The sequence below is a fragment of the Curtobacterium sp. TXMA1 genome, from assembly GCF_020162095.1.
GTDB lineage: Bacteria > Actinomycetota > Actinomycetes > Actinomycetales > Microbacteriaceae > Curtobacterium.
This window is the reverse complement of record NZ_CP083910.1, coordinates 2,402,525-2,631,045: the sequence shown is the minus strand read 5'-3', so window position 1 is coordinate 2,631,045 and position 228,521 is coordinate 2,402,525. Positions and strand designations below refer to the sequence as shown.

Below are 228,521 nucleotides of genomic sequence, written 5' to 3'. Positions count from 1 at the left end.
GGTCCGTAGCGAGTGAACCGCGCGTATCAGACGTTCCCGGGGCTCCCTTGAAGGCGAGTCCTATGATCCCGATTACTTTCGGGGGAGCGCTAATTTGATCGGCAATGCGGGAGAGGACGTGTTGAGTGAGGTAGGTGTTCGTCGCGCGACCGGCGAGAGCGAAGCTTGGCCGCTCCATAGCTCGCGTTGAGGTTGCCAGAATGATGGCGTCTTTCGTGAGGCATGGACCGCCGACCGGGCCCGGCGGGGCGATGTTTGCTCGGGGGTATCCCGCGTTGCAGGCGTTGATCGCTTCGTAGACGTCGACATTCAGCTCATCGGCAAGATATGCAAGCTCGTTTGAGATGGCGAAAGTGAGGTCTCGTGCGGTGTTGCTGGCCAATTTTGCGAACTCAGCTGCCTCAAGACTGCTTACACGCACAACCTCAACCCCAAGAGTCGCGAAGAGGCCTGTCGCAGCCGCGGCCGATGCCTCGTCGACCGCTCCGATGATCTGCGGTAGATCGCTAAGTTCTTCGAGTGCGATTCCTTCGACCGTTCGTTCGGGGGCGACCGCGAGTTTGAACCTCTTCCCAATCCGAGACACCGCTTTGCTCATTGCTGCCCTGCTAGCACCCACAGAGACAGTAGACCTAACCACGACTAGGGAATCTTCCGGCATCTGCGATACTACGGAGACGAACGAGGCTTCAAGCGCGTCAAGGTCCACGCGCCCGTTCTTCAACGGTGTGCCAACTGTGATGACGTAGTTGCTTGCTTTCGGTAAGGGTTCGCGAGCGTGTTGCACCCCAAACCGATTCTGTTCACGAACCCGACGGAGGTCCTCCTCGAATCCGCGTTCGTAGAACGTTGTTCGCGAAGCTTCGATCTCGCGAAGAACATGCGAGTCTGTGTCCAGCCCGACGACAGAAGATCCCGCCATTGCGAAAGCAACTGCAAGAGTCTGCCCGACATAACCTAGGCCTACCACGCAAACGTCGTAGAGTTCAGCATCTTTCTGGCGCGACAAAACATCCCCGTTCTAATCGAGGCCCATTCCCGATGGCGCAGAACGGACTACCCTGTCCGGCGCTTGCCGTTGCGGCCTTTTGGTTGAGCCTCCCCGTTCCAGGACGGTACAACATCGACTCGACTAGACGGAAGGCCCAGGGGAACTAAAATGGTTTAGCAGGTGTCGAACCGCGTATTTGCAGGGGTGTGAGGCTGAACTAAAAGCTTTAGTGACGTGTCGAGCGGGACTCGATCCCTTCGTTCGAGCTGTGTGGTCTGTGAGAAAAGTCGTCCGGAGTTGCAGTTTGACCGGCTGCCCCCGCGCGGAACACGCAGACAGCACGTCGGGAGTGGCCACAGCCCGCTCTCGGACGCCGGGCGGTGTGTCGTTGCCGTGCGAGAGCGTTCGGTTTATGCTGTCGGGTCATGTACGAGAACGCGCAGGCTGTTGTGCTGACTGGCATGCCGGGCGCGGGAAAGACAACCGTGGCCGAGCTAGTCGCGGCGAATTATGGCGCGTCGGCCCGGTTGTCAGCCGACGCCTTACAAGGGATGATTCGCAACGGTGCGGTGTGGGCTCTGGGCGAGCCGGCCAGCGAGGCCCGACGTCAGGTCTTGTTGAGTTTGCTTAACCTGGGCATGCTCGCGAAGAACTTTGCGATGGCCGGGTTTAATCCGATCATCGATTGCGTTCTTGTCTCGCTTGCAGATTACAATCTGCTCTGTGAACACCTAAGTCCTGTTCGGGTGACCCTGATTGTCCTGGCCCCGTCGGCTTCTGTGTGCTCTAGCCGAAATGACGGTCGGGAGGCAAGTGAGCGTTTTGACTTCCTGGGCTTTGAAACGCTGGAAGAGCATCTGAGGAAGGAGCTGAGCGGGGTCGGTCACTGGATTGATAGTGAGGCGATGACGGCCGCCGAGACGGCGTCACTCGTTCTACGGCATGCGACTGGCGGGGAGAGCGATATAGATCAGTAGGTGCATGCAGTTGCGTAATTGTGAGAGGAAGACTGCTGCAGGCTGGGCTGACTCCGCCAGGTAGGAGCATTGACTCCTGCACGAAGGATGTGAGCCATGGTGAAGGTGTATCCGGAAGAGTGCCGACGTGACGCGATCGCCCGTACAGGCGATGCGTCGGTGCGGCAGATCGCGGAGGACTTCGGTGGCTCCGAGTCCTGCCTGGCTAGATGGCTGCGGCTCGCGAACCGTAACGACGGCATCAGCGTTGCAGCGTCGCCGTCGGCGAAAGCGTTTGAGTAAGCCGAACTACGGGACGCGCCGAAGCGGATCCGTCTGGTCGAGCAGGAGAACGAGATCCTTCGTCGGGCGGCTGCGTACTTCGCCCAGTCGCAACTCCCGATACGGTCGACCCGGTTGTCTTCGAACCTGCCGCAGACCGGATCCCGGGCGCGGTGACCTGCCGGGTGTCAGGCTTGTCGAAGCAGGTGTTCGATCTCAGGCGCGCCTGCACGGTGTCCAGGCGGGCCTGGGGCGACGCTCGCCTGACGAACTTACCGACCGACGCGCACCGGGACCACTCGACGTTCAGGTATTGGTTCATCGCCGACGACCTCTACGCGGCCGGCCACCGGGCTTCGGGGCGGGGAGGTGTGGCGGCTGTGCCTTACAGCAGCGGCTCTTGTCGCTGTACGCGAAGAAGCGCGGCCTCAATTGCAAGGCCGGGCCGCCGGTGCACGACGACCGGGTCTGACGAGTATTTGGAGCGCCAGACCTGGGACGACTGTGGCTTACGCATATTCATGAGCCATGGATGGTAGCCAAGGCCATGTGCGGTGCCGAGGTCGCCGTGCCGGTAGGTGCCCGACGGCACAGGCCGCAGTGATGCTCCGATGCGTTCGGCGAATCGCGTGGTCAGTGCTCGGGCGGCTGCGTTGTCTTCCCGGGTAGCGAAAGCGATGTCATGCTGCGACGCACGCGCCCGGATCGAATCGAGGAGCGCCGTCGCGACGCCCCTTCGCGGTGCGGGCGGCGCCACGGCAACCACCTGGATGAACGTCGGGTCAGGAGAGCCGCTTCCGTTCGACGCGATGCAGAAGCCAACGTGCACGTTGCCGATCTCGGCGAGGAGTACCAGATGCTCCGCAATTGTCGTTGCGTTGTGCTGCACCGTTTGCACCGTGATCGGCTCGCAGGCGAGTTGCAAGTCTTTGAGGCGGCGTGCGTCGCCTGGATCATCAGCTGCTTCACGCAGGGTCGGTTTAAAGGGGGGGGGGGGGGGCTCGAGTGACGCACGCCACCGCGCCAGTTCCGGATCTCTGGACAGAGGGAAGACCGGCTCGAGCGCAAGATAGCTCACGTCTGTCTCGGTCATAAGCACAGGGTATCGGCAGTGCCGCGTCGCTTGATTGGAAGGCGCCCCGTGAGCGACCGCTCCTGCGCCAGACGAACGTACGACGGTCGGGGGCATGCAACGAGGCCAAACATCATCAGCGTTCCACGACGGAAGTACCAAGCGTCCGTCACGCTGGATGCCCTGGCAAGGTGCAGCTTTAGAAAGTCCAAAAGAGGGGTCTTCCTATGTGACGGCACGCCATCCACGAGAACCTCGCGTGCGGCAGCGTCCTCGACGCGCGGTACCAATTGCGTCATCGCGTGTGCTTCAGTACTAATCGACTTCGGAAGGAGCCCCTTGCGGGAGGAGGAGGCTACCGCGGGCCAGACTCCGTCCCCACGCCCGCACTCGGGTAGTCGTGGACCGAACCGGTCATGTCACGTTCGACCAGCGCCAGAACAGCACTGCCATGGCGAGGTTATTTCTGGTGGCGGCCGACCGCTTCCTCGGATCCGATGCGGCCGACCGAACGCCGCCTTGCCTAGTGAGCTGTGCCAAATGTGCAGTAGTCCCTGTGCCGATCGCACATCGAGAGACCTCCTACTTCCGCGCAACGACGGGGATCGCACGCGATGCGTTAACTACCCGCACTCCACGGAACCCCCGCTGCTGCGGGGGTTTCGTCGTTCCTGCGCTGATCCGATCGAGCACCGGCGACGGTCGCTGCTCGTGCCGTCGACCGGGTCCGCGTCCGTGCGGCGGACCGCCGAGGCGAGGGCGTCCACGCGAGACGCCCTCCCGTCATCGAGGCGGCGCGGTCGTCGACCGGACGACCAGGGTCGGCGCCACCAGCGTCCGCTCCGGCGTGCCCTGCCCTCGCGGAGCGCCGATCAGGTCCACGAGGCGCTCCGCCGCGAGACGGCCGACCTCGTCGTTGTGCGGATCGACGGTGGTCAGCCGGACGAGCGGTGACGATGCCAGCGGGGTCTCGTCGTTGCCGATCACCGAGACGTCCTCGGGCACGCGGAGGCCCACGTCGCGCACGGCGGCGATCGCTCCCATCGCCATGACGTCGTTGGCCGCGAACACCGCGGTCGTCTCCGGGTGCTCCGCCAGTGCTCGCCGGGTGCCCTCGTACCCGGTCGACTCGGCGGTGGCACCGCTGCCGTAGACGAGCGGCGCGGAACCGGCCGCGACCATCCGCTCGACGGCGGCTGCGCGCCGGGCGGCAGCCGGGCCTCCCGAGCCGGTGACGTGGACGATGTGCCGGTGGCCGAGCGACAGCAGGTGCTCGGTCGCGAGCTGGCCGCCCGCGGCCTCGTCCGACGCGACGACGTCCAGCCCGCTCGGCACCGACGCCCGTTCACCGGCGACGACGACGGGGGTGCCGGGCGGGACCGCGGTGTCGGCGGAGCCCTCGGCGGCGAGCACCACCCCGTCCACGCGGAGCGCCAGGAGGTCGTCGAGCGGCGACGTGCCGAGGTGGGCGTTCGCCCGGGTGTCCGCCAGGGTCAGCCGGAGCCCGTGCGGTGCCAGTGCCGTGCGCACGCCTTCGAGCATCGGCACGAACCAGGGGTTGCGGAAGTCGTCCACGACCACGCCGACGGTACGCGTGCGGGTGCCGGCGAGGATCGCGGCGGCGCGGTTCGGTCGGTAGCCGAGCTCGTCCGCGGCGGCGAGGACGGCGGCGCGCCGTGCGGGGGAGACGCCCGGGTCGTCCCGCAGCACCATCGAGACCAGTGACTTCGACACCCCGGCTCGTGCGGCGACGTCGACGATCGTCGGTGGGCGGTGCGACACGGGCTCCTCCGGACGGATCGCAGGATCGGGGCTTGACAGGACATGGGCTGCCGTCGATACAGTCTAGTGCGCTCTGGAACGTTCCAGAGCCCCACTCGTCTCGAAGGAGAGCACGCATGGTCGACAGCATCGGCGTCGCCGTCATCGGCGCCGGCATGGCGGGGAAGGCCCACGCTGCCGCGTGGCGCAACGCCCCGTCCCTCTTCGCCCCGACCCTGCCGCCGGTGCGGCTCGTCTCGGTGTGCGACGTGTACGGACCCGTCGCCGCCGAGACCGCCCGGCGCTTCGGCTACGCGCGGCACGACACCGACTGGCGGGCGGTGGCCGCGGCAAACGACGTCGACGTCGTCAGCGTGGTCGTCGCGAACCACCTGCACCGCGAGGTCGTCGAGGGGCTGCTCGCGGCGGGCAAGCACGTGCTGTGCGAGAAGCCCCTGTCGGACACGCTCGAGGACGCCCGGGCCATGGCGTCCGCAGCCGACCGTGCCGCGGAGCGCGGGATCGTCGGACGGATCGGCTTCACCTACCGTCGCGCGCCCGGGCTCGCCGCGATCCGGGAGCTCGTGACCGACGGCACCCTCGGCCGGGTCCTGCACGTCTCGGGGCGGTACTGGACGGACTACGGCGCCTCGCCCGACGTCCCGATCTCGTGGCGCTTCACCGGGGCACCGGGCACCGGGGCGCTCGCCGACGTCGGCTCGCACCTGACGTACGTCGCCGAGTTCCTCGCCGGGCCGGTGTCGAGTGTCTCCGGCGGGGTGTTCGCCACCGCGGTCACAGAGCGACCGGTCGCCGCCGGCTTCGCGCTGCGCGGGCAGGACGTTCCGCTGACCGGGGAACGGGCCGTCGTGGAGAACGACGACTACGCCACGTTCTCGGCCCGGTTCGGGGACGGCACGGTGGTCGGTTCGCTCGAGGCGTCCCGGGTCGCCACGAGCCACCCGAACGGCCTGGTCGTCGAGGTCTCCTGCGAGCACGGTGCGGCGCGCTGGGACCAGGAGCGTCCGTCCGAGATCGGCCTCGCGCTGCAGTCGGACGGCTCGCGGACGGGCGGGTACCGCCGGGTGGTGCTCGGACCGGACCACCCGTACGTCGCCGGCGGGATGGCGATGGACGCCCCCGGTGTCGGCTGGGGGCAGAACCAGATGTTCGAGTACCAGGCGCGGGCGTTCCTCGACGAGGTCGCCGGGGTCGCCGACCCGTTGCCGCCGAACGCGACGTTCCACGACGGCGTCCACAACATGGAGGTCCTCGACGCCGTGGCCCGGTCCGCGGCCGCCGACGGCGCGCTGCAGACGGTCGCCGAGGCGGTGCACGCATGAGGCTGGGGCTGTACGACGCGATCCTGCACGACCGCCCGCTCGAAGACGCCCTGCGGGTCGTCGCGGCGAACGGGCTGACAGGCATCGAGCTGAACACCGGCGGGTTCCTGCCCCCCGTGCACGTCCCGGACATCGACGCGATCCTGGTCGACGACGCCGTCCGCGACGCGTTCCTCGCGCGGTTCGCCGGCACCGGTGTCGAGATCGCCGGGCTCAACTGCAACGGCAACCCGCTGCACCCGGACCCGGCGATCGGTCCCGCCCACGCCGAGGACGTCCGTCGCAGCATCCGCCTGGCCGCACGGCTCGGGCAGACGCGGGTCGTGACGATGTCCGGGCTGCCGGCGGGCGAGCCCGGAGGGCGCCGTCCGAACTGGGTGGTGAACGCGTGGAACTCGGCCGCGCTCGACGTCCTCGAGCACCAGTGGAGCGTCGCCGTGCCGTTCTGGCAGGAGATCGACGCGCTCGCCCGGGAGCACGGCGTTCGGGTCGCGCTCGAGCTGCACCCGCAGAACCTCGTGTTCAACGTCGCGACGATCCGCGAACTCGTCGAGCGCGGCGGGCTGACGAACGTGGGGGTCGAGCTCGACGCATCGCACCTGTTCTGGCAGCAGATGGACCCGGTCGCCGTGGTCCGCGAGCTCGGGCCGCTCGTCGTCCACGCCGCCGCGAAGGACGTCCGGATCAACCCGGCGGCGGCGCTGAACGGCGTGCTCGACAACTCCTTCCGCAGACTCGCGCCGGACGGGCCGCGCACGAACCTGGGCGGGGACGAGTGGGCGAACGCCTGGCCGTCGCCGTCGTCCTGGGACTTCGTCGCGCTCGGGAAGGGGCACCCGACCGCGTACTGGACGGAGTTCCTCCGTGCGCTGCACGAGGTCGACCCGGAGATGCGCGTCAACATCGAGCACGAGGACACCGAGCTCGGGCGCGAGGAGGGGGTCGCGGTCGCCGCCCGGGTGCTGATCGCCGCCGAGGCGGCGCGGGTGGCGGCGGACGGCGCGGACGCGGACAGGGCGCACGTGGGCGGTCCGGACGAGCACGCGACGGACGCGGTCGGGCGGCCGGCGTCCTGAGGTGTGGACCGGCGGACGGGAGGCTCGTGGCGGGCCCGCCGCGAGCCTCCCGTCCGTCCCGTGGTCGCGTCCGAGTGTGCCTTCCGGATGATCGGTGACGCATCCTCCGGTGGCTGTCACCGCGCCGTTGTAGCATGCACGACACCTGTCCCGAGACGAGGAGGCCTGCGTGCCGGACCAGACCGACCGAGCCTTCCCGATCGAGCACGTCCGGGCGGTGGGTGACGACGTCGTCGCGGCCGTCTCCACCGTGGTGGACGGCAAGGTCGACGCCATCCGCACCGCCTTCACGGTGATGCTCGCCGAGGGCCACCTGCTCGTCGAGGACGTCCCCGGCGTCGGCAAGACCGTGCTCGCGAAGGCGCTTGGTGCCTCGGTGGGCGGGACGGTCAACCGCATCCAGTTCACCTCGGACATGCTCCCGTCCGACGTCACCGGCGTGAACATCTACGACCAGTCGTCGGGCACCTTCCGGTTCTCGCCCGGCCCGGTGTTCGCGAACGTCGTGATCGGCGACGAGATCAACCGCACCAGCCCGAAGACCCAGTCGGCCCTGCTCGAGGCGATGGCCGAGGCGCAGGTCACCGTCGACGGTGTCACGCGGCCGCTCGAGTCGCCGTTCATGATCGTGGCGACACAGAACCCGATCGACATGGAGGGCACCTACCCGCTGCCCGAGGCCCAGCGCGACCGGTTCATGGCACGCATCGCGATGGGCTACCCCAGCGCCGACGCCGAGCGCCAGATGCTCGCCGCGCGCGGCACCCGCGACCCGCTGTCCTCGCTCCGACCGATCGTCGACGTCCAGACGCTGCACGCGATCGTGCACGCGGTCCGCGGGGTGCACGTCGCGCCCGACGTCGAGGCGTACATCGTCGCGATCGTCCGCGCCACCCGGTCGCACCCGGACCTCGTGCTCGGCGCGAGCCCCCGCGCGACCCTGCACCTCGCCCAGGCCGCCCGTGCCCACGCCGCGCTGCTGGGTCGCGCGTTCGTCACCCCCGACGACGTCGCCCTCCTCGCGCCGGTGATCCTGTCCCACCGGCTCGTCCCGGTCGCCCGCGGACTCGGCGGGGGCGCCGAGGACACCGCGCGTGACGTGGTTGTCCGGATCGTGTCCGACACCGCCGTGCCCTTCGCCTCGGCAGCCGTCCGCTCCTGATGCCCGACGGCAGAGGGCCATCGACGACCGCGCTGCGTGCCGGTGCGGTCCGGTCGTGGGCGCTCCGCACCGGTCGGCGCGGAGCGGCCATGCTCCGCCGCACGCCGTTCCCGCGGCCGACGGCGAGGGGCTGGACGGTGCTCGGGTCGGGGATCGCGCTGGTCGGCGGAGGACTCGTCGCCACCACGAGCATCGCCGTCTCCGCGGGACTCCTGCTGCTCGTGCTGCTCGTGCTCGGCATCGTGATGGCGCTCGTCGTCGCGGCGCCGCTGCGTGCCACACGGTCGACGGCTCGAGCGGTCGTGCAGGTCGGCGAGGTCCACCGCGAGCGGATCACCCTGCGGGGGACCTCGTTGCCGATCGGGCCGCGGACGACGCTGCTGGTCCGGGAGCAGCTCGAGGACGCCCTGGCCAGCGTGTCCGACGCCGAGACCTACGCCCTGGTCGGTCCGAACGAACCGCCGGCGGTGCTCGACGTCGAGGCACTGGCGATGCACCGCGGCCGGACCCTGGTCGGCCCGGTGACCATCCGCGTCGAGGACCCGTTCGGGCTGCTCCGCATCGACCGGCCGGTCGTCCCCGCCGAGGAACTGGTGATCGTCCCCGCATCGACCACGCTCGGCGCCATCGACACCGGTGCGCTCGCGGGGGCCGTCTCCGCCGACGAGGGCCGTGTCGGGCAGGGCGGCTCCGCCGACGACAGCGAGCTCCGGCCGTACCGGCAGGGCGACCCGATCCGCCGCGTGCACTGGGCCCAGAGCGCCCGGCGCGGCGAACTCCACGTCCGCCAGACCACCCAGGCACAACCGCCGGAGGCCGTCATCGCGATCGACGTCCGACGCGAGTCCTACCAGGCACTCGGCCGCGACGACCTCGCCGAGCTCAGCGACCTCGGCGGCGACGCGGCGTTCGAGCACGCGGTCGTCGTCGCCGCGAGCGTCGCGCGGGCGCTCAGTGCACGGACCTCCCGCGTCGTGCTCGTCAGCGACCACACCCCGGTCGCCGGGCGGCACTCGGGTGACGTCGGCAGCCTGACCGACGTGCTCGTCGGACTCGCCGACGTCCGGGTCCGCTCCGACGCGCGTCCCGTCACCGAGGTCCTGCCGGAGGTCCACGGGCGCGACGTCCACGGCATGACCGCCGTCGTCACCGGCCGGTGCACCGCAGAGCAGGCGGCCGAGCTCGTCGCCGCGACGAGCGGGTCGAGCCGGGGCATCCTCGCCACGATCGTCCCGCCGGACCCCCTGGTGCGCGGGATCCTCGACCGCGCCGGCTGGCGCACCCTCGTGGTGCCCGTCCCCGGTGCCCAGGCGCAGGGGAGCACCCGGTGAGCGGCACGTCGACGGCCGAGCGCGTCCGGACGCCCGCGGGCACCGATCGCCCGGGGCGTCCGGCCGAGCGGTCCGACGCTCCCGGCCCCTGGGTCGTCGCCCTCGCGCCGCTGCCGGTCCTGGTCGCGGCGCTGTCGATGCGTCCGCTCGTCCAGGGGACCGCCTGGTGGGTGTCCGGCGTGGTCTTCGCCGCGGTGCTCGTCGCGGTCGTCCTCGCCGTCCGGCGTCGGGCGCCCGGTGTGCGCTTCATCGCCCTCGTCGCCACGCTGGTGGTCGGGTCCTGCGTCGCCGCCGTCGCCAACGACGTGCCCCCGCTGGGATGGCTCGACCGGCAGGGCGCCCTCGGCGAGGCGCTCGCCGCCATCCGGCTCAATCCCGCGCCGCTGCCGCAGAGCGACGCGATCCGGCTGATCGTCACCATCGCGATCGGCTGGGTCGCCGGGGTGTCCCTGTTCCTCGCCGCGATCGCCCCGACGGTCGCGCTCGCCGCCGTGCCCGCGCTCGTCGTGCTCATCGTCCCCGGCGTCGTGACGGGGGAGCCGGCGTCGCCGGTGCTCGTCGTCTTGGTCGGCATCGCGTTCCTCGGGCTCCTGTGGCTGTCGGTCCGACCGGTGCAACGGGCGTTCCCGGCCGCGGTCGTGGGCGCCGTCGGACTCGTCGTCGCCGTCGGCCTGCCGGTGCTCGTCCCGATCAACGCCAGCTGGCTGTCCGGGGTCACCGGTGCGCTGCAGGCGCCGATCCAACCCGGTCGCCCCGGCACGCTGCTCGAACTCGGCCGCGACCTGCGCCAGCCCAACGAGCTCGAGGTCTTCCGCTACCGCACCGCCGACGGGCAGCCGGAGTACCTCAAGCTCGCCGACCTCGACGAGTTCGGCACCGGCGACTGGGTGCCGACGGTGACCGACGCCAGCGACGCGGAGACCGCGGACCAGCAGCAGTGGGCCGTCGGGGTCAACCCCCGTCTGGCCAGCCGCGGCGACCTGACGATCCGGATCAGCGGGCTGTCGAGCAACTACCTGCCCGTGCCGGGCGGCGCCGTGTCCGTCGAGTCCCAGTCGACGAACCTCGACCTGTCGCAGTGGCGCTGGATGGGGGACTCGAACACGGTCCGCTCGACCGGTCCCGTGACCCAGCGCGGCTCGACGTACCAGGTGTTCGGCGCCTCGACCTGGTCGGGGGAGTACCTCGACGCGATCGCGGCGAGCGGGATCCTCGGGCGGACCGACGGCCGGGGCTTCACGGCGCCGAGCGACGCCCAGCTCCGCACCGACCTGGCGCTGCCGGAGGACCTGCCCCGCGACATCCGTGCGGCTGCCCAGCGGGTGGCCGGCGGCCTGCCGAACGACTACGCCCGGGCCCGTGCCCTGGAGCAGTGGTTCCGGAGCGACCTCTTCACCTACTCCGAGACGGCGCCGGTCGAGCAGGGCTACGACGGCGACAGCATGGACGTGATCGACACCTTCCTGCGCGTCCGCCAGGGCTACTGCGTGCACTTCGCGTCGTCGATGGCGGTGATGGCCCGGACGCTCGGGATCCCGTCGCGGATCGCGGTCGGGTACCGCGCAAGCAGCGACCAGACCGAGGACGGCGAGTACACCGTCTCGAACCGTCAGCTGCACTCGTGGCCCGAGCTGTACATCCGCGGTGCCGGCTGGGTGTCCTTCGAGCCCACGCCGAGCTCCGACGCCGCAGCCCAGGCGGGCACGGAGTCGTCCGCGACGGCCGCTCCGGCACCGTCAGAGACCCCGCTGCCGGCCCCCGGGGAGACGGCGCCCGCCGAGGCCTCGCCCACCCCGACCCCCTCGTCGTCGACCGAGCCGGGTGCCGCGGCCACGACGGGCGGATCCGGCGGCCCGGGTGCCGCCGGCCTGGCGGTCGGGCTGCTGCTCCTGCTCGCGGTGCTCGTTGCCCCCGGGCTCGTCCGCGTCGTCCGTCGACGTCGTCGGCTCGCCGCCGTGCGCGCCGGGCGCTCGCCCGCTCTGCAGGCCTGGCGCGAGGTGCTCGACGACGTCGCCGACCACGGGTACGCGCCGGGGCTCGCGCCACCCGGTGACGCCGCTGCGGCGGCCCGCACGGCGCGTGCCGTGCTCGGGCGCCTGACGGATGCCGTCCCCGCGGCCGTCCTCCCGCACCTGACGGTCATCGTCGACGCGGTCGACGTCGAGCGCTTCGCCGCGGACGGTGCGGCGGGCGTGGACACCGGTGCGCTCCGGCGGGCCGTCCTGGAGGCGCGGGTCGCCCTCGACGCGTCCGTCCCGCGGGCCCGCGTGGTCCGGTCCCACCTGTTCCCGCCGAGCCTGCTGCCCTCGTCCGCCTGGTCCCACGAGGGCCGGCGGAACCGCCGCACGGCCTAGGCGCCGTGCCGGCGGCGCGGGCAGCGCCGGAGGCCGCCGGGCGCCGCGCCGCCCGACGCCGTGCCGCCCGACGCCGTGCCACTGTGCCGCCGTGCCGCGTTGTGCGGCGTGCGCGCGCACGACGGTGAGCACGTCGCACCGCGGAACCGCGTGGCGCGACGAGCTTCCGGTTGTGCGCCCGGCGCGCCGGCCCGCGCCGTGCCGCCCGCCCGCGTCAGCGCCGCGCGCGTCAGCGCCGCCGTGCCGCCGTGCCGCCGTGCCGCGTTGTGCGGCGTGCGCGCACGACGGTGAGCACGTCGCACCGCGGAACCGCGTGGCGCGACGTGCTTCCGGTTGTGCGCCCGGCGCGCCGGCCCGCGCCGTGCCGCCCGCCCGCGTCAGCGCCGCGCGCGCTGCGCGCGCCGCGCGCCTCAGCGCCGCGTGCGCTGCGCGCGCCGCGCGCCTCAGCGCCGCGGGCGCACCACCGCGTCGACCAGGCTCGCGATGACGTCGCCCGGGTTCACCCCGGGCAGCGCGGGTCCGTCGAACACGATCCCCACGTTGGCGCCGACGAGCAGCGTCGCGAAGTCCTCGAGCGGCATGCCCGGCTCGACCTCCGGGTGCGCGCCGAACCACAGGCGCACCAGGTCGAGCACGCCGTCCTGCAGCTCGCGACGCTGGCGGACGAACTCGGGCATGAACTCCGGGTGCCGCAGGGCGTACCCGCGGAGCTCGGAGACGAGGGCGAACTGCCGTCCCTGGTCGTACCGTCCGAAGGCCGCCCGGACGACGTCGGCGATGCTCGTGGCGGCGACGTCCTCGCGCACGACCTCCTGCAGTGCCGCCAGGATCCGGTTCGTCGAGCGCTGCATGACCTGGGCGACGAGGTCCTGCTTCGACGAGAAGTTCGAGTACACGGCGCCCTTGCTGAAGCCGGCGCGCGCGGCGACGTCGTCGAGCCGGGCACCGTGCACGCCGGACTCGGCGAACACGTCCGCTCCGGCGACGAGCAGTCGTTCGCGCACCTCGGCGCGGGGCGTCCTGGGGGTGGGGGAGGAAGCGTCGTCGCTCATGGGTCCTGGTCCGTGATCGTCATCGTGGACGGTGGTGCGCCGCCCGGTCGATCCCCGCGCGTCGGTGGCGCACGGGCCGTGCCGCACCTGCTGACGGTGCGGCCCTCGGAGACCTGCCGAGCCGCGCGTCAGTCTCACGCGCGGCACCAGCGGGGCCCCCGGCCCCGTCGCTCTGTGGACCGCCACGTTCGGGTCGTGTCGGTGCGTCGAGGACGGTGGTCGCCGGGTCGATACCCGGCGGTACCGATGGTACCTCCCGTGCGCCCCGATGACGCCGGTCCGCTGACCCCGGGCGGGCGGTCCACCGCGTCACGGCGCTGCGGTCACGGGCGGTTCAGGCGTCGTCGGGCGTGTCCCGGTCGCTCCGCACGGCCCCGCGGCCGGTCCGGCGCCCGGGACGACGGAGCAGCCGGATCGCGTCCGGTCGGAGCCGTCGGCCGCGCTGCAGCAGTGCGCCGAGCGTCGACTTCGGCTGCCAGTCGCGACCGTTCGGCAGCCCCCAGCCGCGCTTGACGGCGCCGTAGCGGAGCCCGAGCGACAGCACGATCGCGGCGATGATCCCGACCGACGGCGACCCGAGGTACGAGGCGACCACCATCACCGCCGACGCGGCGACCGCCACGGTCGCGTACAGCGCGTTCCCGCCGAACACCGCGGGCACGCGCCGGAGCAGCAGGTCGCGCATCGCGCCGCCGCCGACCGCGGTGATCGTGCCCATGATGATGGCGGCCGGCCAGCCGAGCCCGGCGTCGAAGGTGCGCTGGACCCCGACCACGGACCAGAACCCGATGACGGCGGCGTCGAGCACGGTGAAGAGCCGGTCCCAGGTGAGCTCCGAGAACGAGACGAGGAACGCGACCAGCGCGCCGGCGATCGCCACCGGCAGGTAGAGCGGGTCGACGAGCGCGACCGGTGGGCCGTTCTGCAGCAGGGTGTCGCGGAGCATGCCGCCGCCGAGCCCGGAGACGAACCCGACCACGAGGAAACCGAACAGGTCGAAGTCCATCGTGCGCGCGAGCGAGCCGCCGAGCAGCGCGGACGCGAACACCCCGGCGAGGTCGAGCACGTCGGTGACCGACGCCAGGGCCTCCGGGGTCAGCACGTTCATGAGAACAATCAAACCCCACGTCGCAGGAGTGGCGAGCCGCGGGCTGGTTAGGTTAGCCTCACCTTCGCCATGATCGCCACCCTCGTCATCGGTCTCCGCGAAGGCCTCGAAGCGACGCTCATCGTCGGCATCATCGCCGCGTTCCTCCGTCGCAACCGCACGCCCCTCGCCCCGATGTGGGCCGGGGTCGGGCTCGCGGTCGCGCTGAGCATCGCCGTCGGCTTCGGGCTGCAGCTCGTCGAGCAGGCCCTGCCGCAGGCCCAGCAGGAGGGCATGGAGACGATCATCGGCGCCGTCGCCGTGGTCTTCGTCACCGGCATGATCGTCTGGATGCGCACCCATGCGCGCACCCTCTCGCGGGACCTGCAGGCCAGCGCCTCGGCTGCGCTCGGTCGGGGCACCGCGTGGGCCCTCGCCGGCATGGCGTTCCTCGCCGTCCTCAAGGAGGGCTTCGAGACCTCGGTCTTCCTCCTCGCCACCTTCCAGGCCTCGTCCGACACCGGCTCGGCCGCCCTCGGCGCGGTGATCGGCATCGCGGTCGCCGTCGCGATCGGGTACGGCATCTACACGGGCGGCGTCCGCCTCGACCTCGGCCGCTTCTTCACCGGCACCGGCGTCTTCCTCGTCTTCGTCGCCGGCGGCCTCGTCCTGACCGCGCTGCGGCACGCGCACGAGGCGGGCTGGATCGTCATCGGCCAGCAGCGCACCGTCGACCTCGGCTGGCTCGCCCCGAACGGGTCGCTCCGCGGCGCGCTCGTCACCGGTGTGCTCGGCATCCCCCCGACCCCCGCGTGATCGAGGTGACCGGCTGGCTCCTCTACGTCGTCCCGGTCCTGGCGATCGCGGTCTGGCCGCGCCGCTGGCGTCCGTCGGCGGCCCGCGTCCCGTCGGTCCGCTCGCTGGTCGCCGCCGGGCTCGCGGCCGCGGCGGTCGTCCTGGCGCTGGCCGTCCCGAGCCCGGGCGCCGACCTGCCGCGCACGACCGCGGTCTCCGGGGACGCACGCTCCGTCACGGCCGACGTCGACGGAGCGGCCGCCGTCCTGCGCGTCGCGGGCACCGGCCGGGAGGCACGACTCGCCCTGCCCGCGTCGGCCCACCGCCGCGTGACCCGCTCGGGCGTCGCCGCGGACCGCTGGCAGGTCACCGAGGACGTCCCGGCGACCGACCGGCCCACCTCGCTGACGCTCGACGACCTGGTCGGCCTGTTCGGTCGGGTCCCCGTCGGCGTCTCGCCGAGCACGAACCCCGGGCCGTTCAGCGCCCGGTGGGCCGTCCGCGACACCGTCACCCTGACCACCGTCGGTGGTGGTGTCCTGGACGCGACCCGCTCGGAACGCGACGTGCTCACGCTGAGCGGTGGGGGCCTCCCGGCCGCGCGCACCACCACGCTGGACCGCTCGGTGTGGGCGGTGCCGACGGACCGTGTCGACCGCGCGTCCGCCGAGCTGGCCGCTGCACGGACCCGCGCCGCCGAGCTGCGGCTCTGGGACTCCTGGTTGCCGGTCGTGCTCCTCGTCGCCGCCGCCGCCCAGGCGCTGCTCGCCCTCCGCGACCGCCGTCGTGCGGTCGCCCCACCGACCACCACCCCCGGAACCGACCCGTCGCGCGGACCGCCCGCCGACGTCCCTGCAAGGAGCCTCGACCATGCCGTTCGGTAGGACCACCCGCCCCCTGGCCGCCCGACCCCGCGTCGCCCGCCCCCTGATCGTCGTCGGTGCCCTCGGCACCGTCACCGCCCTCGCCCTGACCGGCTGCTCGGCCGGTTCGCCCGCCGACGACGCGTCGAGCGGCACCGGGAAGGTCTCCCGCGTCACCATCACCCTGACGAACGACGGATCCGATGCCTGCGCCGTGTCGACCACGACGGTCCCCGCGGGCCCCGTCACGTTCACGGTGCACAACGAGTCGTCCACTGCCATCACCGAGGTGGAGCTCCTGCAGGACCAGCGCATCCTGGGCGAGAAGGAGAACCTGGCCCCCGGGCTCGACGCCGTCCGCTTCACCGCCACGCTGGGCGGGGGAAGTACCAGGTGTACTGCCCCGGTGCGGAGCGCGAGCTCACGGACTTCACCGTCACGGGCAAGGCCGCCTCGACCGCGAACAGCAGCGCCGCCACCCTGCTGGCCGACGGTGCGAAGGGCTACGCGACCTACGTCGACGGGCAGGTCACCGACATGGTGGCGGCCGTGCAGCAGCTGCAGCACGACGTCGACGCGGGTGACCTCGAGGCCGCGAAGCGCGACTACGCGGCCGCCCGTCCGTTCTACGAGCACGTCGAGAGCGACGTCGACGGCTTCGTCAAGAAGGGGTTCTCGGCCACCGACAACGCCGGCAACCTGGACTACCTGATCGACATGCGCGCGTCGAACCTCGACGACGCCGTCGGTTGGAGCGGTTTCCACGCCGTCGAGAAGGACCTCTTCGAGGCCGGTGCGATCACCGCGTCGACGAAGCAGACGGCTGCGGCGCTGACCGCCGACGTCGAACTCCTCGCGAAGCGCGTGCCGTCGATCGAGTACAAGCCCGAGGACCTGGCGAACGGCGCCGCCGGGCTGCTCGAGGAGGTCCAGTCGAACAAGATCACCGGGGAGGAGGAGGCGTACAGCCACATCGACCTCGTCGACCTCGCCGCGAACGTCGAGGGCGCCCGACAGGCCTTCGCGTACCTCAAGCCCGGCCTGACCAAGGTGGACCCGGCCCTGACGAAGCAGATCGCCGCGCAGTTCGACTCCACGAACACGCTGATGGACGGCTTCCGCGACGCGGACTCGCTCGGCGGCTTCGCCACGTGGGACGCCGCCGCCAAGGCGAAGGACGCGAACCGCATCTCGCAGCAGGTCCAGGCGCTCCAGGACCCGCTGTCCCGCCTGGCCGAGAAGGTCGCGACGGCGTGACCGCGTCCCGGTTCTCCCGCCGCGGTCTGCTCGGCGCCGGGCTCGCCGCAGCCGGTGCCGGCGTGGGTGCGGTCGCCGGCGTCGCCGGGGCCACGGTCGCGACCGGCGTCGACCCCTTCGCCGCGGCCGCGAACGCCGACGAGTCGATCGACCTGTCGCAGTCGGTGCCGTTCTACGCGACCGCCGCCCGGCAGCCGCAGGGCGGGATCCGCACGACGCCGCAGCGGCACTGCGTCTTCATGGTGTTCGACCTGACGGCGTCGACCGTGACCGAGCTGCAGGTCCTGCTCGCGCGCTGGTCGGCCGCTATCGCGCAGCTGCAGGCCGGCCGGACGATCGGCAGCGTCGAACCCGCGCACGGTGACGGCGTCGGCGCCGACACGGGCGAGGCACTCGACCTCGGCCCGGCGTCGCTCACCGTCACGGTCGGACTCGGCCCGGGTGTCTTCGACGAGCGGTTCGGCCTGGCGGCGAAGCGTCCCGCGAACCTCGCCCCGATCCCCGCGCTGCCCAGTGACACCCTCGACGAGCAGCTGACCGGCGGGGACCTGTCCCTGCAGGCCTGCGCCGACGACCCGCAGGTGGCGTACCACGCCGTGCGGGACCTGGCGCGGATGGCCCGGGGCACCGCGACCGTCCGGTGGACCGTCATCGGGTTCGGTCGGGCCTCCGCCGGCCCCACGCAGTCGACGCCGCGCAACCTCATGGGGTTCAAGGACGGCACCCGGAACATCACCACGGACGACGAGTACGACCGCTTCGTGTGGCTCGACGACGCCGCCGGGTGGATGGCCGGTGGCACCTACCAGGTGGTCCGGAAGATCCGGATGAACCTCGAGACGTGGGACGCCGACGTCGTCAGCGACCAGCAGCGCGTGTTCGGCCGGACGAAGGTCGAGGGCGCGCCCCTGTCCGGCGGGTCCGAGCACACGACGCCGGACTTCCACGCCCGGGCGCCGCACGGCACCGAGGGCGGGACCGCGATCGACGCGCGCTCGCACGTCGCCCTCGCCGCGCACGAGAACAACGGCGGCGTGAAGATCCTGCGCCGCGGCTACAACTACACGGACGGACTGAACCAGTACGGCCAGCTCGACGCCGGGTTGCTCTTCGCGGCGTACGTGAACGACCCGGAGCACTTCACGACGCTGCAGCGGAAGCTCGGGGCGTCCGACCGCCTGAACGAGTACGTGTCACACATCGGGTCCGGCGTCTTCGCCGTACCGCCGGCGCCGCGGAAGGGGTCGTACGTCGGAGAGCAGCTCTTCCGCTGATGACGCTGGGTGCCGAGGTGGGTGCCCTCCGTCGTTTCCCTGGAGACGGAGAGCACCCGCGCCGCGGAGTCCGGCGGACGGAACCACCGTCCGCCCCCTGGGGGGACGACCCGGCGCGACGCATCGCGATGCGACAAGGGGGAGCGTACCTCCCCTGGCTGGCGTCCAGCGGTTTCCGCCCGGGAACGGACAGCGGAACGGGCCGCCCCACCAGGTGGGGCGGCCCGTCGCGCGTTGTGCGGCCTGGAGGCGCGGTGTCAGTCCGTCAGGACCGGCGCGTCCTCGACGGTGCGCTTCCGGCGGACGAGCACGAGTGCCACGGCGCCGGCGAGCAGCAGGACGCCGGCGGCGATCCCCGGGACCACCAGGTCGGCACCCGTGAACGCCAGGTCGCCGCGGGCGGCGCCCGGTCGGCTGCCGTCCGAGACGCCGCCGCCGACGGGGGCGCCGGCGCTCGGCGTTCCCGTGCCGGGCGTCCCCGCGCCCGGGGTGCCCGGGTCGGTGGGGTCACCGGTGCCGGGGTCGGTCGGCTCCGGCTCGGCGGCGGTCTCGACCGGGATCGTCACCGCGAGGGTGATCGTCTGCCCGTTCGGCAGGGTGACGACGAGCGGCTCGTCGGTCGTCGCGGTCGGAGCGGCCAGGGCGGTGACACGCAGCGCGTTGCCCGCAGGGGCCACGGTCCCGGTCTCCTCGGCGCCCGGGACGGTGAACGTCAGGGTCGCACGGCCCTGCTCGTCCCGCTTGTCGACGATGGTCGGGTCGATCGCGGACTGAGCAAGGACGACGTCACCCGCGCTGACGGACACCGTGCCCGCGGCGGCCGGGTCGTCGCTGCTGAAGACGAGGGACGACAGGGCGATCGAGACCTCGTCACCCGGCTGGAAGCCCTCGGCCGGGACGGGCGTGGTGACGACGCCCACCGCCCGCTGGTCGGTCGGCGGGGTGACGACCGGGTTGGTGACGAAGTAGTCCACCTGCGCCTGCAGGTCGACGGTGCCGGAGTCGGCCTTGTCCGTGCCCGAGGTGAAGGCCGCGAAGTTGTCACCGCCGGTCGACAGGAACGAGTTGATCGTGACCTTGAGGGTGTCGTCGAGTGCGATCGGAGCGCCGTCGAGCGTCATCGCGGTGATGCGCGATCCTCGTGCGGCGTCGGGGTCGTAGGTGTACGCGAACCCGTCGGAGACGCCGAGCTTGAGGAACGGCCGCTCGAGGCCGTCCGGCTGCCACTGCTGCTCGAGGGCGTCCTTGATCTGCTGGCCGGTCATGTCCTGCGTGACGAGGGTGTTGGCGAACGGCTGGACGAGGGCGGCCTCCTTGTAGGTCACCTGGCCGTCCGGGTCGTTCGCGCCGCTCGAGGCGAACAGCATGTCGGTGCGGAGACCGCCGGGGTTCATGAAGGCGACCTGCGAGCCCTGCCTGCTCGTCGCAGCGCGCTGCACCTCGGCGATGTAGTTGCCCAGGACGGACTCGCCGCCGCGGTTCTCGGTCTTCCGGTCGGACTGCACGGCGCGACGCAGGTCACCGGTGATGTCGCCGAGCTTCTTCGCACCCTCGACGTCGGCCTTCGCCTTCGCCGCGGTGACGATGCCCGTGACGGCCTGCACGGAGGACTGGTCCGCCGGGACACCGGTGAACCCGTTCACGGACCGGACCTCGGAGGTGATGCCCTTGAGCTTCCGGTCGGAGCCGACCGTGAGCTGGAGGTGGCCGAAGTTCACGCCGTACGAGCCGGTCTGGATGACCGGGCGCGGCGTCCCGTCGGGCCCTGCGATCGAGTGGTCGTAGGTGGCGTGCGTGTGCGCCGAGACGATCGCCGAGACCTTCGACGAGACGCCCGAGGTGATCTTGCCGAACGCGCCGGTGCCGGTGGCGTCCGACAGTGCGCTCGTGGTCGCGCCCTCGTGCACGAGCAGCACGAGGACGTCCGCCTCGCCGTTCTCGGCCTTGCCGTCGGTGAGCTCCTCGGCGTAGCGGTTGACCTGGCTGACGATCGGCGCCATCGCGAGGCCCTGCACGCCTCCGGGGCTGACGAGACCGGGGATGAGGTCCTCGGTCGTCGCTCCGATGAAGCCGACCTTCACGCCGCCGCGCTCGACGATCGACCAGGGCGTGAACGCCGGGTCGGTCGTGCCCGCCTTGACGATGTTCGACGAGACGTAGGGCCATTCCGCCCGGTCCTCGATGCGTCCTGTCAGGTCGTCCTGGCCCTTGTCGAGCTCGTGGTTGCCGATCGCGCTGACGTCGAGGTCCATCGCGTTCAGGGCGTCGATCGTCGGTGCGTCCTGCTGGATCAGGGAGGTGAACGTCGAAGCACCGACGTTGTCACCCACGCTGGCGAAGATCGTGTTCGGGTTGGCCTCGCGGTAGGACTGCACGACGCCGGCGAGCTTCGCGGCTCCGGCAGCCTTGTCGGCGGCGGTGCCCTCCGACTCGATCCGACCGTGGAAGTCGTTCACGTCGAGGATGTCGATGGTGGTGTCACCCTCGGCGGCGAGGGCAGCGGACGGGACGGTGAGGGCGGTGAGGACGCCGGCGGCAACCAGGGCGGAGGCCCCGGCCAGGCGCCGGCGACGCGGGGGAGTGTGAGCGTTCATCGGCGCTGAACCTACGAAACCGCACAGGCAACGCGCCAGGCGTTGCCGCAACACGTCACGTGTTGTTCACACCACGGGGGACGTTCCTCCCGTTCGGGGGACAGATCCCGACCCGGTCACGGTGTCAGTCGCGCCCGAGTGCGCCCTTCACCCGCTCGACGGCCTCGGCAGCCATGGCCTTCGCCGAGTCCTTGATGACACCGAGCTCCGCCGGGTCGCCCTTCAGCAGGCTCTTCGCGGTGTTCACGGCGTACTCGGCGGTGATGTGCGGCGGGAGCGGCGGCACGTTCCGGCTGACGTACGCGTCGATGAGCGTCACGCCGGGGTTCGCGAACGCCCGCTCGACCGCCGCGTCGACCTCGTCGTCGCTGTGCACGGCGATGCCCTCGAAGCCGAGCAGTCTGGCGTACCCGGCGTAGTCCATCGTCTCGACGTCCTGCGAACCGGACCACATCGGGTTGCCGTCCTCGGTCCGCATCTCCCACGAGACCTGGCCGAGGTCGTCGTTGTGCATGACCACGATGACGAGCTGCTGGTCGGGCCACTGGGCCATGTACTTCTTCACGGTGATGAGCTCGTTCATGCCGAGCATCTGGAACGCGCCGTCGCCGATGGTGCACACCGCCGGGGCGTCCGGGAAGGCGAACTTCGCGGCGACGGCGTACGGCATCGCCGCGAGCATCGTCGCGAGTCGGCCGGACATGTCGCCGTGCATGCCGCGGCGGAGCCGGATGTGGTGGCCGTACCAGTCGGCCGTGGTCCCGGCGTCGCAGGTGACCGTGACGCCCTCGGGGAGCCGCTCGTTCACGGCCCGGATGACGCGCCGCGGGTTGACGCCGTCGTCGTAGGCCACCTCGGCCTGGCGGTGCATCTCCGCCTCCCACTCGCGCATCTCGCCGGCGAGCTTCTCCTGCCACGCGGTGTCCTGCTTGTCGCGCAGCAGCGGCATGACCGCCTGCAGCGTCGCGCCGACGTCGCCCCACAGGTTGAGCTCGGTCGGGTACCGCAGGCCCATCTGCTCGGGCTTGATGTCGACCTGCACGCCGCGTGCCTGACCGGAGGCGGGCAGGTACTCGCCGTAGGGGTAGTTCGAGCCGAGGAGCACGATCGTGTCGCACTCCTCGATCTGCGTCAGGCTCGGGCGGGAGCCGAGGAGCCCGACCTGCTGCGTGTGGTACGGCACGTCGGAGGGCACGACGTCCTTGCCGCGGAGCGCCGTGATGATGCCGGCGCCGGTCTTCTCGGCGGCCTCGAGCACCAGGTCCGTGGCGCCGCGTGCGCCGGCACCGACCAGGAAGGTCACGCGTTCGCCAGCGTTCAGGATCTCGGCGAAGCGTGCGATCTGGTCCTGCGGCGGCACGATCCGGGTCGACGGGGCGACGTCGCTCGACCGCGACACCCAGTGCTCGGCGGCCGGGGCCTCGTACGCCATCGCCTGCACGTCGTGGGGGAGCACGACGACGGCCGGCTGCTTCCGGAGCATCGCGGTGCGGAAGGCCGTGTCGACGACCACCCCGACGGCGTCCGGGGTGGCGACGGTCTCCACGTAGCAGGCGACGTCGGCGAACACGCGCTCGAGGTTCGACTCCTGCTGCGTGAAGCTGCCGATCGAGGCGAGGCCCTGCTGGCCGACGATCGCGACGACCGGCTGGTTGTCCATCTGCGCGTCGTACAGGCCGTTGAGGAGGTGGAAGGCACCAGGGCTCGACGTCGCGACGCAGACCCCGACCTCGCCCGTGAACTTCGCGTGCGCGGTCGCCATCAGCGCGGCGATCTCCTCGTGCGTCGGGCGGACGTACTCGAGCTCGCGCTCGCTGCCGTCCGCCTTGCCGAGGGCCCCGTCGAACGCACCGATCCCGTCGCCGGGGTAGCCGAAGACGCGCGAGACGCCCCATGCCTTGATGCGGTCGATGACGAAGTCGCTCACGGTCGTGCTCATGCACCCACCGTGCTCGCCGTTTCCTGTACGCCCTCAGGTCGAGCGGCGGGGTCAGGGGATGGGGCGCCAGGCACCGTCGGAGGCGCTCGCGACGACGGTCTCGATGACGGACGCCGCGCGGGCACCGTCCGCGAAGGTCGGCAGCCCGTCGGGCCAGGCGGTGCGGTCGCCCTCCGCGCGGACCGCCGCGTAGGTGTCGGCCACGAACGCTGCGAAGGCGTCGAGGTACCCCTGCGGGTGCCCGGCCGGCACGACCGCGAGGCGACGCTGGTCGGGGAACCCGAGGGAGGGGTCTCGGACCACGATCTGCGCACCGCGCTCGTTGCCGAACCACGCCGACTCGGGCTGCTCCTGGTCGAAGGCCGCCGACCCGAGGGTGCCGTCGACCTCGAACCACAGCCGGTTCTTCCGCCCGGCCGCGACCTGCGAGACGACGACGTTGCCGATGCGTCCGGTGCCGGTCCGGAAGGTCGCGACCGCGGTGTCCTCCGTGGTGACCTCCGCCCGCTGCCCGGCGTCCGCCACCGGGTCCGGGTCCGGGGAACCGGAGAACGACGGGCCGGACGCCGCCGGCCGGGTCGGGTAGACGATGTCCGTCGCGGCGCTGACGGACGCGAACGGCTCGCCGGTGACGAACTCGACCAGGTCGCACCAGTGTGAGCCGATGTCCGCGAACGCCCGGGACACCCCGCCGGCGCCGGCGTCGACGCGCCAGCTCGAGGCGTCCTCGTCGAGCATCCAGTCCTGCAGGTAGTGGCCGTGCACGGCGAGCAGCCGTCCGAGCTCCCCGGCGGCGACCCGGGCGCGGATCTCCCGCACGACGGGGTGGTACCGGTAGACGAACGGCACGGTCGCGACCACGCCGGCCTCGTCCGCGGCGGCGACGAGCTCGGCGGCCTGCTCGGCGCTGATCGCGAGCGGCTTCTCGCACACGACGTTGATGCCCGCGCGGATCACCGCCAACGACTGCGGGTGGTGCTGGTCGTTCGGCGTGCAGACGTGCACGACGTCGGGCGCGTCGGCGATCACCTCGTCGAGCGAGGCGTAGCCGCGGGGCACGTCGAGCTGTGCGGCGACCTGCTCCGACCGGGACGGCGTCCGGCCGAGCACCCCGACGACCTCGGCGCCCGCTGCCCGAGCGGCCCGGGCGTGCACCCCGGCGATCATCCCGGTGCCGATGACGGCGACGCGGATGCGCCGCCCTCCGTACCCACTGCTCATGGTGCTCCCTCGCGCCGGACTGGACCCACCGTACCGACGCAACCCGGCCACGCGCCGGAACGCGTGAGTACCGTCGGGGGCATGTCGAGCCTCCAGACCAGCCTGCTCATCCTCGGAGCCAGCGGCGACCTGTCCAAGCGCCTGCTGCTGCCCGGTCTCGCCACCCTCCTCGAGGTCAAGGACGACTGGGACGTCCAGCTCGTCGGTGCCGGCGTCGAGGACATCTCGGACGAGGACTGGAAGGCGCAGGTGCGCACGTCCTTCGAGAACGCCCAGGCCTCGAAGAACGAGGAGGACGAGGGCGCGCAGGACGGCGGCGAGAAGCTGAGCAGGCGGCTGGTCGACGTGGTCAACGCCTCGACGTACCGCAAGGCCGACGTGACCGACGCGGACGACCTGCGGACCCTGCTCGCGGCATGCGACCACGACCCGGCGATCTACTTCGCGCTGCCGCCGGCCGTGACCGAGAAGAGCTGCGCCGTCCTGAAGGACCTCGACCTGCCGTCGGGGACGCGGCTCGCGCTCGAGAAGCCGTTCGGTACCGACGCCGAGAGCGCGGAGCACCTCAACGACCTGCTGCACTCGTTCCTGCCCGAGGAGCGGATCCACCGCGTCGACCACTTCCTCGGTCGCTCGACGGTCCTCAACCTGCTCGGGCTCCGCTTCGCGAACCGCATCATCGAGCCGCTGCTGTCCTCTGCGCACGTCGACCGTGTCGACATCGTCTACGACGAGACCCTCGGGCTCGAGGGCCGTGCACGCTACTACGACAAGGCCGGTGCCCTGGTCGACATGATCCAGAGCCACCTGCTCCAGGTGATGGCCGTCGTCGCGATGGAGGCCCCCGCGTCCATCGACGCCGACGACCTGCGCACCCAGAAGGAGCTCGTGCTCCGTGCCGTGCGGCCGTGGGGCGGGGACGTCGTCGCGGCGGGCAAGCGTGCGCGCTACACCGCCGGCACGATCGGCGACCGCGAGCTGCCGTCGTACGTCGACGAGGACGGCGTCGACCCGTCGCTCGGCACCGAGACCCTGGCGCAGCTGACCCTCGAGGTCGCGAACTGGCGCTGGGCGGGCGTGCCGTTCACGCTCCGCTCCGGCAAGGCGCTCGAGCAGCAGCGCCGTGAGATCGTCATCACCTTCAAGGACTCGCCGCACGTGCCGAACGGGCTGACCGGTGCCGAGCGGCCGGACAAGCTCCGGATCTGGATCGCCCCCGACGAGATGCAGCTCGAGCTCAACGTGAACGGCCCCGGCGACCCGTACACGATCGACCACACGGCCCTGTCGGTGACCTTCAACCCGGGTCGGCTCAGCGCGTACGGCGAGGTCCTGGCCGGGGTGCTCGAGGGCGACGCGACCCTGTCGGTGCGCGGCGACAGCGCCGTGCAGGGGTGGAAGGTCGTCGAGCCGTTCCTGCAGGCCTGGCGCGACGGGGAGGCGCCGCTCGACGAGTACGCGGCCGGGTCGGCCGGTCCCGAGAGCTGGGACAACATCGACTGCTGACAGCGCGTCGGCCGGCCGACGCCGTGTCGGACGGGAGGCGCGTGGTGGGCCCGCCACGCGCCTCCCGGCCGTCTGTCACTCGCGCCACGGAGACGCCGGTGTGTGCACGAGACGCCGCTGGGTCCGCGAGACGCCGTCGCAAGTGGTGGCGTCTCGGTCGGCGTGCGGTGTCTCGGCGGATGCGGGGCGTCTCGTCCCCGAGGAGACGGCGGCGTCTCGCGCACCGAGAGGTGTCTCGGAGCAGTGCGAGCCGCGCGGCGTAGCGTCCGGTGACGTGAAGACCACCGACGACGTCCTGTCCACCGTCCCCGCACCCGCCGGCTCCGACGTCCGCGTCGAGCCCGTCCGGTACGACCACGAGGGCTCCGCGCTCCTCGGTGTGCTGGCCAAGGACCACGCCGTGTCGGGCCCGCGCCCGGCCGTGCTCGTGGTCCACGACTGGCACGGCGTCAACGAGCACGTCGAGGCCCGGGTGACCATGCTCGCCCGCCTCGGCTACGTCGCGTTCGGTGCCGACGTGTACGGCGAGGGCGTCCGTCCCGGCGACGACACCGCCGGACAGGTCGCCGGCTCGTACTACCAGGACCTGCCGCTGTTCCGCGCGCGGCTCACGGCCGGTCTCGACCGCCTGCGCGAGGACCCCGACGTCGACCACTCCCGCATCGTCGTGATGGGGTACTGCTTCGGCGGCTCCGGCGCGATCGAACTCGCCCGCACCGGCGCCGACCTGGTCGGTGCGGTGTCGTTCCACGGCGGACTCATCGTGCACGAGCAGTCGGACGCGTCCGCGATCCGGGCGAAGCTGCTCGTGCTCACCGGAGGAGCGGACCCGATGGTGCCGGACACGAAGGTCGCCGAGTGGCAGGACGAGATGCGCGCCGTGCCGTCGGTCGACTGGCAGGTCGTGACCTACTCGGGCGCGATGCACGCGTTCGCGGTGCCGGGGACGAATGCACCGGACCACGGGGCGCAGTACCAGGAGCGCGCCGACCGCCGCTCGTGGCAGGCGCTGCAGGTGTTCCTGGCCGAGGTGTTCGACGAGGAGCCGACCGTCGCCTGACCCCGCGACACGCCGAGGGCTCCGTGCGAGGCGGCTCGATTCGCGTTCCGCGCCGCACCTGTTGTAGAGTCTTCCACGGCCGCAAGGCCAGCATCGGTCGAAAGACCGGATGCGCTCGTAGCTCAATGGATAGAGCATCTGACTACGGATCAGAAGGTTGGGGGTTCGAGTCCCTTCGAGCGCACACCTGAGAAGGCCCCGTCGCACTGCGGCGGGGCCTTCGTCGTTCCCGGACGCTCTCGTGTCGAACCACGGATCCGACATCGAGCCAGGCCGGGTGGCTGGTTCGATGTCGGACGAGCGGTTCGAACCACGAACCACGAACCACGAACCACGAACCACGAACCCGCGAGCTCGCCGAGCTGGCGGCCGCACTCCCAGGCGGGGCCCTGTGCACACTGCACGGATTCACCTGCCCGTAACGACATCCTGCACGTTCACCCGCTCCTGGGTCGTCACTACGGTTGCCGCAACCCGGTCGCCCCGACCGGCACCCCTTCCCCCAGGAGCATCCGATGGCCAGTGCAGCGTCAGCACCACCAGCCCCGTCCGTCGTCGTCGACGACCACTCCCTGTCCCGTGTCCCCGCCTCCGCCCGCTACGGCTGGTTCCAGGTCGCGGTGCAGCGGTTCGGGCAGATCTCCGCCCTGTCCCAGTTCCTGCTCGGCGCCACACTCGGGTTCGGCATGGGCTTCTGGCAGGCGTTCTGGGCGATCACCCTCGGTGCCGTGATCCTGGAGATCGTGTCGGTCTTCGTCGGCATCATCGGCATGCGCGAGGGTCTCAACACGTCGGTCATCGCGCGGTGGACCGGCTTCGGCAAGGCCGGCTCGGCGCTCGTCGGGCTGGCGATCGGCCTCAGCCTGATCGGCTGGTTCGGCATCCAGTCGGGCGTCTCCGCCGCCGGCCTCGTCGCGATCCTGCCGATCCTGCCCGCGTGGGCGTGGTCACTCGTGTTCGGCCTGCTCGTGACGGCGATCGTGCTCCGCGGCTTCCACTCGATGCAGTGGCTCGCGAACATCACGGTGCCGCTCTTCCTCATCCTGGTCGGCTGGGCCGTGACGGTCGAGCTGAGCCGGCACTCGATCGCTGAGCTCGCCGCGAAGGCCCCGGCCGGCCCCGAGCTGAGCTTCGTCGCCGGCACCACGCTCGTGGCAGGCGGGTTCATCGTCGGCGCGGTCATCACGCCCGACATGACGCGCTTCAACCGCTCCGTCGGCGACGTCGTCAAGCAGACCGCGCTCGGCGTCACGCTGGGGGAGTACGTCATCGGGCTCGCGGGTGTGCTGCTCGCCCACGCCGTCGGGTCGTCCGACATCACGCGGGTCATCACCTCGAGCGTCGGCTGGGTCGGCATCCTCGTGATCCTGCTCGGCACGTTCAAGATCAACGACTGGAACATCTACAGCTCGAGCCTCGGCGTCACGAACTTCATCGACGTGGTGTTCGGCCGCAAGGTGAACCGCGGTGTCGTCACCCTCGTGCTCGGTGTCGTCGGGTCGGTCCTGGCGGCGGTCGGGTTCCTCGACGCGTTCACCCCGTTCCTCATCGTGCTGGGCGTCGTGTTCCCGCCGATCGCCGGGATCATGGTCGCCGAGTACTTCGTCGTGAAGCGCTGGCGCCGTGAGCTCAGCGAGAGCGAGGGGCTGCCGGCGACCAGTCCGACGTGGGTCCCGGCGACGCTCGTCATCTGGGCCGTCGCGGCACTGGTCGGCTACTTCGTGACCGTCGGCATCCCGTCGATCAACTCCGTCGTCATCGCCTTCGTGCTCTACGTGATCGCCGGCAAGGCCGGGTGGGTCCGCGGGGTCGGGGTCAGCCGCACCGAGCAGGCTCCGGCAGCGGTCGGCGACGCCACGACGAGCGAGGCCCCGGCGGCCGCGCCCGCCCCCGCGCCGGCGCCCTGAAGCCGGCGGTCGGCGTCCCCCCTGCCGACCGCCCCCTCGTCGCCGGCCGTGCCGTGGCCCCCTGATCCGGACACGGCACGGCCGGCCCGACACCCGCTCCAGCACCACCCGAGCACGCACCACCCGCTCCGACACCACCCGAGCACGCACCACGAGCACGCACCACCAGCACGCTCCACCACCACCCGCACCACCCCGAGAGGAACCCCATGCGCATCGGCATCGACGTCGGCGGCACGAACACGGACGCCGTCCTGATGGACGGCAGCACGGTCGCCGCGGCCGTGAAGCGGTCGACGACCCAGGACGTCACGTCCGGCATCGTCGCCGCCCTCGCCGGCCTGCGCGAGCAGCGCGACTTCACCTCGGCGGACATCGACGGCGTGATGATCGGCACCACCCACTTCATCAACGCGCTCATCGAGGCCCGCGGGCTCGCCCCGACCGCCGCGGTCCGCCTCGGCCTGCCGGCGACCGCGTCCCTGCCGCCCTTCACCGACTGGCCCAGGCACCTGGTCGGCGCCGTGCAGGGTCGGGCGTTCCTGGCGCACGGCGGTCACGAGTTCGACGGGCGGGTCATCTCAGAGCTCGACGCGGACGAGCTGAAGCGGCACGCCGAGGCGATCGGCGCCGCCGGCATCCGGTCGGTCGCGATCTCGTCGGTGTTCTCCCCGATCAACGACGAGTTCGAGCAGCGGGCGCAGGACGTCATGGCCGCCGAGCTCGGTCAGGACGTCGCGTTCTCGCTGTCGAGCGAGATCGGTCGGATCGGACTGCTCGAGCGCGAGAACGCCACGATCATCAACGCCGCGCTCCGTGAACTCGCCGAACGCATCGTCGACGGACTGTCCGGGTCCGTCGCGGGCAGCGGCATCGACGCGCCCCTGTTCCTCAGCCAGAACGACGGAACGCTCATGGACGTCGAGTACGCCCGTCGGTACCCGGTCGCCACCTTCGCCTCCGGACCGACGAACTCGATGCGCGGCGCGGCCGTGCTGTCCGGCTTCGACACCTGCGCGGTCGTCGACGTCGGCGGGACCACGAGCGACGTCGGCGTGCTGGCCGGTGGGTTCCCGCGCGAGGCCACCGGCGAGGTCGCCGTCGCCGGCATCCGGACGAACTTCCGGATGCCCGACGTGCTGTCGATCGGCATCGGGGGCGGCTCGCGCATCCGCGAGGACGGCGCCCTGGTCGGACCGGACTCGGTCGGCTACCGGCTCACCGAGGAGGGGCTCGTGTTCGGCGGCGACACCCTGACCGCGACCGACGTGGCCGTCCGCGGCGGTCGGGGCGCCATCGGGGACACCTCCCGCGTCGCCGGGGTGCCGGCCGAGGTCGCCGAGCGAGCCCTCGCGGTGATCGCCGAGCGCGTCGCCGACGTCGTTGAGCGCATGCGCACCTCGTCGGACCCGCTGCCCGTGGTCGCGGTCGGCGGCGGCTCCGTCCTGCTGCCGGACACCCTGCCCGGACTCGGCACCGTGCACCGGCCCGAGCACTACTCCGTGGCCAACGCCATCGGTGCCGCGATCGCCCAGGTCTCGGGCGAGGTCGACAAGGTCTACGCCATCAGCGACGGCAAGCGGTCCGCTGTGGTCGACGAGGCCCGGCAGGAAGCGGTCGACCGTGCCGTCGCCGCGGGTGCGGACCCGTCCAGTGTCGCGATCGTCGACTTCGACGAGGTCCCGATCCCGTACCTGCCCGGCAACGCCACCCGGATCCGCGCGAAGGCCGTCGGCGACCTCGCGCTCGGGGCGCTGGTCCGATGACGACGACGGTCACTGCCCCCGTCACCGACACGCGTCCGGTCCCCGTCCGTCCGCTCACCGAGATCGGTGCGGACTGTTCCGCGCTGGCCCGCGGCGCCGCCGTCCTCGGCACGGGCGGCGGCGGCGACCCGTACATCGGCCGCCTGCTCGCCGAGGCCGCGGTCCGCGAGCACGGCCCGGTGCCGGTCGTGCAGGTCGCGGACCTGCCCGACGACGCCGTGGTGCTCAACGTCGCCATGATCGGCGCGCCGACCGTGATGGTGGAGAAGCTGCCGTCCGGCGCGCAGTTCGCCGAGGCGATCCGCAGCCTGGCGACCCACCTCGGCGTCACGCCGACGCACGTCGCCTGCATCGAGGTCGGTGGCGTCAACTCCACCAGCCCGATCGTCGCCGCCGCCGAGCTCGGTCTGCCGCTCGTGGACGGCGACGGCATGGGCCGTGCCTTCCCCGAGGTCCAGATGGTCCTGCCGACGCTGTCCGGCATCAGCGCGACCCCGATGGCACTCGCCGACGAGAAGGGCAACACCGCCGTCTTCGCCACCGTCGACAACCGGTGGGCGGAACGGCTCGCCCGCACCGCGACGGTCGAGATGGGCTGCTCCGCGATCACGGCGCAGTACGCGATGTCCGGCGCCGAGCTCAAGCAGTCGTACGTCCGCGGCAGTCTGTCGCTCAGCGTCGCGATCGGCGAGGCCCTCGTCGACGCCCGTGCCGCGAACGAGGACCCCGTCGTCGCCGTCACCGCGGTGCTCGGCGGGACCGTCGTGTTCGAGGGCAAGGTCGCCGACGTCGAACGCAAGACCGTCACCGGCTTCGCCCGCGGCACCGCCCGCATCGCCGGCTCCGGCAGCGACACCGGCCTGGAGGCCGTGCTTCGGTTCCAGAACGAGCACCTGCTGGTCGAGGTGGCCGGGTCCGTCCGCACCACCACCCCCGACCTGATCGTCACCCTGGACGCCGAGACCGGCGAACCGATCACCACCGAGGGGCTGCGGTTCGGCGCGCGCGTCCGGATCGTCACCGCCCCGGCCGACCCACGCTGGCACACACCGGCTGGCCTCGCGCTCGCCGGACCCCGCTACTTCGGCTACGACACCCCGGCGGTCCGCCACGACGGCACCGTCAGCGAGGGAGAACACGCATGAGCTGGACCATCGACGTCGACGACCTGCCCGACCTCGCCCGCGGCGCCGCGCTGCTCGGCACCGGTGGTGGCGGCGACCCGCTCATCGGGATGCTGCTCGTCAAGGCGGCCATCGAGGAGCACGGCCCGGTGACGGTCCTCGACCCGTCCGAGGTGCCGGACGACGCCCTCGTCATCCCCACTGCGCAGATGGGCGCCCCGACCGTCGTGCTCGAGCGCCTGCCGGCGGGTCCGGAGCCGCTCGGCGCCCTCCGGCGGCTCGAGGCGCACCTCGGCCGGACCGCCACGGCGACGATGCCGATCGAGTGCGGCGGCATCAACTCGATGATCCCGCTGCTCGTCGGCGCCACCGGCGGCCTGCCCGTCGTGGACGCGGACGGGATGGGCCGTGCGTTCCCCGAGCTGCAGATGGAGACGTTCTCGGTGTACGGGGTGCCCGGGTCCCCGCTCGCGATCAGCGACGAGAACGGCCACGGTGTCGTCATCGACACCGGGCACGACAACCGGCAGATGGAGTGGCTCGCCCGCGGCGTGACGATCCGGCTCGGCGGTGTCGCGTACATCGCCGAGTACGCGATGACCGGCAGCCAGGTCCGCGCGACCGCGGTGCCCAGGACGCTGTCCCTGGCGCTCTCGGTCGGGCGTGCGATCCGCCGCGCACGCGAGGAGCACCGCGACCCCGTGGAGGGACTCGCCGAGGCGTTCGGGCAGACGATCTACACGCACCTGCGCGAGCTGTTCGACGGCAAGGTCGTCGACGTGGAGCGCCGCACGGTCGACGGGTTCGCGAAGGGTCGCGCGGTCGTGCAGGGTGCCGACGGCTCCGAGCTCGAGATCGCCTTCCAGAACGAGAACCTCGTCGCCCGACGGGACGGCCGCTTGGTCGCCGTCGTGCCCGACCTGATCTGCGTCCTCGACGCGGAGACCGCCGAACCGATCACCACGGAGCGGCTGCGCTACGGCCAGCGCGTCCGGGTGATCGGGGTCTCGACGCCGGACCTGATGCGCACCCCCGAGGCCCTCGCGGTCTTCGGTCCGTCGTGCTTCGGTCTGGACGACGCGTTCGTCCCCGTCGAGCAGCTGCACGAGCGCACCCCGGTGGGGGCGCGCTGACCGGCGCCGATGCGCGAGGATCGCTGGTGTGCACCGTGGTGAGCAGCGTGACGGGGTCGTGACGGGCCTCCAGGCCGACGACGTCGACGACTTCGCGCGCGGCACCGCGCTCCTGGGGTGCGGTGGTGGCGGTCAGGTCGACCACACGGCGCACGCGCTCCGGCGCGCGCTCGGGACCGGCGGGGTGCCCGTCGTCCCGGTCGACGCCCGTCTCGGCGCGGTGGTGGCCGTCGGACTCGTCGGCTCCACCACGGTGCTCGAGGAGAAGACGCCGAGCGGGCGGGAGCTGCCCGACGCGCTCGCCGCCGTCGAGCGCTGGACCGGCCGGCGGGCCGACGCGGTCGTCGCCGCGCAGATCGGTGGCGTCACCGGGCCGGCTGCGGCGCTCACGGCGCACGCGGCGGGACTGCCGCTCGTCGACGCGGACCTGGTCGGTCGGGCGACGCCGCGCATCGACCAGCTGTCCCTGTTCGTCGACGCGCTGCCGGTGGTCACCGCGGCGGCGGTGACGTCGAGCGGCCTGCGCATCGTGGTCGACACGGCCGATGCCCGCGACCTGGAGACCGTGTGGCGCGAGGCGGTGTCGCACAGCGGCGGGTGGGCGGCGTTCGCGGTCGGCCCGGTCGACGCCGAGGTGCTCGCCGGACGCTGCATCCCGGGGAGTGTCGACCGGGCCCTGCGCGCCGGTCGCGCCTGCGCGGCGTCGGCCGGGGTCGAGGACCTCGTCCGCGGGCTCGAGGGCGCGCGTGTCGTCGCCCGCGGCCGCGTGCTCGACGTGCAGCGCAGCGGTGACGTCGTCGCCTTCGTGCACGGGTCGATGGCGATCCGCGACGCGGCGACCGGAGCTGTCGTCCGGGTCGAGGCGGGCAGCGAGTGGGTGCACTGCCTGGTGGACGGCGAGCCGGTCGCGAGCACGCCGAGCTGCATCGTCGTCGTCGACGCGCGCTCCCTGCGCCCCGTCGCCACGGAGCGGGCACGGGTCGGGGACGAGCTCGCCGTGCTCGTGCTGCCCGGCGCACCGTGGTGGTGGGCGACGCCGGACCGGACGGCGCGCGTGTCGCCGCGGGCGTTCGGGATCGACGCCGACGTCGTGCCGGAGGTCGGGGCGTGATCCCGGTCGCCGAGTTCCTGCCCCTGCTGCCGGATGGTACTGCGCTGCTCGTCGGACCGGCGTCGGGCACGGTCGCCACCGTCCGCGGCATCGTCGGCCCACCCGAGCACGTCGGTCGGCTGCTCGGGACGGGGGACGGAGCTGTCGTCCTGCTCACCCCGGTCGAACGGTTCGACGCGCGCTTCGACGTGCTGCTCCGTCGCGCGGCGGCCGCCGGGGTCCCCGTGCTCCTCGTCGGGACCGTCGACGGCACGCCGCGGCCGGGAGCCGGCACCGCCGCCCTCGCCGAGCGACTCGGCGTGGCGGTGGTCGTCACGCCGGATCCGTGGGCGGCCTCGGTCCGGGTGCACGAGCTCATCGGGTCGGGCGATGCGCCCGCTGCCCGCGCCGCCGTCGTCGCGGCGCGCGTCGGGCTCGACGCCGGGCCCGCCCTGGACGAGCTGTTCGCGCGGCTCGAGCGCGAGCTCGGCCACGCGGTCCGGTTCCTCGACGCGTCGGGGCGCCCCCTGCGCGGAGCGGGCGTCGCACCGGCGACCGCCGCACTGCTCGCTCGCACGGTGGGGACGAGCGAACCGGTCTGGGCGACCGACGACCGCGAGACCGTCGTGGCCGTGCCCGTCCCGACCGGCATCGGACCGCGCGCGTGGCTCGCGGTGGGGACCACGACGCCGCTGCGCGCAGAACGGGCGGTGCTGGCGACCGCGCTCCGGGTGGCGGCGGTCGCGGCCGGCCACCGGCTCGTGCTCACCCGGCTCGACGACGAGCGCGACGCCCGCTACCGGATGGCGATGCTCGACGACCTCCGTACCGCCGACGGAGCGCCCGCCCCGCCCCTGGTGCAACGGACCATCGCCGCCGGGTGGGAGCTGGACGCCTGGCACGTCGGCGTCCGGCTCGTCGCACGGGGCCCGGTCGACGCCGTGGCGCTGCGGGGCGAGGTCGAGACGGCCTTCGGCGGGCACGGACTCGACGTCGTGGTCGTGGAGCAGACCGACGGGTGGGCTGTGTGGTCCTCGACGCCCGACGAACCCGATCGTGCCGCGGTCGCCGCGGTCGCCGCCTCGGTCCGGGCGGCGCAGAACGCCCTGCGCTCCGCGGTCGACACGAACGCCGGTGTCGGCAGCGTGCACGCCGGTCCGGCGGGACTCGTGCGGACGCTCGGCGAGGCGGGTGACGCCGTCCGCCTGGCCGCCGCGCGTCCGGAGTCGGGCTTCTTCGTGCACGTCGACCGGCTCGGGCTCGCGCAGCTGCTGCTCGCGTGGACGCAGACGGACACGTTCCTGCCCGCGGCGGAGCAACTCCTCGCGCCGCTGGAGCGCGGGGGTGGGGCGCTCCGCTCGACCCTCGCGGCGTTCCTCGACGCGGAGTCCTCGGTCGCAGAGACGGCCGCGGTGCTCGGGGTGCACCGCAACACCGTGGCGGACCGCATCGACCGGGTGCAGCGGCTGCTCGGAGTGGACCTCGGCGACCCGGAGACCCGGCTCGCGCTGCACCTGGCGACGCGGGCGCTCGGCGGGGCGTAGCGCCGGGGCCGCGACGCGCGCTCCGTCGTCGCCGGGCTGTACGGCCGGCGCGGCGTCCGGCACGATGAGGGCATGAGGAGCCGCACCGTCGCGGCCACGGCCGTCGTGGTGGTGCTCGTCGCGCTCACCGGGTGCACGCGGCAGCAGACCGCGTTCGACGGGGTCGCGCGGGCGGCGTGCGAGACGAAGGTGGGGCCGGCGATCGTCGCGTGGTGGCGGGACGAGTACGGGATGACTCCGTGGAAGGTGGTCGACACCCGCTCGACGGGCGTCGAGCAGGGTGCGGGCGGAAGGGGTGGGGCGGCATCGGCCTCCGTCACGGGCGAGTCGGCCGTGCAGCGCGACGAGCGTGGGCCGGTGACGGAGCCGGTCGCCTGGTCGTGCTCGGTACAGACCTCGGCCGACGATCCGTCGTCGGTGTCGGCGACGATCCAAGAGATCACGCTGCGCTGACGTCGATTCGCGTGCCGTGCCGTGCCGTGCCGCGCAGCACCGTGCGTGCATACAGACTCCTGGCCGATCCGCTCGAGCCGCCGTTAGCGTTCCGGCATGATCCGGCGCACGCAGCGAGCACGACGGGACCAACGTCGCGCTCACGAGGAGATGTCGGCGGGTCTCGACCACCAGGATCGCGGCCAGTACCGCCCGCCCCATCGTGACGACTGCTCCGAGCGTTCCTGGTTCCAGAGTGTGGATGATGCTGACACGATCCGGATCGACCATCGATTGTTCCGCTGCAACGGCAAACTCGTCGACTTCGCGATCGTGGTACTCGCGGTCGATCTCGACGGGCGGTGGGTCGAACGTGCGCGGGCAGACTGTTGTCACGGGCATGTCCACCTCCACCACACGAACGGTTCGGTCTCGTCGATCGCGCCGTTGCACCGCGTCGAGGACGTCGACAGGTCCTTCGAGCAGGCATCGGACCGCGTCTTCGAGTACGCCATTACAATCCGGGACATGAAGGGCAGGCGCGAGCACGATGCATGAACTCGACGCGTTCCGTCGGGAAGTCGATCGCTCTCTGGCGGTCGGCCGCTTTGCGGAGATCGAACTCGAGGTCGTCGACGTCGAGGGACGTTCGCCGGTGGTGGTCGCGCTCGAGGACGAACGGCTTCCGGTGCTCCTCCGTCGCATCGAGGCAGTGGGTGGGTTCGCCAACGTCTTCGTCAAGACGCGCGACGGTGTTCGGCGAGTGTCGGTCATGGACGTCGACGGTGTGCTCGACGTGCGCGACGCCGACGACATGCGCCGCACGGTCGATCAGCCGAGCGCTGACAGTTCTGTCGGAGTGTTCGTCGACTACCTCGCGGCGCGGACCGCTGGCGTGGTGTTGCCAGCGCGCTTGGCGTCAGCATCGATGAACGCCCTGCCGGCTCGTCAGGTGGAGATCGTCCGGCCGGCCTGATCCGGCACGCGCGTTGCCTCTGGTCGGTCAGCCGGGCCAGGACTCCTGGGACCACCTACCGCCTGGGTGGCGCTCGTAGGCGAGCCGGTTGCTCGCGGCATCGGTCGCGCCCCGCCACAACAGCATCCGCACCGGCGTGAGCGCGAACCCGGCCCACGTCGACGGCGGTCCCAGGTCGGCGCCCGGCCGCTCGTGCTCGAACGCCGCCCAGAGCTCCCGCCGGCGCGCGGGGGTGTCGGCCGCGGCCTCGTGGTCGTTCACCCACGCCAGCACCTGCAGGTACCGGGTCCGGGCGGCGTACGCGGTGCGGGCCTCGGCGTCGGTGACGGGTGCCACGTCCCCGACGACCACGAGCTGCCGCGCGGCCTCGGGCCAGACGAGGGTGACGGCGGCGCGGGGGAGTGCGGCGAGCTCGGCGGCCTTCCGGCTCCGGCTGTCGGTGTGGAAGTGCAGGCGCTCCCCGTCGAAGCACGACAGCAGCACGGTCCGGGCGGCGGGGTAGCCGTCGAGGCCGAGTGTGGACAGGGTCATGGTCGGACCGGGGCCGTCCTCGGCGGACGGCAACCACGACGCCGCCAGGACGAGCGGGTCGGCCGGGGCAGCGGCAGCGTCGTGCTGCGCGGCGGCAGCGTCGTCGGCGGCTGCCGCCTGCCCCGGCAGGACGGTCACGGCACCGCCACCACGTCCGCCGCGAGCGGACCGGCAGTGCCGGCACCGGCACCGGCACCGGCACCAGCACCGGCACCGGCACCAGCACCCGCGCCCACGGCACCCGCGCCGGCAGCACCCGCGCCGGCACCGATCGCAGACTTCGCGGCCGCCGGGTCGAACCGGGCGATCTCGTGCAGGGATGCCACGGCCTCGTCGAGCGACAGGTCCCACAGTGCCTGCCCGTAGGCCGCGGTCGCGCGGCTCGCGTCCCCGACGACCCCAGGCGTCCCGAAGTCGTTCGACAGCCACCCGAAGGACACCGGCCCGCCGTTGAAGCGGATCTTCTCGAACTCCGCCAGGTGGTCCGGTACCCACCGCTCCGCGAGCGACATGTCCACCAGGTCGGGCCGCAGGTGCAGGATCATCGACGTCTCCGCCGCTCCGCCGTGGATCCCGAGCCCGCGCTCGTCGGCGTCCTCGCCGGACGGGCCGGGCATCCGCGCGAGCGTCGGCATCAGGAACGTCTTCAAGCCGTACCGCTTCCGGATCTCCCGCAGGGCGACCTGCAGCAGGGCGACGTTCCCGCCGTGCCCGTTCGCGAAGACGAGCGACCCCGCACCCGTGAGTGCCACGGCCCGGCCGATCTGCACCGCGGTGTCGAACATCGTGGACTCGTCGAGCCACACGGTGCCCGGCGCCCAGCTGTGCTCGTCCGACTTCGTGAACGCCAGCGTCGGCAGCTGCCAGACGTCGAGGCCCTCGGCAGCGGCGCGTTCGACGGCCGCGCCGCCGATGTGGTCGGCGAGCAGGAAGTCGGTGGAGAGCGGCAGGTGCGGACCGTGGTGCTCGACGGCACCGGTCGGCTGCACGACGATCGAGTCGGGACCGATCCCGGCGGCGACCGCCGGACCCGACAGCTCGGCGAGCAGTCGCGAGCGGACAGCCGCACCGGGGCGCGCCGCGCCGCTCACTTGCCGAACCCCGGCACGACGGGCTGCGCCGACGCGGTCGAGCCACCGCTGTCGACGAGCGACGGGTCGATGACGTGGCCCGGGTTGAGCAGCCCCTCGGGGTCGGTGCGCCGCTTCAGCGCCACGAGCTCCTCGACACCGTGGTCGACGTAGTACTGGTGCGGGCTGTGCACCCGGACGCCCAGGTCACGGAGCACCGGGTACCCGGCGTAGACGTCCTCGGCCCTGGTGTAGGGCGCGGTGAGCATGCCGATCGGGCCGACGTGCGCCGCCTCGATGTGCAGCATGCCGCCCGGGTAGACCGCCTCGACCTCGGCGATCCGGTCGATGAGCGCCTCGCCGCCGACCTCGACGTGGAAGTACTCGGTGTCCGGGGTGTTCCGCTTCAGCCACCAGATCGGGTGGTTGTAGGACAGCATCGACACCTTGGTGGTCTGCTGCAGGCCCTCGCGGACGTCGGACACGGTGCCGCCGGCCTGGTCGATCAGGGTGCGGGCCTCGTCGAGCACGACGTCGTCGATGATCGCGCGCAGGCTCGCACGGTCGTCCGGGATCGCCGTGTCCGACGGCAGGGTCGCGGCGACCTCGGCCCGGTCTGCGCTGACGAGTCGCGGCACGGGGTCGAGCCCGCGCAGGGTCCGGACCGCGACGAGGGCGTCCTCGAAGGTCGGGAACGACGCGTACACCGCGCGCCACTCCTGCAGCGGCTCGAGCCGGACGGTCGCCCGGGCGATGACGCCGGCGGTGCCGTAGGTGTGCACGAACGGCTGTGCCTCGTCACCCTCGACGTGGAGCAGCTCGTCCGAGCCGGGCAGTGCCACGTCGAGCGCGGTGACGAACCCCTGCCAGTTCGAGCCGTGGGCGATCGAACCGGTGCCGCCGGACCCGCCGGACAGGAACCCGCCGATGGTGGACTGCGCGGTGGACGGGTACATCCACAGCTGCTGCCCGGCGGCCGCGGCGGCCTGCTCGAGGGCCACCATCGAGGCGCCGGCCTCGGCGGTGATCCAGCCGTTACCGACCTCGACGACGGCGCGCGCCCGCGAGGTGTCGAGGACGAGCCCGCCGTGCAGCGGGATGCCCTGGCCGTAGTTGCCGGTGCCCTTGCCGCGCGTGGTGACCGGGACACCGTGCCGGACGGCTGCTGCGAGCGTGGCGGCGACGTGCTCCGCGGACGCCGGGTACGCGACGAGGTCGGCGAGGCCCAGCGGCAGCTGTTCGCTGAGGATCGGGCTCATGGTCGCCTCGTCGACGGAGGCGCGGGCGCGGGTGCGCTCGTCGGCGCTGACGCCGCGTTCACCGAGCAGGTCGACGAGCTCGGCGCGGAGCGCCGCGAGCGCCTCGGCCGGGACGGTCGGGGAGGCGGGGGTGACGGTGGTCATGCTCACTCCTGTGGGGTGGGTGGTGCGGGAGACGACGGACGGGAGGCGCGACACACGACGTGTGCCGTGCCTCCCGTCCGGATGTGGTCGGCTCGGCCGACCCGCTGTCAGTTGCCCAGACCGATGGACTTGTCGAGGAACTCGTTCGTGTACAGGTCGGACGGCTTCAGGTCGCTCTTCACGTCACCGGTGCCGGCGAAGACCGGGGTGGCCTTCTCGATGAAGTCCTGCATGCGCTGCTCGTCCATCGAGCCGATGTAGCCGTCGGTGTCCTTCGCCATGCCGAGCTTCAACAGCTGCGACGCGGCGAACGCGCCGACCTTCGAGTCGTAGGTCCAGCCGTTGTTGTACTGCTGCACGAGCTGCGTGATGAGGTCGTTCGTCGCCTCGGGGGCCTTGAGGTAGTCGACATCAGCCTGCTGCATGACGGGGACGAGCTTCTGCAGGCAGGGCGTGAGCTTCGACAGGTCGCCGGTGCGGACGGACATGGCCTCGGGGTACGGGTTCCACCCGGTGCTCGAGACCGGCTTGTAGGCGACCTTCTTGCCCCAGGCGGCGACCTGGTTCTGGTAGATGTACGGCTCGGCGGTCGCGAAGCCCTGCTGTGCGTCCTTGCCGCCAGCCGAGACGAACTTCGACGGGGTGCCGTCGTAGCTGCCGTCGAGGACCTTCTTCGGCAAGATGCCGGACTGCTCGAGGTACGTCATGTACGCGGCACCGTTGAAGTAGCGGACGACGCCGCCGTTCTTCTCGAGCTCCTTGCCGAGGTCCTCGATGGAGTCGACGTCCGGGTAGGTCTTCGGGTCCCACATGATCGACATCGGGGACGAGTCGTTCTCGGCGAAGACGGCCGTGGTGGGCAGGTTGCCGGAGAACTGCACCTGCTCGTCGGTGGACATGTAGCCGAGGGTGATGTCCTTGTCCTGGTACATCTGCGACGCGACCTTCGTGTAACCGATCGCGGGGCCGCCGGCGCGGATCTCGAGCTTCACGCCGGTGCTCTTCCCGTTGGCGTACAGGTCGCCGGTGACGGTCTTGCCCGAGGCGTCGATCGACGGGTTCGGGCCGAGCATCTCGTACAGGTGGCCGTGCTCGCCCTCGGGGTTCCAGTCGGTCTGGACGACGACCGTCGCCGGGCAGACGTCGGAGAGGTCGATCGCGGGGCCGGTCGCGGCCTTCGCGCTGGCGCTCGACGCCGTGGTGCCGGCGGACGAGCCGGCGGCGCATCCGGTCAGGGCGAGGGCGGTCGCCGCGAGGGCTGCGGTGGCGACGCCGAGTCGGGTGGTGGTGCGCATGGAGGCTCCGTTCGTGGTGCGGGTCTCGTGGTGCTGTGGGTCGGGTGAGGGGACGGGAGGAAGGGGAGGGCGGGGGAGACCCGTGCCGCGGCGCACCGGGGGAGGCCGCCGTGACGCGGGTCAGCTGAAGTCGTGCCAGCGACCGACGGCCAGACGGCCGATCAGTCCGAACACGAGGAAGACGGCGACGCCGTACAGCGAGGCGATGATGATCGTCGCGTAGAGCTCCGGTCCCATCAGCCGCGAGGCGGTCACCTGGATGAGGACGCCGAGCCCGGGGTTGCCGCGCTGGAAGAACTGGTCGCCGACGATCGCGCCGATGACGCTGAGGCCGGCCGAGGTCCGGAGGCCGACGAAGATCGACGGCAGCGCGGCGGGGAACTGCAGCTTCACCAGCTGGGCGAACCGGCTCGCCCGCTGCAACCGGAAGAGCTCGCGCTGCCCACGGTCGGCTGACTGCAGCCCGAACAGGGTGTTCGACACCATCGGGAACAGGGCGATCATCACCGTGACGATGACCCGACTGGCGAACTCGTAGCCGAACAGGGCACCGATGAGGGGCACGAGCGCCAGGATCGGCACGCACTGCAGCACCACCGCGTACGGGTAGAGCGAGCGCTCGAGCCACTTCGCCTGCGCCATCGCCATCGCCCAGACGACGCCGATCACGATCGCGAAGCCGAGGCCGACGAGGGACACCACCGTGGTGCGACCGAGCGCGGACCACAGGTCGCTGCCGAAGGTCGAGGGCGATCCGTCGGGCATCGTGGGGGCGACGATCGCCTTCGCCACGAGGTGCGGGTAGGGCACCAGGAACGCGAGCCCCCGGACGTGGTCGTAGTAGGCGGCCGCGGCGTACCAGATGCCGACGAGCACGGCGAGGACGACGACGGGCTGCCACCAGGACACGCTCCGGCGGGAGCGCGGTGCGGTGCGGCGTGCGGCCGCTCGGACGGCGCGGGTCTCGGCGACCTCCTGCAGGGTGACCATCAGCGGTGTCCTTCCCGGAGCGCGTGCGAGACCTCGCCGACCAGTTCGGCGAACTCGGGGGTGAAGCGGATGTCGGGGTCGCGGGGCATCGGGAACGGCACGTCGAACCGGCCGACGATGCTGCCCGGGCGTCCCGACATGACGACGACCTCGGTGGACAGGTACACGGCCTCTGACACCGAGTGCGTGATGAACAGCCCGGCGAACTGCTGCTCGACGAAGAGCCGCAGGAGCTCGTCGTTCAGGCGCTCGCGGGTGATCTCGTCGAGGGCGCCGAACGGCTCGTCGAACAGGAACAGCTCGGGGTCGAGCGTCAGCGACCGGGCGAGCGAGACGCGCATCCGCATGCCGCCGGACAGCTGCTTCGGCAGGTTCGTCTCGAAGCCGTTCAGCCCGACCAGGTCGATCGCCCGCGCGGCCTTGGCGGCCCGTTCGGCCTTCGACACGTGCCCGAGCTCGGCGAGCAGCTCGACGTTGCCCTGCACGGTGCGCCACGGCAGCAGGGTCGCGTCCTGGAACACGTACCCGATCCGGTGGGCGGCGACGTCGGCGGTCCCGTCGGACGCCGACTCGAGGCCGGAGGCGATGCGGAGCAGGGTCGACTTGCCGCAGCCGGAGGGGCCGACGACGGAGACGAACTGCCCGCGGTCGACGGTGAGGTCGACGCCCTGCAGGGCGACGGTGCCGTTCGGGAAGGTCATCTCGACGTTCCGGAAGTCGAGCAGCGTGTCCGTCGTGGTGACGGGCGGCGGGGCGGTGGTGGTCACGGGCACCTCGGGTTCTCGGTTCACGGGTTCGTGGTGGTGGGGCGAAGGATCAGGCGGGGACGGGTGCGGTCGCACGGACCGGTGCCGGGAGGGCGACCGTCGTGCGGACCTCGGTGCGGGCGACGAGCCGCCCGCGGGACAGGACGATGCGGTCGGCGGACGCGTTCGCCACCGCGTCGGTGACGCTCGTCGCGGCGATCGCGAGCAGGTCGGCCCGCCGTCCGGGGACGGGACCGGCGGCCGGGAGGCCCATCACGCTGCGGGCGGTGTCGCTCACCATCGCGTACGCCTGGTCCGGCGTGACGTGGCCGGCCGACACGAGCAGGCTCGCCGTCTCGAGGGCGTCGCTCCGTCCGACCGGGTTGAACGGGTCGCGGACGTTGTCGGCGCCCGCGGCGACCCGCACGCCGGCCCCGGTCAGGGCGCGGATCGCGGTGAGTCCTCTCGGGGTGGACACCGGGTGCTGCCATCCCTGCAGGTACAGGTTGGTGATCGGCAGGGTGATGATGCCGAGGTCCGCGGCGGCGACGTCGGCGACGACCTCGGCCAGGCGCTCGGGGCCGAGGGTGCCGAGCCGGACGCAGTGCCCGGCGGAGTACTGCCGACCGGAGCGCTCGTCGCGCGGCATCCGCGTGACGGCACGGGCGTAGTGGTCGAGGGTGACCGGCCCGTCCAGGCTCTCGTCGGTGTGCAGGTCGACCCCGACCCCGCGGCGCTCGGCGATCGCGAGCAGTCGGTCGACGTCGGCGAGCGGGTCCTCGGCGAGGTGCGGGGCGCCGCCGACCAGGTCGACGCCGCAGTCGAGGACGGCCTCGACGTGGTGGTCGGGGGCGAGCGGGCCGGCGAGGGCGACGAGCTCGATGTCCATCAGGCCGGCGAGCTCGTCGCGGACCTGCACGAGGGCCCGGGCGCCGCGGGTGGCCGACTCGACCGAGGCGGGAGCATCCGCGACGGTGCGGCGGCCGCTCAGGACGTCCACGTGGGTGCGGACGGAGGTGGTGCCGGCGGCGAGCAGGGCCAGTGCGGCGGTCCGTGCCCGGTCGGCGACGTCCTCGACGGTCATCGTGGTGGCGTGTGCGGACCACGAGGCGATCGCGGCACCGAGGTCGCCGAGCGGCGGCCGGATGGCATCGGCGCTCAGGGCCTTGTCGAGGTGCGCGTGCGGCTCGGCCGGTGCGGTGAGGAGCAGACGCCCGCCGAGGTCCAGCGTGACCGCGTCCGGGGCGCTGAGCGTGCCGGTCGGGGCGACGGCCGACACGGTGTCACCGTCGATCGCGACGTCGACCAGCCGTCCGCCGGGCAGCAGCGCGGACCGCAGGAGCCCGACCTGACGGGGTGCTGTGGCGTCCATCCGGGGCCTCCTGATCGTGTGTGAGAATGTTGATCGCATCAACATCTCCGATGCTAGGGCGGCAGTGTTTCCCTCTCGTTTCGAGGCGGTTGCCGTGTGTGACACCCGTCCCGGTCCGACCGGGAACCCGGAACGACGGTTCCGGCGGGCGGGTCGTCGGCCGTCCGCGCGAGGGCGTCGGAGCGCCACCACCAGGCCGAGAGGAGTGCGCGTGAGCACCGGCACCACCACCGAGACCGACCGCGTCGTCGACGACCAGACCCAGCGGATCGGGGAGCACATCCGTGCCCGCAGACGCGCCGCACGCCTGACCCTCGTGCAGGTCGCTGAGCTGACCGGGCTGTCGCACCCGTTCCTCAGCCAGGTCGAACGCGGGCACTCCCGCGCGAGCATGGTGTCCCTCGAGAAGATCGCCACGGCGCTCGGGACCACCCAGGTCGAGCTGCTCGCTGCCGGCGCCCCGGAACGGTCGGACCAGGAAAGCCGGGGCCCCGAGGTGATCCGCGCCGGCGAGGGTGCCCGCGGCCCGTTCTCGAGCGGCGAGGCACGGCTCCTCGTGCACGCCGGCCCGCACGCGTTCGAGCCGCTCGAGTGGACCGGGGAGAACACGGACCTCGGCGAGTACTTCGAGCACCGCGAGGACGAGTTCCTCACCGTGCTCGCCGGCGACGTCCTGCTCGACCTCCGCGGGCAGGAGCCCCTGCGTCTCGGACCGGGCGACTCCGCCTACTACCGCGGCGGGACCGGGCACCGCTGGTGCAGCGCGGACGGCAGCCGGTTCCACATGATCGTGGTCAAGGAGACGCCGCGTGCCGGCGTGGTCGCGAGCGCCGGAGCGGTCCCGAGCGGAGACGTCGCGTGACCGCCGGACCGGAGCGTCGCCGCGTGCGGGTCGCCGCCCGCCGTCAGGTCGCGACCGACGTCGTCGCGCTCGACCTCGCACCGGTCGACGGCGAGCCGCTGCCCGACTGGGAGCCCGGGGCGAACGTCGACCTCGAGGTCGCGCCGGGTACCGAGCGGCAGTACTCGCTCGTCACGACCACGCCCGAGGGGCACTGGCGGATCGCCGTGCTCCGGGAACCGGACGGCCGCGGGGGATCGCGCGCCGTGCACGAGGGGCTCGCGGTCGACGCCGAGGTCGTGGTCGCCGGACCGCGGAACCACTTCGGCTTCGACCCGACCCGGCCCGCGGTGTTCGTCGCCGGTGGCATCGGGATCACGCCCCTGGTGGCGATGATCGACGCAGCGGAACGCGCCGGCACGCCCTGGGAGCTCCACTACGCAGGACGCAGCCGGAGCCGCATGGCCTTCGTCGACGAGCTCGTCGCGGCGCACCCCGACCGGGTCGTCGTCGCCGCGGCGGACGAGCACCCGCGGTTGAACGTGATCGGACTCCTCGCCGAGCCGCGCGACGCCGTCGTGTACTGCTGCGGCCCGCGCGGGCTCATGGACGCCGTCGAAGCAGCCGCAGCGCACTGGCCCACCGGGAGCGTCCGGGTCGAGCGGTTCGAGCCGGCCGCCGACGTGGACGCCCCGGGGGAACCCTTCGAGGTCGAGCTCGCCGTCACCGGCGTGACCGTCACGGTGCCGGCCGACCGCACGCTGCTCGAGGTCGCCGAGGAGGCCGGCGCCTTCGTCCTGTCCTCGTGCCGCGAGGGCACGTGCGGCACCTGCGAGACCCCCGTCCTCGAGGGCGCGGTGGAGCACCGGGACACCGTGCTCAGTCCCGAGGAGCAGGCCGACGACCGCACGATGATGGTGTGCGTGTCGCGCGCCCGGCGCGGCTGCCCGCGCCTGGTCCTGGAACTGTGACGGGCTGTCGACCGGAAGGGTGACGCAACGGGAGGCGGTGCACACGACGTGCGCACCGCCTCCCGTCCGTCACCGTCCCCGGCTCGGATCGCCTCCGCCGCTACGGACGCTCGGTGTCGTCGAGCGCGCCACCGGTGAGCGCCGACAGGCGCTCGAGTCCCGCCTCGGCGACCAGCTGACGCGCCAACGGCCGTGCACGGTCCACCGCCTCGCGGACGTCGACCTTCGTCACGTCGCCGTCGGCGACGCTCAGCTCGCCGTCGACCCAGACGTCGCGGACCTCGCGGCTGCCGGCCACGAAGACGACCGCCTGGTAGGGGTCGTGCACGTTCGCGAGCGTGGGGGAGTCGCCGTCGAACACGACCAGGTCCGCGCGCTTGCCGGGCTCGAGCGAGCCGATCTCCTGCTCCATACGCAGGGCTCGGGCGCCGCCGATCGTGCCCATCTCGAACGCCTCCCGGGCGCTCATCGCGGTGGCCTGCAGGTCGCGGACGCGGGCGAGGAGCGCGGCGGTCTTCATCGCCTGCAGGAAGTCCTGCGAGTCGTTCGAGGCCGGGCCGTCGACGCCGATGCCGACCGGGACGCCGAGTGCCCGGAGCTCGGCGACCGGGGCGATGCCGCTGGCCAGGATGCCGTTCGCGACCGGGTTGTGGGCGACGCCGACGCCGTTCGTGGCGTAGCGCTCGCGGTCCTCGCGGTCGACCCAGACGCTGTGCGCGGCGATCACCGGGACCTGGAACATGCCCGTCGCCTCGGCGTGGCCGATCGCCGTCCGGCCGGTGCGCTGCCGGGCAGCCGTGACCTCCTCGCGCACCTCGTGGAAGTGCACGTGCACCCCGTGGCCGCCCGCGACGGCGTAGTCGACGTGCTCCTGCCAGGTGTCGTCGGTGTACCGCCCGATGGACGAGACGCCGACCCGGAACGTGCTGTAGCGGCTGGCGTCGGCGGCTTCGCGCAGCGCCTCGAACTCCTCGAGGATCGGCGTCGCACCGAAGTCACGGTCGACGTCGCCGGAGCCGAACGACACGACGCCGCGGAGGCCCAGGTCCTCGAGCGCCTGCACGACACCGGGCGTGGCCGGCTCGTCGGGCATCGGGTCCGCGCAGAACATGTCGTTCGCGGTCGTCACGCCGCTCCGGAGCAGCTGGATCCCCTGCAGCACCGTGCCGGCGTACGCCTTCTCGCGGGTCATCACCGGGTTGACGCGCCCGATCAGCGCCGTCAGCCACTCCCACAGCGTGTACTGCGAGCCGATGCCCGTGATCAGGCCCTCGCTGAAGTGTCCGTGCGTGTTCACGAAGCCCGGCGTCACGATGTCGTACGCGCCGCCGCGGACCGGTGCGTCCGGGTGCGCGGCGGACAGCTCGGCGAGGGTGCCGACGGCGGCGATGCGGTCGCCGTCGAGCAGCACGGCGCCGTCGCGGATCGCTGCAGGCGTGGTGGAGTCGTCCGGTGCGGCGGTGAGCACCCAGCCGGCGCGGATCAGGGTCTGCGTCATGGGGCCGAACCTAGGGTGCCCGTGTTTCGCGGGTGTCACCGCCCGGTTTCCCGGACGATGCTCGCGGCTCCGCCGGAACGTGGGATCCTCGACGCATGCGGAGATGGGCGAGGCGTCGCGGGCACGGACCCGACGAACCGCACCCGGGTCCGCTGCCCGTCGCCGATCGGGACGAGCAGGGCATCCCCTGCACCATCGTGCCGGGACCGGGACCGGGACCGGGAGCGGGGCGCGCGGTGGGCGCGTCCCCGACAGCGTCCGGGGCCCAGCGACCCGGCTGGTTCGCAGAGGGTGAGTACCCGCTGCACGATGCGTTCTGCCAGGGGTTCCTCGTTCCACTCCGTGAGTCCGCGGAGACGTGGAACACGGACGTGACGCCGGACGACACGACGGTCGAGACGATGATCGATCCGCTCGCGGTGTCCATCGAGGTACCGGGCACGACCGGCTCGCACACGACGCTCTGGGTGCTCTGCCGCCACGACGGGCACCGCGCATCATCGCTCCGTGCCTGGTGGGGCACCACCGGCGTCGTCGACGACGGGCACGGCGGACCCGACGCGCCGGTCCAGCTGATCAGCGACGTCGGGGGACGCAGCGCGCCGGACGCGGCTGCGCTCGCTGCGCGGTGGTTCGAGCAACAGCTCATGACGGACGTGTACCGACGCTTCCCGCATCGGCTCCTCCGAACCGGTGGTTCCGCGGTACCGCGACGCTGACCGTGCCGGTCGCGGTGGGCACGACCGGCTCTCGATGACGCATGACGCGTCACGGCGGTGACACGGGCCGGAAACAGGCGGCTGCCAGAATCCCTCGCATGCTGACAGTCACCGGTGCCCGCCGCGTCCTCGTCGACCCCCGCACCGAACGGGAGGGCGACGTCGTCCTCCATGACGGCAGAGACCTCGCCACGACGCTCGACGCGTCCGGCTGCGTCGTCACGCCCGGCCTCGTCAACGCGCACCACCACCTGCTGCAGACCGCCTTCCGCACCCTCCCCGGCACCCGCGGCGTCCCGATGGCCGAGTGGCTGCCGACGATGGCCGCGGCGTACGGCCGGGCCGGGCACGACCCCGAGCTGTACGGACTGGCGGCGGCTGCCGGAGCCGCGGAGGGCCTCCTGTCCGGCGTCACGACCGTGGCCGACCACCACCTGAACTGGCCCGCGGACGCGACCGCCGACGACACGGTGGCGCTCGCCGCGGCGACGGTCGACGCCGTGCGGGGGCTCGGCGGACGGCTGGTCTTCGTACGCGGGTCGGCGCGGGACGATCCGGAGCGCGCCGCGGTGTCGGCGGAGGCGATCGCGACCGGACTGCTGCACGAGCGAGCCGTGGGCGGGGTCGACCCGGACGGTGGACTCCAGCTCGCCGTCGGACCGGCCGGGGTGCACTCCGACGGAGAGGCCACGTTCCGGGCGCTCGGCGAGGTCGCAGCGCGGCACGGTCTCCGGCGTCGCACCCAGGCGAACGAGCAGGTCGACACCGCGATCGCGCTCGAGCGGTACGGCCGCCGCCCACTCGACCTGCTCGAGGAGTGGGGCTGGCTCGCAGCCGACGTCACGATCGCGCACCTCTGCGACGTGACCGACGACGAGATCGCACGGCTCGCGACCGCCGGGGTGACGGCGACGCACGCCCCGGGCTGCGACGTGCCGATGGGGTGGGGGATCGCCCCGGTCGCCAGGCTCGCGGCGGCCGGGATCCCGGTCGGCCTGGGCACGAGCGGCGGGGGCAGCAACGACGCCGGGCACCTGCTGGCGGACGGACGGCTGGCGATGCAGGTGTCCGCGCTCGTGGGGCCGCAGCTGCCCGCGCGCCAGGTGCTCGGGATGATGACGGAGGGGTCGGCAGCGGGACTCGGCCGGCCGGAACTCGGGCACCTCGGCGACGGCACCGCGGGCGACCTGTGCGTGTGGGACGTCTCGGGCGTGGCCGATGCCGGCGTCGCGGACCCGGTCGCGGGGCTCCTCTGGGCATCGCCGGGGCGGCGACCGCGGCACGTGGTGGTCGGCGGGCGCGTGGTGGTCCGAGACTTCCGGCTCGTGACGGGCGACGAGCGCGAGATCGCCGCCCGGCTGGCCGAGCGGCTCGCCCGGACGCCCGCCGCCGTCTGAGCTCGCTCGCTCGCCGGCCTCGCGGTGCCGCTGGGGTGTCGACACGTCGGCGTGACGTCGAGACGCCGGCAGATCCGGCGGTGTCTCGGACACGTCGGACCGTCTCGGGATGACGCCGCCGTCTCGTCGCCCGTCGGTCGGTGCCCGTCGCTGGGCTGACGTCGAGCAGCGCCCGGACGAGAGTGCCCGGCGGTGGGGGAGACCCCGTGCACGCTCGAACAGTCACACCGTTCAAGGCCCCGCGACACCTCACCCAGCCGGCCCGGTCTCGCGCCGGTTCGCCGCGCGCGCTCAACGAGCGTGCGGGACGCGTCGAACCACGGGCCCGACATCGAACCAGGCGCGGCCCCTGGTTCGATGTCGGGAACCTGGTACGACGCCGACGCTGACGCCGACGCTGACGCCGACGCTGACGCCGACGCTGACGCCGACGCTGACGCCGACGCTGACGCCGACGCTGACGCCGACGCTGACGCCGACGCTGACGCCGACGCTGACGCCGACGCCGACGCCCGCTACCGTCAGGGGGTGCGGGCCGCGCGTCGGTGGATCGGGCCGGAGCCGTCGGTGAGCGCACCTCCGGCGGCGCCCCGGCGCACGGCGATGACCTCGGCGGTGATCGCGACGGCCATCTCGGCCGGGGTCCGTGCACCGATGTCGAGACCGATCGGGGAGCGGAGTCGGTCGAGGTCCGGCGTCCCGAGCGCGTGCAGTTCCGCGAGTCGCCGGTCGTGGGTGGCCCGGGAGCCCATCGCACCGACGTACCCGGCCCCGCGGCGGAGGGCCTGGTCGATGACCTCGGCGTCGAACCGGTCGTCGTGCGAGAGCACCACGACGGCCGTCGTCCCGTCCACGTGCACCCCCTCGAGCACGCGCGTCGGCCAGCCCACGATGCGCTCGTCCGCGGCCGGGAACCGCTCGTCGGTGAGGAACACCGGGCGCGGGTCGATCACGGTCACCGCGTAGCCGAGCACCGCGGCGGCGTTCGTCACCGCGACGGCGGTCTCGACGGCGCCGACGACGACGCAGCGAGGCCGGTGGTCGCTGCGCTCGACGAAGACGCGGTCGCGGCACCCGTCCGGAGCGGTGACGACGGCCGCGAGCGTCCCCGGCTCGAGCGAGAGGGCGAGCGACGTCGGCAGCCCGGCGGCGGCGTCACGGAGGGCACCCACGAGCAGGTGGTCGTCCGGAGTCACCCGGTGGACGAGCACCTCGACGCGGCCACCGCACCGGAGCGCCGGCGCCCACACCGCGTCGGGATCGTCCGGGTCGTCGTCGAAGCCGAACCGCTCGAGCGCCGGTTCGCCGGTCTCGAGCACCTGCTCGGCGGTGAGGAACAGCGACCCCTCGACGCATCCGCCCGAGATCGTGCCGACCACCTGTCCGCCGGGCAGCACCGCCATCGAGGTCCCGACCCCGCTCGGTGCGCTGCCCGTCATCGACACCGCCGTCGCGACGACGACCGGTGCGCCCGTGTCGAGGACGGCCAGGAGGCGCGGTGCCAGTTCGAACATCACGCACCTCCGGCGTCGGTCGCGATCGAGCCGACGGTGGCGTCCTGCAGGAGCGCCCAGACGCGGTCCCGGGTCATCGGCAGCCGGTACGGGCGGACGCCGACCGCGTCCCGCACGGCGTTCGCAACGGCCGGGGCGACGGGGTTGTACGGCGCCTCGCTCATCGACTTCGCCCCGAGCGGTCCGAGGGGGTCGTGGGTGAGGGCGAAGCGGACCTCGGTGCGGGGCACGTCCGAGATCTTCGGCACCCGGTACGACCGGAAGGCGTCGGTGGTCACGCGGCCGGTGTCGTCGAGCACGACCTCCTCGTACAGGGTCGAACCGATGGCCTGCGCGGCGCCGCCTTCGACCTGTCCGCGCAGCTGCTCGGGATTGAGGACGGTGCCGGCGTCGACGGCCTGCACGCTGTGGAGCACCCGGACCTCGCCGGTGGGCCGGTGCACCGCGACCCGGGCACCGTGCACCGTGAACGCGAGCGACCGCGGAGTGCCGTCGTGGCTGCCGTGTGCGACGAGCGGTCCCTCGGCGAGCAGCTCGGCGTGCCGGACCACCTCGTCGCCGACGCGGACGCCCTCCGGCAGGACCTCGACCGCGGGGCCGAGCGGACCGACGGCGCTCCGGGGCGTGCGGTGCGCCACGATCGTGAGCGCACGCGCCGTCATCTGCTCCCGGAGGTCCTCGGCGGCGGCGAACAGTGCCTTGCCCGCGACGACCACCCCGGCGGAACCGAACGCCCCGGTGTCGTACTGCGCGGCGTCGGTGTCGGACTGGTGCACGTCGACCCGGTCCGGTGTCGTCCCGAGCGCGGTCGCGACGAGCTGGGTGTGCACGGTCGTCGTGCCGTTGCCGAACTCCGCCGTGCCGACGCCGATGCGGTAGCGCCCGTCGACCGTGGCCTCGACGGTCGCGTGCGCGTGGTGCCCCCGCGGCGGCATCGTCGCGATGGCGGCGAGGGCGATGCCGGTGCCGAGTGCCCAGTCGCCCGTGCCGTCCGCCGTCGGCAGGTCGAGCGGCGGACCGTCCATCGCCGGGACCTCCGGCAGCGGGGCGCGCAGGGCCTCCTCGACCAGGTCGAGGCACTGGTCGAGGCCGTAGCTGCCCTCCCACCGCAGGTCGTCCTGTTCATCCGGGTCGGTCACGACGAGGGGGTCGCCCGGCACGACGACGTTCCGGCGACGGAGCGCGAACGGGTCGATGTCGAGGCGGCGCGCGAGCTCGTCCATCGCGGACTCGATCGCGAACACGACCTGGCCGAGGCCGTACCCGCGGAACGCCCCCGACGGCAGGTTGTTCGTGTAGACGGACTCGGCGTCGACCCGCTTCGACGGGCAGCGGTACACGGCGACCGACTCGCTGACGGAGTGGAACATGACGCCGACGCCGTGGTTCCCGTACGCGCCCGTCTCCATCACCTGGTCGACGTGCATCGCGGTCAGGTGCCCGGACGCGTCCGCGCCGAGCCGGACCCGCACGCGCATCGGGTGTCGGGTGGGGGCGATCGTGAACTCGTCCCGTCGGCTGAACTCGTACTGCACGCTCCGCCCGGTGCGCAGCACGGCGAGGGTGACGAGGTCCTCGGTGAGCATCTCCTGCTTCCCGCCGAAGCCCCCGCCGACGCGCTTGGCGACCACGCGCACACGTGACGGGTCGAGACCGAAGACGTGGGCGATCTCGTCGCGGACCAGGAACGGGACCTGCGTGGCGGTCCGCAGGACGAGCCTCCCGTCCCGGTCCAGCGAACCGCGGGTGGCGTGCGTCTCGAGCGCCGCGTGGGAGACCCGACCGGTGGTCCAGGTGCCGTCGACCGTGGCCGCGGCGGCGGCCAGCGCGGCCTCGACGTCCCCGGTCTCCCCGTGCAGGGCCGCGACCACGTTCCGGTCGGGCTCGGCGATGCGGTGCTCCACGGTGGTCTTGTCGCCGTGCAGCAGGGGAGCGCCCGGCGCTCGTGCAGCGTCGACGTCGTGGACGCTCGGCAGCACCTCGTACTCGACCCGCAGCAGCGCACAGGCCTGCTCGGCGGTCCGGACGCTGTCGGCGACGACGGCCGCGACGCGCTGTCCGCGGAAGCGCAGGACACGGTCGAGGACCCGGGTGTCGTCGGGGTCGTCGAGCCGGGAGTCGTGGCGGCCGGTCGAGAAGAGCACGCCGGGGTCGTCGTGGTGGGTGAGCACGAGGTGCACCCCGGGCAGCGCCTCGGCGGCGCTCGTGTCGATCGACACGATGCGGGCGTGGGGGTGCGGGCTGCCGAGGACCGCGAGGTGCAGGAGCGCCTCGGTCCGGCGGATGTCGAGCGTGTACTCCTCGCTCCCGGTGACGATGCGCATGGCCGCAGGGGCGCCGACGGACGTCCCGACGGCCGCTCCGGCGCTCGCGCACGCGGTGTTGCGCACGCCGTCCAGGGCGTCCTCGATCGCCCGGTACCCCGTGCACCGGCAGATGTTCCCCTTGAGCGCACGGTGCCGGTCGGCGAGCTGGTCGTCGTCGAGGGTGGACGCGGTGACGACGTAGCCGGCCGTGCAGAAGCCGCACTGGAAGCCGGGGGCCTCGGCGAAGGCGCGCTGCACCGGGTGCGGGTCCTCGGGGGTGCCGAGTCCAGCGGCGGTCGTCACCGTGCGCCCGGCTGCGCGGTGTGCCGGCGTGATGCAGGAGTGCACGGGCGTGCCGTCGAGCAGGACCGAGCACGCGCCGCAGTCGCCGGCGTCGCAGCCCTTCTTGACGCTCGTGACGCCGTGCTCGCGGAGCAGCGTGCGGAGGACCTGGCCCGGCTGCGGGTCCGTCTCGAGGGGAGTGCCGTCGACCGTGGTCCTCATCGTGCGACTCCGTCCGCATCAGCCGGCTCCGACCCCTCGGCCTCGGCGACCAGCTCGGCGGCGAAGCGTCGGGACACCGCGCGACGCCAGGCGGGGGAGCCGTGCGGGTCGTCGTACCAGTCGTCGTGGGCGGCGAGCACCGCGTCGACCTCGGCGGCCGTCGGCACCGCGTCCCACCGCAGCACGAGCGGTCGCGGGGTCCCGCCGGTGACGACGAGCACGAAGCCGTCGGCGTCCCACCGCGCGGTGACGAGCGTCCCGGTCCGACCGTGCGGGCTGAGCGACACCCGGCGGAACCCGGTGGTGCTCGTGAGCGCCGACACGGGCAGGTCGAACGCCCGGATCACCTCGCCGGCACCGAGGGCGGTGGTGCGGACCCCGGTGACGAGGTCGGCGACGGGCAGGCGACGCTCCCCGCCGTCCGGCGTCCAGACGACCGCGGTCGCATCGAGGGTCACCAGCAGCGCCGTGATCGCGCCCGCCGGCAGCGCGGTCGCGACGTTGCCGCCGACCGTCGCCGCGTTCCACACCTTGAACGACGCGAGCAGGGCGTTCGCGCACTGCTCGACGAGCGGCCACGCACGCCATGCAGGCTCGGGGTCGAGCCGCAAGAGGGCCGCGATCGTGCAGGTCGCCGCGAGCCGCAGGCCGTCCGGGGTCCGCTCGACGTCCGGCCAGCCCAGACCGGTCAGGTCGACGAGGCCCGTGGTCCCTGGTTGCTCCTCGGAGTAGAGCCAGGTGCCTCCGGCGAGCGGCTGCTCACCGGGTGCGAGTGCGAGGTCGTCGCGGTGCGACGGTGTCCGCAGGCTGCGGACGGTGACGAGTTCCATGGATGGGTCCGATCGGGGTGGCGGGACGGGGGACGACGGCGTCGCCCGGCCGTCGGCCGTGCGCGATCATCCCGCGGTTCCACGCCGAGGACGCCCGGGGTGCGGTGCTGTGCGCCACGGTGCCTCCTCGGTCGGATCGGTTCGTGGCCGCAACGCTAGGGAACCGGTGTTTCAGCGTCGTTTCGGGGGAGCGACGTCCGCGTCACGACCGGACCGCCGCCGTGGACGCAGCTCGTGACCTGTTCGACGCACCGCCGAAACACGCGGGTGTCATCGTCGCCGCATGGACACCACCGCAGCCCCCACCGTGCAGGACACCACCGCCCCCGTCACCACCTCGGTCCGTCTCGGTGCGAACCAGTACGGCAAGGCCGAGGTCCGGCTCGTGCGCGTCACCCGCGACACCGACCGCCACGACATCGAGGACCTGACGGTCACGACCCAGCTGCGGGGGGCGGCGCTCGCAGAGTCCTACACCGAGGGCGACAACGCCAAGGTCGTCGCGACGGACACCCAGAAGAACACCGTGTACGCCTTCGCGAAGGAGCACGGCGTCGGGTCGCCCGAGGAGTTCCTGCTCCGCCTCGGTCGGCACTTCGCGACCGCGTTCGACTGGTACGACGGGTCGACGCTCTCCGCCGAGCAGCACGCGTGGGAGCGCATCGCGGTCGACGGTCGGGAGCACGACCACTCCTTCGTCCGCTCCGGTCGGGGCACCCGCACCGCGGTGGTGCAGGTCGACGGCGACGACGTGCACGTGCTCGCCGGCGTGACCGACCTGACCGTCCTGAAGTCGACGGGCAGCGAGTTCCACGGGTTCCCCCGCGACGGCTACACGACCCTCGCCGAGACCGACGACCGCATCCTCGCGACGTCGGTCACCGCGCGCTGGCGCTACACGCCCGAGGCGGTCGCGGCCGGGATCGACTACGACGCGGTGTACGCCGGGGTGCTCGACCAGATGCTCGCGACCTTCGCCGAGCTGCACTCGCTCGCCCTGCAGCAGACCCTGTTCGCGATGGGCCGGACGGCGATCGAGGCCTTCCCCGAGATCGCCGAGGTCCGCTTCTCGATGCCGAACAAGCACCACTTCCTGGTCGACCTGTCCCCGTTCGGGCTCGAGAACCCGGGCGAGGTGTTCTTCGCCGCGGACCGTCCCTACGGTCTGATCTCCGGCACGGTCGTCCGCGACGGCGTCGCCGAGGCCCCGGCGGCATGGGCGTCGGTGCCGGCGTTCGTCTGAGCGGGGAGCCGTCCGTGCCGCTCCCGGTGACCGGCGTCCTGCTGGCCGCGGGCGCCGGGCGGCGGATGGGGATGCCGAAGGCGCTGGTGCGGGCGGCTGACGGCACCCCGTGGGTCGAACTGGGCACCCGGGCGCTGCTCGACGGCGGGTGTCGCGAGGTCGCGGTGGTCCTCGGCGCGGCCGCCGGGACGGCCCAGGACTTCGTGCCGGACCACGCCGGTGTCCGGAGCATCGTCGCGCCGGACTGGGCCGCCGGGCCCGGTGCCTCGCTGGCAGCCGGGCTCCGGGCGCTCGACGGGGACGAGGTGGCGTGCGTCTCGCTCGTGGACCTGCCGACGCTGCCGGTCGCGGTGGTCCGCCGGATCGTGGCGAGGGCTGACGACCCGGAGGTGCTGTGCCGCGCGGTCTTCGGGGACCGTCCGGGCCACCCGGTGCTCGTCGGTCCCGCACACCGCGCCGCACTCGTGGACGCGGTCACGGCCGACCCGACGGACCGCGTCGCCGGCGCCTGGCTCCGGCGTGCCGGCGTCGTCGGTGTCGACTGCGCCGACCTGTGGGACGGGGCCGATCGCGACCGCGCGTCCGACGAGGCGCCTCGCTGACTCGACGACCCCGGGACGGACGGGAGGCGCGGTGCCAGCCGGCACCGCGCCTCCAGACCGCGGATTGTGCGTCGACTACGCGACGGGCTCGCGGACCTGGTCCAGCGTCGGGTAGTCGGTGTAGCCCTCGGCGCTCGCGCCGTAGAAGAGCTGCGGGCGCGGCTCGTTGAGCGGCGCGTCCTGCTCCCAGCGGTCGGCGAGGTCCGGGTTCGCGATGGCGGCGCGGCCGACGGCGACGGCGTCGGCGAGACCGCCGTCGAGCAGCGTGATCGCCTCGTCGCGGGTCGTCATCGACGAGAAGCCCGAGTTCGCGATGAACGGGGCACCGGCGGTACGGCGGACGTGCTGGACGAGGTCGCTGCCCGGCTCGGCGTGCAGGACGTCCACGAACGCGAGCCCGAGCGGCGCGAGCCCGTCGGCGACGGCGGTGTAGGTCGCACGGACGTCGGCGTCGTCCTCCTCGAGCACGCCCTGGATGTCGTGCTGCGGCGACAGGCGGATGCCCACGCGGTCGGCGCCGATGGCCTCGGCGATCGCCGTGGTGACCTCGACGGCGAAGCGTGCGCGGTTCTCCGGGGAGCCGCCGTACTCGTCGGTGCGGGTGTTCGACACCGGGGAGAGGAACTCGTGCACCAGGTACCCGTTCGCGCCGTGCACCTCGACCCCGTCGAGCCCGGCGGCGATCGCGTTGCGGGCGGCCTGCACGAAGCCCTGGACGGCCTCGCGGACCTCGTCGGTGGTGAGCTCGTGCGGCACGGGCATGTCGGCCTTCGTGCCGTCGGCCAGGTGCGTCTGGCCCGGCGCGGCGATCGCCGAGGGGCCGACGATGCGCGGGGTCTGCGAGATGTCGGTGTGCGAGACCCGACCGCCGTGCATGAGCTGCATCACGATCGTGCCGCCGCGCTCGTGCACGGCGTCGGTCACGCGACGCCAGCCGGCGATCTGCTCGTCGGTCTCGATGCCGGGCTGCCCGGGGTAGGAGCGGCCCTCCTGCACGGGCCAGGTGCCCTCGGTGATGATCATGCCGAGGCCGGCGCGCTGTGCGTAGTGCTCGACGAGGAGGTCGTTCGGGATGCCCTGCTCACCGGCGCGCGTCCGGGTGAGGGGTGCCATGACGATGCGGTTGCGGAGGTGGAGTGCGCCGAGGTCGGCGGCTTCGAAGAGCTTCACGCCTCCGTTGAACCACGTGTTGTGGTCGGCAATTCCGATCCCGCGGCAGATGTTCAGCGACCGGGGCACACCAGGGTGCTCGAGCGGACCTGGCCCTCGGGGCGGATCACGGTGTGCTGTGAGAGCGGCTGTCGGCAGATCGGACAGGGGCGGTCCACGGTGCGGTCGTCGACGCCCTCGGCGTGCCCGGCGCCGATCTGCGACGGGCCCATCTTCTCGATGAGCGTGCGGTTCCAGCGGTCGTACCAGCTGCCGAAGCGACCCATGGTCCGTCCTTTCGTTCGTGCACGAACCATTCTGTCACGAAGCGTCCGATCAGTCGAGGGCGTCGACGCGACCGAGCAGCTCGGTCAGGTCGTCCTTGAGCCGTTCGAGGCGTTCGAGCGGCCAACCGAGTCGATCGGCCACGGCGAGAGGGACCGCGCGGGCCCGGTCGCGGAGCGCTCGCCCGGCGGTCGTGAGTGACACCTCGAGCTGACGCTCGTCGGCCGTGCTGCGCTGGCGTCGGACGTACCCGGAGGCCTCGAGTCGCTTGAGCAGCGGGCTCAGCGTCGCCGAGTCGAGCCGGAGCTCCGCGGCGATCTCGCGTACCGAGCGCGGGTCGTGCTCCCACAGGGCGAGCATGACGAGGTACTGCGGGTGCGTCAGGCCCATCGGGTCGAGCAGGTCGCGGTACAGCCCGATGACGCTGCGGCTCGTCGCGGCCAGGGCGAAGCAGAGCTGCCGGTCGAGGGCGAGGGGGTCGACGTCGGTCGCGGTCATGCTGCAACGGTACCTTCGTGCACGAACGGACGGGAGGTCCCGGGATCGCCGGATCGTGCCCGTTCTTTCCCAGAACGCCCGTGATGGAAAGCGGGATCGGGCGTACCTGGTCGTTCGGGACGACCAGGTACGCCCGCTTCCACCAGGTACGCCCGCTTCGACCAGGTACGCCCGTTCCCACCGCCTACGCCCGACCGCGCCCGCGACGGACGGGAGGCCCGGTGCCGGTCTCGTGGACCGGCACCGGGCCTCCCGGTGGTGCAGTGGGGCTGGCGCCCCTGCGGACGCTCGACCCCTACGCGCGGTGCGTCGGGGTGTGCCCCTCGTGCGGGTTGGCGTCGGGCTCGACGTCCGCGGCGTGCGAGCCGCGGTGCTCCCCGGCCGCCGCACCGGCGACGGCGTGCGCGCCGCGGTGGCCGCGGTCGTCGCCCGGGTGCGAGCGCTCGAGCTTGGCGCCCTCGACGTCGACGTCCGGCAGGATCCGGTCGAGCCACTTCGGGATCCACCACGCGCTCTTCCCGAGCAGGTGCATGACCGCCGGGATGAGCAGCATCCGGACGACGAAGGCGTCGACGAGGACACCGAACGCGAGTCCGAACCCGATCGGCTTGATGGTCGAGGACTCCGAGAAGATGAAGCCCGCGAACACCGAGATCATGATGATCGCCGCTGCCGTGACCACGGCGCGACCGGCGTGCAGACCGCGCTGGACCGCGACCTTCGCCGAGGCTCCGTGGGCGTACGCCTCGCGCATGCCCGACACCAGGAACAGCTGGTAGTCCATCGCGAGCCCGAACAGGATGCCGATCTCGATGATGGGCAGGAAGCTCAGGATCGGTGCCGGGTCGTGCACGCCGAAGACCGAGCCGAGCCAGCCGAACTGGTAGATCGCGGTCAGACCACCGAAGGACGCGAGCACGGACAGGATGAACCCGGCCGTCGCGGTGATCGGCACGAGGAACGACCGGAACACGACGATGAGGATGATCAGCGACAGGCCGACGACCACGACGAGGTAGAGCGGCAGCACGTTCGCGAGCTTCTCCGACACGTCGATGTTCGCGCTCGCGTTGCCGGCGACGCCGAGCGTCACCGTGCCGTCGTCGGTCTTCACGGTCTGCTCGCGCAGGTCCTTGACCAGGGTCTCGGTCGAGACGCTGTCCGGTCCGCCCGCGGGCTTGACCTGGAAGGCGATGATGTCCCGGTCGGACGAGGCGCCGATCGGCAGCACGGCCTCGACGTCGTCGTTCTTCGCGAGGGCCTGGCCGATGGTGACCTCGGTCGCCGTGACGTCGTCCTTGGCGATCGCCTTCGGCAGGTCGGCCACGACGAGCAGCGGGCCGTTCTGGCCGGCGCCGAACTCGTCCTCGAGCGCCTTGTACGCCTTGTACTGCGAGGAGTCCGTCGCCTCGGACGCGCCGGTCGGCAGGCCGAGGCGCATCTGGGTGGCGGGCAGGGCGATCGTGCCGAGCACCGCGACCCCGGCGACGAGCGTGACCACTGCGCGCCAGGTCGACATCGGCTTGTTCGGGACCTGCACGGAGCCGGTGCGGCCGATCTGCTGCCGCTCCTTCTTCCGCAGGATGCGCATGCCGAGCAGGGACAGCAGCGCCGGGGTGAACGAGGTCGCGATGAGGATCGCGAACAGCACGGCGACCGCGCCGACGGTGCCCATCAGGCCGAGGAACGGGATCCCGGTGATGTTGAGCGCGAGCAGGGCCACGATCACGGTCGTGCCCGCGAAGACCACGGCGTTGCCCGAGGTGCCGTTGGCGAGACCGATGGACTCGTGGACGCCCATGCCGGCCTTGAGCTGGGTCCGGTGGCGGTTGAGGATGAAGAGCGAGTAGTCGATGCCGACCGCCAGGCCGAGCATCACCCCCAGCACCGGCGTGACCGAGATGAACTCGACCAGGCTCGAGAACGACAGGGCGGCGAGCGAGGCGACACCGACGCCGAGCACGGCGGACAGCAGCGGGATCGCGGCGCCGATGACGGTGCGGAGCATCAGGAAGAGCACGAGGGCGGCGATGATCACGCCGACGATCTCGCCCGGCCCGAGGATGGACGGGACGCCCTGCGCGATGTCGTTGGAGACGTACACCTCGACGCCGTCGATCTTCGCGCTCTCGGCCCGGTCGGAGATCTCCTGCTTGGTCTCCTGCGGCACCTCGAACGTCGACTTCGTGAACTGCACCGTGCCGATCGAAGCCGCGCCGTTCGACGACACGAAGCGGATGTCCTTCGAGAGGTCGAGCAGGTCGGATCCCTGCTCGAGCTGCCGCTGCTGGTCGTCCAGCTTCTGCTGGGCCTGCTCGAGCTGCTCCTGACCCGAGGTGAGCTGCTGCTGCTGTGCGTCGATCTGGGCCTGGGCCTGGGCGAGCTGCTGCTGACCGGCCTGTGCGGCCGCACTGGTCGCGGCGGCGGCTCCGGCGGCCTGGGCCTGCGCCTCGGCCTGGGCCTTCTGCTGGTCGAGCTGCGTCTGCGCCTGCTCGATTTGCTGCTTGCCGGACTCCAGCTGCGCCTTCTGCTGGTCGATCTGCGCCTGACCGTCCTGGATCTGCTGGCGACCGTCGACGATCTTCTGCCGCTGCTCGTCGAGCTGGTCCTGCGTGGTGAAGCCGTCGCGGACCTCCTTCACCCCGTCGAGGTCGGCGATGCCGTCGAGGAAGTCCTTGACGTCGGCCTTCTGCGCCGCCGTGAACGCCTTCCCGTCCGTCGTCTCGAACACGAGCGTGCCGTTGCCGCCGTTCGCCGACGGGAACTTGTCCGCCAGCTCGTCCTGCACCTGGCTCGTCTTCGTGTTCGGGATGGTGATCGACGAGGAGATCGTGCCCGCGAACAGGCTGTAGGTGAGCCCCGCGATGCCCATGATGACGACCCAGGCGATGATCACCAGCCAGTGGCGTCGTGCGGAGAACCGTCCGAGACGGTAGAGGAGACCGGCCATGCGGTTGCCCCGTCCTTTCGTGTCAGGTGCTGTGGTGGTGCGGGGTGCGCCGGTGGACCCCGGGGGAGTGGTCAGGAGGCCGGCATGTAGCCGGAGCGGACGCTGTGCACGAGTCTGCTCAGCAGGGCGTCCCAAGCGGTCAGCGATGCCGGGGTGAGGTCGGGACCGTCGTGCGTGAGCCAGTGGTCGGCGATGACGACGATGCCGCTCATGAGCGAGTCGACGAGCAGCGCCGTGTCGAGCTGGTCGGCACCCGGGTGCCGCCGGGCGACCTCGTCGCGGAGCCGCTCGGTGACCCGCGAGAAGGCCGTCTGGGTGAGGACCGCGGCCTTCGGGTCCTCCTTCCCCGGCTCGCCGATGATCCGGTACATCCCGGAGATCGCCGGGGCCAGGTCGGCGCCGCGTGCGGCGGACTCGAGCTCCTCGAACATCGATGCCCTGCTGCCGTCGCCGACCGGGGTCCTGGCCATGTCGGCGAGGAACCGGTCGATGATCACCGACAGCTCCTGCTCGCACACCGCGAGCAGGACCTCGTCGAGCGAGGCGAAGTGGTTGAAGACCGTGCGCCGCGCGATGTCGGCTCGGGACGCCAGGTCGTCGACACCGAACCCGCGTCCGCCGCGCTCGTCGACGAGGTCGCGCGCAGCCTGCAGGATCGCGGCGCGGTGCCTCGCCTTGAGGGCGGCACGACGATCGGTGGTGGTCATGTCTGACAACACTAGGTGCATCGATGCACTGGGTGCACCTTCTCCGAGTGACCCCTCAGGTTCGTCCCCCGCTCGTCGAGGGAACGCTGGGCGCGCGCCCGGAACACCGGTTCTGCACACCGGTTCCGTCCGCCGGTCCCGGCTGACAGACTGGGGGCTCCCGACCGCCGTACGAAGGAGTACCCATGCCCGTCCGCCTGAGCCCGGAGACCCTCGACCAGATCGCCGCGAACGGCGTCGCGGTCCCCACCTACGACCGCGACGGCATCACCGCCGGCATCGTGCACTTCGGCGTCGGCGGCTTCCACCGGGCCCACCAGGCGATGGTGCTCGACCAGCTCCTGCAGCGCGGCGAGGCACGCGAGTACGGCATCTGCGGTGTCGGCGTCCTCGAGCAGGACCGCCGGATGGCCGCGGCGATGGACGAGCAGGGCGGCCTGTACACGCTCGTGCTCAAGCACCCGGACGGCACCCGCGAGTCGCGCGTCGTCGGCAGCATCGTCGAGTACCTGCTCGCCGTCGACGACCCGGACGCCGTCGTCGAGAAGATGGCGCACCCGGACACGAGGATCGTCAGCCTGACCATCACCGAGGGCGGCTACAACTTCGACCACGTCACGGGTGAGTTCGTCGCGGACGAGCCGGGCGTCGCGGCGGACCTCCGCGGGGACGCCCCACCGCGGACGGTGTTCGGCCTCGTGGTCGAGGCGCTCCGACGTCGTCGTGACCGGGGCCTCGAGCCCGTCACGGTGATGTCGTGCGACAACATCCAGGGCAACGGGCACGTCGCCCGGCAGATGTTCACGAGCTACGCGCGGCTGCAGGACCCGGCGTTCGCGGACTGGATGGACGAGCACGTGTCCTTCCCGAACTCGATGGTCGACCGGATCACGCCGGTCACGACCGACGAGGACCGGGCGTGGGTCCGCGACGAGCTCGGCATCGAGGACGCCTGGCCGGTCGTCGCCGAGCCCTTCTTCCAGTGGGTGCTCGAGGACGACCACCCCGCCGGCCGTCCCCGGTACGAGGACGCCGACGTCCAGCTCGTGGAGGACGTCGAACCGTACGAGCTCATGAAGCTCCGACTGCTCAACGCCAGCCACCAGGGACTCTGCTACTTCGGGTACCTGTCCGGGTACCGGTACGCGCACGAGGCCACGCAGGACGACGCGATCGCGACCTTCCTCCGCCGCTACATGGACGAGGAGGCGACCCCGACGCTCCACGCCGTGCCGGGCATCGACCTCGACGACTACGAGAGCACCCTGATCGAGCGGTTCCGGAACCCCGAGGTGCGCGACACCCTCGCCCGGCTGTGCGCCGAGTCGAGCGACCGCATCCCGAAGTGGCTGCTGCCGGTCGTCCGCGCGAACCTGGCGTCGGGCGGTCCGGTCACCCTGTCGGCCGGCATCGTCGCCTCGTGGGCGCGGTACGCCGAGGGCACCGACGAGGACGGGCAGCCGATCCAGGTCGTCGACCGCCTCGCCGACCGGCTGACCGCCGCGGCGCAGCAGCAGCACGAGGACCGGCTCGCCTTCCTGCGGGACCGGCAGGTGTTCGGCGACCTGGTCGACGACGAGCGGTTCGTCGCGGCGTACCGCGACGCGCTCGACGGGCTGCTCGACGAGGGTGCGCACGCGACCGTCACCCGCCTGTCGCGGTCCTGACGCACCGCCCATCCCGACGGTCGACGAGGGGACGGGAGGCGCGTGGCGGCGCTGCGCCGCGCCTCCCGTCCGGCCGTGGTCGACCTGGAGGCGCGTGGCGGCGGTGCACCACGCCTCCCGTTCGGCCGGGCCCGCGTCGTCCAGGTGGGTCGCGGGCGGACCCGGCATGCTCGTCCGCGTGCGGACGACGAGGACGACCCTGACCACGATCGCGGCGGTCGCCGCGCTGACGCTCACCGGATGCAGCGGCAGCGGTGCCGGTCCCGCCGCGGGCGGCGGTTCGACGGCGAGCACGACCGAGGCCCCGACAGTGACACCGGTGCCGCAGCCGACGTCGCAGCCGACGGCGGACGCTGCCACGTCCCGGGCGTTCGCGGCGCTCGAGGAGCAGTACGGCGCGCGGGTCGGTGTCGTCGCGATCGACACGGCGGACGGCGGCAGCCTCGGGTACCGCGCCGACGAGCGGTTCGCGTTCGCCTCGACGAACAAGGCGTTCATCGCGGCGGCGGTCCTCGATGCGTCGAGCACCGACGACCTGGACGACGTCGTGCGCTACGACCGGAGCGACCTGCTCTCCTACGCGCCGGTGACGAGCCAGCACGTCGACGAGGGCATGACGGTCCGCGCGCTGGTGGACGCGGCCCTCCGTGAGAGCGACAACACCGCCGCGAACCTGCTCGTGGAGCGGCTCGGCGGTGTCGGCGGGGTGTCCCGGTGGCTGCGGGGGATCGGTGACGACGTGACCCGGGTGGACCGCGTCGAACCCGACCTGAACACGGCGATCCCCGGCGATCCGCGCGACACGACGACCCCGGCGCAGTCGGCCGCCGACCTGCGCGCGGTCCTGCTCGGCGACGCACTCGACCCCGACGACCGGGCGCTGCTGCGGTCCGCGACGGCGGGGACCACCACCGGCGACGGCACGATCCGCGCCGGGGTGCCGGACGGCTGGTCGGTGGCGGACAAGACCGGGACGGCGTCCTACGGGGTGCGGAACGACATCGCCGTGGTACAGCCTCCGGGGCGGGACCCGATCGTGCTCGTCGTGTTCACCACGCGGGACGGCGCCGGTGCGGACGCCGAGCCCTCGGACGCCCTCGTGGCCGCGGCGACGCGGGTGGCGGTGCAGTCGGTGGGCGCCGCGTCGCGCTGAGTCGTCCGCGCGACCCTGTGATCACGGCCCGGTCACGGTGGGGTCACGGGACGGTGACGGCGGGTGTCCCTCCGGTAACGATCCGTACCGACTCGGTCCTTTCCCAGCGGTCGCGCCGGTTCTCCCCGGGGAACGCCCGGTGGACGCCCGACCAGCGTTGGGAGGGTCACGCGACGCCTCCGGACGACGGGGGCGGGACCACGAGGGGGAGACATGACGATGCGACGTGCGACCGGGGCAGCCCTGGGCTTCGTCGGCGGCAGCGTCCTGGCGGGGCTGCTGGTCGGGGTCGGCGTGACGCCGGTCCTCGCGGTGGCCGGGGTGGGGACGACCTCGGCGATCGACCTGTTCGACTCGATGCCGGAGTACATCGAGATCGGCGACCTGCCCGAGCGCAACGAGATCTGGGCGTACCAGGGCGGACAGCCCGTTCACCTGGTCGACGTGTGGGACCAGAACCGGCAGGAGCTGTCGCTCGACCGGATCAGCGACACCCTCGAGCACGCCGCGATCGACGGCGAGGACAAGCGCTTCCGCGAGACCGGCGGCGTCGACCCGACCAGCCTGGTGCGGTCGGTCGCGAGCGTCGTCGCCTCCGGCGGGCAGGGCGGGTCCGGTGGCTCGACGATCACGATGCAGCTCGTCCGGAACATCAAGATCCAGCAGGCGAGCGAGCTGCCCACCGCCGAGGAGCGCGAGGCCGGGTACCGCGACGCGATCGCCAAGACCCCGCAGCGGAAACTCGCCGAGGTGAAGCTGGCGATCGGACTCGCGAAGGAGTACTCGAAGGACGAGATCCTCGCCGCGTACCTGAACATCGCCTACTTCGGCGACCAGACCTACGGCGTGCAGGCGGCCTCGCAGCGGTACTACGGCAAGGACGCCGCCGACCTGACCCCGGCCGAGGCCGCGTCGCTCGTCGCCATCGTGCAGTGGCCGGAGCGCCGCGACCTGTCGACGCCCGAGCACCACGCCGACAACCAGGCCCGGCGGGACGTCATCCTCCGCTCGATGCACGACCAGGGGCACCTGAGCGACGCCGACCTCGCCACGGCACTCGCGTCGCGTCCGGCCGACTACGTCCGCCTCACGGCACCGCAGCAGGGGTGCGAGTCGGCGGTGCGCGGCGCGGAGTTCTTCTGCGCGTACGCCGAACAGGTGGCGCAGGACCTGCCGCAGCTCGGCGCCGACCCCGACGCCCGCGCCGCCGCCTGGCGCACGGGCGGGTACCGGGTGCAGACCACGCTCGACCTCGACCTCAACACGCAGCAGAAGGACCTGCTCGCCCGGCACGACCCCGCGACCGAGAGCCGCCTGGCCCTCGGTGCGACGCTCGACACCGTCGAGGCGGGCACCGGCCGTGTGCTGACCATGGCGCAGAACAAGGACTTCGACCGCTCCGCGGACGCCCCGGCGACGGCGACCTCGCTCAACTACGCCACCGACGAGTCGAACGGTGGCTCGAAGGGCTTCCAGGTCGGGTCGACCTACAAGATGTTCACGCTGCTGCAGTGGCTCGAGTCCGGACGGAGCCCCGACACGGTCGTGGACGGCACGCGGAAGGCCCGGAGCACGTGGACGCAGTGCGGGCAGCGGATCACGCTCGACACCCCCTACGACCCGAAGAACGACTCGCCGGGGCAGACCGGGCCGTACTCCGTCCGCGCGGCGACGGCGCAGTCGGTGAACGCGGCGTACGCGGACATGGCATCCCGGCTCGACCTCTGCGACATCCGTGACACCGCCGCGCGACTGGGTGTGCACCCGGCGACCGGCGGCGAGCTCCCCGCGAACCCAGCGGCGATCCTCGGGACGACGAGCATCGCGCCGCTGACGATGGCGGCCGCCTACGCCGGGATCGCGAACGGCGGCGTGTACTGCGCGCCGGTCGTCGTCGACCAGGTCACGGGCCCGGACGGCACGGCGCTCGGTGGGCAGCCGCGGTCGTGCACACAGGCGGTGTCGCCCGCGGTCGCGGCGCAGGCCTTCGCGGTGATGCAGGGCGCGTTCCGCGGTGGCACGGCGACCGGCGGGCTGACGCGCGACGGGGCGACGCTGTTCGGCAAGACCGGGACCACGGACGCGGCGGACCAGATCTGGCTCGTCGGCGGGACCTCGCGTGCGGTGACGGCGTACTGGCAGGGCAACACCGACGGCGGGAAGACGAACCTGCGGTCCGTCGGGAGCGGGCAGGGCGGCACGTACGCCGGGTCGCGAGCGGACGTCTGGCGGCAGGCGCAGACGGCGGTGAACGCGGCGCTGCCCGTCGGCTGATCCGACCTGACCCGGGACGGACGGGAGGCACGGTGCCAGCCGGCACCGTGCCTCCCGTCCGCGTCGATCGCGACTACGAGACCTTCTTGCTGTCCTCGAGCCAGCCCGCGAGCTTCGTCATGTAGTCCGCCTGCGATGCGTAGTCGAGCGCGGGGAAGGTCCAGCTGTGGACCTGGCCCGCCTTCAGTGCCGCGTCGTCGGCGAACGTCGGCTGCTTCTCGAGGTCCGCGACCTGGTAGCCCTGCTGCGAGAGCAGGATCACGTCACCCTTGATCTGTCCGGCGTTCTCCCACGAGTAGATGCCCCAGTAGAAGCCCTTCGGCGCAGGGTTCACGAAGTCGACGCCGAACGACGAGTACATCTGCAGGGTCGGCTCGTCGGACGGGCGGGTCACGTAGGCGCCGTCGCCGTCCGCGTACATCGAGACGACCGAGACGTCGCTCGACTTCGCGGCCTGCTCGAGGGTGTCCTCGGCCTCGTCGAAGCGGTCCTCGGCTGCCTCGATCTTCGACTCGGGTGCCCCCAACGACTCGGCCAGGTCGGCGATCTTCCCGATCACGTCCTCGCCCTTGCCGCCCCACTCGACCTGGACGACCGGAGCGATGGCCTCGACCTGCTTCTGCTGCTCCTTGTCCTTGAAGCCGTAGCCGGGCTGGGTCTCGTCGAGGGTGCCCTTCTCGTCCGTCGGGTACACCGACGTGACGACGAGGTCCGGCTTCAGGGCCGCGAGCTGCTCGAGGTCGATGTCGCCGTACGCCTGGCCGAGCTGGGTGATGCCGTCCTTGTCGAGGTCGTCGAAGCGGGCGTCCTTCGCCATGGTGAGCTGCCCGAAGGTGCCGACCGGGCGCAGACCGTACTCGATGAACGAGATGGCGATGTCGTTGAGGACGACGACGCGCTTCGGGGTGCTGTCGGTCCGCACGGTCGCACCGGTGGCGTCCTTGTACGACCAGGGGCCGGAGGCGGTCGAGGCGTTGCCGGCGGTGTCCCCGGATCGGGCGGTGTCGTCGGAGCCGTTCGCTCCGGAGCAACCGGCGAGCAGGAGGGCCGGGACGGCCACGGAGGTCACGAGGGCGGCGCGCAGGGAGCCGCGGCGGGGGATCTTCACGTTAGGAGAGCCTAACCTAACTCTGTGAGGACCGCCAGCATGAGACGCGGAGCCCGCGCTCGCTGCGGCGGCGCGCTCAGGCAGGCGGGGCGCTCAGCCGGGCGGGGCGCTCAGGCGGGCGGAGTTTCGTGCTCGTCGGCCTCGGGCACGATCATCGGTGCACCCGTCACGGGGTCCGGCACCACGCGGGCGTGCAGCCCGAAGGCCGTCTCGAGCACCGCGGGGGTGAGCACGTCGTCCGGGGTGCCGTCCGCGACCACCCCGCCGTCGTGCAGGACGACGAGTCGGTCCGAGTAGCGCGCGGCGAGCGTCAGGTCGTGCAGCACCATCACGACGGTCGACCCCTGCTCGCGGTTCAACCGCCGCACGAGCCGCAGCACGTCGAGCTGGTGCGCGAGGTCCAGGTAGGTCGTCGGTTCGTCGAGCAGCAGGGTCTCCGCCTGCTGTGCCACGACGAGCGCGATCCACGCACGCTGCCGCTGGCCGCCGGACAGGCTCGCGACGTCACGGTGTGCCACCTCGGTCAGCCCGGTCGCCGCGATGGCCTGCTCGGCGACGTCGGCGTCGTCCGCGGTCCAGGGCTTCGCCCACGACTGGTGCGGGTTGCGCCCGCGCATCACCAGGTCGAGCACGCTCGTGCCCGCCGGAGCCACCGGGGTCTGCGGCAGGATCGCGAGTCGCCGGGCCACGGCGCGGTTCGGCTCCTTCCGGATGGGGGAGCCGTCCAGCAGGACCTCGCCCGACTGCGGCCTCAGCACGCGGCCGAAGGCCTTCAGGAGGGTCGACTTGCCGCAGCCGTTCGCCCCGAGGAACGTCGTCACGGTGCCACGTTCGATCCGCAGGTCGAGGTCGCGGAGGACGGGGTCGCGGTCGTAGCCGACGGACAGGCCGCGGGCTTCCAGGACGGGAGGCACGGCGCCGGTCGCGTCGGCACCGCCGGCCCGGTGCGTCCGTGCGGTGCTCGCTGTGGTGGCGGTGCTCGCGGTGGTCGCGGTCATCGGGACATCTCCTTGCGGTGGCGGACGAGGAGCCAGATCAGGTACGGGGCGCCGACGACGGTCGTGACGATGCCGACGGGCACCTGCCAGGGGAAGGCGGAGCGGGCGAGCAGGTCGGCGCCGAGGACGAGGACCGCCCCGAGCGCCCCGGCGAGCAGCAGTGGTGGTCGGTTCGTACCGGCCAGGCGCAGGGCGACCTGGGGGACGACGAACGCGACGAAGCCGATCGGTCCCGCGGCGGCGACGGCGGCTGCGGTCAGGACGACGGCGAGCGCCAGGACGAGCAGCCGGTGCCGCTGGACGCCGAGCCCGACGCCGGTCGCGACCTCGTCGCCGAGCTGCCCGATGCCGAGCGCGGCGCTGGTGGCCAGGGCGATCGGCACGCACACCGCGGCGACGATCAGGAGCGGCCACACGGTCGTCCACGAGGTGCTCGACAAGCTGCCGACGAGCCACTGCGACGCTGCGGTGGCGACGGTGATCTTCGCGCGGACGAGCAGGTAGCTCGTCACGGCGTCGAGCGTGGCGCTCACCCCGATGCCGACGAGGACGAGCCGGTAGCTCTGCACCCCGCCCCGCCAGCCGAGGCCGTAGACGGCGGCCGCGGCGACGAGCGCCCCGATCGTCGCAGCGACCGGGATCCCGCCGCCCAGGACGACCGAGGAGACCGAGTAGGTGCCGCCGCCGAGCACGATCGCGGCGACCGCGCCGACGCTCGCGCCGGAGGTCACGCCGATGATGTCCGGCGTGCCGAGGGGGTTCCTGGTGACCGTCTGCGTCAGCGCACCGGCGGTCCCGAGCACCAGGCCGACGAGCGTGCCGGTGAGGACGCGGGGGAGCCGGAGGGTCGTGACGATGAAGCCGTCCGGGCCGTCCTCGGCACCGAACAGCGCACGGACGACGGTTCCAGGGGCGATGAACGTGCTGCCGACGGCGACGCCGAGCACCACGAGCACCAGTGCGACGACGATCGCGCCGACCGTCCAGCAGAGCACCCGCGGACGCCAGGCGAGCCCGACCGGGCCGACGCGGACGCCACGACGACCGGCGGGCGCACGGCCCGCTCGCGTGCCGGTCGCGGCGCTCACAGCGACACCAGCGATCGACGACGGGCGACGGCGACGAACACCGGTCCGCCGAGCACGGCGAGCACGATGCCGACCTCGACCTCGGAGAACCCGCCGACGAGTCGTCCCACCACGTCGGCGACGAGCACGAGCGTCGCGCCGACGAGTGCCGAGACGGGCAACGTCCAGCGGTGTCCGGTGCCGACCATGGCCCGGGCGACGTGGGGAACGGTCAGGCCGACGAAGCCGATCGGCCCGGCTGCCGCGGTCGCACCGGCGGCCAGGAGCGTGATGCCGCCGAGTCCGACGAGCCGTGCGACGAGCACGTTCTCGCCGAGGCCCTTCGCCAGCTCCGCGCCGAGCCCGAGGGCGTCGAGCGCGCGGGTGTTCCACACCGCGAGCACGGCGCCGACGAGCAGGAACGGCGCCGCGGCCGCGAGCACGTCGAGCTGCCGGGCGGCGAGCGACCCGACGACCCAGAGCCGGTAGGCGTCGAGGGAGTCCTGGTCGGTCAGCACGATGAAGGACGTGACCGCGCCGAGCAGGGCGGACACGGCGGCGCCGGCCAGGGCGAGGGGCACCGGGCTCGCGGTCCCGCTGCCGGCGACCGTCACCGAGAACACGACGACGCTCGCCACGACCGCGCCGACCAGGGCGAACCACACCGTGGCACCGGTGCTCGTGACCCCGAAGACGTACACCCCGAGCACCACGGCGAGTCCCGCGCCGGACGAGACCCCGAACAGCCCGGGGTCGGCGAGCGGGTTCCGGGTGTGCCCCTGCATGAGGAGTCCGGCGATGCCGAGGGCCGCTCCGACGGCGGCGCCGATGAGGGTGCGCGGGATGCGCGAGCCCCACACGACGGCCTCGGCGGTGCTCGACCCGGACCGCGTCAGCCCCGCGAGCACCTGGTCGACGCCGAGCCGGTTGCTCCCGAGGAGCATGCTCGCGACCGCTGCGACGGCGAGCACGACGACCAGGACCGCCACCACCAGCAGCCGGCGACGGACCGCTCGGCGGTGCACGCTGTCCGCACGCGGGGTCGCATCGGTCCGGGCTGCGCGCGTGGGCGTCAGGACGGTCTCGGGGGATGGCACGCGGACCAGCTTAGGGTAGCCTTCCCTTCATGGCGAAGATCCCGCGGCTCATGCCCGAGGCACCCCGGCTCTTCCGCGCCCGGGTGCTCCGCTCGGTCCGGTACACCCCGTCGGTGCAGCGGGTGACCGTCACCGGCGCCGACCTGCACGAGTTCCCCTTCGCCGGGTACGACCACTGGTTCCGGCTGTTCCTGCAGCTCCCGCACCAGCAGACCTTCACGCTGCCCGAGATCGACGGCACCCGCTGGTACCCGCAGTACCTCGCCATCCCGCAGGACGAACGCCCGCACCTGGCGAACTACACGGTCGCCGCCTTCCGGCAGCTGCCCGACGGCACGGCGGAGATGGACGTCGACTTCATCGTGCACACCGACGACGACGGCGCGCTCGAGGGCGGCGCGGCCATCTGGGCCTGCGCAGCGCGACCGGGCGACCAGCTCGCGGTGCTCGACCAGGGCCGCATCTTCGACTGCCCGGACGACGTCAGCCAGGTCCTGGTGGCGGCCGAGGAGACCGGTCTGCCCGCCGTCGTCGGTATCGCGGCATCGCTGCCCCGCGACGCCGTGGGCCGCATCATCCAGGAGGTCCCGACCGCCGCCGACGTCCGGGTGCTCGACGCCCCGGTCGGCGTCGAGGTGACCTGGATCGTCCGCGAGCACGTCGGCCCGCACGCGGTCCCCGGGCGTGCGGCGCTCGCCGAGCTCGAGCGGCACGTGCCGTGCGACGACCGGGTCTACGCGTTCGTCGTGGGGGAGTCACGACTGGCCGCCGCCGGCCGGCGGCACCTGCACCGTGCCGGCGTCCCGAAGTCGCGCATCACCTTCTCGGGCTTCTGGAAGCACGAGGCTCGGCAGGCCGTCCCCGCCTGAGCCCGGCGGGGTAGCGTGCGGGCATGAGCGTCCGACTGAGCGAACTCGTGCTGAACTGCCGTGACCCCGAGGCGCTGTCGCGCTTCTGGTGCGCAGTGCTGGACTACGTCGAACTCGGCAAGGACGAGGACGGCGTCGAGATCGGACCTGCGTCCGGCTTCGGCGGTGCGACCCCGACGATCATCCTGAACCGGGTCGACCACGCGCCGAGCCAGACCCTGCGGCTGCACATCGACGTGTCGCCGGTCGACCAGGACCAGGACGCCGAGCTCGAGCGGCTGCTCGCGCTCGGTGCCCGACCGGCGGACGTCGGACAGACCGGCGAGGAGTCCTGGCACGTGCTGCAGGACCCCGAGGGCAACGAGTTCTGCCTGCTCCGGACGCGGCTCGACCCGCTCTGACCTCGTTGCCTGCCGCCCGTTCTTCCCCATGACGGGCGCGGTGGCTGGTACTTCCGGGCGTACCTGGTCGTTCGAGACCACCAGGTACGCCCGACCCGACCAGGGACGCCCGCTTCGACCAGGTACGCCCGGCAGGCGAACGGCGGAACCGCCACGCAACGGACGGGAGGCACGGTGCCAGCTGGCGCCGTGCCTCCCGTCGGTCTGTGACCCGGGTCAGCCCTTGAGGCCCGAGCCCGTCACGCCCTCCACGATCTGCCGCTGGAAGATCAGGTAGAGGATGATCAGCGGCAGTGCCGCGAGGATCGCGCCGGCCTGGATGTCGGCGTAGCGCTGCCCGAAGCTGCCCTGCACCGTGGCGAGCCCGACCGGGATCGTCATGAGGTCCGGGTTCGACAGCACGAACAGCGGCAGGAGCAGGTTGTTCCAGACGCCGACGAAGGTCAGGATCGCGACCGCGGCGATCACCGGACGGGACAGCGGCAGGATGACCGACCAGTAGATCTTCCACATGCCGGCGCCGTCGATGCGTGCCGCTTCCTCGAGCTCCTTCGGGATGCCGTCGAAGAACTGCTTGAAGATGAACACCGCGATCACGGCCGGCACCTGCGGGAAGATCACCGACCAGTAGGTGTTCAGCAGCCCGACCGCGTTCAGCTCCTGGAAGATCGGGATGATCAGGACCTGCGTCGGGATCATGATGCCGAGGATGATGAGCAGGAACGCGACGTTCCGACCGCGGAACGCCAGGCGGGACAGCGCGAACGCCGCCATCGAGGCGAAGAGCACCGTCAGCGCCGTCGTGACCAGGCTCGTCACGCCGCTCGCGAGGTACCAGTTCCAGATGTCGCCCGACCGGAACAGGGTCGAGTAGGAGTACAGCGTCGGGTTCCAGTTCGACAGGATCGCGTTCGCGCCGAGCGCGGCGACGCCGTTGTCGGACAGCGACGTCTTCAGCGCGAACAGGCTCGGGATCAACCAGATGATCGCGAACACCGTGAGGATGATCGCGGCGGCGATGTTGAAGCCCTTGCCGGAGACGCCGATCTTCGCGGCGTTGGCGGGAGCGGCGGCCGAGACGCCCGGACGCAGCTTCCGCGGGCGCGACGTGGTGATGCTCTCGGTGGCGGTCATGTCAGGCCCCGATCTCTCGCTTGGCGGCAGCGCGCTCGACGAGCTGCCGGATGACCGCGATCGCGACGATCACGATGAACAGGAGCACCGACGCGGCGGATGCTGCGCCGAGTCGGTTGTCGGTGAAGCCGACACCGGTGATGAGCTGCAGCGAGACCTGGGTCGAGATACCCGGGCCGCCGTTCGTCATCAGGTACACCTGGTCGAAGATCTTCAGCGACGCGATGATCTGCAGCAGGATCACCAGGGTGGTCGTGCGGCCGAGCAGCGGGAGCGTGATCGACTTGATCTGCTGCCAGTTCGAGGCGCCGTCGACGGCGGCGGCCTCGTACAGCTCGCGGGGGATCTCCTGCAGACCGGCCAGGTACAGCACGAAGTTGAAGCCGAGGGTCCACCAGACCGTGGCGATGGCGACGCCGATCATGGCCGTGTTCGGGCTCGCCAGCACGCCGGCCCCGGGGGTGAGGCCGATCGCCTGCTGGATCGACGCGAACAGACCGGTCGCCGGCGTGAAGATGAACACCCAGATGAGCGAGATCGTCGCCGACGGCAGGATGAACGGCAGGAAGAACGCCAGACGGAAGAACCACTGCCCGCGGTTCATGCGGTTCGTCAGCACGGCGAAGACGAAGGCCAGGATGACCAGCGGCGGGGTCGTGTAGAGCGTGAACTGCAGGGTGTGCCAGAGCGACGACCAGAAGTCGGCGCGTCCGAGCATCTCCGCGTAGTTCGCGAAGCCCGCGAAGCTGCCGAGGCCGGTGCGCACGGTCGAGGTGTTGAAGAAGCTCGTGACGAGCATCCAGACCGTCGGGCCGAGCAGGAAGGCCACGTAGAACAGGCCGAAGGGCGCGAGGAAGAGCCAGCCGGAGCGGCCCTGTCCCCGGTTGGTGGAGTTCACGCGGGAGCGCGTGCCACGGGTGATCGCGGCAGCGTCCGTGGGTCGGGTGAGAACTGGTGCAGCGGTCACGTCATCGTGCCTCTCGTGCGGTGTTCACTACGGACGTCGGGGTGGCGTGCCCGGTCACAGCGGGCTCGGGGTGTTGAGGTAGGTGGACAGCTGGTCCTTGATCGCCGAGAGCGCCTGGGCGGGGGAGCTGCTGCCCTGCTGCACCAGCGCGAGCTGGGCCCCGACGGTGTTCTCGAAGGTCGAACCGGACCCGCCGTACCAGGCGGGGTCGTCGAAGACCGCGGTCTCCGCGGCCGAGGCGTAGTTCGACTGCGGGGTGAGCTCCTTGAACTGCGTGCTGTCGAACGTCGGCATGTACGCGGGGACGTGGCCACCCTCGGCCCAGGTCAGGCTCTGCTCGAGCATCTGCTTGATGAAGAGCATGTGGGCCTTGCGCTGCTCGGGCGTCCGGTCCTTCCGCGGCAGGATGAAGGTGTGCGAGTCGGCCTGCGTCGCCGGCTTGTCGAACAGCTGCGGGATCGGCACCATGCCGAACTTCAGCCCCTTGATCGACTGGGCGGTGCTGATCTCCCACTCGCCCTGCATGAAGAAGCCGGCCTTGCCGGTGAACATCAGTGTCTGCGCGGTCGCGTAGTCGAGGCCCTTGTTCAGCCAGCCAGCCTCGACCCACTTCTGGGTCGTTTCGGTGACCTTCGTGTACGCGTCCTCGTTCACCGTGAGCTTCGCGCCGCCGTCGCTGATGAACGGCGTCGCCCCGTTGATCTGGTTGTACATCGTCCAGAAGAAGCGCCACGGGGTCGCGACCTCGCTGACGTTCGCGACGTTGAGCGCGGTGCCGCCGGTGACCTTCGCGACCGCGGCGAGGGCGGCTTCGAAGTTCTCGAGGCCGTTCAGGTCCTTGAGCTTGCCGTCGGCGTCGATCAGCCCCGCCTTCTGGCACACGTCAACGTTGTAGAAGAGCACGAAGGGATGCGTGTCGAGCGGGATGCAGATGTTCTTGCCGTCGGTCTTCTGCGCGGTCCACGCCTTCTGGTTGAAGTCGCTCGCGCTCAGGCCGACGCTGGCCAGGTCGTCCTCGGTGATCGGGTCGAGCAGGTCGCCGTCCCAGAGCGGCTTCGCGCGGGTCAGGTGGGCGATCGCGACGTCCGGCGGCTTGTTCCCGACGGTCGCCAGTGTGACCTTCGAGTAGTACGGGTTGCCCCAGGCGAAGGTCGTCGCCTGCAGGGAGGACGGACCGCCGTGCTGCTTCGCGTAGCCGGCCTCCATCGTCTGCATGCGGACGCCGTCACCACCGCCGAACAGGTTCCAGAAGACGAGGGTCTCGGGGTTGAGCGGGGCACCGGCGACACCGGCGGCGAGCGGGCTCGAGCACGCCGCGAGGGGGAGGACCGCGGCGCCGGCGGCTGCACCGGCGAGCAGTGTCCTGCGGGTGAAGGCACCGCCGCGGGACTGCGGGGTGGGTACGGCTGGTCGGATCGGCATGGCATCACTCCATCGGGACGGGCCGAGCGGAGCGGTCGTTGCTCCGTGAGCGCTCACAGTAGCGGCACGGTCGGGGGTGCGCCACCCCTTTCGTGAACGTCACGACGCGGGCGCGCCGCCGCTTCCCCATCCGGGCCGGACCCGCTAGCGTTCAACGAGACGTGAGCGCTCACTTTCGTACCGGGCCGATCACGTCGCACAGCGAGCCCCCAGCAGATCGAAGGAGATCCATGCCCCGCACACACCTCGTCCTCGACGCCGCGTTCACCGTGGGGCCGGTGCGCCGTCGCCTGTTCGGTGGGTTCGTCGAGCACCTCGGACGCCACGTCTACGACGGCATCCACGAGCCCGCCCACGAGACCGCTGACGAGCACGGCTTCCGCAAGGACGTCATCGACCTCGTCAAGGAGCTGAACGTCTCGGCGATCCGCTACCCCGGCGGCAACTTCGTCTCCGGCTACAAGTGGGAGGACGGCGTCGGGCCCGTCGAGCAGCGCCCCCGTCGCCTCGACCTCGCCTGGCACTCGACCGAGACCAACGAGGTCGGCCTGCACGAGTTCCAGCACTGGCTCGACGCGGTCGACTCCGAGCTCATGCTCGCCGTCAACCTGGGTACCCGCGGCACGCAGGAGGCCATCGAGCTCCTCGAGTACGCGAACATCGACGCCGGTACCGCGCTCAGCGAGTACCGCCGCTCGAACGGCCGCCAGGAGCCGTTCGCGATCAAGATGTGGTGCCTCGGCAACGAGATGGACGGCCCGTGGCAGCTCGGCCACAAGAACGCGGAGGACTACGGCAAGCTCGCCGCGATGACCGCGAAGGCCATGCGCCAGATCCAGCCCGACCTCGAGCTCGTCGCGTGCGGTTCCTCCGGCGCCTCGATGCCGACGTTCGGCGAGTGGGAGCGCACCGTCCTCGAGCACGCCTACGACGACGTCGACTACATCTCCGCCCACGCCTACTACGAGGAGGAGGGCGACCTGACCTCGTTCCTCGCCTCGGGCGTGAACATGGACCACTTCATCGACACCGTCACCACCGCCGCCGACCACGTCAAGGCGCACAAGAAGTCGGACAAGCGGATCGACATCTCGTTCGACGAGTGGAACGTCTGGTCGCTCAGCAAGTGGAACGAGCAGCAGAAGACGTTCGAGCTGCAGGACTGGCCGGTGGCGCCGCGACTGCTCGAGGACGTCTACACGGTGGCGGACGCCGTCGTCGTGGGCGGGCTGCTCATCTCGCTGCTCCGTCACGCGGACCGTGTGGCCTCGGCGAGCATCGCCCAGCTCGTCAACGTCATCGGGCCGATCATGACCGAGCCGGGCGGTCCGGCCTGGCGCCAGACGACGTTCTTCCCGTTCTCGGTCACGTCGACGCTCGCGAACGGCACGTCGCTGCAGGTCAAGGCCTCCGGCGACACGGTCGACGGCGGCAAGTACGGCGAGGTGCCGGTCGTGGACTCGGCCGCCACGGTCGAGGACGGCAAGGCCGCGGTGTTCCTGGTGAACCGCCACCAGACCGAGACCACCACGGTGACGATCGACCTCGCGGGCATCGGCGCCGAGGGCGACGTCCGCGCCGAGGGCATCTGGGACGACGACGTGCACGCCGTCAACGACCTCGCTGACCGCGAGCGCGTCGGCCTCCGCACGAACGAGACCGTCCGCCGCGAGGGCGACACGATCACGATCGAGCTGCCGCCGGTCTCCTGGACCGCGGTGTCGATCGGCTGAGCCGCCGCCGACCGCGGTCGGCGCACGAACGCCTCGGCGAGCGCTCCGGTGAGCGTCGAGTGAGCACGGAGGGCACCGGCCCGCGCGAGCGGACCGGTGCCCTTCGCTCGTGTCCGGCCCCTGTCGGCGTCCGGTGGCCGTTCCCGGACGGGCGGCACCCAGCGGCCCGGCAGCGCGCATCCCGACCCGGGACGCACCGGACGGGAGGCGCGTCACGGTCCGGTCGCGCGCCTCCCGTCCGCCGGCGGGTCAGTCCGCGGACGGCCGCATGTCGTAGGTGACCCACGGCGTCGCCTCCGCGACGCGGTCGTACACCGCCCGCGCGGTCGCGTTGTCCTCGGCGGTGATCCACCGGATGACGCTCGCGCCCTCGGCGGCAGCGGTGGCGGCGGCCTCGTGGAGCAGCGCGGTCGCGACGCCGCGGCCCCGGGCGTCGGGCGCCGTGAACAGGTCGTCGAGGTACAGCCCGGTCGTGGCCGACGACGGACGGGCGAACCGCCGGAGGTCGGCGAGTCCGAGCAGGCGGCCGTCGGCGTCCTCGGCGACCAGGCCGCTCAGCCCGTGCGCACCCGTCGACACCCAGCGCCAGGTGGTGCGGACCGCCTCGGCGTCCTCGGGCAGACGGTAGAAGGCGCGGTAGCCGGCGTACAGGGCCTGCCAGGCCTCGGCGTCCGTCGATCGGACCGGCCGGACCCGCACTGCCGCGGCACGGGCACGGGCCGTGATGTCCGCGATCACGGCGGACTTGGCGTCGGCGTACGCGTTCGTGTCCTCCCACGACTGCTCCATGAGCGCACGCTTCGTGTCCTCGTACCGCTGCCGGTCGGTGTCGTCGCGGCGGAGCTGGTCGCGGAGCAGCAGGTAGGCGTCGAGTTCCGGGGCGCCGTGCTCGTAGACGTGCACGTGGGCGTCCCGCTCGGGCGTGCGGACGAGCCGGTGGCCCGGCTCCCGCACCCGGAGCTCGTACCCGGCGTCGAGCAGCGGGGCGAGGTACGCGGATTCGTCGGTGACGTCCGGCACGGCCACCGCCACGTCGACGATCGGCTTCGCGGCGAGGCCCGGCACGGACGTCGACCCGATGTGCTCGATCGTGACGTGCTGCCCGGACAGGGCCGCGGCGATCCGTGCGCGGTGCTCCGCGTAGCGGGCGGACCAGGCGGGGTCGTGGTCGTGCAGTCCGACGGTCAGCGGTTCGGGGCCGCCGACGATGTCCACCGCGGAGACGTCGGTCTGCGCGTGCGCACCCGTACGGATCCAGTGGTGGAGCAGGGTGTGCCCGTCCGGGTCGACCACGCTGCGCTCGTACCGGCCGCCGGCGTGCTCGATGACCCGACGCGACGCGGGGTTCGTCGCGTCGCAGGTCAGCATCACCTCGGGCAGCCCGCGCTCGGCCGCGAGCGCGACGACCTGGGCGAGTGCAGCGGACGCCAGGCCCCGCCCCCGGGCCGACGGACGGACGCCGTACCCGACGTGCCCACCGTACGAGCGGAGGAAGTCGTTCAGCTCGTGCCGGAGGGCGATGCTGCCGAGGTACTCGTCGCCCTCGACGATCCAGCGGTAGGTGCAGGTGACGTGTCCGGGGCTGGCGGGGACGGTCTCCTCGGCGAGCAGCTGCTCGACCCAGTGCTCGAAGCCCGCTCGGGCCTGCAGTGCAGCGGCGTCGCGGATCCCGGCACCGTCCTGGTGCGCGCCGCCCCACTCCTGCAGGGCACGACGGAAGGACGGGAAGTACTCGGGGGAGGGGGGCGACGAGTTCCATCCCGAGATCCTAGGGGTGCTCAGGTCAGCGGCGTGCTCGCGTCAGCGGCGTGCTCGCGTCAGCGGCGTGCTCGCGTCAGCGGTAGCGGTAGAAGCCCTCACCCGACTCGACGCCGTACTTGCCGTGGTCGAGGTACTCGGACTGCAGGTACGCCGCCCACGCCTGTGCGCCCGGCTCGGGGGAGGCGCTCGCGATCGCGTGTGCGGTCCGCAGTCCGACGACGTCGTAGATCTGGAAGGGGCCGACCGGGGCGCCGGTGCCGATCCGCCAGGTCGTGTCGACCGTCTCCGGGTCGGCCACCCCGCGGAGCACGAGGCCCGCGGCGGCGTCGAGGAACGGGACGAGCAGCGAGTTGAGCACGTACCCCGGCTGCTCCTTGTGCAGGCGGATCGGCACCATCCCGATCTCCTCGGCGAAGGTCGCGACGCGCTCGAACACCGCGGGGTCGGTCTGCTCGGTCCCCATCACCTCGGCGGTGTTCTGCCGCCAGACGTGGTTGGCGAAGTGCAGGGCGAGGAAGCGGTCCGGGCGCCCCGTGGCGTCCGCGATCGCGCTCGGCAGCAGGGTCGACGAGTTGGTCGCGAAGACGGTGTCCGCCGGGGCGACCTCGGCGAGCCGGGCGTACACCTCGCGCTTGGTCTCGAGGCGCTCCGGGACGGCCTCGACGACGAGGTCCGCGTCCGCGACGGCCCGGGCGAGGTCGGTCGCGAAGGAGATGCGCGCGACGGCTGCGTCGGCGGCGGGACGCTCGTCCTCGCCGACGTCGCCCAGGTACTGCTCGACGATGCCGGCGAGCCGCTCGCGACCGGCGGCGACGGCGTCCTCGCTGATGTCGTACACGACGACCGGGATGCCGTGCCGGGCGGTCTGGAGGGCGATCTGCGTGCCGAGGACGCCGGCGCCGAGCACGGTGACTGCGCTGAAGGTGGTCATCGCCTCAGTCTGCGCCCGGCTCCCTGGGGTCAACGACGCAGGGTTTGCTTCGGGTACTCGCCGTACGCCGAGACGTAGGTGCCGGAGAAGCGGCCGAGGTGGGAGAAGCCCCACCGTCGCGCCACCTGCTGCACGGTCGTGGTCGCCGGGTCGGCCCGGAGGAGATCGGTCCGGACCTGCTCGAGCCGCACCTCGAGCAGGTAGGTCATCGGCGTGCGACCGATGTTGCGCTGGAAGGTCTCCTGGAGGGCGCGGACGCTGAGCCCGGCGGCGCCCGCGATGTCCGACACGGTGATCGGCGCGTGCGCGTGCGCGTGGACGTACTCGATCGCGGCCCGCAGCCGGGCCCGCCTCGGCAGGAGTGCCGCCGGCGGCAGCACCGGGACCGTCGGTGGGTAGAGGTCGAGGAACATCGCGGCCGTCCGCCTCGTGACCGTCTGCCACAGCAGGGTGCCCACGCCCCGACGCAGTTCGCCCACCAGCACGGCGGTCTGCTGGCGCCAACGGGTGACCGCAGCGGGGTCGAGGGGGCGGAGGTGGTCGAGCGCGAGGTCGGCGCCCGGCGCCGCGTGGTAGCGCTCGACGGCGACGTCGGCGACGAGGCGTCGCGAGAGGTGCACGAGCCGCTGGTCGTAGTCGCGGTACTCGAAGACGAACTCTCGGTCGGTGGGGAACAGCATCGGGATCCCGCGGGTCAGTGCCACCCGGTCGCGGCGGGTGTCCGGGACCCCCTCGCCCTCGGTGATCCACTGCAGCACGTAGTCGTCCGTCCCGGGGATCGAGCCCCGGATCTGCCCGGTGATGCGGGACCGTCGGAGTGTCACGTCCTCGTCGCCGAGCGCGGTGTACCGGTAGTCGAACGTCCCCTCGGTGGCGTGGGCTGCCCATTCGCGTCCCGCGTACAGGCCGGCGATGTCGGTGATCGCTCCGTCCGGGTCGCATCCGACCGCCTCGAGCCGTACGGCCCGGCGAGCGTCGGCGGCCGCGGGGACCGGCGAGGGCACGGCCGGCGTTCGGACTGCTGGCGTTCGGACTGCCGGCGTTCCGACTGCCACCGTCGGCACGGCCGCCGTCTGCGTGGCCACTCTGTCCGCGACTGCGGGACGGATCACGGAACTGCTGGTCACTGCGGCACCCCTGGAGGACTCGACGACACGGACGTGACGCGGCCGGGGTCTGGGGCAGCCCCACCACGCTACGGGCTCGGTGCCGGGCCTGGCAACACCGCACGCGTCCGTCCGGGTGGACGGGCCGCTGGACGCGGGCCGTGTCGACGGCCCCGATCGGGTGCGAGCGGCGAGGCGCCCCCGTGCACCGTTGCCGAGTAGGGTCGGAGCGGGTCAGCCGGTCCGGACGACCGACGGCTCGGAGAGGGCCGAGATGGAGCAGGACCGGGAACGGCGACTCATCGACGCGTTCCTGGTCGCGACGCGGACGCTCGTCGGGGACTACGACGTCGTGGAGATGCTCCAGACGCTCGTCGACGAGATCGCCGGGACGTTCGAGCTCGACGCCGCGGGCATCACCCTGGCGAACCAGGACCGGGAGCTCGAGGTGGTCGCGGCCACGAGCACGCGGACGGCGCTCCTGGAGCTCATGCAGCTCGAGGCCGGTGAGGGCCCGTGCGTCGAGGCGTACGCCGACGGCGAGTCCCGACACGCGGAGTCCGTCGACGAGCTGCGCATGCGCTGGCCGTCGTTCGCAGTGGCTGCGGAGGCCGCCGGCTTCGCGTCGGTGCACTCGATCCCGCTGCGGTCCCGCGACGTCGTCCTCGGGTCGATGAACCTGTTCCGGTCCGCGCCGGGAGCGCTGGCAGAGCGTGACCTCGCCGCGGTGCGGGCCCTCACCGACGTCGCGACGATCTCGATCCTGCAGCAGCGCAGCACCGACCAGGCAGCGCGGACGCAGGAACAGCTCCGACGCGCCCTGGACAGCCGCGTCGCGATCGAACAGGCCAAGGGGTTCCTCGCCAACACGCACCAGGTCGACCCGGACGTGGCGTTCTCGCTCCTGCGTCGGTGGGCCCGTGCGAACAACGTGCTGCTGCAGGACGCCGCGCGCGCGGTGACCGACCGGCGGGTGGTGATCCCGCCGACCGACGCTGCGCCGTCGGCTGCTGGTCGCTGACGCCGGACGTGCCGCGCCTCAGGCGGGCGGCGGTGCGGTACTGGCCCGTTCGACGAGCTGGACCGGCACGAGATCGGTCGAGGTCCGGACGGCGTCGCCCTCGATCTGCGCGAGCAGCGTCGCGACCGCACGGCGCCCGACCTCGTCGAAGGACTGGTGCACGGTGGTGAGCGGCGGCCAGAACGACTCCGACTCGGGGAAGTCGTCGAAGCCCACGACGCTCAGGCTCCCCGGCACGGCCCGACCGGCCTCGTGCGCGGCCCGGAGCACGCCGAGCGCGGTCTGGTCGTTCACCGCGAAGACGGCGGTGATCTCTGGGCGCGCCGCGATCTCCAGTCCGGCGCGGTGCCCGTCGGCCGTGGACCACCCGCCGGGGAAGACCGGTGGGACGGCGCGACCCGCGCGTTCCAGTGTCTCCCGCCACGCGGACAGTCGGCGCTCGGCGGAGTACGAGGCCGAGGGCCCGGCGACGTGCCAGACGGTCTCGTGCCCGAGGTTGAGCAGGTGCTGCGTGGCGAGCCGCGCACCCTCGGCCTGGTCGATGTCGATCGAGGGACGGTCGGTCGTGCCCGTCGAGTCGACCACCACGAGCGGGACACCGCTCGGCAGCACGACCTCGGCGGTGTCGATGATGTGCGACTCGATGACGATGACGACGCCGTCGACCGCCTGCTCGTGCAGCCGCGAGAGTGCGGTGCGGACACCCTCGCCGGTGCGCGACGCCATCGGCAGCAGGGTGATGGTGAAGTCTGCTGCCGCCGCCGCCGCGGAGATGGCCTCGAGCGTGCGCATGTTGCCGAACGAGGCGAGCGTGAACATGATCACGCCGATGGTCCGGAAGCGCCCGGAGCGCAGTGCCCGCGCCGCGCGGTTCGGCCGGTAGCCCAGGTCGTCCATGGCGCGCTGGACCCGGTCGCGCGTGTCCGGGCTGACGTTGTCGAACCCCCGAGCGACCCGCGACACGGTCTGCATCGAGACGCCGGCGGCATCGGCCACGGCGGCCATCGACGGTGCGCGGCGCGGTGCGGTCAGATCGGTCGACAACGCTGTTCCCTCCGTTCGACGTCCTCGAACGCTAGTGCATGTTGACGTTGCCATGCTACGGTGGCGTCGTTCGATGTTGACGTCAACATCGACGTCCTCCGGAACGGTGCCAGCGCAGGCAGGGCACGACCCGAACGCACCGACAGGCGCACGGTCCGGAACCCGAACGCAGCAGACAAGGGAGTCACATGAGCACGCTCGCAGCGCGCCCGGCCGAGGCGGCACCGCCGACGCGGCCGTCCGCTCGCCGCCCGAAGGTCCGGGGGCGGTACACCGGCTGGCTGTTCGTCGGCCCCTTCGTCGTCGTCCTCGTGGCGATGCTCATCGTGCCGATCGGGTACGCGCTCTGGCTCAGCCTGTTCCGCGACCAGCTCATCGGCGGCAACCAGTTCGTCTGGTTCGCCAACTACGTGCAGCTGTTCCAGGACGCGCAGTTCTGGTCGGGCCTCGGCCGCGTCGCGCTGTTCCTCGTCGTGCAGGTCCCGATCATGCTCGGCCTCGCCCTCGTCGCAGCCCTCGCACTCGACAGCGCTCGGCTCTGGGGTACCGGGTTCTTCCGCATCGCGGTGTTCCTGCCCTACGCGGTGCCGGGCGTCGTCGCGGCCCTCATCTGGGGCTTCATCTACGGCAACCAGTTCGGCCTCACCGGCGCCGCGAACAGCGCGCTCGGCATCGACCTGCTCCAGCCGTTCAGCCCGACCTGGGTCCTCACGTCCATCGGCAACGTGGTCACGTGGGAGTTCCTCGGCTACAACATGCTGATCTTCTACGCGGCGCTCCGCGTCGTCCCCGGTGAGCTCTACGAGGCCGCCGAGCTCGACGGTGCCGGCCCGCTGCGCACCGTCTTCTCGATCAAGCTGCCCGCCCTGCGCGGCCCGATGGTCATCGCCACGATCTTCTCGATCATCGGCAGCTTCCAGCTCTTCAACGAGCCGAACCTGCTGAAGACCCTCGCCCCGAACGTCATCGGCAGCGCCTTCACCCCGAACATGTACGCCTACTCGCTGTCCTTCAGCGGCCAGCAGTTCAACTACTCCGCCACCGTCGCCATCGTCATGGGCGTCATCACCGCCGTGATCGCCTACGTCGTCCAGGTCCGCGGAACCCGCCAGGAGAACCGATGAGCACCCTGCAGCACCCCGCGACCGGCCCCGCCGGCGGGACCGGACCGGCCACGGTCACCGAGGCGACCACCACCCAGCGCGACCCGCGCGACCGCGCGACCCGTGCCTCCCGGCCGCGCCGTGCCGGCAAGCCCGTCGACGGACGCAAGGTCAAGCGCTCCGGACTCCTGACCGCCGTGATGGTCGTCTTCGTCGTCTACTCGTTCGCCCCGCTGTTCTACCTGCTGGTGAACAGCACGAAGACCCAGGCGTCGCTGCTGTCGACGTTCGGCCTGTGGTTCGGAGGCGACTTCAACCTGTGGCAGAACATCGTCGACACGCTCACCTACAACGACGGCATCTTCATGCAGTGGCTCGGCAACACGCTGCTGTACGTGGTCGTCGGTGCCGGTGGCGCGACCCTGCTCGCCACGGTCGCCGGCTACGGCATGGCGAAGTTCCAGTTCCCCGGCCGCCGCGCGGTATTCGCGGTCGTCCTCGGTGCGATCGCCGTCCCCGGCACCGCCCTCGCCGTCCCGACCTTCCTGCTCTTCTCGCAGTTCGGCCTGACGAACACCCCGTGGGCGATCATCCTGCCGTCGCTCATCAGCCCGTTCGGCATGTACCTCATCTGGACCTACGCGATCGACGCGATCCCGACCGAGCTCATCGAGGCCGCCCGCATGGACGGCGCCGGCGAGTTCCGGATCTTCTTCACCATCGCGCTGAAGCTCCTCACCCCCGGCGTCGTCACCGTCCTGCTGTTCGCGGTCGTCGCCACCTGGAACAACTACTTCCTGCCGCTCATCATGCTCAGCGACCCGAAGTGGTACCCCCTCACGGTCGGCCTCAACCAGTGGAACGCGCAGGCCACCGGCTCCGGCGCACAGCCGATCTACAACCTCGTCGTCACCGGATCGCTCCTCACGATCATCCCGATCGTGGTCGCGTTCCTCTTCCTCCAGCGCTTCTGGCAGTCCGGCCTCGCGGCCGGGTCCGTCAAGGCCTGACCCACCGGACAGGAGGCACGCGGCAGCCCGCCACGCGCCTCTCGACCGGCACACAGCAGCACCACCCAGCCCCAGATCACGAAGAAGTGGAAGGCAACCCATGAACAAGCGTCTCCGGCGCGGGCTCAGCGCCCTCGCCATCGGCGTCACCGCCGCCATCGCGATGACCGCCTGCGCCTCCGGCAGCTCCGCCGGCGGCTCGGCCGACGACATCGACAAGGCCCTGAAGGACGGCGGCACGCTGACCTACTGGTCCTGGACCCCCTCGGCCAAGGACCAGGTCGCCGCCTTCGAGAAGCAGTACCCGAAGGTGAAGGTGAAGCTCGTCAACGCCGGCACCGGCGCCGACCAGTACACCAAGCTGCAGAACACGATCAAGGCCGGCTCGGGTGCGCCCGACGTCGCCCAGGTCGAGTACTACGCGCTGCCGCAGTTCGCGCTGTCCGACTCGCTCGTCGACCTGTCGTCGTACGGGTTCGGCGACCTCGAGAGCAAGTTCTCGAAGGGCACCTGGAGCAACGTCGCGATGGACGGCAAGGTCTACGGCCTGCCGCAGGACTCGGGCCCCATGGCGCTGTTCTACAACAAGAAGGTCTTCGACGAGTACGGCATCGAGGTGCCGTCGACGTGGGACGAGTACATCGCGGCGGCCAAGAAGCTGCACGAGGCGGACCCGTCGAAGTACATCGCGGCGGACTCCGGCGACGCCGGCTTCACCACGAGCATGATCGCCCAGGCCGGTGGCACCCCGTTCACGACCGACGGCGACAAGATCACCATCGACCTGCACGACGCCGGCTCGCAGAAGTGGGCGAAGACCTGGGACCAGCTCGTCGAGCAGGGCCTGCTGTCGAAGACCACCGGGTGGACCGACGACTGGTACAAGCAGCTCGGAAACGGCGAGATCGCCACGATGGTCACCGGCGCCTGGATGCCCGGCAACCTGATGGCCAGCGTGCCGGACGCCAAGGGTGACTGGCGCGTCGCCCCGATGCCGACCTACGACGGCGGCAAGGCCCAGACGGCCAGCAACGGCGGCAGCTCCGAGGTCGTCATGAAGCAGTCGAAGAACCCGGCCCTCGCCGCCGGCTTCCTCAAGTGGCTGAACTCGTCGGAGGAGTCCACGAAGGTCTTCATGCAGTCCGGCGGCTTCCCGTCGACCACCGCCGACCTCGAGTCGACCTCGTTCCTGGACGAGAAGCCGGAGTACTTCGGCGGCCAGGACATCAACAAGGTCCTCGTCGACGCCTCGAAGACCTCGGCGAACGACTTCACCTACCTGCCGTACCAGGTGTACGCGAACAGCGTCTACGCCGACACCGTCGGCCAGGCGTACCAGAACGGCACCTCGCTCGAGAGCGGTCTCGAGGCCTGGCAGAAGGTCCTCGTGAAGTACGGCAAGGACCAGGGCTTCACGGTCGAGAGCAAGTAACACCCGCGTTCCCCACACCCCGGGGCCGTGCGGACACCACGTCCGCACGGCCCCGTCGTACGAGAGAGACACACCATGCGCTTCGCCATCGGCGACTCCGACTTCCTGCTCGACGGCGAGCCGCACCGGGTCCTGTCCGGCGCGATCCACTACTTCCGCGTGCACCCGGATCTCTGGCAGGACCGGATCCGCAAAGCGCGGCTGATGGGCCTGAACACCATCGAGACGTACGTCGCCTGGAACGCCCACGCGCCGCAGCCGGGGACCTTCAGCCTCGAGGGCGGACTCGACCTCGGCCGCTTCCTCGACCTGGTCGCCGCCGAGGGCATGCACGCCATCGTCCGACCCGGGCCCTACATCTGCGCCGAGTGGTCGAACGGAGGTCTGCCGTACTGGCTCTTCGCCGACGGCACCGTCGGGGTCCGGCGGAACGAGCCCGGGTTCCTGGCCGCCGTCCGCGACTACCTCGAGCAGCTCGCACCGGTCCTCGTGCCGCGGCAGATCGACCAGGGCGGGCCGATCGTGCTCGTGCAGGTCGAGAACGAGTACGGCGCGTACGGTTCGGACGCGTCGTACCTGCGCGCGCTCGAGCAGATGCACCGCGACGTCGGGCTGACCGTCCCGTTCACGAGCGTCGACCAGCCGATGGACACCATGCTCGAGGACGGCTCGCTGCCCTCGCTGCACAAGACCGGGTCGTTCGGGTCCCGCTCGAAGGAACGCCTGGCGCGGCTCCGCCAGGCGCAGCCGACCGGCCCGCTCATGTGCTCGGAGTTCTGGGACGGCTGGTTCGACAGCTGGGGCGAGCACCACCACACCACGCCGGCGTCGGCCTCGGCGTCGGACCTCGACGACCTGCTCGCCGCCGGCGGCTCGGTGAACGTCTACATGTTCCACGGTGGCACGAACTTCGGCTTCACGAACGGCGCGAACGACAAGGGCGTGTACCGGCCGATCGCGACGTCGTACGACTACGACGCGCCCCTCGACGAGGCCGGGCGGCCCACGGCCAAGTTCCACGCCTTCCGGTCGGTGATCGAGCGGTACGCGCCGGTGCCGCCGCTGCCGGCGTCGATGCAGCCCGGCGGGTCGGGTGTGCTGGGCGAGCCGGACGCGTCCGTCGCCTCGGGCGCGTCCGTGGCGTCGGGTGCCTCTGTCGCGTCGGGTGACGGCCTGGAGGCCCGCCCCGCGCCCGCCGCGGACGTCGCCGTCCGGCTCGACCGCGTCGCACCCCTGCGCGCCCTGCTGCCCGCCCTGACGGCGTGGTCCACGCACGACGAGCCGCCGACCTTCGACGCCCTCGGCGCAGCCAGCGGCTTCGTGCTGTACCGGACCGAGGTGGACCTGCCCGACGGCGGCGTCCTGACCGTCGGCACCGAGGTCCGCGACCGGGCGGTCGTGTCCGTGGACGGTGTCGTCGTCGGCGTCCTGGAACGCGAGCACCACGACCGTGCGATCGCGCTCCCGCCGGTCACCGGCACGCTGGAGCTCCTCGTCGAGGACCAGGGGCGCGTCGACTACGGGCCGCGCATCGGCGAGCCGAAGGGCCTGATCGGGGGAGTGGCGGTCGACGGCGTGCCGCTCGCCCGCTGGTCGGCGTCCCCGCTCGCGCTCGACCCGATCGCCCCGGCCGCGCTCGACCAGCTCGCCGCGCTGGAGACGTCCGACGGCGACGTGCTCGCAGGCCCGGTGCTCGCCGCGGGGTCGTTCGACCTGACGTCCACCGAGGACCGGTACCTGTCCCTCGACGGCTTCCGGAAGGGCGTCGCGTGGGTGAACGGCTTCTGCCTCGGACGGTACTGGTCGCGGGGACCCCAGAAGACCCTGGCCGTCCCGGGACCGGTGCTCCGTACCGGTCGGAACGAGGTCGTCGTGTTCGAGCTGCACGCGTCGGCGTCCCGTTCGGTCTGCATGCTCCTCGAGCCCGACCTGGGCCACACCGAGGCGTAGCGCGGGCGCGTGTTCGGGCGCCGGGCACTTCCGGACGTACCTGGTGAGAACGGGCGTACCTGATCGGACGGATCGACCAGGTACGCCCGTTCTCGCTTCCCACCGCGGGTGTTCTGGGAAGGATCGGGCGGACTCAGGCGTCGAGGGCGTCGAGGTCGGCCAAGGCGCGCTCGGCGTCGGCGATGCGGTCGGCCTCGGGTCGGGTCCACCACTCGGGGCCGCGCTCGCCGAGCCCGTGCTTCGCCAGGCCGTTGCGGTGCCGGGCCGCCGCGAGGGCCTCGTCGTCGCCCACAAGCTTCGCGGTCCGCACGGCGCTGCGTCCGCGGCCCAGGTGCGAGCGGAGTGCGGCGGCGAGCTCCTCGGGCAGCGCGGGGTCGGTGCGGCGCCACCGTCGGCCGTCGACGACGAAGAAGTGGTCGTCGGGCTCGGCGGTCATGCTCCCGAGTCTGCACCGTCGTCCGTGCGTAGGGTGGATCGGTGGCTCCCCTCCTCCGCGTCCCGCGCTCGGTCCGACAGGGGGCCGTCTCGATCGCGTACGGGGCGGAGACGACGCTCCGTCGGGCACTCTCCGCCGTGGCCGAGCGCGTCGGGTGGCGGCCCGCGCTCCTGCCGTACTCCGGGTACGCGAGCCCCGAGGGTGCCCGAGTCCTCGCCCGCGTGGTGCTCGCTCCGGCCGGGGTCGACCCCGCTGCCCGTCGTGGCATCGCTGCGTGGCGGCGCCTGCTGACCCTGGAGTGCCCGGACACGGAGGTCCGTGTCGAGTTCGCCGGCACGACCACGGTCGTGGCGAGTGATCCAGCAGGCCTGGTGGACGTCACCGTGCCCGTGCACGCAGCACTCGGTGACGGTCCGGTCGACGCGAGGCTGTCCGTCGGCCGACGGGTCCCGGTCCGCGTCCCGGTCCACGTCGTCACCGGTGGGCACGGCGTCGTGTGCGACATCGACGACACCGTGTGGGTGACCGGGATCGGCCACCCACTGCAGGCGGCGCGGCGGACGCTGTTCGGCACGAGCTCGACCCGCGAAGCGGTGCCCGGCATGGCTGCGCTCGTCCGCGAGGCGGCGCGGAGTCAGCGGGGCGCCGCCGTCGTGTACCTCAGCAACGGTCCCTGGAACTTCGCCGGGGTCGTGACACGCTTCCTGCGGAAGAAGGGCTTCCCGGCGGGCGCCGTCCTCATGACCGACTGGGGCGTCGAGCCGACCCGCTGGTTCCGGGACGGCCAGGAGCACAAGCGGTCCTCGCTCGTCCGCCTGCACGAGGACCTGCCCGAGGTGTCCTGGGTCCTCGTCGGCGACGACGGCGAGCACGACCCGGAGCTCTACGAGACGTTCGCCCGCGCCCACCCGGCATCGGTCGACGCGATCGCGCTCCGACAGGTCGCACCCGACGCCCCGGTGGTCGACGACGCGACCGACGTCGCCGGCGTCCCCGTCGTCCGCGGTCGCGACGGCCACGCGCTCCTGCCCCTGCTCCGTGCTGCGCTGGGCGAGCAGCGGAGCCCGTAGCGTCGGTGGTCGGCGGTAGACAGGTGTCGATGACGGAACCACGCGTGCGACCCATGCTCGACGTCAAGCGGATCTACGCCGAGGACGCCGCCCTCGGACTCCCGCGGGGACAGGAGGTGCTCGGGCGTTGGCCCGACGCCGAGATCGTGCCGGTGGCGTCGCACTGGAACATCCCCGAGGTGCACGGTGACGAGCGGAACGTGCAGCGCTGGGTCCGGATCAAGACCGAGGCGCTCGTGCTCGGCGTCAAGAAGTCGCTCGTCACCCGACCGAACGGGCGCTCCGCGGACTTCATCGCCCCCTCGACCGCGAACGGTTGCGCGATGGCGTGCGCCTACTGCTACGTGCCGCGACGCAAGGGCTACTCGAACCCGGTGACGGTCTTCGCGAACATCGAGCAGATCAGCAAGCACGTCGCGCGGAACATCGCGAAGCAGGGACCGAAGACCGAACCGAACCAGTGCGATCCGGACGCCTGGGTCTACGACATCGGCGAGAACAGCGACTGCTCGGTGGACGCGATGATCAGCGACAACGTGCGCGACCTCTGCGACCTCTTCCGGATGACGCCCACGGCCAAGGCGTCCTTCGCGACGAAGTACGTCAACCGCGACCTGCTCGACTGGGACCCGATGGGTCGCACGCGCATCCGGTTCTCGCTCATGCCCCACGAGACCGCGAAGGTCACCGACATCCGCACGAGCCCGATCGCCGAGCGCATCGCCGCCGTGAACGACTTCGTCGACGCGGGGTACGAGGTGCACCTCAACTTCTCGCCGGTCATCCTCACGCCGACGTGGGAGTCCGACTGGGCCGAGTTGCTGCGACGGGTCGACGACGTGCTGTCCCCCGCGGCCAAGGCGCAGCTCGCGGCCGAGGTGATCTTCCTGACCCACAACCAGCCGCTGCACGAGGTCAACCTCGGGTGGCACCCGAAGGCCGAGGACCTGCTCTGGCGCCCGGACCTGCAGGAGCAGAAGGTGTCGCAGAACGGCGCCGTCAACGTGCGCTACCGGTCCGGGTTGAAGGGCCAGCTGGTCGAGCGGTTCCGCGAGCTCGTCGCCGGACACCTGCCGTCCTGCCGCATCCGCTACGCCTTCTGAACCGGCCCGGCCGGGCGGAACCGGCGCACACGACCGCGCCGGACACAGCGAACGCCCGCACCGACGAGCGGTACGGGCGTCAGCGGTGGTCGACGATCACTTGCCGTCGAACGCGTCCTTGGCCTTCTCCTTGTCGAGGCGACCCTCGCCCATGACCTGGTCCTTCTGGCCCTGGTGGGTGAGCTCCGCGTCGTCGGTCTTCTTGCCGACGGCCTCCTCGACCTTGCCGACGACCTTCTGCGTGACGTCCTTGGCCTTGTCTCCGAGCGACATGGTGTCTTCCTTCCTCCGGGAACCGCCGAGGGTTCCCGGCGCCTGTGGAACCGAGACAACCACGCCGCTCCCGCGGGCTCGCGGCCCGGTCGGAGGTTCGTGTACCCCGACCGGCTCGCCCGGGGTACGACTACGGGACGAGTCGCTCGGCGCGGTAGCGGTCGAACAGGTCGGTGAACGCCCGCTCGGTCCGTCGGAACGCGGTGAACCCGGCCTCGCGGCTCTTGCCCATGTCGGTGACGACCTCCATGGCGCGGCCGAGGTCGGCATCGGTGTGCCACCACGACGCCAGTCGCGTGATGTCCGGTTCGGCCAGTCCGTACCGCTCGGCGATGCCGGCCCACGCACCCTCGTGCGGGGTCATCTGCTCCTCGAGCGGCCGCGGACGGTCCTGGTACCCGACCACCCGCGCCGGGTCGACGCCCAGGTGCGCGGCGAGCCGCGGCCACATCCACCGCCACCGGAAGACGTCGCCGTTCACGACGTTGAAGGGCTCGTCGGCACCCTCGGGACTGGTGGCCGCCCAGACCATGTGCTCGGCGAGGATGCCGGCGTCGGTCATGTCGGTCAAGCCGTTCCACTGCGCCTCGCTGCCCGGGAACACGAAGTCGAGGCCGAGCTCCTTCGCGAGGGTGGCCTGCACGGCGATGGTGAGGCCCATGTTCATGGCGTTGCCGACCGCGTGGCCGATCACCGTGTGCGAGCGGTGCACCGACCAGGTGAACCCCTGGCGCTCGGCAGCGGCGAAGAGCTCGTCCTCCTGCGCGTAGTAGAAGTTCGGGGTGTCGAGCCGCGGTTCCTCCTCGTGGAAGGGCGTGTCCGGCATCTCGCCCGCGGCGTACGCCTCGAACGGGCCGAGGTAGTGCTTGAGCCCGGTGACCAGGGCGACGTGCTCCAGCGGCGCGTGGGCCAGGGCAGCGAGCAGGTCGCGCACCATCCCACCGTTGACGCGGATGTTCTCGGCCTCGGTCTCCTGCCGCTGCCACGCGGTGAAGAACACGTGCGTCGGCCGTTCGTCCGAGAGTGCCGCGGTCAGGGAGTCCGGGTCGCGGAGGTCGGCCGCGACGGTGCGCACACCGTCGCGGGCGAGCGGACGTCGGGAGAGCGCGGTCACGTCCCACCCGAGGTCGAGCAGGTGGTCGACGAGGGCGGAGCCGGTGATGCCGCTGGCCCCCACGACGAGGGCTCCGGGGCGGGCAGGGGTCGGGTCGGTGGTGTTCGTCATCGTGGTGGTGCAACGTACACGCGCGACACGTGTTCCCTACCGGGGGCGGCGGATCCGGATCGGGCCCTTCGCGGTCGACGGGTCGACGACGCTCCCGTTCTGGGTGATCTCGACCTCACCCCGGGCGACCATGCGACGCGCTGCCCGTCGTGCGGGTTCCATCAGGGGCCGCCAGTCGTCGGGTTCGAGGGACCGCGCGACCTCGGACGGGCAGATGCTCGAGGACCGCGAGCGCGCGGCGAGCAGTTCGTCGATCCGCTGTTCGAGGGCGCGGTCGGTAGCGTCCACGCCGTGCTTGCGGCAGGCGGCCGAGCACCACTTCGCGTCAGGGGAGGCAGACGACGGCATCCGCCGACCACACGACGCGCAGGTGCGTTCCGCGTGTGCCAGCTCCGACGCCGAGGCGTCCGCGGCGGTCCTGATCGCTCGTCCCATGGGCACCATCCTCGTCCTGCGGTCCGACACCACCCACAGCCCAGGCTCGGCTGGCACGATCGGAGCGGTGAACGCCGACGACACCACCCCCGTCCGTCCCGCCGAACCCGCGTGGGTCGAGCACGCGATGTGGTGGCACGTGTACCCGTTCGGCGCGGTCGGTGCCGAGGTCCGTCCGTCGACCCCGGTCGACGACCGCCCGGTCGACCACCGCCTCCAGCGGCTCGTGCCGTGGCTCGACCACGTGGTGGACCTCGGGCTGAACGGGCTGCTGCTCGGCCCGGTCTTCGCATCCTCGACGCACGGCTACGACACGGTGGACCACTTCCGGATCGATCCGCGGCTCGGCGACGAGTCGGACCTCGCCGCGCTCGTGTCCGCGGCACACGAGCGCGGGATCCGCGTGGTGCTCGACGGCGTCTTCAACCACGTCGGACGCGAGCACCCGGCGTTCCGAGCCCTCGAGGAGCAGGGACCCGGTGCTCCGACCGCCGAGCTGTTCGCGGTGGAGCGGTCGGGGTGGCAGGCCGGCGACCCCGTGCCGGTGCGTGACTTCGAGGGGCACGACATCCTCGTCGCCCTCGACCACGACGGTCGGGCGGCGGAGGACCTGGTCGTCGAGGTGATGACGTACTGGCTCGACCGCGGGATCGACGGGTGGCGGCTCGACGCGGCCTACGCCGTGCCGCCGTCGTTCTGGGCGCGGGTGCTGCCCCGGGTGCGCGAGCGCTTCCCCGAGGCCTGGTCCAGCGGCGAGGTCATCCACGGTGACGCTGCCGCGATCGTGCAGGCGTCGACGATGGACTCGACCACGCAGTACGAGCTGTGGCAGGCGGTCTGGCACGGCATCGCCGATCGGAACTGCTTCGAGCTCGCGCACGCCGTCGAGCGCCACGACGCCCTGCTCACCACGTTCGTGCCCACGACCTTCGTCGGCAACCACGACGTCACCCGCATCGCGAGCGCGGTGGGGGAGCGCTTCGCCGGCCACGCCGCAGCGGTGCTGTTCACCGTCGCGGGGACGCCGGTCGTGTACGCGGGCGACGAGTACGGCTGGACGGCGGTCAAGGAGGAGCGCGAGGGCGGCGACGACGCCGTCCGCCCGGAGCTCCCGGCGGCCCCGCCCGCGCCGACCGGTCTGACCCACGTGCACGAGGCCCTGATCGCCCTGCGGCGGCGGAACCCCTGGCTGCACCGCGCGCACACCGACGTGGTGCACCTGACCAACACCGCGGTGGTGCTGCGGACGGCGACGGCGGACGCGGCCGTGGTGACCGCCCTGAACCTGGCGGACGACCCCGTCGAGGTGCCCGCGGCCGACGCGACGCGGGTCGAGGCGGGCGGTGGCGACCTGCGGGACGGGGCCCTGCGCCTCCCGGCCGCCGGGTGGGCAGTCCTGACCACCTGATCCCACAGCGACCGGTACGCGAAAGCGACAGACCTCCACGGAACTTCCGTGGAGGTCTGTTGCTTTCGCGGGGTACTCGCGCGCAGCGAGCCCTACTTGCGCGCGGACGCCGCCCGGCGCTTGTTGAACACGTCGAACGCGACGGCGGCGAGCAGCACCAGGCCCTTGATGAGCGACTGGTACTCGGTGCCGACACCGAGGATCGACATGCCGTTGTTCAGGATGCCGATGATGAGACCACCGACGATCGCACCCGGCACCGTGCCGATGCCGCCGGTGACCGCAGCGCCACCGATGAACACGGCCGCGATGGCGTCGAGCTCGAAGCCGTTGCCGGCACCCGGAGCGGCGAGGTTGAGCTGGCCGGTGAAGACCACGCCCGCCAGGGCCGCGATGACGCCCATGTTCACGAAGAGCAGGAACGTGACGCGCTTCGTCTTGACGCCGGACAGCTGCGCGGCGAGGGCGTTGCCGCCGATCGCGTAGACGTGGCGACCGAACACCGAGCTGCGCATGACCACCGAGTAGATCACCACGAGCAGACCGAGCACGACGAGCACGATCGGGGTGCCGTTGTAGCTGGCGAGGAGCAGCGCCACGTAGATCACGAGGGCGGCACCGAAGGCCGTCTTCACGATGAACCAGGCGAACGGCTCGCTCTCGAGCTGGTACTTGCGACGCGTGATGCGACCACGGAACGCGGTGATCACCATCACGGCGGCGGCAGCGATGCCGAGGATCATCGTGAGCGGCTCGTAGCCCGTGGTGCCGAACGACGGCAGGAAGCCGGAGCCGAGCGAGCGGAAGCCCTCCGGGAACGGCGAGATCTGCTGGTTCTGCAGCACGATCTGGGTGGCACCGCGGAACGCGAGCATGCCCGCGAGCGTCACGATGAACGCCGGGATCCCGAAGTACGCGATCCAGAAGCCCTGCCACGCGCCGACGAGGGCGCCGACGACCAGGCAGAGGACCGCCGCGACGGGCCAGGGGAGTCCCCACTGCGTGATCATCACACCGGCCATCGCACCGCTGAAGGCGACGACGGACCCGACGGACAGGTCGATGTGGCCGGCGATGATGACCATCACCATGCCGATGGCGAGGATGAGGATGTAGCTGTTCTGGACGATCAGGTTCGAGACGTTGATCGGGGCCAGGGTGATGCCGTTCGTCGCCACCTGGAAGAAGATGACGATGACGATCAGCGCGATGAACAGGCCGATCTGTCGGAGCTGCCCGGTGAGGTAGCCGACGGCGGACTTAAGCGCGTTCATTGACAGGGGTCTCCCGTTCCTGGGTCATGTACTGCATGAGGACCTCTGGGGTGGCCTCGGAGCGGGGCACGTCGGCCGTGATCGTGCCCTCGGAGAGTGTGTAGATGCGGTCGCAGATGCCGAGCAGCTCGGGCAGCTCGGACGAGATCACGATGACGCCCTTGCCCTGGTCCGCCAGGTCGTTGATGAGCGTGTAGATCTCGTACTTCGCACCGACGTCGATGCCGCGGGTCGGCTCGTCGAGGATGAGCACGTCGGGGTCGGCGTACATCCACTTCGACAGGACGACCTTCTGCTGGTTGCCGCCGGAGAGCTTGCCCGTCACGGCGTCGACGTTCGGCGCCTTGATGTTCATGCTCTTCAGGAAGCCGCCGGCGACGGTGGTCTCCTTCGACGCGTTCACGAAGCCCCAGTCGGCGAGCTTGCCGAGTGCCGAGCCGGAGATGTTCCGCTTGATGTCGTCGATCAGGTTGAGGCCGTACCGCTTGCGGTCCTCGGTGGCGTAGGCGATGCCGTTGTCGATCGCCCGCGTCACCGTGTTCGTCTTGATCGGCACACCGCGCTTGTAGACGGTGCCGGAGATGCCGGTGCCGTACGAGTGCCCGAAGACGCTCATCGCGAGCTCGGTGCGGCCGGCGCCCATCAGCCCCGCGATGCCGACGACCTCGCCCGCACGGACGTTGAGGTTCACCTGGTGGATGATCTCGCGCGAGCCGTCGAGCGGGTGGTGGACGGTCCAGTCCTCGATGCGCAGGAGCTCCTCGCCGATCTTCGGCTCGCGCTCCGGGTAGCGGCTGGACAGGTCGCGACCGACCATGCCGCGGATGATCCGGTCCTCGGAGACGTCGTCGGCGTGCATGTCGAGCGTCTCGATGGTCTTGCCGTCGCGGATGATCGTGACCTTGTCCGCGATCGCCTTGATCTCGTTCAGCTTGTGGCTGATGATGATCGCCGTCATGCCCTCGGCCTGCAGCGAGCGGATGAGGTCGAGCAGGTGCTCCGAGTCGTCGTCGTTCAGCGCGGCGGTCGGCTCGTCGAGGATGAGGAGCCGGACCTCCTTCGACAGCGCCTTCGCGATCTCGACGAGCTGCTGCTTGCCGACACCGATGTCCGTGACCTTGGTGACCGGGTTGTCCTTGAGCCCGACGCGCTTGAGCAGCGCCGCCGCCTCGAGGTTCGTCTGGTTCCAGTCGATGAGCCCGCCCTTGACGCGCTCGTTGCCGAGGAAGATGTTCTCGGCGATGGACAGGAACGGGCTGAGTGCGAGCTCCTGGTGGATGATCACCACGCCCGCCTTCTCGGAGTCGTTGATGTCACCGAACTGCACCGGCTTGCCGTCGAGCAGGATCTCGCCGTCGAAGGAGCCGTGCGGGTAGACGCCCGACAGCACCTTCATCAGGGTCGACTTGCCGGCGCCGTTCTCGCCGCAGATCGCGTGGACCTGCCCGCGCTCGACCTCGATGGAGACGCCCTGCAGCGCCTTCACACCGGGGAAGGTCTTGGTGATGTCCCGCATCTCGAGGATGGTGTCCGCCATGTGGACCGCCTTTTCGTCGTTGCGCGCCTGGGCGCGGGTGGACACGGACTGGAGGCGCGGTGCGGGGGTGCACCGCGCCTCCAGTCCTGTGAGTGGTTGCGACCGTGTCGCTCCCGCGGCTGGCGTGCGCCGGCCGCGGGTCGGGGGACCTACTTGAGGTCGGCTTCCGTGTAGTACCCGCTGTCGACGAGGACCTCCTTGTAGTTGGCCTTCGTCACCACCGTGGGCTGGAACAGGTAGGTCGGGACGACCTTGACCTTGTTGTCGTAGCTCTTGGTGTCGTTGACCTCGGGGGTCTTGCCGGAGAGCAGGTCCTCGGCCATCGTCACGGACTGCTTCGCGAGCTTGCGCGTGTCCTTGTAGATGGTGGAGTACTGCTGGCCCGCGATGATCGACTTGACCGAGGCGGCCTCGGCGTCCTGACCGGTCACGATCGGCAGCGGACGGTCACCCGAGCCGTAGCCGGCGCCCTGCAGGGCCGAGATGATGCCGATCGACATGCCGTCGTAGGGCGAGAGCACGCCGTCGAGCTTCGTGCCGCCGGAGTACGTCGACGCGACGAGGTTCTGCATGCGGGCCTTGGCGGTCGCCGGGTCCCACTGCTGCGTGGCGGCCTGCGAGAGCTGGTCCTGGCCGGAGCCGATCTTCAGCGTGCCGTCCTCGAGGTACGGCTTGAGGGTGTCCATCGCGCCGTTGAAGAAGAACCCGGCGTTGTTGTCGTCGAGCGAGCCGGCGAAGACCTCGATGTTGAACGGGCCCTTCTTGCCGGTCTTCTCGCCCTTGTCGTCGAGCACGCCGAGGCCCGTGAGCAGCGACGTGGCCTGGTCGACGCCGACCTTGTAGTTGTCGAACGACACGTAGTAGTCGACGTTCTTGTTGCCGGTGAGCAGGCGGTCGTAGGAGATCACCTTGATGCCGGCCTTCGCCGCCTGGTCGAGCTGGTCGGAGAGCGCCCCACCGTCGATCGACGCGATGATCAGGACCTTCGCGCCCTTGGTGATCATGTTGCTGACCTGCTGGGCCTGCTGCTGGACCTTGTTGTCGCCGTACTCGAGGTCGACCTTGTAGCCGGCCTTCTCGAGGTCGCTCTTGACGGCGTCGCCGTCCTTGATCCACCGCTCGGAGACCTTGGTCGGCATCGCGACGCCGACCAGGGCGCCCTTGTTGCCGTCCGCGGTGTCGCCGCCGCCGGTGGTCGCTGCACGGCCGCCGGCCGAGCAGGCTGCCAGGGAGAACGCGATGCCGAGGGCCGCGACCCCCGCGATGACCTTGCGCTTCATCATCGAAGTACCTCTGTTCCTCTCGCGTCGTCCTCGACGCGCTCGGGTGCTGGGGCTGCTGTGCCCCGTGGGATTCGCTCGTGTGAGCGCTCACATACTGCGGGTTCCGTACCGGGGTGTCAACTCGTCGTGACCGTTCCGAGATGTTGTTGCGTCGTGCGGACCGGGCGCTACGCTCGGCCACGTGACCACGACGACCGCGCTCGGGGGCCCCGGCGGCAGACGCCGCAAGGCCCCGACGATCTTCGACGTCGCCGAGCGCGCGGGCGTCTCGCACCAGACCGTCTCCCGGGTGATCAACGGCGACCCCACCGTCCGCGACGCCTACCGCTCGCAGGTCACGGACGCCGTGGCCGAGCTCGGCTACCGGCCCCGTGCCGCCGCCAGGGCCCTCGCCGGTGGGCGCAGTCGTGCGCTCGGCATCATCACCGCGGGCGACGCGCTCTACGGACCGTCGAGCACCGCGGTCGGGTTCGAGCGGGCCGCCCGGTCGGCCGGGTACCACGTGCTGCTCTCGACGCTGCCGGACGACCCCCGGCCGGTGGACCTGTCCGGCGCGCTCACCACGCTGCTCGCACAGGACGTCGCCGCGATCGTGCTGGTCGCCGCCGACAACCGCGTGCTCGACGCCCTCGCCTCGCTGACGATCCCGGTCACCGTCCCCGTGGTCGTCGCGAACGCCGTGCAGCGCGATGCTGTCCGCACCCCCGCCGCGCGCAGCGTCGCCGCCGTCGCGATCGACCAGGCCGCCGGCACCACGCTCGTCATGGAGCACCTGTTCGCTCGCGGACACCGCCGGGTGGTGCACATCGCCGGGCCCGCCGTGTCGCAGGAGTCCGAGGTGCGCCGCGAGACCTACGGGCGGATCATGCGCGAGGCGGGGCTCGAACCCGTCGTGCTCGACGGCGACTGGACCCCGGCGAGCGGGTTCGCGGCGGCGCGGACGATCGACGTGCACGCGGTCGACGCCGTCTTCGCCGGGAACGACCAGATGGCGCTCGGGGTCCTCCACGCCTTCGCGGACGAGGGGCTCCGCGTGCCCGACGACATCGCCGTGGTCGGGTTCGACGACATCCCCGAGGCGGCGCACTTCACCCCGCCGCTCACGACCGTCCGGCAGGACTTCATGGCGATGGGGCAGCGGGTGCTCGAGGCGGTCGTGGCCGTGGTCGAGGGGGAGCCCCGCGACGAGACGCTGCTGCTGCCCGAGCTCGTGGTGCGCCGCTCCGCCTGAGCGGTCGTGCCGGTCGCGGGTCCGGTCGCACGACCTGCCGCGTGCTGCCGTTCCGGTCGCACGACCTGCCGCGTGCTGCCGTTCCGGTCGCACGACATGCCGTTCGCGGGGAAGTCGAGCGGCATGTCCTGCGACGAGAAGCTGCCGGCGAGCGCGGTGGGCCACGAGTCCGAGCGGGCAGGACGTGCCGCGCGCGGTTCGCCGAGCGGGCGAGATGTGTCGAGCAGGGGCGTCGAGCGTGACAGATCGTGCCCGCTCGGCAGCGGTCGCGGGGGAGGGTGCGCTCGCTCCCTGAGCGGGCAGGACTCGCCGCGCGCGGTTCGTCGAGCGGGCGAGACCCGTCGACGGGGGCTGTCGAACGTGACGGATTCCGCCCGCTCGGGCTTGCCGACCGAGCGCGCGCTCCTCGGTCAGGACGGCGGCGCGCCCGCTCGCTCGGGCCCGCCGACCGGGCGCGCCCGCGGCGGTCCAGACCCGCGGCGCGCCGGTGCGTTGCATGCGTGAGCGCTCACGTGCCAGGATGTGAGCGCTCACGCAGGACGACGAGGTCTCGGGAGGACACATGAGCGACGACCGCCGGCAGCAGGTCGAGGGCGGCCGCACGACCCTCGGCATCGAGTTGGGGTCCACCCGGATCAAGGCCGTGCTCGTCGACGAGCAGCTCCGCCCGATCGCGAGCGGCTCCCACGAGTGGGAGAACGAGTACGTCGACGGCCGCTGGACCTACCCGCTGGTCGCCGTCGAGACCGGGGTCCGCGCCGCCTACGCCGACCTGGTCGCCGACGTCGAGCGGCAGTTCGGCGTCCGCCCGACGACCTTCCGAGCGGCCGGCGTCTCGGCGATGATGCACGGCTACCTGGCGTTCGACGAGGACGGCGAGCTCCTCGTCCCGTTCCGCACCTGGCGCAACACCTCGACCGGCCCCGCGGCCGAGCAGCTCAGCGCTGCGCTCGACTTCAACGTGCCGCAGCGCTGGTCGATCGCGCACCTGGTGCAGGCCGTGCTCGACGAGGAGCCGCACGTCGCGCAGCTCGCGGGGATCACGACCCTGGCCGGGTACGTGCACCGCATGCTCACGGGACGCGACGTCCTGGGTGTCGGAGACGCGAGCGGCATGTTCCCGATCGACTCCGGGCCGGTCGACAGCGGGCCGGGGGAGCCCGGTCGCCGCGACTACGACGCCGCGATGCTCGCCACGACGCAGGACCTGCTCGGCGAGCACGTCCTCGACCTCCGCGCCCTGCTGCCCGAGGTGCTCGTCGCGGGTGAGGACGCCGGCGCGCTCACCCCCGAGGGAGCCGCGTGGCTCGACCCGACCGGCACGCTGGAGCCCGGCGTCCCGTTCTGCCCGCCCGAGGGCGACGCCGGCACGGGCATGGTCGCCACGAACGCCGTCGCCCCGCGCACCGGCAACGTCAGCGTCGGCACGAGCATCTTCGCGATGGTCGTGCTCGAACGGGCGCTCCGCACCCCGCACGAGGAACTCGACGTCGTCACGACCCCGGCGGGTGACGCGGTCGCGATGGTGCACTGCAACAACGGCGCGAGCGAGATCGCGGCCTGGGCCCGCGTCTTCGGGCGGTTCGCCGACGCCACGAGCGACCGGACCGGCAGCGCGTCGGTCGCGGTCGACGACGTCTACGCGACCCTGCTGGCCGAGGCCGCCGATGCCGAGCCGGACGCCGGCGGACTGCTCTCCTTCAACTACCTGGCGGGCGAGCCCGTCACGCGGGTCGAGGACGGCCGGCCCCTGCTGCTCCGCACCCCCGGCGCACGCTTCACGCTCGGCAACCTGGTCCGGTCCGAGGTGCACGGAGCCTTCGCGACCCTGGCGATCGGGATGGGCGTCCTGCACGGTGAACAGGTCGCCGTCGACCGGATGACCGCGCACGGCGGACTCTTCCGCACGCCGGGTGCCCCGCAGCGCCTGCTCGCCGCAGCACTCCGCGTCCCGGTCGCGCTGGAGGAGACCGCGGGGGAGGGCGGTGCTTGGGGCATCGCGGTGCTCGCGGCCTACCTCGAGCACACCGACCGGCCCCTCGAGGACTTCCTCGCCGACACGGTGTTCGGCGGCGACGCCGTGCACGTCGCCGAGCCCGAGGAGCGCGACGTCCGGGGCTTCCAGGACTACCTGGCCCGCTACCGCGCCGCGCTCCCCGTGCAGGACGTGGCAGCCGCCGCGACCCGCACCGCAGCACCGACCGACCAGGCTGCGGCGGCGGACCAAGCCGCACCGACGGACCAGGCCGCACCCACCGACCAGGGCGAACCGACGGACCGAGCCGCACCCACAGACCAGGGCGAGCCGACGGACCAGACCGCACCCACCGACCAGGGCGAGCCGACCGACGTGGTCGAGGCGCGCCTCCAGACCGAACAGGAGCCGACCCGATGACCGACGCGCCCACCGACGAGACGAGGCAGGCGGTCGCCGCCGCGCGGGAGCGCGTCGCCGCCCTGCACGGCGAGCTCGTCCGCTACGGCCTGGTGATCTGGACCGGCGGCAACGTCTCGCAGCGCGTGCCGGGCACGGACCTGTTCGTCATCAAGCCGTCGGGCGTCGCCAGCGACGACCTGTCCCCGGAGAACCAGGTGGTCTGCACCCTCGACGGCGTCCCTGCCGACGGGTGGGGCAACGCGCACGGTCCGTCGTCCGACACCGCGGCGCACGCCTTCGTGTACCGGAACATGCCCGAGGTCGGCGGCGTCGTGCACACCCACTCGACGTACGCCACCGCGTGGGCCGCCCGTGCCGAGGAGATCCCGTGCGTCATCACGGCGATGGCGGACGAGTTCGGCGGACCGATCCCGGTCGGCCCGTTCGCGATCATCGGCGACGACTCGATCGGCCGCGGCATCGTCGACACCCTCGCCGGGCACCGGAGCCGCGCCGTGCTCATGCAGAACCACGGTGTCTTCACGATCGGCAAGGACGCGAAGGACGCCGTCAAGGCGGCGGTGATGTGCGAGGACGTCGCACGCACCGTGCACATCGCGAAGCAGGGCGGCGAGCTCGTGCCCATCGCCGCCGACGACATCGATCGACTCTTCGATCGCTACCAGAACGTCTACGGACAGAACCCCGAAGGAGCCATGCGATGACGCAGGTGAACCCCCAGGCCACCCTCGACAGCTACGAGGTCTGGTTCCTCACCGGGTCGCAGGGCCTGTACGGCGAGGAGACCCTGCGCCAGGTCGAGGAGCAGTCGCGCGCCGTGCACGCGGAGCTCGCGCCGACCGTGCCGGTGAAGCTCGTCTGGAAGCCGGTCCTCAAGGACGCCGACGGCATCCGCCGTGCCCTCATCGAGGCGAGCGCCGACGACAAGGTCATCGGCGTCACGACGTGGATGCACACGTTCAGCCCGGCGAAGATGTGGATCGGCGGCCTGCAGGCGCTCACGAAGCCGCTGCTGCACCTGCACACGCAGGCGAACGTCGCACTGCCGTGGGGCGACATCGACTTCGACTTCATGAACCTCAACCAGGCCGCGCACGGTGACCGCGAGTTCGGCTACGCCCTGGCACGTCTCGGTGTCCGGCACGCGACCGCCGTCGGGCACGTGTCCGACCCGCGCGTGCAGCAGCGCGTGTCCGACTGGGCCCGTGCCGCCGCCGGTGCCGCCGCCGTGCGCGAGCTCAAGCTCACCCGCTTCGGCGACAACATGCGCTACGTCGCCGTCACCGAGGGCGACAAGGTTGAGGCGGAGATCGAGCTCGGCGTGCAGGTGAACACCTGGGCCGTGAACGAGCTCGCGGCGGCGGTCGAGGCGGCGGAGGCGGACACCGCCGCGGTCGACGCCCTCGTCGCGTCGTACGACGAGTCCTACGACCTCGTGCCCGAGCTGCAGGACGGCGGTGCCCGTCGCCAGGCGCTCCGCGACGGGGCCGCGATCGAGCTCGGCCTGCGCGCGCTCCTCGAGCAGAACGGCTCGGCCGCGTTCACGACGAACTTCGAGGACCTCGGCACGCTCAAGCAGCTTCCCGGCCTCGCGGTGCAGCGGCTCATGGCCGACGGCTACGGCTTCGGCGCCGAGGGCGACTGGAAGACCGCCGTCCTCGTCCGCGCGATGAACGTCGCCGGCGCGGGGCTGCCCGGAGGCGCGAGCCTCATGGAGGACTACACGTACGACCTCACCCCGGGTGCGGAGAAGATCCTCGGAGCCCACATGCTCGAGGTCTCGCCGACGCTCACCACGACGACGCCGACCCTCGAGATCCACCCGCTCGGCATCGGCGGCAAGGACGACCCGGTCCGCCTGGTCTTCACCGCCGACGCGGGCGAGGCCGTCGTCGTCGCCCTGTCCGACACCCGCGACGGCTTCCGCCTCACCGCGAACGTCGTCGACGTCGTGCCCCCGACCGAGGCGCTGCCGAAGCTCCCCGTCGGCCGTGCCGTGTGGGAGCCGCGTCCGTCCTTCCCGGTCGCCGCGGAGGCCTGGCTCACCGCCGGCGCCGCCCACCACACGGTCATGACGACCGCCGTCGGCCTGCAGGTCGTCGAGGACCTCGCGACCATGGTCGGCACCGAGTTCCTCGTCATCGACGAGCACACCACGGCCCGCACCTTCAAGGACGAGCTCCGCCTGCAGCAGGCGTGGCACCGTCTCGACCGCGGGTTCTAGGACCGTGACAGTGGCCGCGACGACGCGCACGAACTGGGCGGGGAACGTCACCTACCGTGCATCCCGGCTGGAACGCCCCACCTCGGTGGCGGCGCTCCAGCAGCTCGTCGCGGCCACGCCGCGCCTGACGGCGCTCGGGTCGACGCACTCGTTCAACGAGATCGCCGACACCGACGCCGTCCAGGTCACGCTCGCCGATCTCCCGCCGCTGCTCGAGATCGACGCCGACCGGCGCGTCGCGCGGGTCGCCGCCGGCATGACGCACGCACAGGTGGCGGCCGGTCTGGAGGCTCGTGGCTGGGCCCTCGCGAACCTCGCCTCCCTGCCGCACATCTCGGTCGCCGGCGCGGTCGCCACCGGCACACACGGCTCCGGCGTCCGCAACCCGTCGCTCGCGCAGGCGGTCGTCGGGCTCGAGGTCGTCCGCGCTTCCGGAGACCTGGTGTCGGTCGATGCGTCGACGCCGGACGGCGCCCTCGACGCCCACCGGGTGGCGCTCGGCGCGCTCGGGATCGTCACCACGGTCGAGCTCGCGATCGAGCCGACCTTCCAGGTCGCCACGACCGTGCACCTCGACCTGCCGTGGGACGCCGTCACCGAGCAGTTCGACGCGGTGGTGTCGGACGCCTACTCGGTGTCGTTGTTCACGTCCTTCGACGACCGCGGCGCCCGACAGGTCTGGACGAAGCACCGCGTGGTCGAACCCGCGCCGTCGGTCGACCTGGTCGCACTCGGCGCCCGCCGTGCCGACGGACCGGTGCACCCGGGGGAGAACGACGCCGCGAGCGTCACCGAGCAGGGCGGTGTGCCCGGGCCGTGGTCCGAGCGGCTGCCCCACTTCCGGTCGACCTTCGAGCCGTCCACCGGGGCGGAGATCCAGGCCGAGTACCTGGTCCCGGCGTCGTCGGCCGTCCCCGCGCTGGAGGCGCTCCGGCCCCTCGAGCCGGTGTTCGCGCCGCTGCTCATCGCGGCCGAGGTCCGGACGATCGCCGCCGACACTGCGTGGCTCGCGCCCTCGTCCGGCCGGCAGTCGGTCGGGCTGCACTTCACCTTCCGACGGGACGCCGCTGCGGTCGCCGACGCGGTCGAGCGGATCGAGGAGGTCCTCGCACCCTTCGATCCCCGGCCGCACTGGGGGAAGGTCTCGGCCGCGAGCGTCGAGCGCCTGCACGAGGCCTACCCGCGCCTCGACGACTTCTCGGCGCTCGCCCGGGACGTCGACCCGACCGGGCGGTTCCGCAACGCGTTCCTTGCGCGCCTGCTGTCGTGACGCGCCTGGGCTGCGGGGCACCGAACCACGTTCCCGACACCGAACCAGGCGAGGCCGCTGGTTCCATGTCGGATTCCTGGTTCGATGCTCGGGTGCAGCCGTCGGCGTCGGCGCTCCCAGCGCACTCGGACCTGATCGGCGGGTGGCGCACTGCTCCGTCGCTGAGTGCTCACATGTGTGATCACAAAGCTTGGGGCATGGCGAACCTCAACCGGATCCTCGGTATGGCCTCGAAGGTCATCGACAAGCAGATGCAGAAGCAGCGCGCACAGGGGAACGGCGCCGCTGGCAACCAGCAGAACCCGCACGGCTCCGGGGGTGGGAGCGACTGGCGTGACATCGTCCGCAGCGCAGCGGACAAGCTGACGGGTGACGACCGCTCGCGCCAGCAGCCGCAGCAGCAGTACGGGCAGCAGCCGCAGCAGCCGTACGGGCAGCAGCCGCAGCAGCCGTACGGGCAGCAGCCGCAGCACGGCCAGCAGCCCCAGCACGGGCAGCAGCAGTTCGGTCGGGCGCAGCAGCACCACGGGCAGGCGGACCAGGACAAGGTCGCCCTGGCGAAGTACGACTACCTGCTCCGGACGGCGAGCCCGGACCAGATCGAGCAGGTGCACCACGACGCCTTCGCGCGGCTGACCCCGGCGCAGCGGCAGCAGGTGCGGGACCGCCTGAACTCCGAGCTCCCGCCGCACGAGCACCTGCGCGACGACTCGTCCGGCGGCATGGCGCGGGCGATGACCCGCGGTGAGATGTCCCGACCCGGACTGATCCGCCGTGTGCTCGGCGGATCAGGACGCTCCGCTGGCAGCGGTGGGCGTGGCGGCGCCTTCGCCGGTGGTGCTGCCGTCGGTGCCGGTGCGATGGCCCTCGGCGGACTCGCGGTGGCGGTCGCCGGTGGGGCCGTGGTCAGCGCAGCGGCGGCTCCGGTCCTGGCGGGCGCGGCCGACCTCGGTGTCGACTTCGAGGGCATCGCCGCAGGCATGGGCGACCTCGGCCTCGCCGACCTCGGCGGCGGCGTCGAGGGCTTCGCCGCCGAGGGCGAGCAGTACCTCGGCGGGCTGGGTGAGCAGGCGTCCGGGCTGGGCGAGCAGGCGTCCGGGTTGGGCGAGCAGGCGTCCGGCCTCGGCGAGCAGGCGTCGAACCTCGGCAACGACTTCCTCGGCGGTCTCTTCGACCGCTGACGTCCGGCGGCGACGCGCTCACTCCCGCCGGACGAGCGCGTCGCCGACCGTGCTGCGGTAGTACAGCACCGCTCGGCCGTACCGGGTCCGGTTGAGCAGGCCGCCGCGCTCCATCACGCGCAGGTGCTGGTTCACGGCAGAGGTCGAGACACCGAACCGCATCGCGAGGTCGGTCGACGACGCCGGCTCACCGAGCGCGTCGAGGAGCGCGGCGCGGGTGGCACCGAGCAGGTCCCGGACGGCACCGACGTCGGGGTGCGACGCGGTCGACCACATCGCGCCCTGACCGCGGGCCGGGTACATCACGGTCGGCGGCAGGTCGTCGTCGATCGGCGTCGACGCACGGACGACGAACACCGAGGGGACGAGCGTCAACCCCTCGCCCTGCACCGGGCGATCGCGTGCGATCGGGCTGTTCAGGCGGACGTCGACGTGCCGCCCGTCGAAGCGCACCGACTCGGACAGCCCGCCGAGCACCGCCCCGACGCCCTCGTGCGCGGCGATCCGGCCGCGGTGCGTCACGTCCGCCTGCAGCACACGACGCATGCGGGGCCAGTACGGAGCGAAGCAGAGGTCCCACGTCGTCGCGAGCGCCCGGACGAGGCGCTCGACGACGTCCTCGTGCCGACCGACGAACACGTCGGGAACGCCGCCGTGCACGCGCTCCAGGTCGCTCCGGAGCCGTGCGGGGGAGATGCTGGCGAGGCGCTGGAGCTCGTCGTCGAACGACCCGAGTGGTGACTCCGGTCGGGGGTTGACGAAGTCCGCGACCCATCGGCGCTCGTCGACCAGGCCGGCGAGCACGGGCCGGTCGAGGAGGGGCAGCACGCCGGCGATGCGCTCGAGCCACGGGCGTTGCAACGGGTACCGATCGGGCCCCCGGAAGGCGCGGAGTCCGAGGCCCAGCTCCGACAGCGGCGAGATGCCGAAGCGCACGGCCGAGACGTCCGACGGGTCGAGGCGGTACCGGATCATGAAGCCTGACGCTACATCCGTTCGGGGGACCACCGCGGCAGTGGAAGAACTGGAGCGTGAGCACCACGGAGCAACCGGTCCCGATCCGCACCCTCGTCCGACAGGACGCGACCCTCCGACGCCTGCTCACCGTCACGCTGGTGGACACCCTCGGTCGCGGTGCCTTCTTCACGCTCACCTCGCTGTACCTCATCACGATCGTCGGCATCCCGGCCGTCGCGGTCGGTCTCGGGCTCACCGTCGCCGGCGCGGTCGGCGTGGCATCGTCGCTCGTGTTCGGGCACCTCGCGGACCGGTTCAGCGCGCGCCGGATGCTCGTCTGGCTGCACCTCGTGCAGGGCCTCGCGCTCATCAGCTACGTGCTCGTCCACGACCTGCCGACGCTCATCGCGACGGCGTCCGTCGTGACGTTGGCGCAGCAGGGCGGCGGTTCCGTCCGGGGCGCCGCGGTCGGTCGGGCGTTCCCCGGCACCGAGCGCGTCCGGGTGCGCGCGACGATGCGCACGGTCACGAACGTCGGCATCGGCGTGGGCACGGCGCTCGCCGCGGTCCCGCTCGCGATCGGCACCGGCGAGGCCTACCGCGTGACGATGGTGCTGTCGGGCGCGCTGTTCCTGGCGTCCGCGGTCCTGGTCGCCGGCCTCCCGGCGGTGCGGGTGGACGCGGCTCCGGTCGACCGGACCGACACGGGCACGATCGTGCGTCGGGAGCCCGCGGGCCGCAGCCCCTACCGGGACGTGCGATTCCTCGCGGTCACCGCCCTGACCGGACTCTTCGGCATGCAGTTCGGCCTGTTCGAGGTGGGCGTACCGATCTGGGTCGTCCAGCACACCGTCGCGCCGGACGTGATCGTCTCGCCGCTGCTGCTCGTGAACACCGTGATCGTCGTGCTGCTGCAGGTCCGGCTGAGCCGCGGGACCGACACCGTCGCAGGAGCCGCCCGGGTGATGCGGCACGCGGGCTGGGTCATGGCGGTGGCGTGCGGGCTGTGGGCCGCTGCCGGGTGGGTCCGCGGCGACGACTGGGTGCCGGCGGCGATCGCCACGGCCGTGCTCGTGGCCGCGGCCGTCGCCCACTCGCTCGCGGAGATCACCTCGAGTGCCGCCGGGTGGGCGCTGAGCTTCGAGCTCGCACCGGCAGACCGGATGGGCGCCTACCAGGGGGTGTACGGCACCGGCTACGCGGTGGCGGCGATGATCGCGCCCACCGTGGTGACCCTGACGGCCGTCGACCTCGGGACGACCGGCTGGGGGATCCTCGCCGTCGTGTTCCTCGGGTCGGCGCTCGGCGTGGGCGTGATCGCCGGGCGGGCCGCGCGCACGACGATCGCGGCCTGACGGGGCCGCGCGCGTCCGGTCGTGCCGCCCGCGCGATGGTCGCGGCCTGACGGGGCCGCACCGCGTCCGGACGTGCCGCTCGCGTGACGGTCCCGGCCTGACGGAGCCGCGCCGTGCCTCCCGGCCGGTCCGACGTGGTCGCGGACCGATCGCGATCCGGACGACCCGCGCGGCGCGGGAATACGCTCGGGGCGCAGGCGTTGGGACGTTGCGTCATGCAATGTTGCGTTGCATGTCGTCCGGACCCCGCGGGCGTTCGGAACCGCGCACCGACCGGTGCCACCATGGACCGCCCGGCCACCCGAACCGGGACGGACACCCCGTCCACCACGACGATGCGGGCCGCACGACGATCGGGTACCCGGTCGTCCGCCCGACACCCCACCCCCACGAGGAGCAGCTCACCATGCACCGCCCCAAGCGCTTGACCATCACCGCGGCCGTCGCCGCCGCCGCAGCCCTCGTGCTGACCGGCTGCTCGGGTGGCGGTGCGTCGGACGACGCGTCCACCGGCACGAGCAAGGGCGGCACGCTCGACATCCTGACGGCCCAGACCGCGCTGCACTGGGACCCCGCGACGAGCCAGAGCCTCGGCATCACCTCGATGGGCCTCGTCGCCCGGCGCCTGACCACCTGGGACGTCCAGCCCGGCAAGACCGCGAAGGTCGTCCCGGACCTCGCGACCACCACGGGTGAGTCCAGCGACGGCGGCAAGACCTGGACCTACACGCTCAAGGACGGCCTGAAGTTCCAGGACGGTACGCCGATCACCACGAAGGACATCAAGTGGGGGATCGAGCGGTCCTTCGCGCCGAACCTGACCGGTGGCCTGAGCTACCACAAGTCCCTGCTGGTCGGCGGCTCGGACTACCAGGGCCCCTTCGAGGGGAAGACGCTCGACAGCATCGAGACCCCTGATGACAAGACCATCGTCTTCAAGCTCGACGCCCCGTACGGCGACTGGCCGTGGCTCGCCTCGATGCCGGCGTTCGCCCCGGTGCCCGAGGGGGAGGGCACGGACACCGGCGCCTACGACGCGAAGCCCGTGTCGAGCGGCCCGTACCAGATCGAGTCGAACACGCAGGGCTCGCAGGTGACGCTCGTCCGGAACAAGGAGTGGAGCGCGAAGACCGACAGCATCCGCACCGCCGGTCCGTCGAAGATCGTCTTCAAGGAGAGCCAGGACGCCTCCACCACGACGCAGAGCCTGATCGCCGACAACGGTGACGCGAAGAACTCCTTCGGCGCACAGTTCCTCGGTGCCGCCGAGCTCAACCAGGTGCGCGCCAACCCGGCCGCGCAGGACCGCCTCGCCACGAGCAAGGCCGGCCCCATCACGTACATGGCGATCAACACCCAGCGCGGGAAGCTCGCGGACCTGAAGGTCCGCCAGGCGCTGCAGTACGCGGTCGACCGCAAGTCCTTCCGCATCGCGGCGGGCGGTGCGCTCGCCGGCGAGTACGCGTCGACGCTCGTGACGCCGGGCATCGCCGGGCGCAAGGACTACGACCTGTACAAGACCGGCGCGACCGGCGACGTCGACAAGGCGAAGCAGCTCCTGCAGGAGGCCGGTGCGACGGACCTGCGGCTCACCCTCGTGACGCAGAACGACCCGACGTACCTGGCGCAGGCGCAGGCGCTGCAGGCCGGGCTCGAGCGCGCCGGCATCACCGTGACGCTCAAGCCGCTCGACTACGACTCCTTCACGCAGGCCACCACGAACGGCACCGACTTCGACCTGTCGCTGTCGAGCTGGCAGCCGGACTTCCCGAGCGCGAACGCCAACATCCAGCCGCTCTACGACTCGTCGCAGATCGGTGGGGGCGGCTACAACGTCTCGAAGTACAGCAACCCCGAGGTCGACGCGCTCATCGCGAAGGCGACCGGCACCGTCGACCAGTCCGAGGCGCAGCAACTGTGGGCGCAGGCGGACCGCCGCATTATGGAGGACGCCCCCGTCGTCCCGCTGATCTACGCGAAGCAGTCCTTCCTGGCCGGGTCGAACGTCGAGAACTTCCGCATCGCGGACTTCCCGGCATACCCGAACTACCTCAAGGTCTCGCTCGCGCAGTGAGTGCACCGCTGCTCGAGGTCGAGGGGCTCCGCGTCGCGTTCGGCGACGCGGAGCCCGTCGTCCGTGACGTCTCCTTCTCCCTGACGCCCGGCCGGGTGCTCGCCCTCGTCGGCGAGTCCGGTTCGGGCAAGTCCGTCAGCGCCATGAGCGTGCTCGGACTCCTGCCACCCGCCGCTCGGGTGTCGGGTAGCGCCCGGTTCCGCGGGACCGAGCTCGTCGGTGCTTCCGCGGACGAGCTGCGTGCCGTCCGCGGTGCGGGCATCGGGGTCGTGTTCCAGGAGCCGATGAACTCGTTCACCCCCGTGCTGTCGATCGGCACGCAGGTCGCCGAGGCGGTGCGGGCGCACCCGACCGACCTGGACCGTGCGGGGGTGTCGGCGCGCGTGGACGAGCTGCTCCGGGCAGCGGGTCTGCAGGACCCCGCGCGCATCCGGAAGGCGTACCCGCACGAGCTGTCCGGTGGCCAGCTGCAGCGGGCGATGATCGCGACGGCGCTCGCGGGCGATCCGGTCGCGCTGTTCGCGGACGAGCCGACCACCGCGCTGGACGTCACGGTGCAAGCCGGGATCCTCGACCTGCTGCGTCGGCTCGGTCGTGAGCGCGACCTCGCCGTCCTGCTCATCACCCACGACATGGGCGTGGTCGCAGACGTCGCGGACGAGGTGCTGGTCATGCGCCGCGGCGATCCCGTCGAGCACGGGACGGTCGCCGAGGTCTTCGCGCACCCGACCGCCGACTACACGCGGGAGCTCCTCGCCGCGGTCCCCGCCCTGGAGGCACGCCCCGCGTCCGTCAGGCCGGCTGCGGACGCACACTCGGCCGGGTGGGACGCATCGTCCTCGCGTGCTGAGCGACAGTTCACGCCGAACGAGGGCCGTGAACTGTCGCTGAGCGCGAAAGGTGCTGACGCACCCAGCGCACCCAGCGCCTCCCGGCCGGACGCCGTGGTCGCGCGCCTGCGCGACGTCGCGGTGCGCTACGCACGCCGCGGCGAGCCCACCGTTCGCGGGATCGACCTCGAGCTCGCCGCCGGACGCACGCTCGGCCTGGTGGGGGAGTCCGGCTCGGGCAAGTCCACCATCGGGCGGGCGCTCGCCGGGCTCGTCCCCGTCGTCGACGGATCGGTCGAGGTCGACGGCCACGACCTGCGCACCGCGCGCGGGAAGCGCCTCCGCGAGCTCCGCAGCCGTGTGGGCATCGTCTTCCAGGACCCGGCGTCGTCACTGAACCCGCGACAGACCATCGGGTGGAGCATCGCCGAACCACTGCTCGTGCACGGCGAGGGCACGTCGACGTCGCGTGCCGACCGCGCCCGCGAGCTCCTGACGGCGGTGCAGCTCGACCCGTCGTGGACGGAACGGTTCCCGCACCAGCTGTCCGGCGGGCAGCGGCAGCGCGTCGCCGTCGCGCGGGCACTGGCGCTGCGGCCCGCGCTGGTGATCGCCGACGAGCCGACCAGCGCCCTCGACGTGACGGTGCAGGCCGCCGTGCTCGACCTGCTCGCGGACCTGCAGGACGAGTTCGGCTTCGGCATGCTGCTCATCAGCCACGACCTGGCCGTGGTGCGCCAGCTCGCCGACGACGTCGTCGTGCTGCACGACGGCCGCATCGTCGAACGCGGCACGACGTCGGCCGTGCTCGACCACCCGCAGCAGGACTACACGCGCATGCTGCTCGCGGCGGCTCCGGTCGCGGACCCCGAGCGACAGGCCGCCCGCCGCGAAGCCTGGCGTGCCTGGGAAGGAGTGGTCTCGTGACCGCGAACGTCGTCGACCGGCCCGTCTCCGCGTCGGCCGGACGGACCACCGGCTTCCGCGCCGTCGTGCGCCGGGTCCGTCGGGACCGCTGGGCCGTGGCCGCTGCGGTCGTCATCGCGGTGTTCGTCGTCGTGGCGATCGCCGCACCGCTGATCGCCGCCGTCACCGGGCGGGACCCGTACCGCTACGACGTCGACGCGTTGAACGACTTCGGTGCGCCGCGTGGCGCTGCCGGCGGGGTGAGCGGCGAGCACTGGTTCGGCGTCGAGCCGCTGACCGGCCGCGACCTCTTCGCCATCGTGACGTACGGCGCGCGGACCTCGCTGGGGATCGGGCTCGCCGCGACCGCCGTGTCGATCGTCATCGGGGTCCTCGTGGGTGTCACCACGGGGTTCCTCGGCGGGTGGTACGACCGGGTGCTGTCGCGCGTCGTCGACGTGATCTTCGGGTTCCCGTCCCTGGTCTTCATGATCGCGCTCACCGCGGTCGTGCCGACGTCGTTCCCGAAGCCGCTGCTCGTCGTGCTCGTCATCGGGTTCTTCGGCTGGCCCTCGGTCGCCCGCGTCGTGCGGGGGCAGACGCTCTCGCTCGTCAGCAGGAACTACGTCGTCGCCTCGACGGCGATGGGCGCCGGGCGCTGGCACGTCATCCGCAAGCAGCTCCTGCCGAACCTCGCCGCGACGATCACCGTCTACGCGACCATCTCGATCCCGTCGATGATCGGCGCCGAGGCCGCGCTCTCCTTCCTGGCCGTCGGGGTGAACCCGCCGACACCGTCGTGGGGCCGCAGCATCGGCGACGCCATCGGCTGGGTGCAGACCGACCCGATGTACCTCGTCTTCCCCGGAGCCGCACTGTTCCTCATCACCCTGGCCTTCAACGTGCTCGGTGACGCCCTGCGCGACGCCCTCGACCCGCGAGGAGCCGACCGGTGAACACCTTCCGCTTCCTGGCGATCCGGATCCTCGGCGCCGTCGTCGTGCTGTTCGTCGTCGCGGCGATCACCTACGCACTGTTCATGCTGCTGCCGACGAACCCGGCGCGGGCGATCTGCGACAAGCCGTGCACGCCGGAACGGCTCGCGGACGTCCGGGCGTTCCTCGGCACGGACAAGCCGTGGTTCGCGCAGTTCGGGGCGTACCTCGCCGGCATCTTCGCCGGTCGCACGTTCGGCTCCGGTGCGTCGACGATCACGTGCGCCGCGCCCTGCTTCGGCTACTCGTTCCAGCTGCACGACAGCGTCACGAACCTCATCGCGTCGCGCCTGCCCGTGACCGCGTCGATCGCCGTCGGTGCCGCCGTGCTGTGGCTCGTCGCCGGTGTCGCGGGCGGCACCGTGTCGGCGCTGAAGCGGGGGACACTCGCCGACCGGGCGGTCATGACCGTCGCCGTCGCCGGGGTGTCCTCACCCGCGTACCTGATCGGGCTGCTCGCGATCCTGCTCTTCGGCTTCACCCTCGGGTGGCTGCCCACGAGCGGGTACGTGCCGTTCGTCGAGGACCCGGTCGGCTGGGTGACGCACCTGGTGCTGCCGTGGTGCGTGCTCGCGTTCATCAGCGCGGCGATCTACGCCCGACTCACCCGTGGCGAGATGCTCGAGTCGATGTCGCAGGACTTCGTCCGGACCGCTCGGGCCAAGGGGCTCCGGGAACGCCAGGTCGTCGTGCGGCACGGGCTCCGGACGGCGATCCTGCCCGTGGTGACGCTGTTCGGGCTCGACCTCGGGTCGCTGCTCGGCGGGGCGGTCATCACCGAGAAGGTGTTCTCGATGCAGGGCCTCGGGGCGCTGCTCATCGATGCGGTGCACACCCTCGACCTGCAGGTGGTCGTCGGCTTCACGGTGTTCTCGGCGCTCCTCATCGTCACCGCGAACGTGATCGTGGACGTGGTGTACGCGTTCGTCGACCCGCGCGTGCGCCGCCGGGCGTAGAGCACGGCACGGTCACCGGCCGCTCGGCGCCGGGCTCGGCGGTGCAAGTTGCTCCCGCACAACCGGAAGCACGCTGCGCCACGGAACTGCGTGGCGCAGCGTGCTTCTGGTTGTGCGAAGGGCAGCGGTCGCGGGCGACGCCCCGGTGGTGTCTCCTAGAAGTACGTGATCCCGTGCGGCGTCCGCGCCGGCGTGAGCATCGCCCGGAGCAGCGCCGGCGCCGCCGGGTCCGCCGCACGCACGAGTCCGGCCGCCGCCAGCGTCACCGGGGACACCGAGCCGATGAGCACCGCGCCGAGGTCCGCCACGTCGAGCCGCAGGTCGACCTCGCCGTCGTCACCGTCGGTCAGACGCGTGACCGTGGCCTGCCCGTCGACGACGTCGAGCCGGTAGGTCCCCGCCGCGAACCCCATCGTGTCGGACACCTCGAGCGTCAGCGAGCCGTCGACCGCGTACCGCCGGCTGCCGAGCACCGCCGCCACGTCGAGCACCCGCAACCAGACGTGGTCCTCCTCGTGCTCGACGTCGTACGCACGGTTGTCGCCGAGCGCCGCGACGATCGGGTCGTCGAGCCGCGAGCGGTTGTACCGCACGACGTCGTTCAGGTCGATCGAGAGCAGGAACTCCCACAGCGACAGGTAGGCCTCGTCGGTCGCGTAGACGAGGTCGACGACCTCGAGCACGGTGTCCGCACCGCGGCCCTCCTTGACGCGCCAGGTGACGTACCCGTCGATCTCGGACGGGTCGACGCCGGCGCCCTCCGGACGGTGCACCGCGGCACGGACGTCCTTCGCGGGGGAACCGTCGCCGTTCCGCTGCCCGAAGACGATCGGCCACGTGCCGGTGTTCCGGACCATGGAGCCCGGCGTGCGGGCGTCGAAGCGGTCGAACACGGCGCGGCCGGTGCCCTCGGCGAGCCACTCCGGCGTCACGATCGACACGGTGCCGGTGGTCGGCGTGAGCAGCGGCAGGGCACGTTCGCGTCGCACCGTCACCGCGCGCTCGCGGATCGCGCACCCGAAGCCGAAGCGCCGGTAGATCGTGCCCTCGGAGGCGGTGAGCGACGCGACGGCGTACCCCTCGGCGACGCCGCGCTCGAGTGCGTGGGTCATCATCCGGCGGAGGATCCCGCGACGACGTTCGGTCGGGCGCACCGTCACGGCGGAGATCGCCTGGGTGTCGACCGAGGCGCCCTCGCCCCACGTCAGGCGCTTGCGGAACCACGTGAAGGTGCCGGCAGGCCACGTCTCGTCGACCGAGCCGGGGAGGGGGTCGCGCAGGTAGACCCCGAGGAACGTCTCCTGGTCGGCGGTGAAGTGCGACACCATCCGCGCCGCGCCCTCGGCATCGGGGTGCGTCTCGTGGAACCCCAGCTCCACGGCGTGCATCCACGCCTCCGTCTCCGCTGACGGCGCCCCGTGCGCATCGGTCGTCGGCGCGAACTCGCGCAGGTCGTAACGGTCGTCGAACGCATCGTTGCTGGCCACGAGCCCGACCCTACCGGTGCGCCCCGGGCCGACGCCTCCCTCGGTGGGCGGAGCGGGGACCGTCGGCTGGCCGGGGGCGCGCCCACGGTCCCCGCTCCACCGACCCGACCCGACGCGAGGAGGCGACCAGGTGACGGACGGGAGGCGCACGGCCGTGTCGGCCCCGCGCCTCCCGTCCGTCCTGTGGTCACGTGTCTGCCCGTGGCCGGTCAGGGCGTGCCGCGTCGCGCCTCCTGCGCCACCACCTCGTCGAGGTCCGCCAGCTTCCGCATCTGTTGAAGCGGCCGCGCCATCCGGTTGTTGTCCCGCAGGGCGGGCTCGGTGCGTGACAGGAACGCCCAGTAGCCGGCGGTGAAGGGGCAGGCGTCCTCGCCGAGTCGCTTCGTCGGGTCGTACCGGCACCCGCCGCAGTGGTCGGACATCCGGTCGATGTACCGGCCGCCGGACGCGTACGGCTTCGTCGCGACCATGCCGCCGTCGGCGTGCTGCGACATCCCGATGATGTTCGCCGGCATCACCCAGTCGGTGCCGTCGACGAAGACGTCGGTGAACCACTCGGTCAGGTGCACGGGGTCGTAGCCGCGCTGCAGCGCCCAGTTGCCGAGCACCATGAGCCGCTGGATGTGGTGCAGCCAGCCGTGGTCGTGGAGGCCCTCCATCGCGGTCGACAGGCAGACCGCGTCGATCTCCGACGCGTCGAGCTCGCGCCACCAGCGGGGGAGCCGCTCGTGCGCGTCGAGGGCGTTCTCCTCGGCGCCGTAGTCGTCGCCGAACCACCAGTAGAGGTGCCAGACGTAGTCCCGCCAGCCGGCGACCTGGCGGACGAAGCCCTCGACGCTCGCCAGCGGGGCGTCGTGGTCGCGGTGTGCGGTGAGCGCTGCCTCGACGACCTCGAAGGGGTCGAGCACGCCGAGGTTCATCGGCACGCTGAGCAGCGAGTGCGCCATCGTCCAGTCGTTCGTCAGCGTGGCGTCCTCGAACGGGCCGAAGTCACCCAGGCGGACCTGAACGAAGTCGTCGAGGGCCTGCCGGGCCTCGTCCGCGGTGACGGCGAAGCGGCGGGTGTCGTCCCGGCCGACGAACCGGACCTCGCCGTCGCGCTCCCAGCGGTCGAGGTCGTGCCGGACCTCGTCGTCGATGTCGTCCTCGGTCGGCCACCACGGTTCCGGCAGCCCGAGCGTCGTCGCGCCCCTCGGTGGGGGTTCGCGGTTCTGGTCGTCGAGGCTGAACTTCCCGCCGATCGGCTTGTCCGACTGCATCAGCCAGCCCTCGCGGCGGCGGACCCGCTCGTAGTGGGTCTCCATCCGGAAACGACCGGTGCGCTCGGCGGCCCACTCGGCGAACTCGGCCTCGTCCGTGATGAACCCGCGGCTCGGCAGGACCTCGGTGCCGCGTCCCCAGTGCCGGACCTGCGCGCGGAGGGTGCGGGAGGGCGGATCGACGACGTCGAGGTCGTCGCGTCCGACCAGGGCGTCCTTCAGGGTGTCGACCTGCACGTGCTCGGCCCGGTCGCCGAGCTCGCGCACCCGGTGTCGCAGGGCGCTCAGCCAGAGGTGCGCCTTCGCCCGGTGCATCGGCCGGGCGGTGAAGAACTCGCGCGCCTCGACCACGAGCGCGGGGCCGCCGTCGTCGAACAGGGGACCGTACTGCCCGGGGAGGACGAGCCGGGTGCGTTCGGTGCTGCCGGCTCCGGTGCTGCCGCGCTCGGGTGTCATGCCCGGACGCTACCGAGGACCGGTGACGGCCGCCTGACGGCGTGTGTGCCCCGGTCCTGGTCTGGTCGGGCCTGGCGTGCCGGCTGGCCCGGCGGGCTCGTCGTGCCTGGTGTTCTCGTCGCACGACCTGCCGCTCAGCTTCGAAGCCAGCGGCACGTCGTGCGACCAGAACGTGCACGGACGGCACGTCCTGCGACCGGAGTCGCCACCGACGCCGGGACCACCGACGCCGGGACCACCGACACCCGGGGCCACCGACGCCCGAGGGCCGCCGACGACCGGAGTCGCCGACGGCCCTGCTCGGTCCCGCGCTAGGAGTTGTCGATCACGCGGACGTAGTCGACCTTCATCTGCTGCGGGAACGTCGTCGACGCGTCCGGGTACCCGGGCCAGTTGCCACCGACCGCGAGGTTCAGCACGATGAAGAACGGCTTGTCGAACACCCACGGGTTCCCGGTCGTGTCCGCCGGGGTGACGGTCCGGTAGGCCACGCCGTCGACCGACCAGGTGATCGAACCGGGCTTCCAGTCCACCGCGAAGGTGTGGAACGTGTCCGCGAACGACCAGCCCTGGGGGTGCTGGTACGGCGTGGAGATGCCCTGCCCGCCGGAGTAGCCGGGGCCGTGCACCGTCCCGTGCACGGTGGCGGGCTCCTTGCCGACGTTCTCCATCACGTCGATCTCTCCGGATCCCGGCCAGCCGCTCTGCGGCAGGTCTGCGCCGAGCATCCAGAACGCCGGCCAGATGCCCTGACCACGGGGGATCTGGATGCGCGCCTCGACCCGGCCGTACTGCGGTGTGTACTTCCCCTGGGTCGTCAGGCGCGCACTCGTGTACGAGCCGTCCGCCTCCCGCTTCGCCGTGATGACGAGGTTGCCCTGCCCGTCGAGCGCGGAGTTGCTCCGGGAGTCCGTGTACGTCTCGAGTTCGTTGTTGCCCCAGCCGCCACCACCGGTCTCGTTCGTCCACACCGAGCGGTCCGGAGCGCTCCCCACGGCGCCGTCGAAGTCCTGCGACCAGACGACGTCGCCCGTGGCCGCCTGCGCGGTCGTCGCCGTCCCGAGCGTCGGGGCGACGCCGAGGGCGGTCGCGGCCGCACCGGCGAGCGTGATCGCGACGAGTCGCCGCGTCGACCGTGCGGCGCGCATCAGTTGTACGACCCGAGGCGGTTCGGCGCGGTGTTGCCCGCCGGGGTCGGAACCGCTCCGCCGACGCCGTTGATCACGCTCGAGATCGTGCCCGTGTCCCCGAGCGACACCGTCACGAGCCCGTGCGCCCGGATGCCCGATCCCGTCGGGGTCTCGAACGCCCGGTCGGCGTGCACCGACGGGTTCGTGTTGAAGAAGCAGTACACGCCACCGCCCCAGATCTCGTGGTTCGTCACACCCGACGCGACCTTGTAGGCCGCGTACCCGGCTCCGGTCGGGCTCTGCCACGAGGCGTTGTCCGGCACGTCGTACGGCATCTCGTTCTGGAAGAAGATCGTCCGACCGCGGTTGCCGTTCCAGAGCACCTCGTACTTCTGGTAGTGCTCGACGAACAACCCGGTGGCGAGGACGTCGTCGCCGTTCACCTCGACGCCGGTGGCGCCGGTGTTGACGTTCCATCCCGTCGCAGCGCCACCGTGGTCGGCCCGCCACGCCCAGATGTGGTCGACGAGGGTGTCGTCGGCGTTCACCTGCAGTGTCGTCGACGCCTTGCCCTGGATGCTCGACCCGACGCGGAAGAACACGTCCTGGATGCTCTGCGGGTCCGAGGCGTGGTCGACGTGCGAGCCGCTGGTGCCGAGTCGGACGAGCTGCGCGCTGTTCTGCGTCCCGGCGTCCACGACGAGGTTCGACACGTTGACACCGGAGACGTCGGAGGTGGTGAGCACCGCGTTGCCGGCGGTCGGCACGAGCGTCGGGAAGCCGATGCCCGTGACGACGGTGTCCGGGCGCGTGACGTTCAGCGCGGCGTTCAGCTGGTACGTGCCCGGGGTGAAGAACAGGTTCAGCCCCTGCGACAGCGCGCTGTTGATCGTCGCCGCGCTGTCACCGGGGTGCGCGACGTAGAAGTTGCGCATCGGGATGTCCGTCCCCGGCGTGTTCGGCCACGTCACCCCGGCCGAGTTCGTCCGCAGCGACGGCACGAACACGTGGTACTTGTTCGACGAGTCGACGTACAGGTACGGCTTCTCCCGCGTCACCGGGGTGGTCGACAGGGTGGTCCAGCTCTTCGAGAAGTCGTTCGCCGGTGCGCCCTGCACCCCCGAGAACACCATGTTCCAGTTGCCGCCCTGCCAGCTGCCGAGCGAGGAGTTCCGTGTGTACCACTGCTGCTGCGAGCCGCTCGTGACGGTGCCGTCGACCTTCGAGTCGGCGATGTAGCCGCCGGACGAGTACCCCTGGCCGCCGTCCTGGTTCGACGGTCCCATCGTGAGGTTGCCCTTGATGTGGACGCGTCGCATCGGCGCAGCCTGGGACACCGCCCACCGGTCCGTGCCGCTCTCGGGCACGACGGACAGGTTCTCCGCCGACCGCCAGAAGTTCTGCGTCGCGTTCTTCTCGTCGCCGGCGTTCCAGCCGGAGTCGACGTTGAGCGCACCGTTGATCGTCACGTCGTCGGGGTTCTTCCCGAGGCCCGCCACCGACGTGTAGAAGCCGAGGTTCGCCCAGACCCGGCCGTAGCTCCCCGGCTTGAACAGGAAGGCGTACCGCTGGGAGCCGAACTGCGCGCTGGTGCTGCGGAGCTGCGAGTCGAACGCCGCGTCGACGTCGGACTGGATCGTCGAGGCGGGGGTGGACTGGTCGTAGACCTTGACGTTGCTCCCGAAGTCCGGGGTGTCGCTGGTCGGGACGGCTGCCTGGGCCTGCACGGCCGGCGCCAGGGCGCCGACCAGGCCGACCGCCGTGATCGTCGCGAGGAGCGTGCTCATCCGTCGTTGCATGATGCTCGATTCGTCGTCGGGCGGCCCCGTTGCCGCCCGCAACAGACGCTAGACCCGACGGGACGCCGCGGCAGTCGGTGCTGCGGCGGACAAGCGGTGTACCCCGTTCGGGGGTCGCCCGGGAGGCTCGTCCCACCGCCGCCTCGTCGCGCTCGGCCCGGCGGTCGGTACGCTGCGCGCATGTGGCCGACCGAGCAGGGATGGCGTGCGTCCGTCCCGTGCCGGCTCGCCCGCGCGGCCGAGCGCTGGGACCTGCGCCCCGGCGAGCCGTACACCGGCGGCAGCGTCTCGCACGTCGTGCCCGTGCTGTTGCCCGACGGCGGCGATGCCGTGCTCAAGCTGTCCCTCCCGCACCGCGAGGCCGAGCACGAGGCCGCGGCGCTCGCGTGGTGGGACGGCGCCGGAGCTGTCCGCCTGCTCGCCGTGGACCCGGACGACCCCTTCGTGCTGCTGGTCGAGCGCTGCGACCCCGGTACCCGACTCGCAGAGCGCGACGACCTGCCGACCGACGACCGTCTCCGCACTGCGGGCGTCCTGCTCACCCGGCTCTGGGCGGCCGGGGTCCCCGAGGACGCTCCGTTCGCGTCGATCGCCGAGGTCACCACCGGGTGGGCGGCGCTCGCCGAGGACCGGATGCGCGAGCTCGCACCGCCGTTCGACCCCGGACTCGTGCGCCGCGGGACCGACCTGCTCCGAGACCTGCCGAGCACTGCCTCGCGGTCGGTGGTCGTGCACGGCGACGCGAACCCCGGCAACGTGCTCGCGGCCGGGCGGGAGCCGTGGCTCGTCATCGACCCGAAGCCGATGACCGGCGACCCCGCCTACGACCTGTGCCCGTTGCTCGTGCAGGTCGACGACCCGTTCCGCTGCGCCGAGCCCCTGCGGGTCGTCCGCGAGCGCGTCGCCGTGCTCGCGGACGTGACCGGCGAGCCCGCGGACCGGATCGCCGCCTGGTGCACGGCACGGCTGGTCGAGTCGGCGCTGTGGTCGGTGAGCAGGGGAGCGCTCGACGACGGCCTCGACGCGATGGCCCGGGCAGCGGTGGTCGACCGCCTCGCTGGCTGACCGTCGCGTGACTCAGTCGGTCGCGCCCCGCGGCGGATCGACGAGCAGGGCGACCCGGTCGCGCAGGTAGTCGTCCAGCGGCACGGTCGTGCCGGCGGTGGGGGACCAGCGGACGACCGGTTCACCGTCGACCACGGCGAGCACGCCGTCGGCGTCCACGAGCGAGTCGTCGAGCGGGATCGGTACGGCGCCGTGGTTGACGGTGTCGCCCGCGGTGAAGTGCCCCTTCGCCGCGGCGGCCCGGTACGCGCGACGCACCTCGGCCGAGACCGAGACGAACTGCTGGCGCCCGGGGTCCGTGACGCGGGTGATCCGACCGGTCGCCCAGACCCCGCCGGCGGTCTCGGGCGAGGACCCGAGCAGGAGCGCACCGACGCGCCAGACCCGACCGAGAGAGCGGATCGTGGGCTCCCGTCGGATGCCGAGGACAGCCCGCGGCTCGACGTACTCGCCGAGTGCCTCGTCGCGGACCTCGGCGGCCCGGAGGCGGTCCGTGGCGGCGTCGAGGGCGGCACGCGTGCGCTGCACCGCGTCCTTCCCGACCCTGTCCGTCACGCTGCCCGAGCCTAGACCGGTGCGTCACGCGGGGTCTCCTGGCCCGTGGAATGCGCCCGCTGCCCGGACGGTTGCACGGTCTCGGAACGAGGAGGGCCCATGGGCATCGTGCGGTGGCTGTTCGACGCGCAGCTCGTCATCGGCGACCAGACCGTGCTCTGGCGCGAGGTGATCGGCAACGTGTTCGGGCTGCTCAGTGCGCTCGGCGGGATGCGCCGCCGGGTCTGGGCATGGCCGGTGGGGATCCTCGGCAACGCCCTGCTCTTCACGGTCTTCATGGGGGCGCTCTTCGACACCCCGAACCCGGTGAACCTGCTCGGCCAGGCCGGCCGACAGGTCATGTTCATCGTGGTCAGCGTCTACGGGTGGTACCGGTGGACGCACCGCGCGGACGAGGCGACGACCGTCGTCGAGCCGCGGTGGGCCTCCTGGCCGACCCGTGGTCTGCTCGTGCTCGCGCTGGTGGGCGGCACCGCCGTCCTCACCCCGGTGTTCCGCGCCCTCGGGTCGTACGAGCCGGTGTGGAGCGATGCCTGGATCTTCGTCGGGTCGGTGCTGGCGACCTACGGCATGGCCAAGGGATGGGTCGAGTTCTGGCTGATCTGGGTCGCCGTCGACCTGGTCGGCGTGCCGCTGCTCTTCTCGGCGGGGTACTACGCATCCGGCCTGATGTACGTCTTCTACGGCGTCTTCACCCTGACCGGGTTCTTCGTCTGGATGCAGCAGGGGCGCAAGCCCTCGGCCGCTCCGGTGACGGTGGGCTGACCCGAACGACAGGTGTCGGCTGACCCCCGCACTGGGTGGAGACAGCCCGGGTCCCGGTGCGGTGGGATGTCGGGATGGAAGACATGCACGGCAGGCGCGTCGAGGACGACGCGACGCTGGCCGAGCGGATCGTGCGCGGAGCGATCCGCGCCTACCGGTTGCACCCGTTCCACGACGTGGACGCGGCGACGATCGCCGAGACCTGCGGCGTGGACCACGCCGTCGTCGACCGGCTCTTCCCGACCTGGGACGGCCTGCTGCTGGTGGTCTACGACCGCTGGCTGCAGCTCCGCGGCTCCCGTCGCTCGTCGGTGCCGCGGTGCACCCTCGACCACGTGCGGACGACCCTCGCCGAGGACGTCGCCGACCCCGGGCTCGTCCGGCTGCTCGCCGGCGTCCTGCCCCTCGCCGCCTCGGAGCGCGACTTCGCCGGCTTCTTCCGGAAGCGGTTCGAGGAGTACGTCGAGGAGCTGACCGTCGGGCTGCAGCGCGACGTCGACGCGGGCACGGAGGTCATCGGCATCCCCGCGCACCAGGCGGCGACGCAGCTGCTCGCCGTCTACGAAGGGCTGCAGGTGCAGATGCTCGTCCGGCCGTACCTGGACGTCCTGGTCGAGTACGACCGCGCCGTGCACACGCTCCGGCACGGGTGGCGTGAACCCGAGCCCGTGGCCTGGGACCTCGACGCGGCGCTCGTCCGCGGCTAGCGGTTCAGCGGGTCCGGGGCCGCCCCTTCCGCCACCCCGCGATCTGCTTCAGCGTGACCTTCGACCCGTACTGCGCGACCGAGTGACGGAACAGGTACTCGGCGAACCAGAGCAGCAGCGCGGCGACGGCGAACACCTCGACCACGGAGACGACCGACTCGGCGACCGACAGTGAGCCGACCGCGTTCCGCACCATGGCCGTGATCGGCGTGAAGGTCGGGAACCACGTGAAGAACGCCGCGACCGGCGACGAGGGCGTCGTCATCACGAAGAACGCCGCGTAGAGCGGGATGATCAGGGCGAAGATCGCAGCGGACTGCAGCGTCGAGGCGTCCTTGATCGACGGCACGGCGGCGCCGACGGCGACGAAGAGCCCGCAGGCGAGCAGGACCCCGCCGACGAGCAGGAGGGCACCGACGACCATCCGCCACGGGTCGACGGCCAGGCCGCCGAGCCGCGACGCGACCAGGGGCAGCGCCGCCAGCGCCACCGCGAGCCCCGGCACGACGACGACCCCGACCTGCACGAGCCCGACGAGCAGCATGGCGAGGACCTTGCCCCGGATCAGGTCGCCGGCCGTCACGGTCGTCAGGATCATCTCGGAGATCCGGTTCTCCTTCTCCTCGACCACGACCGTCACCATCCGGGTCGCGAGCAGGATCACGATCCCGAAGAACGCGAGCGGGAACAGCAGGGGCGGCACGATCGACAGCCAGCCCGGAGCGACCCGGCCGTCCGCGTAGGTCGTCAGGTCGGTGGACGGCGGCGCCCGGAGGAGCGCGACCGCCTCCTCGTCGCCGACCGAGTCCGCGACGCTGCGCTCGAGCACACCCTCGGCGAGTGTCGAGTACCCGCCGTTCTCGAACAGCCCGCGGTCGGCCGCGATGAGCCGGATGGGTCCGGCCGACGGCTTCGCCGGGTACTCGACGAACAGCGTGAGCGTCCCGGCCCGCACGGCGGCGCGGTCCGCGGCGGGGTCCTCGGAGGGGGAGCCGCCCGACGCGGCGGCCACCGGAGCGGACACCAGGCCGGAGTGGTCGACGTACCGGAACGTGGTCTTCGCGGCCGACGAACTCGACGAGATCGAGTCGGAGCCGGCTGCCTGCCCGATGCCGACGAGCACCGAGACGAGGACGACGACGATCGGCAGCGCGAGCGTGCCGATCCAGAACGCGGGCTTCTTCACCGCGCGGACGAACTCGAAGCGGACGACCGTCCCGAGACGGCTCACGCCGCTGCCCCGCTCGCGGAGTCCCGGACTGCGCTGCGGCCGTCCGCGGACCGGTCCTCGCCGGCGTCGTGGCCGTAGACCTGGACGAAGATCTCGTCGAGCGGGATGCGGCGCATCTCGAACGCAGTGACGTGTGCGCCCGCCGCCACCAGCGCGGCCAGGATGTCCGACCCGTCGACCGCGGCCGCTTCGGTGGGCACCAGGTGTGCGACGTGCCCCTCGTGACGGGCGAGCCGGTACAGCGGGGAGCGGGGGACCGGCCCGGCGAGCTGCACCCGGGCGACTGCGCCACCGAAGGCGTCCTGCACGTCGGGGATGCTGCCGTACGCGGCCGCCCGGCCGTCCTTGAGCAGCAGGATCCGGTCGCAGAGTCGTTCGACCTCGTCCATGTGGTGCGTCACGAGGACCACGGTCGCGCCGTCCGCCCGGCGCTCGTCCACCAGGTCGAGCAGCAGCCGACGGTTCACCGGGTCGAGACCCTTCGTCGGTTCGTCGAGGATGAGCAGGCGCGGGCGGTCCATGATCGTGATCCCGAGCTGCACCTTCTGCTGCTGCCCGCCGGACAGCTTGTCGACCCGGAGCTTCGCGCGGTCCGCGAGTCCGACGCGAGCCAGGTACTCGGTGCTCCACGCGGTCGCCTCGGGTCGGCGCAGCCCGCGGAGCATGCCGAAGTAGGTCATGACGTCGAGCACGGACTCCTTGCGGTAGAGCCCGCGTTCCTCGGGCAGGTAGCCGATGCCGCCGGTCGCAGGACGGTACGGTGCGCCGTCGATGTGCAGCGTCCCGGAGGTCGGTGTCGTGATGCCGAGGAGCGCACGGATCGTGGTCGTCTTGCCGGAGCCGTTGCTGCCGAGCAGCCCGAACGTCTCGCCGGGGGCGACGTCGAACGACAGCCCGTCGACGACGTCCCGGTCGCCGAACCGCATGACGAAGTCCCGCACGCTGATGGCTGCACCGCTCATGGTGCCGACCCTACCGACCGACACCGCGAGTTCAGCGCGCCCGTTCCTTCCCATAACGACTGCGATGGAAAGCGAGAACGGGCGTACCTGGTCGAACGGTTCGACCAGGTACGCCCGTTCCGGCCAGGTACGCCCGGTTCCGCCAGGCACGCGGGGTGACCTCCTGACGGACTGGAGGCGCGGTGCCTGCCCGCACCGCGCCTCCAGACCGCCGCCGGGCTGCGTCAGGAACGCAACCAGGCGGTCCCCACACCCGACAGGGCACCGTCTGCCACCGGCGCGGAGGCGAGCAGCAGCTCGCCGGCGGGGAGTGCGTACGGCTCGTCGCCGAACACCGTGACGCTCGTCCAGCCGTTCGGCCGGCGGAACGCGAGCACGTCGTCGCGGCCGGTCTCGAGCCACTCGAGGTGCTCCTCGGACTGGAGCTGACCGCGCAGGCCCAGGGCCTTCCGGTACAGGTTCAGCGTCGAGTCGGGGTCGGCGTCCTCGGCCTCGACCGAGGAGTCGGCGAACCACGCCGGCTGCGGCAGGTGCGAGCCGCCGTCGCCGAACCCGAAGCTCTCGCCGGTCCTGGTCCACGGGATCGGGACACGGCAGCCGTCACGGCCGACGTCGATCCCGGGGTTCCGGAAGAACGCGGGGTCCTGACGGTCGGCGTCCGGGATGTCGCCCACCTCGTGCAGGCCGAGCTCCTCGCCCTGGTACAGGTACGCCGAACCCGGCAGGGCGAGCTCGAGGAGCGTCGCGGCCCGGGCACGCCGGAGGCCGAGCGCGCGGTCGAGCGCGGCCTGGTCGCCGCCGGCGAGCAGCCACGCGGCGCCCTGCTTCTGCTCGTCGCCGTTCCGGGCGGGGAGTGCGTAGCGGGTGGCGTGCCGGACGACGTCGTGGTTCGAGAACACCCACGTGGTCGACGAGCCGGACTGCTCGGCGAGGCCGAGGTTGAACTCGATGATCGTGCGGAACTGCTGCGCGTCGAAGTCGGCCTCGAGCAGGTCGAAGTTGAACGCCTGTCCGAGTCCCTCGGCGCTGGCGTACCGCGCGCGACGGTCGGCGGCGACCCACGCCTCGGCGACGGCGGTCCGGGCCGGGGTGTACTCCTCGAACACCTTCCGCCACTCGGCGTAGATCTCGTGCACGTCGTCGCGGTCCCACAGGATGTGCGACCCGTCCTTCGGCGACGCGAGGACCTCGGCCCACGTCGGCAGCTCACCCTCGGGCAGGTCCTTCGCCAGACCGTGCGCGACGTCGATGCGGAAGCCGTCGACCCCGCGGTCGGACCAGAAGCGCAGCGTGTGCAGGAAGTCGTCGCGGACCTCGCGGTTCGCCCAGTTCAGGTCGGGCTGCTCCTTCGCGAAGTTGTGCAGGTACCACTGGCCGTCGCCCACGGCGGTCCAGGCCGGGCCACCGAAGATCGACACCCAGTCGGCCGGGGCATCGGACCCGTCGGGGCCGGTGCCGTCGCGGAAGACGTAGCGGTCCCGCGCGGGGCTGCCCTTCGGTGATGCCAGTGCCTCGCGGAACCACTCGTGCCGATCGCTCGTGTGGTTCGGGACGATGTCGACGATCACCCGGATGCCGGCGCCGTGCAGGGCCTCGACCATCTCGTCGAAGTCGGCGAGGGTGCCCAGGCGCGGGTCGACGTCCCGGTAGTCGTCGACGTCGTAGCCGCCGTCGGCCAGGGCGGACGGGTAGAAGGGGCTGAGCCAGACGGCCTCGATGCCGAGGGAAGCGAGGTACGGCACGCGCGAGGTCACTCCGCGCAGGTCGCCGATGCCGTCGCCGTCCGCGTCGGCGAACGAGCGCGGGTACACCTGGTAGACGCTCGCCTGGCGCCACCAGGTCTCGGCGTCGGTGGAGGCAGCGGGCTGGACGAGCGTGTCGGTCACGACGGGCCTTTCGTTGTCGTTGGTGGTGGTGGTCGTGTCGGGCGTCGCGGCCGCGTGCGTGGTCTCGGCGCTCACTTGATCGCGCCCTGCGTCACGCCCGCCATCACCCATCGCTGGGTGACGAGGTAGACGATGATCGCCGGGGCCATCGCCATGAGGTACGAGGCGAACGACACGTTGTAGTTGTTGCTGAACTGCGTCTGGAACATCTGCTGCAGCACCGGCAGGGTCTGCAGCGCCGGGTCGGAGGTGATCAGCGACGGCATCACGAAGTCGTTCCAGGACGCGAGGAACGCGAAGATGCCGACGGTGGCGCTCATCGGTGCGAGGAGCGGGAACACCAGTCGCCAGAACACCTGCCCCGTGCTCGCACCGTCGATGCGTGCACTCTCCTCCAGCTCGGCCGGGATCGACCGCAGGAACGCGGTGAAGAGCAGCACGCTGAACGACAGCTGGAACATGACGTGCAGGATCGCGACGCCGATCGGGTTGTCCAGCCCGGCGAGTCCGGTGAGCTTGACCTGCGACAGCGCGAGCACCGGGAACGGCAGGAACATCGCGGCGAGCAGGTAGAAGAACGACCAGCGGAAGAACCTGCGCTCCCAGTTCCGGGCGATCGCGTAGGCGGTGAACGAGGCGAGCAGGATCGTGCCGACGACCGTGATGGCCGCGATGAGCACGGAGACGCCGAACGCCCGCGGGAAGTCCGTGAGCTCCCAGGCCTGCACGAACCCGTCGACGCTGAACGGTGCCGGCAGCGAGAAGGCGTTGCCGTCCACTGCCTGCGACGTCGTCTTGAACGCCATCGTCACGGTGACGTACAGCGGGACGAGGACGGACAGCGTGCACAGTGCGAGGACGATCGTGACCGGCCAGTTGAACCGCTCGCCGCGACGTCCGGCCGTGCGGTCGGCGTCGACGGACCGGATGCTGCCGGTTGCCGTCGTGCCCGGGCGGAGGGGTGCTTGCATGGTCATCAGAGCGCTGCCTTCCCGCGGGTCGCCCGCAGCTGGATCACGGCGATGACCACGGCGATCACGAAGAAGATCGTCGCGTTCGCCATCTGGTACGCGTAGTCGCCGCCGCTGAAGCCCTTGAAGATCGACATCGCAACGCTGGTCGTCGAGGTGCCGGGGCCGCCGTCGGTCAGGCCGACGATGATGTCGTACGAGTTCAGGAAGTTCTTGAACCCGATCACCAGGTTGATGAGGATGTAGCCCGCCGTCAGCGGTGCGGTGATCGAGACGAGCTGCCGCCACGCACTGGCGCCGTCGAGCGACGCGGCCTCGTACACCTCGCCGGGGATCGACAGGACGCCGGCGATGTAGATGAGGAGCGTCGACGGGATCGCCTGCCACGCGGTCACGATCACGATCGCGACCCACGCCAGGTCGGGGTCCGCCAGGATGCTCTGCTCGAGCGGGGCGAAGCCCACCGCGGTCGCGAGCGCCGGCAGGCTGTTCGCGAACAGGAACGAGAACACGTAGGCGATGACGATGCCGGAGATCACCATCGGCAGGACGAACACGGCGCGGAGCGCGATCTTGCCGCGGATCTTCGACGTCAGCGCGATCGCCAGCAGGAACGCCACGGCGTTCACCAGGAGCACGGTGACGAGCGAGAAGCCGATCGTGAACAGGTACGCCTGCAGGATCGCGGGGTCGGAGAACACCGCGACGTAGTTCGTCAGGCCGGTGAACCGGAACTCGCCGAAGCCGACGGAGTTCGTGAAGCTCAGCACGATGCCCATCACGGCGGGGAGCGTGATCGCGAGCGTGAAGAGCACGAGCGTGGGGACGAGGAACACGAGGAAGAGCGGGTCGACGCGCTTCCCGCGTCCGCGGCTGCCGGCCTGGAGGCGCGGTGCGGCGCCGCCCCGTCGGCGGCGGTCCGCCGTCGTGATCGATTCTGTGGTCGTGGTGGCCAAGGTCGTCTCCTTACGCGGCCGACCGGAGCGCGAGCCGCGCCCAGTCGCCGTCGAGGGTGCGGAGTTGCGGTTCGGGCGCACCGCCGAAGGCGATGGACTGCAGGTAGTTCGCCACCGGGATCTCGGCGGGGATGAGCTGCGAGGCGCCGAGGTAGAACGCGGCGCGGTCGTACGAGTCCTGCATGCCGCGGAGTGCGGGGTTCGACACCGGCGGGGAGTCCTTGCGGACACCGAAGCCGTTGTTGTCGGCGTTGTACTGGTCGCTGATCGCCGGGCTCATCAGGAACGACAGGAACTCGCGGGCGGCCTCCTGCTTGCGGGAGGCCTCCGGGATCCAGAGCCCGAGGTCGACGTTGACGCGCACCTTGTTGTCGGCGGGGTCGTCGGTCGCGGGGAACGGGAAGGTGCCGAGGTCCATGTCGGGGTTCGTCTTCGCGATCTCGCCGAGCGCCCACGGGCCCTGCAGGTACATCGCTGCCTTCCCCTGCGCGAACGCGAGGTTGCCGTCGCCGTAGCCCCGGCTGGCCGCACCCTTCTGGTGCCACTGCAGCAGGTCCACCATCCGTCCGACCGGCGCCGCGAAGTCCTTCTCGAACGACACCTTCGAGCCCCGGCCGACCGATGTGCCCTCGCGGTCGAGTGCCGTGAAGGTCGCCGGGACGTCCAGCATGCCGCCGACCGAGTAGTCGAACATGCCCTGGGCGATCGTCCAGTTGTCCTTGTACGTGCCGTACATCGGCGTGATGCCGGCCTTCGTCAGCCGCTCGCACACGTCGGTGAACGCGCTCCACGTCGTCGGGACCTCGAGGCCCTGCTGCGCGAACAGCTGCTTGTCGTAGATGACGGACGCCGCGGTGACCGAGTAGGGCAGGACGCTCGTCCGGCCCGGGTAGTCCGCGGTCTGCCCCATCAGCGGCCACAGGTCGGGGTTGATCGTGTCCTTCTCGGGCATGTCGGACAGGTCCGTCAGGGCCCCGTGCTCGACGAAGGACACCATCGCGTAGTTGTAGTTCAGGCACCCGAGGTCCGGCGGTCGGTTCCGGACGAAGTTCGCGGACATGTTCGACGTGGAGTCGCGGATGACCCGGATCTTCGACTGGCTGTCGTGGAACTTCGCGATGACGTCGTCGAAGTACCCGATGACCTCGGGCTTCGACACGTAGAAGGTGATGGTCTCGGGTCGGCTGCTCGATCCTCCGAGCGGGGCGCAGCCGGCGAGTGCCAGCCCCGCGCCGATGCCGCCCGCACCGAGCAGGAACCCGCGGCGGGTGACCCCGGCCGTGCTCCTGGTGGTGGCGTGTGCTTGCACGTCGTCTCCGTCCGTCCGGACCCGGCGTCCCTGCCGTTCCGGCTCGCGTGCCGGCGTCGGTGTCGGCTCGCAGGAGTAAATCTACCCAGAAAATCTAATCGCGCAAGCAACTGTCGCCGCGGTAGGGTCGGCGCATGCCACAGCGCCGTGTGACCCCCCGCGCGACCAGCGCCGAGACGGTCCTGGCGTACGCCCTCGACCCGCTGTCCGGCGCCTTCACGGCGACCGAGGCGATCGAGGCGACGGGGCTCACCCGCTCGACGGTGCTCGCGGCGTGCACGGAACTCGTCCGGCTCGGCTGGTTGCGTGACCTCGACGACGCCCGGGCCGCGGGGGAGTACCGGAAGGGCCGCCCCGCCCGCCGCTACGAGCTCGTCGCGGACGCCGGGGTCGTCGTCGGTGTCGACGCGGGGCAGCACCGCGTCACGGCGCTCGTGGCCGACCTCCGGGGCACGGTGCTCGCCAGGACCGAGGGTGCGCTCGGGGAGTCCGGCCTCGACGTGCCGGTCCGGTTGCGGGTGACGACCGAGACGATCGCGGCAGCGCTCGCCGCGGCCGACGTCGACCCGGCCCGCGTGCTCGTGACGGTCGTCGGCATCCCGGCACCCGTCGACGCCGTCGGCGCCTCGCCCCGCGACGGCGGGTTCTGGGACAGCATGAACCCGGGCTTCGCCGACGTGGTGGCCCACGGCGTCGTCGTGGTGGAGAACGACGCGAACGCCGCCGCGCTGGCCGAACGGCCGTCCTCCGGGGACGCCTCCTTCGCCGCCCTGCTGTCCGGTGAGCGCTTCGGCGCCGGTCTGGTCGTCGACGGGGTGCTGCTCCGCGGTGCCCGAGGCGGCGCGGGAGAGCTCCGCGTGCTCGACCTCGTCGACGGGGTGTCCTCGTCGAACGGCATCGGTCGCACCGCCCGCGAGCTCGTCCGCGACGCCAGGGCCGAGGGGCGGATCGACCCGTCGTCCCTGCTCGGCGGCGACGAGGAGCCCGGGGCCGAGGCGGTGTTCGCCGCTGCGGCCCTGCTCGACCCGGTGGCGCTCGAGGTCGTCGACCGCCTGGGCGACCGTCTCGCCCGGGTCTGTGTCCTGCTCGCGAGCCTGCTCGACATCGACCGCGTCGTCGTCGCCGGAGCGATCGCGGACGCCGCAGCGCCGGTGATCGACCGTGCGCGCGAACACCTGGCGACGGGGGAGTACGACCCGACACCCGAGGTCGTGGCGTCCCGGCTCGGTGGCGACGTCGTCGTGCTCGGAGCCGTCGCCCGCGCGCTCGACCTCGTGCACGCCGACCCCCTGGCGTTCCCGCTCCCCGCGGTGCGCTCGTCGATCGCTGTCTGAGCGGCCTCCGGGACCTCCTGGCACGCTGGGGCGGTGCGCTCCCCGACCCGCCGCTCGACGGTCCCGGCAACGATCCTGACGATGGTGGTGACGGGGCTCGTCTTCGGCGTCGGGTGGTTCGTCGGTCTCCCGCTGGTCGAGCCCGAGCTCCACGGGCCGCAGCTCGCGATCGGAGCCGTCGTCGGCGGCCTGTCCTTCGGTGTTCTGTTCGGCGGCTGGCTCGTCCGCCAGCGTCGAGCCGCCGGACCTGCGTCGGCGGACCGCTCGTTCCGTCGTGCGCTGCGCACGGGTGTCCTGCCGCCGGGCGTCGACACGGTCGCCTGGCGCCGGTCGGTCGAACACCGCCGCGCGGTCACCCTGCGGCAGCAGCGGTACGGACCTCTCGTGTTCGGTGCCGGGACGGTGCTGTACGTGGCGTTGGCGCTGACCCAGGATCCGCTCTGGTGGCTCGCCGCGGCGGTGTTCGTCGGGTTCCTCGTGGCCGCGCTCGTCCAGACACCGAGGCTCCTGCGCACCACCTCGGCCCTGCTCGACGAACTCGACCGCCGCGAGCCACACCCCGTCACCTGACGGTCGGACCTCAGCGCGGGAGCGCCGCCAGGACCTCGGCGGCGCGGGCGGCCTGCTCGGCGCTGACGTCCAGGTGCGTCACGAGGCGGACACTGCGCGGCCCGAGCTGCATCACCCGGACGCCCCGGTCGGCGGCAGCGCGCACGAACGCCGCCGGGTCGGACACGTCGGCGAACACGATGTTCGTGTCGACGGTCTCCGGGTCGACGTCGAGCGCCGCCGCGAGCACCCGGGCGTTCGCGTGGTCCTCGGCGAGGCGGTCGACGTGGTTCCGGAGCGCGTACCGGCCTGCGGCGGCCAGGAAGCCCGTCTGTCGCATGCCGCCGCCGTACCGCTTCCGCCAGACCCGCGCCGCGTCGACGTGGTCGCGGGAGCCGACGAGCACCGACCCCACCGGCGCGCCGAGCCCCTTCGACAGGCAGACCGACACGGTGTCGAAGCCGGCTGCGAGCTCGCGGAGCGCCATACCCGACGCCACGTGCGCGTTCCAGAGGCGGGCGCCGTCGAGGTGCACCGCGATCCCGTGCTCCCGCGCGAAGGCCTGTACGGCGCGGACCTCGTCGGCCGGCTGCACGGTCCCGCCGCCGAAGTTGTGCGTGTTCTCGACCGCGATCGCCGTCGTCGAGACGCTGTAGGCCCCGGCGTTCGGCTCCGCCACCTCGGCGACCGCCGCCGCGACGAGCCGTCCGCGCTCCGAGGGCCAGGTGCGGGTCGTGATGCCCGAGAACACCGCCGCAGCGCCGAGCTCGGCGCGGACGACGTGTGCGCGGACGTCGGCGAGCAGTTCCTCGCCCGGAGCGACGTGCAGCCGCAGGCCGAGCTGGTTCGCCATCGAACCGGTCGGGGTGAAGAGCCCGGCCTCGTGCCCGAGCAGGTCGGCGACCTCGCGCTCGAGTGCGTTCGTCTCCGGGTCCTCGCCGAAGACGTCGTCACCGACCTCGGCCTCGGCCATCGCCCGGCGCATCGCGGGCGTGGGGCGGGTGACGGTGTCGGAGCGCAGGTCGATCGGGGCATCGGTCACCAGGCAACGCTAACCCGCCGTCCAGATCCCGGATCACCACCGCGGCTACCGTGAGCCGCATGCAGCCGCCAGCAGCCGGGACCCTCCGCATCCTCCACCTCTCCGACACGCACCTGACCGGTGACGGTGCCCTGCACCAGGGATCCGTCGACACGACGGCGGCACTCGACGCGGTGCTGGCGCACGTCGACGGCGTGCCGGGGGTCGGCCTGGTCGTCGTCTCCGGTGACGTCTCCGAGGACGGCAGCCCCGAGTCCTACCGCACCGCCCGCGAGCGCATCGGCGCCTGGGCCGAGCGACACGGCGCGGCGCTCGTCCTGGTGCCCGGCAACCACGACCTCCGCGAGGGGTTCCGCCAGGTCCTCGCGAACGGCCACGTCCTGGGCGAGGGCGGCGCCCCGCTCGCGCACACCATGGAGTACACGCCGCCGTCCGTGCCGGTCTCCGGTCAGTCGGTCGTCGCCGGCTTCCGGGTCGTGACGATCGACACGAGCGTCCCCGGCGCGGGCTACGGCGCGCTCAGCGAGACCGCGCTCGACCGGCTCCGCACGGCCCTGACCGGCGAGCCCGTCCCGCACGGCACGGTCGTCGTGCTCCACCACCCGCCGGTGCCCTCGCCGACGCTCCTGCACGAGGCCCTCCGCCTGCAGGACCCCGACGACCTCGCGGAGCTGCTCGACGGCTCCGACGTCCGGGTCGTCCTCGGCGGGCACCAGCACCACCACGCCGTCGGGTCGCTGGCCGGGGTCCCGGTGCTGGTCGCCCCCGGGGTCGCGAACGACACCGACGTGGTCGGCCCGTACGACGAGGAATCAGCGCACGTCGCGCACGGCGCGCTCATCGTCGACGTCGGTCCGGACGGTTCGGTCTGGTCGACGCCGGTGCGCGTACCGGACCCGGACCGCGACGTGCTCGCCTTCGCGCTCGACGCCGGGACGGTCGCGCGGATCGCGGAGCAGGCCGGACCCGCCGCGCGCTGACCGCGCGCGACCCCGGGGCGGTCCGCACGGTCGCGTTGCACCGCCCGGCGCGGTGGACGCACCGACCGTCGGACGGGAGGCACAGCGCCCGCCCGCCCCGCGCCTCCCGTCCGACGACGGCGCGCGTCCGATCCGAACCAGGTTGCCGACACCGAACCACGTGCCGGGGCTGGTTCCGTGTCGCCTCCGTGGTTCGACGCGTCACCGTGCCAGCAGCGCGGCGCGGTGCGCCGTGCGCAGCCGACCGGCCGGTACCCCTCGCTCACGGACACCGCTCCGTCGGCGCGAGTACACCGGAGCCATGACCACGGAAGGAGTCAGTCATGCGCATCGGTAGTGCCGTGCAGTACGACCGGTACGGCGGGTTCGACGTCGTCGACCTCGTCCCGCAGGAACGTCCAGAACCCGGCCCCGGCGACGTCGTCGTCGAGGTCGTCGCCGCCGGTCTCAACCACGTCGAGCGGTTCCTCCGCGAGGGGAAGCTGCGCGACCACATCGACCTCGAGTTCCCGGCGCACCAGGGCGTCGACTTCGCGGGCATCGTCCGCGCGCGCGGCGCCGAGGTCCGTGACCTCAAGGTCGGCGACGAGGTCATGGGACACGCCCCGGAGGGCGGTGCCCACGCGACGTGGGTCCGCGTGCCCCGCGGTGCCGTCGTGAAGAAGCCGGAGCACGTCGGGTGGGAGGTCGCAGGTGGCCTGTACCTGGCCGGCGCGACCGCTGCGACGATCGTGCGGAACCTGCGCCTCGGGCCGGACGACACCGTCGTGATCTCGGCCGCGGCCGGTGGCGTCGGGCACATCGAGTGCCAGCTCGCGCACGACGCCGGTGCGACCGTGATCGCGCTCGGCAGCCCGCGGAACCACGACTACCTGCGGCAGATCGGCACCCTGCCCGTCGCGTACGGCGACGGCGAGGAGGACCGCATCCGCGAGATGGCGGCCGGTCGGCCGATCACCGCGTTCATCGACAACCACGGCGGTGGCGGTGCCGCGGACCTGGCCTCGCGGCTCGGTGTGCCGTCGGAGCGACTCGTGACCTCCGAGCACCGCCGCGACGTCGAGATCCGGTTCCTGCGCGCCCCGGCCGACGACGAGGAGGCCCGTGACCTGCTGACGCTGCTCGCGAAGGCCGTCCAGGACCGTCGCGTGCAGGTGCTCATCTCGGGCTTCTACCCGTTCGAGTACATCGTCGACGCGTACGAGGACCTGGCCGAGATGCGGTCCCGCGGCAAGGTCGTCATCGGCATGCAGACCGTCGAGACCGGAGCCCGGCTCGACTGGTACCGCTCGGAGAAGGCCCGCGACCTGCGCGACCGGTACGCCGACCAGCGCGGTGCGGACACGGAGACGATGGCGGGCGGGTCGGCGAGCCCGAAGGCCTGAGCCGCAGCGAGCGGGCCCGGTCTCCTGCGGGAGGCCGGGCCCGATCCGTGCGTGGGCGTACCGGTCGACGCTCGCTGAGCCGTCGGCCGGCGGTCGGTCAGCGATCGGTCAGCTCAGGACGTCCTTGGTGGCGAACCGTCCGTACGCCAGCGCGCCGAACACCGCGACGTACCCCAGCTGCAGCACCGCGTTCGACCCGAACGAGTCGAACGAGATCGGGTCGCGGAGCAGGTCCCCGAACCCGAGCCAGCGGTGCGAGAACAGGAACGGGTGCAACCAGTCGAGCTGCGGGAGCTGGTCGAGCACCTGCGACACCCCGGCGAGCACGACCGTCGCGGCCATCGCCCCGACCGGCACCGTGGTCAGCGTCGAGGCGAACAGCCCGATCGCGGCCAGTCCGAGCATCGACAGGGTCACGTACAGCGCCAGGAGCACCGCGCGGCCGGCGTACGACCAGCCACCGACCTGCGTCCCCGACAACAGGGTGACCGGCCCGATCGGGAAGAGCATCGCGCCCACCGCCGCGCCGACGAGCACGACGAGGAGCGTCGCGGCCAGGCAGAACGCCACGGCGCCCGCGTACTTGACGAGCACGAAGCGCAGCCGCCCGGTCGGCGCCACCAGCAGGTAGCGGATCGTCCCGTGGGACGCCTCGCCGGCGACGGTGTCACCCGACACCACTCCGACGGCGAGCGGCAGGAACAGCGGGATCGACACGGTCAGGGCGGTGAAGGCGACGAAGAGTCCGTTGTTCGTGATGTCGCCGAGGAACGCCGGGCCGCCCGAGCTGCCGTCGGTCGTCAGGCGGACGGCGATCGCGATGAGCACCGGCACCAGGGCGAGCGCGCCGAGCATCGCCCAGGTCCGTCGACGGCGGAACACCAGGGCGAGTTCGGAGCCGAGCAGGGCGAACGGTCGCCTGGGCCGGTGTGCGGTGTCAAGCTGCGACATCGAAGCCCTCCCCGGTGAGCGCGACGAACAGGTCCTCGAGGGTGCCACCGCCGAGCGCGATGCCACGGACGCGGACGTCGGCACGGACGAGCGCCGCCGTGACGGTCTCCGGCTCGAGGTCGGCGGGCAGGTCCGCGACGAGGGCGTCCGAGCCGGCGTCGCGCCGGGGGGAGAGCCCGATCCGGACGAGGACCGCGGAGGCCTCGCCGACGTCCGGGGTCCGTACGGTGACGGTCCGGCCACCGGTGGCGCGCAGGTCGTCGAGGGACCCCTGCGCCACGATGCGTCCGCTCCGCATCACGGCGGCGTGCGTGCAGACCTGCTCGATCTCGGCGAGCAGGTGGCTCGACACGAACACCGTGGTGCCGTCGTCGGCGAGCGAGCGGATGAGGTTCCGGACCTCGCGCGTGCCCTGCGGGTCGAGACCGTTCGTCGGCTCGTCGAGCACGAGCAGGTCGCGCGGCGCGAGCAGGGCGTTCGCCAGCCCCAGGCGCTGCTTCATGCCGAGCGAGTAGGCGTGTGCCTTCTTGTCCGCGGCGTGGGTGAGCCCCACGCGTTCGAGGGCGGCCGCGACGCGGTCCCGACGGGTGCGCGGGTCGGAGCTCGGGTCGGCGGCGTCGAACCGCTGCAGGTTCGCGCGTCCGGACAGGTACGGGTACGCGGCCGGGCCCTCGACGAGCGCGCCGACACGGGGGAGGACCTCCTGCAGGGCGCCGGGGACCGGCCGACCGAGCACCTCGATCGTGCCGCTCGTCGCCGAGGACAGTCCGAGGAGCATGCGGATCGTGGTGGTCTTGCCCGAGCCGTTCGGGCCGAGGAACCCGAAGACCGATCCGCGTGGCACGGCCAGGTCGATGCCGTCGACGGCCCGCTGCTTCCGGAAGACCTTGACGAGCCCGTCGGTGCGGACTGCGAGCTCCGACGACGCGTCGGCCGGCTGCCGCCGCGCTGTCTCGCCCGGCTGCGGTGCTGCCGTCACTTCGCGGCGGCGACCAGCGCGGACACCGGCACGGCACCGGCGAGCACCCGGCCGTCCTCCGTCAGGTACACCGAGACGAGCGACGTCTGCAGCGCCCGGCCGCCGTCGACCGGCTTCGTCAGCTGGTCGAGGAGTGCCGATGCGTCAGGGTCCCGGGTCGTCCGGGCGGAGTCACCGGTCGGCAGCTCGACGATGCTGTCCCAGCCGGACCCGGTCACCGTCGGCCGGACACCGGCACCCTGTGACTGCCCGTGCTGGCTCGGTCGGTGCTGACCCGCGTCGGAGAGGTCCTCCGTCGTGACGTCCGCGCCGGCCGGCGGCGTGAAGTCGAACAGTCGGGCGTCGGGTGCGCCGTAGTCGAGGCTCGTGAAGCCGACCTGGAACGCCGGGTCGTCCTGCCCGGCCGCCGTCACCGTGACGCGGAGCGGGAGCCCGGTCTGCTGGTCCACCGCCAGCCGGACGCTGCCGACCAGCGTGTCGTCGGACCTCGGCGTCAGGGTGACCTGCCACGCGTCGTGACCGGCGACGCGGACCGTCGTCGGCTCGGAGACCCGGGTGCTCGGTGTGATCGCCGCGACCGCACGCTCGGCGGCCTGCGCCGGCGTGGTCGCGCCGGCCGTGGGGGCATCGGAACCGGCGGGGAGCGTGAGGTGCACGGCCTTGCGCTCCTCCGAGTCCCACGTCCACACGTCGGACCCGTTCCGGACGACGTCCTGCTCGGCGAGCTGCTGCGTCAGCTGGAAGCGCTGTTCGTCCTCGCCGCCGACGTACAGGCGCGCGGTGTGCGATGCGGTGAGCAGTCCGAGGACGTCGGACGCACCACCCTCGAGCGAGGACCCACCGCTGCCCGAGGGGAGTTCCGGCAGGCCGAGGTCGCTCGTCTGCGAGAGCGTGCCCGAGTACTGCGCGTCCCGGGACGCCCCGATGCTCGCGAGCACGTCCGCCGCGCTCGGGTCCGTGCCGGCGACCGGGTCAGCGGCGGCGTTCGCGATGACGGGCGCGGCGATCGCTCCGGCCACGACGACCGGGGCGATCGCGGCGGGCAGCCAGGCTGACTTCTTCATCGGGTCCCCTTCGGTGGTGCGGTGGGTGCACGAGCGGCGTCACCGTGGAGCGTCGGGTGCGCGAGCACCGTACGTCGCGCACCCGACAGCGCGCTGGGGATCCGCGGACCCAGCGCCCTCATGCCCTCCCGACGTCGGTACCGACCGGCACCGAGCCGTCGTAGCCGCAGATCGCCGCGACCTTCTCGGCGCTCGCGCTCGTCGAGTCGAACTCGTACCCGAGCCACTCCTTCGCCAGGCGCCGTGCGAGCTCGAGCCCGATCACGCGCTGCCCCATGCAGAGCACCTGCGCGTCGTTCGACAGCACGGAGCGCTCGACGCTGAACGAGTCGTGCGCGGTGACGGCTCGGATGCCGGGGACCTTGTTCGCGCTGATCGCCACCCCGAGCCCGGTGCCGCAGACCAGGATCGCGCGGTCCGCCTCGCCGTCCGCCACCATCCGCGCCGCGTCCACCGCCACGTGCGGGTACGCCGTGTGGCCGTCGGCGTCGACCCCGACGTCGACGACGCTCGCCACGCGGTCGTCCGCCTCGAGGTCACGCTTGATGACCTCCTTGTAGTCGAAGCCCGCGTCGTCCGAGCCCACCACCAACCGGTACGTCATGCGTCCACTCCTTCGCGTCGTGCGCGGACCGCGAGCACCTCGCCGATCCGCGTGAGGACCATCCCCATCGAGGTGGCGCCCGCGTCGGGCGTCCCCACGCTCTTCTCGGCCAGCGGCCGGGCACGCCCGACCCTCGGCCGCAGGTCCGCCGTGGCCGCCGCCTGCTCGACCGCGACCCCGGCCGCCGCCTGCCACGCCTCCGCCGTGTCGGCGCCCTCGTCGACTCGGGACCGCAGCTCGTCGACGAACGGCAGCAGGGCGTCGAGCAGGGTCTTGTCACCGCGGGACGCGCCACCGAGGTGGACGATCGAGTCCGCGAAGGCCTGGGCGGCGGCGGCGACGTCGGACGCGTCCACGTGCTCGGTGTCGTCGCCGAGCGCACGGCCGAACGCTTCGAGTGCCGCACCCCACAGCACACCGGACGTGCCGCCGGCCGACGCGGCCCACGCCTCACCGGCACGGCCGAGGACGAAGGCGACCCCGGCCTCCCGGTCGGTCTGCTCGACGGCGCGACGGGCCGCAGCGATGCCCTTCACCATGCCGCGACCGTGGTCGCCGTCACCGGCGACCGCGTCGATGCGGCCCAGCGTCTCCTCCTGCTCGCGGAGCAGGACGTCCATCGCCTCGACGGCGGCGCGGGCGGTCTCGGCGGCCCGCCGGGAGGCACCGGTCGCCTCCGGCACGACCGTCGCCTCGGCTGCGGCCTCGGTGACGGCCGCGGCCGGCACGAGCGCGGCGACCGGGGCGGCGACCTTGCGGTACGCCGGCGTGTAGGCATCGGCGCGCCAGTACCGTTCGAGCTCGTCGTCGAGGAACTGCAGCGTCAGCGAGCAGCCGCCCATGTCGAGGCTCGTGACCAGTTCGCCGACCTCGGGCTCGACGACCTCGAGCCCCGCGTCCTCGAGGAGGGGCAGCACCCGGCCCCAGAGCAGGAAGAGCTCCTCGTACTTCGTGTCGCCCAGGCCGTTGAGGATCGGCGCCACCCGCGGTCCGGCGCCCTCGGGTCGTTCGGCCAGCAGACGCTCGACGAGCAGCGCGGCGAGGTCCCGCGCCGGCAGCACCGGGACGTCCTGGATGCCGGGTTCGCCGTGGATGCCGAGCCCGAGCCCGAGGTGGCGGTCGGGGACCGAGAAGAGCGGCTCGGTGGCGCCGGGCATGGTGCAGCCGGAGAACGCGACGCCGATCGTGCGGGTGGCGGCGTTCGCGGCGGTGCCGACGCGCTCGACCTCGTCCAGGTCCGCGCCGGCGGCCGCGGCCGCACCCATCGCCTTGAACACCGAGAAGTCGCCGGCGATGCCGCGACGCTTCGTGACCTCGTCCGCGCTCGCCACGTCGTCGGTCACGACGACGATCCGGGTGTCGATGCCCTCGGCGCGGAGCCGCTCGGCGGCGAGCCCGAAGTTCATGGTGTCACCGGCGTAGTTGCCGAAGGACAGCACGACGCCGCGGCCCTGGTCGGCGGCCTTGGCGACCGAGTAGACCTGCGCCGCCGAGGGTGAGGTGAAGACGTTGCCGACGACGGCACCGGTGGCGAAGCCCGGACCGACGACGCCGCAGAACGCGGGGTAGTGCCCGGAGCCGCCGCCGACGACGACGCCGACCTGGCGCTCGGCGCCCTCCGTCGGGAGTGCGACGACGCCGCCGTGCACGCCGCGGACACGGTCGGCGTACAGGGCGAGCCAGCCGGCGAGCTGGTCCTCGGCGAAGTCCTCGGGGTCGTCGTGGATGGTGGTCATGGGGTTCGTTCCTGTCGTGCGGTGGACCGGGGTCCGGTGGATGGGGTCAGGATCGGGTCGGACGACCGGATGCGTCGGTCGGGTCGGAGGGGTCGCGCGTGCCGGTGAGGGGGTGTGCGCGTCGGGGGGACCGGGCGGCGGTGGGACGGCCACCGCCGCCCGGGGTCGGGTCGACGTGCCTCAGCGGGTGCCGCGGTGCGGGCGCCCCTGCGGCACGTCGAGGAAGTGGATCATCACGAACGCGCAGGCGTAGAGGCCGACGAACGTCCACGTGACCGCCTGGCCGCCGCCGCCGAGCGCGAAGACCGCTGCGACGACGCCGGTGCCGAGGAACGCCGCGCCGCCGGCGGCCGTGGTGTACATCGCCATCGCGGCACCCTTGTGCTCCGGAGCGAGCGCCGGCATGATCGCGCCCATCGGGACGAAGCCCGCGAGCAGGCACCCGAACACGCAGCCGGCCACGACCGAGAGCACGTAGCCCCAGTCCGACCCGGCGGGCACCAGCTGCGGCACGTACCACCAGGCCACGAGCCCGGTCGCGGAGCCGACGATGCCGAACCACTTGACGGTGCGCTGCCAGCCGATGCGGTCGCCGACCCAGCCGAACAGGGCGTTCACCAGGATGTTCGTCGCGTAGACGCAGACGGTCATGAGCAGCCAGCGGCTCTGGCCCCAGCCGCGGTCGTTCGCGATCACGGCGGGCAGCACGACGAACATGCCGAACTCGGGTGCGGTGTTGATGAGGCGGACGAGGAAGCCCATCAGGATCTTCGGTCGCGTCGCGGTGAGGCGGATGCCGCTCGTCAGGACCCGCCAGGCGCTCTCCCCTGCCGGCGCGATCCGCGAGAAGCCGTTCGGCAGGCGGACGCCGAGCAGCATGATGAGGAACCCGGCGACCACGAGGCCGATCGAGGCGATCATCGCGCCCGTCTCACCGATCGTCCCGCCACCGAACACCGGGATGGCCCCGATGGCGAACAGGGAGCCGAGCGTCGGCAGGCCACCGGTGAAGGCGACGTAGAACCACCCCACCGCTGCGCCGTTGCGCTCGACCGGCGTGGTGATGTTCACCCAGACCAGGAAGGCGAACGCGAAGAGCGGGTAGCCGAAGCCGCGCAGGGCGTAGGCGACGGCGGCGAAGGGCACGCTCTCGACGTTCAGCGCCAGCAGGAACAGCACCTCGAAGACCACCCAGACGGCGAACCCGAGGATCATCACCCGGCGCGGCCCGATCAGGTCGGAGAGGGCGCCGGAGACGTAGCTGCCGATCAGGGCGGCGAGGCTGTAGAACGTCACGATCGTGGCGACGGTGGCCTCGGGGCTACCGAGGACCGCGACCATGTGCGGCGTGATGAAGTTCGACTCGACGCCGTTGCCCGTCATGAAGACGAGCACGGCGACGAAGCCGAGGGCGAGCGGACGGGGGATGCCCATCCGGTCGAGTCGACCCTCGGGGCGGGCGGCGGTGGTCGTGGGCGCGGTGGTGGTGCGCGCGGTCGTCGTCGACATCGCGGGGCTCCTCGGCGCTCAGGCCCGCGCGGCGGACGCGGTCGGGGCGGACGTGGTTGGCGCCGAGAGCGACGGGATGATCGACACCTTCACCGACGCGCCAGCGGAGTCGCCCACCAGGTCGAGGGCCTGCTGGAAGTCCTCGAGCGGGAACTGGTGCGTGCAGATCTCGTCCATCGGCAGCGTGCCCGACTCGAGCAGCTTGATCGCCGCCGGCCAGGTGTGCGGGCCGAGGTGGGCGCCCCGGACGTCGAGCTCCTTGTCGTCGGAGATGATCGACCAGTCGACCGAGACGGCGTCCTTGAAGACCGAGTACTCGACGAACGTGCCGAGCTTGCGGAGCAGGTTCAGGCCCTGGGGCACCGCGGAGGGGTGACCGGTCGCCTCGATGTAGACGTCGGCGCCGTAGCCGTCGGTGAGTTCCTTGACCCGGGCGACGGCGTCCTCCTGCGCGATGTTGATCGTCAGGTCGGCACCGACCTTGCGGGCGAGCGCGAGCTTGTCGTCGACGACGTCGAGCGCGATGATCCGCAGCGGGTTCTTCTGGCGGGCACCGGCGATGGCGGACAGGCCGATCGGGCCGGCGCCGGCGATCACCACGGTGTCGCCGAACCTGATCTCGCCGCGCTCGACGGCGTGGAAGGCGCAGGAGAGCGGCTCGGCGAAGGCGGCGACCTGGCCCGGCAGCGCGCGGTCGACCGGATGGGTCAGGGCCTTCGCCGGGACGAGCACGTACTCGGCCATCGCACCGTCGAAGCCCTTGAACCCGAACATGTCGTGGACGGCGCACATCCAGTAGGCACCTTCGAGGCAGTACCGGCACTCCCAGCACGGGACGATCTGCTCGCACGCGATCCGGTCGCCGAGCGTCACACCGCGCTTCGCGAGTGCGGCGTCGTCACCGGCGACGATCGTCCCGACGAACTCGTGGCCGGGGATCCGGTCGGCCTCCGCCCACGCCGGCCGGTTCTCGTCGCCCCAGAACTTCGCGGCGCCGTGGTAGCACTTCAGGTCGCTCGCGCAGATGCCGACGGCGTCGGTGCGGAGCAGCAGTTCGCCCGGGCCGGGCTGCGGCACCGGACGTTCCTCGAGTCGGTAGTCACCGGGCCCGTGCACCACGACGGCGCGCATCGTGGTCGGGATCTCGAGGTGCGCGTCACCCTGCGCCGGGGTCTCGGTCGTCGTCGTCGACATGTGCTGGTCCTCCGTTGGTCAGCCGGGCGGGGCGCCCGTTCCGATGGTTCGGCGACGACTGTACACCCGTCGGAACAGATGTCCAGAACACAATTTCTGCTATCGTTCCCACACCACATCGATCCATCGCAAGGGAGCGACCATGACCGACGCCGTCGACAGCGCCACCGCCACAGGCACCGGCACCGCCACCGCGACCGACTTCGCCGCGGCACTGCGACCCGGCCCCGGGACCGTCGACCTGACGAACGACCTGACCGGCCGGACCGCGGTCGTGACGGGCGGCGCGTCCGGCATCGGGAACGCCATCGCGCACGCCTTCGCCTCCCGCGGTGCCCGCGTCGCCATCGTCGACGTCCGTGCGGACCCCTCGGCGGCCGCCGCCGCCGAGCTGCCCGCCGTCACGGCCGGGGAGCACCTCGGCCTCGCGTGCGACGTCAGCGACGACGGCTCCGTCGCGGCCGCGGTCCAGCAGGTCGTCGACGCCGCGGGCTCGATCGACGTGCTCGTGAACTGCGCGGGCATCGTCGCGCTCGACGCCGCCGAGGACCTCGACGCCGGGGCGTGGGGGCGCACCCTCGACGTCAACCTGACGGGCACCTTCCGGCTCGCGCAGGCCGTCGGGCGGCACATGCTCGCCGCCGGCACCGGGCGCATCGTGAACATCGCGTCGCAGGCGGCCCACGTCGGCCTCGACCGGCACGCCGCGTACTGCGCGTCGAAGGCCGGCGTCCTCGGTCTGACCCGTGTGCTCGCGCTCGAGTGGGGCGGGCGCGGGGTCACGGTCAACACGGTCTCGCCGACGGTCGTGCTCACCGACCTGGGTCGTGCGGCCTGGGCGAACGCGGCGGGCATCCGGCACCAGGACGAGATCCCGACCGGCCGCTTCGCGACCCCCGCCGAGATCGCCGCCGCGGTGCTGTTCCTGGCGAGCGACGGTGCCGCGATGGTGAACGGCGCCGACCTCCGCGTGGACGGCGGGTTCACGATCCGGTGACCCTCGGTCGGACTACGATCCGAGTGTCCGACCGATCCGAAGGGTGCCGCAGCATGTCGTCCGAGAGCACCACCGGCGCCGAGGGGTCGCGGGCCCGTTTCCCGCTGGACACCGTCTACCAGGCGGCCCGGATGTACTACCTCGAGGACGCCACCCAGGTCGAGATCGCCTCGCGCCTCGGGGTCTCACGCCCCACGGTCAGCCGACTGGTCGCCGAGGCGCGCCGCGCCGGCCTCGTCCGGATCGACGTCGTGGACCCCTTCCAGGACGAGACCGTCGCGCTCGCCGAACGGCTGCAGGTCGTGCTCGGGCTGCGCGCCGTGCACCTGGCGGCCGTGACGCACCAGGCGACGCTCGGCGCCGACCTGGCCGCCCCGATCGCGACCGCTGTCGAGGGGATGGGGCTCACCCCGGGTGACGCGGTCCTGGTGTCGTCCGGCCGGACGGTCTACGACGTCGCGCAGACCGGGATGCCGCAGCTCGCGGGCGTGCAGCTCGTCCCCACCGTCGGCGGGCAGGCGGACCCGATGCCGTGGTTCCAGACGAACGAGATCACCCGGACGGCCGCCGAGCACTCCGGCGCGATCCCGGCGTTCCTGTTCGCGCAGGCCCTGCCGTCGGCCGCCATGCGGGCATCGCTCGACGAGGACCCCGCCTTCCAGCACGTCGTCGGCCTGTGGGGGCGGGCGAAGGGTGCGATCCTGGGCGTCGGCGCACCGACCCCCACACGCGATGCGCTCGCGCGGGGGATCCCGGTCGAGGACGCGGTGTTCGACCAGGCCGCCGGTGACGTCTGTCTCAACTTCTTCGCCGCCGACGGGTCGCCGATCGAGTTCCCCGGCAGCGAGCGCATGGTCCGGACCTCGCGCGAGGTGCTCGCGGGCGTCCCGCACGCGGTCGGCGTCGCCGTCGGGTCGGCGAAGGTGCCGAGCATCATCGGCGCCGTCCGTGCCGGCATGATCAACGAGCTGGTGACCGACGCCGCGACCGCGCGCGCCCTGCTCGACGCACTCGCCTGAGTCGCGAGGCGACCAGGGGCGGACGGGAGGCGCGGTGCGGGCCGGCACCGCGCCTCCCGTCCGTCACCCCGTGCGGTGGGCGGTCCGGCGCACGTCCCACAGGTGGTGCACCGGGTCGTGCGCGTAGTAGGTCGCGAGGGTCGTGACCGTGAAGGCGCTGCCGTCCGAGCGTCGCCCCGTCCGTCCGACGGCGCCGTCGGGGACGGCGGCGAAGGCGGCCGCCGCGTCACGGGCCGCATCGGTGAGCTCCCGGGCGACGACCGCCGGGTCCTGCTCGCCGTAGCGGTCCTGGACGGCGGTGGCGTCCTGGTCCCAGTTCGGGAAGGCCGGGTCGTCCTCGGCGAGCACGAGCCGGAGCCGTTCCGTCATCTTCCGGTGGACGTCGCGGACGTGCGCGCCGTACTCCAGTGGCGACCACGTGCGGTCGTCGGGGCGCTGCCGGACGTCCGGACGGGCCAGCTGCTCCGGCCACGCGGCGGCGTTCTCGGCGATGACCGACGGGACGTCGCGGAACGCCAGGGTCGCCCCGTCGAAGCCGCAGTCGGGGCACGCGGTCCCGATCACCCAGGTCCAGTTCTTCGTGTCCGGTTCGATCGCCACGGGGCAGACGTTACCGCCTCGTGACCTCCGGGCCGATCGGCACCGTCGTGCCGATCGGGCGTGACCCCCGTCCGGGTGACACGCCGGTACCTGTGAATCCCCGGCCAGTGACATGTCGGTCGCTCGGTACCGTTGCTGGCTGTTCCGGGCCGGTACCGATCGGCCCGTCCCCACCACGAGGAGATCGCGTATGGGTTCCGACCCCAGCAGTACCACCACCCGACCGCCCCGACGTCTGCGGGTCAGCGACGTCACGGTGGTCGACAAGAGCATGATGCGCCGGGCCGTCAGCGGGATGGTCGTCGGCAACACGATGGAGTGGTACGACGTCGGGGTGTACGGCTACCTGGCGGTCACGATGGGCAAGGTGTTCCTGCCCACGGCCGAGCCGTCGGTGCAGATCCTGTTCAGCCTCGGGGTGTTCGCGGCGACCTACGTCGCGCGACCCCTGGGCGGCATCGTGTTCGGTCGGCTGGGGGACCGGCTGGGACGGCAGAAGGTGCTCGCCACGACGCTGATCCTGATGGCGTCGTCGACGTTCCTGATCGGAGTGCTGCCGGCATGGTCGACCATCGGCGCGGTCGCTCCGGTCGTGCTCGTCGTGCTGAAGCTCGCGCAGGGCTTCTCGACCGGCGGTGAGTACGCCGGTGCGACCACGTTCGTGACCGAGTACGCCCCCGACCGTCGGCGCGGCTTCTTCGCGAGCATCCTCGACTTCGGCAGCTACATGGGCTTCGCGCTCGGCGCCACCGTGGTGACCGTGCTGCAGGTGTCGCTCGGCGACGAGACGATGACCGCGTGGGGCTGGCGCCTCCCGTTCCTGCTCGCCGGCGTGATCGGCGTCGTCGCGATCTGGTTCCGCCTGCGCATCGAGGAGTCGCCGGTGTTCCAGGCCACCCAGGCGGCGCAGGAGGCCGCCGCGTCGGACCGTGAGGCCGCCGAGGGCGGTCGTCCCGCCAACGTGCTCGTCATGGTGCGGGACCACTGGCGCCCGATCGTCATCGCGATCATGCTCGTCGGCGCCTCGAACACGGTCGGCTACGCGCTGACCTCGTACATGCCGACGTACCTGACCGACTCGCTGGGGTACTCGGCGATCGACGGGACGCTCCTCACCATCCCCGTGCTCGTGCTGCTCGCGGTGATGCTGCCGGTCGCCGGTCGCGTCTCCGACCGGATCGGTCGTCGCACGGTGATGTGGATCGGTGCCGGCACCACGGTCGTGCTCGCCGTCCCGGCCTTCCTGCTCATCGGGCACGGAGCGCAGTGGTCGACCCTCGCCGGTCTCGGGCTGCTGGCGCTGATGACCGCGCTGTGGGTGTCGAACCAGGCGGCGTCGCTGCCGGCGCTCTTCCCGACCTCGACCCGGTACGGGGGCATGGGCTTCGCCTACAACATCGCGATCGCGGTGTTCGGCGGGACGACCCCGTTGATCGTGCAGGCGCTCCTGACCGCGACGGGGGACCAGCTCGCGCCGGCGTACTTCCTCGTGGCGATGAGCATCGTCGGGGCGATCGGTGTGTTCTGCATGCGCGAGTCCTCGCAGCGGCCGCTCCCGGGGTCGATGCCCGCGGTGGAGTCCGAGGCCGAGGCGCGCGAGCTCGTCCTCACGCAGGACACGAACCCGAACCTCGACCTGGGCGACCTGCCCTTCGCGGCGCACGACGGGATCGCGGAGACCGCCCGGCGCTGAGGGCGTGCAGCGCCGGTCGTCCGGGGCACGGCGCGCGGGGCGTCGGTCGTCCGGGGCGCGGGGCGTGGGGCGCGGCGCGCGGTCTGCGACGACGCACGCATCGATCGACGCGTGCGACGTCGCACACCGGTCAGTCGTGCCGGTGTCCGTGCGAGGGGTCGAGCGCCGGCCACACCGGGAACGGGTCCGGCCACCGACGCCAGACGTCCGGCCCGGCGAGCAGCTCCTCCGACGTGAGGAGTGCGCCGTCCAGCGCGCGTTCGATCGCGTGCACGTCGAGGCGTTCGCCGACGAACCAGATCGCCTGACCGACCGGTGCGTCCTCGTCCCACGACGGGTTCGCGGTCGGGTCCAGCGCGAGCATCGCACCGAAGCTCGACCACGAGCCGACGTGGTCCGGCCGTGAGGCCAGTCGGAAGAACCCCTTCGAGCGCAGGACCCGCCCGTTCGCGCCCGCGGCGAGGTCGTTCGCGATGACGTCGGCGAGTCGCCCGGGGTGGAACGGCAGCGGCTCGCGGTACCGCATCGTCACCAGGTCGTCCTGCGGCCCTCGCCCGGTGTCGGTCCGACCGGCGTCGCTCGACAGTGCGCGCATCCAGCCGGCGCCGGAGGCCAGCAGGCGGGCGGCGCCGCCGTTCGACGCCGGCAGGTCGAGCGGCCCTCTGACGGCGGGTGCCGCGACGATCGCCGCCTGCGGAGCCATGCGGTGGAGCAACGCCACGAGCGCCCGACGACGACGGCCGGAGAGTGGCTCGAGTCGGTCGAGCGCGACCACGGTCGCGTACTCGACGAGCGCCACCACGCGCTCAGCGGCCACGAAGGCGTCGTCCACGTCCGACCAGAGCAGGTGGGCGACGTCGTCCGCCCGGAGCACGGCGACCACGTGGCGCAGGACCCGGTCGTCGCCGGTCTCCGAACGGGCGGCGTTCGCGAGGAGCATCCCGACCGCGCGGACGTCCACCTCCGGCGCGAGCGTGACGACGAGGTCGTGGTCGGCGTCCGGTCCGCAGACGCGGTCGAGCTGGTCGCGCCGCGCGGCGATGCCCCTGGCCGCCGCGAGGGCATCGCCCTGGACGTGCATCCGGTGGCCGCTGCCGATCCGGCGCGCGACGCGGACTGCGTCGGCATCGTGCAGGGCGGTGACGAGGGTGGTTGCTGCAGGGCGCATGTCGGGTAGCCTACATGACAACCGTTCTCAACAAGGAGTCGGTGCAGGAAGGAGACCCGTGAAGGTCCGCAACTCGCTCAAGGCGCTCAAGAAGATCCCCGGCTCGCAGATCGTGCGACGTCGCGGCCGCGTGTACGTCATCAACAAGCGGGACCCGCGGTGGAAGGCCCGCCAGGGGTAGGTCACCGGCCGTCCGTAGGGTGGGGCGCATGCGACTCCTGCTCATCCGGCACGGCCAGACCCCTGCGAACGTGGACGGCGTGCTCGACGCCGAAGTACCCGGCCCCGGGCTCACCGAGCTCGGGCAGCAGCAGGCGGACGCCCTGCCCGCCGCCCTCGCCGACCGCGGGATCGAGCGGTTGTTCGTCTCGTCGATGGTCCGAACGCAGGTCACCGCCGCGCCGCTCGCCGCCGCGCTCGGGACCGAACCCGTCGTGCTCCCCGGGCTGCGCGAGATCGAGGCCGGGGACCTGCAGGGCCGGCGCGACCGGACCTCGGTGCAGCTGTACATCTCGACCGTGCACGGGTGGTCGGCGGGGGACCGGTCGAGCCGGATGCCCGGGGCCGAGAGTGGCGAGGAGTTCTTCGCGCGCTACGACGACGCCGTGCGGCAGATCCTCGACACGGGCGTCGAGGTCGCTGCGGCGTTCAGCCACGGCGCGGCGATCCGTACGTGGGCCAGTGCGGCCGCGCAGAACACCCCCGACGAGTTCGGCACGAAGCGGCACCTCGAGAACACCGGGATCGTCGAGGTCGAGGGCTCGTTCGAGGACGGCTGGCGCCTGGTCGACTGGGAGGGCGAGCCCGTCGGTGGCGAGGACCTGATCGACCGGACGGCGCAGGACCCGACCGGCGACGCGTTCTGACGAGCGTGAGGCGCACCGAGACGCCGGCGTCGACGCGAAACGCCCCCACCTGAGCGAGACGCCGCCGGAACCGGCGGAGTCTCGTCGTGACGGCGGCGTCTCGTCGGAACGTCGGCGTGCCGTGGCGTCTCGTCGGGACGCCGCCGTGCCGTGGCGTGCGCGGCGGACGGGTGCGGAACCACACGACGGACGGGAGGTGCGGCGCCGGCCGGCACCGCGCCTCCCGTCCGTCGGGGGCCGCGTGGACTACGCGGGCTGCGCCGTCGTCGTGTGCAGCGGCACGATCACGCCGTGCGACTCGCGCAGCACGTCGAGCGTGCGCTGGACCTCGTCCGCGCGCTCCTCGGTGCTCCAGCCCAGGGTGTCTGCGAGCACGTCGGCCAGCTCGTCGAGCAGGTCGATCGTGACACCGCCGACGAAGGCCAGGTTCGTGCGACGGAGGACGACGTCGACCAGGTGCACGGCCTGCTCGTGCTCGGCGAAGTACGCGACCTCGGCACGGGTGAGCGACGGGTCGGACTCGAGCGGTTCGACCGGGCCGTCGGTCAGGACGTCCACGACCTCGGCCGCACGGGTGCCGTAGCGCTCGAGCAGCCCCTCGACGAGATGCTCGTCGAGACCGTCCCGGTGCGACTTGATCCACAGCGCACGCTGCGCGTCGGTGGTCGGGAAGTCCTTGCCGCCGCCGATCGGCATGCCCGTCGTGTCGACCTTCCGGGCGACGCCGAGCTTCGTCGTGACGTCCGAGGACAGGTGCGCCGCGAGAGCGCGGAAGGTGGTCCACTTGCCACCGACGAGCGAGAGCACGGTCGTGCCGGGCAGCCCGGCGATCGGGGTGTCGACGATCCGGTAGTCGCGGGAGACGAAGCCGGGGGCGGTGTCCTCGTGACGCGGGAGCGGGCGGATGCCGGAGTAGCGGTAGACGATGTGGTCGCGGTCCAGCGCGATCTGCGGGAAGACGTGCTTCACCAGCCCGAAGAAGTAGTCGACCTCCTCCTCGGTGCAGACGGCAGGCTGCGACGGGTCGGCGTCGATGTCGGTCGTGCCGATGAGCACCCGGCCCTTGAGCGGGTAGATGAGGACGATGCGGCCGTCGTTGTTCTCGAAGAAGAGCTCGCGGCCCTTCGTCGCCTCGAGCAGCTCGTCGTTCTGCACGACGATGTGGGAGCCCTTCGTGCCGCCCATGAACTTCGTCTCGCCGCCGAATGCCTGGTTGGTCAGGTCGGTCCAGGGGCCGGACGCGTTCACGACGACGTCGGCGGTGAACACGAAGTCCTCACCGGTCTCGCGGTCGCGCAGCACCACGCCGCCGTCGCGGGTGCCGGCAGCCTCGACGTAGTTGACCGCACGCGCGGACGCGCCGCTGCCGGTGCCCTGTGCTGCGGCGAGGCCGTCCTTGAGCACGTCGAGCGCGAGGCGCTCCGGCTCGTGCACCGAGGCGTCGTAGTAGGTGCCCGTGTACTTCAGGTCCTTGTTGAGCGCCGGCATGTCGGCCAGCGCCGCCTTCTTCGTCAGGAAGCGGTGCTTCGGCACCGAGCCACCGTCGCGCGAGAAGGAGTCGTAGATCGTCATGCCGATCTTGATGAGGGCCGCGCCACGCTCCTTGGTCGAGCGCTGCTTGTGGGTGAGCATGCGCAGCGGGGCGTTCATGATGCCGGAGAACGTCGAGAAGATCGGCATCGTCGTCTGCAGCGGCTTGACGTAGTGCGGGGCGATGCGGATCAGGCCGTTGCGCTCCTGCACGCTCTCGCGCACCAGGCGGAACTCGCCGTTCTCGAGGTACCGGATGCCACCGTGGATCATGTGGCTCGACGCGGCCGAGGCGCCGCCGGCGTAGTCGCCGCGCTCGACGAGCACGACGTCGACGCCCTGCAGGGCGAGGTCGCGGAAGGTGGCGATGCCGTTGATGCCGCCACCGACGATGAGGACCTGTGCGTTCGGGCGCTCGGTGAGCGCGCTGACCGTCTTCCGGGGCTGCGTCTTCTTCGACATGGTGCGTCGCTTCCTTGGTCGGTTCCGTGGGGACTCCCTCGATGGTGCTCCTGGGTGGAAGGGTGGGCAACTCGCGTGCACGAACGTGCAGCACACGTGTCGAGGCGACGCGCGGGCGGCGCGGTGGACGGCCTGGAGGCGCGACAGGGGTTGCAGAGGCCGTGCACGTCCGTGCATGGTTGCGTTCTACCGATCGGAGCACCATGAGCGATGCGGCTCAGCCGATGCGCACGCAGCAGGCGCTGCGCGCCGCACACCTCTACTACCTGCAGGACCTGACGATGGACGCCATCGCCGACGAGCTCGGGACCTCGCGGTCCTCGGTCTCGCGGCTGCTGAAGTACGCCAGGGACACCGGGCTCGTCGACATCCAGATCCGCTCGCCCCTCGACCAGGCGGCCGCGCTCAGCCGGAACATCCGCGCCCGCTTCGGGGTGCACGCGCACGTCGTCCCGGTGCCGGACCACACGAGCGACGTCGACCGGCTCGAGCGGGTGGCGCTGTCCGCCGCGCGCATCCTGACGCAGTACGTCGAGTCGAACATGGTGATCGGCATCTCGTGGGGTTCGACCGTCAGCGCGGTCAGCCGGTACCTGGTGCCGAAGACCACGCACGGTTCCACCGTGGTGCAGATCAACGGCGCCGCGAACACCCGGACCACGGGCATCGTCTACGCGTCGGAGATCCTCCGGCGCTTCGGCGAGGCGTACGGCGCGTTCGTGCAGCAGTTCCCCGTGCCGGCGTTCTTCGACGACCCGGTGACGAAGGAGGCGCTGTTCCGGGAGCGCTCGATCCGCCGCGTGCTCGACCTCCATGAACGCATGGACCTCGTCGTGTTCGGCGTCGGGGCTCCGCAGGCGCCGGTGCCCTCGCACGTGTACTCCGGCGGGTACCTCGACCCCTCCGACCGCGACGAGCTCTCCGAGGCAGGCGTCGTCGGGGACGTCTCGACCGTCTTCTACCGGGCGGACGGGTCGTGGAAGGACATCGGGGTGAACGCCCGCGCGGGTGCGCCTGACCTCGACACCATCAAGCGGGCACCCCGACGGGTGTGCGTGGTCGCCGGCCGGTCGAAGGCCGCATCGCTCAAGGGGGCGCTCGCGGCCGGGCTCGTCACCGATCTCATCCTGGACGAGAGTGTCGGGCAGGCGATCCTGCAGCCGTGAGGCGGAACCTGCGTCACCTGCCGACCTACTTTGTCGGTGGTGCCCCGTAGGTTCTTCGTCATGGTGCCTTCTCACGAGAACCCCGACCGGGTGGAGTCCGACCGCACCACTCCGACGACCCCGGACGGTCGGTCCTTCCGTCGGATCGTGGGCACCGACGTCGACGAGGCGCTGACGTTCTTCACCGGGGACTACGACTTCCGGTCGCCCCGGGTCCGGCGGACCCGACAGCGGCCGCAGTGGGACTTCGCGGGGGTGGCAGACGAGCTGATGTCGTTGCGGACGGCCCGGTTCCTCGTCGACCTGCGGACCGAGAGCCTGGTCGAGGACCAGTTCCTCGTCGCGTGGCTGCGGTCCGGCTCGAGCACGATCACCTTCGGCGGCCAGAGCATCGACCTCGAGCCAGGCGTCCCGGTCGTGCTGCCCGACGCGTACGAACTGCACCACCGCGACATCGGGCTCAACCTCGTGCAGCTCGACAAGGCGCACGTCCGGTCGCTCGTGGGCGATGCGGACTTCACGTTCGATGCGATGCACCGGCCGTCCGCCGAGGGCATCCGCGCATGGCAGTCGGTCGTGCGCGCACACTCGTCGACCTGGTTGGGGAACGATCACGAGCTCGCCCCGGCGGCACGACGCGCGGTGGTCGATGCCTTCGCGACCGCGGCAGTCGAGGCCTTCCCGCACCGTGAGCGCTGGCAGTCGACGGTCACCGGCAACGGTCCGGAGCACGCCCGACTGCGGCTGGCGCTCGAGTACGTGCACGCCCACGCGCGGGATGCCATCGGGACCGCCGAGATCGCCGCGGCCGCCGGGCTCAGCCCCCGTGGGCTGCAGCAGTCCCTCCGGCGGCACCTCGACCAGACACCGGGTGACCTGCTGCGCAGCGTTCGGCTCGACGGTGCCCGGGGGGACCTGCTCCGTGGCGACCGCGACGACACCAGCGTGGCGGACATCGCTCGCGCCTGGGGGTTCGGGCACCTCGGCCGGTTCTCTGCGACCTACCGAGAACGCTTCGGCGAGCTGCCGAGCGAGTCGCTCCGAACGCGCTGATCGGCCGGCTGCGGGAGCGGCTCCGACCGAATCTCGTCGGTCCGAATGTGCTTCGGCCACGCAGATGTTCGGCCGAAACGCTCTCGTAACGAACCTCGACGCATCGTGGAAGGGTCCTGCACCGCCCACGAAGGAGTCCGTGATGCTGATCGGCGTCCCCACCGAAGTCAAGAACAACGAGTACCGCGTCGCGGCCACGCCGGCGGGGGTCGGCGAGCTCGCGCTGCACGGTCACCAGGTGCTCGTGCAGGCCGGCGCCGGGGCCGGATCGTCCTTCTCGGACGACGAGTACCGCGCCGCCGGCGCCACCGTCGTCGCCACGGCCGCCGAGGTCTGGCAGCAGGCGGAGCTCGTCCTCAAGGTCAAGGAGCCGGTCGCCTCCGAGTACGCCTCGATCCGCCCCGGGCAGGTCCTCTTCACCTACCTGCACCTGGCGGCCGATCGTCCGCTGACCGATGCCCTCGTCGCCTCCGGAGCGACCGCGATCGCCTACGAGACCGTGCAGCTGCCGGACCGGTCGCTGCCCCTGCTGTCGCCGATGTCGGAGATCGCCGGTCGGCTGTCCGTGCAGGTCGGCGCCGACCAGCTCATGCGGACGAAGGGCGGCCGCGGGCTGCTCCTCGGCGGCGTGCCCGGGACGCCGCGCGGTCGGGTCGTCGTCATCGGCGGCGGGGTCGCGGGGGAGCACGCGGCGACGATGGCCCTCGGGCTCGGCGCCGAGGTCACGGTGTTCGACATCAGCCTGCCGCGGCTGCGCGCGCTCGACGCCCGGTTCGACGGGCGGATCACGACGCTGCGCTCGTCCTCGCACGCGATCGCCGACGCGCTGCGCGACGCGGATCTCGTCATCGGCTCGGTGTTGATCCCGGGGGCCTCGGCGCCGAAGCTCGTGACCGACGCCATGGTCGCGGACATGCGGCAGGGCTCGGTGCTCGTCGACATCGCGATCGACCAGGGCGGCTGCTTCGAGGGCTCGCGACCGACCACCCACGACGACCCGACGTTCCTCGTGCACGACGCCGTCTACTACTGCGTCGCGAACATGCCGGGAGCGGTACCCCGCACCAGCACGATCTCGCTGACGAACGCGACGCTGCCCTACGCCATCGCGATCGCCGACCAGGGGTGGGAGCAGGCGACCGCGGCTGACCCGGCGCTCGCGAAGGGCGTGAACGTGCACGCCGGCCAGGTCGTGAACGAGGCCGTCGCCGCCGCGCACGGCCTGGCGGCCGCCGCGCGCTGACGCGCTGCGCGCGCTGCGGGTCGGGTCCGCGAAAGCGACAGTCCTCCGCCGATGTTCGGCGGAGGACTGTCGCTTTCGCGGTGTGAGCAGGCGGGCGCCGCCGCCTGCGGCGCCCGCGGGCGCCGCGGCGGCTACGCCGCGCGGGCGGCCGCGCCGCGGGCGCGGCCGGCGCCGCGGGAGCGCGCGGCCCAGCCGACGCGGGAGCGCACCACGAGGGTGACGACGACCACGGCGGCGACCGCGACGACCGCCGTCACGGCCGTCGGCACGGACACGAGCGGGCCGTCGAGCCGTCCGACCGCGACCCACGCCAGGCCCCAGGACAGCGCGGCCGTCGGAGCGAGTCGTCCGCCGCCCCAGATCGCGAGCAGCACCCCGACGAGTCCGGCGACCGCGGCGACGACCACGCCCCAGACGTCCTGCCCGAGCCCGAAGCCCCGGAAGCCCGCGGCTGTCAGCACCGCGGCGGTGTTCGCGGCGGTCGCGACGCAGACCCAGCCGAGGTAGAGCCCGAAGGTCCCGTCGGTCACGACCGCCTCGACGGTGCCCGAGGGCCGCGTCCGCCGCAGGACCGCGAACGCCCAAACGAGGACACCCAGCAGTGCGACGATGATCGGCTCGCTCGCCCACAGCAGCCCGTACTGCACGGACAGGATCCACGCGGCGTTGAGCAGCAGGGACAGCACCGCAGGCACGAACAGGCGGTCGTGGCGCTCGTTGTCGGCGGTGCGGAAGAACTGCCGCACGGTCCAGGCGATCAGGCCGACGTAGACGACGCTCCAGATCGAGAACGCCGGTCCGGCGGGGGCGATCGCCGTCGAGGACGCCGACAGGGCGCCACCGGACGCCTCGGCGATCGGGGTCCCGCCCGCCGCTCCCGAGCCGACGATCGCGCCGACCACTGCCACGACGGCGCTCACGGCGACCGCGATGCGCTTCCAGATCTTCTTCATGTCCGCTCCGTTCGTCAGCATGCTGATGACCTGCACGGTAGGCCCGTCCGGTGCACCCGGTCGCAGCGCACGTCCAGGTGGTCGGGGGACGAGTCGTCCGCCACTGCGTACGGTGGCCTCGTGACCGTCGAGCTCAACACCGTCTACGTCGACCGCATCGCCCCGATCGCCTGCCCGTCCCTCGACGACACCTTCCGGATGATCGGCGAGCAGGGCGCGAGCGCGTGCATCGTGCTGCACCGCCCCGACGCCGAGGAGCTCGGCGACGTCGCGGTCGCCCTCGGCCTGCACGAGCTCGCGGTCGAGGACGCCGCCGAGGGACACCAGCGCCCGAAGCTCGAACGGTACGGCTCGACGCTCTTCACCGTGCTGAAGCCGGCGGTCTACCAGGACGGTCCCGAACAGGTCGAGTTCGGCGAGGTGCACGCCTTCGTCGGGCAGGACTTCTTCCTGGCGGTGGTCCCGGCCGACCCGCGCGGACCCCGGGCCGTGCCGCGCGCGCTGCAGCGGCTGAGCGGCAAGCCCGCCTTGGTCACCGCCGGGCCGCAGGCGCAGCTGTGGGCGTTGATGGACTCGATCGTCGACGGCTACGCGCCGGTGATCGACGGACTCGAGGAGGACATCAACCAGATCGAGGACCAGCTGTTCTCCGGGGTGGCCGGGGTCTCGCGGCGCATCTACGAGCTGTTCGGCGAGGTCGTCGACTTCCAGCGCGCCGCCCGCCCGCTCATCGGCATCATCGAGAACCTGCACCGGGGCGCCGAGAAGTACCACCTGCCCGTCGAGCTGCAGCGCCGGTTCCGCGACGTCCTCGACCACGTCATCCGCACGGTCGAGCGCCTCGACACCTTCCGCCAGCTGCTGCAGAACGCGCTGACGGTCGACTCGACCCTGGCGGCGCAGAAGCAGAACGACGACACGAAGCGCATCTCGGGATGGGCGGCGATCCTGTTCGCCCCGACGCTCATCGCCGCGATCTACGGCATGAACTTCACGCACATGCCGGAACTGTCGTGGACGTGGGGCTACCCGCTGTCGATCGTCGCGATGATCGCCTTCGCCGCGATCCTGTTCGTCGTGTTCAAGGTCAAGCGCTGGTTCTGACGGCCCCACGCCTCGCCGGTTCCGACCAGCCGCGCGCGTCGTGTTGCGTGGGACGCACCGCGGCAGCCAGGCTCGTCCTGCCCACGACGCGCAGGCGTCGACGACGCCGACCGGAGCAACGATGCCCACCACCACGAACGACCTCGTCCACCTGACCGCCGGTGGGGTGTCCGTCGTGCTCGACTGCCGCGACGGCGCGCTGCCCGCCGTCGTCCACTGGGGTGCTGCCCTCGGCACGCTCGGCCAGGACGAGCTCGTCGCCCTCGCCGACGCCGACGTCGCCCCGGTCGCGAACAACGAGCCCGACGTGCCGGTCCGCCTCGCCCTGCTGCCCGAGCCCCACCGCGGGTGGACCGGTCGCCCCGGACTCTCCGGCCACCGCGACGGCCGCGACTGGTCCCCGGCGTTCACCGTCACGGCCCTGCACGTCGACGACACCCGGCTGACCGCCGAGGCCGAGGACACGACCGCCGGTCTCGCCGTCCGGATCACGCTCGAGCTGCTCGTCTCGGGCCTGGTCCGCACCCGCGCAGCCGTGACGAACACCGCCGCCGGCACCTACACGGTCGACGACCTGACCGTCGCGCTCCCGGTGCCGTCCCGCGCCCGCGAGGTGCTCGACTTCGCCGGCCGCTGGGGCAAGGAGCGCACCCCGCAGCGCCGCGAACTCGTCGTCGGCACTCACGAGCGCGACAGCCGCAAGGGCCGGACGGGCGCGGACGCCGCCACGGTCCTCAGCGTGGGGGAGCCCGGCTTCGGCTTCGCCCGTGGCGAGGTCTGGGGCGTGCACACGGCGTGGAGCGGCAACCACCGGCACTTCGCCGAACGTCTGGCCACCGGACGCCAGGTCGTCGGCGGCGGTGAGCTCCTGCTGCCCGGCGAGGTCCGGCTCGACACCGGCGAGACCTACGAGGGTCCGTGGGTCTACGGTGCCTGGGGAGCCGGTCTCGACGACCAGGCCCGCCGCTTCCACGGGTGGCTCCGGAGCCGCCCGCAGCACCCGACGAGCCCGCGGCCGGTGACGATCAACGTGTGGGAGGCCGTCTACTTCGACCACGACCTCGCCCGCCTCACCGACCTGGCCGAGCGCGCCGCCCGTCTCGGGGTCGAGCGCTACGTCCTCGACGACGGCTGGTTCCGCGGGCGCCGCGACGACCACGCGGGCCTCGGCGACTGGTACGTCGACGAGGACGTCTGGCCGGACGGTCTCGGGCCGATCGTCGACCGCGTCCGTGCCCTCGGCATGGAGTTCGGCCTGTGGTTCGAGCCCGAGATGGTCAACGAGGACAGTGACCTGGCACGGGCACACCCGGAGTGGATCATGCAGGCCGACGGTCGATTCCCGGTGCGCTCCCGCGACCAGCAGGTGCTCAACCTCGCGATCCCCGAGGCGTACGCCCACGTGCTCGAACGAATGACGGCGATCATCGGGGAGTACGGCGTCGACTACGTCAAGTGGGACCACAACCGCGACCTGGTCGAGGCCGGGCACCCGGGTGGTGGTGCCGCCGTGCACGAGCAGACCCTGGCGACGTACCGGCTGATGTCGACGCTCAAGGAACGCTTCCCGGCGCTCGAGATCGAGTCGTGCTCGTCCGGCGGTGCCCGCGTCGACCTCGCGGTGATCGAGCACACCGACCGCGTGTGGGTGTCCGACGACATCGACCCCTCCGAGCGCCAGCAGATGCACCGGTGGACGCAGCAGCTCCTGCCGCCGGAGCTCCTCGGCGCGCACGTCGCGAGCGGCGTCAACCACACGACGGGTCGCTTCCACGACGTGGCGTTCCGCGCCGGGACCGCCCTGATCGGGCACTTCGGGATCGAGTGGGACCTCGCGCAGGCGACCGAGGACGAGGAGCGCACGCTCGCGTCGTGGATCGCGCTGCACAAGGAGTGGCGCGCACTGCTGCACGGCGGGCTGCTCGTCCGCGTCGACGAGGTCGACCCGACGCGCCTGGTCTACGGCGTCGTCGCCGAGGACCGCCGCGAGGCCGCCTTCTTCGTCGCGAGCACCGGCCGGTCCGAGGTCTCCGGCGTCGGGCGCGTCGTCTTCCGCGACCTCGACCCGGACACCCGGTACCGCGTCGACCCCGTCCTGGTCGGGGACGGTCACGACGTCCGCGCGCCCGAGTGGTGGTCCGGTGACCGCGTCTTCAGCGGCCGCGTGCTCGAGCAGGTCGGCCTGCAGCCGCCGCTCCTGCCGTCGGACCGGGTGGTCCCCTTCCGTGTGACGGCCGTCTGACCGGGACGCGACCAGGAGACGGACGGGAGGCCCGGGGCGACGCCGCCACGGGCCTCCCGTCCGTCCACAGGTCAGGTCCGCGGTCCGTGTACCGGTCCCGATCGCCGCTAGGCTTCCCGTCATGCCGCAGACCGGAACCGCGACACGCACGACCACGCCGGTCTGGGCCCTCAAGCTCGCCGTCATCACCGCACTCGTCGGCATCGCCGGCGGGGTCGCGGGCATCGCGGTGTGGCTCGCCCTGCAGGCCATCCAGTTCGTCGCCTTCGGCTACCCGTTCGGCGGGCACCGCGAGGCCGCGGACGCGCCGTCCGGGCTGAACCGCTTCCTCGCGCTCGCCGCGGCCGGTGTCCTGACGGGCGTCGCGTGGTGGGCGCTCCGACGGTGGGCGAAGCCCGTCGTGTCGGTGACCGGTGCCGTCGACGGCAAGCGGATGCCGGCGTTCGCCACGGTCGCGAACGCCGCGGTGCAGATCCTCGCGGTCGGGCTCGGTGCGTCCATCGGGAAGGAGGTCGCGCCGCGCGAGATCGGTGCCTGGCTGTCCCAGCTCGTCACCGCGCGTGCCGGTCTGACCGGTCGTGAGACGCGGATCCTGGTGGCCTGCGGAGCGGCTGCCGGCCTGGCCGCGGTGTACGACGTCCCGCTCGGCGGAGCGCTCTTCGCGGTCGAGGTCCTGCTCGGCGAGCTGACGTTCGCCACCGCGCTGCCGGCCTTCGCCACGAGCGCGATCGCCGCGTTCACCGCCCGGATCGTGATCCCGGACGAGGTGCTCTACCACGTGCCCGCGATGCACCTGTCGCCGTCGCTGCTGGTGTGGGCGATCATCGTCGGGCCGTTGCTCGGGTTCGCCGGAGTCGGGTTCGTCAAGCTCACGAACCGCTTGCAGGGGATGGCGCCGAAGGGGTGGCATCTGCTCGTGGTGCTGCCGGTCGTGTTCGCCATGGTCGGGCTCATCGCCGTGCCGTTCCCGGAGATCCTCGGCAACGGTCGCGCCCTCGGACTCGTCGCGATGAACGCCACGACCGAGGCGCCGACGTTCGCGGGTCTGTCGCCGATCGTGTTCCTGCTGCTCCTCGGCATCATCCGGACCATCACCACCTCGGCGACGATCGGGGCCGGTGCGGTCGGCGGCACGCTGACGCCCTCGATCGCCATCGGGTCCGCGGTCGGGGGTGCCCTCGGCGGCCTGTGGGTGCTGCTCTGGCCGGCCGACGGGTCGAGCCTCGCAGCCTTCGCGTTCGTCGGCGCCGCGGCCTTCCTGGCGACCACCATGCGCGCGCCGTTCACCGCGCTCGTGCTCGTCGTCGAGTTCACGCAGGAGGGCACGGACATCCTCATCCCGTCGCTGCTGGCGATCACCGGATCGGTCGCGGTCTCCTACGTGCTCGCGCGGCGGCGCAGCGCCCAGATGGTCTGAGGCGCAGCGCCCTTCGGGTCTGCGGCGCAGCGCCCGGACGGTCTGCGCTCCGCTCGGTCGGCGCGGACACGAGCAGTGCGCACGCCTACCATCGGCGGCAGGTCGGGGCGACGGGCCCCGCACGAGGTGAGGAGCCGTCCATGGCGGGGTTCGACGACATCACGAAGAAGGCGCAGGAGTTCCTGAAGGACGGCAAGGTCCAGGACGCCCTGAAGAGCGAGAAGGCCGAGGACGTCAGCGACAAGGTCCTCGGTGGGGTGGCCGATGCGGTGAAGAAGGCCACCGGCGGCAAGTACGACGACAAGATCGACAACGCCCGCGACGCCGCCGACAAGCGCATCGGCAACGAGTAGCGGCCAGGCCGCGCGGGCTCGGGTGCGATCCGTCCGCCTGTCCGCTGAGGGCGATTGGACGCGGCGGGCGCGACGGACCACGATTGTGTGGTGACCGTGCTCGCCCCGAACCAGCCGCTGACCGAGTGCGAGGTCGCCGCGATCAAGCGGGACTTCCCGATCCTCCAGCAGGAGGTGAACGGGCAACCGCTCGCGTACCTCGACTCCGGAGCGACGGCCGAGCGGCCGCGCCAGGTGCTCGACGCCGAGCGACGCTTCCTCGAGCACGACAACGCCGCTGTCCACCGCGGCGCGCACACGCTGGCGGCACTGAGCACCGACGCCTACGAGGACGCCCGTGCCACGGTCGCCGGGTTCATCGGCGCCGCGACGCCGTCCGAGGTCGTCTGGACCGCGAACGCCACCGACGCGCTGAACCTCGTCGCGTACGGCATCGCCAACGCGAGCCGCGGACGCGGGGGAGCGGCGGCGGAGCGCTTCCGCATCGGTCCCGGCGACGAGGTCCTCGTGACCGAGGCCGAGCACCACGCGAACCTCGTGCCGTGGCAGGAGCTCGCCGCGCTCACCGGCGCGACGCTCCGCTGGGTCCCGGTCGCCGACGACGGCACCTGGACCGCTGACGACGCCGTCGCGCGCATCACCGAGCAGACGAAGGTCGTCGCCTTCGCGCACGTCTCGAACGTCACGGGCATGATCGCGCCCGTCGCCGCCGTGGTCGCGGCCGCCCGTGCGCACGGTGCCCTCGTCGTCCTCGACGCGTGCCAGTCCGCACCGCACCGACCCCTGGACGTGCGGGAGCTCGGCGTGGACTTCGCCGCGTTCTCCGGGCACAAGATGCTCGGGCCGAACGGCATCGGCGTCCTCTGGGGTCGTGGGGAGCTCCTCGACGCCCTGCCGCCGTTCCGCACCGGCGGATCGATGATCACCACGGTGACGATGGAGGGCTCCGAGTACATGTCGGCGCCCGAGCGGTTCGAGGCCGGCACGCAGCCGGTGTCCCAGGCAGTCGCGCTCGCCGAGGCGGTCCGGTACCTGCAGGGCATCGGCATGGAGCGGGTCCGCGCCCACGAGGAGCACCTCGCACAGCGCATGCTCGACGGCCTCGCCGCGGTGCCGGGCATCCGTGTCGTGGGCCCGCCCGCGGGCGTTCCGCGCTCGGGGCTCGTGTCGTTCGACGTCGACGGGGTGCACGCCCACGACGTCTCGCAGTACCTCGACGCGCAGGGCATCGCCGTCCGCTCGGGGCACCACTGCGCCCAGCCGCTGCACCGTCGGCTCCGTCTCGTCGCCACCAGCCGCGCGAGCACCTACGTGTACACGACCGAGCAGGACGTCGATCGCTTCCTGACGGCCGTCGGCGAGGTCCGCGGCTACTTCGGAGCGGCTTCGTGAACGGCCTCGACTCGCTCTACCAGCAGGTCATCCTCGACCACGCGAAGGCCCGGCACGGCGACCTCGTGCTCGACGGCGCCGACGCGTCGCACTTCGAGCGGAACCCGACCTGCGGTGACGAGATCACCGTCAGCCTCCGCCTCGAGCCCGGCACCGACCGCATCGCCGCGATCGGGTGGCAGGGCGACGGTTGCTCGATCTCGATGGCGTCCGCGTCGGTGCTGACCGACATGGCCGTCGGCCGGACCGTGCCCGAGCTGCTCGAGCTCACGTCGGCGTTCCGGGACATGATGCGCTCACGCGGCGCGGGGGAGCCCGACGAGGACGTCCTCGAGGACCTCGTCGCGTTCCACGGCGTCTCGAAGTTCGTCATGCGCGTGAAGTGCGGGATGCTCGCGTGGGTGGCGGCGGAGGCCGCGGCGCGCGAGGCCAGCGCAGCCCACTGAGCGGGCAGCGCGGCCCGCTGACACGAGCGGACACCGGACGGGAGGCGCGGGACGGGCCGGTCCCGCGCCTCCCGTCCGGCACACGGTCGCGTGTCACGCTTCGTCACGGTGCGTGACCAGGACGCCGTCGCCACGTAGCGTCGCGACCGTGAGCGACCCGAAGCAGCGGCAGATCCGGTTCAACGCGTTCGACATGAACTGCGTGGCGCACCAGTCCTCCGGACTGTGGCGCCACCCCCGAGACCGCTCGCGGCACTACAACCAGCTGTCGTACTGGACGGACCTGGCGCAGCTGCTCGAGCGCGGGCGGTTCGACGGCATCTTCATCGCCGACGTCCTCGGGACGTACGACGTCTACGGCGGGACGAACGAGGCGGCGCTCCGCACCGGGTCGCAGGTGCCGGTGAACGACCCGATCCTGCTCGTCTCCGCGATGGCCTCCGTCACCGAGCACCTCGGGTTCGGCATCACCGCGGGCACCGCCTACGAGCACCCGTACCCGTTCGCCCGTCGCATCTCGACGCTCGACCACCTGACGAAGGGCCGCATCGGCTGGAACGTCGTCACCGGGTACCTGCCGAGCGCCGCGCGGAACATGGGCCAGACCGACCAGCTCTCGCACGACGACCGGTACGACGTCGCCGACGAGTACCTCGAGGTGCTGTACAAGCTGTGGGAGGGCTCGTGGGAGGACGACGCCGTCGTCGAGGACCGCGAGACCGGTGTCTTCACGGACCCGGCGAAGGTGCACCCGATCGAGCACCACGGCCAGCACTTCGACGTCCCCGGCATCCACCTGTCCGAGCCCTCGGTCCAGCGCAGCCCCGTCGTCTACCAGGCGGGCGCCTCGCCGCGCGGGATCCGCTTCGCCGCCGAGAACGCCGAGGCCGTGTTCGTCGGCGCGCCGACGATCCCGCAGCTCGCGGCGACCGTCGGCAAGATCCGGGACGCCCTGGAGGCAGCTGGTCGCGACCGGTACGCGGCCCGCGTCTACACGCTGCTCACCGTCATCACCGACGAGACCGACGAGGCAGCGCAGGCCAAGTACCGCGACTACCTGTCGTACGCCTCGGCGGAGGGGGGCGCTCGTGCTCAACTCCGGCTGGATGGGTGTGGACCTGTCGCAGTACGACCTGGACGAGCCGCTCGGCAACATCGAGTCGAACGCGATCCAGTCGGCCGCCGCGAACCTGTCCGCGGCGACGGGGGAGGACGGCTCGAACTGGACGGTCCGCGACATCGCCGAGCACACCGCGATCGGCGGGCTCGGTCCGGTCGCGGTCGGCTCCGGGTCGACGATCGCGCAGCAGCTCATCGACATCCAGGAGCAGACCGACGTCGACGGGTTCAACCTCGCCTACGCGGTGACCCCCGGCACGTGGGAGGACGTCATCGAGTTCGTCGTGCCCGAGCTCCGCGCCCGCGGTGCCTACCCGGAGGAGTACGTCGAGGGGTCGCTCCGCCACAAGCTGCACGGCCGCGGCGACCGCCTGCCCGACGAGCACCGCGGCGCGCAGTACCGCGTCGGCGCACGGGCGACCGCCTGACCGACCGCCGGGGCGTGCGACGTAGGGTGGTCCGGTGATCGGGTCGTCCTTCGTCGTGCGCACCGCGGACGACGAGTCGACCGCGGCGGCGTGCGTCGCGCTCTGGGTCGACGCCGTCGCGGATCGTGACGGCGTCCCGGCGTCCGACGCGGTGCGTGCACGTGCGGACGACAAGTTCGCTGCGGAGCGGGTGGCGCTCGTCGTCGCCGAGGACGGCGCAGCCGGCCCGCTCGGGTTCGCCCTCGTCACCGCACCCGGGTCCGGCGGGACGCCGAGCGACGCCGCGTACCTCAGCCTGCTCGCGGTCGCGCCCGCCGCGCAGGGTCACGGCCTCGGACGCCGGCTGCTCGCTGCAGCGGTGGACGCCGCCGCGGCCGCCGGCCACGACCGGTGCGAGCTGCACGCGCTGGACGACAATGCCCCCGCCCTCGCGCTCTACGCGAGCGCCGGGTTCCGACCGGTCGGCGAGGCGTTCCCGCACGCGCTGAGCGGCCGCCCGACCCACGTCTGGCAGGCGGGCGTCGGCGGGTGAGGTGAGGCTCACCTCACCACGAAACCCCTGATCAGGCTTGCCTCACCTTGCTGGCGCGATCGGCGCGGGAGTGGTTCCATTGCCGTCATGTCGACTGCATCGGACCTCTCGCTCCCCACCGCCGAGCACGACGACGCCGCAAGCGCCGCCCGGCTCAACTGGCTCCGCGCCGGACTGCTCGGCGCGAACGACGGCATCGTGTCCGTCGCCGCCGTGCTCGTCGGCGTCGCCGGTGCCGGAGCGGGCACGGGGCCGATCGTGGCGGCCGGGACCGCGGCGCTCGTCGGTGGTGCGATCTCGATGGCCCTCGGCGAGTACATCTCCGTCAGCGGGGCCCGTGACGCGCAGCGCACCGGACAGGCCGCGGAGCAGGCGAAGCTCGAGGCCGACGCCGAGGACGCTCCGGCGCTCGCTGCGCACTACCGGTCGCTGGGGGTCGAGGAGTCGGTCGCGGACGCCGTCGCACGGGAACTCGCGCGCCCCGAGGTCCGCCGGCGTCGGGCAGAGGCCGCGCTCCGGGACGCCGAGGACGAGGTCGTCAGCCCCTGGCGGGCGGCGTGGGTGTCGGCGGCGACGTTCACCGTCGGTGCGCTCCTGCCCTTCATCGCGATGCTGCTCGCGCCGGAGTCCGCTCGTGTCGCCGTCACCGTGACGGCGTCGCTCGTGGCGCTCGCGCTGACGGGCACCACGGGGGCCGTGCTCGGTGGTGCCCGTCGGGGCCGAGCGGCGCTGCGGGTCGTCGTGGGTGGGGCGCTCGCGCTCGCGGCCACGTACGTCGCGGGGGCGTTGCTCGGGACGCACGCGCTCTGATCGGCGATGCGGTCGGATCGCCAGAGGGGCTCGTGCTCGCGGCTGATCATGCTGCTCCGCGTGCCGCGCCTGCCGGCCGTGCGGTGCTCCGCCGACGTGGTCCAGTGCGCTCAGGGCGCCCGGACCGGGGGCACGATGCCGGCGGCGTACACTGCGACGATCCGCGCCCTGAGTTCGGCGACCATCCCACGGTGCTCGTGTTCCAGGGCATCCTCCGGGGCGGGCTCCGCCATGAGTGCGATGCCCGGCGCCAGGAGCAGTCGGACGGTCGACGGGAAGCCACTCTGGTCCGTGGTCGGGACGGTGACGAGGTCACTGAGTCGGAGCTGGTTCAACGCTGTCGCGTACTCGAGGACGACAGTCGCGACGGTGTCAGCGACGAGGACGGAGGTGAACCCGTAGAGGAGGTGCTGCAAGAGATTCCTGACCAGCCAGCGGCTGCTCCGGGGCTCCGGGACATTGCTGACCAACGAGAACTGTACGTCCTGCCGCCCCGTGGGGGCTCCGGAGCCGCACGATGCGGACACACCGTGTTCGCGGCACACGACGAACGCGGGACGTCGGCGTCGCGCGGGTTTCGCGGATCGCGCCCGCGATCACCTGTTCCACAACCGAGGGGGCCATGCTGTGGTGAGGCGGTCCCGACCGTGACGTCGGCAGTGCTGCAGGCGACACGGCGGTCATCACCGCCGACGGAAGCAGTCATCATGACCGGCCGACCCATCTCCGCTGACCAGCACCTCGCCCTCACGAGCGTCGTGACATCAGGTCTCCCGACCACCCTCGGCACTCCGCACGCCGAGCACTTCTACGACGTCCCGGCCGTGTTCAACCGGCGACCGAGCCCGAACGAGATCGCAGCACTCGAAGCGTCGACGAGCCACAGGACACTCGAACGCTCCGGGTACCCCGACGTCACCCTCGCCGTCCACGACCGGCGTCTGGTGATCGGACACACCAACCTCGACCAGCTGGAGCGGGGGCTCGCGACCGCGCTCGCGAACCTGGTCCACCAGATCAGCAGTGACGCCCTGGCGGAGGCGCGGCAGTCGCGCGACGACGCGCAGCTGGCGAGGGACGCACAGTTGGCCCGGGCGCAAGACGTCACCCGCGCGGCAGAGCGCATCCGGTTCGTGCCCGACGAGCAACTCCGCGCGCTGTGAACCCGCGCCGCGCATCGGACCGGTGCGGCCTGCACGACCAGTCGCTGCAGCGAGAGGAGGGGGCCGACGCCGAGGCCTCCGAGCACGTCACGCTGGATCCCTCAGGGGTGCTGCGCACCCTCGTGCTGCAGGACCCCGGCCACGCAGACGTCACCCTCACCGTCCGGGGCACCGCACCTGGTGCGTTGCGCTACCGTGGCGAGCGCTGGACCGCGACGCACGTCCGGCTGCACCGCCCCATGGCCAGGAACGGCTACCAGTACGTCCGCAGCACGTGACACCGTGACCGGCAGTGCGTCAGCGTCGGGGCGCGAACTCCACGGTGACGCCTGCTGACATGATCGTGGTCGTGCCAACTCTTCGTGCATCGAGGCTCCTGGCAGAGTCATCGCTCGAGCCCGCGACCCTGCGTGCCCTCGCCGAGCACGAGTCGAGATCGGTGCGCGTCGCTGTCGCCGAGAATGCTGCAGCTGATGACTGGACGATCGAGCACCTCCTCGCCGACGACGTCGACGTCGTACGCGCCACAGCTGCCGACGCCCTGCGCGGCCGCCCACAGCTGCACGAGGTTGCGGCCCGATCGCCGGACGAGTGCGTCCGCGCGATCCTCGCCCATCTCTACGTGTCCGACGACCAGAGGTCGCTGGCTCGTGCGGTACAGAAAGTACTCGCGGTCGATCCGTTCGGTGAAGTTCGCGGCCGCACGGCACAGACCACCGACGACCTGCAGATCTCGACTCGATGCGTCCGAGCCCGACCGCTTCGTCAGGGAGGTCTTCGAGGTCGTCGAGCGGAACCGTGGCTCGTACGACGGGTGGGGCGGTGAGTTGGAGATGCCGGGAGACTGAGCCACTGCACGGTGCTCTGCGTCCGCCGTCGCGTGCGCGTCGGACACCGGCCTCACGTCGAAGCGCGTACCGGCGGTCGACCGGCTACCGAGACAGGTCTCCAGGGCCGCGTCCGGCCGACTCCGAGACGACCTGACGCTCCTGGAGACAGGTCTCCAGGGCCGCGTCCGGCCGACTCCGAGACGACCTGACGCTCCTGTGCACGACGGGTCGGACGATGAGGGTCGGCGCGACGAGCGGACCAGCGAGCGGCTGCACCGGGACGGCTTCCACGGTGGTGCCTCAGGCATCACCGCGCGTCGGAGGGACGACGTCGACGGCGAGCGAGCGAGCCGACCGCGGCGACGAGCAGCACGGCTCCGCCCACGATGGCCAAGGGCACACCGAGCAGGAGCAGGATGCCAGCGCCGATGTTCGCTCCACCATCGAACCCGGCCGCGAAGGTCGCGATGACCGCGATCCCGCAGATGAGGCCACCTGTTGCCGCGACGATGCCGCCGACGAGGGTGAGGGCGCGGACCTCGGTCATGGACGCAGCGTATCCCGGCCTGACCACGCCGCGCCTCGCGGCGGATCGAGCGACGGAGGTGCAACGACCGAGACAGTTCGGCGAGTCCGCGATCGCGCTCATCCGCGGTGATGCTGTGGTCGGAGTGTGAGCTGTCGACGCACCCGAGCGGTCAGGCTGCGGATGCAAAGTCCACTCGGTCGTGCGGCTCGGCGGCGAAGTGCCGGCCGGGGTACCGGAGGCCGCCGAAGTACATGTTCGTGTGCGCGACGATCTGCTCCCCGTCCGTCGTCGTGTGCGCCTCGGACACCAGTGTCGCGTCGAACCCGCGGACCGCTGCGGCCTGGGTCGTCGTCCGGACGCAGTAGTCGCTCTGCGCGCCGGCGACGATGAGGTGCTGCACCCCCGAGCGCTCCAGGATCGCGAGGAGGACGGTGTCCGAGAACGCGTCCCGGTACTCCTTCTTCACGAGCGGCTCGTCCGGCCGGCGCTCCAAGGGTGCTGCGAGCTCCCAGTCCGGAGACCCCTCGGCGAAGTCGCCGTGGTCCTGCTCCCAGACCACCGGTACACCGCTCGCTCGTGCACGATCGACGAGGCGGGCGGTCCGCGTGAGCACACCGTCGGCATCGAAGCAGTCCCGCACGACGCCTCGCTGCGGGTCGATGACGAGGAGCGCACTCACGGTCGGCATGAGGGCATCCTGCCACTGAGCAGCAGTACCGAGGATGCTCCGAGCGCGCCAGTGCGGGCAGGTCCGAGCTCAGCTCGAGCGCCGTACCCGGTCGATCCGGTACTGGTCGAGCAGGCGCACGGACGTCGCAGCCGAGCGTTGCGCCGGGCCTGCCAGGGGACCCGGGGAGACCCAGAAGGCCGTGACGGGTGAGATCCAGTGTCGACCTCGGTGCCACCAACCGATGTACGGCATCACTGTGACGTCTCCTGCATCGGGCATCGTGGTGATGGCGGAGTACGGGATCCGGCGGGACCAGAGCAGGCCGCGAACGAGGAAGTGGTCGGCGAGGACGACGACACCGAGCCGCAACGCCCGACCGGCGAGCCAGCCGCCGGTCCCGACACCGACGAGCAGGATCAGGGCCGGCAGGAACAGCGGCTCTCCGCCGTCCGCCGCCGCGTCGGCCGCAACGCTCGCGAACAGGCCGACGGCGACTCCGACGGCAGCCGAACCGAAGCGCACCGCGGGAGGTCCCAGGACGATCACCCGCTGATCATGGCACGCGCATGCGCGAGGACGCTGCCGGAGAGGGTGTCGTCTTCAGCACAACGACGGACAGGGAAGGGACGCAACGAGCAAGAACGTCGCGACGACGAAGAAGACGCTGGCGACGACGCCCGCCGTGAGTGCGACCCACAGGCCACTCCGGCGATGCTTCCACTGCCACACGCACAGAGCGGCCGCTGACAGCCACAGACCTCCCTGCACCAGGACGAGCATCCAGCGCGCCCAGCCCAGCACGCCGCCGATGACCACGGGCCAGGAGAGCGCGAACCAGACGACGCCGACCGTCGCAGCGAGACCGACCGCGAGCGCCGCGATCGTCGGCCAGGGGTTCGGCTCCCCGCGTTCCCGGGGCGCTCGCGCCACCTTCCAGACGAGCGGTTCCTCCGCGGGTGGCTGCACGACGGAAGAGTACCCGGAGCGCCACGCACGGACTGGCCCGTCTGTCCGCCCTGCCGGCGATGACTTCTCGGACGGCGTTCGGCTTCGAACTGCACGCCCTGTCGGCGCCGGTCACGCGCCGGGCCGGCGCTGTGCAGATCCGCGCAAGCCCTACACTGCACGCACGCCGCTCTCCCCGGGCCGGCGTCACCTCGACGATCCGAAGGACGGTCCCGCATGGGCATGTTCGCCACGTTCACGTTCGCCGATCAGCGGTGGAGCGTCGACGAGGAGGAGATCGCTGTCCCGGGCACCCTCCCCGAGCCCTTCTTCTCCGCGTCCGTCCACGACAGCGACCTGGTCACCGTGGCGTACGAGCCCGGACCGTCCGCCGGAGGGCTGGTCTACCTCGGGTTCCAACCGCGCGACTACTTCGACGACCCGGACGAGAGCGACGACGTCGACCTGGACGAGCAGGCCGAAGGGCTGGCGAGGTGGGCCGCAGCAGTGACGGGGAGCTCGGTGGCAGCAGCCGCGATCCGGCCGCTCCTCGCCGAAGCGGTCGTCGAGGATCCCGTCGACGACTTCGCCGAGGAGACCCTGCTGAAGCTCATCACCCTGCTCGGTCTGCCCGTCCCGGGGGAGCTCGGCGAGGACTGAGGTGTCCACCTCCAACCGGAGTGACGCGGGGGAGCCGCTCGTCGTGCTCCGGACCGCGGGCGCAGCGCCCGTTTGTCACGCGCCTCCAGTCCGACGTCCCGCCCGTTCGACACCCGCCGACGGGGTGTGACGAGACTCCCTAGAGTGAGCGCAGGGGCGCGCCGCCCCGGGCGGAGGGACAGACATGCGGGTAGCGATCACCGGCGGGACCGGATTCGTGGGACGACACCTCGCGGAACGGTACGCAGCTGACGACGTCGTGGTGGTGTCGCGTCGGACCGGTGTCGAGATCGACGACGTCGACGCCCTCAGCGAGGCGTTCGCGGGGGTCGACGCGGTCGCCCACTGCGCCGGCATCAACCGCGAGATCGGCGACCAGTCGTTCGAGCGGGTGCACGTCCGCGGCACCGCCGCCGTGCTCGAGGCGGCCCACCGGGCCGGGGTGCAGCGGGTCGTGCTCCTGAGCTTCCTGCGGGCTCGGCCGGGCACCGGCTCGCCGTACCACGAGACGAAGTGGGCAGCCGAGGAGATGGTCCGGTCGTCCGGGCTCGACTACACGGTGCTCAAGGCGGGCATGATCTACGGGCACGGGGACCACCTCGTCGACCACCTCAGCCACACCGTGCAGACCGTGCCGCTGTTCGCGTCCGTGGGGTTCCGCGAGAAGACGATCAGCCCGATCCCCGTCGCCGAGCTCGTGGACGTGCTCGTCGGCGCGCTCGAGGGGCGTCTGTCCCGCCGGACGGTGGCGGTCCGTGGCGGTGAGGCGCTACTGCTCAGCGAGGCGGTCCGTCGGGTCGCTCGTGTGGTGGGCCGGCCGGTGCGGGTGTTCCCGGCACCGGTGTGGGCGCACCGGGTGCTCGGACAGGTCACCGAGTGGACCATGCGTGTGCCGCTCGTCGCGAAGGCGCAGGTGCGGATGCTCGCCGAGGGGGTCACCGAGGCGACGCAGCCGGCCGGTGAGCTCCCGGCGGACCTCGCCCCGACGGCCCGTTTCGACGACGAGCACATCCGGGCGGCGCTCCCGCCCCGGGGCGGCTTCACCTGGCGGGACCTGCGGCTCCCCGGCCGCCGATGACCCGTGTGACGTCCTCCGACGCGGTCCCGCGACGCAGGAGAGCACGACCGCTGACACGAGCGGAACGCACGGCGAAGCGGCGGCGGTACGAGCAGCCGATGTGGCTGCCGCAGCCCTTCCGGTGGTGCTGGACCTGGGTCATCAGACCGATCGTCATCACGATCCTCAAGGTGCTCGAGGTCGCAGTCAGCACCTGGCACTGACGGCCGGCTGCTCCGAACCGGAACGTCCGTTCCAGCCAGTCGGTCGCGTCACACGACCGTTACACGAGGGAAACGGGCGGCGCGAACAGCCTCCATAGCGTCGTCCACGAGCGGGGACCCCCGCCGCCCACTCCCACGGAGGACGCCTTGGTCACAGAGATCGCGACCCCGGTCGCCGCGCCCCACGCCCCCCGCACGACCTCGTCGGCAGCCGCCGGCGCCGGAGTCGTCAAGCCCGGGTACGACCCGGCGCTCACCAACGAGGACCTCGCACCCCTGCGCGAGCAGCGCTGGACGAGCTACAACATCTTCGCGTTCTGGATGTCCGACGTGCACTCGGTCGGCGGCTACGTCACCGCTGGGTCGCTCTTCGCGCTCGGTATCGCGAGCTGGCAGGTGCTCGTCGCCCTCGTCGTCGGCATCCTCATCGTGCAGGTCTTCGCCAACCTCGTGGCGAAGCCGTCGCAGCGCACCGGCGTGCCGTACCCCGTCATCAACCGCGCGGTGTTCGGCGTCATCGGGGCGAACGTCCCCGCCGTCATCCGCGGCCTCATCGCGACGGCCTGGTACGGCGTGCAGACCTTCCTCGCCGCGCAGTCGCTCAACATCGTGTTCCTCAAGTTCGTCCCCGGCTCCGCGGCGCTCCTGGACCACTCCTTCCTCGGGCTCTCCGCGCTCGGCTGGATCTCCTACGGCATCCTCTGGGTCGCCCAGGCCGCGCTGTTCTCGATGGGCATGGAGGCGATCCGCCGCTTCATCGACTTCGCCGGTCCGGCCGTCTACGTCGTCATGATCGCGCTCGCCGCGTACCTGGTCGCGAAGGCCGGCATCGGCAACATCTCGCTCACCCTGCACACGGGTGCGCCGATGTCGTTCGGGGCCTCGATCCCGGTCATGCTCTCGGCCGTCGCGATCGTCGTCAGCTACTTCTCCGGCCCGATGCTGAACTTCGGCGACTTCTCCCGCTACGGCCGCTCGTTCCGGTCGGTCAAGCGCGGTAACTTCTGGGGTCTGCCGGTCAACTTCCTCTTCTTCTCGGTGCTCACCGTGCTCTGCGCGAGCGCCACGGTGCCGGTGTTCGGCAAGCTCATCACCGACCCGATCGAGACGGTCCAGGCGATCGACGCGCCGTTCGCGATCCTGCTCGGCGGCCTCACCTTCGTCACCGCGACGGTCGGCATCAACATCGTCGCGAACTTCATCAGCCCCGCGTTCGACTTCTCGAACGTCGCGCCGCGCAAGATCAGCTGGCGGACGGGCGGCATGATCGCGGCCGTCGGCTCGGTCCTGCTGACCCCGTGGAACTGGTACGGCAACGACCAGGCGATCCTGTACACGCTCGGCATCCTCGGCGCGCTCATCGGCCCGCTCTTCGGGATCCTGATCGCCGGCTACTACCTCGTCGCGAAGCAGCGGGTCGCGGTCGACGACATGTACACGAAGGAGCCCACCGCCCGGTACTGGTACCGCGCCGGTTGGAACCCGAACGCGATGTGGACCCTGTTGGTCGCCGGTGCCGTGTCGGTCGCGAGCGCGGTGCTGCCGCCGGCGACGGGCGTCCTGCCCTGGCTGAGCAACTACAGCTGGTTCATCGGCTGCGGCCTCGGTCTGGTCGTCTTCTGGGCGCTCGAGCGCCGGTCGCCCCGCATGCCGGTGCTGGCCGCGGACGACCCGACGGTCGACGACGGCGCAGCCGTCGGACGCGACTGACCCGGCCGCCACTCGGCACTCGCCGTCAGGACCCGATCGCCCACACCGGCCGGGAGGCGCGACCCGCCTCCCGGCCGCACCGTCGCCTCCCGGGTCCACCGCCCCTCCTGTCCCCACTCCGTCCGAGAGGTCCCGCTTGCACATCCGCGTCGTCAACCCCAACACCACCGCGTCGATGACGGCGGCGATCGGCCGCGCCGCGGCCGCCGTCGCCGGCCCCGACACCGTCGTCGAGGCGGTGACCCCCACGACCGGACCGGCCTCGATCGAGAGCCACTACGAGGAGGCCCTCGCGGTTCCCGGGCTCCTCGAGCAGATCGCGCTCGGCGAGCAGCAGGGCGTCGACGCGTACGTCGTCGCGTGCTTCGGCGACCCGGGACTCGACGCCGCGCGGGAGCTCGCCGCCGGTCCGGTGATCGGGATCGCCGAGGCGGGCTTCCACGCCGCCGCGATGCTCGGTCGCCGGTTCGGGGTCGTCACGACGCTGGCCCGTACGACCGGGCGTGCGTGGGAGCTCGCCGAGCGCTACGGGTTCGCCTCCCTGGTGACCGACATCCGGGCGTGCGAGGTGCCCGTGCTGCAGCTGGACGACCCGACGTCAGGGGCGCGGGAACTCGTCGTCGAGGAGTGCCGTGCCGTGATCGCGGGCGGGGCGGACGCGGTGGTGCTCGGCTGTGCGGGCATGGCGGAGTTCTGCGCCGAGGTCTCCCGGGAGATCGGTGCGCCGGTGGTCGACGGGGTGGCCGCCGCCACGGTCCTCGCGGAGTCGCTCGTCCGACTCGGGCTGCGGACGGGCAAGGCCGGCGAGTACGCGCCGCCGCCGCCGAAGCCGGTGACGGGCCTGTTGTCCGGGTTCACGGTGCCGGCGGCCGGCTCCCCCGTGCGGGCGTCCGCTCCGGTCCTGCTCGCGGAGGTGTCGGCATGAGCGCCGCAGTGCAGGCCGACCTGGTGCTCCGCGCGAGGCGGGCCTGGGTGGACGACGTCCTGCAGCCGGCCGCTGTGGTCGTCCGCGACGGCGTGGTCGACGCGGTCCTGCCCTTCGCGGCGTCGGTCCCGGCGACGGAGGACCGGACCGTCCCGGACGAGCACGTGCTGCTGCCGGGACTCGTCGACACCCACGTGCACGTCAACGAACCCGGTCGCACCGAGTGGGAGGGCTTCGCCTCGGCCACGAGGGCGGCGGCCCTCGGCGGCGTGACCACGATCATCGACATGCCGCTGAACTCGATCCCCGCGACGGTGGACGTCGACGCCCTCGCGGTGAAGCGGGCGAGCGCCGAGGGGCGCGTCGCGGTCGACGTCGGGTTCTGGGGCGGAGCGATCCCCGCGAACGCCGGGGCGCGCGGCCCGCTGCACGACGCCGGGGTCTTCGGCTTCAAGTGCTTCACGGCGCCGAGCGGCGTCGACGAGTTCCCGCACCTCGACCCGGCGCAGCTGCGCGCGGCGATCGAGGAGGTCGCCGAGCTCGACGCGCTGCTCATCGTGCACGCCGAGGACCCGGACCACCTGGTGCCGCACGGGTCGCTCGGTGGCCACTACGTCGACTTCCTCGCCACCCGTCCGGGCAGCGCCGAGCAGTCCGCCGTCGCGCGGGTCCTCGACGGGGCCCGGGCGACGGGGGCCCGCGTGCACGTGCTCCACCTGTCCGACGCGGGGGTGCTCCCGATGATCCGCGCAGCCAGGGCAGACGGTGTCCGGGTGACCGTCGAGACGTGTCCGCACTACCTGGCGTTCGAGGCCGGGTCGATCCCGGACGGCGCGACCGAGTTCAAGTGCTGCCCGCCGATCCGCGACGACGCGAACCGTGACGCGCTGTGGGCGGGGCTGCTCGACGGCACGATCGACTGCGTCGTGTCCGACCACTCGCCGTCGACGGCCGACCTGAAGACCGACGACTGGGGCTCGGCGTGGGGCGGCATCGCCGGACTCCAGGTCGGCTTCCGGGCGGTGTGGACCGAGGCGGTGCGTCGCGGGATCCCGCTCGAGGCCGTCCTGCCCTGGTTCACGACGGGGCCGGCGGCGCTCGTCGGGTTCACCGACCGCGGCCGGATCGCGCCCGGGGTGGTCGCGCACCTGGCGGTCCTCGACCCTGCGGCCGAGGGCGTCGTCGAGGTGTCGGCGCTGGCCCACCGCAACCCGGTCTCTGCCTACGCGGGCCTCCACACGGTCGGCGTCGTCACCGAGACCTGGGTCCGCGGACGGCTCGTGGCGACGGCCGACCACGGGGTCACCGCCGTCGAGGGGGTCCTGGTCGACCGCCCGACCGCACCGCAACACACACGAAACGAGCGTTCCGGTATCGTCCTGAACGGAACGGAGGCACCATGACCCAGCCAGTGAACCCGCCCGCCCGACTCCTCATGGGACCGGGACCGATCGACGCGGACCCCCGCGTGCTCCGCGCGCTGTCGACCCCGCTCGTCGGGCAGTACGACCCGTGGATGACGGCGACGATGACCGAGACGCAAGAGCTCTACCGCCAGGTCTTCGGGACGCGGAACGACGCCACGGTGCTCGTCGACGGCACCTCCCGCGCGGGCATCGAGGCGGCCCTGGTGTCCCTGCTCGCCCCGGGCGACCGCGTGCTCGTGCCGGTCTTCGGACGCTTCGGGCACCTGCTCGCCGAGATCGCCACCCGTGCCGGTGCCGAGGTGCACACGATCGAGACCGAGTGGGGGCAGGTGTTCCCGCCGTCGGTGATCGAGGACGCCGTGCGTCGGGTCCGGCCGAAGGTCCTGGCGGTCGTGCAGGGCGACACCTCGACGACGATGAACCAGCCGCTCGACGAGCTCGGTGCGATCTGCGAGCGGCACGGCGTGCTGCTCTACACCGACGCGACGGCGAGCATCGGCGGCAACCCGCTCGAGACCGACGCCTGGGGGATCGACGTCGTGAGCGCCGGCCTGCAGAAGTGCCTGGGCGGGCCCTCCGGCAGCGCACCGATCACCCTGTCGCCGCGTGCCGTGTCGGTGCTCGACGGCCGCCGGAGCATCGAGGCCGGCATCCGCGAGGCCGACGACGTCGTGTCCGACGACCCGATCCGCTCGAACTACCTCGACCTCGCGATGATCCTCGACTACTGGGGCCCGCGTCGCCTCAACCACCACACCGAGGCCGCGTCGATGCTCTACGCCGCGAACGAGTGCGCCCGCATCCTGCTCGAGGAGGGGCGCGAGGCCGTGATCGAGCGCCACGCGACCGCCGGGCGGGCGATGCTCGCCGGGGTCGAGGCCCTCGGGCTGCGCGTGTTCGGCGACGTCGCCCACAAGATGCACAACGTCGTCGCCGTGGAGATCCCGGACGACGTCGTGGGCGACCAGGTCCGCGGCGCGATGCTCGAGGACCACGGCATCGAGATCGGCACGTCCTTCGGGCCGCTGCACGGACGGGTCTGGCGCATCGGGACGATGGGCTACAACGCTCGGAAGGACACCGTCGTGCGGACCCTCGCCGCGCTCGAGCACTGCCTGCGCCGCGCCGGCCACGCGGTGCCGCAGGGTGCCGGAGTCGACGCCGCCCTCGACGTGCACGCCGACCCCGCCGTCGACGCCGATCGCACCGCACCCGTCGGGGCACCCGCGTGACGCCGGCGACCGGACCCTCGACGACCGAGGCACCCGTGGCACCGGGAGCACCGACGGCGAGCGCCCGCGCGATCGCCGACGCCGCGACCATCGTCCGGTGGTGCGACACCCTCGCCGAGATCTCGCAGGACGACGCACGCACCACCCGCGTGTACCTGTCGCCGGAGCACGCCCGGGTGAACGCGGTGGTCGCGGAGTGGATGCAGGACGCCGGCCTCCGCACCTGGCAGGACGCCGCCGGCAACCTGCACGGCATCGTAGAGGGCGCGACGCCGGACGGCCCCGTGCTGCTGCTCGGGTCGCACCTCGACACCGTGGTCGACGCCGGTCGCTACGACGGCGTCGTCGGGGTGCTCATGGCGATCCGCACCGTGGCCCGGCTCGCCGCGTCCGGGCCGCTGCCCTTCGCGCTCCAGGTCATCGCGTTCTCCGACGAGGAGGGGACGCGGTTCGGCAAGGCCCTGCTCGGGTCCTCCGCGGTCGCCGGGGTGTGGGACGACGCCTGGTGGGACCTCGAGGACGGTGACGGCACCACGCTCCGGCAGGCCTTCGCCGACTTCGGGCTCGACCCCGCCCGCGTCGGCGAGGCGGCGCTGCCCCCGGAGCGACTCGTCGGCTACCTCGAAGCGCACATCGAGCAGGGCCCGTACCTGGAGCAGGCCGGTCAGGCGCTCGGCGTCGTGACGAGCATCGCGAGTGCCCGGCGGTTCTCCGTCGAGGCGGTCGGCGAGGCCCGGCACGCGGGCGGCACGCCGTACGAGCGGCGGCACGACGCCCTGCTCGCCGCGGCCGAGGCGGCGCTCGCCGTCGAACGGATCTGCCGCGCCGAGCAGCACGTCGGCACCGTCGGGACGATGTCGGTCGAACCCGGGGCGGTCAACGTCGTCCCCGGGCTCGCCCGGTTCAGCGTCGACCTGCGCGGTGAGTTCGACGAGGGCCGTGACCGCGTCTGGGAGTCGATCACCGCCGCGTTCGACGAGATCGGGACCCGCCGGGGGGTGACGGTGTCGCCGACCGAGGTGCACCGCGCGCCGGCGGTGTTCTGCGCCCCGGCGCTGATGGACGCCGTCCGTGCCGGGATCGCCGCCACGGGCGAGAGCGCCCCCGCCGAGCTGTTCTCGCGCGCCGGGCACGACGCGATGTCCCTCGGACTCGTCACCGACGTCGCGATGCTGTTCCTCCGCAACCCGGACGGCATCAGCCACCACCCCGACGAGTTCGTCTCCGAGGACGACGTCGCACTCGGCCTCGACGCCCTGGCCGTGGCCGTCGAGCGCATCGCCGACGACCGGGCGGAGACGCGGTGAGCGCCGTGCCCGACGTCCGCGCCCGGGTCGACGCGGTCTGGGACCGGCTGTCGCCTGCCGAACGCCGGGTCGCCGCGATGGTCCGCCACGACCCGGAGCTGCTGCTCGTCGGCACGTCCGCGGAGCTCGCGGCCGAGTCGGGCACCTCGAAGGCCACGGTGTCGCGCCTCGTCCGCTCCCTGGGGTTCCAGGACGCCGCCGAGGTCCGGCAGGAACTCATGTCCGCGCGGGGCAGCGGCCTGCCGTGGGCGGCCGAGGACGCGGCGCACGTGGACCAACGCGCGGTCGAGGCCCGGAACCTCGACGCCGCGTTTGCCTCGCTCGCGCGGGCGGACCGCGTCCGACTCGCCCGCCGCATCGTCCGTGCCCGTCGGGTGCTCGTCTTCGGGGAACGCGGTGCCCACCCCGTCGCCATGCAGCTCCGGTCGCAGCTGGCGCAGGTGCGTCCCGACGTCCGGATCGGTCCGGCTCCGGGGCAACGTCTGGGCGAGGAGGTCGCCGACCTCGACCGGCGGGACCTCGTCGTGCTCGTCACCGTCCGGCGCCACGCGGCGGGTGCCGAGCGGCTCGTCCGGCACTGCGTCGCGACGGGTGCCGACGTGGTCGTACTCGGGGACCCGACCGCCGCGGTGATCGCGGCTCCCGCGGCGACCGCGGTGCTCTGTCCGGTGGACTCGCCGTCGGCGTTCGACTCGATGGCGGCGCTCTTCGCGGTCGTCGCAGCGATCGCGAACGACGTGTACGAGGCCTCCGGACCGGCGGGGCGTGCCCGGGTGGACGCCGTCGCCGCGGCCTACGACGCGCTCGGGGAACTCGCCGCCCGCTGATCGTCGTCGCGGTCGTCGCGGTCGTGTCGGCGCCCGTCGCCGCGCCGCGGCGGCGGGTCACCCCGCTCGAGCTCGTCGCGCAGCGATGCGTTCCGTTCGGCGATCAGCCGTGGCAGGTACCGGGCGAGAGCGAGCCGCTCGGCCGACCACCCGAGCGGACCGAGGGGCGCCCGGAAGACGATCTCGTCGACCATGCGCGTGCCGACGGCCGACGGTTCGAACCGGTGCTCGTGCCGGAATAGGGCGAACGGTCCCCGCACCTGCTCGTCGACGAAGCGACCAGGAGCCTCCAGGCCGGTGATCCTGCTCGTCATCGACCAGATGATCCCGAAGTGCCGTGCGCGCCAGGTGACGGTCTCGCCGAGCCCGATCGTGCCGGACGTCGTGCCGGCCACCGCGCGTTCGTCGGTACCGGCCATCGATCGCTCGTGCGCGCCGATGTCGAGCGACAGCGCGAACACGCGCTCCACCGGAGCGGCGATCTCGGTGACGACGCGGAAGGCGACCGTCACGGCGTCGGCCAGTCCGTCGGCGTGCTCCGGTCGTCGTCCCACAGCACGGCGGCGAGCAGCTGGTCGTGGCGCACCCCGCGGTGCACGACGGCGGAGCGGGACCGGCCCTCGAACCGCATGCCGATCCGCCGGGCGGTCGCGGCCGAGGCCGCGTTCGTGCCGAGCGCGCGCCACTGCACCCGCACCCGGCCGAGACCGGTCGGCGGGGCTGCGAACGCCCACTCCAGGACCCGAGCGGCGGCCTCGGTCACCAACCCCTGCCCGCGGCCGTCGGGGTGCAGTGCGTAGCCGATCTCGCAGGCTCCGTCCACGAAGCCGAACACGCCGACCGTGCCGAGCAGGCGAGGGTCCCCGGCCCGTCGGATCCCGAAGTCGTAGCGGGTGTCGTCGCGCCACCCGGCATCGACCTGCTCGAGGAACCGGTGCGCCTCGGCGTGACCGTACGGCACCGGGACCGGGGTGAAGGCGATCACGTCGGGGTCGTTGGCGTACGCGACGACGGCCTCGACGTCGGCGGGACCCGGAGCGGAGAGCACGAGTCGGTCGGTGCGGAGCGTCACTGGGTGCACACCGCGAGCCTAGTGAGCCCGCGGTTGCAGGGTAGCGTCGGCGGCATGACGTTCGACTCCCTCGCCTTCCCGGTCATCGACGGACACAACGACCTGCCGTGGGAGCGTCGCGAGTCCCACGACTCCGGGGTCGAGGGCATCGACACCGAGCAGGGGACGCTGCACACCGACCTGCCGAAGCTCCGGGCCGGTGGGGTGGTCGGCCAGTTCTGGTCGGTGTTCGTGCCGTCCGACGACCCGGACCCCGTGCGGACCACGCTGCAGCAGATCGACACCGCGCACCGGATCGTCGCGCGGTACCCGGACGACCTGACCTTCGTGCGGACCGCCGCCGAGCTGCGTGCCGCCGTCGACGCCGGACGCATCGCCTCGTTGCTCGGCGCCGAGGGCGGCCACTCGATCGGCGACGACCTCGCGGTGCTCCGGTCGTTCGCCCGGCTGGGTGTCCGCTACATGACGCTGACGCACAACGACGACACGACCTGGGCCGACTCGGCCACCGGCGCCCGGGCGCACGGGGGCCTGACCGACCGCGGACGCGAGGTCGTCGCCGAGATGGAGCGGATCGGCATGCTCGTCGACCTGTCGCACACCGCACCGGCGACGATGCGCGACACCCTCGACGTCGCGACGCAGCCGGTCGTCTTCAGCCACTCGTCGACCGTCGCCGTCGACGACCACCCGCGGAACGTCCCCGACGACGTGCTCACCCGGCTCGGTGGCAACGGCGGCGTGGTGATGATCACGTTCGTGCCGAAGTTCGTCTCGCGCGCGTGGGCGGACTGGGAGGAAGCCGGCTCCGAGGGGGAGCCGCCGCTCGTCACCGTGGCGGACGTCGCCGACCACGTCGACCACGCCCGCGAGGTCGCGGGGGTGCGCCACATCGGGCTCGGCGGCGACTACGACGGTACGCCGGTGCTGCCGCCGGACCTGCGGGACGTGTCGCGGTACCCGGTGCTCGCCGAGGAGCTCCGCCGCCGCGGCTGGGGCGACGACGACCTGCGGGCGCTCGCCGGAGGGAACGTGCTGCGGGTGCTCGAGGCGACCGACGAGCGCTTCGCGCGGAGCGCGCTGCGCTGAGGCCGGCTGCCGGTCGTGGTCGGCGCTGCGGCGGCTGGAGACGCGGCCGGGAGGCGCGGCGTGCGTCCGCCGCGTCAACGGGCGTCATCGACAGGGGAACGCCGGGCACCGTCGCTAGGATCGCGAGCGGACCGCAGCGCCGCCACCGACGGCCTGATGACTCGACCCGGAGGACGACAACGGATGACCGGCACCATCTACGACAACATCTCGCAGGCGTTCGGCAACACCCCGCTCGTCCGGCTCAACCGCCTGCCGAAGGCCGACGGTGCCGAGGTGCTCGCGAAGCTCGAGTTCTACAACCCCGGCTCCAGCGTGAAGGACCGCCTCGGCGTCGCGATCATCGACGCGGCCGAGGAGTCCGGTGCACTGCGCCCCGGTGGCACGATCGTCGAGGGCTCGTCGGGCAACACCGGCATCGCACTCGCCCTGGTCGGTGCGGCACGTGGCTACCGCGTCGTCATCACGATGCCCGAGACGATGAGCGTCGAGCGGCGGGCCCTGATCCGAGCCTTCGGCGCCGAGATCGTCCTGACCCCGGGCTCCGAGGGCATGAAGGGCGCTGTGGCCCGCGCCGGCCAGATCGTCGACGAGACCCCCGGCGCGATCCTGGCTCACCAGTTCGAGACGCCCGCGAACGCCGCGATCCATCGGAAGACCACGGCGGAGGAGATCCTCCGCGACACCGAGGGCCACGTCGACGTCTTCGTCGCCGGCGTCGGCACCGGCGGCACCATCACGGGTGTCGGGCAGGTGCTCAAGGAGCGCGTGCCCGGCGTGCAGATCGTCGCCGTCGAGCCGAAGGACTCCCCGCTGCTGACCGAGGGGAAGGCCGGCCCGCACAAGATCCAGGGCATCGGTGCCAACTTCATCCCCGAGGTCCTCGACCGCGACGTCATCGACGAGGTGTTCGACGTCGAGCTCGACGACGCGCTCCGGGTCGCCCGCGCGCTCGGCACCGAGGAGGGCATCCTGTCGGGCATCTCGTCCGGCGCGATCGTCCACGCGGCCGTCGAGATCGCGGCCCGACCGGAGAACGCCGGCAAGCGCGTCGTCGCGATCGTCTGCGACACCGGCGAGCGCTACCTGTCCACGCCGCTGTTCGAGGGGCTCACTGCGTGACGCGTGCCGTCCGACGCGGCGTGCTGTGGCGGGTCCGGGAGGACCTGGCCGCAGCGCGCCGCGGTGACCCCGCCGCCCGGGGCGACCTGGAGAACGCGGTCGTCTACTCGGGGCTGCACGCGATCTGGACCCACCGGCTCACGCACCGGCTCTGGCTCGCGCGTGGCCTCCCCGGCTCGCGCTTCGCCGCCCGGGTGGTCGCGCAGATCGCCCGATCGGTCACCGGCATCGAGATCCACCCCGGCGCGCGCATCGGTCGGCGCTTCTTCATCGACCACGGCATGGGCGTCGTGATCGGTGAGACGGCGGTCATCGGCGACGACGTGCTGGTCTTCCACGGCGTCACGCTCGGCGGGCGCGGTGGGGAGCACGGCCCGGGGCTGCGACGACACCCGACCGTGGGCGACCGGGTGGTGCTCGGCGCCGGGTCGTCGTTGATCGGAGCGATCACGGTCGGCGCGGACTCGGTCGTCGGCGCGAACACGGTCGTGACGAAGGACGTACCCGCCGGCTCGGTCGTCACCGGCATCGCCGGGACCGCCAGGCCGCGGTCCGGACACGAGGGCGTCCCGACGCTCTGACCGCCGTCGATCGCGCGCCGCCGTGGCCGCGCTCGCCGCCGTGGCCGCGCTCGCCGCCGTGTCGGGGCGGTGCGGCATGCTGGTGGGGTGGACGGCGCAGCACTGCACGAGGTGACCTTCCGGACGGCCCTGGCGCTCCCCGCGGTCGAGGAGACGCAGCCCTTCGGCGAGCAGTCGGTCGTCCACAAGGTGGTCGGCCGGATGTTCGTCCTCGCGACGACGCTGCGCGGGGTGCCGATCGTCAACCTCAAGTGCGCGCCGCCGCACGCGGCAGCGCTCGTGCGCGACCATGCCGAGATCACCCCGGGGTGGCACATGGACAAGCGGCACTGGATCACGCTCTCGCCGGGCGACGGACTCGACGAGACGATGGTCGAGGACCTCGTCGCGAACTCGTACGACCTCGTGGTCGCCGGCCTCCCGAGGGCCCGACGCCCGATCGACCCCGGCGCAGGACGTCGTGCCGGTGACTCAGACGCGACCGCGGGCGAGGACCTTGGAGACGTCGCGGACGACCTTCGGGGCGAGCCGGTCTCCCGAGTCGAGCACGGCACGGGCCCGCTCGGGTGACAGCCCGGCGGAGATCTCCCCGATCGTGACGCCGTGCTCCGGTCGGTGCGTCACGACCACGCGGTCGCCCGCCGCCACCGGTCCGCTGTGCAGGACCCGCAGGTAGGCGCCCGGACGGTTCTCCGCTGCGAACCGCTTCACCCACCCGGGGATCCCCATCCGGCGCGCGAAGGTGCCGCAGGGCACCCGGGGGATCGTCACCTCGAGTTCGAGCGTCTCGCCGATCCGCCACCGCTCGCCCGTCACGGCGCCGGTCACGTCGACGCCGCTCGTGCGCAGGTTCTCGCCGAACAGGCCCGGCGGGACGTCGCGCCCCAGGACCTCGGCGAAGTACGCGGCGTCCTCGTCGGCGTAGGCGTAGACCGCCTGGTCCTCGCCGCCGTGGTGCTTCCGGTCCGCCTGCACGTCCGCGTGGAGCCCGAGCGGGCGGACGCGGACGGGGCCGTCCACCGGACGCTTGTCGATCGCGGTGATCCCGATCGTGCCCGAGTCGAGGAGCAGCTGGTCGACGCGGCAGACGGCGGTGATGTGGCTCATGCTCCCCATCCTGACGCAGACGGCGGACGGACCGCAGCCCGGGAGATCTCCCCGAGGCGTGACGATCCGGCTCCGGGATCCGTCACACCGGTGGAACCAGAGGAGACCGACCATGACCGACACCACCTGCGCCACCGCCGCTGCCGTCCTGCGACGCCCCGGCACGTCCCCGAGCCAGAGTGCGACGGCACGCATCCCCTCGGCACACGGTCTGGCACAGGTGCGCGTCCGGACGCTCGGCGCCCGTCCCGTCGGCCCGCTGCAGGTGATCGGGACGGGCCCCGCCGCCACCCGCCCAGACTTCCTCCACCACTGACCGGTAGAAGGGTGACGTGCCGTACCAGCCCCTCGCCGACCTCGACGACGCCGTCCTCGCGGGCCGCTCGTCCGACGGCGACGTCCGGGCGTTCGAGGTCCTCATCCGGCGGTACACACCGCTGCTCCGCGCCTACGCGCGGCGCACCCTCGGATCGACCGACGAACTCGACGACGTCGTGCAGGAGACCTTCATCACCGCGTGGGGCCGCCTCGACGCGCTCGAGGACGGCGCCAAGGTCAAGTCGTGGCTCATGCGCATCCTCAGCCGCAAGTGCATCGACCGCATCCGTGCCCGGCGTGAGCACCTCGACGTCACCGAGCTCGAGGTCGAGGCGCCGCGGGACGACGCCCCGGAGCGGGTCGCCGAGGCCCGGTCCCGCGAGGAGGCCGTCGAGACCGCCCTGGCCGAGCTGCCCGAGGCGCAGCGGCGGTGCTGGGTGATGAAGGAGGTGCTCGAGTACCGGTACGAGGACATCGCCGAGGAACTCGACCTGCCGGTGTCGACGGTGCGGGGACTGCTCTCGCGCGCGAGGAAGAACATGATCCGTCTCATGGAGGCATGGCGATGACCGCACCAGACGACGCGCAGCCGGACGACGTGCAGCCAGAGGACGTGCAGCCGGGCGACGTGCGCCTCGACGCCCTGGAACCCGAGGACCTCGACGGCCACACCATCGACGAGCTCGCGGACTACCTGGACGCCGGGATGCTGCCTGCCGACCCGAGCATCGACGACTCAGCCGCGTGCCAGAACGCCCTCGCCGCCCTGGTCCGGCTCCGGCAGTCGTCCCTCGGCTCGCTCGACGCCGCAGCTGAGCAGGAGGCACCGGCCGACGAGTCGTGGATCGGCGGTGTGCTGGCGAACATCTCGCTCGAGGCCCGAGCCGGTCGGGACGTCCCGCTCCGGCCGTCGGTGCCGACCGAGCGCCCCGTGATGACCGAGGGCGCGATCCGGTCGCTGGTGCGGACAGCCGGCGACGTCGTGCCCGGCGTCGTGATCGCCCGGTGCTCGCTCAAGGGCGACGTGACCCTGCTCGACGCGCCCGTCCGGGTGCTGGTCGAGCTGGCGATCCGGGCCGGGACGCCCATCCACGCCACCGCCGAGCAGGTCCGCCAGGCCGTCGCCGAGACCCTCGCCGAGCAGACCGACCTGGTGGTCGAGGCAGTCGACGTGCGGGTCCGGGACCTCCTGCCCCCGCTCCCTCCGCGGCACGACGACGGAGCGGTGCCCGGTGCGCCCGGCGCCATCGACGAGGAGGACCCCGCATGAGCCTGGACGACGCAACGGCCGCGGCGATCGAGGAGGCCGTCCTGGCGGCACCCGGAGTGACCGACCTGTACCGCGCGAAGCCGACGCTCGGCAGCGCGGTCGAGTCCGCCCGCCGGATCGCCTCGCGTGCACCGGTGACCCGGGTCGTGCTCGACGACGACGTCCTGCGCGTCGTCGTCGGCACCGACGGATCGGTGCCCGCCCGGGTCGCAGCGCGTGCGGCGCATGACGCGGCACTCCGCATCGCCGGTGAGCGCGGCCTCGTGCTCGGCCGCGTGGACGTGCGCATCGCGCGCGTCGGCTGATCGGACCGGCCCGACCGCACGACGGGACGACACGCGGGACCGATGGATCACGTGTCGGGCGGACCACGTGACGGACGGGAGGCACGGCACCCGCTGGCACCGTGCCTCCCGTCCGTCAGGTGGTGACGACCGTCACCCGCTCGCGGCTCAGTAGAAGTTGGTCGCCTGCGAGTGGGCCCAGGCCGCGCAGGGCGTGCCGTAGGCCGCGCTGATGTACTGCAGCCCCCACGTGATCTGCGTGGTGGCGTTGGTCCGCCAGTCCGCCGCGACGGTGCCCATCTTCGATCCGGGGAGCGCCTGCGGGATGCCCGTCGCGCCACCGTTCGGGTTGACCGCCTGGTAGTCCCACCCGGACTCCTTGGTCCAGAGGCTGTCGAGGCACCGGAACTGTGCGGAGCCCCAGCCGTACTGCGACGCCGCCATCGAGGACGCGGTGGCCTTGGCCCCGGCGACCGTGTTCGCGGCGGCCTGGCGCTCGGCTGCCGCGGCGGCCTCCGCCGCTGCACGCTCGGCGACGGCCTTCGCCTCGGCGTCGGCCTGTGCCTTCGCCGCCGCTGCTGCCGCCGCATCGGCGTCCGCCTTGTCCTGCGACGCGCTCTGGTCGGCGACCTGCGTCGTGGCGTCGACGGTCGATGCGATGTGGGTGGTGATCGCGGAGCCGGACATGCTGCGGTAGTCCGACAGCGCGTGCACCTGGCGCTCGAGGGCGCTCGTGTCGGTCTTGTCGTTCGCGTCGGCGAGCACCGTGCGGGCGGTCGCGATGGTCGCGGCGGCCTGAGCGCGATCGAGGTCCGCGCCGTGCAGCGCGGGGGTGCTCGTGGCGCTCGCCGAGGGCATGCCGATCGCCTCGCCGATCGCCGGCTGCGCGCCGACGGTCGCGAGGCCGCCGACGAGGGCGACGGCTGCCGCTCCGCCGACGACGAGGGCGGACCGGCTGCGGAGCGCGCGGCGGACGCGGCGGCTCGGGGTGTCGAGCGCCTGGCGTCGGGTGGTCGCGGTGGTCGGGTCCGTCGCGGTCGTGCCGGGTCGGGTCGTGCTCAGTGCGGTTGTGCCGGGTGCGGTCGTGCTGGGTGGTTCGGGGGTGTTTCGCGTCATCGGTTCCGGTGGTCGGCCGGCTGGAGGGCGACTCCCGGGCACGCCGGATCGGGCACGCGGGTGTGGGGGAGCGTGCACGACCGTCGGGACGGCCGTCGTGGGGGAGCCGCGAGCCGGGGGAGGACCGGACGGTGGTGTGGGGCCCGTCCGTCCGCCGCTGGGCGACCTGGTGGCCGCCTGCTCGGGCGAAGTCGTCACGATGACGTGTCAGCCTGGACGGCCCGTCCAGGAGGACTGGCAGAACCGTCTGTCCACCCCTCGGTAACGGTTCGGTAACGGTCGGCCATCGGCCGGTTCAGCTACCGGAGCTGGGAGCTTCCTGGGTGCGCTCGCCCTGACCGATCCGCTCGAGCGCGCCGAGGGCCGCGGCGATCGCGTCGACGTCCTCGACCGGTAGGTCGGCGATGAGTCCGGCGACGATGCCGGTGCGGTCCGAGCGGGCCCGTTCGACGGCCGCGATCCCGGCCGGGGTCGCCGACACCATGAACGCCCGACCGTCCGTCGGGTCGGCCTCGCGCTCGATGAACCCGCGCTGTTCGAGCTCGGTCAGGATGCGCGTCATGGTCGGCTTCGTGACCACCTCGATCCGCGACAGGTCGCCCGGGCGCAGGGGTCCCTCGGTCTGGATCGTGGCGAGCGCGGAGACGAGTCCGTACCCGAGCGAGGCCGAGTCGGTGCGGGCGCGACGGTTGATGCGCCCGACCGCCGCGGCCAGGCGTGCGGCGATCTCCGTGCGGTCCGGCTGGCGGTGGCTCATGCGGGGCTCCCGGGTCGTCGGGTCGAGGCGGTTCGACCGTGGTCGGAGCGATGCTACCGGTGCGGGCAGCACCGTTGCCGAGCGCCGGGCGGGCCGCCGTCGCCGAGTACACGGACGCCCGCTCCGTGGTCCGGAGCGGGCGTTCCTGTACGGAGTGACAGGTTCGCTCAGCTCGGACGGTGCTGCTTCTCGCCCGGGAGCAGGTGGATCGCCTCGGTCGCCAGCTCGGCGGCCACGTTGTCGCCGCTCTCGGTCGCGTCACGCAGGCGCCGGAAGTCCGCGGTCAGCTGGTCCCAGTCGATGAGCTCGTCGAGGTTCGGCAGGCGCAGGCGGAAGGCGAGCCCGTCCATCGTGTCGCGGCACACCCGCTGCAGGTTCTCGTTGCCGCAGGCGTCGACGTAGAGCCCGAAGACGGACAGGGCGTCGTGGTTCACGGCAGGGACGTCGTGGGCGTCGAGCTCCGTGATCGTCCGGTCCAGCTGCGCGAGGATCTTCTTCCGGGTCGACGCCGTGAGCCGGGGGACGGCCAGTCGGACGACCCCGCCGAACAGCACCCCGAGGGTCTGCATGGCCTCGACGACCTCCTCGGCCTTCGGCGTGGTGACCCGGGTGTAGCGGTTCGGAGCCATCTCGATGAGACCGGCGCGGGCGAGCTGGCTGAGGGCCTCGCGGATCGGGGTGCGGGAGACACCGAGCCAGGCGATGAGCTCGTCGTCGTTCAGCCGTTCGCCGGGCTCCAGCGTGCCGTCCATGATCGCGGCGTGGATCTTGTGGCGGACGGTGTCGCGGAGCAGCTGGTGCTCGGTGGGGGCGCTGCTGGGGACCGGCATGCGGGTGTCCTCGTTCTCGGTGGACGGTGTGGGACGCCGGAACCGGTCGGTGTCGGCGCGTGATCACCGTACCTGATATGTGAACGGTCGTCCGTCACGCGTCGCGGGGGCGGCGCCGGTGCTCAGGCCTCGTCGAGGAGCCGGACCGTCAGCGGGTCCTCGGTGCCGTGGAACCACCGGTCGAGGACCGCGCGGAACGGTGCCGGGTCCACCGCGGCCCGGGCGAACAGCGTCATCGACGAGCGGGCCTTCAGCGCGTCGATCCCGCCGAACAGATCGTCCGCGCTCCGCGCCGGAGCAGCTGCCGCGGTCCTGACGGCCTCGAGCAGTCGGGGTCCGAGCACGGGGTGCGCCAGGTACGCCCGCGCCTCGGCGAGCCCCTCGATCGCGTACCGCTGCGCCGTCGCGCTGCGTCCGAGCCCGGCGAGCTGCGGGAACACGAACCACATCCAGTGCGACCGCTTCCGGCCTGCCGCGAGCTCCTCCAGTGCCTGCTCGTGCACGCCCTCCTGCGCGCGCACGAAGCGGTCGAGGTCGTACCGGTCGCGGTCCTGCCGGTCGACTGCGTCCCCGTCGACGCTCACCGCACGACCTCGCCCCACGCGTACCGCACCGTCGTGGCGTCCACGACGAGCAACGAGTCGGGCTCCCGGTCGAACAGCCCGGGCAGGCCCACGGCGTCCGGCAGGTCGCCCTCGAGCCGCTCGAGCCGGGCGGCACGGACCGTCAGCGGCGCGTGCTGGCGCTGCCAGAACAGTGTCTGCGCCAGGTGTCGCGCGTGGATGCCGGCGCGGGTGGTGAGTGCGGCGGCGAGCGGCGTGTCCACCACCTCACCGGCGGTGACCCGGACGACGGCGTCGTGCCGCGGGCGTGGTCGCGGCGGGCTCGGCTGGCGGGCCCGCACGAGCTCCCGAGCCCACCGCACCGGGTGCGCCGCACGGGCCGGGTGCCGGACGGAGCGGTGGTCGAGGGCGTCCCCGCGACGGGTCGCCCGGACGTGCGAGAACGTGTACGGCACGCCGAGCAGGGTGTTCGCCGCGACGATGGCGGGCACGTGGCCGGTGTCGACCGTGCGGTACACGATGCCGTGGCGCCCCCTGGTGTCGACGGTCGGGATCTCGATCGTGACCTCGGTCATCGACCCGAGTCGCCGCGAGGGCGGGAACGGTGGGACGGCCGTCTCGCGGAACACGTAGGCGGTCAGGCCGACCCAGGCGCTCCCGTCGACCACGTCGGGTCGCGTGCCCCGCGGCACGAGCCGGGCGAGCGACGCAGGGTCCCGCCGCCAGTGCGCGAAGACGATGTCCTCCCACGCGTGCACGGCGACCGGACGGTGCACGAGCGGGACGGCAGCTCGCCGGGCGACCGCCTCGGTCATCGACGCGGCGCGTGTCGACCGACGCGCACGGCCCAGGCGACGAGCGGGGCCTGCAGCGGCAGCCGCAGGACGCCGACCAGTCGTGCGACGCGACCGGCGCGCGGGCTGTCGAGCAGGTCGGCGGCCATCTTGACGTTCGCGGGGAACACCGCGAGGAACAGCGCCGCGGCCGCCCAGCCGGACGCCCGTCGGGTGGCCGGGACGGCGAGCCCGGCGGCGATGCCGAGCTCGGCCACGCCGGACACGACCGTGGTCAGGCGCGGCGGGAGTCCCTCCGGCACGATCCGGTCGTAGCCGCGCGGGCGCAGGAAGTGCGTGACACCGGCCCCGCCGAGGAGCACGGCGAGCACGGTGGCGGTCCGGGTGGCGCGTCGGGAGCGCTCGCGTCGTCGCATGGCCCCATCGTGCACGCCGCCGCCCGTGCGGGTGCCGGGCGTCGCTCAGGTCAGCGCGGTCGCGACGAGGTCGAGCACCGCCGCGGCGACGTCGGCCTTGCTGCCGGAGGTCTCCCGGACGACCTCGCCACCGGGCACGAGCACCTCGATCGCGTTCTCCTCGCGCTCGAAGCCCGCGTCCCACCCGACGTGGTTGACGACGAGCAGGTCGGCCGGCTTCCGGGCGATCTTGGCGCGGCCGAGGGCTATCCGGGCCTCGCGGTCGGGTTCGGTCTCCGCCGCGAACCCGACGACGATCTGCCCGGTGCGGCGCGCGCGCACGAGGTCGGCGAGCACGTCCGGGTTGCGGACGAGCTCGAGCGTCATGGTGTCGCCCTGCTCGTCCTTCTTCAGCTTGTCCGGTCGGACCTCGGCCGGTCGGTAGTCGGCGACCGCGGCGGTCATCACCACCACGTCGGCGTCGACCGCCGCGGCCTGCACCGCGTCGGCGAGTTCCCGGGCGGACCCGACCGGCACCACCGTCGCCCCGAGACCCGCGGTGAGCCCGGCGTCCACGTTCGCGGCGACGAGCGTCACCGTCGCGCCGCGTCGGACGGCGTCCGCGGCGATCGCGACCCCCTGGCGTCCGCTCGACCGGTTGCCGACGAAGCGCACCGGGTCGAACGGCTCCCGCGTCCCACCGGCGCTGACGACGACCCGCACCCCGGCGAGGTCGCCCTGGTCGCCCCGTGCGCCCGTCGCCGCAGCACCGGCACCCGTCCCCGCCACGGCACCGGCCGGGAGGCCCGCCCCGCCCTGGTCCCGTCGCCCTGCCTCCGCCGGGCGGTCGAGCACCGCCAGCGCCGCGGCCGTGATGTCCTCGGGTTCCGCCATCCGGCCGATCCCGGCGTCGTCGCCCGTGAGCGCACCGACCACCGGTCCGACGACGTGCACGCCCCGGTCGCGCAGGGTGCGCAGGTTCGCGCGCGTCGCCGGGTGCTCCCACATCTGCGGGTGCATCGCGGGGGCGACGACCACGGGCGCCTCGGTCGCGAGCAGGGTCGTCCCGAGCAGGTCCCCGGCCAGGCCGTGCGCCATGCGCGCCAGCGAGTCCGCGGTCGCCGGCGCCACGACGACGAGGTCCGCCCGGCGTCCGAGCGCCACGTGGCGTACCTCGGCGACGTCGTCCCACACGCTCGTCGTGACGGGGTTCCGGCTCAGCGCCTCGAGCGTCGGCAGGCCGACGAAGCGGAGCGCACCCTCGGTCGGGACGACGTGCACGTCGTGGCCGCGCTTGACGAGGTCGCGGACCACCCCGACGGCCTTGTAGGCGGCGATGCCCCCGGTGATCCCGACGACGACGGACAGACGGCGACCTGCTGCAGCATCCACGTCGGTCACGCTACCCGGACGGCCGTGCGAGGATCGAGCCCATGTGCACCGTCGTCGTCCGCGTCGACCCCGCCGCCGCGTGGCCCGTCACCGTGCTGGCCCTCCGCGACGAGTCGCCCGACCGGCCCTGGGACCCGCCCGCCGCCTGGTGGCCCGAGCTCGACCCGACCGTACGCGGCGTCCGCGACCGGTCCGCCGGCGGCGCCTGGCTCGCGGCCTCGGACACCGCGGGACTCGCCGTCGTGCTGAACCGCGCGGAGCCCGTGCCGAGTGCGGACGGCACGTGGACGACCCGCGGGGTGCTGCCGCTCGACGCCCTGACCGGCGCGGCACCGGATCACGACGGCGCGCTCCCGACCACCCGGGCGTTCAACCTCGTCCGCGCCACGGCCGACGGTGCCGCCGTCGACACGTGGGACGGCACGGCGGTCCGGACGAGCGAGCTCGGGCCCGGCGTGCACATGGTCACCCACGGCGCACCCGACGACCCCGCGGCACCGCGCATCGGTCGGTGGCTCGAGGCCTTCCGCAGCGCCCCCGCACCGACCGGCCCGCCCGTCCTCGGTCCCTTCGACGAACTCCGCACGGTCGACCACGGCGAGGACGCGGGTGACGGCTGGAGCGGGTGGTTCGGCGTGCTCGCGGAGTCCTCGACCCTGCCGTCCGACCACCCGGACGCGATCCTCCGCGACGCGGTCGAGCCGGACGGACACGTCGCGACGCTGTCGGTCGTCGCCGCCGCGGTCGCGCCCGGTCGGACGGTGCTGCAGCACGCCCGGCTCGCCCACCCGGGGCGCCTCGACGGCTCGGTCGAGCTGCACCGCGCCTGAGGCACGACCCGGCGCCGCCGCCCGAGGATCCCCGATGCTGTGAGGAGCAGCAGCGCACCGAGCGGTCCGGTCGTGGCCGGGCGGCGTACGGTCCCCGTCGTGACCCCGACCGCACGGCCGTCCCCGCACACCCCGGCGGGCGACGGCAGCCCCGCCCCACGCCGCCGTCCCCGCGGCCGAGCCGTCGTCGCGACGGCGCTCGCCGCCCTGACCGCACTCGCCCTCGTCGGGTGCAGCGAGGACTCCTCGGTGGCCGCGGCACCGTCGCCGAGCGCGACCGGCCGCGCCTGGGACCACGCCCCGGGGGAGCGGATCGTCGTGATCGGAGACTCGGTGAGCGGCGGCCACGGGCTGACACCGGAGCAGGCCTGGCCGGCGCTCCTCGCCCGGACCGAACGGTGGCAGCTCACGAACCTGTCGTGCGACGGCGCCGGGGTCGTGGCCGAGGGGGACCAGGACGAGTGCGCCAGCGCGTACCCGGGACTCGTGAAGCGCGCGGTCGACCTGCGACCCCGGGTGGTCTTCGTACAGGCGAGCTCCAACGACCTGGGCGAGGACGACGCGCAGGTGACGAGCGCCACCGACCAGCTCGTGGCCCTGGTCCACCGCGACCTGCCCGAGGCCCGGGTGGTCGGGCTGAGCGCCGTGTGGAACGAGCAGGCACCGCCGGCGCAGCTCGCGACGATCTCGCACGCGCTGCACCGGGCGATCCGGCGCGACGGCGGCACCTACGTCGACATCGGGCAGCCGCTGTCCGGCCACCCGGAGTGGATGCAGTCCGACGACGTGCACCCGACCGCCCGTGGGCAGCGCGCCCTCGAGGCGGGGGTGATCGCCGCGTTCGCGCGGGACCACGTGCGGTTCTGACGCCGACGGGGTGGAGGCGGGTGGCGCCTCCCGGCCGATGTGTCGCGACGCCGCGGTGCGCCGACGGTCAGGCGGGCGCGCGCGTGCCGGTGAGGTCCTCCGCGACCGCCCACAGCGAGCGGGCGAGGTCCGCGCTGCGGGCCGACCGCGGCACCGACACGGTCGTGGTCGGACCGGTCAGGCCGCCGAACCCGGACGGCCCGTAGTAGGCGCCGCCGACCGCTGCCGGACCGACGGCGGCGTAGAGCAGCGGCTCCGCGCCCTGCTCCACCGCCTGCGTGAAGGGGAGTGCGCGGTCGCTGGCCCGCACCGGCCGGTCGCGGCCGAGCGAACGCCCGGCGGACTGCAGGTTCGTGCGGGTGTACCCGGGGTGCGCCGCCGTGCTGACGAGGGGCCAGTCCCGCTCGACGGACAGGCGGTGCAGGTGCAGGGCGAGGAGCAGGTCGGCGAGCTTCGACTGGGCGTAGGCGCGCCAGCCGTTGTAGCCGTGCTCCCACTGCGGGTCGGTGAAGCGGATGCTGCCGGGGATCGCGGCGAGGCTCGACATCGTCGCGACGCGCGGTGGTCGCGGGTCGTCGCTGCCCGAGGCCGAGCCGAGCAGCGTCGGCAGCAGCAGGTTCGTCAGCGCCAGGTGCCCCAGGAAGTTCGTGCCGAACTGCAGCTCGAAGCCGTCGGCGGTCTCGAAGCGCTCAGGCGGGGCCATCACGCCGGCGTTGTTCACCAGGACGTGGAGCGGACGGTCCTCGTCGGCGATCCCCGCGGCGAACCGGCGGACGCTGCCGAGGTCGGCGAGGTCGAGCTCGCGCACCTCGAGGTCGGCGCCCGGGTGTTCCTGCCGGATCTCGGTGGCCGCGTCCTCGCCCTTGGCGGTGGTGCGGACGGCGAGCACGACGCTCGCGCCGGCGCCGGCGAGGCGCTTCGCGGTCTCCTTGCCCGTGCCGCTGTTCGCGCCGGTCACGACGATGCGGCGGCCGGTCTGGTCGGGGATGTTCGCCATGCGCGGGACCGTACGCGCGAGGGCTGGTCGACTCCTGCAGAACGTGGTAGTTTTATGCAAACGCATCGACCAGGAGGCGCACATGAGCAACGCATTCGGCACCGGCCGTCCCTCGGACGTGCCGCCGCCCGCACCCGAGCGCATCGGACCGGTGCAGCTCGGCCTCGACACCTTCGGCGACGTCACCGAGCGTGCCGACGGATCCCTGCGGTCCGACGCGCAGAGCATCCGCGACGTCGTCGACCAGGCCGTGCTCGCCGACCAGGTCGGCATCGACTTCATCGGCGTCGGGGAGCACCACCGTGAGGACTTCGTGGTCAGTGCCCCCGAGGTCGTCCTCGCTGCGATCGCCGCCCGCACCGAACGCATCCGGATGGGCTCCGCCGTCACCGTGCTGTCGTCGGACGACCCGGTCCGCGTGTACGAGCGCTTCGCCACGGTCGACGCCCTGTCCGACGGTCGCGCCGAGGTCATCCTCGGCCGCGGGTCCTTCACCGAGTCGTTCCCCCTGTTCGGCTACGACCTGTCGGACTACGAGGTCCTGTTCGAGGAGAAGCTGCAGCTCTGGAACGCCCTGCGCGGCGGGGACGCCGTCACGTGGTCCGGCACGAAGCGCGCGGCCCTGGTCGACCAGGACGTCTTCCCGAAGCTCGAGCACGGCCCGATCCCGACGTGGGTCGGCGTCGGTGGTTCGCCGCAGTCCGTGATCCGCGCGGCGTCGTACGGCCTGCCGCTGTTCCTCGCGATCATCGGCGGGCAGCCGGCACAGTTCGCCCCGTTCTCGCGGCTCTACCGCCAGGCGCTGGCGCAGCTCGAGCTCCCGCAGCAGCCCATCGCGATGCACTCGCCGGGCTTCGTCGCCGAGACCGACGAGGAGGCCGCCGAGCGGTACTGGCCGTACCACAAGGCCGTCACCGACCGTCTGGGCCGCGAGCGCGGCTGGCCGCCCCTGGACGCCGCGCAGTACCAGGCCGGGCTGTCCGCGGGCGGGTCGCTGTACGTCGGGTCGCCGGAGACGGTGGCGCGGAAGATCGCGCGCAACATGCGGATCCTCGGCGTCTCGCGCTTCGACATGCGCTACGCGACGGGCCGTCTGCCGCACGAGGACATGATGCGGTCGATCGAGCTCTACGGCACGCGGGTCGCGCCGCGGGTGCGCGAGCTGCTCGCCGAGCCGGTACCGGTGCCGTAGGGGGTCGGTCCGTTCCTTCCACGGAAGCGACAGATGTGCGCCGATGTTCCGGCGCAGTCTGTCGCTTCCGCGTCACGCTCCGCTCCGCAGCAGCAGCAGCAGGGCAGCGGCACGGGCAGGCATCCGGCCGGGAGGCCCGCCCCGCGCTCGCCACGCCGGCTCACGGCAGCGCCGGGTACCGTCCAGGGCATGTCACCCCGTCCCGAGATCGTCGAGCGTCGGTTCCGTGGTCGCATCATGGGCGTCGGCACGACGTCCGGCGTGCGGTTCGTCGTCGGCATGTGGGAGCGGTCGCCGTTCGGGGCCTTCACGGACGTCTTCGTGGAGCATCCCGACGGGTCGAGCGTGCTGCTCGCGCCGGACGAGATCGTCGCCGCGTACGTCTCCGGCACCTACCGGTTCGACACCGTCTCCGTGGTCGACGTCAGCGCCCGGCGGACAGCGCGCGGGCTCGAGCTCGACGCCGGCCCGCTCCGTGCCTCGATCGACGTCGGGACGATCTCCCCGCTCGGGCGGGTGCTCCGCATCGTGCCGAAGCCGATCGCGCGCGACCCCCGGTGGCTCAGCGTGATCGACCCCGTCGCACGACTCGTCGCTCCCGGCGCGGGGACCGCCGGCACCGCCGGAGGTGGCCGTCGCGAGTACTACGGCGTGACCGGGGCGCACGACGTCACGGCCGTCTCGGGGTCCTGGGCGGGGGAGCCGCTCGGCACACTCGCCCCGCTCGACCCACCCGTGGCCTTCGGCTTCGCCTCGATGCCGCGCGTCCCGCAGGTCGTCGACGTCGAGACGACGATCCGCGAGCCCGCCGCCTGACGCCCGCCCCGCGATCGGGCGCTCCGCGAGTGTGCGCGTGCCCGTTCCTTCCCGTGACGACCGCGGTACCTGGTCGTTCCGGGCGTACCTGCCGTTCCCGGAGCACCCGGTGTGCCCGTTCCCGCCCGGTGTGCCCGTTCCCGCCCGGTGTGCCCGGTCCCGCCCGGGGCGCCGCTCGAGCCCGCGCCGTCCGCTCCGGGGCCACCCGTGCCGCGCCGGGCAGGTCCCAGCGACGAGGGGCACACTGGCGGGAACGGAACGCGCCCGGGCAGTGCCCGGCCGGACGTCGAGCACAACGGGGCGCACGACGAACAGGAGCATCATGACCGACACGCAGGCAGACCACCGCGCAGCCATCTCGGACATCGTCCACGGCGCCCGAACCGCCCTGCTCACCACCGTCAGCGACGACGGCAACCTGCACGCCCGTCCCCTCGCCGTGCAGGACAAGGCGTTCAACGGGACCCTGCGCTTCCTGGTGCAGGACGGCAGCGAGAAGGTGGAGGACATCGCGCGCAACCCGCACGTCAACGTCGCCATCGAGTCACAGGGCGGGTACCTGTCGATCGCCGGCACGGCCACGGTCACCCGCGACGAGTCCGTGATCGACGAACTGTGGTCACCGTTCGCCGAGGCCTGGTTCCCCCAGGGCCGGCAGGACCCCACCATCCGTCTGCTGACCGTCGAGGGTGACTCGGTCGAGTACTGGACGCAGGACACCGGCCCCGTCGGCAGCCTGGTGCAGACGCTGAAGGCCGCGCTCGGCAAGCAGAGCCAGCCCGACACCGGGCACCACGGCACCGTCGAGCTCTAGCACCCGATCACCCCTCCCTCCGCAGAACGCAACGTCGGCGGCTCCTCGCAGCGGTACAGCCCTGCGAGCAGTCGCCGACGTTCCGTTCTGCGACCCCCGGCCTCAGCCCCCAGCTCTGCGTCCGGGTCGCGGTCAGGGCGGGCCGAGCAACCAGAGCACGGCGACGAGCACCGGCTGCCCGAGCAGTGCACAGCTCACGAACGTCCAGCGCATCCACGGCCGGGCGACGAGCTCGGGGGAGCCGAACAGCGGCGCGAGCGGCATGAGGAGCCGGGGCGTCGACGCCATCGGCAGCGACACCGCGAAGATGTAGAGCGCGTAGGCGGCGGAGTACAGCACCGTCGTGGAGCCGAGCGCCCGGGTCGACCGGCGCAGCAGCCAGACCGGGTACGCCACGAGCAGGAACACCACGATGAGGACCCCGCCGACCCCGAGCCACCGGCCCGCGATCAAGAACCAGGGCGTCATCGGCGTGAACTCGACCCGCCCGATGAAGTTGACCCACCAGGACATCTCGGTCTCGAGGTACGCGTCGGGCCGCCCGGTGACGTGCGCCGCGACGACCGGCCACGCCAGCCCCGCAGCCGCCATCACCACGCCCGCGACCACGACCCGCACGCGTTCCGCCACGGGGAAGGCGTCGAGCGACCGCACACCGGTGCCGGCAGCCGCCCGTCGTGCCCGCACCCAGCGGACCAGTGCGACGACCCCGAGCAGCAGCGGCAGCGCGAGCGCACCCGGACGCGTGAACGCGGCGACGACCCCGAGCACCGTCAGCAGGCCGTACCGACGCCGCTCGAGCGCGAGCAGGGCACCGAACGTCAGTGCGAGGAAGGTGCTCTCCGCGTACCCGACCTGGAGCAGGAACGACAGTGGGCCGCACGTGAAGAAGAAGACCGCCCACATGCCCGCGGCGTTCCCCGCGCGGTCACTCACCAAGCGGTGCAGCAGGAACGTCGCGACCAGCCCGGCGGCCAGGGCGACGAGCGGTGCGCCCACCGTGAACGGCACCCCGGTCGAGGCCGTCAGCATCCGGATGGCGAAGGGGAACGCCGGCAGGAAGGCCCAGGCGTTCTGGGCGACGTGCCCGGCGGCGTCGAGGGGCAGCGTGCTCGGGTAGCCGTGCACGGAGATCTGCTCGTAGTACTGCCCGTCCCACGCCGTCAGGAAGGACCCGAAGCCGTGCTCGTTCCCCCAGATGGCGTTGTCCGGCATCGCCCTGGCCATCAGCGGGTAGGCGAGCGCCAGCCAGACCGTGGACACGAGACGGCCGCCGCCCCAGACGAGCAGGACCGCGGCCCACACGGGCAGGCTCGTCGCCAGGTCGACGATGCGTCGTCGACCGTTCGCGAGCGTCCCGGTGACGGCGCCGTCGGTGCGGCTCACCGGTGCGCTCCGGCGGGCGCAGGGCTCGTGGTGGGCACGACACGAGCGTACCGAGGCTTGTCTGGCACCCTCCGGCACGTGCCGACGACGGCCGGGAGGCACGTCACGGCGTTCTGCAGACCGGAACGACCCCGGCGGGTGGTCGGCCTCCGTGGCGTGGCCGGTCCTAGCCTGGAGGCTCGCGCCCGACGGGACGGGACCACGATCGCGGAGGTCGTGCCGCCGACCCCGCGCTGCCGGGCCACGTCCGACGACCCACGAGGAGCCACCGTGCCGAAGACCGCCATCGTCACCGAGAACGCCCCGGCTCCGGCCGGCCCGTACAGCCAGGGGATCGTGGCGAACGGGTTCCTCTACACCGCGGGCTTCGGACCGCAGGACCCGTCGACCGGCGCGATGGCGGACGACGTCGCCGGTCAGACCGCCCAGGTGCTGGCCAACGTGGCCGCCGTCCTCGCCGAGCACGGCGCGACCCTCGACGACGTCGTCAAGTCGACGGTCCACCTCGAGCACTCGGACCGCGACTTCGCGGCCTTCAACGCGGAGTACGCGAAGCACTTCTCGGAGCCGTACCCGGTGCGCACGACCGTCCAGTCGCACCTGGCCGGCATCCTCGTGGAGATCGACGTCGTCGCGGTGCTGCCGAGCGCCTCCTGACCGTCCGCCCGCGTCCCGGTCCCTGAACGGAACCTCACGCGGGCGCGACCCCGCGGGGTGCTGGCGCGCCGCCGCGCCGGATCCCCGTGCCGGGGGTCGCGCCCGTCAGCTCGCCGTGCCGGAGCACCGGGACGCCGGCGACCAGGACGTCGTCGGTCCCGTCCGCGGTGGCCGTGGGGTCGTCGTAGGTCGAGCGCGCGGCCACCCGCTCGGGGTCGACGACCGCGAGGTCGGCGACCGCACCGGCACGCACCGTCCCGCGGTCGCCGGGCCGCAGGTGCTCGACGGCGGTGGTGGACAGGTGGCGCTGCGCCTCGGGCCAGGTCAGCAGCCCGGCGCGCACGAAGTCGCCGAGGTACCGCGCGACGGTGCCGGAGGCGCGGGGGTGTGGGTGCGTGCCGACGTGGATGCCGTCCGACCCCGCGGTGTGCCCGGGGTGCCGGACGAGCGGCGCGAGGTCCGCGGGGGAGCGGGGGTGCGGCACCCGCATGATCGCCGTGACCTGCAGCGCGGCGGCGACGAGCAGGTCGATCGCCAGCTCGACGGGCTCGGTGCGACGCAGGGCGGCCGCCTCGGTCAGGGTCCTGCCCTGCAGGTCGTGGTGCGCGGGGGACGGCACGTGCGACAGGGTGACCTGGTCGGCCCAGCCCGGTCCGAGGTCCGGCCGCGCGGTCACCCGCTCGAGCACGGCGGCGCGGACCCGTGCACGTCCGTCGGCGTCGGCGACCGCGCGGGCCAGGTCGTCGGTACCGGGACGGGCGAGCGCGGCGGGGAGCAGCAGCATCGACAGGATGGTGCACCCGCGCGAGTACGGGTAGGCGTCGAAGGTCAGGGCGACCCCGTGGGCCGCCAGGTCGTCGAGCGCGCCGAGGGCGGTGTCGACCGGGGCGTGCAGGTGCGACACGTGCGCGCGGACGCCGCTCGCCCGGACGATCGCGGCGACCTCGTCGAGCCCCTCGCGCAGGTTCGCCTCGTACCCGCCGCGGACGTGCGAGACGTAGATCCCGTCGGCTGCCGTGACCTCCCGGCAGAGCGCGGCGAGCTCGGCGGTGTCGGCGTACAGCCCGGGGACGTAGTCGAGCCCGGAGGCCAGCCCGAGCGCCCCGTCGGCGAGCCCGCGGCGGACGAGCGCCCGCATCGCGGCGGTCTCCTCGGCGGTCGCGGGGCGGTCCTCGTCGCCGACGACCTCGTGCCGGACGGTGCCGGCGGGCACGAGGGTCGCGACGTTGACCGGCGTGGTGCCGTCGTACGTCGCGAGGAGGCCCGCGATGCCGTCGCCGCGGTACCGGGGGTGCGGACCGTCGATCGCCGCGAAGTACCGGTCCGCCCACGTCCCGTCACCGGGGGCCGGACCGACGCCGTCCTGGCCGGTGACGATGGTGGTGACGCCCTGTCGGAGCAGGGCGAGCTGGACGTCCTCGTCGAAGACCCGCGACCCGGCGTGCGCGTGCGCGTCGACCGCCCCAGCGAGGACGACGCGCCCACCGCAGTCGATCGTGCTCGCGTGGTCGGGCGCATGCAGCCCCGTGTCGACCGCGGTGACCCGGCCGCCGTCGACGAGCACGTCGGCGCGGTGGAGTCCGTCCGGACCGACGACCGACCCGCCGCGGAGCAGGACCGCCGCACCGGCGTCCGGCGTGGTCACCGGGCGAGTCCCGCGAGGAGCCGTCCGGCGCGGGACCGCACGGCATCGACGTCCCCGCTGGACAGGGCGTCGCCGACCAGGGGCGAACCGAGTCCGACGGCCACCGCCCCGGCCGCCAGGTAGTCGGCGGCGTCGTCGACCCCGATCCCGCCGGTCGGGACGACGTCGACGAAGTCGAGCGGAGCGAGCACCTGCCGCAGGTACGCGGGGCCGCCGAGCTGCGCCGCCGGGAAGACCTTCACCGCGCGGGCGCCGAGCCGCCACGCCCGCACGATCTCGGTCGGGGTCGCTGCACCCGGGTACCACCCGAGTCCGAGGTCGTGGGCGCGTCCGCCGATCGCCGGGTCGAGGTGCGGGCTGACGACGAAGGACGCCCCGAGCTCGGCGGCCTCGTCGACCTGCTCGGGCTCCAGCACGGTGCCCACCCCGACCGAGACGTCACCGCCGAACCGTCGTGCGGTCCAGGCGGTGCCCTCGCGCCACCGTCGCGTGTTCGTGGTGAGCTCGATCGCCCGGACGCCGGTTCCCACCAGGGCCTCGACGACCGCCTCGACGTGGTCGCCGGTGCCGCCGCGGAGGATCGCGACGGCGGGACCCGCGCCGTGCCGGGTGCCGTGGTCGGGACCCGGTGTGGTGCTGCCGGAGGTCGTACGGTTCGTGCTCACGGGCTGGGCTCCTCGGTCGGTGCGGTCGGTGCGGTCGGTGCGTCGGTGGTCCGGTCGGATCGTCGGGTGCGGAGGGCGTCGTGCGGCTGGTGGTCAGCGGTCGACGCGGTCGTGCACGGCAGCGGTCGCGTCGGGGGCGGGGGCGGGGGCGGGGGCGGGGGCGGGGTCGGCCTCGGCCTCGTGCACTGCCCCCGGGGCCGGCAGGCGCCAGTCGCCCGGGACCGTGCAGGCGAGTGCCCCGGCGTCCGCGGCGCGGTCGAGGGCGGTGTCCGGATCGGCTCCCGTGATCGTCGCCGCGAGCCACGCCGCCACGAACGCGTCGCCGGCACCCACCGGGTCGACGACGCGGACCGGGGTCGCCGCGCGCCGGGTCGTCCGTCCGTCGACGACCGAGACGGCACCGCGGGAGCCGAGCTTGACCACGGCACGACCACGGGCCAGGTCGGCGAGCCCACGGGCGAGGTCCTCGTCGGACACGGGCGGAGCATCCGGATCGTCCGGTGCCCCGAGCAGGATCCGGGCCTCGTCGTCACCGGCGAACACCACCGCGGCACGGGCGGCGACGGCGCGGTAGTGCTCCCGGGCGACCGCGGCGTCGAGCAGCTTCTGCCGGTGGTTCACGTCGAACGACACCGGGACCCCGGCGGCCTCGGCCCGGTCGAGCACCGCGGTGACGGTCCGCCGGGCGGACTCCGAGAGCGCGAGCGTGATGCCGCTGACGTGCACGAGCGCCGACCGTTCGACGAGCCCGGGCGGGACGTCCTCGGGCACGAGCGCCGACCCCGCGGAGTGCCGCCGGTGGTAGGTCACGCGCGTCCGGCCGTCCCGGAGCCGTTCCTTCATCATCAGCCCGGTCGAGCGCTCCGGGTCGACGACCGCGACGACGTCCACGCCGGCCTGTCCCACGTCGCGCAGGACCCGGTCGCCCGCGGGGTCCGCTCCGACCCGGCCGACCCAGGTCGCCGGTACGCCGGCCCGGACCAGGCCGATCGCGACGTTGCTCTCCGCTCCGCCGGTGTCGACGCGCATGTGGTCGAGGTCGCACACCTCGCCGACGCCGGGGCCGGCGAGCAGCAGCATCGTCTCGCCGAGGGTGAGCACCCCTGCCCGCTCGGTCACCGGACCGCCCCGCCCGGCGTCGTCCGACGCAGCGCGAGCTGCGCGGAGGACGACCCGAGGGCGACCGAGATCTCGAGCGCGGTCCGGACGACACCGTCCCCGAGCTCACGGACGGCCGCCGCGGGGAAGCGGGACGCCAGCCCCGAGATGCTCATCGCACCGACGACCTGGTTCGCGTGGTCGAGCACGGGCGCGGCGACGCAGCGGATGCCCGGCTCGTTCTCGCGGTCGTCGATCCCGTAGCCGCGCGCTCGGGTGCGTTCGACCTCCTGCCGCCAGCGCCCGTCGTCGGTGATGGACTGGTCGGTCATCGCGGTCGCGGGCACGGCGAGGACCGCGCCGAGGAGCCCGGGGTCACCGAACGCCACGATCGCCTTGCCGGATGCCGTGTTGCGCATCGGCAGGCGGTTCCCGATCCGCGACCCCATCCGGACCGTGCCGCGCGTCTCGACCTTGTCGACGTAGACGATGTCGGTGCCGTCGGGCACGACGAGGTGGCACGTCAGCCCCGTCGCCTCGGCCGTGCGCCGCATGAAGGGCGCGGCAGCGGAGCGCAGGTCGATGCCCTCGAGGTAGCTCTGCCCGAGCAGCAGCGCACCGAGTCCCAGCGTGAAGCCGGCGTCCGGGGTGCGGCGGAGCAGGTCCGTCTCGACCATCGGGGCGGTCAGGCGCAGCACCGTCGACTTCGCGGTCCCGAGCATCGAGGCGAGCTCGCCGAGGGACACCGACGCGGCGCCGTTCCGGGTGCGGTCGGCCACGTGGTCGAGGAGCGCCAGGCCACGGCGCAGCGACAGTGCGGCGTTCCGCGCGGGGACGATCGGGGCCGACCGCTGCTCGTCGTCGGCGGGCATCAGAACCACGTCGCGATCGTCTCGGTGACGGTGTCGTCGTCCGCGAGCAGCTGCACCTGCCGCCACTTGTCGAAGACCGTGCAGGGGTGCGAGACGCCGAGCACGACGACGTCGCCGGGCGTCAGCCCGGGTGCCCCGTCTGCCAGGGCGAGGTAGCAGTGCTGGTCGTCGAGGCGGGTGACGGTGAGGGCCCCGGGTGGCGGGACGACCTGCGGGTCGTGCGCCGTGCCTCCCGGCCGGATCCCGCGCACGACGGGCAGTCCCTCGTCGAACGACACGTCGCGCTTGCCCACCGCGACCAGCGCGCGACCCGGCTCCGGACACGACGTGACGCGGCCCCAGACCTCGATCGCGGGGCGGAGCGAGCCCTCCTCCGGGCGGCGGCCGAACGGCGTGCGCTCGGCGTAGAAGCCGTCGTCGTGCGTCAGGTACGCGCCGGACCGCAGGAGCACGTCGACGTCCTCCGGCCGGTCCTGCACGGCGTCGACCACCCCGTCGAACCAGGCGCTGCCGCCCATGCTGAGCAGTGCGCGTCCGGTGACGGGACGGCGGAGGTCGCCGGCGATCGCGAGCACCCCGGCGACCCAGGCGCGGGCGGTGTCGACGTCGGGCAGACCGCCCTCGTACCCGGTCACCCCGCGGAGCACGAGGCCGGCGTCGTGCGCAGCCTCGGCGACCTCGCGCGCCCGGTCCGCCGTGCGGACGCCGGTGCGGCCGCCGGGGAACCCGACCTCGACCAGGACGTGCACGGTGCCGTCGACGGAGCGGGCGGCGCTCGCCGCAGCCGCGACCCCCGCGACCGAGTCGACGTTGCACAGCACGTCGGCGTCGGGGTCGACGCTTCGGCGGGACGCGAGCCAGGTGAGGCCGGCGGGGTCGAGGACCTCGTTGGCGACCAGGATCCGGTGCACACCGTGCGCCCAGGCGACCATCGCCTGCTGGACCGAGGCGACGGTGACGCCCCAGGCGCCCGCACGGACCTGGCGCTCGGCGAGGGCCGGTGCCATGTGCGTCTTCATGTGCGGGGCGAGGAGCAGCCCGTGGCGGTCGACGTAGGACTGCATCACGGCGGTGTTGTGGGCGAGGGCGGACTCGCGGAGCGTCATCACCGGCAGGTGCGCGCGATCGAGGACGTGGCGCCCGACGACCGGGGCGGCGGGGTCGGCGGCACCCTTCGTCGTGACGGTGCCGGGCGTGCTGACGGGCTGCCCTGCTGCGGGGGTGGTCGTCATCGGTCCTCCTGCGCTGGTGCGGTCCGCTCCTGCTGCAACGTTCCCGGTGCCGTGTCCCTGAGGGCAACGTTCTCGTCGGACTCATTCTGCGCTGCAGAACACTCGGCTGGTCGCGAGTCGGTGAGGCCGTCGCTGCGCGGGATCCCGGCACGGTGCGCTGCGCGGCGTCCGGGCGCTCGCCGGCTGCGCGGCTCAGAAACCGAGCGGGCATAGCATTCGACTGAGATGACGACGATGACGACGACACGACGACGGGGCAGCACGGCGGTGGCCGTGCTCGTCGCGGGCACCTTCTTCATGGAGCTCCTGGACGGCACGATCCTGGCGACCGCCGCCCCGGCGATGGGGCGCGACCTCGGGGTCGACTCCGCTGCGATCGGCGTGGCGATCACCGCCTACCTGGTCACGCTCGCGGTGTTCATCCCGGTCAGCGGCTGGCTCACCGACCGGGTCGGGTCGCGCACCGTGTTCGCCGGGGCGATCGCGCTCTTCACCGTTGCGTCCGCACTGTGCGCCGCGTCGACCGGTCTCGTCGAGCTCACGGCCTGGCGGATCCTGCAGGGACTCGGCGGGGCGCTGATGGTGCCGGTGGGACGCCTGGTCGTCCTGCGCAGCGCGGGTCGTGAGCAGCTCGTCACGGCGATCGCGATCCTCACCTGGCCCGCACTCGCCGCACCGATCATCGCGCCCTTCGTCGGTGGGGTGCTCGTCGACACCCTCAGCTGGCACTGGATCTTCCTCGTCAACATCCCGCTCGGGATCATCGCCTTCGTCGCCGCGCTGGTCCTCGTGCCGCAGGAGCGCGCGCCGCAGCGCGTCCCGTTCGACTGGCGAGGGTCGCTGCTGGCGTGCCTGGGGCTCGGGTCGCTCGTGGTGATGGCCTCGCTGCTCGCGCTCGACGAGATCCCCCTGGTCGCGGTCGTCGTGTCCGGCGTCGTCGGCGCGGTGTGCTGCTGGCTGGCCGTCCGGCACTTCCGCCGGGCGCCGCACCCGATCATGGGACTCGGCTCGTTCCGGCTCGAGACCTTCCGCGTCTCGCACGCCGGTGGCAGCCTGTTCCGGCTCGCGGTGTCGGCCGTGCCGTTCGTGCTGCCGCTGCTGTTCCAGGACGCCTGGGGCTGGAGCGCGGTGCTCGCCGGGTCCGCGGTGCTCTGGGTGTTCGTCGGCAACCTCGGGATCAAGCCGATGACGACGCCGTTCCTCCGCTGGTTCGGCTACCGGCCGGTGATCGTCGTGTCGAGCGCGATCGCGGCGCTGAGCGTCGTCGCGATGGTGTTCCTCACCGAGGACACCCCGTTCTGGCTGCTCGCCGTGCTGCTCGTGGTGAGCGGCGCCGCGCGCTCGGTCGGCTTCACGGCGTACAACACGATCGCCTTCGCGGACGTCGAGCAGGCGGACATGACCCCGGCGAACACGCTCTCGTCCACGCTGCAGCAGGTCGCGGCGGGCTTCGGGGTCGCGGTGGCCGCCGTGGCGATCCGGGCTGCGGCCGGGCTCGGCGGGACCGGGCCCTACGACGTGGCGTTCTGGGTGATCGCCGTGCTCCTCGTCGTGGCGTGCGTCGAGGGCGTCCTGATGAGCCGGACCGCGGGGGACACGGTGCGACCGGCGCGCCGGGTGCGGGCGGCGGCACGCTGACCGGCGTCCGCCTGCAGCATGTCGGCCGACGGCTTCTGCCGCCGCGCCGATCGGCGTCTGTCGCGGCGCCGACCGGCGTGTGCCGTGGGGTCCGCCGACCGCTGTCCGTTCGCGACACGGTCACACGCCGGAAACCCGGGGTGCGCTACGGTCACAGCAACTGTCCGCGACAGCCGAGTACGGTTGCCGCGGCAGGGTGACCGAGACACCCAGGACGGAAGGCAGCATGGCCGGGCCACAGCAGCAGGGGACGATCGCAGGCGACACCGCCGTGCAGCCCACCGAGCTGCGCGTCGTCAGCTACAACCTCCGCGAGCACACCGCCAACGGCGAGCTCGCCGCCCTGGCCGAAGCGTCCCAGGCGGACGTCATCTGCGTGCAGGAGTGCGACAGCAACGACCTCGCGCCGGAGGTCGCCGGGCTCTCCCTCGCCGCGTCGACGAAGGCCAACCGCCTCGGGCTCGCGATCTACAAGCGCGACGACCGGTTCGAGGTGCAGGACTTCAGCATCCACTCGCTGCAGAAGTCCCTGCACGACCGGGTGCTCGCGCCCGCGCACGAGCGGCTCATCGCCATGCGGCTCCGCGACACCGAGGCCGACACCGAGGTGATCGTGGCGTCGTTCCACGCGTCGCCGCTCACGGCCACGAACTCCCTGCGGCGCAAGCAGATCGAGGCTGCGCACCAGTTCGTCCGCGACCTCTCCGACGAGGCCCCCGCGATCATGGTCGGTGACTTCAACTACCCGTGGTTCCAGACGAACCTGCGCCGCAAGATCGAGGAGCACGGCTTCGCGCTGTCGCTCTCCGACCAGCCGACCTACCTGCGCTACCGCAAGTTCACGGGCCACTTCGACTTCGCGACGAGCGTCGGTCTGCACATCGCCGGCGTCGAGACCCTGCCCGCGGGCATCTCCGACCACCGGCCGATCCTGGTCCGGGCGCACTACGAGCACCCCGGCGTCGCGACCGCCGCCGTGGAGGTCCCCGAGGCCCCCGCCGCCTGACGGTGGCGTGCGCGCCCGGGTCCTGGTCGCAGGACCCACCGTCGACCGACCGTCCTGGTCGCACGACATGCCGTCGGCCGACCGTCCTGGTCGCACGACATGCCGTCCCGAGTGATCGTGAGCGGCACGTCGTGCGACCGGAGCCGCCCCGGCGCGACCGGAGCCGACGGCGGGACGGCGCCACAGGACGGGACGCGACCGGACGACGGACGGGAGGCGCGGTGCCAGCCGGCACCGCGCCTCCCGTCCGTCCGTGGCCACCTCGGCGGCCGGTGGTCAGCTCAGCGACGCAGCGTCGCCCTGGCGAGCCGGTTGCCGATGAACTGCCCGAGCTGCACGATCACCACGATCGCGGCGACCGACACGTAGACGATCCACCAGTCGTACCGCTGCGAGCCGTACACGATCGCGTACTCGCCGAGACCGCCGCCACCGATCAGGGCTCCCTGCGCCGTCATGTCGACGATGCCCACGAAGATGAACGTGTAGCCGAGGATGAGCGGTCCCACGCCCTCGGGGATGAGGACCGTCAGCAGGATCGACACCGGGTGCGCCCCGGACGCCCGCGCGGCTTCGACCACGCCGGGGTCGACCGCCAGCAGGTTCTGCTCGACGATGCGCGACACCGCGAACGACGCCGCGAGCGAGATCGCGAAGGTCACCGCGGGGACGCCGATGGTGGTCTGCACGGCGACGCGGGACAGGGGCGCGATCGCGGCGAGGAAGATCACGAACGGGATCGGGCGCACGATGTTCACGAGGACGTTGACGATCGTGTACACCGCCCGGTTGCCGAGCAGGTTGCCCGGACGGGTCGCGTACAGGACCAGTCCGAGCGCCAGTCCGATCACGCCGGCGAACACCAGGGAGACCAGCGTCATGACCAGGGTGTCGCGGATCGCGCCGAGGAAGACGTCGAACGTGTCGATCACGCTCTGGAAGCCGTTGCCGTTCATGCTGCGACCTCCTCGTCGACGGTGATCCGCCCGTCGCGCAGGGCACCGAGTGCCCGGTCGACCGCCGCGGGCTCGTCCGCGGTCAGCTCGTAGGTGAGCGAGCCGATGCGGCGCTCGCGGATCTCACCGACGCCACCGAAGACGAGCTCCGCGGACACACCGGCCGTGCGGAAGGCGGCGTCGATCCGGTTCTGCAGGCCGACCTCGTCGGTGATCTGCACGGTGACCAGCCGGCCGCGGTGGTGCTCGCGCAGCCGGGCGAGCTGCTCGGCGGACGGACGGTCGTGCAGGGCGGTGCGCACGAAGCGCTGGGCGGCGCCGGTCTGCGGCGAGGCGAACACGTCGTAGACGTCCCCGACCTCGACCACGCGACCGTTCTCCATGACGGCGACGCGGTCGGCGATCTGCCGGACCGCGTCCATCTCGTGCGTGATGACGACGATGGTGACGCCGAGCTCCCGGTTGACCCGGCGGAGGAGTGCGAGGACCTCGGACGTGGTGTCCGGGTCGAGGGCGCTCGTGGCCTCGTCGGCGAGCAGCAGCTCCGGGTTGCCGGCGAGCGCACGGGCGATGCCGACGCGCTGCTTCTGCCCGCCGGACAGCTGCTCCGGGTACGCGTGCGCGCGCTCGAGCAGCCCGACGAAGTCGAGGAGCTCGGCGACGCGGCGGTCGCGTTCGTCCTTCGCGACGCCCGCGACCTTGAGCGGGTAGGCGACGTTCCCGGCGATCGTCCTCGAGCGGAACAGGTTGAACTGCTGGAAGATCATGCCGATCTTCCGGCGCGCCAGCCGGCGTTCCTTCTCGGGGATGGCGGTGAGTTCCTTGCCACCGACGGTGACCGTGCCGGACGAGGGCAGCTCGAGGGCGTTCACGAGGCGGACCAGGGTGGACTTGCCGGCACCGGAGTACCCGATGACGCCGAGGACCTCTCCCTGGTGCACGTCCAGGGAGACGTCCTCGACGGCCACCACGGTCTCGCCGGTGTCGGCGCGGCGGTAGTGCTTCGAGACGCCGCGGAGTTCGACGAGGGCGGGCACTACTGCTTGGCCGCCTTCGCGTCCTGCTCGACCTTCGCGAGCTCGTCCTGGAGCTTCGTGGCGCTCTCGTCGCGGGCGACGGCCTCGGGCAGGTCCTTCTTGAACGCCTGCTGCACGGCGTCGTCCTGGAAGAGCTTCGCGAGGTCCAGGTACGTCTCGTTGTCCTTGTCGGCGTCGCGCACGGCGAAGACGTTCACGTAGGGGGCCGCGCTCGCGCTGGCCGGGTCGTCCTGGAAGATGATGTCGCTGGTCGGGAGCTTCGCGGCGGTGGCGAAGTTGTTGTTCACGACGGCCGCGGCGACCGAGCCCTGCTGCAGGGCGTTCGCGGTCTGCGAGGCGTCGAGTGGCTGGACGTCGACCTTCGACGAGGTGATGTCGGTCGTCGTCGAGAAGGCGGAGCCGCCGTCCTTGAGCTCGAGGAGCTTCGCGGACTGCAGGATGAGGAGGGCACGGGCCTGGTTGATGGAGTCGTTCGGGATCGCGATCTTGGCGTCCTGCGGCAGCTCGCTCGTCTTCGTGTAGTCCGTCGCGTAGAGCGGCAGCGGGTAGACGGCGGTCGAACCGATGGGCTGCAGGTCGTCGTTCGAGGTGACGTTGTAGTCCGCCAGGTACTGGATGTGCTGGAACTGGTTGATGTCCAGCTGGCCGTCCTTGAGCGCGGGGTTCGGCAGCGAGTAGTCCGAGAAGTTCGTGAGCTCCACCGTGACGCCGAGCCGCTCCTTCGCGAGCTTCGTGTAGGTGTTCCAGTAGCCGAGCGACTTGTCGGAGACACCGATGGTCACGGTCTTGCCGGAGCCACCACCGGAGGCTGCGTCGTCCGACCCGCCGGAGCGGACGGCCGCCACCACGACGGCGACCACGATCGCGATGACGACGACCGCGGCAGCGATGATCCAGCCGACGGGACGCTTGCCCTTCGGCTTCTGGGGCAGGACGGGTGCTGCGGACATGGGTGCTCCTCGTGGGGGACGTGCCCGGACGGTGGAGGCGGAACCGGGCGTGGCGGGCCCGGACGGCGGCGTGCACGGGCGGTGCGGTGGGGAGCCGCGGGATGCGCGGCCAGGTTCCGAGTGTGGCTGCCCGCGGCGCGACACGCACGGTGCGTTCCGCCGTGTTACATCCCGCCCGGTCCTCCACGGGCCGTGCGGGGCGCGTGCCGGACGCAGGGGAGCGTTGGTTGACTCGTGGTGTGCGCAGCATCGAACTCGTCCTCGACCCCGACTCCGACGCGGCCGTGCGTGCCGCGTGGGACGCCCTGACGGCGGCGGACCTGCCGAGCCTCGGCCGGTCGGGGACGAACGACCCGCACGTCACCCTCGCCGCCGGCGACGCACTGCCGGTCCCGGACGGCTTCGACGCACCCGTGCCGACGACGCTCCGGCTCGGGGGTCTCCTGCTGTTCGCCGCCGGTGCCGGGCGGTCCGTGCTCGTCCGAGCGGTCGTCGTGGACCCGGTGCTGTCGGCCTTCCACAGCGCGGTGCACCGGGTCGCACCGGACGCCGTGGGGACCTCGCTGCCCGGTGCCTGGTCGCCGCACGTCACCTTCGCCCGTCGGGTCCGCGACGAGGACCTGCCCGCCGCCGTCGCGACGCTGCGCGCGACCCCGCTGCCGGAGACCCTGACGGTCGGCGGGGTCCGCCACTGGGACGGCGGGACGAAGACGGTGACGCCCGTCGGGTGACGGACGGCGATGCGCTCGGCACGAGACGGACGGGCGGTCCCGTGCTCGTCGCGCGACGGACGGTCCCGTGCTCGTCGCGCGACGGGCGGTCCCGGTCGGGAGGCGCGGCTCAGGTCCGCAGCACCCGCTCACCGAACGCGGACGCGAACACCCGCTCCGGGTCGGCCGTCGCCACCAGCCGCCGGAAGTCGGCCAGTCGCGGCCAGAGCGCCTCGACCGCACCGGTGTCGAGCGAGCTCGTCTTGCCCCAGTGCGGTCGCCCGTCGAACGGCGCGAGACGTGCCTCGAGGTCCGGCAGCAGCGCCGCGACGGACTCGGGGTGCTTCCGCCAGGTGAACGCGATGCAGAGCACGTCCTCGCCCTGCGTCGGGCTCAACCAGAACGGATCGGCGGCCATCGTCCGGAGTTCGCAGACGTGCAGGTGCGGCTGGACCCGGTCGGCCAGTCCGCGGAGGGCCTCGAGCGCCGCGGCCGCGTGCCGGAGCGGGACGAAGTGCTCGCTCTGCACCTCGGACCCGACGCTCGGCACGGCGTCGACGGGGAAGTGCGGCAGCCGGTCCCACCACGGTCCGACCGCGCCGTCGCGGGCGGTGAGGTGCCCGTCCGCCGGGCGTCCCGGGAGCCTCGGTGCGCCGAGCAGTTCCTCCGGCACCTCGACGTCGTCGGCGCCGTCCGGCACGCGGGACTTCAGCAGCACCTCGCCGATCTCGTCGCCGAACACGGTGTAGGAGCACACGGAGTAGGCGGCCGCGTGGACGTCGGCCACGTGCGCGACGAACCGCTCCCAGGGGATCGGACCGAAGGAGTCCTGACGCATGCGGTAGGTCGGTTCGACGTCCACCTCGACGCGCGTCACGATGCCGAGCAGCCCGAGGTGCAGCACGGCCCCGTCGAAGTCGTCGTCGCCGCGGCGGACGGTGCGCACGGAGCCGTCCGCGCCGAGGAGCTCGAAGGACCGGACGGCGGTGCTCAGCGACCCGAGCGTCGTGCCGGAGCCGTGCGTGCCGGTGGCGATCGCACCACCGAGCGAGACGTGCGGCAACGAGCCGGTGTTGTGCAGGGCGACCCCGGCGGCGTCGAGGTCCGGGGCGACGATGCCGTAACGCGTGCCGGCCCCCATCGACGCCGTGCCGGCGTCGGTGTCCACGACCAGGTCGGTGGGGAGCCCGGTCAGGTCGAGCAGCACCCCGCTGGCGTCCGCGACGTCGTTGAACGAGTGCCGGGTGCCGAGCCCGTGCACCCGGCGGGACCGCGCGACGATCTCCGCGGCCTCCTCCAGCGAGCGCGGACGTTCCACCCGTTCGGCCGAGTAGGTGACCGTGCCGGACCAGTTGACCTCGCTCGCCGTCGACCGCATGCCGCCCACGATGCCACGCCGTCGTCGACGGGGCACCGCGCACCAGCGCAGGTCAGTGCATCGCGGGAGCGCCGGCGGGGGCGCCCTCGGGCGTCGCGGGGCGGCGGACGAACGCCGACGTCAGGATGCCGACCAGCGAGATGACCCCACCGACCAGGAACGCCGTCTGCACGCCCGAGGCGGTCGCTGCGGCGATCCCGGCCGCGTCGGCGTCGGCACCCGCGGTGGCGGCACCGATCGTGAGGAGCGTGACGAAGAGCGCCGTGCCGGCCGCACCCGCGAGCTGCTGGGTCGTGCCGAGCACCGCGCTGCCGTGCGAGTACAGCTTCGGCGGCAGGCCCCCGAGCGCGGCGGTGAACAGCGGCGTGAAGGTCAGCGCGAGCCCGATGCTCAGCACGACGTGGGCGCCGAGGACGAACCACACGCTCGTGTCCACGCCGACCGTGGAGAGCGCCCACAGCACCGCGCTGATGATGATCGAGCCCGGCACGAGCAGCACCCGGGGACCGCGGCGGTCGTAGATGCGCCCGACGACGGGGGAGAGCAGCCCCATCAGCAGACCACCGGGCAGCAGCAGGAGCCCGACGGTCAGGACCTCGAGCCCGAGCACGCGCTCGAGGTAGATCGGCAGCAGGATGAGCGTGCCGAACATCGCCATGAAGCTGATGCCCATCGCCACGATCGGGACGGTGAAGCCCTTCGTGCGGAAGGTACGGAGGTCGAGCAGGGCACTGTCCGTGCGCTGCAGGCGGGTCTGCCGGACGACGAAGAACGCCAGTGCCGCGAAGCCCACCACCAGGGCGAGGACGGGGACGAGCGGACCGGTCGACCCGGCCTCGCCGAAGCTCGACAGCCCGAAGACGATCCCGCCGAACGCGACGGCGGAGACCACGACCGACAGGACGTCGAGCGGCGCACGACGGGGTGTGGTGACGTTGCGGACCTTGAGGATGCCGAGCACGAGCGCGGCGACGGCGATCGGCAGCACGAACCCGAACAGCCAGCGCCACGAGAACGCGTTGAGGATCAGGCCGGAGATGGTCGGACCGACGGCCGGCGCGACCGAGATGACGATCGAGATGTTGCCCATGATCCGGCCGCGGTGCGCCGGCTCGACCAGGTTGAGGACGGTCGTCATGAGCAGCGGCATCATGATCGCGGTGCCGCTCGCCTGCACGATGCGGCCGACGAGCAGCACGGGGAACCCGGGTGCGGCCAGGGCGACGAGCGTGCCGAGCGAGAAGAGCGCCATCGCCGCGATGAAGACCTGCCGGGTGCTGAAGCGCTGCAGCAGGAACCCGGTGACCGGGATCACGACGGCCATGGTCAGCAGGAAGCCCGTGGTGAGCCACTGCCCCGTCGCTGCGGAGATGTCGAGGTCCTCCATGAGCCGCGGCAGCGCCACACCCATGATCGTCTCGTTGAGGATGACGACGAACGCCGAGACGAGCAGCAGCCCGATCACGAGCCTGGTCTCACCGGCGGAGGGCTGCGAGACGCTCCCGGTGCGCGGGGCGGAATCGACGGCCTGGGTCATGCGGGGCTCCTGGGGAGTGACGGCGTGCAGAGGGGGCGCGGACTGCGCAGACGAGGCAACAGCCTGAACGGATCCGAGTATTCCGCTTCCGTGTGTCGTCCTCGTGAACGGACCGAGCCGCGGACCGAGCGCACGGACCGAGCGCACGGACCGGATGCGCGGCGCGACCCCGCCCGCGGTCAGCGCAGGATCGCGAACCCGTCCCCGTCGCCGTGCGGCACGACGCTGCGCCGGGCGACGTCGGTCACCGTGGCCGTCGGCGGGCCGGTGCGCAGGAACGCCATGAGCGCCTCCACGGACTCGGACGGCCCCTCGGCCTCGACTTCGACCGTCCCGTCGAACAGGTTCCTGGCGTACCCGTCGAGCTCCAGCCCGTCTGCCTTGCGTGCGGTCCAGTACCGGAAGCCGACCCCCTGCACCGAGCCGGACACCACGGCGTGCACCCTCGTCACCGTCGTCATGCCGTCAATGTAGGCACGCGGGGTCCCCGGTGCGTTACGGGTCTGTTCCGGTCTCGTGAACGGTGATAGTGTCAACCCAACCCGAACACTTCGAGTCACCATGACACAAACTGATCCCACCAGCATCCGCGTCGCGGTCTCCACCGTGATCGTCGCCCTGCGCCCGCACCCCGACACCGGGGCCCCGGCGCTGTGGATGCCGCTGGTGCGCCGCGTGGCCGACCCGTTCGAAGGCTCGTGGGCGCTGCCGGGCGGCTGGGTCGGTCCTGACGAGGGGCTCGAGGACTCCGCTGCCGCACGCCTGCGCGAGACGACGAACGTGCAACCGCGGTACCTGGAGCAGCTCTACGCGTTCGGCGACGTCGACCGCTCGCCGAGCCGGGTCGTGTCCATCGTCTACTGGGCGCTCGTGCACCCGGACGAGGCCGAGTCCGTCCCCGACGACTGGAACGTCCGGTGGTTCCTGGCCGACGAGCACCCGGCGCTCGCGTTCGACCACGACCGCATCGTCGAGTACGCCCTCTGGCGACTGCGCAACAAGATGTCGTACTCGCGCATCGCGCAGGCCTTCCTCGGCGACCGCTTCACCCTCGCCGAGCTCCGCGGTGTGTACGAGGCGGTGCTCGGCCGCACCCTCGACCCCGCGAACTTCCGCCGACAGGTCGAGCGGACCGACGCGATCCTGCCCACCGACGAGACCACGAGCGGCGACCGGCACCGGCCGGCCCGGCTGTACCGCTCGAACCCCGACCTGGCCTACGCGGACAACGGTCCGCTGACCGACACCACGACCCGGACCACGCCCGGGGCCACGACCCTGGCCACGGTCCTGCCGCCGTGGTCCACCTCGAACCGATAGGAACCACCGTGTCCATCGCCGTCACCATCGAGCGCATCTCCAACGGCGCCGTCGCGGGCAGCACCTGCACGCCCGACCTCGCCGCACCGACGTGGGACTTCGACAGCCGTCCCGGCTACGGTCCCGGCTCGTCGATGTCCGACGTCATCCCCACCTCGGCACCGCGACAGGGGCAGCTCCCGGACGAGTACAAGACCGCGAGCGACGACGAGCTGCACGGCCGCATCGAACGGGCGAAAGCGACGCTGGGGGACAGGGTCGTCGTGCTCGGGCACTTCTACCAGCGCGACGAGGTCGTCCGGCACGCGGACTTCCTCGGCGACTCGTTCCAGCTGGCCAACGCCGCCCTGACGAAGCCGGACGCCGAGGCCATCGTGTTCTGCGGCGTGCACTTCATGGCGGAGACGGCGGACATCCTCGCCCGCGACGACCAGCGCGTGATCCTGCCGAACCTCGCCGCCGGCTGCTCCATGGCGGACATGGCCGACATCGACAGCGTCGAGGCCGCGTGGGCCGAGCTCACCGCCGTCTACGGCACGGCGCCCGACGCCGACGGCCGCGTCCCGGTCATCCCGGTCACGTACATGAACTCCGCCGCCGACCTCAAGGCGTTCTGCGGCCGGAACGGCGGGATCGTCTGCACGTCGTCGAACGCGGCGACCGTCCTCGAGTGGGCGTTCGAGCGCGGGCAGCGCGTGCTGTTCTTCCCCGACCAGCACCTCGGCCGGAACACCGCGAAGGCGATGGGGATCAGCACCGACCGCATGCCGATGTGGAACCCCCGCAAGGCCCTCGGCGGCAACGACGAGCAGACCCTGCTCGACGCGCAGGTGGTCCTCTGGCACGGCTTCTGCTCGGTGCACCGCCGCTTCACGGTCGAGCAGATCGAGCAGGCCCGGCGCGAGGACCCGGGCGTGCAGGTCATCGTGCACCCCGAGTGCCCGATGGCGGTCGTCGACGCCGCGGACGCCGCCGGCAGCACCGACCTCATCCGGCGCACGGTCGCAGCCGCCACCGAGCCGACGTCGTTCGCGATCGGCACCGAGATCAACATGGTGAACCGGCTCGCCGCCGAGCACCCGCAGCACCGGATCACCTGCCTCGACCCGGTCGTCTGCCCCTGCTCGACGATGTACCGGATCCACCCGGGCTACCTCGCCTGGGTGCTCGAGGCCCTCGTCCGCGGAGAGGTCCTCAACGAGATCACGGTCCCCACCGACGTGCAGGCCGACGCCAGGGTCGCGCTCGAGCGCATGCTCGCCGCGAAGCCCCGCGGCTGACGGTCCGGCGACCGAGGACACCGAGGACCGCACCGTGCACGTCGTCATCGTCGGGTCCGGCATCGCCGGGCTCACCGCCGCGATCCGCGCCAGCGCCCGCCACGACGTCACCCTGGTGACGAAGGGCGGACTCGCCGACGGCGCCACCGCCGCCGCGCAGGGCGGCATCGCCGTCGCGCTCGGTGCCGACGACACCGTCGCCCTGCACGAGCACGACACGCACACCGCCGCCGTCGGGAGTGCCGACGCGCGTGCCGTCGCACTGCTCTGCGCCGACGGGCCCGCGCGCGTCCGCGACCTGCTCGCACTGGGCGTGCCGTTCGACCGGACGACCGACCTGGACTCGCTCGACCGTCACGGCGACGACCTCGCCCGCGGGCGCGAGGCCGCGCACGGGCGCTGGCGGGTCGTGCACGCCGACGGCGACGCCACCGGGGCGGCCGTCGAACGCACCCTCGTCGCCGCCCTGCTCCGACGGCACGTCACCGTGCTGGAGCGCACCTGCCTCACCGACCTCGTCGTCCGCGACGGCGCGGTCGTCGGCGTCGACGTGCTCGACCTGCTCGGCGAGCCCCGCCGGATCGACGCCGACGCGGTCGTGCTCGCCTCCGGCGGTGCCGGACACCTGTACCGGGAGACGACGGCCCCGCTGGTCGCGACGGGGGACGGGGTCGCCGCCGCCTGGCGCGCCGGTGCCGTCCTCGCCGACCTGGAGTTCGTCCAGTTCCACCCGACCCGGCTGGCCGTCCCGGACGGCGGGCTCCTGTCCGAGGCGGTCCGTGGCGAGGGCGCCGTCCTCCGCGACGCGACCGGCCGGCGCTTCATGACCGCCGTGCACCCGGACGCCGAACTCGCCCCGCGCGACGTGGTCGCCCGCGGCATCGCGGCCACCGTCCGCGACCAGGGCGGCGCCCCCGTGCTCCTCGACGCGACGGGGCTCGGCGCGGACCGGCTCGTCGCGCGCTTCCCCGGGCTGACCCGCGCCACCCGTGCGGCCGGCTTCGACTGGACCCGCGAGGGCGTGCCGGTCGCCCCCGCCGCGCACTACGCGATGGGTGGGATCGCCACCGACAGCGAGGGCCGCACGAGCCTGCCCGGACTCCTCGCCGTCGGTGAGGCCGCCTGCACCGGCGTCCACGGCGCCAACCGCCTCGCGTCGAACTCGCTGCTCGAGGGCCTCGTGTTCGGCGTGCGAACCGCCGACGCAATCGGTGCACCGCGACCGGCGCAGTTGCGCCTGCGCGGCGACGCGACCCTGCCGGTGCACACCGTGCCCGACGACCGGGTGGGCGACGTGGCGGACCCGCGTGGTGCCTCCCGGCCGGACGGAACGGGACCGGACACGACGGAGCAGCACACGACCGTCCCGGACGCAACGCCGTACCGGACCGACCGCGATCGACGGACTGGAGGCACAGCCCACCTCGACCGTGCCGCCCACCTCCGGCAGGCGGTGCAGACCGAGATGACGGAGCGGGTCGGTCTGCTCCGTGACGCGGACGGACTGGCGGCCGCGCGTCGCGCACTCGCCGCCCTGCGTCCGCCGGTGGCGCGTTCGGTGCGGGACCACGAGGACCGCGCCCTGCTCGACCTGGCGCGGATCACGGCGCTCGCCGCCGAGGCCCGCACCGAGTCCCGCGGCGCGCACGCCCGGACCGACCACCCGGACACCGACCCGTCCGCGCCGGTGTCCGTCGGCTGGGGCCGCGCCGTCGCCACGGGGAGCGCCCCGGTCGACCGCGCCGACCGACCCGTCAGCACCACGCCGTCCGACAGCACCGCCCCCGTCCAGCAGGGAGTCCCCGCATGACCACCACCGTCCCCGCAGCCGCCGGTGCCACCGCCGCGTCCGGCGTCCGTCCCGCCGGACCGTCCGACCCCGGGGCGATCCCGCCGCACGCCCTGCGGCGTGTGATCGAGACCGCGCTCGAGGAGGACGCGCCGTGGGGCGACGTCACCAGCGAGACGCTCATCCCCGTCGACGCCCGGGCGACCGCGACCCTGGCCGCCCGCGAGCCCGGCGTGCTGTCCGGCGGTGCGGTGTTCGCGGCCGTGATGCACGCCGTCGACCCCGCGGTGCGGACCGAGCTGCACCTCGCCGACGGCGCGACCTTCGCGGCCGGGCAGGTGCTGGCGACCGTCGAGGGACCCGCGCGCTCGGTCCTGCGCGCCGAGCGCGTCGGGCTCAACCTCGTGCAGCGGATGTCCGGCATCGCGACGGTCACCGCGCGGTACGTCGCAGCGGTCGCGGGGACGGGGACCCGGATCGCCGACACCCGCAAGACGACGCCGGGCCTCCGTGCGGTCGAGCGGTACGCCGTGCGCTGCGGGGGCGGGCACAACCACCGGAACTCGCTGTCCGACGCCGTCCTCGCCAAGGACAACCACCTGGCCGTGCTGCTCGCCGGCGGCACCCCGATCGGCGACGCCGTGCGTGACGCCCGCCGTCGTCTCGGGCACACGGTGCACCTCGAGGTCGAGGTGGACCGGCTCGACCAGGTCGAGGCCGTGGTGTCCGCCGGGGTCGACACGATCATGCTCGACAACTTCACAGTGGAGCAGCTCGTCGAGGGCGTGCACCAGGTCGCCGGCCGCGCCCTCGTCGAGGCCTCGGGTGGCGTGTCGCTCGAGACCGTCGGCGCGATCGCGCGGACCGGGGTGGACGTCGTCTCGGTCGGGGCACTGACCCACTCGGCCCGGGCGCTCGACCTCGGGCTCGACGTCGACGTGACCGGCGCGTCCGCCGGTGGCGACGTCGACGCGACCGGCGCCTGACGCGGTGTTCTACCTCGACCGCGCCGCGACCACGCCGGTCCGCCGCGAGGTCCTCGAGGCCATGTGGCCGTACCTGACGGGCGTGTTCGGCAACCCGTCCTCGACGCACGGGGTCGGCGACGCTGCGGCACGGGGGCTCGCCGACGCCCGCGCGACGATCGCCCGGTTCCTCGGGTGCCGGCCGGGCGAGGTCGTCCTGACCACCGGCGGCACCGAGGGCGCGAACACCGCCGTGAAGGGGATCGCACTCGCGGCACCCCGTGGCCGGCACGTCGTGACGAGCGCGATCGAGCACGAGGCGGTCCTCGAGAGCTGCCGGTACCTGGAGCGCCACCACGGTTTCACGGTCACGCTGGTGCCGGTCGAGCACGACGGGACGGTGACGCCCGAGGCGCTCGCGCGGGCCGTCCGTCCGGACACCACCCTCGTCTCGGTGGCGCACGCCGACAACGAGATCGGCACCGTGCAGGACCTGCCGGCACTCGCGGCGGTCGCGCACGGAGTCGGCGCCCGGTTCCACACCGACGCGGTGCAGAGCGCGCCGTGGCTGCCGATCGGGCTCGACCGGCTCGGCGTCGACGCGGTCTCGTTCTCCGGGCACAAGCTCGGCGCGCCGAAGGGCACCGGTGCGCTGGCCGTCCGGGGCGGTGTGCCGCTCGAGCCGCTGCTGCACGGCGGGGGACAGGAGCGGGGGAGACGGTCCGGCACCGAGGACGTCGCGGGAGCGGTCGCCCTCGCGACGGCGGTGTCGCTCGTCGAGGGCTCCCGGGACGCCGACGCCGACCGGGCGACGACGACCCGCGACGCCGTCATCGAGGGGGTCCTGGCGTCGGTCCCCGGTGCCGTGCTGACCGGAGCCGCGCCGACCCTGCCCGGCGCGCGTCGGCTCCCGGGGCACGCTTCGTTCTGCTTCCCGGCGGTGCCCGGCGGCCCCGCGGCGGTCAACGGCGAGACCGTGCTGCTCGAGCTCGAGGCACGTGACGTGGTGTCCTCGTCAGGCAGTGCCTGTGCCGCGGGGAGCACCGAGGCCTCGCACGTCCTCACCGCGATCGGCCTCCCGGAGGACACCGCACGGACGGCCCTGCGACTCACGTTCGACGCCGGACTGGCCGAGGCGGACGTGCCCGTGGTCGTGGGCGCGGTCGCCGCGTCGGTCGTGGCCGTCCGCGAGCTCGGAGGGGTGTACTAGACGTTCTCCTCCACAGTTGGGGTGGTGTCCCCCCTTCTGCGGACAGCGATCCTCCGTCACCATGGACCACATGGCGAACGCGATCACGACTCGACTCCGACGGGAGACCCCCTTCCGGGCGGTCCAGCTCCTGCCGGCGCCGGCGACCGTGGTGGCACTCGCCCTCGCCGCGCAGCACGACCTCGGCAGTGCCCCGCTCGGGGTGATCGCGACCGTGGGTGCACTCGCCACCGTCGCGAGCGCCCTGCTCCCGGCCGTCGGCACCGCGGCGATCCGTCGAACCCTGCCCGCACCGAGCGAGGCGGACCGGTACCGGGGGGACGTCGAACAGCCCTGGTGACCTGACCCGAAGCCAGCACCGCGCGGCCCCGTCCCCCCCTCTGGGGCCCGCGGTGCTCCTGACCGGACGTGGTACCCCTGACCGCGTCCGGCGCCGGACACGACATCCCCTGTCGTCGTGTCCGAGCGGCCACCGCGCCCGTCGTGGACGCGGCGCCGGACCCTGACCGGCGCCGCACCCCCCTGTCAGTCCACGGCGGGCCGCGGTGGCGTCGCCTGGGCAGCCTTCGCTCGGCCCTCCGGTCAGTGCGTCGGCGCGGGCGGTTCCGGTACGCCGGGCCAGACGTAGTCCAGGTCGTCGGGCACGTCGGGGAACAGCGGACGGTAGTGCTCCGGCGCCTTCTGCACGAGCTTCGAGCGGTGTGACTCGTGGACCGCCGGGTCGGCGTTCCACGCGGGCACGGCGAAGTCCCCTCGCTCGTACGCCACCAGGTCCTCGGGGACCAGCCCGAGGTCGGCCAGCGTCTTCTCGAGGCAGGTGTCGGCGTGCCCGCGCTCGAGCCACACCCGGCACGTCGCGTCCTGGTACGCCATGAGTGCCGGGCGGTACCCCCGCCACATCGCGACGACCGGGTGGCGCTGCCAGCCGTAGTCCGGCAGGGTCAGCGCCCGCATCACCTGCAGGGTCTCGACGCGCTGCTTGCCGAGCCGCTTGTCGTCGAGCACCTCGGCCGAGGCGCGGAAGTCGGCGTAGGGCAGGAACGTCTGCATCCACCGGACGGTACGCCGGGCCGCTGGCACGCGACACAAGTCGTCACACCCGGGCGGTCACCCCGACGACGTGTGAGCATCGAGCGCATGGACGGAGCACTCGTCGTCGGCGTCAGCGGCAGCCCATCGGACCCCTCGCGCACCTCGACCCTGGTCGCGGCGACCGTCGCGCGCCTGGCGGAGGACCTGCCGGACGCGCGGACCGCGCAGGTCGAGATCGGCCCCCTGCTCGCGGACCTCGGCGCCGCGCCCTCCCGCGAGGCGATGTCGGCCGAGACCCGACGGGCACTCGAGACCGTCGAGGCGGCGGACGTGCTCGTCGTCGGCAGCCCGGCGTTCCGCGCGGCGTACTCGGGTGCCTTCAAGCTCTTCTTCGACTGGGTGGGGCAGTACGACCTGGTCGACACCCCGGTGCTCCTGACCGCCACGGGCGGCAGCGACCGACACGCGCTGCTCGTCGAGCACCAGATGCGACCGCTGTTCGGCTTCTTCCAGTCGACGACGCTGCCGCTCGGCGTGTTCGGCAACGAGCGGGACTTCACCAGGCGCGAGGGCGGGTACGACCTCGCCAGCGTCGACCTCGAGCTGCGCATCGACCAGGCCGTCCGACGGGCGCTGCCGATCGTCCGCGGGGGCTTCGCCGCCGTCGGCGCCGACGACGTCCGGCGCCCCGCCGACTTCTAGCCGCTCCGGCCGGCGCTGCCGCCCGCGGTCGCACGACGCGCCGCCGGTGGTCGTTCGGGTCGCAGGGCTCGCCGTCGCGGCGGAAGGTGAGCGGCAGGTCGTGCGACCACCGGTGCCCACGCCCGCGGTCGCACGACGCGGCTGGGCCGAGCAGGTCGGACGGGAGGCGCGGGGCGGGCGGGCGCCGTGCCTCCCGTCCGTCAGTCGGTGGGGTCCGCCACCAGGGTCGCGACGTGCGCGACGGCCAGCCGGTAGCCGTCGGCGCCCGCGCCGGCGATGACCGCCGTCGCGGCGGTCGCCACGTGGTCGACGTGCCGGAACTGCTCGCGCTTCCACGTGTTCGACAGGTGCACCTCGACCACGGGGACGCTGAGCGCCTCGACGGCGTCGTGGAGCGCGACCGAGGTGTGCGCGTAGGCGGCGGGGTTGATCACGACCCCGACGAAGTCGTCGAGCGCCTCGTGCAGCCACTCGACGAGCTCGCCCTCGCGGTTGGTCTGCCGGAAGTCCGCCTCGAGCCCGTGCACGGCGCACTCGGTGTGCACGATCGCCTCGAGCTCGGCGAGCGTCACCGTGCCGTACTGGGCGGGGTCGCGACGCCCGAGGATGTCGAGGTTGGGCCCGTTCAGGACGAGGATCCGCCGCGGGCGTGTCGTGGTGTCGGTGACCGGCTCGCTCATGGGGGAGAGCCTACCGAGCGACCGGGGCGCGGCCACGGTGACGGGTGTGCCGGGTGTGTGAACGGTCACATCGCGGTGTAACGTTCCCGTCCGGGTCGGCGCAGTTGCCGACTGCAACACACTGATGTGGAGATCGCATGGTTCTCGCTGCGGCGACCAACGGGATCCGGCTCGAACTGGGCTGGGTCGACTACTTGATGATCATCGTGTACTTCGCGGTGGTCATCGGCATCGGGTTCACCGCCCGCAAGCAGGTGCGGACGAGCATGGACTTCTTCCTGTCCGGCCGCTCGATGCCGGCGTGGATCACGGGGCTGGCCTTCGTGTCCGCGAACCTCGGCGCGACCGAGATCCTCGGCATGGCGGCGAACGGTGCGCAGATCGGCATGGCGACGCTGCACTACTACCTCATCGGCGCGGTGCCGGCGATGGTGTTCCTCGGGCTCGTGATGATGCCGTTCTACTACGGCTCCAAGGTCCGCTCGGTGCCGGAGTTCATGCTCCGCCGCTTCGGCAAGGCGCCGCACCTGGTGAACTCGATCGCGTTCGCGGTGTCGAACGTGCTCATCGCCGGCATCAACCTCTACGCGATGGCGATCGTCATCGAGGCGATGCTCGGCTGGCCGGAGTGGCTGGCCATCCTGGTGTCGGCCGCGTTCGTGCTCGCGTACATCACCCTCGGCGGCCTGAGCAGCGCGATCTACAACGAGGTCATGCAATTCTTCGTGATCATCGCCGGCCTCGTGCCGCTGACGATCGTCGGCCTGCACCGCGTCGGCGGGTGGGGCGGCCTCACCGAGGCGATCAAGCGGACCCAGGGCGTGCAGCACCTGCAGACCTGGACCGGCACCGGCATCGGCGACGTCACGAACCCGATCGGTGCGAACTGGCTCGCCATCGTGCTCGGCCTCGGCTTCGTGCTCTCCTTCGGCTACTGGACGACGAACTTCACCGAGGTGCAGCGCGCGTTCTCGGCGAAGAACATGTCCGCCGCCCGCCGGACCCCGCTCATCGCGGCGATCCCGAAGCTCTTCATCCCGTTCATCGTCGTGGTCCCGGGCCTCATCGCCGCGGCCGTCGTCGGCAACCAGTTCGCCTCCGGCGAGTTGACCTACAACGACGCGATCCCGAAGCTCATCCAGATGTACCTGCCGACCGGCGTGCTCGGCATCGCGGTAACGGGCCTCCTCGCCTCGTTCATGGCCGGCATGGCGGCGAACGTCTCCTCGTTCAACACGGTGTTCACGTACGACATCTGGCAGCGCTACATCAAGCCGAACATGCCCGACCTGCACTACCTGAAGACCGGCCGCTGGGTCACGGTCGTCGGTGTGGTCGTCGGCATCGGCACGGCGTTCCTCGCCGCGCAGGCCGGCAACATCATGACCTACATGCAGACGCTGTTCTCGTTCTTCAACGCACCGCTCTTCGGCGTCTTCATCCTCGGCCTGCTCTGGAAGCGGATGACCACGCAGGGCGCGCTCTGGGCCTACGTGCTCGGCATCGTCACGCCGACGATCACCTGGATCGCGTACCTGGTGGACCCGTCGCTCTTCTCGACGGCGACCGCCGAGACGATGTACGGCGCGATCATCTCCTTCGTCACGGTGCTCGTCGTCGGCGTGCTCGTCTCGCTCGCCACGAAGCCGAAGGACGTGTCCGAGCTCGGCGGCCTGGTCTACGGCGTCGGCAAGATCGACATGACCGCCGGTGCCGTCGCGACCGACACCGCCTGGTACCGCTCGCCCGCGCTGCTCGGCACCGTCGCGCTCGTGCTGTGCGTCGCCCTCTACCTGCCGTTCCTCTAGGCCCGGACCCGAAGGAGTACTCCCATGCGTGAGGACACCACGAAGCTCACCGAGGAGCAGGCGGCCCTCGTCCGCTCCACCCGTCGACTCGACCTGCGCCGCATCCTCGGCGGCCTGTTCGTGCTCTACGGGGTCATCACCACGATCGTCGGCATCGTCCACTGGGACACCGACCCCGAGAAGACCGGCGGCATCCACATCAACCTGTGGGTCGGGCTCTCGCTGCTCGTCGGCGGGCTGCTCTTCTTCCTGTGGGACCGGCTGAACCCGGTGCCGGCGGAGGACATCGTCGGTCAGGCCGAGGCCGAGGCCGACCAGCGCGCCGCCGGCGAGGGGCGCGAGCGAGCCTGACCTGTCGCTGCGCGGTGCGGCGCCCGCCCGGCGAGAACGGGCGTACCGGGTGAGAACGGGCGTACCAGGTCGGACGATACGACCAGGTACGCCCGTTCTCGCTTTCCATCTCGGGCGTTCTGGGAAGGAACGAGCGGCCGGGAGGTGGATCGTTGCGGGACGGAACGGTTGCACTCCTCGGGCGCCTGCGCCAGGTTGGTGCTCGACGAAGGGATCCGCCGTGGAACAGATGGTCTTCATCAACCTGCCGGTCGCCGACCTCGACCGGGCGGTCGGCTTCTACGAGGCGCTCGGGTACTCGGTGAACCCCGACTTCACCGACGAGACCGCCGCGTGCATCGTGGTGAGCAGCACCGTGTACGTGATGCTCCTCACCCATGCCAAGTTCCGCGAGTTCACGGACAAGACG

At 72.4% G+C, this 228,521-nt stretch carries 210 protein-coding genes, 1 tRNA gene and 1 pseudogene (2 of these 212 running past the window's edge); 115 read left to right on the top strand and 97 right to left on the bottom strand.

From position 1 onward, the window contains the following. A protein-coding gene (locus LCG91_RS12410) for a nucleotide sugar dehydrogenase (RefSeq protein ID WP_224443150.1) crosses the window boundary here: on the bottom strand, positions 1 to 970 show its 5' portion. Its footprint begins 338 nt before the window's first position; only the first 970 of its 1,308 coding nucleotides appear in the window; the start codon lies at positions 968 to 970; its stop codon lies beyond the left edge, outside the window. A 446-nt stretch (positions 971 to 1,416) separates the two neighbouring features. On the opposite strand from LCG91_RS12410, the gene LCG91_RS12405 reads away from it, so the two are divergent. Further along, positions 1,417 to 1,968, top strand: a complete 552-nt coding sequence (locus tag LCG91_RS12405; RefSeq protein ID WP_224441549.1) for an AAA family ATPase — start codon at positions 1,417 to 1,419, stop codon at positions 1,966 to 1,968. A 96-nt stretch (positions 1,969 to 2,064) separates the two neighbouring features. After that, positions 2,065 to 2,250, top strand: a complete 186-nt coding sequence (locus LCG91_RS12400; RefSeq protein WP_224441548.1) for a hypothetical protein — start codon at positions 2,065 to 2,067, stop codon at positions 2,248 to 2,250. A 364-nt stretch (positions 2,251 to 2,614) separates the two neighbouring features. Here LCG91_RS12400 and LCG91_RS12395 read toward each other — a convergent pair whose 3' ends face one another. Then, the gene (locus LCG91_RS12395) at positions 2,615 to 3,322 is read right to left on the bottom strand and encodes a GNAT family N-acetyltransferase (protein WP_224441547.1); all 708 of its coding nucleotides are present in this window, start codon (positions 3,320 to 3,322) and stop codon (positions 2,615 to 2,617) included. A gap of 762 nt (positions 3,323 to 4,084) precedes the next feature. Further along, a complete protein-coding gene (locus tag LCG91_RS12390; protein WP_058749694.1) occupies positions 4,085 to 5,083 on the bottom strand; it encodes a LacI family DNA-binding transcriptional regulator in 999 nt (332 codons plus the stop codon). Positions 5,084 to 5,199: 116 nt separating this feature from the next. Between LCG91_RS12390 and LCG91_RS12385 the strand changes: the two genes are divergently transcribed. From LCG91_RS12385 to LCG91_RS12365, 5 genes are all read left to right on the top strand, one after another. Further along, on the top strand, positions 5,200 to 6,405 hold the full coding sequence (locus LCG91_RS12385) for a Gfo/Idh/MocA family protein (protein WP_224441546.1): 1,206 nt from the start codon (positions 5,200 to 5,202) through the stop codon (positions 6,403 to 6,405). Further along, complete coding sequence (locus LCG91_RS12380; protein WP_082687554.1) at positions 6,402 to 7,481, top strand: sugar phosphate isomerase/epimerase family protein; 1,080 nt, start codon at positions 6,402 to 6,404, stop codon at positions 7,479 to 7,481. The genes LCG91_RS12385 and LCG91_RS12380 overlap by 4 nt, the downstream gene beginning before the upstream one ends. A 169-nt stretch (positions 7,482 to 7,650) precedes the next feature. Next, on the top strand, positions 7,651 to 8,643 hold the full coding sequence (locus LCG91_RS12375; RefSeq protein WP_224441545.1) for an AAA family ATPase: 993 nt from the start codon (positions 7,651 to 7,653) through the stop codon (positions 8,641 to 8,643). Continuing rightward, positions 8,643 to 9,974 carry a DUF58 domain-containing protein gene (locus LCG91_RS12370; RefSeq protein WP_224441544.1) on the top strand — a complete coding sequence of 444 codons (1,332 nt, stop codon included), beginning with the start codon at positions 8,643 to 8,645 and terminating at the stop codon, positions 9,972 to 9,974. Before LCG91_RS12375 ends, LCG91_RS12370 begins: the two co-directional genes overlap by 1 nt. Then, positions 9,971 to 12,328, top strand: coding sequence for a transglutaminaseTgpA domain-containing protein (locus LCG91_RS12365; protein ID WP_224441543.1), 2,358 nt, complete (start codon positions 9,971 to 9,973; stop codon positions 12,326 to 12,328). Before LCG91_RS12370 ends, LCG91_RS12365 begins: the two co-directional genes overlap by 4 nt. Before the next feature lie 443 nt (positions 12,329 to 12,771). On the opposite strand, the gene LCG91_RS12360 is transcribed toward LCG91_RS12365, so the two are convergent. Together LCG91_RS12360 and LCG91_RS12355 are read right to left on the bottom strand one after the other, a co-directional pair. Next, entirely contained in the window at positions 12,772 to 13,380 is a 609-nt protein-coding gene (locus LCG91_RS12360) for a TetR/AcrR family transcriptional regulator (protein WP_082687784.1), read from the bottom strand. Between the two features lie 334 nt (positions 13,381 to 13,714). Then, entirely contained in the window at positions 13,715 to 14,488 is a 774-nt protein-coding gene (locus LCG91_RS12355) for a trimeric intracellular cation channel family protein (RefSeq protein WP_058729199.1), read from the bottom strand. A 69-nt stretch (positions 14,489 to 14,557) separates the two neighbouring features. On the opposite strand from LCG91_RS12355, the gene efeU reads away from it, so the two are divergent. From efeU to LCG91_RS12335, 4 genes are all read left to right on the top strand, one after another. Next, a complete protein-coding gene (gene efeU / locus LCG91_RS12350) occupies positions 14,558 to 15,283 on the top strand; it encodes an iron uptake transporter permease EfeU (protein WP_224441542.1) in 726 nt (241 codons plus the stop codon). Further along, positions 15,280 to 16,146, top strand: coding sequence for a hypothetical protein (locus LCG91_RS12345; protein WP_224441541.1), 867 nt, complete (start codon positions 15,280 to 15,282; stop codon positions 16,144 to 16,146). The genes efeU and LCG91_RS12345 overlap by 4 nt, the downstream gene beginning before the upstream one ends. 372 nt (positions 16,147 to 16,518) lie before the next feature. Beyond that, entirely contained in the window at positions 16,519 to 17,382 is an 864-nt protein-coding gene (locus tag LCG91_RS12340; RefSeq protein WP_224441540.1) for an EfeM/EfeO family lipoprotein, read from the top strand. After that, positions 17,379 to 18,656 carry a Dyp-type peroxidase gene (locus LCG91_RS12335; protein ID WP_224441539.1) on the top strand — a complete coding sequence of 426 codons (1,278 nt, stop codon included), beginning with the start codon at positions 17,379 to 17,381 and terminating at the stop codon, positions 18,654 to 18,656. Before LCG91_RS12340 ends, LCG91_RS12335 begins: the two co-directional genes overlap by 4 nt. 257 nt (positions 18,657 to 18,913) lie before the next feature. Here the strand turns inward: LCG91_RS12335 and LCG91_RS12330 are convergent, their stop codons facing one another. The 3 genes from LCG91_RS12330 to LCG91_RS12320 form a co-directional block, all read right to left on the bottom strand. After that, positions 18,914 to 21,250: a bifunctional metallophosphatase/5'-nucleotidase gene (locus tag LCG91_RS12330; RefSeq protein WP_224441538.1), complete on the bottom strand. Its 2,337-nt coding sequence runs from the start codon at positions 21,248 to 21,250 to the stop codon at positions 18,914 to 18,916. 124 nt (positions 21,251 to 21,374) lie between these two features. Further along, complete coding sequence (locus LCG91_RS12325) at positions 21,375 to 23,189, bottom strand: thiamine pyrophosphate-requiring protein (RefSeq protein ID WP_224441537.1); 1,815 nt, start codon at positions 23,187 to 23,189, stop codon at positions 21,375 to 21,377. A gap of 51 nt (positions 23,190 to 23,240) precedes the next feature. Next, positions 23,241 to 24,410 carry a Gfo/Idh/MocA family protein gene (locus LCG91_RS12320; protein WP_224441536.1) on the bottom strand — a complete coding sequence of 390 codons (1,170 nt, stop codon included), beginning with the start codon at positions 24,408 to 24,410 and terminating at the stop codon, positions 23,241 to 23,243. 81 nt (positions 24,411 to 24,491) lie between these two features. Between LCG91_RS12320 and LCG91_RS12315 the strand changes: the two genes are divergently transcribed. The 12 genes from LCG91_RS12315 (at position 24,492) to LCG91_RS12260 (ending at position 36,948) form a co-directional block, all read left to right on the top strand. Continuing rightward, positions 24,492 to 25,916: a glucose-6-phosphate dehydrogenase gene (locus tag LCG91_RS12315; protein WP_224441535.1), complete on the top strand. Its 1,425-nt coding sequence runs from the start codon at positions 24,492 to 24,494 to the stop codon at positions 25,914 to 25,916. Between the two features lie 274 nt (positions 25,917 to 26,190). After that, positions 26,191 to 26,976 (top strand): dienelactone hydrolase family protein, encoded by a 786-nt coding sequence (locus tag LCG91_RS12310; RefSeq protein ID WP_224441534.1) that lies wholly within the window; start codon positions 26,191 to 26,193, stop codon positions 26,974 to 26,976. Between the two features lie 111 nt (positions 26,977 to 27,087). Beyond that, positions 27,088 to 27,160: transfer RNA gene (locus LCG91_RS12305), tRNA-Arg, on the top strand. 331 nt (positions 27,161 to 27,491) lie between these two features. Continuing rightward, the gene (locus tag LCG91_RS12300) at positions 27,492 to 28,883 is read left to right on the top strand and encodes a purine-cytosine permease family protein (protein ID WP_224441533.1); all 1,392 of its coding nucleotides are present in this window, start codon (positions 27,492 to 27,494) and stop codon (positions 28,881 to 28,883) included. Between the two features lie 209 nt (positions 28,884 to 29,092). Next, positions 29,093 to 30,649, top strand: a complete 1,557-nt coding sequence (locus tag LCG91_RS12295) for a hydantoinase/oxoprolinase N-terminal domain-containing protein (protein ID WP_224441532.1) — start codon at positions 29,093 to 29,095, stop codon at positions 30,647 to 30,649. After that, a complete protein-coding gene (locus LCG91_RS12290) occupies positions 30,646 to 31,794 on the top strand; it encodes a DUF917 domain-containing protein (protein ID WP_224441531.1) in 1,149 nt (382 codons plus the stop codon). The genes LCG91_RS12295 and LCG91_RS12290 overlap by 4 nt, the downstream gene beginning before the upstream one ends. Then, a complete protein-coding gene (locus LCG91_RS12285; RefSeq protein WP_224441530.1) occupies positions 31,791 to 32,906 on the top strand; it encodes a DUF917 domain-containing protein in 1,116 nt (371 codons plus the stop codon). The genes LCG91_RS12290 and LCG91_RS12285 overlap by 4 nt, the downstream gene beginning before the upstream one ends. Before the next feature lie 28 nt (positions 32,907 to 32,934). After that, positions 32,935 to 34,017 carry a DUF917 domain-containing protein gene (locus LCG91_RS12280; protein WP_224441529.1) on the top strand — a complete coding sequence of 361 codons (1,083 nt, stop codon included), beginning with the start codon at positions 32,935 to 32,937 and terminating at the stop codon, positions 34,015 to 34,017. Beyond that, the gene (locus LCG91_RS12275; protein ID WP_224441528.1) at positions 34,014 to 35,540 is read left to right on the top strand and encodes a PucR family transcriptional regulator; all 1,527 of its coding nucleotides are present in this window, start codon (positions 34,014 to 34,016) and stop codon (positions 35,538 to 35,540) included. Before LCG91_RS12280 ends, LCG91_RS12275 begins: the two co-directional genes overlap by 4 nt. A gap of 72 nt (positions 35,541 to 35,612) precedes the next feature. Further along, complete coding sequence (locus LCG91_RS12270; protein WP_224441527.1) at positions 35,613 to 35,993, top strand: hypothetical protein; 381 nt, start codon at positions 35,613 to 35,615, stop codon at positions 35,991 to 35,993. A gap of 96 nt (positions 35,994 to 36,089) precedes the next feature. Beyond that, positions 36,090 to 36,530 (top strand): hypothetical protein, encoded by a 441-nt coding sequence (locus LCG91_RS12265; protein WP_152999123.1) that lies wholly within the window; start codon positions 36,090 to 36,092, stop codon positions 36,528 to 36,530. After that, positions 36,523 to 36,948, top strand: coding sequence for a hypothetical protein (locus tag LCG91_RS12260; protein WP_058729681.1), 426 nt, complete (start codon positions 36,523 to 36,525; stop codon positions 36,946 to 36,948). The genes LCG91_RS12265 and LCG91_RS12260 overlap by 8 nt, the downstream gene beginning before the upstream one ends. Positions 36,949 to 36,975: 27 nt before the next feature. Here LCG91_RS12260 and LCG91_RS12255 read toward each other — a convergent pair whose 3' ends face one another. The 7 genes from LCG91_RS12255 to LCG91_RS12225 form a co-directional block, all read right to left on the bottom strand. Next, positions 36,976 to 37,617 (bottom strand): pyridoxal 5'-phosphate synthase, encoded by a 642-nt coding sequence (locus LCG91_RS12255; protein ID WP_224441526.1) that lies wholly within the window; start codon positions 37,615 to 37,617, stop codon positions 36,976 to 36,978. Further along, positions 37,614 to 38,570: a creatininase family protein gene (locus LCG91_RS12250; RefSeq protein WP_224441525.1), complete on the bottom strand. Its 957-nt coding sequence runs from the start codon at positions 38,568 to 38,570 to the stop codon at positions 37,614 to 37,616. The genes LCG91_RS12255 and LCG91_RS12250 overlap by 4 nt, the downstream gene beginning before the upstream one ends. Next, entirely contained in the window at positions 38,567 to 39,952 is a 1,386-nt protein-coding gene (locus tag LCG91_RS12245) for an FAD-binding oxidoreductase (RefSeq protein WP_224441524.1), read from the bottom strand. The genes LCG91_RS12250 and LCG91_RS12245 overlap by 4 nt, the downstream gene beginning before the upstream one ends. Positions 39,953 to 40,059: 107 nt before the next feature. Beyond that, a complete protein-coding gene (locus LCG91_RS12240; protein ID WP_224441523.1) occupies positions 40,060 to 41,247 on the bottom strand; it encodes an ABC transporter substrate-binding protein in 1,188 nt (395 codons plus the stop codon). Positions 41,248 to 41,367: 120 nt separating this feature from the next. Beyond that, positions 41,368 to 42,237, bottom strand: a complete 870-nt coding sequence (locus tag LCG91_RS12235) for an ABC transporter permease (RefSeq protein WP_137767968.1) — start codon at positions 42,235 to 42,237, stop codon at positions 41,368 to 41,370. Continuing rightward, the gene (locus LCG91_RS12230; RefSeq protein ID WP_224441522.1) at positions 42,237 to 43,028 is read right to left on the bottom strand and encodes an ABC transporter ATP-binding protein; all 792 of its coding nucleotides are present in this window, start codon (positions 43,026 to 43,028) and stop codon (positions 42,237 to 42,239) included. The genes LCG91_RS12235 and LCG91_RS12230 overlap by 1 nt, the downstream gene beginning before the upstream one ends. Before the next feature lie 25 nt (positions 43,029 to 43,053). Continuing rightward, a complete protein-coding gene (locus tag LCG91_RS12225) occupies positions 43,054 to 44,355 on the bottom strand; it encodes an amidohydrolase family protein (protein ID WP_224441521.1) in 1,302 nt (433 codons plus the stop codon). 211 nt (positions 44,356 to 44,566) lie between these two features. Here LCG91_RS12225 and LCG91_RS12220 point away from each other — a divergent pair, with 211 nt between their 5' ends. Next, a complete protein-coding gene (locus tag LCG91_RS12220) occupies positions 44,567 to 45,217 on the top strand; it encodes a helix-turn-helix domain-containing protein (protein WP_224441520.1) in 651 nt (216 codons plus the stop codon). Beyond that, complete coding sequence (locus tag LCG91_RS12215) at positions 45,214 to 46,167, top strand: PDR/VanB family oxidoreductase (protein ID WP_224441519.1); 954 nt, start codon at positions 45,214 to 45,216, stop codon at positions 46,165 to 46,167. The genes LCG91_RS12220 and LCG91_RS12215 overlap by 4 nt, the downstream gene beginning before the upstream one ends. 100 nt (positions 46,168 to 46,267) lie before the next feature. Here LCG91_RS12215 and LCG91_RS12210 read toward each other — a convergent pair whose 3' ends face one another. Then, positions 46,268 to 47,665, bottom strand: coding sequence for an amidohydrolase family protein (locus tag LCG91_RS12210; RefSeq protein ID WP_224441518.1), 1,398 nt, complete (start codon positions 47,663 to 47,665; stop codon positions 46,268 to 46,270). A gap of 371 nt (positions 47,666 to 48,036) precedes the next feature. Between LCG91_RS12210 and LCG91_RS12205 the strand changes: the two genes are divergently transcribed. Together LCG91_RS12205 and LCG91_RS12200 are read left to right on the top strand one after the other, a co-directional pair. Next, positions 48,037 to 48,384 (top strand): hypothetical protein, encoded by a 348-nt coding sequence (locus LCG91_RS12205; protein WP_224441517.1) that lies wholly within the window; start codon positions 48,037 to 48,039, stop codon positions 48,382 to 48,384. Positions 48,385 to 48,482: 98 nt separating this feature from the next. Next, positions 48,483 to 49,781: an amidohydrolase family protein gene (locus tag LCG91_RS12200; protein WP_224441516.1), complete on the top strand. Its 1,299-nt coding sequence runs from the start codon at positions 48,483 to 48,485 to the stop codon at positions 49,779 to 49,781. A 521-nt stretch (positions 49,782 to 50,302) separates the two neighbouring features. Here the strand turns inward: LCG91_RS12200 and LCG91_RS12195 are convergent. Genes LCG91_RS12195 through LCG91_RS12185 form a run of 3 tightly spaced genes read right to left on the bottom strand, consistent with a single transcriptional unit; the run spans position 50,303 to position 54,935 of the window. After that, positions 50,303 to 51,295: an XdhC family protein gene (locus LCG91_RS12195; RefSeq protein ID WP_224443149.1), complete on the bottom strand. Its 993-nt coding sequence runs from the start codon at positions 51,293 to 51,295 to the stop codon at positions 50,303 to 50,305. Continuing rightward, entirely contained in the window at positions 51,295 to 54,105 is a 2,811-nt protein-coding gene (locus tag LCG91_RS12190; RefSeq protein WP_224441515.1) for a molybdopterin-dependent oxidoreductase, read from the bottom strand. The genes LCG91_RS12195 and LCG91_RS12190 overlap by 1 nt, the downstream gene beginning before the upstream one ends. Beyond that, positions 54,102 to 54,935, bottom strand: a complete 834-nt coding sequence (locus LCG91_RS12185) for an FAD binding domain-containing protein (RefSeq protein WP_224441514.1) — start codon at positions 54,933 to 54,935, stop codon at positions 54,102 to 54,104. Before LCG91_RS12185 ends, LCG91_RS12190 begins: the two co-directional genes overlap by 4 nt. Positions 54,936 to 55,218: 283 nt before the next feature. Here LCG91_RS12185 and pucL point away from each other — a divergent pair, with 283 nt between their 5' ends. Then, positions 55,219 to 56,178 carry a factor-independent urate hydroxylase gene (pucL, locus tag LCG91_RS12180; protein WP_224441513.1) on the top strand — a complete coding sequence of 320 codons (960 nt, stop codon included), beginning with the start codon at positions 55,219 to 55,221 and terminating at the stop codon, positions 56,176 to 56,178. 14 nt (positions 56,179 to 56,192) lie between these two features. Then, complete coding sequence (locus tag LCG91_RS12175) at positions 56,193 to 56,780, top strand: NTP transferase domain-containing protein (protein ID WP_224441512.1); 588 nt, start codon at positions 56,193 to 56,195, stop codon at positions 56,778 to 56,780. 75 nt (positions 56,781 to 56,855) lie between these two features. On the opposite strand, the gene LCG91_RS12170 is transcribed toward LCG91_RS12175, so the two are convergent. The 5 genes from LCG91_RS12170 to LCG91_RS12150 all read right to left on the bottom strand — a co-directional run bounded on the left by LCG91_RS12170 (position 56,856) and on the right by LCG91_RS12150 (position 62,369). After that, positions 56,856 to 57,950: an alkene reductase gene (locus LCG91_RS12170; protein WP_224441511.1), complete on the bottom strand. Its 1,095-nt coding sequence runs from the start codon at positions 57,948 to 57,950 to the stop codon at positions 56,856 to 56,858. Between the two features lie 53 nt (positions 57,951 to 58,003). Continuing rightward, complete coding sequence (locus LCG91_RS12165) at positions 58,004 to 58,216, bottom strand: hypothetical protein (protein WP_058729580.1); 213 nt, start codon at positions 58,214 to 58,216, stop codon at positions 58,004 to 58,006. A 49-nt stretch (positions 58,217 to 58,265) separates the two neighbouring features. Further along, on the bottom strand, positions 58,266 to 58,712 hold the full coding sequence (locus LCG91_RS12160; protein WP_058729579.1) for a MarR family winged helix-turn-helix transcriptional regulator: 447 nt from the start codon (positions 58,710 to 58,712) through the stop codon (positions 58,266 to 58,268). 295 nt (positions 58,713 to 59,007) lie between these two features. Beyond that, positions 59,008 to 61,662 carry an MMPL family transporter gene (locus LCG91_RS12155; protein WP_224441510.1) on the bottom strand — a complete coding sequence of 885 codons (2,655 nt, stop codon included), beginning with the start codon at positions 61,660 to 61,662 and terminating at the stop codon, positions 59,008 to 59,010. Positions 61,663 to 61,733: 71 nt separating this feature from the next. After that, positions 61,734 to 62,369, bottom strand: coding sequence for a TetR/AcrR family transcriptional regulator (locus tag LCG91_RS12150; RefSeq protein WP_161968876.1), 636 nt, complete (start codon positions 62,367 to 62,369; stop codon positions 61,734 to 61,736). A gap of 185 nt (positions 62,370 to 62,554) precedes the next feature. On the opposite strand from LCG91_RS12150, the gene LCG91_RS12145 reads away from it, so the two are divergent. The 3 genes from LCG91_RS12145 to LCG91_RS12135 all read left to right on the top strand — a co-directional run bounded on the left by LCG91_RS12145 (position 62,555) and on the right by LCG91_RS12135 (position 67,463). Next, positions 62,555 to 64,036 carry a mannitol dehydrogenase family protein gene (locus tag LCG91_RS12145; RefSeq protein ID WP_224441509.1) on the top strand — a complete coding sequence of 494 codons (1,482 nt, stop codon included), beginning with the start codon at positions 62,555 to 62,557 and terminating at the stop codon, positions 64,034 to 64,036. A gap of 166 nt (positions 64,037 to 64,202) precedes the next feature. Continuing rightward, on the top strand, positions 64,203 to 65,189 hold the full coding sequence (bla, locus tag LCG91_RS12140) for a class A beta-lactamase (RefSeq protein WP_411955806.1): 987 nt from the start codon (positions 64,203 to 64,205) through the stop codon (positions 65,187 to 65,189). Between the two features lie 213 nt (positions 65,190 to 65,402). After that, positions 65,403 to 67,463: a transglycosylase domain-containing protein gene (locus LCG91_RS12135; RefSeq protein WP_058749741.1), complete on the top strand. Its 2,061-nt coding sequence runs from the start codon at positions 65,403 to 65,405 to the stop codon at positions 67,461 to 67,463. 73 nt (positions 67,464 to 67,536) lie between these two features. Here the strand turns inward: LCG91_RS12135 and LCG91_RS12130 are convergent, their stop codons facing one another. The 4 genes from LCG91_RS12130 to LCG91_RS12115 all read right to left on the bottom strand — a co-directional run bounded on the left by LCG91_RS12130 (position 67,537) and on the right by LCG91_RS12115 (position 71,733). Continuing rightward, on the bottom strand, positions 67,537 to 68,571 hold the full coding sequence (locus LCG91_RS12130) for an ABC transporter substrate-binding protein (protein ID WP_224441507.1): 1,035 nt from the start codon (positions 68,569 to 68,571) through the stop codon (positions 67,537 to 67,539). Between the two features lie 110 nt (positions 68,572 to 68,681). After that, on the bottom strand, positions 68,682 to 69,569 hold the full coding sequence (locus LCG91_RS12125) for an ABC transporter ATP-binding protein (protein ID WP_082687563.1): 888 nt from the start codon (positions 69,567 to 69,569) through the stop codon (positions 68,682 to 68,684). After that, entirely contained in the window at positions 69,566 to 70,657 is a 1,092-nt protein-coding gene (locus LCG91_RS12120; protein ID WP_167346605.1) for a FecCD family ABC transporter permease, read from the bottom strand. Before LCG91_RS12120 ends, LCG91_RS12125 begins: the two co-directional genes overlap by 4 nt. Then, entirely contained in the window at positions 70,654 to 71,733 is a 1,080-nt protein-coding gene (locus LCG91_RS12115) for a FecCD family ABC transporter permease (RefSeq protein ID WP_224441506.1), read from the bottom strand. The genes LCG91_RS12120 and LCG91_RS12115 overlap by 4 nt, the downstream gene beginning before the upstream one ends. Before the next feature lie 29 nt (positions 71,734 to 71,762). On the opposite strand from LCG91_RS12115, the gene LCG91_RS12110 reads away from it, so the two are divergent. Together LCG91_RS12110 and LCG91_RS12105 are read left to right on the top strand one after the other, a co-directional pair. Then, the gene (locus tag LCG91_RS12110) at positions 71,763 to 72,602 is read left to right on the top strand and encodes a siderophore-interacting protein (protein WP_224441505.1); all 840 of its coding nucleotides are present in this window, start codon (positions 71,763 to 71,765) and stop codon (positions 72,600 to 72,602) included. Positions 72,603 to 72,625: 23 nt separating this feature from the next. Beyond that, complete coding sequence (locus tag LCG91_RS12105) at positions 72,626 to 73,003, top strand: VOC family protein (RefSeq protein ID WP_058730115.1); 378 nt, start codon at positions 72,626 to 72,628, stop codon at positions 73,001 to 73,003. Between the two features lie 216 nt (positions 73,004 to 73,219). On the opposite strand, the gene LCG91_RS12100 is transcribed toward LCG91_RS12105, so the two are convergent. The 3 genes from LCG91_RS12100 to LCG91_RS12090 form a co-directional block, all read right to left on the bottom strand. Next, positions 73,220 to 74,137 carry a carbohydrate ABC transporter permease gene (locus LCG91_RS12100; protein ID WP_058749008.1) on the bottom strand — a complete coding sequence of 306 codons (918 nt, stop codon included), beginning with the start codon at positions 74,135 to 74,137 and terminating at the stop codon, positions 73,220 to 73,222. A 1-nt stretch (position 74,138) separates the two neighbouring features. Next, positions 74,139 to 75,035 carry a carbohydrate ABC transporter permease gene (locus LCG91_RS12095; protein ID WP_058728773.1) on the bottom strand — a complete coding sequence of 299 codons (897 nt, stop codon included), beginning with the start codon at positions 75,033 to 75,035 and terminating at the stop codon, positions 74,139 to 74,141. Positions 75,036 to 75,158: 123 nt separating this feature from the next. Further along, positions 75,159 to 76,526, bottom strand: a complete 1,368-nt coding sequence (locus LCG91_RS12090; RefSeq protein ID WP_224441504.1) for an extracellular solute-binding protein — start codon at positions 76,524 to 76,526, stop codon at positions 75,159 to 75,161. Positions 76,527 to 76,756: 230 nt separating this feature from the next. Here LCG91_RS12090 and LCG91_RS12085 point away from each other — a divergent pair, with 230 nt between their 5' ends. After that, entirely contained in the window at positions 76,757 to 78,259 is a 1,503-nt protein-coding gene (locus tag LCG91_RS12085) for an alpha-N-arabinofuranosidase (RefSeq protein ID WP_224441503.1), read from the top strand. Positions 78,260 to 78,508: 249 nt separating this feature from the next. On the opposite strand, the gene LCG91_RS16470 is transcribed toward LCG91_RS12085, so the two are convergent. The 3 genes from LCG91_RS16470 to LCG91_RS12060 form a co-directional block, all read right to left on the bottom strand. Further along, positions 78,509 to 79,870, bottom strand: coding sequence for a GNAT family N-acetyltransferase (locus tag LCG91_RS16470; protein WP_411955842.1), 1,362 nt, complete (start codon positions 79,868 to 79,870; stop codon positions 78,509 to 78,511). A gap of 223 nt (positions 79,871 to 80,093) precedes the next feature. After that, complete coding sequence (locus LCG91_RS12065) at positions 80,094 to 80,951, bottom strand: 3-hydroxyacyl-CoA dehydrogenase (RefSeq protein ID WP_224441502.1); 858 nt, start codon at positions 80,949 to 80,951, stop codon at positions 80,094 to 80,096. A gap of 29 nt (positions 80,952 to 80,980) precedes the next feature. After that, positions 80,981 to 81,955 carry a helix-turn-helix transcriptional regulator gene (locus LCG91_RS12060; RefSeq protein ID WP_058728769.1) on the bottom strand — a complete coding sequence of 325 codons (975 nt, stop codon included), beginning with the start codon at positions 81,953 to 81,955 and terminating at the stop codon, positions 80,981 to 80,983. Positions 81,956 to 82,331: 376 nt separating this feature from the next. Between LCG91_RS12060 and LCG91_RS12055 the strand changes: the two genes are divergently transcribed. Then, on the top strand, positions 82,332 to 83,078 hold the full coding sequence (locus LCG91_RS12055) for a GAF and ANTAR domain-containing protein (protein ID WP_224441501.1): 747 nt from the start codon (positions 82,332 to 82,334) through the stop codon (positions 83,076 to 83,078). Between the two features lie 18 nt (positions 83,079 to 83,096). Here LCG91_RS12055 and LCG91_RS12050 read toward each other — a convergent pair whose 3' ends face one another. Beyond that, positions 83,097 to 84,083, bottom strand: a complete 987-nt coding sequence (locus LCG91_RS12050; protein WP_224443147.1) for a LacI family DNA-binding transcriptional regulator — start codon at positions 84,081 to 84,083, stop codon at positions 83,097 to 83,099. Positions 84,084 to 84,310: 227 nt separating this feature from the next. Between LCG91_RS12050 and LCG91_RS12045 the strand changes: the two genes are divergently transcribed. The 4 genes from LCG91_RS12045 to LCG91_RS12030 all read left to right on the top strand — a co-directional run bounded on the left by LCG91_RS12045 (position 84,311) and on the right by LCG91_RS12030 (position 89,617). Further along, complete coding sequence (locus LCG91_RS12045) at positions 84,311 to 85,246, top strand: carbohydrate ABC transporter permease (RefSeq protein ID WP_058728766.1); 936 nt, start codon at positions 84,311 to 84,313, stop codon at positions 85,244 to 85,246. Next, positions 85,243 to 86,235: a carbohydrate ABC transporter permease gene (locus tag LCG91_RS12040; protein ID WP_058749014.1), complete on the top strand. Its 993-nt coding sequence runs from the start codon at positions 85,243 to 85,245 to the stop codon at positions 86,233 to 86,235. The genes LCG91_RS12045 and LCG91_RS12040 overlap by 4 nt, the downstream gene beginning before the upstream one ends. A 100-nt stretch (positions 86,236 to 86,335) precedes the next feature. After that, positions 86,336 to 87,667, top strand: coding sequence for an ABC transporter substrate-binding protein (locus LCG91_RS12035; RefSeq protein WP_058728764.1), 1,332 nt, complete (start codon positions 86,336 to 86,338; stop codon positions 87,665 to 87,667). Positions 87,668 to 87,742: 75 nt separating this feature from the next. Beyond that, positions 87,743 to 89,617, top strand: coding sequence for a glycoside hydrolase family 35 protein (locus LCG91_RS12030; protein WP_224441500.1), 1,875 nt, complete (start codon positions 87,743 to 87,745; stop codon positions 89,615 to 89,617). Positions 89,618 to 89,750: 133 nt separating this feature from the next. Here the strand turns inward: LCG91_RS12030 and LCG91_RS12025 are convergent, their stop codons facing one another. Then, positions 89,751 to 90,053 (bottom strand): biopolymer transporter Tol, encoded by a 303-nt coding sequence (locus tag LCG91_RS12025; RefSeq protein ID WP_224441499.1) that lies wholly within the window; start codon positions 90,051 to 90,053, stop codon positions 89,751 to 89,753. 41 nt (positions 90,054 to 90,094) lie between these two features. Between LCG91_RS12025 and LCG91_RS12020 the strand changes: the two genes are divergently transcribed. Beyond that, a complete protein-coding gene (locus tag LCG91_RS12020; protein WP_058728761.1) occupies positions 90,095 to 91,123 on the top strand; it encodes a phosphatase domain-containing protein in 1,029 nt (342 codons plus the stop codon). Positions 91,124 to 91,152: 29 nt separating this feature from the next. Continuing rightward, positions 91,153 to 92,226 carry a spore photoproduct lyase family protein gene (locus tag LCG91_RS12015; protein WP_224441498.1) on the top strand — a complete coding sequence of 358 codons (1,074 nt, stop codon included), beginning with the start codon at positions 91,153 to 91,155 and terminating at the stop codon, positions 92,224 to 92,226. A 96-nt stretch (positions 92,227 to 92,322) separates the two neighbouring features. Here the strand turns inward: LCG91_RS12015 and LCG91_RS12010 are convergent, their stop codons facing one another. The 3 genes from LCG91_RS12010 to LCG91_RS12000 form a co-directional block, all read right to left on the bottom strand. Next, positions 92,323 to 92,499, bottom strand: coding sequence for a CsbD family protein (locus LCG91_RS12010; RefSeq protein ID WP_152999032.1), 177 nt, complete (start codon positions 92,497 to 92,499; stop codon positions 92,323 to 92,325). 130 nt (positions 92,500 to 92,629) lie between these two features. Then, complete coding sequence (locus LCG91_RS12005; RefSeq protein WP_224441497.1) at positions 92,630 to 93,724, bottom strand: SDR family oxidoreductase; 1,095 nt, start codon at positions 93,722 to 93,724, stop codon at positions 92,630 to 92,632. A gap of 36 nt (positions 93,725 to 93,760) precedes the next feature. Continuing rightward, the gene (locus tag LCG91_RS12000; RefSeq protein WP_058728758.1) at positions 93,761 to 94,159 is read right to left on the bottom strand and encodes a DUF3253 domain-containing protein; all 399 of its coding nucleotides are present in this window, start codon (positions 94,157 to 94,159) and stop codon (positions 93,761 to 93,763) included. Between the two features lie 127 nt (positions 94,160 to 94,286). Between LCG91_RS12000 and LCG91_RS11995 the strand changes: the two genes are divergently transcribed. Next, positions 94,287 to 95,567 (top strand): alpha-amylase family glycosyl hydrolase, encoded by a 1,281-nt coding sequence (locus tag LCG91_RS11995; protein WP_224443146.1) that lies wholly within the window; start codon positions 94,287 to 94,289, stop codon positions 95,565 to 95,567. 92 nt (positions 95,568 to 95,659) lie between these two features. On the opposite strand, the gene mmsB is transcribed toward LCG91_RS11995, so the two are convergent. The 3 genes from mmsB to chvE form a co-directional block, all read right to left on the bottom strand. Continuing rightward, a complete protein-coding gene (gene mmsB, locus LCG91_RS11990; protein WP_058730080.1) occupies positions 95,660 to 96,841 on the bottom strand; it encodes a multiple monosaccharide ABC transporter permease in 1,182 nt (393 codons plus the stop codon). Further along, positions 96,828 to 98,378: a multiple monosaccharide ABC transporter ATP-binding protein gene (gene mmsA / locus LCG91_RS11985; protein WP_224441496.1), complete on the bottom strand. Its 1,551-nt coding sequence runs from the start codon at positions 98,376 to 98,378 to the stop codon at positions 96,828 to 96,830. Before mmsA ends, mmsB begins: the two co-directional genes overlap by 14 nt. Before the next feature lie 149 nt (positions 98,379 to 98,527). Next, a complete protein-coding gene (chvE, locus tag LCG91_RS11980) occupies positions 98,528 to 99,661 on the bottom strand; it encodes a multiple monosaccharide ABC transporter substrate-binding protein (RefSeq protein WP_058730078.1) in 1,134 nt (377 codons plus the stop codon). A 181-nt stretch (positions 99,662 to 99,842) separates the two neighbouring features. Between chvE and LCG91_RS11975 the strand changes: the two genes are divergently transcribed. From LCG91_RS11975 to LCG91_RS11950, 6 genes are all read left to right on the top strand, one after another. Further along, a complete protein-coding gene (locus tag LCG91_RS11975) occupies positions 99,843 to 100,892 on the top strand; it encodes a substrate-binding domain-containing protein (protein WP_224441495.1) in 1,050 nt (349 codons plus the stop codon). A gap of 562 nt (positions 100,893 to 101,454) precedes the next feature. Continuing rightward, a complete protein-coding gene (locus LCG91_RS11970) occupies positions 101,455 to 103,287 on the top strand; it encodes a xylulokinase (RefSeq protein ID WP_224441494.1) in 1,833 nt (610 codons plus the stop codon). Continuing rightward, positions 103,284 to 103,994, top strand: coding sequence for an L-ribulose-5-phosphate 4-epimerase (locus LCG91_RS11965; protein WP_224441493.1), 711 nt, complete (start codon positions 103,284 to 103,286; stop codon positions 103,992 to 103,994). Before LCG91_RS11970 ends, LCG91_RS11965 begins: the two co-directional genes overlap by 4 nt. Next, a complete protein-coding gene (araA, locus tag LCG91_RS11960) occupies positions 103,991 to 105,514 on the top strand; it encodes an L-arabinose isomerase (protein WP_224441492.1) in 1,524 nt (507 codons plus the stop codon). Before LCG91_RS11965 ends, araA begins: the two co-directional genes overlap by 4 nt. A 10-nt stretch (positions 105,515 to 105,524) precedes the next feature. Beyond that, complete coding sequence (locus LCG91_RS11955; protein ID WP_224441491.1) at positions 105,525 to 106,784, top strand: FAD-binding protein; 1,260 nt, start codon at positions 105,525 to 105,527, stop codon at positions 106,782 to 106,784. A gap of 197 nt (positions 106,785 to 106,981) precedes the next feature. Continuing rightward, complete coding sequence (locus LCG91_RS11950) at positions 106,982 to 107,965, top strand: cation-transporting ATPase (RefSeq protein ID WP_224441490.1); 984 nt, start codon at positions 106,982 to 106,984, stop codon at positions 107,963 to 107,965. Positions 107,966 to 107,983: 18 nt separating this feature from the next. Here the strand turns inward: LCG91_RS11950 and LCG91_RS11945 are convergent, their stop codons facing one another. Beyond that, positions 107,984 to 108,940 carry an ArsR/SmtB family transcription factor gene (locus LCG91_RS11945; protein ID WP_224441489.1) on the bottom strand — a complete coding sequence of 319 codons (957 nt, stop codon included), beginning with the start codon at positions 108,938 to 108,940 and terminating at the stop codon, positions 107,984 to 107,986. Between the two features lie 56 nt (positions 108,941 to 108,996). Here LCG91_RS11945 and LCG91_RS11940 point away from each other — a divergent pair, with 56 nt between their 5' ends. The 5 genes from LCG91_RS11940 (at position 108,997) to LCG91_RS11920 (ending at position 116,038) form a co-directional block, all read left to right on the top strand. Further along, positions 108,997 to 110,277, top strand: a complete 1,281-nt coding sequence (locus LCG91_RS11940; protein ID WP_058730070.1) for an MFS transporter — start codon at positions 108,997 to 108,999, stop codon at positions 110,275 to 110,277. Positions 110,278 to 110,683: 406 nt separating this feature from the next. Continuing rightward, positions 110,684 to 112,351 carry an ABC transporter substrate-binding protein gene (locus LCG91_RS11935; protein WP_224441488.1) on the top strand — a complete coding sequence of 556 codons (1,668 nt, stop codon included), beginning with the start codon at positions 110,684 to 110,686 and terminating at the stop codon, positions 112,349 to 112,351. Further along, positions 112,348 to 114,108, top strand: a complete 1,761-nt coding sequence (locus LCG91_RS11930) for a dipeptide ABC transporter ATP-binding protein (RefSeq protein WP_224441487.1) — start codon at positions 112,348 to 112,350, stop codon at positions 114,106 to 114,108. The genes LCG91_RS11935 and LCG91_RS11930 overlap by 4 nt, the downstream gene beginning before the upstream one ends. Further along, positions 114,105 to 115,043, top strand: coding sequence for an ABC transporter permease (locus tag LCG91_RS11925; RefSeq protein ID WP_263480163.1), 939 nt, complete (start codon positions 114,105 to 114,107; stop codon positions 115,041 to 115,043). Before LCG91_RS11930 ends, LCG91_RS11925 begins: the two co-directional genes overlap by 4 nt. Beyond that, on the top strand, positions 115,040 to 116,038 hold the full coding sequence (locus tag LCG91_RS11920) for an ABC transporter permease (protein ID WP_058730068.1): 999 nt from the start codon (positions 115,040 to 115,042) through the stop codon (positions 116,036 to 116,038). Before LCG91_RS11925 ends, LCG91_RS11920 begins: the two co-directional genes overlap by 4 nt. A 155-nt stretch (positions 116,039 to 116,193) precedes the next feature. On the opposite strand, the gene LCG91_RS11915 is transcribed toward LCG91_RS11920, so the two are convergent. The 4 genes from LCG91_RS11915 to LCG91_RS11900 all read right to left on the bottom strand — a co-directional run bounded on the left by LCG91_RS11915 (position 116,194) and on the right by LCG91_RS11900 (position 122,157). Then, a complete protein-coding gene (locus tag LCG91_RS11915) occupies positions 116,194 to 117,525 on the bottom strand; it encodes a GNAT family N-acetyltransferase (protein WP_224441486.1) in 1,332 nt (443 codons plus the stop codon). A 209-nt stretch (positions 117,526 to 117,734) separates the two neighbouring features. Then, positions 117,735 to 119,240, bottom strand: coding sequence for a cryptochrome/photolyase family protein (locus LCG91_RS11910; protein ID WP_224441485.1), 1,506 nt, complete (start codon positions 119,238 to 119,240; stop codon positions 117,735 to 117,737). A gap of 311 nt (positions 119,241 to 119,551) precedes the next feature. After that, positions 119,552 to 120,388, bottom strand: coding sequence for a family 16 glycosylhydrolase (locus tag LCG91_RS11905; protein ID WP_224441484.1), 837 nt, complete (start codon positions 120,386 to 120,388; stop codon positions 119,552 to 119,554). Further along, the gene (locus LCG91_RS11900) at positions 120,388 to 122,157 is read right to left on the bottom strand and encodes a hypothetical protein (protein WP_058730064.1); all 1,770 of its coding nucleotides are present in this window, start codon (positions 122,155 to 122,157) and stop codon (positions 120,388 to 120,390) included. The genes LCG91_RS11905 and LCG91_RS11900 overlap by 1 nt, the downstream gene beginning before the upstream one ends. A gap of 192 nt (positions 122,158 to 122,349) precedes the next feature. Here LCG91_RS11900 and LCG91_RS11895 point away from each other — a divergent pair, with 192 nt between their 5' ends. After that, positions 122,350 to 123,234 carry an aminoglycoside phosphotransferase family protein gene (locus tag LCG91_RS11895; RefSeq protein WP_224441483.1) on the top strand — a complete coding sequence of 295 codons (885 nt, stop codon included), beginning with the start codon at positions 122,350 to 122,352 and terminating at the stop codon, positions 123,232 to 123,234. A gap of 12 nt (positions 123,235 to 123,246) precedes the next feature. On the opposite strand, the gene LCG91_RS11890 is transcribed toward LCG91_RS11895, so the two are convergent. Next, positions 123,247 to 123,789 carry a hypothetical protein gene (locus LCG91_RS11890; protein ID WP_058749968.1) on the bottom strand — a complete coding sequence of 181 codons (543 nt, stop codon included), beginning with the start codon at positions 123,787 to 123,789 and terminating at the stop codon, positions 123,247 to 123,249. Positions 123,790 to 123,888: 99 nt separating this feature from the next. Between LCG91_RS11890 and pnuC the strand changes: the two genes are divergently transcribed. Both pnuC and LCG91_RS11880 read left to right on the top strand, forming a co-directional pair. After that, positions 123,889 to 124,554 (top strand): nicotinamide riboside transporter PnuC, encoded by a 666-nt coding sequence (gene pnuC, locus LCG91_RS11885; RefSeq protein ID WP_058749967.1) that lies wholly within the window; start codon positions 123,889 to 123,891, stop codon positions 124,552 to 124,554. A gap of 74 nt (positions 124,555 to 124,628) precedes the next feature. Then, complete coding sequence (locus tag LCG91_RS11880; RefSeq protein WP_152999160.1) at positions 124,629 to 125,261, top strand: TetR/AcrR family transcriptional regulator; 633 nt, start codon at positions 124,629 to 124,631, stop codon at positions 125,259 to 125,261. A gap of 4 nt (positions 125,262 to 125,265) precedes the next feature. Here the strand turns inward: LCG91_RS11880 and LCG91_RS11875 are convergent, their stop codons facing one another. From LCG91_RS11875 to LCG91_RS11850, 6 genes are all read right to left on the bottom strand, one after another. Beyond that, positions 125,266 to 126,492: an ABC transporter permease gene (locus LCG91_RS11875; RefSeq protein ID WP_224441482.1), complete on the bottom strand. Its 1,227-nt coding sequence runs from the start codon at positions 126,490 to 126,492 to the stop codon at positions 125,266 to 125,268. After that, positions 126,489 to 127,454, bottom strand: coding sequence for an ABC transporter ATP-binding protein (locus tag LCG91_RS11870; protein WP_224441481.1), 966 nt, complete (start codon positions 127,452 to 127,454; stop codon positions 126,489 to 126,491). Before LCG91_RS11870 ends, LCG91_RS11875 begins: the two co-directional genes overlap by 4 nt. A gap of 224 nt (positions 127,455 to 127,678) precedes the next feature. Continuing rightward, positions 127,679 to 129,340: a glycoside hydrolase family 13 protein gene (locus LCG91_RS11865; RefSeq protein WP_058750646.1), complete on the bottom strand. Its 1,662-nt coding sequence runs from the start codon at positions 129,338 to 129,340 to the stop codon at positions 127,679 to 127,681. Positions 129,341 to 129,411: 71 nt separating this feature from the next. Continuing rightward, on the bottom strand, positions 129,412 to 130,317 hold the full coding sequence (locus LCG91_RS11860) for a carbohydrate ABC transporter permease (RefSeq protein WP_058730057.1): 906 nt from the start codon (positions 130,315 to 130,317) through the stop codon (positions 129,412 to 129,414). After that, positions 130,317 to 131,267, bottom strand: a complete 951-nt coding sequence (locus tag LCG91_RS11855) for a carbohydrate ABC transporter permease (protein WP_224441480.1) — start codon at positions 131,265 to 131,267, stop codon at positions 130,317 to 130,319. Before LCG91_RS11855 ends, LCG91_RS11860 begins: the two co-directional genes overlap by 1 nt. A 10-nt stretch (positions 131,268 to 131,277) precedes the next feature. Further along, positions 131,278 to 132,576: an ABC transporter substrate-binding protein gene (locus LCG91_RS11850; RefSeq protein WP_224441479.1), complete on the bottom strand. Its 1,299-nt coding sequence runs from the start codon at positions 132,574 to 132,576 to the stop codon at positions 131,278 to 131,280. A gap of 134 nt (positions 132,577 to 132,710) precedes the next feature. On the opposite strand from LCG91_RS11850, the gene LCG91_RS11845 reads away from it, so the two are divergent. After that, positions 132,711 to 133,910: an ROK family protein gene (locus LCG91_RS11845; RefSeq protein ID WP_224441478.1), complete on the top strand. Its 1,200-nt coding sequence runs from the start codon at positions 132,711 to 132,713 to the stop codon at positions 133,908 to 133,910. Between the two features lie 33 nt (positions 133,911 to 133,943). Continuing rightward, entirely contained in the window at positions 133,944 to 134,480 is a 537-nt protein-coding gene (locus LCG91_RS11840) for a hypothetical protein (protein ID WP_224441477.1), read from the top strand. 10 nt (positions 134,481 to 134,490) lie between these two features. Here LCG91_RS11840 and LCG91_RS11835 read toward each other — a convergent pair whose 3' ends face one another. After that, entirely contained in the window at positions 134,491 to 135,501 is a 1,011-nt protein-coding gene (locus LCG91_RS11835; protein ID WP_224441476.1) for a threonine aldolase family protein, read from the bottom strand. A gap of 59 nt (positions 135,502 to 135,560) precedes the next feature. Between LCG91_RS11835 and LCG91_RS11830 the strand changes: the two genes are divergently transcribed. After that, complete coding sequence (locus tag LCG91_RS11830; protein WP_224441475.1) at positions 135,561 to 136,481, top strand: metallophosphoesterase; 921 nt, start codon at positions 135,561 to 135,563, stop codon at positions 136,479 to 136,481. Positions 136,482 to 136,804: 323 nt separating this feature from the next. After that, positions 136,805 to 137,866, top strand: a complete 1,062-nt coding sequence (locus tag LCG91_RS11825) for an NADP-dependent oxidoreductase (RefSeq protein WP_058750638.1) — start codon at positions 136,805 to 136,807, stop codon at positions 137,864 to 137,866. A gap of 108 nt (positions 137,867 to 137,974) precedes the next feature. On the opposite strand, the gene LCG91_RS11820 is transcribed toward LCG91_RS11825, so the two are convergent. From LCG91_RS11820 to LCG91_RS11790, 7 genes are all read right to left on the bottom strand, one after another. Beyond that, positions 137,975 to 138,817: an ABC transporter permease gene (locus LCG91_RS11820; RefSeq protein ID WP_224441474.1), complete on the bottom strand. Its 843-nt coding sequence runs from the start codon at positions 138,815 to 138,817 to the stop codon at positions 137,975 to 137,977. After that, complete coding sequence (locus tag LCG91_RS11815; protein WP_224441473.1) at positions 138,804 to 139,796, bottom strand: ABC transporter ATP-binding protein; 993 nt, start codon at positions 139,794 to 139,796, stop codon at positions 138,804 to 138,806. The genes LCG91_RS11820 and LCG91_RS11815 overlap by 14 nt, the downstream gene beginning before the upstream one ends. Next, positions 139,793 to 140,860 carry a LolA family protein gene (locus LCG91_RS11810; RefSeq protein ID WP_224441472.1) on the bottom strand — a complete coding sequence of 356 codons (1,068 nt, stop codon included), beginning with the start codon at positions 140,858 to 140,860 and terminating at the stop codon, positions 139,793 to 139,795. Before LCG91_RS11810 ends, LCG91_RS11815 begins: the two co-directional genes overlap by 4 nt. Before the next feature lie 118 nt (positions 140,861 to 140,978). Then, the gene (locus LCG91_RS11805) at positions 140,979 to 141,464 is read right to left on the bottom strand and encodes a ribose-5-phosphate isomerase (protein ID WP_224441471.1); all 486 of its coding nucleotides are present in this window, start codon (positions 141,462 to 141,464) and stop codon (positions 140,979 to 140,981) included. Then, positions 141,461 to 143,200: a dihydroxyacetone kinase family protein gene (locus LCG91_RS11800; RefSeq protein WP_224441470.1), complete on the bottom strand. Its 1,740-nt coding sequence runs from the start codon at positions 143,198 to 143,200 to the stop codon at positions 141,461 to 141,463. Before LCG91_RS11800 ends, LCG91_RS11805 begins: the two co-directional genes overlap by 4 nt. Positions 143,201 to 143,380: 180 nt before the next feature. Then, entirely contained in the window at positions 143,381 to 144,709 is a 1,329-nt protein-coding gene (locus tag LCG91_RS11795; RefSeq protein ID WP_224441469.1) for an MFS transporter, read from the bottom strand. An 18-nt stretch (positions 144,710 to 144,727) separates the two neighbouring features. Continuing rightward, positions 144,728 to 145,903 (bottom strand): zinc-binding dehydrogenase, encoded by a 1,176-nt coding sequence (locus tag LCG91_RS11790; protein ID WP_058750632.1) that lies wholly within the window; start codon positions 145,901 to 145,903, stop codon positions 144,728 to 144,730. 142 nt (positions 145,904 to 146,045) lie between these two features. Between LCG91_RS11790 and LCG91_RS11785 the strand changes: the two genes are divergently transcribed. Continuing rightward, positions 146,046 to 146,900, top strand: a complete 855-nt coding sequence (locus tag LCG91_RS11785; protein ID WP_224441468.1) for a GolD/DthD family dehydrogenase — start codon at positions 146,046 to 146,048, stop codon at positions 146,898 to 146,900. 53 nt (positions 146,901 to 146,953) lie between these two features. Then, positions 146,954 to 147,919: a sugar-binding transcriptional regulator gene (locus tag LCG91_RS11780; RefSeq protein WP_058729256.1), complete on the top strand. Its 966-nt coding sequence runs from the start codon at positions 146,954 to 146,956 to the stop codon at positions 147,917 to 147,919. 63 nt (positions 147,920 to 147,982) lie between these two features. Here LCG91_RS11780 and LCG91_RS11775 read toward each other — a convergent pair whose 3' ends face one another. Continuing rightward, a complete protein-coding gene (locus tag LCG91_RS11775) occupies positions 147,983 to 148,519 on the bottom strand; it encodes a DinB family protein (RefSeq protein ID WP_224441467.1) in 537 nt (178 codons plus the stop codon). 190 nt (positions 148,520 to 148,709) lie between these two features. On the opposite strand from LCG91_RS11775, the gene LCG91_RS11770 reads away from it, so the two are divergent. Continuing rightward, on the top strand, positions 148,710 to 150,212 hold the full coding sequence (locus tag LCG91_RS11770; protein ID WP_114849802.1) for an MFS transporter: 1,503 nt from the start codon (positions 148,710 to 148,712) through the stop codon (positions 150,210 to 150,212). A 130-nt stretch (positions 150,213 to 150,342) separates the two neighbouring features. On the opposite strand, the gene LCG91_RS11765 is transcribed toward LCG91_RS11770, so the two are convergent. Then, positions 150,343 to 151,380: a GTP-binding protein gene (locus LCG91_RS11765; RefSeq protein ID WP_224441466.1), complete on the bottom strand. Its 1,038-nt coding sequence runs from the start codon at positions 151,378 to 151,380 to the stop codon at positions 150,343 to 150,345. Between the two features lie 58 nt (positions 151,381 to 151,438). Between LCG91_RS11765 and ykgO the strand changes: the two genes are divergently transcribed. Then, positions 151,439 to 151,561 (top strand): type B 50S ribosomal protein L36, encoded by a 123-nt coding sequence (gene ykgO, locus LCG91_RS11760; protein WP_058743312.1) that lies wholly within the window; start codon positions 151,439 to 151,441, stop codon positions 151,559 to 151,561. Between the two features lie 28 nt (positions 151,562 to 151,589). After that, entirely contained in the window at positions 151,590 to 152,246 is a 657-nt protein-coding gene (locus LCG91_RS11755) for a histidine phosphatase family protein (protein WP_224441465.1), read from the top strand. A 246-nt stretch (positions 152,247 to 152,492) separates the two neighbouring features. Here LCG91_RS11755 and LCG91_RS11750 read toward each other — a convergent pair whose 3' ends face one another. Further along, positions 152,493 to 154,238 (bottom strand): glycerol-3-phosphate dehydrogenase/oxidase, encoded by a 1,746-nt coding sequence (locus tag LCG91_RS11750; protein WP_058750727.1) that lies wholly within the window; start codon positions 154,236 to 154,238, stop codon positions 152,493 to 152,495. Between the two features lie 203 nt (positions 154,239 to 154,441). Here LCG91_RS11750 and LCG91_RS11745 point away from each other — a divergent pair, with 203 nt between their 5' ends. The 3 genes from LCG91_RS11745 to ald all read left to right on the top strand — a co-directional run bounded on the left by LCG91_RS11745 (position 154,442) and on the right by ald (position 157,700). After that, entirely contained in the window at positions 154,442 to 155,404 is a 963-nt protein-coding gene (locus tag LCG91_RS11745) for a sugar-binding transcriptional regulator (protein ID WP_058750728.1), read from the top strand. Between the two features lie 60 nt (positions 155,405 to 155,464). Then, positions 155,465 to 156,457, top strand: a complete 993-nt coding sequence (locus LCG91_RS11740) for a helix-turn-helix transcriptional regulator (RefSeq protein ID WP_224441464.1) — start codon at positions 155,465 to 155,467, stop codon at positions 156,455 to 156,457. A 142-nt stretch (positions 156,458 to 156,599) separates the two neighbouring features. Beyond that, positions 156,600 to 157,700 carry an alanine dehydrogenase gene (ald, locus tag LCG91_RS11735; protein WP_224443144.1) on the top strand — a complete coding sequence of 367 codons (1,101 nt, stop codon included), beginning with the start codon at positions 156,600 to 156,602 and terminating at the stop codon, positions 157,698 to 157,700. Positions 157,701 to 157,831: 131 nt separating this feature from the next. On the opposite strand, the gene LCG91_RS11730 is transcribed toward ald, so the two are convergent. Continuing rightward, the gene (locus LCG91_RS11730) at positions 157,832 to 158,689 is read right to left on the bottom strand and encodes a tryptophan-rich sensory protein (protein ID WP_411955805.1); all 858 of its coding nucleotides are present in this window, start codon (positions 158,687 to 158,689) and stop codon (positions 157,832 to 157,834) included. Positions 158,690 to 158,773: 84 nt separating this feature from the next. Between LCG91_RS11730 and LCG91_RS11725 the strand changes: the two genes are divergently transcribed. From LCG91_RS11725 to LCG91_RS11685, 9 genes and pseudogenes are all read left to right on the top strand, one after another. After that, on the top strand, positions 158,774 to 159,757 hold the full coding sequence (locus LCG91_RS11725) for a magnesium and cobalt transport protein CorA (RefSeq protein ID WP_058729065.1): 984 nt from the start codon (positions 158,774 to 158,776) through the stop codon (positions 159,755 to 159,757). A gap of 121 nt (positions 159,758 to 159,878) precedes the next feature. Then, complete coding sequence (locus LCG91_RS11720) at positions 159,879 to 161,999, top strand: alpha-galactosidase (protein ID WP_224441463.1); 2,121 nt, start codon at positions 159,879 to 159,881, stop codon at positions 161,997 to 161,999. 121 nt (positions 162,000 to 162,120) lie between these two features. After that, complete coding sequence (locus LCG91_RS11715) at positions 162,121 to 163,416, top strand: chloride channel protein (RefSeq protein WP_224441462.1); 1,296 nt, start codon at positions 162,121 to 162,123, stop codon at positions 163,414 to 163,416. Positions 163,417 to 163,556: 140 nt separating this feature from the next. Continuing rightward, positions 163,557 to 163,769, top strand: coding sequence for an antitoxin (locus LCG91_RS11710; protein WP_058729068.1), 213 nt, complete (start codon positions 163,557 to 163,559; stop codon positions 163,767 to 163,769). Positions 163,770 to 163,865: 96 nt separating this feature from the next. Then, positions 163,866 to 165,161: a SufS family cysteine desulfurase gene (locus LCG91_RS11705; protein WP_411955841.1), complete on the top strand. Its 1,296-nt coding sequence runs from the start codon at positions 163,866 to 163,868 to the stop codon at positions 165,159 to 165,161. After that, positions 165,158 to 165,607: a Fe-S cluster assembly sulfur transfer protein SufU gene (sufU, locus tag LCG91_RS11700; protein WP_058729069.1), complete on the top strand. Its 450-nt coding sequence runs from the start codon at positions 165,158 to 165,160 to the stop codon at positions 165,605 to 165,607. Before LCG91_RS11705 ends, sufU begins: the two co-directional genes overlap by 4 nt. A 193-nt stretch (positions 165,608 to 165,800) precedes the next feature. Then, positions 165,801 to 167,154: pseudogene (locus LCG91_RS11695) on the top strand (LLM class flavin-dependent oxidoreductase). 34 nt (positions 167,155 to 167,188) lie between these two features. After that, complete coding sequence (locus LCG91_RS11690) at positions 167,189 to 167,686, top strand: GNAT family N-acetyltransferase (protein ID WP_058748485.1); 498 nt, start codon at positions 167,189 to 167,191, stop codon at positions 167,684 to 167,686. Positions 167,687 to 167,773: 87 nt separating this feature from the next. Next, a complete protein-coding gene (locus LCG91_RS11685) occupies positions 167,774 to 168,496 on the top strand; it encodes a VIT1/CCC1 transporter family protein (RefSeq protein ID WP_058748486.1) in 723 nt (240 codons plus the stop codon). Between the two features lie 110 nt (positions 168,497 to 168,606). Here LCG91_RS11685 and LCG91_RS11680 read toward each other — a convergent pair whose 3' ends face one another. Then, positions 168,607 to 168,912, bottom strand: coding sequence for a hypothetical protein (locus tag LCG91_RS11680; RefSeq protein ID WP_058748487.1), 306 nt, complete (start codon positions 168,910 to 168,912; stop codon positions 168,607 to 168,609). Positions 168,913 to 169,203: 291 nt separating this feature from the next. Between LCG91_RS11680 and LCG91_RS11675 the strand changes: the two genes are divergently transcribed. Together LCG91_RS11675 and LCG91_RS11670 are read left to right on the top strand one after the other, a co-directional pair. After that, entirely contained in the window at positions 169,204 to 169,659 is a 456-nt protein-coding gene (locus LCG91_RS11675; RefSeq protein WP_058729074.1) for a hypothetical protein, read from the top strand. A gap of 107 nt (positions 169,660 to 169,766) precedes the next feature. After that, positions 169,767 to 169,937, top strand: coding sequence for a hypothetical protein (locus tag LCG91_RS11670; RefSeq protein WP_161968374.1), 171 nt, complete (start codon positions 169,767 to 169,769; stop codon positions 169,935 to 169,937). A gap of 107 nt (positions 169,938 to 170,044) precedes the next feature. Here LCG91_RS11670 and LCG91_RS11665 read toward each other — a convergent pair whose 3' ends face one another. The 5 genes from LCG91_RS11665 to LCG91_RS11645 form a co-directional block, all read right to left on the bottom strand. Then, complete coding sequence (locus LCG91_RS11665) at positions 170,045 to 170,512, bottom strand: hypothetical protein (RefSeq protein ID WP_224441460.1); 468 nt, start codon at positions 170,510 to 170,512, stop codon at positions 170,045 to 170,047. A gap of 284 nt (positions 170,513 to 170,796) precedes the next feature. Beyond that, entirely contained in the window at positions 170,797 to 171,036 is a 240-nt protein-coding gene (locus LCG91_RS11660; RefSeq protein ID WP_224441459.1) for a hypothetical protein, read from the bottom strand. A gap of 151 nt (positions 171,037 to 171,187) precedes the next feature. Further along, positions 171,188 to 171,706, bottom strand: coding sequence for an isochorismatase family protein (locus tag LCG91_RS11655; RefSeq protein ID WP_224441458.1), 519 nt, complete (start codon positions 171,704 to 171,706; stop codon positions 171,188 to 171,190). 69 nt (positions 171,707 to 171,775) lie between these two features. Continuing rightward, positions 171,776 to 172,234, bottom strand: coding sequence for a hypothetical protein (locus tag LCG91_RS11650; protein WP_224441457.1), 459 nt, complete (start codon positions 172,232 to 172,234; stop codon positions 171,776 to 171,778). Positions 172,235 to 172,288: 54 nt separating this feature from the next. Further along, positions 172,289 to 172,654: a hypothetical protein gene (locus LCG91_RS11645; RefSeq protein ID WP_224441456.1), complete on the bottom strand. Its 366-nt coding sequence runs from the start codon at positions 172,652 to 172,654 to the stop codon at positions 172,289 to 172,291. A gap of 216 nt (positions 172,655 to 172,870) precedes the next feature. Between LCG91_RS11645 and LCG91_RS11640 the strand changes: the two genes are divergently transcribed. The 8 genes from LCG91_RS11640 (at position 172,871) to LCG91_RS11605 (ending at position 182,002) form a co-directional block, all read left to right on the top strand. After that, entirely contained in the window at positions 172,871 to 173,293 is a 423-nt protein-coding gene (locus LCG91_RS11640) for a hypothetical protein (RefSeq protein WP_224441455.1), read from the top strand. Between the two features lie 184 nt (positions 173,294 to 173,477). Continuing rightward, the gene (locus tag LCG91_RS11635) at positions 173,478 to 174,371 is read left to right on the top strand and encodes an SDR family oxidoreductase (protein ID WP_224441454.1); all 894 of its coding nucleotides are present in this window, start codon (positions 173,478 to 173,480) and stop codon (positions 174,369 to 174,371) included. Positions 174,372 to 174,721: 350 nt separating this feature from the next. Continuing rightward, on the top strand, positions 174,722 to 176,284 hold the full coding sequence (locus LCG91_RS11630) for an NCS1 family nucleobase:cation symporter-1 (RefSeq protein ID WP_224441453.1): 1,563 nt from the start codon (positions 174,722 to 174,724) through the stop codon (positions 176,282 to 176,284). Positions 176,285 to 176,420: 136 nt separating this feature from the next. Continuing rightward, positions 176,421 to 177,209, top strand: a complete 789-nt coding sequence (locus LCG91_RS11625) for an aspartate/glutamate racemase family protein (RefSeq protein ID WP_224441452.1) — start codon at positions 176,421 to 176,423, stop codon at positions 177,207 to 177,209. Further along, complete coding sequence (allB, locus tag LCG91_RS11620; protein ID WP_224441451.1) at positions 177,206 to 178,612, top strand: allantoinase AllB; 1,407 nt, start codon at positions 177,206 to 177,208, stop codon at positions 178,610 to 178,612. Before LCG91_RS11625 ends, allB begins: the two co-directional genes overlap by 4 nt. Continuing rightward, positions 178,609 to 179,868: a pyridoxal-phosphate-dependent aminotransferase family protein gene (locus LCG91_RS11615; RefSeq protein WP_058748499.1), complete on the top strand. Its 1,260-nt coding sequence runs from the start codon at positions 178,609 to 178,611 to the stop codon at positions 179,866 to 179,868. Before allB ends, LCG91_RS11615 begins: the two co-directional genes overlap by 4 nt. A 35-nt stretch (positions 179,869 to 179,903) precedes the next feature. Further along, positions 179,904 to 181,175, top strand: a complete 1,272-nt coding sequence (locus LCG91_RS11610; RefSeq protein ID WP_224441450.1) for an allantoate amidohydrolase — start codon at positions 179,904 to 179,906, stop codon at positions 181,173 to 181,175. Next, complete coding sequence (locus tag LCG91_RS11605; RefSeq protein ID WP_137767865.1) at positions 181,172 to 182,002, top strand: MurR/RpiR family transcriptional regulator; 831 nt, start codon at positions 181,172 to 181,174, stop codon at positions 182,000 to 182,002. The genes LCG91_RS11610 and LCG91_RS11605 overlap by 4 nt, the downstream gene beginning before the upstream one ends. Here LCG91_RS11605 and LCG91_RS11600 read toward each other — a convergent pair. Both LCG91_RS11600 and LCG91_RS11595 read right to left on the bottom strand, forming a co-directional pair. Continuing rightward, positions 181,969 to 182,556 (bottom strand): SRPBCC family protein, encoded by a 588-nt coding sequence (locus LCG91_RS11600; RefSeq protein WP_318010434.1) that lies wholly within the window; start codon positions 182,554 to 182,556, stop codon positions 181,969 to 181,971. The genes LCG91_RS11605 and LCG91_RS11600 overlap by 34 nt on opposite strands. Next, on the bottom strand, positions 182,511 to 183,083 hold the full coding sequence (locus LCG91_RS11595; protein ID WP_082687333.1) for a GNAT family N-acetyltransferase: 573 nt from the start codon (positions 183,081 to 183,083) through the stop codon (positions 182,511 to 182,513). The genes LCG91_RS11600 and LCG91_RS11595 overlap by 46 nt, the downstream gene beginning before the upstream one ends. Before the next feature lie 45 nt (positions 183,084 to 183,128). Between LCG91_RS11595 and LCG91_RS11590 the strand changes: the two genes are divergently transcribed. From LCG91_RS11590 to LCG91_RS11575, 4 genes are all read left to right on the top strand, one after another. Then, on the top strand, positions 183,129 to 184,163 hold the full coding sequence (locus tag LCG91_RS11590; protein WP_224441449.1) for a dipeptidase: 1,035 nt from the start codon (positions 183,129 to 183,131) through the stop codon (positions 184,161 to 184,163). Between the two features lie 183 nt (positions 184,164 to 184,346). Then, positions 184,347 to 185,285 carry a cysteine synthase A gene (gene cysK, locus LCG91_RS11585; RefSeq protein WP_224441448.1) on the top strand — a complete coding sequence of 313 codons (939 nt, stop codon included), beginning with the start codon at positions 184,347 to 184,349 and terminating at the stop codon, positions 185,283 to 185,285. Next, positions 185,282 to 185,866 carry a serine O-acetyltransferase EpsC gene (gene epsC, locus LCG91_RS11580; RefSeq protein WP_224441447.1) on the top strand — a complete coding sequence of 195 codons (585 nt, stop codon included), beginning with the start codon at positions 185,282 to 185,284 and terminating at the stop codon, positions 185,864 to 185,866. Before cysK ends, epsC begins: the two co-directional genes overlap by 4 nt. Positions 185,867 to 185,953: 87 nt before the next feature. Further along, the gene (locus tag LCG91_RS11575; RefSeq protein ID WP_224441446.1) at positions 185,954 to 186,436 is read left to right on the top strand and encodes an MmcQ/YjbR family DNA-binding protein; all 483 of its coding nucleotides are present in this window, start codon (positions 185,954 to 185,956) and stop codon (positions 186,434 to 186,436) included. Here the strand turns inward: LCG91_RS11575 and LCG91_RS11570 are convergent. Beyond that, a complete protein-coding gene (locus tag LCG91_RS11570; RefSeq protein WP_224441445.1) occupies positions 186,338 to 186,973 on the bottom strand; it encodes an MOSC domain-containing protein in 636 nt (211 codons plus the stop codon). The two genes, LCG91_RS11575 and LCG91_RS11570, sit on opposite strands and share 99 nt — an antisense overlap. 112 nt (positions 186,974 to 187,085) lie before the next feature. On the opposite strand from LCG91_RS11570, the gene LCG91_RS11565 reads away from it, so the two are divergent. Genes LCG91_RS11565 through LCG91_RS11550 form a run of 4 tightly spaced genes read left to right on the top strand, consistent with a single transcriptional unit; the run spans position 187,086 to position 188,866 of the window. Beyond that, positions 187,086 to 187,289 (top strand): hypothetical protein, encoded by a 204-nt coding sequence (locus tag LCG91_RS11565; protein ID WP_224441444.1) that lies wholly within the window; start codon positions 187,086 to 187,088, stop codon positions 187,287 to 187,289. Positions 187,290 to 187,305: 16 nt separating this feature from the next. Further along, entirely contained in the window at positions 187,306 to 187,860 is a 555-nt protein-coding gene (locus LCG91_RS11560; protein WP_058748505.1) for an RNA polymerase sigma factor, read from the top strand. Continuing rightward, positions 187,857 to 188,561: an Asp23/Gls24 family envelope stress response protein gene (locus LCG91_RS11555; RefSeq protein WP_224441443.1), complete on the top strand. Its 705-nt coding sequence runs from the start codon at positions 187,857 to 187,859 to the stop codon at positions 188,559 to 188,561. The genes LCG91_RS11560 and LCG91_RS11555 overlap by 4 nt, the downstream gene beginning before the upstream one ends. Continuing rightward, entirely contained in the window at positions 188,558 to 188,866 is a 309-nt protein-coding gene (locus LCG91_RS11550; protein ID WP_224441442.1) for a hypothetical protein, read from the top strand. Before LCG91_RS11555 ends, LCG91_RS11550 begins: the two co-directional genes overlap by 4 nt. A 147-nt stretch (positions 188,867 to 189,013) precedes the next feature. On the opposite strand, the gene LCG91_RS11545 is transcribed toward LCG91_RS11550, so the two are convergent. The 7 genes from LCG91_RS11545 to LCG91_RS11515 all read right to left on the bottom strand — a co-directional run bounded on the left by LCG91_RS11545 (position 189,014) and on the right by LCG91_RS11515 (position 194,668). Further along, positions 189,014 to 189,961: a phospholipase gene (locus LCG91_RS11545; RefSeq protein ID WP_224441441.1), complete on the bottom strand. Its 948-nt coding sequence runs from the start codon at positions 189,959 to 189,961 to the stop codon at positions 189,014 to 189,016. A 295-nt stretch (positions 189,962 to 190,256) separates the two neighbouring features. Then, positions 190,257 to 190,718, bottom strand: coding sequence for a MarR family winged helix-turn-helix transcriptional regulator (locus LCG91_RS11540; RefSeq protein ID WP_224441440.1), 462 nt, complete (start codon positions 190,716 to 190,718; stop codon positions 190,257 to 190,259). Positions 190,719 to 190,885: 167 nt separating this feature from the next. Beyond that, positions 190,886 to 191,548, bottom strand: coding sequence for a GntR family transcriptional regulator (locus LCG91_RS11535; RefSeq protein ID WP_058729097.1), 663 nt, complete (start codon positions 191,546 to 191,548; stop codon positions 190,886 to 190,888). A gap of 122 nt (positions 191,549 to 191,670) precedes the next feature. Then, complete coding sequence (locus tag LCG91_RS11530) at positions 191,671 to 192,132, bottom strand: DUF1810 domain-containing protein (protein ID WP_058748509.1); 462 nt, start codon at positions 192,130 to 192,132, stop codon at positions 191,671 to 191,673. After that, positions 192,129 to 192,926, bottom strand: coding sequence for a DUF2071 domain-containing protein (locus LCG91_RS11525; protein WP_224441439.1), 798 nt, complete (start codon positions 192,924 to 192,926; stop codon positions 192,129 to 192,131). The genes LCG91_RS11530 and LCG91_RS11525 overlap by 4 nt, the downstream gene beginning before the upstream one ends. After that, the gene (locus LCG91_RS11520; protein ID WP_058729100.1) at positions 192,923 to 193,321 is read right to left on the bottom strand and encodes a hypothetical protein; all 399 of its coding nucleotides are present in this window, start codon (positions 193,319 to 193,321) and stop codon (positions 192,923 to 192,925) included. The genes LCG91_RS11525 and LCG91_RS11520 overlap by 4 nt, the downstream gene beginning before the upstream one ends. A gap of 45 nt (positions 193,322 to 193,366) precedes the next feature. After that, positions 193,367 to 194,668 carry a bifunctional phosphopantothenoylcysteine decarboxylase/phosphopantothenate synthase gene (locus LCG91_RS11515; protein WP_224443141.1) on the bottom strand — a complete coding sequence of 434 codons (1,302 nt, stop codon included), beginning with the start codon at positions 194,666 to 194,668 and terminating at the stop codon, positions 193,367 to 193,369. A gap of 65 nt (positions 194,669 to 194,733) precedes the next feature. Between LCG91_RS11515 and LCG91_RS11510 the strand changes: the two genes are divergently transcribed. Next, positions 194,734 to 195,522, top strand: coding sequence for an NRDE family protein (locus tag LCG91_RS11510; RefSeq protein ID WP_224441438.1), 789 nt, complete (start codon positions 194,734 to 194,736; stop codon positions 195,520 to 195,522). Between the two features lie 99 nt (positions 195,523 to 195,621). Continuing rightward, positions 195,622 to 196,389, top strand: a complete 768-nt coding sequence (locus tag LCG91_RS11505) for an SGNH/GDSL hydrolase family protein (RefSeq protein WP_224441437.1) — start codon at positions 195,622 to 195,624, stop codon at positions 196,387 to 196,389. Between the two features lie 67 nt (positions 196,390 to 196,456). Here LCG91_RS11505 and LCG91_RS11500 read toward each other — a convergent pair whose 3' ends face one another. Continuing rightward, positions 196,457 to 197,386 (bottom strand): SDR family oxidoreductase, encoded by a 930-nt coding sequence (locus LCG91_RS11500; RefSeq protein ID WP_058748514.1) that lies wholly within the window; start codon positions 197,384 to 197,386, stop codon positions 196,457 to 196,459. A gap of 82 nt (positions 197,387 to 197,468) precedes the next feature. Here LCG91_RS11500 and LCG91_RS11495 point away from each other — a divergent pair, with 82 nt between their 5' ends. From LCG91_RS11495 to LCG91_RS11485, 3 genes are all read left to right on the top strand, one after another. Further along, the gene (locus LCG91_RS11495; protein ID WP_224441436.1) at positions 197,469 to 198,578 is read left to right on the top strand and encodes an LLM class flavin-dependent oxidoreductase; all 1,110 of its coding nucleotides are present in this window, start codon (positions 197,469 to 197,471) and stop codon (positions 198,576 to 198,578) included. A gap of 189 nt (positions 198,579 to 198,767) precedes the next feature. Continuing rightward, entirely contained in the window at positions 198,768 to 199,394 is a 627-nt protein-coding gene (locus tag LCG91_RS11490; RefSeq protein ID WP_058730159.1) for a hypothetical protein, read from the top strand. A 322-nt stretch (positions 199,395 to 199,716) separates the two neighbouring features. Next, positions 199,717 to 200,208 carry a pyridoxamine 5'-phosphate oxidase family protein gene (locus LCG91_RS11485; protein WP_058730160.1) on the top strand — a complete coding sequence of 164 codons (492 nt, stop codon included), beginning with the start codon at positions 199,717 to 199,719 and terminating at the stop codon, positions 200,206 to 200,208. 132 nt (positions 200,209 to 200,340) lie between these two features. On the opposite strand, the gene LCG91_RS11480 is transcribed toward LCG91_RS11485, so the two are convergent. Beyond that, positions 200,341 to 201,594, bottom strand: coding sequence for a hypothetical protein (locus tag LCG91_RS11480; protein WP_058729389.1), 1,254 nt, complete (start codon positions 201,592 to 201,594; stop codon positions 200,341 to 200,343). Positions 201,595 to 201,864: 270 nt separating this feature from the next. On the opposite strand from LCG91_RS11480, the gene LCG91_RS11475 reads away from it, so the two are divergent. Beyond that, positions 201,865 to 202,251 carry a RidA family protein gene (locus tag LCG91_RS11475; protein ID WP_058729391.1) on the top strand — a complete coding sequence of 129 codons (387 nt, stop codon included), beginning with the start codon at positions 201,865 to 201,867 and terminating at the stop codon, positions 202,249 to 202,251. Positions 202,252 to 202,285: 34 nt separating this feature from the next. On the opposite strand, the gene LCG91_RS11470 is transcribed toward LCG91_RS11475, so the two are convergent. From LCG91_RS11470 to LCG91_RS11450, 5 genes are all read right to left on the bottom strand, one after another. Beyond that, a complete protein-coding gene (locus LCG91_RS11470) occupies positions 202,286 to 203,896 on the bottom strand; it encodes an N-acyl-D-amino-acid deacylase family protein (protein WP_224441435.1) in 1,611 nt (536 codons plus the stop codon). Further along, on the bottom strand, positions 203,893 to 204,561 hold the full coding sequence (locus tag LCG91_RS11465; protein ID WP_224441434.1) for a bifunctional 4-hydroxy-2-oxoglutarate aldolase/2-dehydro-3-deoxy-phosphogluconate aldolase: 669 nt from the start codon (positions 204,559 to 204,561) through the stop codon (positions 203,893 to 203,895). The genes LCG91_RS11470 and LCG91_RS11465 overlap by 4 nt, the downstream gene beginning before the upstream one ends. 93 nt (positions 204,562 to 204,654) lie before the next feature. Further along, a complete protein-coding gene (locus tag LCG91_RS11460) occupies positions 204,655 to 205,680 on the bottom strand; it encodes a sugar kinase (RefSeq protein ID WP_224441433.1) in 1,026 nt (341 codons plus the stop codon). Continuing rightward, on the bottom strand, positions 205,677 to 206,531 hold the full coding sequence (locus LCG91_RS11455) for an IclR family transcriptional regulator (protein WP_224443140.1): 855 nt from the start codon (positions 206,529 to 206,531) through the stop codon (positions 205,677 to 205,679). The genes LCG91_RS11460 and LCG91_RS11455 overlap by 4 nt, the downstream gene beginning before the upstream one ends. Beyond that, positions 206,531 to 207,763, bottom strand: a complete 1,233-nt coding sequence (locus tag LCG91_RS11450; RefSeq protein WP_224441432.1) for an alanine racemase — start codon at positions 207,761 to 207,763, stop codon at positions 206,531 to 206,533. The genes LCG91_RS11455 and LCG91_RS11450 overlap by 1 nt, the downstream gene beginning before the upstream one ends. A gap of 225 nt (positions 207,764 to 207,988) precedes the next feature. Here LCG91_RS11450 and LCG91_RS11445 point away from each other — a divergent pair, with 225 nt between their 5' ends. Next, the gene (locus LCG91_RS11445) at positions 207,989 to 209,401 is read left to right on the top strand and encodes an MFS transporter (RefSeq protein ID WP_209442895.1); all 1,413 of its coding nucleotides are present in this window, start codon (positions 207,989 to 207,991) and stop codon (positions 209,399 to 209,401) included. Positions 209,402 to 209,627: 226 nt separating this feature from the next. After that, positions 209,628 to 210,407 carry an endonuclease/exonuclease/phosphatase family protein gene (locus LCG91_RS11440; RefSeq protein WP_082687787.1) on the top strand — a complete coding sequence of 260 codons (780 nt, stop codon included), beginning with the start codon at positions 209,628 to 209,630 and terminating at the stop codon, positions 210,405 to 210,407. 281 nt (positions 210,408 to 210,688) lie between these two features. On the opposite strand, the gene LCG91_RS11435 is transcribed toward LCG91_RS11440, so the two are convergent. Genes LCG91_RS11435 through LCG91_RS11425 form a run of 3 tightly spaced genes read right to left on the bottom strand, consistent with a single transcriptional unit; the run spans position 210,689 to position 213,350 of the window. Beyond that, on the bottom strand, positions 210,689 to 211,363 hold the full coding sequence (locus tag LCG91_RS11435; RefSeq protein ID WP_224441431.1) for a methionine ABC transporter permease: 675 nt from the start codon (positions 211,361 to 211,363) through the stop codon (positions 210,689 to 210,691). Continuing rightward, the gene (locus LCG91_RS11430; RefSeq protein WP_224441430.1) at positions 211,360 to 212,400 is read right to left on the bottom strand and encodes a methionine ABC transporter ATP-binding protein; all 1,041 of its coding nucleotides are present in this window, start codon (positions 212,398 to 212,400) and stop codon (positions 211,360 to 211,362) included. Before LCG91_RS11430 ends, LCG91_RS11435 begins: the two co-directional genes overlap by 4 nt. Beyond that, positions 212,400 to 213,350 carry a MetQ/NlpA family ABC transporter substrate-binding protein gene (locus tag LCG91_RS11425; protein WP_224441429.1) on the bottom strand — a complete coding sequence of 317 codons (951 nt, stop codon included), beginning with the start codon at positions 213,348 to 213,350 and terminating at the stop codon, positions 212,400 to 212,402. Before LCG91_RS11425 ends, LCG91_RS11430 begins: the two co-directional genes overlap by 1 nt. Positions 213,351 to 213,589: 239 nt before the next feature. Here LCG91_RS11425 and LCG91_RS11420 point away from each other — a divergent pair, with 239 nt between their 5' ends. Next, positions 213,590 to 214,081, top strand: coding sequence for a 2'-5' RNA ligase family protein (locus LCG91_RS11420; RefSeq protein WP_058729178.1), 492 nt, complete (start codon positions 213,590 to 213,592; stop codon positions 214,079 to 214,081). A gap of 109 nt (positions 214,082 to 214,190) precedes the next feature. Here LCG91_RS11420 and LCG91_RS11415 read toward each other — a convergent pair whose 3' ends face one another. From LCG91_RS11415 to LCG91_RS11405, 3 genes are all read right to left on the bottom strand, one after another. Further along, on the bottom strand, positions 214,191 to 215,438 hold the full coding sequence (locus LCG91_RS11415) for a D-arabinono-1,4-lactone oxidase (protein WP_224441428.1): 1,248 nt from the start codon (positions 215,436 to 215,438) through the stop codon (positions 214,191 to 214,193). A 52-nt stretch (positions 215,439 to 215,490) separates the two neighbouring features. After that, the gene (locus tag LCG91_RS11410) at positions 215,491 to 216,975 is read right to left on the bottom strand and encodes an MDR family MFS transporter (RefSeq protein WP_224441427.1); all 1,485 of its coding nucleotides are present in this window, start codon (positions 216,973 to 216,975) and stop codon (positions 215,491 to 215,493) included. Positions 216,976 to 217,154: 179 nt separating this feature from the next. Further along, the gene (locus LCG91_RS11405) at positions 217,155 to 217,436 is read right to left on the bottom strand and encodes an acylphosphatase (RefSeq protein ID WP_224441426.1); all 282 of its coding nucleotides are present in this window, start codon (positions 217,434 to 217,436) and stop codon (positions 217,155 to 217,157) included. Between the two features lie 100 nt (positions 217,437 to 217,536). Between LCG91_RS11405 and LCG91_RS11400 the strand changes: the two genes are divergently transcribed. The 6 genes from LCG91_RS11400 (at position 217,537) to LCG91_RS11375 (ending at position 223,879) form a co-directional block, all read left to right on the top strand. Next, complete coding sequence (locus LCG91_RS11400; protein ID WP_082687616.1) at positions 217,537 to 218,295, top strand: NUDIX hydrolase; 759 nt, start codon at positions 217,537 to 217,539, stop codon at positions 218,293 to 218,295. A gap of 8 nt (positions 218,296 to 218,303) precedes the next feature. Continuing rightward, positions 218,304 to 219,575 carry a quinolinate synthase NadA gene (gene nadA, locus LCG91_RS11395; RefSeq protein WP_224441425.1) on the top strand — a complete coding sequence of 424 codons (1,272 nt, stop codon included), beginning with the start codon at positions 218,304 to 218,306 and terminating at the stop codon, positions 219,573 to 219,575. Positions 219,576 to 219,609: 34 nt separating this feature from the next. Further along, positions 219,610 to 221,385 (top strand): L-aspartate oxidase, encoded by a 1,776-nt coding sequence (locus LCG91_RS11390; RefSeq protein ID WP_224441424.1) that lies wholly within the window; start codon positions 219,610 to 219,612, stop codon positions 221,383 to 221,385. Further along, positions 221,382 to 222,350, top strand: coding sequence for a carboxylating nicotinate-nucleotide diphosphorylase (gene nadC / locus LCG91_RS11385; protein WP_224441423.1), 969 nt, complete (start codon positions 221,382 to 221,384; stop codon positions 222,348 to 222,350). The genes LCG91_RS11390 and nadC overlap by 4 nt, the downstream gene beginning before the upstream one ends. Positions 222,351 to 222,354: 4 nt before the next feature. Then, positions 222,355 to 223,539 carry a cysteine desulfurase family protein gene (locus LCG91_RS11380; protein WP_224441422.1) on the top strand — a complete coding sequence of 395 codons (1,185 nt, stop codon included), beginning with the start codon at positions 222,355 to 222,357 and terminating at the stop codon, positions 223,537 to 223,539. 70 nt (positions 223,540 to 223,609) lie between these two features. After that, complete coding sequence (locus LCG91_RS11375; RefSeq protein ID WP_058729181.1) at positions 223,610 to 223,879, top strand: hypothetical protein; 270 nt, start codon at positions 223,610 to 223,612, stop codon at positions 223,877 to 223,879. A gap of 242 nt (positions 223,880 to 224,121) precedes the next feature. Here LCG91_RS11375 and LCG91_RS11370 read toward each other — a convergent pair whose 3' ends face one another. Beyond that, complete coding sequence (locus LCG91_RS11370; protein ID WP_058729182.1) at positions 224,122 to 224,589, bottom strand: MSMEG_6728 family protein; 468 nt, start codon at positions 224,587 to 224,589, stop codon at positions 224,122 to 224,124. Between the two features lie 87 nt (positions 224,590 to 224,676). Between LCG91_RS11370 and LCG91_RS11365 the strand changes: the two genes are divergently transcribed. Then, the gene (locus LCG91_RS11365) at positions 224,677 to 225,273 is read left to right on the top strand and encodes an NAD(P)H-dependent oxidoreductase (RefSeq protein ID WP_224441421.1); all 597 of its coding nucleotides are present in this window, start codon (positions 224,677 to 224,679) and stop codon (positions 225,271 to 225,273) included. A 200-nt stretch (positions 225,274 to 225,473) separates the two neighbouring features. On the opposite strand, the gene aroQ is transcribed toward LCG91_RS11365, so the two are convergent. Continuing rightward, positions 225,474 to 225,953, bottom strand: a complete 480-nt coding sequence (aroQ, locus tag LCG91_RS11360; RefSeq protein ID WP_224441420.1) for a type II 3-dehydroquinate dehydratase — start codon at positions 225,951 to 225,953, stop codon at positions 225,474 to 225,476. Between the two features lie 137 nt (positions 225,954 to 226,090). Here aroQ and LCG91_RS11355 point away from each other — a divergent pair, with 137 nt between their 5' ends. The 3 genes from LCG91_RS11355 to LCG91_RS11345 form a co-directional block, all read left to right on the top strand. Continuing rightward, a complete protein-coding gene (locus LCG91_RS11355) occupies positions 226,091 to 227,761 on the top strand; it encodes a sodium:solute symporter family protein (RefSeq protein ID WP_224441419.1) in 1,671 nt (556 codons plus the stop codon). A 24-nt stretch (positions 227,762 to 227,785) separates the two neighbouring features. Beyond that, positions 227,786 to 228,112 carry a hypothetical protein gene (locus LCG91_RS11350; protein WP_175416003.1) on the top strand — a complete coding sequence of 109 codons (327 nt, stop codon included), beginning with the start codon at positions 227,786 to 227,788 and terminating at the stop codon, positions 228,110 to 228,112. 229 nt (positions 228,113 to 228,341) lie between these two features. After that, positions 228,342 to 228,521, top strand: partial view of a VOC family protein gene (locus LCG91_RS11345; RefSeq protein ID WP_224443139.1) — the start only. It continues 228 nt past the right edge of the window; 180 of the gene's 408 nt are visible here — the first part of the coding sequence; its start codon is at positions 228,342 to 228,344; the stop codon falls past the right edge of the window.

Bases quoted from the DNA above. Each gene is read 5' to 3' on its own strand.
- LCG91_RS11710 (WP_058729068.1), top strand. From the start codon at position 163,557: ATGGCGGGGTTCGACGACATCACGAAGAAGGCGCAGGAGTTCCTGAAG.
- LCG91_RS11520 (WP_058729100.1), bottom strand. From the start codon at position 193,321: ATGCGACGACGCGAGCGCTCCCGACGCGCCACCCGGACCGCCACCGTG.
- LCG91_RS11845 (WP_224441478.1), top strand. From the start codon at position 132,711: ATGCCACAGCGCCGTGTGACCCCCCGCGCGACCAGCGCCGAGACGGTC.
- LCG91_RS12405 (WP_224441549.1), top strand. From the start codon at position 1,417: ATGTACGAGAACGCGCAGGCTGTTGTGCTGACTGGCATGCCGGGCGCG.
- LCG91_RS11830 (WP_224441475.1), top strand. From the start codon at position 135,561: ATGCAGCCGCCAGCAGCCGGGACCCTCCGCATCCTCCACCTCTCCGAC.
- LCG91_RS12155 (WP_224441510.1), bottom strand. From the start codon at position 61,662: ATGGCCGGTCTCCTCTACCGTCTCGGACGGTTCTCCGCACGACGCCAC.
- LCG91_RS11995 (WP_224443146.1), top strand. From the start codon at position 94,287: ATGTGGTGGCACGTGTACCCGTTCGGCGCGGTCGGTGCCGAGGTCCGT.
- LCG91_RS11800 (WP_224441470.1), bottom strand. From the start codon at position 143,200: ATGACCACCATCCACGACGACCCCGAGGACTTCGCCGAGGACCAGCTC.
- LCG91_RS12040 (WP_058749014.1), top strand. From the start codon at position 85,243: ATGAGCACCCTGCAGCACCCCGCGACCGGCCCCGCCGGCGGGACCGGA.
- LCG91_RS12265 (WP_152999123.1), top strand. From the start codon at position 36,090: ATGATCCGGCGCACGCAGCGAGCACGACGGGACCAACGTCGCGCTCAC.
- LCG91_RS11525 (WP_224441439.1), bottom strand. From the start codon at position 192,926: ATGACCGAGGCGGTCGCCCGGCGAGCTGCCGTCCCGCTCGTGCACCGT.
- LCG91_RS11555 (WP_224441443.1), top strand. From the start codon at position 187,857: ATGACCGCACCAGACGACGCGCAGCCGGACGACGTGCAGCCAGAGGAC.
- LCG91_RS11860 (WP_058730057.1), bottom strand. From the start codon at position 130,317: ATGACCATGCAAGCACCCCTCCGCCCGGGCACGACGGCAACCGGCAGC.
- LCG91_RS11780 (WP_058729256.1), top strand. From the start codon at position 146,954: ATGTCGTCCGAGAGCACCACCGGCGCCGAGGGGTCGCGGGCCCGTTTC.
- LCG91_RS11820 (WP_224441474.1), bottom strand. From the start codon at position 138,817: ATGTCGCAGCTTGACACCGCACACCGGCCCAGGCGACCGTTCGCCCTG.
- LCG91_RS11400 (WP_082687616.1), top strand. From the start codon at position 217,537: ATGACACAAACTGATCCCACCAGCATCCGCGTCGCGGTCTCCACCGTG.
- LCG91_RS12090 (WP_224441504.1), bottom strand. From the start codon at position 76,526: ATGCCGATCCGACCAGCCGTACCCACCCCGCAGTCCCGCGGCGGTGCC.
- LCG91_RS11795 (WP_224441469.1), bottom strand. From the start codon at position 144,709: ATGTCGACGACGACCGCGCGCACCACCACCGCGCCCACGACCACCGCC.
- LCG91_RS11410 (WP_224441427.1), bottom strand. From the start codon at position 216,975: ATGACCCAGGCCGTCGATTCCGCCCCGCGCACCGGGAGCGTCTCGCAG.
- pnuC (WP_058749967.1), top strand. From the start codon at position 123,889: ATGGGCATCGTGCGGTGGCTGTTCGACGCGCAGCTCGTCATCGGCGAC.
- LCG91_RS11970 (WP_224441494.1), top strand. From the start codon at position 101,455: ATGAGCGACGACCGCCGGCAGCAGGTCGAGGGCGGCCGCACGACCCTC.
- LCG91_RS11965 (WP_224441493.1), top strand. From the start codon at position 103,284: ATGACCGACGCGCCCACCGACGAGACGAGGCAGGCGGTCGCCGCCGCG.
- LCG91_RS12050 (WP_224443147.1), bottom strand. From the start codon at position 84,083: ATGGCCGCCGTGGCCGATGCCGCCGGCGTCTCGATGCAGACCGTGTCG.
- LCG91_RS12225 (WP_224441521.1), bottom strand. From the start codon at position 44,355: ATGGACGCCACAGCACCCCGTCAGGTCGGGCTCCTGCGGTCCGCGCTG.
- LCG91_RS11635 (WP_224441454.1), top strand. From the start codon at position 173,478: ATGCGGGTAGCGATCACCGGCGGGACCGGATTCGTGGGACGACACCTC.
- LCG91_RS12010 (WP_152999032.1), bottom strand. From the start codon at position 92,499: ATGTCGCTCGGAGACAAGGCCAAGGACGTCACGCAGAAGGTCGTCGGC.
- chvE (WP_058730078.1), bottom strand. From the start codon at position 99,661: ATGATGAAGCGCAAGGTCATCGCGGGGGTCGCGGCCCTCGGCATCGCG.
- LCG91_RS11365 (WP_224441421.1), top strand. From the start codon at position 224,677: ATGGACGGAGCACTCGTCGTCGGCGTCAGCGGCAGCCCATCGGACCCC.
- LCG91_RS12360 (WP_082687784.1), bottom strand. From the start codon at position 13,380: ATGAGCGACGACGCTTCCTCCCCCACCCCCAGGACGCCCCGCGCCGAG.
- LCG91_RS12270 (WP_224441527.1), top strand. From the start codon at position 35,613: ATGAGGAGCCGCACCGTCGCGGCCACGGCCGTCGTGGTGGTGCTCGTC.
- LCG91_RS11905 (WP_224441484.1), bottom strand. From the start codon at position 120,388: ATGCGCGCCGCACGGTCGACGCGGCGACTCGTCGCGATCACGCTCGCC.
- araA (WP_224441492.1), top strand. From the start codon at position 103,991: ATGACGCAGGTGAACCCCCAGGCCACCCTCGACAGCTACGAGGTCTGG.
- LCG91_RS11950 (WP_224441490.1), top strand. From the start codon at position 106,982: ATGGCGAACCTCAACCGGATCCTCGGTATGGCCTCGAAGGTCATCGAC.
- LCG91_RS11370 (WP_058729182.1), bottom strand. From the start codon at position 224,589: ATGCAGACGTTCCTGCCCTACGCCGACTTCCGCGCCTCGGCCGAGGTG.
- LCG91_RS12185 (WP_224441514.1), bottom strand. From the start codon at position 54,935: ATGGAACTCGTCACCGTCCGCAGCCTGCGGACACCGTCGCACCGCGAC.
- LCG91_RS11490 (WP_058730159.1), top strand. From the start codon at position 198,768: ATGTCACCCCGTCCCGAGATCGTCGAGCGTCGGTTCCGTGGTCGCATC.
- LCG91_RS11660 (WP_224441459.1), bottom strand. From the start codon at position 171,036: ATGACCGAGGTCCGCGCCCTCACCCTCGTCGGCGGCATCGTCGCGGCA.
- mmsB (WP_058730080.1), bottom strand. From the start codon at position 96,841: ATGAACGCGCTTAAGTCCGCCGTCGGCTACCTCACCGGGCAGCTCCGA.
- LCG91_RS11405 (WP_224441426.1), bottom strand. From the start codon at position 217,436: ATGACGACGGTGACGAGGGTGCACGCCGTGGTGTCCGGCTCGGTGCAG.
- LCG91_RS11450 (WP_224441432.1), bottom strand. From the start codon at position 207,763: ATGACGACCACCCCCGCAGCAGGGCAGCCCGTCAGCACGCCCGGCACC.
- LCG91_RS11355 (WP_224441419.1), top strand. From the start codon at position 226,091: ATGGTTCTCGCTGCGGCGACCAACGGGATCCGGCTCGAACTGGGCTGG.
- LCG91_RS12055 (WP_224441501.1), top strand. From the start codon at position 82,332: ATGGAGCAGGACCGGGAACGGCGACTCATCGACGCGTTCCTGGTCGCG.
- LCG91_RS11685 (WP_058748486.1), top strand. From the start codon at position 167,774: ATGTCGACTGCATCGGACCTCTCGCTCCCCACCGCCGAGCACGACGAC.
- aroQ (WP_224441420.1), bottom strand. From the start codon at position 225,953: ATGAGCGAGCCGGTCACCGACACCACGACACGCCCGCGGCGGATCCTC.
- LCG91_RS12285 (WP_224441530.1), top strand. From the start codon at position 31,791: ATGAGCTGGACCATCGACGTCGACGACCTGCCCGACCTCGCCCGCGGC.
- LCG91_RS11615 (WP_058748499.1), top strand. From the start codon at position 178,609: ATGACCCAGCCAGTGAACCCGCCCGCCCGACTCCTCATGGGACCGGGA.
- LCG91_RS12085 (WP_224441503.1), top strand. From the start codon at position 76,757: ATGCCCCGCACACACCTCGTCCTCGACGCCGCGTTCACCGTGGGGCCG.
- efeU (WP_224441542.1), top strand. From the start codon at position 14,558: ATGATCGCCACCCTCGTCATCGGTCTCCGCGAAGGCCTCGAAGCGACG.
- LCG91_RS12135 (WP_058749741.1), top strand. From the start codon at position 65,403: ATGACGATGCGACGTGCGACCGGGGCAGCCCTGGGCTTCGTCGGCGGC.
- LCG91_RS12005 (WP_224441497.1), bottom strand. From the start codon at position 93,724: ATGACGAACACCACCGACCCGACCCCTGCCCGCCCCGGAGCCCTCGTC.
- cysK (WP_224441448.1), top strand. From the start codon at position 184,347: ATGACCGGCACCATCTACGACAACATCTCGCAGGCGTTCGGCAACACC.
- LCG91_RS12000 (WP_058728758.1), bottom strand. From the start codon at position 94,159: ATGGGACGAGCGATCAGGACCGCCGCGGACGCCTCGGCGTCGGAGCTG.
- LCG91_RS12210 (WP_224441518.1), bottom strand. From the start codon at position 47,665: ATGACGCAGACCCTGATCCGCGCCGGCTGGGTGCTCACCGCCGCACCG.
- LCG91_RS12165 (WP_058729580.1), bottom strand. From the start codon at position 58,216: ATGGGTCGCTTCGGCAGCTGGTACGACCGCTGGAACCGCACGCTCATC.
- LCG91_RS11655 (WP_224441458.1), bottom strand. From the start codon at position 171,706: ATGCCGACCGTGAGTGCGCTCCTCGTCATCGACCCGCAGCGAGGCGTC.
- LCG91_RS11500 (WP_058748514.1), bottom strand. From the start codon at position 197,386: ATGGCGAACATCCCCGACCAGACCGGCCGCCGCATCGTCGTGACCGGC.
- bla (WP_411955806.1), top strand. From the start codon at position 64,203: ATGCTCGTCCGCGTGCGGACGACGAGGACGACCCTGACCACGATCGCG.
- LCG91_RS12015 (WP_224441498.1), top strand. From the start codon at position 91,153: ATGACGGAACCACGCGTGCGACCCATGCTCGACGTCAAGCGGATCTAC.
- LCG91_RS12150 (WP_161968876.1), bottom strand. From the start codon at position 62,369: ATGACCACCACCGATCGTCGTGCCGCCCTCAAGGCGAGGCACCGCGCC.
- LCG91_RS11895 (WP_224441483.1), top strand. From the start codon at position 122,350: ATGTGGCCGACCGAGCAGGGATGGCGTGCGTCCGTCCCGTGCCGGCTC.
- LCG91_RS11910 (WP_224441485.1), bottom strand. From the start codon at position 119,240: ATGACACCCGAGCGCGGCAGCACCGGAGCCGGCAGCACCGAACGCACC.
- LCG91_RS11715 (WP_224441462.1), top strand. From the start codon at position 162,121: ATGCCGCAGACCGGAACCGCGACACGCACGACCACGCCGGTCTGGGCC.
- LCG91_RS11440 (WP_082687787.1), top strand. From the start codon at position 209,628: ATGGCCGGGCCACAGCAGCAGGGGACGATCGCAGGCGACACCGCCGTG.
- LCG91_RS12260 (WP_058729681.1), top strand. From the start codon at position 36,523: ATGCATGAACTCGACGCGTTCCGTCGGGAAGTCGATCGCTCTCTGGCG.
- LCG91_RS11825 (WP_058750638.1), top strand. From the start codon at position 136,805: ATGCGCATCGGTAGTGCCGTGCAGTACGACCGGTACGGCGGGTTCGAC.
- LCG91_RS12320 (WP_224441536.1), bottom strand. From the start codon at position 24,410: ATGAGCAGTGGGTACGGAGGGCGGCGCATCCGCGTCGCCGTCATCGGC.
- LCG91_RS11540 (WP_224441440.1), bottom strand. From the start codon at position 190,718: ATGAGCCACCGCCAGCCGGACCGCACGGAGATCGCCGCACGCCTGGCC.
- LCG91_RS12160 (WP_058729579.1), bottom strand. From the start codon at position 58,712: ATGACCGCGACCGACGTCGACCCCCTCGCCCTCGACCGGCAGCTCTGC.
- LCG91_RS12105 (WP_058730115.1), top strand. From the start codon at position 72,626: ATGAGCGTCCGACTGAGCGAACTCGTGCTGAACTGCCGTGACCCCGAG.
- LCG91_RS11935 (WP_224441488.1), top strand. From the start codon at position 110,684: ATGCACCGCCCCAAGCGCTTGACCATCACCGCGGCCGTCGCCGCCGCC.
- LCG91_RS12380 (WP_082687554.1), top strand. From the start codon at position 6,402: ATGAGGCTGGGGCTGTACGACGCGATCCTGCACGACCGCCCGCTCGAA.
- LCG91_RS11900 (WP_058730064.1), bottom strand. From the start codon at position 122,157: ATGAGCACGCTCCTCGCGACGATCACGGCGGTCGGCCTGGTCGGCGCC.
- LCG91_RS12295 (WP_224441532.1), top strand. From the start codon at position 29,093: ATGCGCATCGGCATCGACGTCGGCGGCACGAACACGGACGCCGTCCTG.
- LCG91_RS12145 (WP_224441509.1), top strand. From the start codon at position 62,555: ATGCCCGTCCGCCTGAGCCCGGAGACCCTCGACCAGATCGCCGCGAAC.
- LCG91_RS11640 (WP_224441455.1), top strand. From the start codon at position 172,871: ATGGGCATGTTCGCCACGTTCACGTTCGCCGATCAGCGGTGGAGCGTC.
- LCG91_RS11720 (WP_224441463.1), top strand. From the start codon at position 159,879: ATGCCCACCACCACGAACGACCTCGTCCACCTGACCGCCGGTGGGGTG.
- LCG91_RS11770 (WP_114849802.1), top strand. From the start codon at position 148,710: ATGGGTTCCGACCCCAGCAGTACCACCACCCGACCGCCCCGACGTCTG.
- ald (WP_224443144.1), top strand. From the start codon at position 156,600: ATGCTGATCGGCGTCCCCACCGAAGTCAAGAACAACGAGTACCGCGTC.
- LCG91_RS12100 (WP_058749008.1), bottom strand. From the start codon at position 74,137: ATGACCGCCACCGAGAGCATCACCACGTCGCGCCCGCGGAAGCTGCGT.
- LCG91_RS12315 (WP_224441535.1), top strand. From the start codon at position 24,492: ATGTCGAGCCTCCAGACCAGCCTGCTCATCCTCGGAGCCAGCGGCGAC.
- nadC (WP_224441423.1), top strand. From the start codon at position 221,382: ATGACCACCACCGTCCCCGCAGCCGCCGGTGCCACCGCCGCGTCCGGC.
- LCG91_RS11545 (WP_224441441.1), bottom strand. From the start codon at position 189,961: ATGACGCGAAACACCCCCGAACCACCCAGCACGACCGCACCCGGCACA.
- LCG91_RS11435 (WP_224441431.1), bottom strand. From the start codon at position 211,363: ATGAACGGCAACGGCTTCCAGAGCGTGATCGACACGTTCGACGTCTTC.
- LCG91_RS11535 (WP_058729097.1), bottom strand. From the start codon at position 191,548: ATGCCGGTCCCCAGCAGCGCCCCCACCGAGCACCAGCTGCTCCGCGAC.
- LCG91_RS11565 (WP_224441444.1), top strand. From the start codon at position 187,086: ATGACCGACACCACCTGCGCCACCGCCGCTGCCGTCCTGCGACGCCCC.
- LCG91_RS11375 (WP_058729181.1), top strand. From the start codon at position 223,610: ATGGCGAACGCGATCACGACTCGACTCCGACGGGAGACCCCCTTCCGG.
- LCG91_RS12290 (WP_224441531.1), top strand. From the start codon at position 30,646: ATGACGACGACGGTCACTGCCCCCGTCACCGACACGCGTCCGGTCCCC.
- LCG91_RS11745 (WP_058750728.1), top strand. From the start codon at position 154,442: ATGAGCGATGCGGCTCAGCCGATGCGCACGCAGCAGGCGCTGCGCGCC.
- LCG91_RS11455 (WP_224443140.1), bottom strand. From the start codon at position 206,531: ATGCCCGCCGACGACGAGCAGCGGTCGGCCCCGATCGTCCCCGCGCGG.
- LCG91_RS11785 (WP_224441468.1), top strand. From the start codon at position 146,046: ATGACCGACGCCGTCGACAGCGCCACCGCCACAGGCACCGGCACCGCC.
- LCG91_RS12370 (WP_224441544.1), top strand. From the start codon at position 8,643: ATGCCCGACGGCAGAGGGCCATCGACGACCGCGCTGCGTGCCGGTGCG.
- LCG91_RS11510 (WP_224441438.1), top strand. From the start codon at position 194,734: ATGTGCACCGTCGTCGTCCGCGTCGACCCCGCCGCCGCGTGGCCCGTC.
- pucL (WP_224441513.1), top strand. From the start codon at position 55,219: ATGGACACCACCGCAGCCCCCACCGTGCAGGACACCACCGCCCCCGTC.
- LCG91_RS12030 (WP_224441500.1), top strand. From the start codon at position 87,743: ATGCGCTTCGCCATCGGCGACTCCGACTTCCTGCTCGACGGCGAGCCG.
- LCG91_RS11790 (WP_058750632.1), bottom strand. From the start codon at position 145,903: ATGTCGACGACGACGACCGAGACCCCGGCGCAGGGTGACGCGCACCTC.
- LCG91_RS11415 (WP_224441428.1), bottom strand. From the start codon at position 215,438: ATGCGGTCGACGGCGAGCGAGGTCAACTGGTCCGGCACGGTCACCTAC.
- LCG91_RS12245 (WP_224441524.1), bottom strand. From the start codon at position 39,952: ATGACCACCGTCACCCCCGCCTCCCCGACCGTCCCGGCCGAGGCGCTC.
- LCG91_RS12395 (WP_224441547.1), bottom strand. From the start codon at position 3,322: ATGACCGAGACAGACGTGAGCTATCTTGCGCTCGAGCCGGTCTTCCCT.
- LCG91_RS12400 (WP_224441548.1), top strand. From the start codon at position 2,065: ATGGTGAAGGTGTATCCGGAAGAGTGCCGACGTGACGCGATCGCCCGT.
- LCG91_RS12110 (WP_224441505.1), top strand. From the start codon at position 71,763: ATGGCGAAGATCCCGCGGCTCATGCCCGAGGCACCCCGGCTCTTCCGC.
- LCG91_RS11750 (WP_058750727.1), bottom strand. From the start codon at position 154,238: ATGTCGAAGAAGACGCAGCCCCGGAAGACGGTCAGCGCGCTCACCGAG.
- LCG91_RS11445 (WP_209442895.1), top strand. From the start codon at position 207,989: ATGACGACGATGACGACGACACGACGACGGGGCAGCACGGCGGTGGCC.
- LCG91_RS12195 (WP_224443149.1), bottom strand. From the start codon at position 51,295: ATGTTCGAACTGGCACCGCGCCTCCTGGCCGTCCTCGACACGGGCGCA.
- LCG91_RS11945 (WP_224441489.1), bottom strand. From the start codon at position 108,940: ATGATCCGGTACCGCCTCGACCCGTCGGACGTCTCGGCCGTGCGCTTC.
- LCG91_RS12240 (WP_224441523.1), bottom strand. From the start codon at position 41,247: ATGCGCACCACCACCCGACTCGGCGTCGCCACCGCAGCCCTCGCGGCG.
- LCG91_RS12355 (WP_058729199.1), bottom strand. From the start codon at position 14,488: ATGAACGTGCTGACCCCGGAGGCCCTGGCGTCGGTCACCGACGTGCTC.
- LCG91_RS11740 (WP_224441464.1), top strand. From the start codon at position 155,465: ATGGTGCCTTCTCACGAGAACCCCGACCGGGTGGAGTCCGACCGCACC.
- LCG91_RS12065 (WP_224441502.1), bottom strand. From the start codon at position 80,951: ATGACCACCTTCAGCGCAGTCACCGTGCTCGGCGCCGGCGTCCTCGGC.
- LCG91_RS11880 (WP_152999160.1), top strand. From the start codon at position 124,629: ATGGAAGACATGCACGGCAGGCGCGTCGAGGACGACGCGACGCTGGCC.
- LCG91_RS11590 (WP_224441449.1), top strand. From the start codon at position 183,129: ATGACGTTCGACTCCCTCGCCTTCCCGGTCATCGACGGACACAACGAC.
- allB (WP_224441451.1), top strand. From the start codon at position 177,206: ATGAGCGCCGCAGTGCAGGCCGACCTGGTGCTCCGCGCGAGGCGGGCC.
- LCG91_RS11870 (WP_224441481.1), bottom strand. From the start codon at position 127,454: ATGAGCGGTGCAGCCATCAGCGTGCGGGACTTCGTCATGCGGTTCGGC.
- LCG91_RS12330 (WP_224441538.1), bottom strand. From the start codon at position 21,250: ATGAACGCTCACACTCCCCCGCGTCGCCGGCGCCTGGCCGGGGCCTCC.
- LCG91_RS11485 (WP_058730160.1), top strand. From the start codon at position 199,717: ATGACCGACACGCAGGCAGACCACCGCGCAGCCATCTCGGACATCGTC.
- mmsA (WP_224441496.1), bottom strand. From the start codon at position 98,378: ATGGCGGACACCATCCTCGAGATGCGGGACATCACCAAGACCTTCCCC.
- LCG91_RS12045 (WP_058728766.1), top strand. From the start codon at position 84,311: ATGAGCACGCTCGCAGCGCGCCCGGCCGAGGCGGCACCGCCGACGCGG.
- LCG91_RS11350 (WP_175416003.1), top strand. From the start codon at position 227,786: ATGCGTGAGGACACCACGAAGCTCACCGAGGAGCAGGCGGCCCTCGTC.
- LCG91_RS11550 (WP_224441442.1), top strand. From the start codon at position 188,558: ATGAGCCTGGACGACGCAACGGCCGCGGCGATCGAGGAGGCCGTCCTG.
- LCG91_RS11675 (WP_058729074.1), top strand. From the start codon at position 169,204: ATGACCGGCCGACCCATCTCCGCTGACCAGCACCTCGCCCTCACGAGC.
- LCG91_RS11810 (WP_224441472.1), bottom strand. From the start codon at position 140,860: ATGAAGAAGTCAGCCTGGCTGCCCGCCGCGATCGCCCCGGTCGTCGTG.
- LCG91_RS12235 (WP_137767968.1), bottom strand. From the start codon at position 42,237: ATGGTCACCCTGCAGGAGGTCGCCGAGACCCGCGCCGTCCGAGCGGCC.
- LCG91_RS12025 (WP_224441499.1), bottom strand. From the start codon at position 90,053: ATGACCGCCGAGCCCGACGACCACTTCTTCGTCGTCGACGGCCGACGG.
- LCG91_RS12035 (WP_058728764.1), top strand. From the start codon at position 86,336: ATGAACAAGCGTCTCCGGCGCGGGCTCAGCGCCCTCGCCATCGGCGTC.
- LCG91_RS12125 (WP_082687563.1), bottom strand. From the start codon at position 69,569: ATGACCGCGACCACCGCGAGCACCGCCACCACAGCGAGCACCGCACGG.
- LCG91_RS12200 (WP_224441516.1), top strand. From the start codon at position 48,483: ATGCTGACAGTCACCGGTGCCCGCCGCGTCCTCGTCGACCCCCGCACC.
- LCG91_RS12325 (WP_224441537.1), bottom strand. From the start codon at position 23,189: ATGAGCACGACCGTGAGCGACTTCGTCATCGACCGCATCAAGGCATGG.
- LCG91_RS11425 (WP_224441429.1), bottom strand. From the start codon at position 213,350: ATGTCCGCAGCACCCGTCCTGCCCCAGAAGCCGAAGGGCAAGCGTCCC.
- LCG91_RS11570 (WP_224441445.1), bottom strand. From the start codon at position 186,973: ATGAGCCACATCACCGCCGTCTGCCGCGTCGACCAGCTGCTCCTCGAC.
- LCG91_RS12385 (WP_224441546.1), top strand. From the start codon at position 5,200: ATGGTCGACAGCATCGGCGTCGCCGTCATCGGCGCCGGCATGGCGGGG.
- LCG91_RS11805 (WP_224441471.1), bottom strand. From the start codon at position 141,464: ATGACGTACCGGTTGGTGGTGGGCTCGGACGACGCGGGCTTCGACTAC.
- LCG91_RS11755 (WP_224441465.1), top strand. From the start codon at position 151,590: ATGCGACTCCTGCTCATCCGGCACGGCCAGACCCCTGCGAACGTGGAC.
- LCG91_RS11765 (WP_224441466.1), bottom strand. From the start codon at position 151,380: ATGCGCCCTGCAGCAACCACCCTCGTCACCGCCCTGCACGATGCCGAC.
- LCG91_RS12300 (WP_224441533.1), top strand. From the start codon at position 27,492: ATGGCCAGTGCAGCGTCAGCACCACCAGCCCCGTCCGTCGTCGTCGAC.
- LCG91_RS12190 (WP_224441515.1), bottom strand. From the start codon at position 54,105: ATGAGGACCACGGTCGACGGCACTCCCCTCGAGACGGACCCGCAGCCG.
- LCG91_RS11495 (WP_224441436.1), top strand. From the start codon at position 197,469: ATGAGCAACGCATTCGGCACCGGCCGTCCCTCGGACGTGCCGCCGCCC.